Annotated in this window: 214 protein-coding genes, 1 tRNA gene and 3 pseudogenes (2 of these 218 cut by a window edge); 119 read left to right on the forward strand and 99 right to left on the reverse strand. The window is 64.1% G+C overall.

Features of this window, described 5'->3' with window-relative positions; all coding sequences use genetic code 11:
• Positions 1-108, reverse strand: the 5' portion of a protein-coding gene (locus ACFQX9_RS09895; protein WP_018453275.1) for a TRAP transporter substrate-binding protein. 981 nt of this gene lie to the left of the window's left edge; the window shows 108 of its 1089 coding nt (coding positions 1-108); the start codon lies at positions 106-108; its stop codon lies off the left edge, out of view.
• A gap of 286 nt (positions 109-394) precedes the next feature.
• On the opposite strand from ACFQX9_RS09895, the gene ACFQX9_RS09900 reads away from it, so the two are divergent.
• The gene (locus ACFQX9_RS09900; protein ID WP_204512461.1) at positions 395-1480 is read left to right on the forward strand and encodes an NAD-dependent epimerase/dehydratase family protein; all 1086 of its coding nucleotides are present in this window, start codon (positions 395-397) and stop codon (positions 1478-1480) included.
• Positions 1481-1580: 100 nt separating this feature from the next.
• Here ACFQX9_RS09900 and ACFQX9_RS09905 read toward each other — a convergent pair whose 3' ends face one another.
• The 7 genes from ACFQX9_RS09905 to ACFQX9_RS09935 all read right to left on the reverse strand — a co-directional run bounded on the left by ACFQX9_RS09905 (position 1581) and on the right by ACFQX9_RS09935 (position 9978).
• Complete coding sequence (locus ACFQX9_RS09905) at positions 1581-1922, reverse strand: DUF6984 family protein (RefSeq protein ID WP_377788094.1); 342 nt, start codon at positions 1920-1922, stop codon at positions 1581-1583.
• A gap of 64 nt (positions 1923-1986) precedes the next feature.
• A complete protein-coding gene (locus ACFQX9_RS09910; RefSeq protein WP_377788097.1) occupies positions 1987-5058 on the reverse strand; it encodes an ATP-binding protein in 3072 nt (1023 codons plus the stop codon).
• A gap of 44 nt (positions 5059-5102) precedes the next feature.
• Complete coding sequence (locus ACFQX9_RS09915) at positions 5103-6416, reverse strand: NAD(P)H-dependent oxidoreductase (protein WP_377788100.1); 1314 nt, start codon at positions 6414-6416, stop codon at positions 5103-5105.
• A gap of 189 nt (positions 6417-6605) precedes the next feature.
• Positions 6606-7406, reverse strand: a complete 801-nt coding sequence (locus tag ACFQX9_RS09920) for a phytanoyl-CoA dioxygenase family protein (RefSeq protein ID WP_018453280.1) — start codon at positions 7404-7406, stop codon at positions 6606-6608.
• Positions 7407-7477: 71 nt separating this feature from the next.
• A complete protein-coding gene (locus ACFQX9_RS09925) occupies positions 7478-8155 on the reverse strand; it encodes a GntR family transcriptional regulator (protein ID WP_085350721.1) in 678 nt (225 codons plus the stop codon).
• A gap of 189 nt (positions 8156-8344) precedes the next feature.
• A complete protein-coding gene (locus ACFQX9_RS09930; RefSeq protein WP_377788104.1) occupies positions 8345-9157 on the reverse strand; it encodes an alpha/beta fold hydrolase in 813 nt (270 codons plus the stop codon).
• A 2-nt stretch (positions 9158-9159) separates the two neighbouring features.
• Positions 9160-9978: an alpha/beta fold hydrolase gene (locus ACFQX9_RS09935; RefSeq protein ID WP_377788107.1), complete on the reverse strand. Its 819-nt coding sequence runs from the start codon at positions 9976-9978 to the stop codon at positions 9160-9162.
• Between the two features lie 139 nt (positions 9979-10117).
• Here ACFQX9_RS09935 and ACFQX9_RS09940 point away from each other — a divergent pair, with 139 nt between their 5' ends.
• On the forward strand, positions 10118-10660 hold the full coding sequence (locus ACFQX9_RS09940; protein WP_018453282.1) for a methylated-DNA--[protein]-cysteine S-methyltransferase: 543 nt from the start codon (positions 10118-10120) through the stop codon (positions 10658-10660).
• Between the two features lie 17 nt (positions 10661-10677).
• On the opposite strand, the gene ACFQX9_RS09945 is transcribed toward ACFQX9_RS09940, so the two are convergent.
• Together ACFQX9_RS09945 and ACFQX9_RS09950 are read right to left on the reverse strand one after the other, a co-directional pair.
• Complete coding sequence (locus tag ACFQX9_RS09945; protein ID WP_377788110.1) at positions 10678-12222, reverse strand: acyl-CoA synthetase; 1545 nt, start codon at positions 12220-12222, stop codon at positions 10678-10680.
• Positions 12223-12342: 120 nt separating this feature from the next.
• The gene (locus tag ACFQX9_RS09950) at positions 12343-13515 is read right to left on the reverse strand and encodes an acetyl-CoA C-acetyltransferase (RefSeq protein WP_018453284.1); all 1173 of its coding nucleotides are present in this window, start codon (positions 13513-13515) and stop codon (positions 12343-12345) included.
• A 210-nt stretch (positions 13516-13725) separates the two neighbouring features.
• Between ACFQX9_RS09950 and ACFQX9_RS09955 the strand changes: the two genes are divergently transcribed.
• From ACFQX9_RS09955 to ACFQX9_RS09990, 8 genes are all read left to right on the forward strand, one after another.
• Positions 13726-14328 carry a TetR family transcriptional regulator gene (locus ACFQX9_RS09955; RefSeq protein ID WP_377788392.1) on the forward strand — a complete coding sequence of 201 codons (603 nt, stop codon included), beginning with the start codon at positions 13726-13728 and terminating at the stop codon, positions 14326-14328.
• Between the two features lie 66 nt (positions 14329-14394).
• Positions 14395-15153, forward strand: coding sequence for an SDR family NAD(P)-dependent oxidoreductase (locus ACFQX9_RS09960; protein ID WP_007615252.1), 759 nt, complete (start codon positions 14395-14397; stop codon positions 15151-15153).
• 199 nt (positions 15154-15352) lie between these two features.
• On the forward strand, positions 15353-16159 hold the full coding sequence (locus ACFQX9_RS09965) for an enoyl-CoA hydratase/isomerase family protein (protein WP_026232504.1): 807 nt from the start codon (positions 15353-15355) through the stop codon (positions 16157-16159).
• Positions 16160-16202: 43 nt separating this feature from the next.
• Positions 16203-18074, forward strand: coding sequence for an AMP-binding protein (locus tag ACFQX9_RS09970; protein WP_377788114.1), 1872 nt, complete (start codon positions 16203-16205; stop codon positions 18072-18074).
• A 27-nt stretch (positions 18075-18101) separates the two neighbouring features.
• Positions 18102-19229 carry an acyl-CoA dehydrogenase family protein gene (locus ACFQX9_RS09975; RefSeq protein ID WP_085350716.1) on the forward strand — a complete coding sequence of 376 codons (1128 nt, stop codon included), beginning with the start codon at positions 18102-18104 and terminating at the stop codon, positions 19227-19229.
• Between the two features lie 15 nt (positions 19230-19244).
• Complete coding sequence (locus ACFQX9_RS09980; protein ID WP_018453290.1) at positions 19245-20492, forward strand: acyl-CoA dehydrogenase; 1248 nt, start codon at positions 19245-19247, stop codon at positions 20490-20492.
• A 136-nt stretch (positions 20493-20628) separates the two neighbouring features.
• Positions 20629-21873 (forward strand): acyl-CoA dehydrogenase, encoded by a 1245-nt coding sequence (locus ACFQX9_RS09985; RefSeq protein WP_377788119.1) that lies wholly within the window; start codon positions 20629-20631, stop codon positions 21871-21873.
• A 134-nt stretch (positions 21874-22007) separates the two neighbouring features.
• The gene (locus ACFQX9_RS09990; RefSeq protein ID WP_085350714.1) at positions 22008-22706 is read left to right on the forward strand and encodes a nitroreductase; all 699 of its coding nucleotides are present in this window, start codon (positions 22008-22010) and stop codon (positions 22704-22706) included.
• Between the two features lie 105 nt (positions 22707-22811).
• Here ACFQX9_RS09990 and ACFQX9_RS09995 read toward each other — a convergent pair whose 3' ends face one another.
• Positions 22812-23360, reverse strand: coding sequence for a sigma-70 family RNA polymerase sigma factor (locus ACFQX9_RS09995; RefSeq protein ID WP_007597240.1), 549 nt, complete (start codon positions 23358-23360; stop codon positions 22812-22814).
• Positions 23360-23590, reverse strand: a complete 231-nt coding sequence (locus ACFQX9_RS10000) for a NepR family anti-sigma factor (protein ID WP_026232505.1) — start codon at positions 23588-23590, stop codon at positions 23360-23362. The genes ACFQX9_RS09995 and ACFQX9_RS10000 overlap by 1 nt, the downstream gene beginning before the upstream one ends.
• A 221-nt stretch (positions 23591-23811) precedes the next feature.
• Between ACFQX9_RS10000 and ACFQX9_RS10005 the strand changes: the two genes are divergently transcribed.
• The 6 genes from ACFQX9_RS10005 (at position 23812) to ACFQX9_RS10030 (ending at position 28776) form a co-directional block, all read left to right on the forward strand.
• A complete protein-coding gene (locus ACFQX9_RS10005; protein WP_007597237.1) occupies positions 23812-24618 on the forward strand; it encodes a response regulator in 807 nt (268 codons plus the stop codon).
• Between the two features lie 162 nt (positions 24619-24780).
• Positions 24781-25380 carry a nuclear transport factor 2 family protein gene (locus ACFQX9_RS10010; protein WP_026232506.1) on the forward strand — a complete coding sequence of 200 codons (600 nt, stop codon included), beginning with the start codon at positions 24781-24783 and terminating at the stop codon, positions 25378-25380.
• A 262-nt stretch (positions 25381-25642) separates the two neighbouring features.
• Positions 25643-26056: a hypothetical protein gene (locus tag ACFQX9_RS10015; RefSeq protein WP_018453296.1), complete on the forward strand. Its 414-nt coding sequence runs from the start codon at positions 25643-25645 to the stop codon at positions 26054-26056.
• 122 nt (positions 26057-26178) lie between these two features.
• A complete protein-coding gene (htpG, locus tag ACFQX9_RS10020) occupies positions 26179-28056 on the forward strand; it encodes a molecular chaperone HtpG (protein WP_204512451.1) in 1878 nt (625 codons plus the stop codon).
• Between the two features lie 137 nt (positions 28057-28193).
• Entirely contained in the window at positions 28194-28475 is a 282-nt protein-coding gene (locus ACFQX9_RS10025; RefSeq protein ID WP_018453298.1) for a DUF3551 domain-containing protein, read from the forward strand.
• Positions 28476-28506: 31 nt separating this feature from the next.
• Complete coding sequence (locus tag ACFQX9_RS10030; RefSeq protein ID WP_007597230.1) at positions 28507-28776, forward strand: DUF3551 domain-containing protein; 270 nt, start codon at positions 28507-28509, stop codon at positions 28774-28776.
• 44 nt (positions 28777-28820) lie between these two features.
• Here the strand turns inward: ACFQX9_RS10030 and ACFQX9_RS10035 are convergent, their stop codons facing one another.
• Positions 28821-29534, reverse strand: a complete 714-nt coding sequence (locus tag ACFQX9_RS10035; protein WP_018453299.1) for an SGNH/GDSL hydrolase family protein — start codon at positions 29532-29534, stop codon at positions 28821-28823.
• Positions 29535-29791: 257 nt separating this feature from the next.
• Between ACFQX9_RS10035 and ACFQX9_RS10040 the strand changes: the two genes are divergently transcribed.
• The 5 genes from ACFQX9_RS10040 (at position 29792) to ACFQX9_RS10060 (ending at position 34418) form a co-directional block, all read left to right on the forward strand.
• A complete protein-coding gene (locus ACFQX9_RS10040) occupies positions 29792-31606 on the forward strand; it encodes a long-chain-acyl-CoA synthetase (RefSeq protein WP_085350712.1) in 1815 nt (604 codons plus the stop codon).
• A gap of 141 nt (positions 31607-31747) precedes the next feature.
• A complete protein-coding gene (locus tag ACFQX9_RS10045; protein ID WP_018453301.1) occupies positions 31748-31993 on the forward strand; it encodes an acyl carrier protein in 246 nt (81 codons plus the stop codon).
• Entirely contained in the window at positions 31980-33362 is a 1383-nt protein-coding gene (locus ACFQX9_RS10050) for a class I adenylate-forming enzyme family protein (RefSeq protein ID WP_166517698.1), read from the forward strand. Before ACFQX9_RS10045 ends, ACFQX9_RS10050 begins: the two co-directional genes overlap by 14 nt.
• Entirely contained in the window at positions 33355-34077 is a 723-nt protein-coding gene (locus ACFQX9_RS10055; RefSeq protein WP_085350711.1) for an SDR family NAD(P)-dependent oxidoreductase, read from the forward strand. The genes ACFQX9_RS10050 and ACFQX9_RS10055 overlap by 8 nt, the downstream gene beginning before the upstream one ends.
• Positions 34078-34202: 125 nt before the next feature.
• Positions 34203-34418: a hypothetical protein gene (locus ACFQX9_RS10060; protein WP_085350818.1), complete on the forward strand. Its 216-nt coding sequence runs from the start codon at positions 34203-34205 to the stop codon at positions 34416-34418.
• A 4-nt stretch (positions 34419-34422) separates the two neighbouring features.
• Here ACFQX9_RS10060 and ACFQX9_RS10065 read toward each other — a convergent pair.
• Positions 34423-34848, reverse strand: a pseudogene (locus ACFQX9_RS10065) (hypothetical protein).
• A 166-nt stretch (positions 34849-35014) separates the two neighbouring features.
• On the opposite strand from ACFQX9_RS10065, the gene ACFQX9_RS10070 reads away from it, so the two are divergent.
• Entirely contained in the window at positions 35015-36154 is a 1140-nt protein-coding gene (locus ACFQX9_RS10070; RefSeq protein ID WP_085350710.1) for a DUF3095 domain-containing protein, read from the forward strand.
• 4 nt (positions 36155-36158) lie between these two features.
• Here ACFQX9_RS10070 and ACFQX9_RS10075 read toward each other — a convergent pair.
• The 3 genes and pseudogenes from ACFQX9_RS10075 to ACFQX9_RS10085 all read right to left on the reverse strand — a co-directional run.
• Positions 36159-36230 (reverse strand): annotated as a pseudogene (locus ACFQX9_RS10075) (DUF2147 domain-containing protein); the annotation flags it as partial.
• Between the two features lie 51 nt (positions 36231-36281).
• Complete coding sequence (locus ACFQX9_RS10080) at positions 36282-37667, reverse strand: MATE family efflux transporter (RefSeq protein WP_085350709.1); 1386 nt, start codon at positions 37665-37667, stop codon at positions 36282-36284.
• An 82-nt stretch (positions 37668-37749) separates the two neighbouring features.
• The gene (locus tag ACFQX9_RS10085) at positions 37750-38277 is read right to left on the reverse strand and encodes a GNAT family N-acetyltransferase (RefSeq protein ID WP_085350708.1); all 528 of its coding nucleotides are present in this window, start codon (positions 38275-38277) and stop codon (positions 37750-37752) included.
• 237 nt (positions 38278-38514) lie between these two features.
• On the opposite strand from ACFQX9_RS10085, the gene ACFQX9_RS10090 reads away from it, so the two are divergent.
• The 10 genes from ACFQX9_RS10090 to ACFQX9_RS10135 all read left to right on the forward strand — a co-directional run bounded on the left by ACFQX9_RS10090 (position 38515) and on the right by ACFQX9_RS10135 (position 45805).
• Positions 38515-39111 carry a superoxide dismutase gene (locus ACFQX9_RS10090; protein ID WP_007597204.1) on the forward strand — a complete coding sequence of 199 codons (597 nt, stop codon included), beginning with the start codon at positions 38515-38517 and terminating at the stop codon, positions 39109-39111.
• Positions 39112-39338: 227 nt separating this feature from the next.
• Positions 39339-39950, forward strand: coding sequence for a permease (locus ACFQX9_RS10095; protein ID WP_377788135.1), 612 nt, complete (start codon positions 39339-39341; stop codon positions 39948-39950).
• A complete protein-coding gene (locus ACFQX9_RS10100) occupies positions 39947-40447 on the forward strand; it encodes a hypothetical protein (RefSeq protein WP_018453311.1) in 501 nt (166 codons plus the stop codon). The genes ACFQX9_RS10095 and ACFQX9_RS10100 overlap by 4 nt, the downstream gene beginning before the upstream one ends.
• Positions 40448-40490: 43 nt before the next feature.
• Positions 40491-40727 (forward strand): hypothetical protein, encoded by a 237-nt coding sequence (locus ACFQX9_RS10105; RefSeq protein WP_231190225.1) that lies wholly within the window; start codon positions 40491-40493, stop codon positions 40725-40727.
• Positions 40728-40729: 2 nt separating this feature from the next.
• Complete coding sequence (locus ACFQX9_RS10110) at positions 40730-41485, forward strand: metal ABC transporter ATP-binding protein (RefSeq protein ID WP_018453313.1); 756 nt, start codon at positions 40730-40732, stop codon at positions 41483-41485.
• Between the two features lie 6 nt (positions 41486-41491).
• On the forward strand, positions 41492-42361 hold the full coding sequence (locus ACFQX9_RS10115) for a metal ABC transporter permease (protein WP_377788140.1): 870 nt from the start codon (positions 41492-41494) through the stop codon (positions 42359-42361).
• 5 nt (positions 42362-42366) lie between these two features.
• Positions 42367-43230 (forward strand): metal ABC transporter solute-binding protein, Zn/Mn family, encoded by an 864-nt coding sequence (locus ACFQX9_RS10120; protein WP_377788142.1) that lies wholly within the window; start codon positions 42367-42369, stop codon positions 43228-43230.
• A gap of 54 nt (positions 43231-43284) precedes the next feature.
• A complete protein-coding gene (locus ACFQX9_RS10125) occupies positions 43285-44328 on the forward strand; it encodes a CobW family GTP-binding protein (RefSeq protein WP_377788145.1) in 1044 nt (347 codons plus the stop codon).
• Positions 44328-45347, forward strand: coding sequence for a WD40 repeat domain-containing protein (locus ACFQX9_RS10130; protein ID WP_085385463.1), 1020 nt, complete (start codon positions 44328-44330; stop codon positions 45345-45347). Before ACFQX9_RS10125 ends, ACFQX9_RS10130 begins: the two co-directional genes overlap by 1 nt.
• Before the next feature lie 122 nt (positions 45348-45469).
• The gene (locus ACFQX9_RS10135) at positions 45470-45805 is read left to right on the forward strand and encodes a hypothetical protein (RefSeq protein ID WP_026232509.1); all 336 of its coding nucleotides are present in this window, start codon (positions 45470-45472) and stop codon (positions 45803-45805) included.
• Positions 45806-46017: 212 nt separating this feature from the next.
• Here the strand turns inward: ACFQX9_RS10135 and ACFQX9_RS10140 are convergent, their stop codons facing one another.
• The 5 genes from ACFQX9_RS10140 to ACFQX9_RS10160 form a co-directional block, all read right to left on the reverse strand.
• Positions 46018-47460 (reverse strand): homospermidine synthase, encoded by a 1443-nt coding sequence (locus ACFQX9_RS10140; protein ID WP_007615186.1) that lies wholly within the window; start codon positions 47458-47460, stop codon positions 46018-46020.
• A gap of 48 nt (positions 47461-47508) precedes the next feature.
• Positions 47509-47898 carry a RidA family protein gene (locus ACFQX9_RS10145; protein WP_085350702.1) on the reverse strand — a complete coding sequence of 130 codons (390 nt, stop codon included), beginning with the start codon at positions 47896-47898 and terminating at the stop codon, positions 47509-47511.
• Between the two features lie 143 nt (positions 47899-48041).
• The gene (locus ACFQX9_RS10150) at positions 48042-48629 is read right to left on the reverse strand and encodes a GNAT family N-acetyltransferase (RefSeq protein ID WP_026232510.1); all 588 of its coding nucleotides are present in this window, start codon (positions 48627-48629) and stop codon (positions 48042-48044) included.
• Between the two features lie 132 nt (positions 48630-48761).
• Positions 48762-49904, reverse strand: coding sequence for a type III PLP-dependent enzyme (locus ACFQX9_RS10155; RefSeq protein ID WP_377788150.1), 1143 nt, complete (start codon positions 49902-49904; stop codon positions 48762-48764).
• 672 nt (positions 49905-50576) lie between these two features.
• Positions 50577-50831 (reverse strand): hypothetical protein, encoded by a 255-nt coding sequence (locus ACFQX9_RS10160; RefSeq protein WP_018453322.1) that lies wholly within the window; start codon positions 50829-50831, stop codon positions 50577-50579.
• Positions 50832-50966: 135 nt separating this feature from the next.
• Here ACFQX9_RS10160 and ACFQX9_RS10165 point away from each other — a divergent pair, with 135 nt between their 5' ends.
• Genes ACFQX9_RS10165 through ACFQX9_RS10175 form a run of 3 tightly spaced genes read left to right on the forward strand, consistent with a single transcriptional unit; the run spans position 50967 to position 54786 of the window.
• Positions 50967-53048: a M3 family metallopeptidase gene (locus ACFQX9_RS10165; RefSeq protein ID WP_377788153.1), complete on the forward strand. Its 2082-nt coding sequence runs from the start codon at positions 50967-50969 to the stop codon at positions 53046-53048.
• Positions 53048-53686 (forward strand): DUF1007 family protein, encoded by a 639-nt coding sequence (locus ACFQX9_RS10170; protein ID WP_085350701.1) that lies wholly within the window; start codon positions 53048-53050, stop codon positions 53684-53686. Before ACFQX9_RS10165 ends, ACFQX9_RS10170 begins: the two co-directional genes overlap by 1 nt.
• Positions 53677-54786 carry a nickel/cobalt transporter gene (locus ACFQX9_RS10175; RefSeq protein ID WP_085361219.1) on the forward strand — a complete coding sequence of 370 codons (1110 nt, stop codon included), beginning with the start codon at positions 53677-53679 and terminating at the stop codon, positions 54784-54786. Before ACFQX9_RS10170 ends, ACFQX9_RS10175 begins: the two co-directional genes overlap by 10 nt.
• 153 nt (positions 54787-54939) lie before the next feature.
• On the opposite strand, the gene ACFQX9_RS10180 is transcribed toward ACFQX9_RS10175, so the two are convergent.
• Positions 54940-55338 (reverse strand): MAPEG family protein, encoded by a 399-nt coding sequence (locus ACFQX9_RS10180; protein WP_085361220.1) that lies wholly within the window; start codon positions 55336-55338, stop codon positions 54940-54942.
• Between the two features lie 81 nt (positions 55339-55419).
• Between ACFQX9_RS10180 and hemH the strand changes: the two genes are divergently transcribed.
• From hemH to ACFQX9_RS10200, 4 genes are all read left to right on the forward strand, one after another.
• Complete coding sequence (hemH, locus tag ACFQX9_RS10185) at positions 55420-56457, forward strand: ferrochelatase (RefSeq protein ID WP_377788158.1); 1038 nt, start codon at positions 55420-55422, stop codon at positions 56455-56457.
• A 25-nt stretch (positions 56458-56482) separates the two neighbouring features.
• Positions 56483-57457: an ABC transporter substrate-binding protein gene (locus tag ACFQX9_RS10190; RefSeq protein WP_018453328.1), complete on the forward strand. Its 975-nt coding sequence runs from the start codon at positions 56483-56485 to the stop codon at positions 57455-57457.
• A gap of 274 nt (positions 57458-57731) precedes the next feature.
• The gene (locus tag ACFQX9_RS10195) at positions 57732-58733 is read left to right on the forward strand and encodes an SPFH domain-containing protein (protein WP_085350696.1); all 1002 of its coding nucleotides are present in this window, start codon (positions 57732-57734) and stop codon (positions 58731-58733) included.
• A 70-nt stretch (positions 58734-58803) separates the two neighbouring features.
• Positions 58804-59250, forward strand: coding sequence for an NfeD family protein (locus tag ACFQX9_RS10200; RefSeq protein ID WP_007597152.1), 447 nt, complete (start codon positions 58804-58806; stop codon positions 59248-59250).
• A 117-nt stretch (positions 59251-59367) separates the two neighbouring features.
• On the opposite strand, the gene ACFQX9_RS10205 is transcribed toward ACFQX9_RS10200, so the two are convergent.
• Positions 59368-59706, reverse strand: coding sequence for a helix-turn-helix domain-containing protein (locus tag ACFQX9_RS10205; protein WP_085350695.1), 339 nt, complete (start codon positions 59704-59706; stop codon positions 59368-59370).
• Between the two features lie 72 nt (positions 59707-59778).
• Between ACFQX9_RS10205 and ACFQX9_RS10210 the strand changes: the two genes are divergently transcribed.
• Positions 59779-60336, forward strand: coding sequence for a carboxymuconolactone decarboxylase family protein (locus ACFQX9_RS10210; protein ID WP_018453330.1), 558 nt, complete (start codon positions 59779-59781; stop codon positions 60334-60336).
• A 95-nt stretch (positions 60337-60431) separates the two neighbouring features.
• Here the strand turns inward: ACFQX9_RS10210 and ACFQX9_RS10215 are convergent, their stop codons facing one another.
• Positions 60432-61439 carry an SIS domain-containing protein gene (locus ACFQX9_RS10215; protein ID WP_166520846.1) on the reverse strand — a complete coding sequence of 336 codons (1008 nt, stop codon included), beginning with the start codon at positions 61437-61439 and terminating at the stop codon, positions 60432-60434.
• 190 nt (positions 61440-61629) lie between these two features.
• Between ACFQX9_RS10215 and ACFQX9_RS10220 the strand changes: the two genes are divergently transcribed.
• A complete protein-coding gene (locus tag ACFQX9_RS10220; RefSeq protein ID WP_085350693.1) occupies positions 61630-63399 on the forward strand; it encodes an outer membrane beta-barrel protein in 1770 nt (589 codons plus the stop codon).
• 208 nt (positions 63400-63607) lie between these two features.
• Here ACFQX9_RS10220 and ACFQX9_RS10225 read toward each other — a convergent pair whose 3' ends face one another.
• Together ACFQX9_RS10225 and gltB are read right to left on the reverse strand one after the other, a co-directional pair.
• Positions 63608-65059: a glutamate synthase subunit beta gene (locus tag ACFQX9_RS10225; protein WP_085350692.1), complete on the reverse strand. Its 1452-nt coding sequence runs from the start codon at positions 65057-65059 to the stop codon at positions 63608-63610.
• A gap of 145 nt (positions 65060-65204) precedes the next feature.
• Positions 65205-69938 (reverse strand): glutamate synthase large subunit, encoded by a 4734-nt coding sequence (gltB, locus tag ACFQX9_RS10230; protein ID WP_026232514.1) that lies wholly within the window; start codon positions 69936-69938, stop codon positions 65205-65207.
• Positions 69939-70430: 492 nt separating this feature from the next.
• On the opposite strand from gltB, the gene ACFQX9_RS10235 reads away from it, so the two are divergent.
• Positions 70431-71180 carry a hypothetical protein gene (locus tag ACFQX9_RS10235; protein ID WP_018453336.1) on the forward strand — a complete coding sequence of 250 codons (750 nt, stop codon included), beginning with the start codon at positions 70431-70433 and terminating at the stop codon, positions 71178-71180.
• A gap of 241 nt (positions 71181-71421) precedes the next feature.
• Here ACFQX9_RS10235 and ACFQX9_RS10240 read toward each other — a convergent pair whose 3' ends face one another.
• Positions 71422-72192, reverse strand: a complete 771-nt coding sequence (locus ACFQX9_RS10240) for an alpha/beta fold hydrolase (RefSeq protein ID WP_085350691.1) — start codon at positions 72190-72192, stop codon at positions 71422-71424.
• Between the two features lie 316 nt (positions 72193-72508).
• Positions 72509-72970 carry an Hsp20 family protein gene (locus ACFQX9_RS10245; RefSeq protein WP_007597127.1) on the reverse strand — a complete coding sequence of 154 codons (462 nt, stop codon included), beginning with the start codon at positions 72968-72970 and terminating at the stop codon, positions 72509-72511.
• A 219-nt stretch (positions 72971-73189) separates the two neighbouring features.
• Here ACFQX9_RS10245 and ACFQX9_RS10250 point away from each other — a divergent pair, with 219 nt between their 5' ends.
• Positions 73190-74137 carry an alpha/beta fold hydrolase gene (locus ACFQX9_RS10250; RefSeq protein ID WP_018453339.1) on the forward strand — a complete coding sequence of 316 codons (948 nt, stop codon included), beginning with the start codon at positions 73190-73192 and terminating at the stop codon, positions 74135-74137.
• 79 nt (positions 74138-74216) lie between these two features.
• Here ACFQX9_RS10250 and ACFQX9_RS10255 read toward each other — a convergent pair whose 3' ends face one another.
• Positions 74217-76982 carry a di-heme-cytochrome C peroxidase gene (locus ACFQX9_RS10255; protein WP_377788172.1) on the reverse strand — a complete coding sequence of 922 codons (2766 nt, stop codon included), beginning with the start codon at positions 76980-76982 and terminating at the stop codon, positions 74217-74219.
• A 174-nt stretch (positions 76983-77156) separates the two neighbouring features.
• Positions 77157-78953 carry an adenylate/guanylate cyclase domain-containing protein gene (locus tag ACFQX9_RS10260; protein WP_162496403.1) on the reverse strand — a complete coding sequence of 599 codons (1797 nt, stop codon included), beginning with the start codon at positions 78951-78953 and terminating at the stop codon, positions 77157-77159.
• Positions 78954-79199: 246 nt separating this feature from the next.
• On the opposite strand from ACFQX9_RS10260, the gene ACFQX9_RS10265 reads away from it, so the two are divergent.
• The gene (locus ACFQX9_RS10265; protein ID WP_377788175.1) at positions 79200-79832 is read left to right on the forward strand and encodes a LysE family translocator; all 633 of its coding nucleotides are present in this window, start codon (positions 79200-79202) and stop codon (positions 79830-79832) included.
• A gap of 6 nt (positions 79833-79838) precedes the next feature.
• On the opposite strand, the gene ACFQX9_RS10270 is transcribed toward ACFQX9_RS10265, so the two are convergent.
• Positions 79839-80591, reverse strand: coding sequence for a sulfite exporter TauE/SafE family protein (locus tag ACFQX9_RS10270; protein ID WP_018453343.1), 753 nt, complete (start codon positions 80589-80591; stop codon positions 79839-79841).
• Between the two features lie 88 nt (positions 80592-80679).
• Here ACFQX9_RS10270 and ACFQX9_RS10275 point away from each other — a divergent pair, with 88 nt between their 5' ends.
• Positions 80680-81570, forward strand: coding sequence for a LysR substrate-binding domain-containing protein (locus tag ACFQX9_RS10275; protein WP_018453344.1), 891 nt, complete (start codon positions 80680-80682; stop codon positions 81568-81570).
• Positions 81571-81612: 42 nt separating this feature from the next.
• Here ACFQX9_RS10275 and ACFQX9_RS10280 read toward each other — a convergent pair whose 3' ends face one another.
• The 3 genes from ACFQX9_RS10280 to ACFQX9_RS10290 form a co-directional block, all read right to left on the reverse strand.
• Positions 81613-82578 (reverse strand): Bug family tripartite tricarboxylate transporter substrate binding protein, encoded by a 966-nt coding sequence (locus tag ACFQX9_RS10280; RefSeq protein ID WP_377788179.1) that lies wholly within the window; start codon positions 82576-82578, stop codon positions 81613-81615.
• 17 nt (positions 82579-82595) lie between these two features.
• Positions 82596-83378: a histidinol-phosphatase gene (gene hisN, locus ACFQX9_RS10285; RefSeq protein ID WP_018453346.1), complete on the reverse strand. Its 783-nt coding sequence runs from the start codon at positions 83376-83378 to the stop codon at positions 82596-82598.
• Between the two features lie 534 nt (positions 83379-83912).
• Positions 83913-84803 (reverse strand): N-formylglutamate amidohydrolase, encoded by an 891-nt coding sequence (locus ACFQX9_RS10290; protein WP_018453348.1) that lies wholly within the window; start codon positions 84801-84803, stop codon positions 83913-83915.
• A gap of 363 nt (positions 84804-85166) precedes the next feature.
• Between ACFQX9_RS10290 and cpdR the strand changes: the two genes are divergently transcribed.
• Positions 85167-85526: a cell cycle two-component system response regulator CpdR gene (gene cpdR / locus ACFQX9_RS10295; protein WP_007597092.1), complete on the forward strand. Its 360-nt coding sequence runs from the start codon at positions 85167-85169 to the stop codon at positions 85524-85526.
• Between the two features lie 73 nt (positions 85527-85599).
• Positions 85600-85674, forward strand: a tRNA-Val gene (locus tag ACFQX9_RS10300).
• Between the two features lie 189 nt (positions 85675-85863).
• Here ACFQX9_RS10300 and ACFQX9_RS10305 read toward each other — a convergent pair.
• Entirely contained in the window at positions 85864-86388 is a 525-nt protein-coding gene (locus ACFQX9_RS10305) for a nuclear transport factor 2 family protein (RefSeq protein ID WP_204512440.1), read from the reverse strand.
• A 216-nt stretch (positions 86389-86604) separates the two neighbouring features.
• On the opposite strand from ACFQX9_RS10305, the gene ACFQX9_RS10310 reads away from it, so the two are divergent.
• Both ACFQX9_RS10310 and ACFQX9_RS10315 read left to right on the forward strand, forming a co-directional pair.
• Positions 86605-87090, forward strand: coding sequence for an L-2-amino-thiazoline-4-carboxylic acid hydrolase (locus tag ACFQX9_RS10310; protein ID WP_018453351.1), 486 nt, complete (start codon positions 86605-86607; stop codon positions 87088-87090).
• On the forward strand, positions 87087-87347 hold the full coding sequence (locus ACFQX9_RS10315; RefSeq protein WP_018453352.1) for a hypothetical protein: 261 nt from the start codon (positions 87087-87089) through the stop codon (positions 87345-87347). Before ACFQX9_RS10310 ends, ACFQX9_RS10315 begins: the two co-directional genes overlap by 4 nt.
• Before the next feature lie 135 nt (positions 87348-87482).
• Here ACFQX9_RS10315 and ACFQX9_RS10320 read toward each other — a convergent pair whose 3' ends face one another.
• Positions 87483-87620, reverse strand: a complete 138-nt coding sequence (locus ACFQX9_RS10320; RefSeq protein ID WP_018453353.1) for an NUDIX domain-containing protein — start codon at positions 87618-87620, stop codon at positions 87483-87485.
• Positions 87621-87739: 119 nt separating this feature from the next.
• Here ACFQX9_RS10320 and ACFQX9_RS10325 point away from each other — a divergent pair, with 119 nt between their 5' ends.
• Entirely contained in the window at positions 87740-88162 is a 423-nt protein-coding gene (locus tag ACFQX9_RS10325) for a RidA family protein (protein ID WP_018453354.1), read from the forward strand.
• Between the two features lie 68 nt (positions 88163-88230).
• Here ACFQX9_RS10325 and ACFQX9_RS10330 read toward each other — a convergent pair whose 3' ends face one another.
• On the reverse strand, positions 88231-89322 hold the full coding sequence (locus tag ACFQX9_RS10330) for an enolase C-terminal domain-like protein (RefSeq protein WP_026232518.1): 1092 nt from the start codon (positions 89320-89322) through the stop codon (positions 88231-88233).
• Positions 89323-89500: 178 nt separating this feature from the next.
• Here ACFQX9_RS10330 and ACFQX9_RS10335 point away from each other — a divergent pair, with 178 nt between their 5' ends.
• Positions 89501-91063 (forward strand): adenylate/guanylate cyclase domain-containing protein, encoded by a 1563-nt coding sequence (locus tag ACFQX9_RS10335; RefSeq protein ID WP_377788193.1) that lies wholly within the window; start codon positions 89501-89503, stop codon positions 91061-91063.
• 233 nt (positions 91064-91296) lie between these two features.
• Here ACFQX9_RS10335 and ACFQX9_RS10340 read toward each other — a convergent pair whose 3' ends face one another.
• From ACFQX9_RS10340 to ACFQX9_RS10375, 8 genes are all read right to left on the reverse strand, one after another.
• Positions 91297-92520, reverse strand: a complete 1224-nt coding sequence (locus ACFQX9_RS10340; RefSeq protein WP_377788196.1) for an ABC transporter substrate-binding protein — start codon at positions 92518-92520, stop codon at positions 91297-91299.
• A gap of 777 nt (positions 92521-93297) precedes the next feature.
• Positions 93298-95241: a glycosyltransferase gene (locus tag ACFQX9_RS10345; RefSeq protein WP_377788198.1), complete on the reverse strand. Its 1944-nt coding sequence runs from the start codon at positions 95239-95241 to the stop codon at positions 93298-93300.
• A complete protein-coding gene (locus ACFQX9_RS10350; RefSeq protein ID WP_143273909.1) occupies positions 95238-96620 on the reverse strand; it encodes an HlyD family efflux transporter periplasmic adaptor subunit in 1383 nt (460 codons plus the stop codon). Before ACFQX9_RS10350 ends, ACFQX9_RS10345 begins: the two co-directional genes overlap by 4 nt.
• Positions 96621-96777: 157 nt before the next feature.
• The gene (locus ACFQX9_RS10355; RefSeq protein ID WP_377788201.1) at positions 96778-98769 is read right to left on the reverse strand and encodes a putative bifunctional diguanylate cyclase/phosphodiesterase; all 1992 of its coding nucleotides are present in this window, start codon (positions 98767-98769) and stop codon (positions 96778-96780) included.
• Positions 98770-98774: 5 nt separating this feature from the next.
• A complete protein-coding gene (locus ACFQX9_RS10360) occupies positions 98775-99779 on the reverse strand; it encodes a TRAP transporter substrate-binding protein (RefSeq protein ID WP_085350162.1) in 1005 nt (334 codons plus the stop codon).
• 247 nt (positions 99780-100026) lie between these two features.
• Entirely contained in the window at positions 100027-100956 is a 930-nt protein-coding gene (locus tag ACFQX9_RS10365; protein ID WP_018453363.1) for an alpha/beta hydrolase, read from the reverse strand.
• A gap of 134 nt (positions 100957-101090) precedes the next feature.
• Positions 101091-101585: a hypothetical protein gene (locus ACFQX9_RS10370; protein WP_018453364.1), complete on the reverse strand. Its 495-nt coding sequence runs from the start codon at positions 101583-101585 to the stop codon at positions 101091-101093.
• 229 nt (positions 101586-101814) lie between these two features.
• On the reverse strand, positions 101815-102384 hold the full coding sequence (locus ACFQX9_RS10375; protein ID WP_377788206.1) for an alpha-ketoglutarate-dependent dioxygenase AlkB: 570 nt from the start codon (positions 102382-102384) through the stop codon (positions 101815-101817).
• 79 nt (positions 102385-102463) lie between these two features.
• Between ACFQX9_RS10375 and ACFQX9_RS10380 the strand changes: the two genes are divergently transcribed.
• A complete protein-coding gene (locus ACFQX9_RS10380) occupies positions 102464-102604 on the forward strand; it encodes a hypothetical protein (RefSeq protein ID WP_007597071.1) in 141 nt (46 codons plus the stop codon).
• Here ACFQX9_RS10380 and ACFQX9_RS10385 read toward each other — a convergent pair.
• The 3 genes and pseudogenes from ACFQX9_RS10385 to ACFQX9_RS10395 form a co-directional block, all read right to left on the reverse strand.
• Positions 102601-103236, reverse strand: a pseudogene (locus ACFQX9_RS10385) (sensor histidine kinase); the annotation flags it as partial. The gene ACFQX9_RS10380 and the pseudogene ACFQX9_RS10385 overlap by 4 nt on opposite strands.
• A gap of 10 nt (positions 103237-103246) precedes the next feature.
• A complete protein-coding gene (gene hydA / locus ACFQX9_RS10390) occupies positions 103247-104701 on the reverse strand; it encodes a dihydropyrimidinase (RefSeq protein WP_377788211.1) in 1455 nt (484 codons plus the stop codon).
• 112 nt (positions 104702-104813) lie between these two features.
• On the reverse strand, positions 104814-105422 hold the full coding sequence (locus tag ACFQX9_RS10395) for a TetR/AcrR family transcriptional regulator (RefSeq protein ID WP_026232519.1): 609 nt from the start codon (positions 105420-105422) through the stop codon (positions 104814-104816).
• Positions 105423-105525: 103 nt separating this feature from the next.
• On the opposite strand from ACFQX9_RS10395, the gene ACFQX9_RS10400 reads away from it, so the two are divergent.
• The 6 genes from ACFQX9_RS10400 to ACFQX9_RS10425 all read left to right on the forward strand — a co-directional run bounded on the left by ACFQX9_RS10400 (position 105526) and on the right by ACFQX9_RS10425 (position 109661).
• Entirely contained in the window at positions 105526-106221 is a 696-nt protein-coding gene (locus ACFQX9_RS10400) for a PspA/IM30 family protein (RefSeq protein ID WP_018453369.1), read from the forward strand.
• A 39-nt stretch (positions 106222-106260) separates the two neighbouring features.
• On the forward strand, positions 106261-106536 hold the full coding sequence (locus ACFQX9_RS10405) for a YiaA/YiaB family inner membrane protein (protein WP_085361234.1): 276 nt from the start codon (positions 106261-106263) through the stop codon (positions 106534-106536).
• Between the two features lie 228 nt (positions 106537-106764).
• Positions 106765-107829 carry an amidohydrolase family protein gene (locus ACFQX9_RS10410; protein WP_018453370.1) on the forward strand — a complete coding sequence of 355 codons (1065 nt, stop codon included), beginning with the start codon at positions 106765-106767 and terminating at the stop codon, positions 107827-107829.
• A 13-nt stretch (positions 107830-107842) separates the two neighbouring features.
• Positions 107843-108955: an amidohydrolase family protein gene (locus ACFQX9_RS10415; RefSeq protein ID WP_085385450.1), complete on the forward strand. Its 1113-nt coding sequence runs from the start codon at positions 107843-107845 to the stop codon at positions 108953-108955.
• Positions 108956-108969: 14 nt separating this feature from the next.
• A complete protein-coding gene (locus ACFQX9_RS10420) occupies positions 108970-109383 on the forward strand; it encodes a Rieske (2Fe-2S) protein (RefSeq protein ID WP_027565497.1) in 414 nt (137 codons plus the stop codon).
• Between the two features lie 71 nt (positions 109384-109454).
• A complete protein-coding gene (locus tag ACFQX9_RS10425) occupies positions 109455-109661 on the forward strand; it encodes a hypothetical protein (protein WP_007615092.1) in 207 nt (68 codons plus the stop codon).
• Positions 109662-109825: 164 nt separating this feature from the next.
• Here the strand turns inward: ACFQX9_RS10425 and ACFQX9_RS10430 are convergent, their stop codons facing one another.
• Positions 109826-110671, reverse strand: a complete 846-nt coding sequence (locus ACFQX9_RS10430) for an SDR family NAD(P)-dependent oxidoreductase (protein ID WP_085361235.1) — start codon at positions 110669-110671, stop codon at positions 109826-109828.
• Positions 110672-110865: 194 nt separating this feature from the next.
• On the opposite strand from ACFQX9_RS10430, the gene ACFQX9_RS10435 reads away from it, so the two are divergent.
• The 4 genes from ACFQX9_RS10435 to ACFQX9_RS10450 all read left to right on the forward strand — a co-directional run bounded on the left by ACFQX9_RS10435 (position 110866) and on the right by ACFQX9_RS10450 (position 116097).
• Positions 110866-112362 (forward strand): aldehyde dehydrogenase family protein, encoded by a 1497-nt coding sequence (locus tag ACFQX9_RS10435; protein ID WP_085361236.1) that lies wholly within the window; start codon positions 110866-110868, stop codon positions 112360-112362.
• Positions 112363-112481: 119 nt separating this feature from the next.
• Positions 112482-113609 carry an alkene reductase gene (locus ACFQX9_RS10440; protein ID WP_377788220.1) on the forward strand — a complete coding sequence of 376 codons (1128 nt, stop codon included), beginning with the start codon at positions 112482-112484 and terminating at the stop codon, positions 113607-113609.
• 217 nt (positions 113610-113826) lie between these two features.
• Entirely contained in the window at positions 113827-114330 is a 504-nt protein-coding gene (locus ACFQX9_RS10445; protein ID WP_085361237.1) for a GFA family protein, read from the forward strand.
• Positions 114331-114435: 105 nt separating this feature from the next.
• Positions 114436-116097 (forward strand): thiamine pyrophosphate-binding protein, encoded by a 1662-nt coding sequence (locus tag ACFQX9_RS10450; RefSeq protein ID WP_377788224.1) that lies wholly within the window; start codon positions 114436-114438, stop codon positions 116095-116097.
• Between the two features lie 160 nt (positions 116098-116257).
• Here ACFQX9_RS10450 and ACFQX9_RS10455 read toward each other — a convergent pair whose 3' ends face one another.
• The gene (locus ACFQX9_RS10455) at positions 116258-117637 is read right to left on the reverse strand and encodes an LLM class flavin-dependent oxidoreductase (protein WP_018453378.1); all 1380 of its coding nucleotides are present in this window, start codon (positions 117635-117637) and stop codon (positions 116258-116260) included.
• A gap of 241 nt (positions 117638-117878) precedes the next feature.
• On the opposite strand from ACFQX9_RS10455, the gene ACFQX9_RS10460 reads away from it, so the two are divergent.
• From ACFQX9_RS10460 to ACFQX9_RS10485, 6 genes are all read left to right on the forward strand, one after another.
• Positions 117879-119300, forward strand: a complete 1422-nt coding sequence (locus ACFQX9_RS10460; RefSeq protein ID WP_085350151.1) for a M20 family metallopeptidase — start codon at positions 117879-117881, stop codon at positions 119298-119300.
• Between the two features lie 91 nt (positions 119301-119391).
• Complete coding sequence (locus ACFQX9_RS10465) at positions 119392-120303, forward strand: amino acid ABC transporter substrate-binding protein (protein WP_026232521.1); 912 nt, start codon at positions 119392-119394, stop codon at positions 120301-120303.
• A gap of 115 nt (positions 120304-120418) precedes the next feature.
• Positions 120419-121150 (forward strand): amino acid ABC transporter permease, encoded by a 732-nt coding sequence (locus ACFQX9_RS10470; RefSeq protein WP_026232522.1) that lies wholly within the window; start codon positions 120419-120421, stop codon positions 121148-121150.
• A gap of 4 nt (positions 121151-121154) precedes the next feature.
• Positions 121155-121847, forward strand: coding sequence for an amino acid ABC transporter permease (locus ACFQX9_RS10475; protein ID WP_018453382.1), 693 nt, complete (start codon positions 121155-121157; stop codon positions 121845-121847).
• A gap of 8 nt (positions 121848-121855) precedes the next feature.
• Positions 121856-122587 (forward strand): amino acid ABC transporter ATP-binding protein, encoded by a 732-nt coding sequence (locus ACFQX9_RS10480; protein ID WP_018453383.1) that lies wholly within the window; start codon positions 121856-121858, stop codon positions 122585-122587.
• Between the two features lie 122 nt (positions 122588-122709).
• The gene (locus ACFQX9_RS10485) at positions 122710-123570 is read left to right on the forward strand and encodes a D-amino-acid transaminase (protein WP_085350150.1); all 861 of its coding nucleotides are present in this window, start codon (positions 122710-122712) and stop codon (positions 123568-123570) included.
• Positions 123571-123726: 156 nt separating this feature from the next.
• On the opposite strand, the gene ACFQX9_RS10490 is transcribed toward ACFQX9_RS10485, so the two are convergent.
• From ACFQX9_RS10490 to ACFQX9_RS10500, 3 genes are all read right to left on the reverse strand, one after another.
• Positions 123727-124188: a carboxymuconolactone decarboxylase family protein gene (locus ACFQX9_RS10490; protein ID WP_085350148.1), complete on the reverse strand. Its 462-nt coding sequence runs from the start codon at positions 124186-124188 to the stop codon at positions 123727-123729.
• Positions 124189-124217: 29 nt separating this feature from the next.
• Complete coding sequence (locus ACFQX9_RS10495; protein ID WP_085361291.1) at positions 124218-125834, reverse strand: MDR family MFS transporter; 1617 nt, start codon at positions 125832-125834, stop codon at positions 124218-124220.
• A gap of 114 nt (positions 125835-125948) precedes the next feature.
• A complete protein-coding gene (locus tag ACFQX9_RS10500; RefSeq protein WP_085350146.1) occupies positions 125949-127130 on the reverse strand; it encodes an HlyD family secretion protein in 1182 nt (393 codons plus the stop codon).
• Between the two features lie 275 nt (positions 127131-127405).
• Between ACFQX9_RS10500 and ACFQX9_RS10505 the strand changes: the two genes are divergently transcribed.
• Positions 127406-128317 (forward strand): LysR family transcriptional regulator, encoded by a 912-nt coding sequence (locus tag ACFQX9_RS10505; protein WP_085350144.1) that lies wholly within the window; start codon positions 127406-127408, stop codon positions 128315-128317.
• Here the strand turns inward: ACFQX9_RS10505 and iaaH are convergent.
• Together iaaH and ACFQX9_RS10515 are read right to left on the reverse strand one after the other, a co-directional pair.
• Positions 128312-129736: an indoleacetamide hydrolase gene (gene iaaH, locus ACFQX9_RS10510; protein WP_085361239.1), complete on the reverse strand. Its 1425-nt coding sequence runs from the start codon at positions 129734-129736 to the stop codon at positions 128312-128314. The genes ACFQX9_RS10505 and iaaH overlap by 6 nt on opposite strands.
• 75 nt (positions 129737-129811) lie before the next feature.
• Positions 129812-133261 carry an indolepyruvate ferredoxin oxidoreductase family protein gene (locus tag ACFQX9_RS10515; protein WP_085350141.1) on the reverse strand — a complete coding sequence of 1150 codons (3450 nt, stop codon included), beginning with the start codon at positions 133259-133261 and terminating at the stop codon, positions 129812-129814.
• Between the two features lie 153 nt (positions 133262-133414).
• Between ACFQX9_RS10515 and ACFQX9_RS10520 the strand changes: the two genes are divergently transcribed.
• Positions 133415-133870 (forward strand): Lrp/AsnC family transcriptional regulator, encoded by a 456-nt coding sequence (locus tag ACFQX9_RS10520; RefSeq protein WP_018453391.1) that lies wholly within the window; start codon positions 133415-133417, stop codon positions 133868-133870.
• A 10-nt stretch (positions 133871-133880) separates the two neighbouring features.
• Here the strand turns inward: ACFQX9_RS10520 and ACFQX9_RS10525 are convergent, their stop codons facing one another.
• The 3 genes from ACFQX9_RS10525 to ACFQX9_RS10535 form a co-directional block, all read right to left on the reverse strand.
• Entirely contained in the window at positions 133881-134624 is a 744-nt protein-coding gene (locus ACFQX9_RS10525; protein WP_240543324.1) for an MFS transporter, read from the reverse strand.
• 179 nt (positions 134625-134803) lie between these two features.
• Positions 134804-135304, reverse strand: coding sequence for a hypothetical protein (locus ACFQX9_RS10530; RefSeq protein WP_377788238.1), 501 nt, complete (start codon positions 135302-135304; stop codon positions 134804-134806).
• A 59-nt stretch (positions 135305-135363) separates the two neighbouring features.
• On the reverse strand, positions 135364-135765 hold the full coding sequence (locus tag ACFQX9_RS10535; RefSeq protein ID WP_085350139.1) for a hypothetical protein: 402 nt from the start codon (positions 135763-135765) through the stop codon (positions 135364-135366).
• Between the two features lie 87 nt (positions 135766-135852).
• On the opposite strand from ACFQX9_RS10535, the gene ACFQX9_RS10540 reads away from it, so the two are divergent.
• Positions 135853-136773 (forward strand): LysR family transcriptional regulator, encoded by a 921-nt coding sequence (locus ACFQX9_RS10540; RefSeq protein WP_085361242.1) that lies wholly within the window; start codon positions 135853-135855, stop codon positions 136771-136773.
• On the opposite strand, the gene ACFQX9_RS10545 is transcribed toward ACFQX9_RS10540, so the two are convergent.
• From ACFQX9_RS10545 to ACFQX9_RS10560, 4 genes are all read right to left on the reverse strand, one after another.
• The gene (locus ACFQX9_RS10545; protein ID WP_085350137.1) at positions 136774-137559 is read right to left on the reverse strand and encodes a fumarylacetoacetate hydrolase family protein; all 786 of its coding nucleotides are present in this window, start codon (positions 137557-137559) and stop codon (positions 136774-136776) included.
• A gap of 15 nt (positions 137560-137574) precedes the next feature.
• Positions 137575-138942, reverse strand: coding sequence for an LLM class flavin-dependent oxidoreductase (locus tag ACFQX9_RS10550; RefSeq protein WP_377788242.1), 1368 nt, complete (start codon positions 138940-138942; stop codon positions 137575-137577).
• Between the two features lie 36 nt (positions 138943-138978).
• Positions 138979-140031, reverse strand: a complete 1053-nt coding sequence (locus tag ACFQX9_RS10555; protein ID WP_018453394.1) for an Ldh family oxidoreductase — start codon at positions 140029-140031, stop codon at positions 138979-138981.
• 72 nt (positions 140032-140103) lie between these two features.
• Positions 140104-140280, reverse strand: a complete 177-nt coding sequence (locus ACFQX9_RS10560) for a hypothetical protein (protein ID WP_158091731.1) — start codon at positions 140278-140280, stop codon at positions 140104-140106.
• Between the two features lie 46 nt (positions 140281-140326).
• Here ACFQX9_RS10560 and ACFQX9_RS10565 point away from each other — a divergent pair, with 46 nt between their 5' ends.
• Complete coding sequence (locus ACFQX9_RS10565; RefSeq protein ID WP_166520840.1) at positions 140327-144442, forward strand: GAF domain-containing protein; 4116 nt, start codon at positions 140327-140329, stop codon at positions 144440-144442.
• On the opposite strand, the gene ACFQX9_RS10570 is transcribed toward ACFQX9_RS10565, so the two are convergent.
• From ACFQX9_RS10570 to ACFQX9_RS10585, 4 genes are all read right to left on the reverse strand, one after another.
• A complete protein-coding gene (locus tag ACFQX9_RS10570; RefSeq protein WP_085350135.1) occupies positions 144416-144757 on the reverse strand; it encodes a hypothetical protein in 342 nt (113 codons plus the stop codon). The two genes, ACFQX9_RS10565 and ACFQX9_RS10570, sit on opposite strands and share 27 nt — an antisense overlap.
• A 283-nt stretch (positions 144758-145040) precedes the next feature.
• Positions 145041-145850, reverse strand: a complete 810-nt coding sequence (locus tag ACFQX9_RS10575; RefSeq protein ID WP_085361247.1) for a WecB/TagA/CpsF family glycosyltransferase — start codon at positions 145848-145850, stop codon at positions 145041-145043.
• On the reverse strand, positions 145843-148209 hold the full coding sequence (locus tag ACFQX9_RS10580) for an exopolysaccharide transport family protein (RefSeq protein ID WP_085350133.1): 2367 nt from the start codon (positions 148207-148209) through the stop codon (positions 145843-145845). The genes ACFQX9_RS10575 and ACFQX9_RS10580 overlap by 8 nt, the downstream gene beginning before the upstream one ends.
• A 291-nt stretch (positions 148210-148500) precedes the next feature.
• Positions 148501-149301: a methyltransferase gene (locus ACFQX9_RS10585; RefSeq protein WP_085350132.1), complete on the reverse strand. Its 801-nt coding sequence runs from the start codon at positions 149299-149301 to the stop codon at positions 148501-148503.
• Positions 149302-149695: 394 nt separating this feature from the next.
• Between ACFQX9_RS10585 and ACFQX9_RS10590 the strand changes: the two genes are divergently transcribed.
• The gene (locus tag ACFQX9_RS10590; protein ID WP_085350131.1) at positions 149696-150724 is read left to right on the forward strand and encodes a glycosyltransferase family 2 protein; all 1029 of its coding nucleotides are present in this window, start codon (positions 149696-149698) and stop codon (positions 150722-150724) included.
• 15 nt (positions 150725-150739) lie between these two features.
• Here the strand turns inward: ACFQX9_RS10590 and ACFQX9_RS10595 are convergent, their stop codons facing one another.
• A complete protein-coding gene (locus tag ACFQX9_RS10595) occupies positions 150740-151726 on the reverse strand; it encodes a glycosyltransferase (RefSeq protein ID WP_377788251.1) in 987 nt (328 codons plus the stop codon).
• A gap of 247 nt (positions 151727-151973) precedes the next feature.
• On the opposite strand from ACFQX9_RS10595, the gene ACFQX9_RS10600 reads away from it, so the two are divergent.
• The 4 genes from ACFQX9_RS10600 to ACFQX9_RS10615 all read left to right on the forward strand — a co-directional run bounded on the left by ACFQX9_RS10600 (position 151974) and on the right by ACFQX9_RS10615 (position 156654).
• Positions 151974-153041 carry a glycosyltransferase gene (locus ACFQX9_RS10600; RefSeq protein WP_166517612.1) on the forward strand — a complete coding sequence of 356 codons (1068 nt, stop codon included), beginning with the start codon at positions 151974-151976 and terminating at the stop codon, positions 153039-153041.
• 41 nt (positions 153042-153082) lie between these two features.
• A complete protein-coding gene (locus ACFQX9_RS10605) occupies positions 153083-154483 on the forward strand; it encodes an O-antigen ligase (protein ID WP_085350129.1) in 1401 nt (466 codons plus the stop codon).
• 65 nt (positions 154484-154548) lie between these two features.
• Entirely contained in the window at positions 154549-155694 is a 1146-nt protein-coding gene (locus ACFQX9_RS10610; RefSeq protein WP_166517611.1) for a GNAT family N-acetyltransferase, read from the forward strand.
• A gap of 75 nt (positions 155695-155769) precedes the next feature.
• The gene (locus ACFQX9_RS10615; RefSeq protein ID WP_085350128.1) at positions 155770-156654 is read left to right on the forward strand and encodes a protein-L-isoaspartate O-methyltransferase; all 885 of its coding nucleotides are present in this window, start codon (positions 155770-155772) and stop codon (positions 156652-156654) included.
• Positions 156655-156657: 3 nt separating this feature from the next.
• On the opposite strand, the gene ACFQX9_RS10620 is transcribed toward ACFQX9_RS10615, so the two are convergent.
• The 4 genes from ACFQX9_RS10620 to ACFQX9_RS10635 all read right to left on the reverse strand — a co-directional run bounded on the left by ACFQX9_RS10620 (position 156658) and on the right by ACFQX9_RS10635 (position 159139).
• Positions 156658-156885, reverse strand: coding sequence for a hypothetical protein (locus tag ACFQX9_RS10620; RefSeq protein WP_157642889.1), 228 nt, complete (start codon positions 156883-156885; stop codon positions 156658-156660).
• 31 nt (positions 156886-156916) lie between these two features.
• Complete coding sequence (gene wrbA, locus ACFQX9_RS10625) at positions 156917-157516, reverse strand: NAD(P)H:quinone oxidoreductase (RefSeq protein ID WP_027520460.1); 600 nt, start codon at positions 157514-157516, stop codon at positions 156917-156919.
• A 135-nt stretch (positions 157517-157651) separates the two neighbouring features.
• Positions 157652-158350 carry a pirin family protein gene (locus ACFQX9_RS10630; RefSeq protein ID WP_018453407.1) on the reverse strand — a complete coding sequence of 233 codons (699 nt, stop codon included), beginning with the start codon at positions 158348-158350 and terminating at the stop codon, positions 157652-157654.
• 36 nt (positions 158351-158386) lie between these two features.
• Complete coding sequence (locus ACFQX9_RS10635; protein ID WP_018453408.1) at positions 158387-159139, reverse strand: SDR family NAD(P)-dependent oxidoreductase; 753 nt, start codon at positions 159137-159139, stop codon at positions 158387-158389.
• 117 nt (positions 159140-159256) lie between these two features.
• On the opposite strand from ACFQX9_RS10635, the gene ACFQX9_RS10640 reads away from it, so the two are divergent.
• Positions 159257-160192, forward strand: coding sequence for a LysR family transcriptional regulator (locus ACFQX9_RS10640; protein ID WP_085350126.1), 936 nt, complete (start codon positions 159257-159259; stop codon positions 160190-160192).
• A gap of 129 nt (positions 160193-160321) precedes the next feature.
• Here the strand turns inward: ACFQX9_RS10640 and ACFQX9_RS10645 are convergent, their stop codons facing one another.
• A complete protein-coding gene (locus ACFQX9_RS10645; protein WP_026232525.1) occupies positions 160322-160579 on the reverse strand; it encodes a hypothetical protein in 258 nt (85 codons plus the stop codon).
• Between the two features lie 154 nt (positions 160580-160733).
• Between ACFQX9_RS10645 and ACFQX9_RS10650 the strand changes: the two genes are divergently transcribed.
• Complete coding sequence (locus ACFQX9_RS10650; RefSeq protein ID WP_085350125.1) at positions 160734-161717, forward strand: tripartite tricarboxylate transporter substrate binding protein; 984 nt, start codon at positions 160734-160736, stop codon at positions 161715-161717.
• Positions 161718-161812: 95 nt separating this feature from the next.
• On the forward strand, positions 161813-162169 hold the full coding sequence (locus ACFQX9_RS10655; RefSeq protein ID WP_085350124.1) for a hypothetical protein: 357 nt from the start codon (positions 161813-161815) through the stop codon (positions 162167-162169).
• A gap of 69 nt (positions 162170-162238) precedes the next feature.
• On the opposite strand, the gene ACFQX9_RS10660 is transcribed toward ACFQX9_RS10655, so the two are convergent.
• From ACFQX9_RS10660 to ACFQX9_RS10675, 4 genes are all read right to left on the reverse strand, one after another.
• Positions 162239-163078 carry an adenylate/guanylate cyclase domain-containing protein gene (locus tag ACFQX9_RS10660; RefSeq protein WP_377788401.1) on the reverse strand — a complete coding sequence of 280 codons (840 nt, stop codon included), beginning with the start codon at positions 163076-163078 and terminating at the stop codon, positions 162239-162241.
• Between the two features lie 55 nt (positions 163079-163133).
• Positions 163134-163601, reverse strand: coding sequence for a YbaK/EbsC family protein (locus ACFQX9_RS10665; RefSeq protein ID WP_377788262.1), 468 nt, complete (start codon positions 163599-163601; stop codon positions 163134-163136).
• A 21-nt stretch (positions 163602-163622) separates the two neighbouring features.
• Positions 163623-164372, reverse strand: a complete 750-nt coding sequence (locus tag ACFQX9_RS10670; protein WP_018453415.1) for a haloacid dehalogenase type II — start codon at positions 164370-164372, stop codon at positions 163623-163625.
• A 92-nt stretch (positions 164373-164464) separates the two neighbouring features.
• Complete coding sequence (locus tag ACFQX9_RS10675) at positions 164465-165475, reverse strand: NAD(P)-dependent alcohol dehydrogenase (protein ID WP_377788266.1); 1011 nt, start codon at positions 165473-165475, stop codon at positions 164465-164467.
• An 84-nt stretch (positions 165476-165559) separates the two neighbouring features.
• On the opposite strand from ACFQX9_RS10675, the gene ACFQX9_RS10680 reads away from it, so the two are divergent.
• Positions 165560-165907, forward strand: coding sequence for a MerR family transcriptional regulator (locus ACFQX9_RS10680; protein ID WP_085361262.1), 348 nt, complete (start codon positions 165560-165562; stop codon positions 165905-165907).
• 112 nt (positions 165908-166019) lie between these two features.
• Here ACFQX9_RS10680 and ACFQX9_RS10685 read toward each other — a convergent pair whose 3' ends face one another.
• Positions 166020-166904 carry an amidohydrolase family protein gene (locus ACFQX9_RS10685; RefSeq protein WP_027565452.1) on the reverse strand — a complete coding sequence of 295 codons (885 nt, stop codon included), beginning with the start codon at positions 166902-166904 and terminating at the stop codon, positions 166020-166022.
• Between the two features lie 322 nt (positions 166905-167226).
• On the opposite strand from ACFQX9_RS10685, the gene ykgO reads away from it, so the two are divergent.
• From ykgO to ACFQX9_RS10700, 3 genes are all read left to right on the forward strand, one after another.
• Entirely contained in the window at positions 167227-167352 is a 126-nt protein-coding gene (gene ykgO / locus ACFQX9_RS10690) for a type B 50S ribosomal protein L36 (protein ID WP_006611362.1), read from the forward strand.
• Positions 167353-167469: 117 nt separating this feature from the next.
• A complete protein-coding gene (locus ACFQX9_RS10695) occupies positions 167470-168108 on the forward strand; it encodes a tetratricopeptide repeat protein (RefSeq protein WP_026232527.1) in 639 nt (212 codons plus the stop codon).
• Between the two features lie 124 nt (positions 168109-168232).
• Positions 168233-168493: a hypothetical protein gene (locus ACFQX9_RS10700; RefSeq protein ID WP_085361292.1), complete on the forward strand. Its 261-nt coding sequence runs from the start codon at positions 168233-168235 to the stop codon at positions 168491-168493.
• Between the two features lie 12 nt (positions 168494-168505).
• Here the strand turns inward: ACFQX9_RS10700 and ACFQX9_RS10705 are convergent, their stop codons facing one another.
• Positions 168506-168688 carry a hypothetical protein gene (locus tag ACFQX9_RS10705; protein ID WP_007596968.1) on the reverse strand — a complete coding sequence of 61 codons (183 nt, stop codon included), beginning with the start codon at positions 168686-168688 and terminating at the stop codon, positions 168506-168508.
• A gap of 325 nt (positions 168689-169013) precedes the next feature.
• Between ACFQX9_RS10705 and ACFQX9_RS10710 the strand changes: the two genes are divergently transcribed.
• Positions 169014-169970, forward strand: coding sequence for an alpha/beta fold hydrolase (locus tag ACFQX9_RS10710; protein WP_018453421.1), 957 nt, complete (start codon positions 169014-169016; stop codon positions 169968-169970).
• A gap of 108 nt (positions 169971-170078) precedes the next feature.
• On the opposite strand, the gene cycA is transcribed toward ACFQX9_RS10710, so the two are convergent.
• On the reverse strand, positions 170079-170474 hold the full coding sequence (gene cycA / locus ACFQX9_RS10715; protein WP_018453422.1) for a cytochrome c-550 CycA: 396 nt from the start codon (positions 170472-170474) through the stop codon (positions 170079-170081).
• Positions 170475-170747: 273 nt separating this feature from the next.
• On the opposite strand from cycA, the gene ACFQX9_RS10720 reads away from it, so the two are divergent.
• Positions 170748-172241 (forward strand): FAD-linked oxidase C-terminal domain-containing protein, encoded by a 1494-nt coding sequence (locus tag ACFQX9_RS10720; RefSeq protein ID WP_018453423.1) that lies wholly within the window; start codon positions 170748-170750, stop codon positions 172239-172241.
• Between the two features lie 53 nt (positions 172242-172294).
• Here ACFQX9_RS10720 and ACFQX9_RS10725 read toward each other — a convergent pair whose 3' ends face one another.
• A complete protein-coding gene (locus ACFQX9_RS10725) occupies positions 172295-172630 on the reverse strand; it encodes a putative quinol monooxygenase (protein WP_026232528.1) in 336 nt (111 codons plus the stop codon).
• Positions 172631-172844: 214 nt separating this feature from the next.
• Here ACFQX9_RS10725 and ACFQX9_RS10730 point away from each other — a divergent pair, with 214 nt between their 5' ends.
• From ACFQX9_RS10730 to ACFQX9_RS10745, 4 genes are all read left to right on the forward strand, one after another.
• Positions 172845-174083: an FAD-binding protein gene (locus tag ACFQX9_RS10730; RefSeq protein ID WP_018453425.1), complete on the forward strand. Its 1239-nt coding sequence runs from the start codon at positions 172845-172847 to the stop codon at positions 174081-174083.
• Positions 174080-175402: a glycolate oxidase subunit GlcF gene (glcF, locus tag ACFQX9_RS10735; protein WP_377788281.1), complete on the forward strand. Its 1323-nt coding sequence runs from the start codon at positions 174080-174082 to the stop codon at positions 175400-175402. The genes ACFQX9_RS10730 and glcF overlap by 4 nt, the downstream gene beginning before the upstream one ends.
• A 98-nt stretch (positions 175403-175500) precedes the next feature.
• A complete protein-coding gene (locus ACFQX9_RS10740; protein ID WP_377788404.1) occupies positions 175501-175854 on the forward strand; it encodes a histone in 354 nt (117 codons plus the stop codon).
• A gap of 414 nt (positions 175855-176268) precedes the next feature.
• The gene (locus tag ACFQX9_RS10745) at positions 176269-177273 is read left to right on the forward strand and encodes a TorF family putative porin (RefSeq protein WP_026232529.1); all 1005 of its coding nucleotides are present in this window, start codon (positions 176269-176271) and stop codon (positions 177271-177273) included.
• Between the two features lie 243 nt (positions 177274-177516).
• Here ACFQX9_RS10745 and ACFQX9_RS10750 read toward each other — a convergent pair whose 3' ends face one another.
• On the reverse strand, positions 177517-179280 hold the full coding sequence (locus ACFQX9_RS10750; protein WP_018453429.1) for an ABC transporter ATP-binding protein/permease: 1764 nt from the start codon (positions 179278-179280) through the stop codon (positions 177517-177519).
• 312 nt (positions 179281-179592) lie between these two features.
• Between ACFQX9_RS10750 and ACFQX9_RS10755 the strand changes: the two genes are divergently transcribed.
• Entirely contained in the window at positions 179593-181257 is a 1665-nt protein-coding gene (locus tag ACFQX9_RS10755) for an L-lactate permease (protein WP_026232530.1), read from the forward strand.
• Between the two features lie 138 nt (positions 181258-181395).
• Positions 181396-181794, forward strand: coding sequence for an META domain-containing protein (locus ACFQX9_RS10760; RefSeq protein WP_018453431.1), 399 nt, complete (start codon positions 181396-181398; stop codon positions 181792-181794).
• 196 nt (positions 181795-181990) lie between these two features.
• Here the strand turns inward: ACFQX9_RS10760 and ACFQX9_RS10765 are convergent, their stop codons facing one another.
• From ACFQX9_RS10765 to groES, 3 genes are all read right to left on the reverse strand, one after another.
• On the reverse strand, positions 181991-183202 hold the full coding sequence (locus tag ACFQX9_RS10765) for a hypothetical protein (protein WP_247299347.1): 1212 nt from the start codon (positions 183200-183202) through the stop codon (positions 181991-181993).
• Positions 183203-183401: 199 nt separating this feature from the next.
• Positions 183402-185033 (reverse strand): chaperonin GroEL, encoded by a 1632-nt coding sequence (groL, locus tag ACFQX9_RS10770; protein ID WP_085350111.1) that lies wholly within the window; start codon positions 185031-185033, stop codon positions 183402-183404.
• 142 nt (positions 185034-185175) lie between these two features.
• A complete protein-coding gene (groES, locus tag ACFQX9_RS10775; protein ID WP_007596954.1) occupies positions 185176-185472 on the reverse strand; it encodes a co-chaperone GroES in 297 nt (98 codons plus the stop codon).
• Between the two features lie 313 nt (positions 185473-185785).
• Between groES and ACFQX9_RS10780 the strand changes: the two genes are divergently transcribed.
• Positions 185786-186307 (forward strand): hypothetical protein, encoded by a 522-nt coding sequence (locus tag ACFQX9_RS10780; RefSeq protein WP_007596953.1) that lies wholly within the window; start codon positions 185786-185788, stop codon positions 186305-186307.
• 249 nt (positions 186308-186556) lie between these two features.
• On the opposite strand, the gene ACFQX9_RS10785 is transcribed toward ACFQX9_RS10780, so the two are convergent.
• Entirely contained in the window at positions 186557-187336 is a 780-nt protein-coding gene (locus ACFQX9_RS10785; RefSeq protein WP_018453435.1) for a protein phosphatase CheZ, read from the reverse strand.
• Positions 187337-187650: 314 nt separating this feature from the next.
• On the opposite strand from ACFQX9_RS10785, the gene ACFQX9_RS10790 reads away from it, so the two are divergent.
• On the forward strand, positions 187651-188445 hold the full coding sequence (locus ACFQX9_RS10790; protein WP_085385433.1) for a L,D-transpeptidase: 795 nt from the start codon (positions 187651-187653) through the stop codon (positions 188443-188445).
• A 72-nt stretch (positions 188446-188517) separates the two neighbouring features.
• On the opposite strand, the gene ACFQX9_RS10795 is transcribed toward ACFQX9_RS10790, so the two are convergent.
• The 5 genes from ACFQX9_RS10795 to ACFQX9_RS10815 form a co-directional block, all read right to left on the reverse strand.
• Positions 188518-189330 (reverse strand): DUF2076 domain-containing protein, encoded by an 813-nt coding sequence (locus ACFQX9_RS10795; protein ID WP_204512401.1) that lies wholly within the window; start codon positions 189328-189330, stop codon positions 188518-188520.
• 136 nt (positions 189331-189466) lie between these two features.
• Positions 189467-190312: a ChbG/HpnK family deacetylase gene (locus ACFQX9_RS10800; protein ID WP_018453438.1), complete on the reverse strand. Its 846-nt coding sequence runs from the start codon at positions 190310-190312 to the stop codon at positions 189467-189469.
• Positions 190309-191370: a glycosyltransferase family 2 protein gene (locus tag ACFQX9_RS10805; protein ID WP_085361271.1), complete on the reverse strand. Its 1062-nt coding sequence runs from the start codon at positions 191368-191370 to the stop codon at positions 190309-190311. The genes ACFQX9_RS10800 and ACFQX9_RS10805 overlap by 4 nt, the downstream gene beginning before the upstream one ends.
• A 100-nt stretch (positions 191371-191470) precedes the next feature.
• Positions 191471-192448 (reverse strand): ATP phosphoribosyltransferase, encoded by a 978-nt coding sequence (gene hisG, locus ACFQX9_RS10810; RefSeq protein ID WP_377788293.1) that lies wholly within the window; start codon positions 192446-192448, stop codon positions 191471-191473.
• Positions 192449-192451: 3 nt separating this feature from the next.
• Entirely contained in the window at positions 192452-193603 is a 1152-nt protein-coding gene (locus ACFQX9_RS10815) for an ATP phosphoribosyltransferase regulatory subunit (protein ID WP_085361272.1), read from the reverse strand.
• A gap of 738 nt (positions 193604-194341) precedes the next feature.
• Between ACFQX9_RS10815 and ACFQX9_RS10820 the strand changes: the two genes are divergently transcribed.
• A complete protein-coding gene (locus ACFQX9_RS10820) occupies positions 194342-195286 on the forward strand; it encodes a helix-turn-helix domain-containing protein (RefSeq protein ID WP_231190239.1) in 945 nt (314 codons plus the stop codon).
• A gap of 9 nt (positions 195287-195295) precedes the next feature.
• On the opposite strand, the gene ACFQX9_RS10825 is transcribed toward ACFQX9_RS10820, so the two are convergent.
• Complete coding sequence (locus ACFQX9_RS10825; RefSeq protein ID WP_085361274.1) at positions 195296-196048, reverse strand: 16S rRNA (uracil(1498)-N(3))-methyltransferase; 753 nt, start codon at positions 196046-196048, stop codon at positions 195296-195298.
• Positions 196049-196256: 208 nt separating this feature from the next.
• Between ACFQX9_RS10825 and ACFQX9_RS10830 the strand changes: the two genes are divergently transcribed.
• Together ACFQX9_RS10830 and ubiA are read left to right on the forward strand one after the other, a co-directional pair.
• Positions 196257-196916 (forward strand): hypothetical protein, encoded by a 660-nt coding sequence (locus ACFQX9_RS10830; protein WP_085350104.1) that lies wholly within the window; start codon positions 196257-196259, stop codon positions 196914-196916.
• Positions 196913-197845: a 4-hydroxybenzoate octaprenyltransferase gene (gene ubiA / locus ACFQX9_RS10835; protein ID WP_085361275.1), complete on the forward strand. Its 933-nt coding sequence runs from the start codon at positions 196913-196915 to the stop codon at positions 197843-197845. Before ACFQX9_RS10830 ends, ubiA begins: the two co-directional genes overlap by 4 nt.
• Here the strand turns inward: ubiA and ACFQX9_RS10840 are convergent.
• On the reverse strand, positions 197842-198360 hold the full coding sequence (locus ACFQX9_RS10840) for a DUF6101 family protein (protein WP_085350102.1): 519 nt from the start codon (positions 198358-198360) through the stop codon (positions 197842-197844). The two genes, ubiA and ACFQX9_RS10840, sit on opposite strands and share 4 nt — an antisense overlap.
• A 264-nt stretch (positions 198361-198624) precedes the next feature.
• On the opposite strand from ACFQX9_RS10840, the gene ACFQX9_RS10845 reads away from it, so the two are divergent.
• The 7 genes from ACFQX9_RS10845 to ACFQX9_RS10875 all read left to right on the forward strand — a co-directional run bounded on the left by ACFQX9_RS10845 (position 198625) and on the right by ACFQX9_RS10875 (position 204746).
• A complete protein-coding gene (locus ACFQX9_RS10845) occupies positions 198625-200028 on the forward strand; it encodes a TldD/PmbA family protein (protein ID WP_377788300.1) in 1404 nt (467 codons plus the stop codon).
• Complete coding sequence (locus ACFQX9_RS10850; RefSeq protein WP_085350100.1) at positions 200015-200833, forward strand: 3'(2'),5'-bisphosphate nucleotidase CysQ; 819 nt, start codon at positions 200015-200017, stop codon at positions 200831-200833. Before ACFQX9_RS10845 ends, ACFQX9_RS10850 begins: the two co-directional genes overlap by 14 nt.
• Positions 200834-200893: 60 nt before the next feature.
• A complete protein-coding gene (locus ACFQX9_RS10855) occupies positions 200894-201136 on the forward strand; it encodes a DUF4170 domain-containing protein (RefSeq protein ID WP_007596929.1) in 243 nt (80 codons plus the stop codon).
• The gene (locus ACFQX9_RS10860; protein WP_085361277.1) at positions 201133-201846 is read left to right on the forward strand and encodes a lysophospholipid acyltransferase family protein; all 714 of its coding nucleotides are present in this window, start codon (positions 201133-201135) and stop codon (positions 201844-201846) included. Before ACFQX9_RS10855 ends, ACFQX9_RS10860 begins: the two co-directional genes overlap by 4 nt.
• A complete protein-coding gene (locus ACFQX9_RS10865) occupies positions 201809-203155 on the forward strand; it encodes a 3-deoxy-D-manno-octulosonic acid transferase (protein WP_377788305.1) in 1347 nt (448 codons plus the stop codon). The genes ACFQX9_RS10860 and ACFQX9_RS10865 overlap by 38 nt, the downstream gene beginning before the upstream one ends.
• Entirely contained in the window at positions 203148-204164 is a 1017-nt protein-coding gene (gene lpxK / locus ACFQX9_RS10870) for a tetraacyldisaccharide 4'-kinase (protein WP_377788308.1), read from the forward strand. Before ACFQX9_RS10865 ends, lpxK begins: the two co-directional genes overlap by 8 nt.
• Before the next feature lie 246 nt (positions 204165-204410).
• Positions 204411-204746, forward strand: a complete 336-nt coding sequence (locus ACFQX9_RS10875; protein WP_007596925.1) for a GYD domain-containing protein — start codon at positions 204411-204413, stop codon at positions 204744-204746.
• 327 nt (positions 204747-205073) lie between these two features.
• Here ACFQX9_RS10875 and ACFQX9_RS10880 read toward each other — a convergent pair whose 3' ends face one another.
• Complete coding sequence (locus ACFQX9_RS10880; protein ID WP_377788311.1) at positions 205074-205268, reverse strand: hypothetical protein; 195 nt, start codon at positions 205266-205268, stop codon at positions 205074-205076.
• A gap of 492 nt (positions 205269-205760) precedes the next feature.
• Between ACFQX9_RS10880 and ACFQX9_RS10885 the strand changes: the two genes are divergently transcribed.
• A complete protein-coding gene (locus ACFQX9_RS10885) occupies positions 205761-206066 on the forward strand; it encodes a hypothetical protein (protein WP_247490939.1) in 306 nt (101 codons plus the stop codon).
• A gap of 16 nt (positions 206067-206082) precedes the next feature.
• Here ACFQX9_RS10885 and ACFQX9_RS10890 read toward each other — a convergent pair whose 3' ends face one another.
• Entirely contained in the window at positions 206083-206310 is a 228-nt protein-coding gene (locus ACFQX9_RS10890; protein ID WP_007596922.1) for a DUF2093 domain-containing protein, read from the reverse strand.
• 175 nt (positions 206311-206485) lie between these two features.
• On the opposite strand from ACFQX9_RS10890, the gene ACFQX9_RS10895 reads away from it, so the two are divergent.
• Complete coding sequence (locus ACFQX9_RS10895) at positions 206486-207352, forward strand: dienelactone hydrolase family protein (RefSeq protein ID WP_377788315.1); 867 nt, start codon at positions 206486-206488, stop codon at positions 207350-207352.
• Between the two features lie 216 nt (positions 207353-207568).
• On the forward strand, positions 207569-207739 hold the full coding sequence (locus ACFQX9_RS10900; RefSeq protein ID WP_166517608.1) for a hypothetical protein: 171 nt from the start codon (positions 207569-207571) through the stop codon (positions 207737-207739).
• 265 nt (positions 207740-208004) lie between these two features.
• Here the strand turns inward: ACFQX9_RS10900 and xseA are convergent, their stop codons facing one another.
• Complete coding sequence (xseA, locus tag ACFQX9_RS10905) at positions 208005-209627, reverse strand: exodeoxyribonuclease VII large subunit (RefSeq protein WP_377788318.1); 1623 nt, start codon at positions 209625-209627, stop codon at positions 208005-208007.
• 137 nt (positions 209628-209764) lie between these two features.
• Between xseA and ACFQX9_RS10910 the strand changes: the two genes are divergently transcribed.
• From ACFQX9_RS10910 to ACFQX9_RS10935, 6 genes are all read left to right on the forward strand, one after another.
• Positions 209765-210874, forward strand: a complete 1110-nt coding sequence (locus tag ACFQX9_RS10910; protein WP_377788321.1) for an alpha/beta hydrolase — start codon at positions 209765-209767, stop codon at positions 210872-210874.
• Positions 210871-211425, forward strand: coding sequence for a hypothetical protein (locus tag ACFQX9_RS10915; RefSeq protein ID WP_085361283.1), 555 nt, complete (start codon positions 210871-210873; stop codon positions 211423-211425). Before ACFQX9_RS10910 ends, ACFQX9_RS10915 begins: the two co-directional genes overlap by 4 nt.
• The gene (locus tag ACFQX9_RS10920; protein WP_018453460.1) at positions 211425-211724 is read left to right on the forward strand and encodes a transcriptional regulator; all 300 of its coding nucleotides are present in this window, start codon (positions 211425-211427) and stop codon (positions 211722-211724) included. The genes ACFQX9_RS10915 and ACFQX9_RS10920 overlap by 1 nt, the downstream gene beginning before the upstream one ends.
• Positions 211725-212047: 323 nt before the next feature.
• The gene (locus ACFQX9_RS10925; RefSeq protein ID WP_085357155.1) at positions 212048-212227 is read left to right on the forward strand and encodes a hypothetical protein; all 180 of its coding nucleotides are present in this window, start codon (positions 212048-212050) and stop codon (positions 212225-212227) included.
• Positions 212228-212484: 257 nt separating this feature from the next.
• Positions 212485-214665 (forward strand): PAS domain S-box protein, encoded by a 2181-nt coding sequence (locus tag ACFQX9_RS10930; protein WP_377788326.1) that lies wholly within the window; start codon positions 212485-212487, stop codon positions 214663-214665.
• The gene (locus ACFQX9_RS10935; protein ID WP_018453464.1) at positions 214658-215023 is read left to right on the forward strand and encodes a response regulator; all 366 of its coding nucleotides are present in this window, start codon (positions 214658-214660) and stop codon (positions 215021-215023) included. The genes ACFQX9_RS10930 and ACFQX9_RS10935 overlap by 8 nt, the downstream gene beginning before the upstream one ends.
• A 168-nt stretch (positions 215024-215191) precedes the next feature.
• On the opposite strand, the gene ACFQX9_RS10940 is transcribed toward ACFQX9_RS10935, so the two are convergent.
• Positions 215192-215728, reverse strand: a complete 537-nt coding sequence (locus ACFQX9_RS10940) for a transposase (protein ID WP_377788330.1) — start codon at positions 215726-215728, stop codon at positions 215192-215194.
• 438 nt (positions 215729-216166) lie between these two features.
• On the opposite strand from ACFQX9_RS10940, the gene ACFQX9_RS10945 reads away from it, so the two are divergent.
• The 4 genes from ACFQX9_RS10945 (at position 216167) to ACFQX9_RS10960 (ending at position 219789) form a co-directional block, all read left to right on the forward strand.
• Positions 216167-216475 (forward strand): PadR family transcriptional regulator, encoded by a 309-nt coding sequence (locus ACFQX9_RS10945; RefSeq protein ID WP_377788333.1) that lies wholly within the window; start codon positions 216167-216169, stop codon positions 216473-216475.
• Positions 216466-217002 carry a hypothetical protein gene (locus ACFQX9_RS10950; RefSeq protein WP_377788336.1) on the forward strand — a complete coding sequence of 179 codons (537 nt, stop codon included), beginning with the start codon at positions 216466-216468 and terminating at the stop codon, positions 217000-217002. The genes ACFQX9_RS10945 and ACFQX9_RS10950 overlap by 10 nt, the downstream gene beginning before the upstream one ends.
• 428 nt (positions 217003-217430) lie before the next feature.
• Complete coding sequence (gene purD, locus ACFQX9_RS10955) at positions 217431-218714, forward strand: phosphoribosylamine--glycine ligase (RefSeq protein ID WP_377788339.1); 1284 nt, start codon at positions 217431-217433, stop codon at positions 218712-218714.
• A gap of 169 nt (positions 218715-218883) precedes the next feature.
• The gene (locus ACFQX9_RS10960; protein ID WP_377788342.1) at positions 218884-219789 is read left to right on the forward strand and encodes an alpha/beta fold hydrolase; all 906 of its coding nucleotides are present in this window, start codon (positions 218884-218886) and stop codon (positions 219787-219789) included.
• Here ACFQX9_RS10960 and ACFQX9_RS10965 read toward each other — a convergent pair.
• On the reverse strand, positions 219786-220244 hold the full coding sequence (locus tag ACFQX9_RS10965) for a nucleoside deaminase (RefSeq protein ID WP_204512384.1): 459 nt from the start codon (positions 220242-220244) through the stop codon (positions 219786-219788). The genes ACFQX9_RS10960 and ACFQX9_RS10965 overlap by 4 nt on opposite strands.
• Before the next feature lie 120 nt (positions 220245-220364).
• On the opposite strand from ACFQX9_RS10965, the gene ACFQX9_RS10970 reads away from it, so the two are divergent.
• On the forward strand, positions 220365-222524 hold the full coding sequence (locus ACFQX9_RS10970; RefSeq protein WP_166517539.1) for a pseudouridine synthase: 2160 nt from the start codon (positions 220365-220367) through the stop codon (positions 222522-222524).
• Between the two features lie 2 nt (positions 222525-222526).
• Positions 222527-223081, forward strand: a complete 555-nt coding sequence (gene rsmD / locus ACFQX9_RS10975; protein WP_018453470.1) for a 16S rRNA (guanine(966)-N(2))-methyltransferase RsmD — start codon at positions 222527-222529, stop codon at positions 223079-223081.
• A gap of 9 nt (positions 223082-223090) precedes the next feature.
• Here rsmD and mutL read toward each other — a convergent pair whose 3' ends face one another.
• Positions 223091-224317 carry the 3' portion of a DNA mismatch repair endonuclease MutL gene (mutL, locus tag ACFQX9_RS10980; protein ID WP_018453471.1) on the reverse strand. It continues 585 nt past the right edge of the window, so only the last 1227 of its 1812 coding nucleotides appear in the window; its start codon lies beyond the right edge, outside the window; the stop codon is at positions 223091-223093.

Consider the following 224317-nt stretch of genomic DNA (forward strand, 5'->3'; position numbering starts at 1 on the left):
GGCGTATCGCCATTTGATCTCGGGCATCGACTGCGCGATCGCCGGCGCAGCGACGGCACTTGCGGCTAGGCCCAATCCGCCTGCCGTCAGGAATTTACGACGTTCCATGCGCTTCCCTCCGTTAAGTCGATGCTTCGACCAGGGAACGATCTTGGTGTCGTCTTGTCTTCGTCGACGCTCGACGTGTCTGTTGAGACGTTGTGGCGTTTCCGAACGGCCCTTGCGGGCACTCGAAGATGGAATTCCGATCGTGCGGTTCCGCGGCGAGGATGACCGGGCGCTTCGCCGGAATCAAGTCTCATGGGCGCCTCGCAGGTGCGAACGCCGGCCTGACGCAAGTCGGGCCTGCAAGCGATCTGCTATTCGGTCATTCAAAAACCAGGGAGGCTCGCGCATGACGGGCAAGAAGATCGTGGTCGCCGGAGCGAGCGGTCTCGTCGGCAATGCCGCGTTGCGACACTTCGGCATATCGGGCGGGTGCGATGTCATTGCCTTGTCCCGGCGAAAGCCGCGCGACCTCTACGGCGCCCGTCATGTCCCGATCGACCTGACCAGTGCAGCGGATTGCGAGCGCGCCGCCTCGGAACTGAGCGGCGCGACGCATCTGATCTACGCCGCGCTCTACGAGGCGCCGCAGCTCGTCGACGGCTGGCGCGACCCGCAGCAGATCAAGACCAACGATTTGATGCTGCGCAATTTGATGGGTGCGCTCGAGCCTGTCTCACCCGGCCTCAGGCACGTCGCCCTGCTGCAGGGCACCAAGGCCTACGGCGTCCACGTTCGCCCGTTGACCGTGCCGGCCCGCGAAGGCCGCTCCGAAATGTACGAGCAGCCCAACTTCTACTGGGCGCAGGAAAACTTCTTGCGCCAACTCCAAGCCGGCAAGGCTTGGCATTGGACCATCCTGCGGCCGGTGCTGATCGTCGGCCTCGCCATGGGGGGCGCCATGGATTTGATTCCACCGCTCGGCGTCTACGCGGCGATGCTGCGCGAGCAGGGCAGGCCGCTCGATTACCCCGGCGGCGCCCCGCGGGTGGGGCAGGCCGTCGACGTCGATCTGCTCGCCCGCGCCATCGCTTGGTCGGGAGAGGCCGAGGCCGCGCGGAACGAGGCCTTCAACGTGACCAATGGCGACGTCTTCACCTGGGAGAACATCTGGCCTGCGGTCGCGGATGCGCTGGAGATGAGGCCGGGTAAGCCGGTCCCGCTGTCGCTCGCCAAGGCGTTTCCATCCTGGGTCGACCCCTGGGATGCGCTGCGCCGCAAGCACGACCTTGTGTCGCCTGCGTTGGCCGAATTTGTCGGGCTCTCGCTTCAATACGCCGATTATAGCCTGCGCTTCGGCCAGACCGAATCCGGTCCGCCCTCGATCGTCTCGACCGTGAAGATCAACCGCGCCGGCTTCACCGAGATGATGGACACGGAAGACATGTTCCGGAAGTGGTTCAGGCAGGCAAAGCAAGAGCGACTGCTTCCCTGACCGAGAGCCAAAGCGGATATGTCCGGGATCGTTGCCCAGGTCAGACTGTGACCCGGAGCGGTCCGCTGGCCGAGCCGGTTCGAACGGCTTCAGATCTGGCTTATCTGAGCGTGTGTCGCAACCACCGTGAGGGACGGACATCACCTAGGACGGCGATCCTCTGTAGCGGCGAAAAGTCGACTTTCCACAGATCAAGTTCAAACAACTCGTCGCGCTGGCCGAGGTTCAGCGCGACCGACACCAGCCCTCCATCGGCATCGTCGAATTCGCATTCGCCAATACATCGGCCGAAACGCCGATCTGCCGCGCCGACAAAGAGAAGGCTACCCATCCCACCGTCGTTCATTTCCTCGACGAGCCCAAAATGGTCCTGCAAGGGCGAATGCTGACCTAGAATAAAGGCAACCAGATCACGCTCTGCGGGGGTGAGTGGGCGTGGCATCTTCTTTCTCGTAGCGGCTGGCGTGCATTGGCTCTATCACGCTGCGAATCCTTATTGATCCAAGCTAGGTTGGCTCGTTCAACAATGTCAGCAGAGAACGAGCTTTGACTAAATCTGCAGTGGCAAGTCCCTCGGAGAAACGAACGTAAAGGGGCGCTAGCAGCTCCCGTGCCTCACCGATACGCGACTGCTTCTGCATCAGGGATGCCAGAGTTGTCGCCGTCCTGAGCTCCCAGGATATTGCGCCTTGGCGGCGTGACCACTCGAGAGAGTGATTGAGGTGCGCTTCGGCCGACACGAGCGCCTCCGCGCCACCTTGATTGAGCGCCAGGATACCCTTGATGCGCAGCAGTTCAGCGACGAACCAGCGGTCCTCGTTCCTTTCCGATTGAGCCAGCGCCCTTTCGATCGTTGTATTGGCTCCGCGGTGATCGCCGATATCAGACTCGCCGAGTGCGAGATTGCCCAGAAGGAATAAATAGCGGCTTTGAAAGCCGGTCGGGGGGAAGCCATTCAAGCCTTCGCGAAGCAGGGCAAGGCCCGCAGCGGTGTGGCCACCCTTCATCTCCAGAATACCCGCATAACAGCGGCCCCAGACTCCCATTGCTCTGAACGTCGCTTCTCGATGAAGCATAGTTGAGATGAGCGCTTCCGCAGCATCAAAATTGCCGATCTCAAGCGCTAGAGGGCAAGCGCCGAAGGCAATCGCATAGAGAAGAGAAAAATCGTGTCCAAGTGCCGTCGCATGATCGAAGGCGTGTTTGCCGACCGCGGCTGCCTGGTCCGGAAAACCCAACAACCAAAGCGTTTGGCTGTAGTACGTTCGGGCAGCCACATGTTGATCAAACTGATATCGCAGGGCGTGCATTTGCCCTGGCGGCGCGACGTAGCCTGCCAGCATTTTTTGCAGATGTCGCCGGGCGCCGGCTTGGTCCCCTAGAATGTGCCGCGTCACTCCCAAAATCCGCTCTCCGACGAAACGATCAGCGACATCGATAGCGCCATCAGGCAGGTTGACGAATTTTTCGGCGATCTGCAGTGCACCGGGGAAATCGCCTCTTAGGTATCGCCCTATCCAGAGACCCCATAAGCTCCTCAGCCGATATTCGTTGTCGTCCAGTTCTTCAGCCAATCGGGATACACGCAACCACGCATCGTCGATGATCGCAGCGTCCCCGGTCGATTCCATATGCGCAACCGCCAAAGTGAAGAAGAGGCGGAGCTCCCGGCGCGCGTCACGACCCAGCTTTTCGTCGATTTGGAAAACCGCTTGCTCTGTCCGCTCCCGACATTCGTCTATGAGCATATGATGAATCCAGACCGGTGCGGCAGCGGCCGTGAGGTCGAGCGCGAGCAGCGAATCACCAGACTTGCCATGCGCCCAGTCGAGGGCAACACGGATCTCATCGATCGGCCGACCATTAGTGGCAACCGATGCTTCGGTCAGATTGTTGCTTCCTGCCCCTTTCAGGGACCGAACGAGCTTGGAGGCAGACGCATTTTCGCTCTTCCGGAAACCGGACAGCTCGACCCCAATCCGCTCGAATAAAGTTAAATGATAGACAGCATGACGGCGAGCAACGAGGTTTGCATCATCGCTTCTGGCCAACTTTTCCTGCACATACCCGCGGGTGGTATCCAGCAATCGGTATAGCGGGATGGCGAGACGAGCGTTCGCTGTCAGAAGTGACTTGGCGGCAAGACTGGCAACGGACTCGATCACCTGCGAATCGTCCAAATCATCTCCGGCCGCGATCGCGAAGGCAGCCTCGATCGTAAACGGCCCAACGAAAACAGATAGTCGGCGCAGGATAATCTGCTCAAGCTCCGGCAAAAGATCGTAGCTCCAGTCGAGCGTTGCAGCCAGAGTCTGGTGTCGCGGCAACGCCGTTCGCCGGCCTCGCCAGAGCTCGAACTTGTGGTCGAGGAGCCGCAAAACGTCATGGACTCCGTAAGCGTCCACACGACCAGCTGCGAGTTCGATTGCGAGGGGGATTCCGTCGAGCTTTCGGCAGATCTCGGCCACGACCGGTGCATCGACGTCGTTGAGTATGAACTGAGGCTGACTTGCTGTAACGCGTTCGACAAAAAGCTGTACTGCAGCGTATGCCATCGCCTCTCGTGCATTGGGACCCTCAGGCGGAAACTCGAGGGGAGCTATCCAATGAACGTGCTCGCCTCTGACCCGCAAGGTTTCACGGCTTGTTGCCAAGATGTAAACTTGCGGCGTTTCCTCGAAGATGGTTTCTGCCAGCGCAGAAGCCGCCTCAATCACACGCTCGCAGCTATCGAGCACCAGCAAAACTCGGATGTCTCGCAGTGCGGCCAGAAGGCCGGGGATAGGATCGCGATCGTCAACGGCAAGTCCGAGCGCCGAGCCGATCGTACCCGCCACGAGATGCGGATCAGAAAGTGAGCCCAGGTCAATAAGGTGAACCAGATCGGCAAACTCTGTAGTGAGTTGGTGGCCGACAGATATTGCCAGAGTTGTTTTTCCGATCCCGCCCGGACCGACAATGGACACGAATCGTTCGGCCATAAGATGCGAGGAGATCGCTTGCACGGCGTCGTCCCTGCCAATCATCCTGCCAAGGCGATTCGGAAATGTTGAGCGTCGACCCGATTTTGCGATTTCAGCAACAGGCTTGAGCGTTCGTGAGACAGGCGCCACGAAGCTATACCCTTGTCCTGGCACGGTCGTGACATACGTCGCTCCGGCCTCTCCATCGCCGAGCACCTTGCGCAAGCCCGCCATATGAAATCTAAGGCTACCCTCGTCGACGGTGACGCCGGCCCAAACCCGAGCTAGCAGAGTCTTCTTGCTGACAACTTCGCCAGCATGCTCGACAAGAACTGTAAGGATGTCCAAGCTACGGGCGCCCAACTGAAGTGGTACACCCGATTTTTCTAGACGTCTCCGCTCCGGGATTAATTCAAAGGGCCCAAAAGAAAAACTTTCTTTCGCGAGCCGATCTTCATTGACGACCGAGCCCACCATCATCATGCGTCCAACTGGTTGTGCCGCGCGAGCTACCTTGCCATGGTTGCCACTGAAATCAATGGACTGGTGAAGGCGGCGGAACTCAGCAGAGCATGTTCGCCCCTCTGTCGCGCACATGTGGCGGCCAGCGGACATCGCTCAGTCCGCACCAATAAATCTCGATTTTATGAGTACAGGGCCTACTCTGCGCTAATGAACGCCGCTTCCATGGCCTTCCGCGTCCTGATCGTCTCGTTGCCCGCGTCGAACTCGACATCGCTCCAGCGCACGATCTCGCCATGGGCGACGTCGTGCTTCAGCCTCACGCGATGCGCCAGCCCGATAGGCAGCGCGCCGGCCTTGAGGCTCGCGGCCGCCGGCACCAGCTTGCCCCACACCGTGTAGCCGCCTTCGCCGTCCAACATCTCGCCGGCGCGCAGATTGCGTTTTGCCACGGCGGCGACGTCGCCGCGGAAACCATGGGGCTGCCCGGTCGGCTCGCCCCGCAGCGCGGCCGACAGCACCGAGATGTTCAGCTCGAGGCCGATCAAATGGTAGGGCTTGTACATCGCCGCGTACCGTCCGCTGCCGTCGGTCTTGAGGCCGTATTGCCTGAAGCAGTCGGCGGCGTAGTCGTTCGGCGCCTCCAGCACGACGTAGACGCCCCAGCGCAGATCGCGAAACACCGGCCTTCCATCGCGCTCGAGCGAGGAGACCACCTCCACGACGCCCGATCGCTCCAGCACGCCGCCCTTGCTGCGCGGCCGCATGATATGCGGCAGGTCGTCGACGCCGCAGGGTGGAAACAGCAGGCCCTCCGCAGGCGCGTCCAGTCCGCAGGCGTTCGCAATCGCGGCCATCTCGATCGCCGATTTGGTACCGTCGAGGAAGGAGTTGAACATCTGCGGATTCATCCCGGCCGATTGCGCTTCGCCCGCGGTCAACCCGTAATGCTGCCAGACGCTGTCGGGCGTCACGTCGTGATAGGCCGGCAGATATTTTGTGCCTTTGCCGGCGGCAACGACGTGAAAACCGGTGGCGCGCGCCCAATCCACCATTTCCGCGGTCAGCGCCGGCTGGTCGCCATAGGCGAGCGAGTAGACCACGCCGGCCTTGCGGGCTTCCTGGGCGAGCAGCGGACCGGCAAGCACGTCGGCCTCGACATTGACCATCACGATATGCTTGCCGGCCGCGATCGCCGCGCGGGCGTGTTTGATGCCGACGGCGGGATTGCCGGTCGCCTCCACCACCACGTCCATCGCGCCGCGGGCGATGGCGCGCGCGCCATCATCGGTGAAGACGGTGGCGGCGATCCGCTCGGCGCTCCAGCCCACCGTGCGGCAGGCCTCGCGCGCGCGGTCGCGATCGATGTCGACGATGATGGGTACCTCCAGCCCCGTCGTGTGCGGCACCTGCGCCAGGAACATCGAGCCGAATTTGCCGGCGCCGATCAGCGCCACACGGACGGGCTTGCCGGCGGCAGCGCGGGCCTGGAGGAGGCGGAAGAGGTTCATGTTGTTACCCGATCAAGTATGGTGGTCCGGACGCGGTGCAGCGCCATAAGCGCGTTCACGCGCGTCTTCGACGCACTATGGCGCTACTCCGCAGAGCCGGCACCCAGAAAGAAAACTATCCGTGTGGTATGGGCCCGGCTCTGCAGCGCACCGCTTCGCGCTGCGCTGCGTCCGGGGCACGAGAGTGTCCTACTCCGCCGCCTGCCGCGGCGCACGGGCGAGCCGCACCAGTGCGTCGTCCTCCACCGTCTTGATCGGCGCAAAATCGCGATGCGCGATGTACTCCGGCCGCGTCGGGGTACGGATGTAATTCGAAACCGCGTTCAGCGTCAGGTACACGATCTTGCGCGGATAGGGCGTGATGTTGCCGGCCGAGCCGTGCACGAGATTGCCGTGGAACATCAGCATGCCGCCGGGCTTTCCCGTCGGCGCAACGATGCCGCCCTGCTTGACCAGCCGCGTCACGGTCTCCTCGTCCAGCGTCCACAGCGGATAGGAGGTCGTCGCGAGGTCATGCGAGGCCTTGAGGTCGCCGGCGTTCTGGCTCTGCGGTACCAGCATCAGCGGGCCGTTGATCGGCATCACCTCGTCCAGGAAGATCGCGATGTTCATCGCGCGCGGCTCGGGCATGCCGTCGTCGCGCTTCCAGGTGCCGTAATCCTGGTGCCATTGCCAGACATCGCCGGTGAAGGCGGATTTCGCGTTGATCTTGAACTGGTGCATGTAGACCTGCTCGCCGAACAGCTGCTCGACCGGGCCGATCATGCGCGGATGAGCACCCAGAATGCCGAACGCCTCGTTGTAGAGATGCGCGGCAAAGGCGGTGCGTGGCGCGCCGCTCTTCTCGCGCCAGACTTCCGGCCGGTTCGTGTCATAGATGCCGACCGCCTCGCGCGCGAGGAGATCGACCTCCTCCGGACTGAACAGTTCGGGCAGGAACAGCCAGCCCTCGTGGTGGAAGAACTCCAATTGCTCCTGGGACAGTTTCACGGCGCGTCCTCCTGTTTTGATTTGTTGTCGCTCGTCTTGGCCGGCCATCCACGTCTTGGCAGTGGCGGTCGCTACGCCGCCGCCTCTTCCGTCGCCCTCAATCTCTCCTCAGTCATCCGTCCCGCCGTCTGCGCGTGCGCAAGCGCCGCACGTTCCGCCGCCTTCGCATCGCCCGCGAGAATGTGTCCGGCGATGTCGGCATGCTCGGCCCAGGCGCTGCCGCGGTAATCGAGCTCCGACAGCACCGTCGCCATCGAGCGGCGCATATGCGGCCATTGCGGCGTGATCGTCTCCTCGATCACGGGATTGCCGGAGAGCCGATAGATCGCGCGATGAAACGCGACGTCGAGCGCGATCAGCTCGGCGAGCGTGGTCTTGCCATCGATCCCGCGCCCGGCGGCGAGCACCGCCTCCAGCCGCGCGCGTCCCACCGCATCGCTTGCGGCGCGTTCGCCGGCAAGCCGTGCCGCCAGCGCATCGATCGCGCCGCGCACCTCGTAGAGCTGGCGGATGCGTGCGGGATCGAGCTGGGTGACTTCAAAGCCGCGCCGGCCGCTCTCGGCGACGAGTCCCTGCCGGTGCAACAGGTGCAGCGCATGCGACACCGGCTGGCGCGACACGCCGAGCCTGTCGGCGAGCTCGTTCTGCCGGATGCGCTGGCCGGGCTGCAGCGTGCGGTCGGAGATCGCCTCCAGGATCCGCGCATAGACCTGGTCGATCAAGTTCGGAAGCGGGTCGAGAGGGATCACGCCGGCAGCTCCGTGACCATGAGAGGGAATACGGAATTCCGTATTCGAAGATACGGCGAGAAGGGGAAGGGCGTCAAGCGCGGCCAAGGGGGCGACTAGCCTCATTCTTGCGCTCCTCTAAGCCATTGATATTGCTAATTCCGGCTACTGTGCATGGGGTTGTTTTCGAGAAAAAGAGGTGTGAGGCCCTTACTCAGCCAGAAACGCGCTCACGGCCTCGCCGAACTGCAGCGGTGCCTGCTCGAACATCCAGTGGCCGGCATTGGGGATCACGGCTGTCTTCGCCCCGGTGATGTGCTCGGCCAGCACACGCCACATCACCGACAGGCTCCCTGTCGTCGCCCCGCCGCCGATCAGGAGTGTCGGGGTCGTGATCGCCTGCGCGTCCGCGAGCGTGTAGGGCCTGCGCTGCTCGTTGATCTGGCCGAGGAAGGTGATCGCGTTGTCGCGCAATTGCTGCTTCGCCGCCGCCGGCACGCGCCGCCACGAGCCGTCGCCTTCGATGCCTTCGTAGAAGTTCTGCAGCGCGCCCTCGATGTCGCCGGCGCGGATCATCTCGACCGAGCGCGCCGTGCGCGCCGCCAGCGGCGGGTGCGCGGGCGTGCCTGCGGGCACCGGCAGGCTCGCATCGAGATCGCCGCCGGGTTCTGCAAGCACCAGCTTTCGCAACAGATCGGGCCGCGCCTGCGCCACGCGAAAGGCGATGTGACCGCCGCGCGAATGGCCCATCAGATCGACCGGCGCGGGTTCGACCTGCTCGATGAAAGCGATCACGTCAGCGACGTGCTGGGCCATCTTGTAATCGTCGCCGACGGCATCCCAATGTTCGGGAAAGAAATGCCGCAGGCTGACCGAGATCACGCGATGCGATTTCGACAGCGGACCGAGCACGGAGTACCAGGTGCGGAAATCGCCGAGCGTGCCGTGCACGCAGACCAGCGGCGGCCCCTCGCCCATTTCGAGATAGGCCATGTCGTAACCATTGACGCGAAGTGTCTGCATGATCAGCCCGCCAGAAAATCCAGCACCAGTTCGGAGAATTTCTGCGGCGCCTGCTCGAACATCGGGTGCGTTGCGTTTGGGATGACCGCCGTCCTGGAATACGGCACATGCGCCGCGAGCGCATGCAGCACTTTCGGCAGCAGGCCCTTGGTCCGCGCGCCCAGGATGAACAGCGTCGGCATCCTGATGGACTCCGCGTCGGCCTTCGAGAACGGCGGGCGGTTGTCGCGGACCTGGCCGATCAGGGTGAAGGCGTTGTCGCGCAGATTCTGCTTCACCAGGGCCGGCAGCCGCGGCCAGGTGCCGGGCCCTTCCAGCGTGTCGACGAAGACTGCAAGGCCGCCGTCGATGTCGCCGGCCGCGATCTTCTCGGCCGACGCCGTGAACCGCGCCAGCAACGGCGAGGGGCCGCCGGCATAGTCTGGATCGAGGCTCGCGTCGAGCTCCCCGCCGGGCTCGGCCAGCACCAGCCGCCGGAGCAGCTCCGGCCGCCGCTGCGCCACGCGGAAGCAGATGTGCCCGCCGCGGGAATGGCCCATCAGATCAACCGGGCCGAGGTCGAGTTCCTCGATGAAGGCGATGACGTCGTCGACATGCTGGGCGATCGAATAGGTGTCGCCAACGCCATCCCAGCGATCGGGGAAGAAGTGCCGCAGGCTGACGGCCATCAGCCGGTGCCGCTGGGACAGCGGACCGAGCACGCAGCCCCAGACACGAAAGTCGTTGAGCGAACCATGCACGCAGACCAGCGGCGGCCGCCCTCGGTCTTCGCCCACGTCGAGATAGGGCATGTCGTATCCGTTGACGTGGAGGCTTTGCATTCTGGGCTCGCAAACAGGGAAGGCGGAACTCCTGTGCAAGATTCCCGGAAACCGGGTGGATCGCAACTATTTCCAAGTCTAGATTTGAGCTCAGTTCACATTGGGGCATGCGAGGGGAACGCAAGCCAAGGACGAAGTTATGACCGACCAGCATTTTGCCCTCTTCGACAGCAAGATCGGCCTTTGCGCCATTGCCTGGGGTCCGCGCGGCATCAACGGCACGCAACTGCCGATGGGCGGTGAGCAGAAGATCCGCACCCGCATCAGCCAGCGCCATGCCGATGCCAGCGAAGCCGCGCCGACCGCCGAAGTACAGCAGGCGATCGACCGCATCACAAAACTGCTCGCGGGCGAGCCGGATGACCTCACCGACATCCCGCTCGATCTCGACGGCGTGCCCGACTTCAACCGCGGGGTCTACGCGATCGCCCGCACCATTCCGCCGGGCAAGACCGTCACCTATGGCGACATCGCCAAGCAACTCGGCGGTGTCGAGCTGTCGCGCGACGTGGGCCAGGCGCTCGGCCGCAACCCGTGCCCGATCGTCGTGCCCTGCCATCGCGTGCTGGCGGCCGGCAACAAGCCCGGCGGCTTCTCCGCGAATGGCGGCGTGGTGACGAAGCTGAAGATGCTGGAGATCGAAGGCGCGCTGGTGAACCACACGCCGAGCTTGTTTGATTGAGGCGATGACGCCGCTGGCTAGATCTTCGCCGCCGCCATCGGCCAATATTTGTCGCGCAAATGCCGCTTCACCAGCTTCCCAGTGGGCGTGCGCGGCAGCTCGGCTTCGAAATCGATCGAGCGCGGGCATTTGATCGTCGAGAGGCGGCTCCTGCAGTAGGCGATCAGGTCGGCTTCGAGCTCCTTGCCGGCGCGCTTGGGATCGTGCGGCTGCACCACCGCCTTGACCTCTTCGCCCATCTCCTCGTTCGGCACACCGAACACGGCGACGTCGGCGACCTCGGGGTGGGTGATGAGCACGTCCTCGGTCTCCTGCGGGTAAATGTTCACGCCGCCCGAGATGATCATGTAGGACTTGCGGTCGGTGAGAAAGAGAAAGCCATCCCTGTCGAGATAGCCGACGTCGCCGAGCGTCGACCAGCCTTTTGCGTTATAGGCCTTCTTCGTCTTCTCGGGATCGTTGTGATAGGCGAAAACCGGCGCGTCGGCGAAATAGACCGTGCCGATTTCGCCCGTCGGCTGCTCCTCGTCGTTCTCGTCCAGAATCTTGATCTTGCCGACCACGGCGCGGCCGACGCTGCCGCGGTGCTCCTGCCATTCTTTCGAGTTGCAGACGGTGACGCCGTTGCCTTCGGAGCCCGCGTAATATTCGATCAGGATCGGCCCCCACCATTCGATCATCTTGGCCTTGACCTCGACCGGGCAGGGGGCGGCGGCGTGGATCGCGCCCTTCAGTGTCGAGACTTCGTAGCGGTTACGGACCTCGTTCGGCAGCTTCAGCATGCGCACGAACATGGTCGGCACCAGCTGCGCCTGGGTCACCTTGTACTTTTCGACCAGTTTCAGGAAATCTTCGGCGTCAAAGTGCTCCATGATGATGGAGGTGCCGCCGAGCAGGACCGCCATCATGTTGAAGCGCAAGGGAGCGGCGTGATAGAGCGGTGCCGGTGAGAGATAAATAGTCTCGGCGTTCATGCCGCACATGCTGGCGCAGAGCACGCGCAGAAACGCGTTCGGCTCGTCGATCGGCTTGCCCTCGAAAGCCTTCTTGATACCCTTGGGCCGGCCCGTGGTGCCCGACGAATACAGCATGTCATAGCCGGCAACCTCGTCGGCAATCGGCGTTGTCGGCTGTGCGGCGGCTTCCTTGTCGTAGGAGCGGAAGCCGGCTTGCGGCTCGTCCATCATGTAGAAGACCGGCTCGCCGGGCGCACCCTTGATCAGCGTCTTGATCTGGTCGGCACATTTCGGTGTCGTGATCACGACCTTGGCGCCGCAATCGGCGATGATGTAGTCGATCTCGTCCTGCTTTAAATAGCGGCTGATCGCGGTGTAATAGAGCCCGCTGCGTTGCGCAGCCCAGCAGATCTCCATAAAGGCGAGGCGGTTCTCCATCAGCAGCGCGATGTGGTCGCCGGCCTTCAGCCCGAGCGAGCGGAACAGGTGCGCGCCCTGGTTCGAGAGCTCGTCGAGCTCGCGATAGGTAATCGCCTTGCCGGTCCCGGCCATTTGATAGGCGATCTTGTCGGGTGTGGCGCGGGCGTGGATGGAGGGGTGTGTCATGTCTCTGTTTACGCGGCTGGGAGTAACGTTCCCCGGATATCCGGGGTCCATTGTGAGGCATGGGTCCCGGCTCTGCGCCGCAGCGTTTCACGCTGCAGCGCGTCCGGGACACGAGAGGGCTTACAGCCGCTCCACGATCGTCACATTCGCCATGCCGCCGCCTTCGCACATGGTCTGCAGGCCATAGCGTTTGCCGCGCTGATGCAAGGCATGCACCAGCGTCGTCATCAGCTTGGTGCCGGAGCCGCCGAGCGGATGGCCGAGCGCGATGGCGCCGCCATTGACATTGAGACGTTCCGAATCGGCGCCGGTGGTCTTCAGCCACGCGGTCGGCACCGAGGCAAAGGCCTCGTTGACCTCGAACAGGTCGATGTCGTCGATCGCCATGCCGGCCTTCTCCAGCGCGCGCTTGGTGGCGTGCAGCGGTGCGTCGAGCATGATCACGGGATCGCCACCCATCATGGTCATGTGGTGGACGCGCGCCAGCGGCTTCACGCCGAGCTGCTTCAGGCCACGCTCGTTCACCACCATCACGCCGGAAGCGCCGTCGCAGATCTGGCTGGCGCTGGCCGCGGAGAGCTTGCCATTCTCGGCGATCAGCTTGACGCCCTTGATGCCGTCGAGTGTGGCGTCGAAGCGGATGCCCTCGTCGATGTGGTGGGTGTCCTTGGAGCCGTCGGCGCGGGTGATCTCAAGCGGCACGATCTCCGTCTTGAAACGGCCGGCCTGCGTCGCCGCGATCGCGCGCTGATGACTGTTGTAGGAGTACTCGTCGAGCTCATCCTTGGAGAGGCCGTACTTCTCGGCCATCATCTCGGCGCCGGTGAACTGGCTGAACACGATGTTGGGATAACGCTGCTCGATACCCGGGCTCTTGTAATTGCCAAAGCCGTTCTTGGCGGGAAGCTGCGACGACAGGCCCATCGGCACGCGCGTCATCGATTCCACGCCGGCGGCGATCACCACGTCCATCGCGCCCGACATAACGGCCTGCGCAGCAAAATGCAGCGCCTGCTGCGACGAGCCGCATTGGCGGTCGATCGAGGTGCCCGGCACGCTCTCCGGCAGTTTCGAGGCCATGATAGCGTTGCGCGCCACGTTGTTGGACTGCTCGCCGACCTGCATGACGCAGCCCATGATCACATCCTCGACCAGCGCGGGATCGACCTTGGTGCGGTCGACCAACTCGTCCAGCACCTTCGCGGCGAGATCGGCCGGATGCCATCCGGCGAGGCGGCCCCCCTTGCGCCCACCGGCGGTACGCGCAGCGGCGACGATATAAGCCTCGGCCATGTCGGTTTCTCCCTGGATTATTTTGAACGGTTGGTTGTCGGGGCGGGATTTAAGGGGCGACCGGTTGTTTAGTCAATCGATCAATTAACTCTTGTGGGGAGGCGCTGCTTGGGCTTATCTGCGGCCGCTCTTCCGCCAAAATCAGGGATCTCCGTGACTACCAGCGTACCGAACAGGCTCCCCAGCGGAAAGAATTCCACGGCAGAGAAATTGCTCGTGGCCGCGAGCGAGCTGATGATCGAACGCTCCTCGATCGAGATTTCCCTGAGCGACATCGCCCAGAAGTCCGGCGCCAACGCCGCGCTGGTCAAATATCACTTCGGCAACAAGGACGGCCTGCTGCTGGCGCTGCTCGAGCGCGACGCGGGAACGGAACTGTCCAACCTGGAATATCTGCTGGCGCAGCCGATCACGCCGACCGCGAAGCTGAAGCTGCACATCGGCGGCATCATCCGCGCCTATCACCGGTTTCCCTACATGAACCGGTTGATTCACTATCTGCTGCACGAGAGCGTCGCGGGCTCCGCGGACGAAGTCTCGAAATTCTTCGTCGCACCGCTGCTGGATTTCCATCGCCGCCTGCTCGCCGAAGGCGTCAGCCAGGGCGAATTCCGCGCCACCGATCCCGTGCTGTTCTACACCAGCCTGATCGGCGCCTGCGATCATTTGTTCTTCGGCCGGCACGCGATGTCACGCGCGACCGGCGTCGGCCCGGTCACCGACGACGTCTGCCGGCAATACATCAAGCATATGGAAACGCTGATCTGCGGCGGCATCCTCACGCAAGGCGAGGAAGCTATCGCGGCCGGATGACCGGCCAGAACGCAGAAGTCTAGAGAAGAAACGCCCAAGGAAAAGGTAGAGGAAAGGTAGCTTACGATGCAGTTGAAAGACGTAGCCGTTCTCATCACGGGCGGCGGGTCGGGCCTCGGTGCCGCGACCGCCCGCGCCATGGCCGCCAAGGGCGCCAAGATCGGCGTGATCGACCAGAGCAAGGAAAACGCCGAGAAGGTTGCCGCCGAAGTGAAGGGCATCGCGCTTCACGCCGATGTCACCAGCGAGGAACAGATCAAGGCGGCGATCGCCAAGGCGGAAGCCGCGCACGGCGTCGCGCGTGTGCTGATGAACTGCGCCGGCATCGGCGGCTCGCAGCGCATCGTCGGCCGCGACGGCGTCTACCCGCTGGAGAAGTTCGCGCGCATCATCAACGTCAATTTGATCGGCACCTTCAACTGCCTGCGTCTGTTCGCCGAGCGCCTCGTCACGATCGAGCCGGTCGGTGAAGAACGCGGCGTCATCGTCAACACCGCTTCGGTCGCGGCTTACGAAGGCCAGATCGGCCAGATCGCCTATGCGGCGTCGAAGGGCGGCGTCGTCGGTCTCACGCTGCCGGCCGCGCGCGACCTCGCGAGCCAGAAGATCCGCGTCAACACCATCGCGCCCGGGCTGTTCCTGACGCCGCTGCTGATGGGCTTGAATGAAGAGGCCCGCAAGAGCCTCGGTGCCCAGGTGCCGCATCCCGCGCGTCTCGGCGACGCCAATGAATACGGCTCGCTGGCCGTGCACATCGTCGAGAACCCGATGCTCAACGGCGAGACCATCCGCCTCGACGGCGCGATCCGCATGGCGCCGCGGTAGGGCTCTTTTTCCTTCTCCCCTTGTGGGAGAACGTGGCGCGCTCTTGAGCGTGCCGGATGAGGGGTTCTCTCCACGATCTCACCTGTGGAGGCAGACCCCTCACCCGAGCGAATGCGCGGCGCGTGACGTACATGCCCTCTCCCACAAGGGGAGAGGGCGCAGTAATCGGCACCATCGTTGCGGATGAAGGAAGTCGCGCATGTCCCAACCGCTGCTGATCGAGCACAATGACGGCGTCGACACCGTGACGCTCAATCGTCCTGAACACCTCAACGCGCTCGATCCTGCGTTGATCGACGCGCTCAACGTCTACTTCCAAGGCCTTCAGCGCAACCGCGACACGCGCGTCGTGGTGTTGAAGGGCGCCGGCAAGAATTTCTGTGCGGGCCTCGACCTCAAGGCGGCGATGGCGCGCCGTGCCGGCCAGCAGGAGCCGCCTGATGTCACCGAGTCGCTGGATTCGCAGCGGCGCATCGCCGACATCGTGATGCTGATGCGGCGCTGTCCGCAGCCGATCCTAGCGCTGGTACAGGGCGCGGCGGCCGGCGGCGGCTTTGCGCTGGCGCTCGCCTCCGACATCCGCATTGCGACGAGATCGGCGCGGATGAACTGCGCCTTCATCAAGCTCGGCCTTGGCGGCTGCGACATTGGCACCAGTTATTTCCTGCCGCGCCTTGTCGGTGTCACCGTGGCATCGGAGCTGATCCTCACGGGACGCTTCATCGGCGCCGAGCGGGCGCTCGCGGTCGGGCTGGTCTCCGAGGTCGTCGACGAGGACAAGCTCGATGAGGCCGCCGAACCCTATGTCGACGCGATGATCACGGCCTCGCCCGTGGGCCTACGCCTGTCCAAAGAATGTCTCAACATGAGCGTCGATGCCGGATCGCTGGAAGCCGTAATCGCGATGGAGGATCGCAACCAGGTCCTGTGCAGCCGCTCCGAGGAATTTTCGGAAGGCATCAGGGCCTTCCTTGAGAAGCGAAAGCCTGTCTATATCAGGCGCTGACAATGAAGATCCGTAAAGGACGAGAAATTCCGGGAGACGCACTATGAGTGGAAGCGCGGCGGCGGTGATGACAAAACCCGCCTTTCGCAAGGTCAAGTGGCTTGCGCGCGACATCGACGTCGAGCGCCGCGACGACGGCACGGTGGTGCTGAAGTCGCGCATCCCGCTGCAGACCTACGAGAAGCATATTCCGGCTTCGCTGGCAAAATGGGCGAAGGAAGCGCCAGAGCGGATCTGGCTTGCCCAGCGCGGTGGCCCGAACCGCGAATGGCGCAAATTGTCCTATGGCGAAGCCAAGCGCACCGTGGATGCGCTGACGCAAGGCCTGCTCAATCTCGCGCTCGATGGCCGCCCGGTCGCGATCCTCTCCGGCAATTCGATCGAGCACGCGTTGATGACGCAGGCCGCGATGCAGGCGCGCGTCCCTGCCGCGCCGGTCTCGCCGGCCTACTCATTGATGAGCCATGATCACGTCAAGCTGAAATACCTGTTCGACCTCATCAAGCCCGGCGTGGTGATGGTGCAGGACGGCCCAACCTTCGAGAAGGCGCTGAAAGCGCTCGATCTCACCGGCGTCACCGTCGTTCACGTCTCGCGGCCCTGCGAGGGTATCGAGAGCGTCAGCTTCGCCGAGCTCGCGGCGACAGCCGTGACCGCCGATGTCGAAGCGTCGATCGCGAAGATCACGCCTGAGACCGTTGGCAAACTGCTGTTCACGTCAGGTTCGACCGGCATGCCCAAGGCCGTCATCAACACGCAAGCGATGATGTGCGCCAATGCGGCGATGATGATGCAGGTACGGCCGCGCGATCCCGGCGGTCCGATCTCGACCATGCTGGACTGGATGCCCTGGAACCACACCATGGGCGGCAATGCGGCGTTCCATCCGATCCTGGTCGATGGCGGCACGCTCTATATCGATGACGGCCGGCCGATGCCGGGCCAGTTCGATGAGACGCTGCGCAATCTGCGCGAGATCTCGCCGACCTATTACGCCAACGTCCCGGCGGGCTATGCCGCGCTCGCCGCCGCCATGGAAAAGGACGACGCGCTGTGCCGATCCTTCTTCAAGAACCTCTCGATCATGGCTTATGGCGGCGCCCGACTGCCGGATGATCTCTACGACCGCATGCAGGCCCTCGCCGTGAAGACCACCGGTGAGCGCATCGTGTTCTACACCGGGTGGGGCTCGACCGAGACCGCGCCGACATCGACCGGTACCTATTGGGACACCGAACGCGTCGGCCTGATCGGCCTGCCGTTCCCCGGCGTCGAGTTGAAGATGGTGCCCTGCGGCTCGAAATACGAGCTGCGTCTGCGCGGCGTCAACGTCACGCCGGGCTATTTCGGCCAGCCTGACCTGACGAAGAAGATGTTCGACGAGGAAGGCTTTTATTGCATCGGCGACGCCGGAATCTTCGTCGACGACACCGATCCGGTGAAGGGCATCATCTTTGCCGGGCGCGTCGTCGAGGATTTCAAGCTGACCACCGGCACCTTCGTCCATGTCGGTTCGCTCCGTACGGATGCGATCGCCGCCGCGACGCCCGTCGTGCATGACGCGCTGGTCGCGGGGCAGGATCGTGCCTTCATCGGCCTGCTGGCGTGGCCGAACCTGCATGCCTGCCGCCAGCTCGTCGGCAATCCCGATCTCAGCTTCGAGGATGCAGTGAAGCATCCCGAGGTGATCGCTTGCTTCAGGCGCGGGCTGGAGGCTCACAACAAGGAGTGCGAAGGCGCCAGCAGCCGTATCATCGCGCGCGCCATGCTGATGGCGGAACCGCCATCGATCGACGGTAACGAGCTCACCGACAAGGGTTACATCAACCAGCGCGCCGGCCTGGAGCGCCGCGCCGGGCTGGTGGAGCGCCTTTATGCGGAGAATCCTGATCGGGACGTCATCATTCTCAAGTAATCGACATCATCAACACGGGTACGCGCCATGAACTTCGATTTCTCCGACGACCAGAAGCAGCTCCGCGACCAGGCGCGCAAATTCCTCACCGAGAAGTGCCCACCGAAGGCGGTGCGCGCAGTTCTCGACGGCAAGGCGCCGTACGACAAGGACCTGTGGAAAGGCCTCGCCGAGATGGGTTTTCTCGGTGTCGCAATCCCGGAGGAATTCGGCGGCGCGGGCGCCGGTCATCTCGAACTTTGCGTGATCGCCGAAGAAATGGGCCGGGCGAACGCGCCGGTGCCGTTTTCCTCCACCGTCTATCTGGCTGCCGAGGCGCTGCTGATCGCCGGCAGTGACGCGCAGAAGAAGAAATGGTTGCCGGCGATTGCCTCGGGCGAGGCGATCGGAACGCTGGCGCTGTTCGAGGGAAAAGGCAATCCGTCACCGAAGACCATCAAGCTGACGGCTGCGAATGGCATGCTCAACGGTGTCAAGAAGCCGGTCGCCGATGGCGCGATCGCGGACTTCGCGGTGGTCGCGGCACGCACGGGATCGAGCGGGCGCGACGGCGACATCTCCTTGTTCATTGTCGATCTCAGGGCCGGCGGAGTCGAGGTGAAAAGCCTGACCAATCTCGATCCGACCCGCGGACAGGCCGAGATCACTTTCAGGGATTGCAAGGCCGAGCCGCTGGGCGCGGCCGGCGAAGGCTGGAGCATCTTGACTCAAGTGCTCGATCGCGCCGCGGTGCTCTGCGCATTCGAGCAGGTGGGCGGCTCCGACCGCGCGCTGGAGATGGGCCGCGACTACGCGCTCGACCGCATCGCCTTCGGGCGACAGATCGGCTCGTTCCAGGCCGTCAAGCACATGCTGGCGGACATGTACGTGTCGGCGACGCTGGCGCGTTCCAACAGCTATTACGGCGCCTGGGCGCTCTCGACCAACGCCGCGGAGCTGCCGGAAGCCGCCGCCGCGGCCCGCATCAGCGCGACGCAGGCGTTCCAGCACTGCGCCAAGAACAACATCCAGGTTCACGGCGGCATGGGTTTCACCTGGGAGTTCGACTGCCACATGTACTACCGCCGCGCCAACGCGATGGCGCTCGGGCTCGGCAGCCTGTCCTATTGGGAAGACCAGTTGATCGACCGCATGCGCAAGAAGAACGCGGCGTAGGCGAAAGGCAACGTCATGAACTTCGACGACACTCTGCAAGAAGCCGAATTTCGCGCCACGGCTCGCGCCTGGATCGCGGCAAATGCGCCCAAGCAGTACGAGGAGGAGCTTCGCAAGTCCTCGCTCGGCCGCACGCAATTGAAGAACGCCAACATTCTGGAAGTGGCAAAGGCCTGGCAGAAGAAGAAGGCAGATGCCGGCTGGGCCTGCCTGCATTGGCCGAAGGAGTATGGTGGCCGCGGTTCGTCGCCGATCGAACGTGTGATCTGGCAGCAGGAAGAAGGGCCGTTCGGCCAGCTATCCCGCATGTTCATCATCGGCCACGGCATGTGCGGGCCGACCATGATGGCGTTCGCGCGCGAGGAGCATAAGCGCGCCTATTTGCCGCCACTCGCCTCCGGCGAAAAGGTCTGGTGCCAGCTGTTCTCCGAGCCCGCCGGCGGCTCCGACGTTGCGGGCCTACGCACGCGCGCCGAGAAGGATGGCGATGACTGGGTGATCAACGGCCAGAAGATCTGGACGTCGGGCGCGCACTATTCCGATTACGGCATTCTGCTCACCCGCACCGATCCGACCGTGCCCAAGCACAAGGGCCTTACCATGTTCTTCCTGGACATGAAGAGCCCTGGCGTCGAGGTGCGGCCGATCAAGCAGGCGAGCGGCGCTTCCGACTTCAACGAAGTCTATTTCACCAACGTCCGCATTCCCGATCACCAGCGCCTCGGCGAGGTCGGTGACGGCTGGAACGTCTCGCTGACCACGCTGATGAACGAGCGCAGCGCGATCGGCGCGGCCGTCTCGACCGGCTTCCCCGAGCTGTTCGAATATTGCTCCAGCCTGATGCTGGACGATGGCCCGGCAATCGAGGACCGCGCGGTGCGCGCGAAGCTGGCGAGCTGGGCGGCGAAAGCGAGCGGACTGAAATACACCAGCATGCGCGCGATCTCGGCGCTGTCGAAGGGCGAGCGTCCGGGACCGGAGAACTCCATTGGCAAGCTGGTCGCGGGCTCCATGATCCAGGATGTCGCGACCTATGCGCTGGATCTGCAAGGCGCTGCCGGTGTGATCAGCGGTGCCGAAGATTCCGAACTCGCCGGCCGCTTCCAGGCGATGCTGCTGCGCGCGCCGGGAACCCGTGTCGAAGGCGGCACTGACGAGATCATGCGCAACATCATCGCCGAGCGGGTGCTGGGCCTGCCCGGCGACATCCGTGTCGACAAGGACGTGCCGTTCAACAGGATCCTGACGAAGGGAAGAGGCTGATGATCCTCATCCTGAGGAGCCGCGGAGCGCGGCGTCTCGAAGGATGCAGGCCCAACTGGGGCCTCGTGGGTCGAGACGGCGCTGCGCGCCACTCACCATGAGGGACTAAGACAGAGCAAGAACGAAGAGGTCCGCCATGAATTTCGACGACACCCCGCAGGAAGCCGCCTTCCGCGAGACCGCGCGCAAATGGGTCGAGGCCAACGCGCCGAAGGAGTTTTTGGCTGAGCTGTCAAAATCCTCGCTCGGCCGCATCCGGCTGGCCAACCACGACATCGTCGATGTCGGCAAGGCCTGTCAGAAGAAGAAGGCCGAAGGCAATTGGGCCTGCCTGCATTGGCCCAAGGAATATGGCGGCCGCGGTGCGACGCCGATCGAGCGCGTGATCTGGCAGCAGGAGGAAGGCGTCTATGGCAAGCTGACGCAGCCGTTCCAGATCGGCGAGGGCATGTGCGGGCCAACCGTGATGGCTTTTGGCAGCGAGGAGGCCAAGCGGCGCCATTTGCCGAAGCTGGCCGCGGGCGAGGAGATCTGGTGCCAGCTGTTCTCCGAGCCATCAGCGGGCTCTGACGTCGCGGGCTTGCGCACGCGCGCGGAGAAGAAGGGCGACAATTGGGTCGTCAACGGCCAGAAGATCTGGACCTCGGGTGCGCACTATTCCGACTACGGACTTTTGATCGCGCGCACCGATCCCAATGTGCCCAAGCACAAAGGTCTCACCATGTTCTTCCTGGACATGAAGAGCCCCGGCGTCGAGGTGCGCCCGATCAAGCAGGCCAACGGCATGCAGGAGTTCAACGAGGTCTATTTCACCGACGTCGTCATTCCCGACAGCCAGCGTCTTGGCGCCATCGGCGAGGGCTGGAGCGTGTCGCTGACCACGCTGATGAACGAGCGCATGTCGATCGGCTCGCGGCTTGCGACCGGCGTCCCGGAGATGTTCGAGTTCTGCTCCAACCTGATGCTGGAGGATGGCCTCGCCATCGACGATCCCGCCGTGCGCTCAAAACTCGCGAGCTGGGCGGTGAAGTCGAGCGGGCTGAAATACACCAGCTACCGCGCGATCTCGGCGCTGTCCAAGGGCGAGCGGCCGGGACCGGAAAATTCGATCGGCAAGCTCGTCTCCGGCATGATGCTACAGGACATCGCGACCTATGCCATGGACCTCCAGGGCGCGGCCGGCGTTCTCACCGGCACGGACGAGGAGACCGTGCAGGGCCAGTTCCAGCAGATGCTGCTGTCCTCGCCTTCGATGCGCATCGCGGGCGGCACCGACGAGATCTTGCGCAACATCATCGCCGAGCGCGTGCTGGGATTGCCGGGCGACATCCGCGTGGACAAGGACGTGCCGTACAACAAGATTCCGACCAAGGGGCGTTGACATCTCGTGTCCCGGACGCGCGAAGCGCGAGCCGGGACCCAGGAGCCATAATAGACAGGCCACAATGGGCCCCGCCTCAGCGCCGCATCACTTCGTGCTGCGTCGCGTCCGGGGCACGAAAGCGAGCTTAAGCAATGGACGCTGCAGTCAATCATAACAACCGCATCGGCGTGCTCGAAGAGCTGCTCAACGAGCGCTACTCGGTGCGCGCCTTCCTGGCCAAGGAAGTCGATCGCGCGACGATCGAGCACGTGCTGACCACCGCCCAGCGCACGGCGTCCTGGTGCAACAGCCAGCCCTGGCAGGTCGTCATCGCCAGCGGCGAGGCCAAGGAGCGTTTCCGCAAGCTGATCTACAAGGAGGCTTCGGGCGGGCTCGGGGACGACTATGATTTCACGCCGCCGCGCGAATATCTCGGCGCTTATCTCGAACGCCGCCGCGAGAGCGGTTTTCAGCTCTACAACACGCTCGGCATCGCGCGCGGAGACAAGATGGCCTATGCCAAGCAGGCGCTGGAGAACTACAATTTCTTCGGCGCGCCGCATGTGGCCATCATCCATACCGACGAGCCGCTCGGCATCTACGGTGCGATCGATTGCGGCGCCTATGTCTCGAACTTCATGCTGGCCGCGCAGGCGCTCGGGCTCGGCACAATTCCGCAGGCGGCGCTCGCGCGCCACTCCGGCCTGATCCGCCGCCATTTCAATTTGCCTGATGATCGCCGCATCGTTTGCGGTATCTCGTTCGGCTATGCCGACAATGCCCACAAGGTCAACAGCTACCGGACGTCGCGTGCGAGCCTGGCCGAGACCGTGACCTTCGTGGACGAGTGATCGAGGCGATGCACGCTCCGTATTGGACGTGATCCCGTTCGCGCGAAAAGACGGCCGCGGATGCGGCCGCCTTCATCGCGGTCTCAGTTCGATTGACGCCGGCCGTCAGCCGCCGCTGCCGCCGATCACGGCGCGAATGGTCTCGTCGGGCCCGAAATCCTCGGCGCCGTCGACATAGAGCAGCGCCGCGAGCTTGGAGCGCGCACGGTTGACGCGGCTCTTGATCGTGCCGACTGCGCAGCCGCAGATCGAAGCCGCGTCCTCATAGGAGAAGCCGGAGGCGCCGACGAGGATCAGCGCTTCACGCTGGTCCTGCGGAAGCTTGTCGAGCGCCGTGCGGAATTCCTCGAACTCAAGATGGGCGTTCTGCGAGGGCTGCGTCTTCAGCGTCTTGGCATAATTGCCTTCGGCATCCTCGACTTCCCGCCGCCGCTTGCGATAGTCGGAGCGGAACAGGTTGCGCAGGATCGTGAACAGCCATGCCGGCAGATTGGAGCCGGGCTGGAACGAGTCGATGTTGGCGAGCGCCCGCAACAGCGTCTCCTGGACCAGATCGTCGGCGCGATCCGCATTGCCGCTGAGCGAGATGGCAAACGCGCGCAGACTGGGCACGGCCGCCAGGATGTCGTTACGCAGGGAATCCGTGAGAGGCATCAATCCCTCCCATTGTTGTCGTTAGAGCCGCCACCATTTTCCACTTGGGGGGTCGCTCCCGGCGCATCAAGTTTCTTGATCAGTTCCGCGAACCGGTCCGGAACCCCCTGCCGCACCACGTCGTCGTACATGGCGCGCAGCTGGTGCCCGATCCGGGACTGGATCTCCGGAGTGAGCCCTCCCTTGCCGGGGGTCGTGCTTTTGCTGGCTTGAGACTTGAGATCTTTCATGACCTGTTCCACGTTTCCCCGAGTTAAGTAGCTGTAAAATCGAGAAGTTCTCTCAACCGGGAGCCGTTCCCTGGATAGGCTCAATGCGAGCTGCGAGAAAAAGTTCCGCCCCCATGCGGAACTTTTCTTGGTCTGAGGCGTAATCAGCCCAGCAGGGGAACCCGGGCCCCCCGCCTAACGCCTGCACGTCAAGGTCGGCCCGAAGATGATATGGAGTGGGGATGTCCCGTTCACAGCTCGTTGCTGAACACTTGCCGTTGTTGCGCCGGTACGCACGCGCCCTGACGGGCAGCCAGTCCTCCGGTGACGCCTATGTCGCAGCCATGTTGGAAGCCATGCTGGGAGATCCGTCGGTGCTCGACGAGAGCCACGGGCCGCGCGCCGGCCTGTTCCGGCTGTTCACCCAAATCTGGAATTCCGTTTCCGTCAACGACGATTCCGAGGTGACGAACCTGCCGATGCCGCCGGAGCGGCGGCTGTCCAACATCACGCCCTTGCCGCGGCAAGCCTTCCTGCTGCTCTCGCTCGAGGGATTTTCGGAAGAAGAGGTCGGCTACATTCTCGGCACCGACGTCGGTGAGACGCGCCGGCTTGCGGATGCCGCAGGGCGTGAGATGGCAGCCGAGATCGCCACTGACGTGCTGATCATCGAGGATGAGACCTTCATCGCCATGGATCTCGAGAGCCTGGTGAAGAACCTCGGCCACAATGTCGTCGGCGTCGCCCGCACCCACGCCGATGCGGTCGCGCTGGCAAAGAACAAGCGACCGGGCCTGATCCTCGCCGACATCCAGCTCGCCGACGGCTCGTCGGGCCTCGACGCCGTCAACGAGCTGCTCCGCACCTTCGAAGTGCCGGTGGTGTTCATCACCGCATACCCCGAGCGCTTCCTCACCGGCGAGCGACCGGAGCCGGCCTTCCTGATCTCGAAACCGTTCCAGCCGGCGATGGTGTCGGCGGTGGCGAGCCAGGCGCTGTTCTTCCAGCGCAACTCCCGCAACCGCGCGCCGAAGGTACCGGCGGCGTAACGAAGGCGCCAGCGCCCGGCATTTTGACGAAATCCGATCCGGCGTGCCGCAAGGTGCGCCGGATTTTTGTTGATCCGGTTGTCACGCTTGACGGCCATCGAATTCGCCGCTCATACCTCGCGCAGCGGCCGTTGCAGCCGCGGTGCCATCGGAGACGTGTTCATGGACCAGCAACTCCTCGATCGCCTCGCCATCCGCGACCTCGTCGAGAACTGGGCGGTGTGGCGCGATGCCGGCGATTGGGAGCGTTTTGCCACCGTCTGGCACGAGGAAGGCTGGATGTCCGCCACCTGGTTTCAGGGGCCGGCGCGGGATTTCATGCGGGTCAGCCAGGAGGGGTTCGCCAAGGGCGTGCGCATCCTGCATTTCCTCGGTGGCTGCAGCATCGATCTCGAGGGGGCGCGCGCCATCGCGCAGACCAAGATGACCATCTCGCAGCGCGCACCGGTGCACGACGTGCCCTGCGACGTCGTCTGCACCGGGCGCTTCTACGATTTCCTGGAGAAGCGGCAGGGAAAATGGGGCATCGTCCGCCGCCAGCCGATCTACGAGAAGGACCGGATCGACCCGGTTGATCCCTCCGCGACGCTTCAGCTCGACCAGAAAGCCCTTGCCGCGCTGCCCGAAGGCTACCGCCACCTCGCCTACATGCAGGAGCTGATCGGCTACAAGGTCAAGCGCGACATGCCAGGCCTCACCGGGCCCGAGGTTGAGAAGCTCTATGCGGAGGGGCGGGAGTGGCTTGCGGGGAAGGCGAACTGAACGCCAGACAAAAGTAAGGCGCGACTGGCATCACCACAGTCGCGCCCTACGTCGCCGGCTTATGGGGCAGGGGGGAATAGCCGGCTGTTGATACGACTCCCGTCCCTGAAAGTCGTTCCAGGGGGTTGCAAAATTTTTCGTGGGGCCATCCTTTTCGCACCCTGCCTTTTCGCACACGGTTAAGTGATCTTAACGCCTGAGAACTCTGGGTCCTCTCCTCGCGTTGTTCCCGCGATCGCCATGGGGCGAGGGACCGACAGCCATGTCACAGATTCAAAAGGTATTTTTAGGCGCCGTCGCGATCGCCGCGACGCTTGGCGCCGTCCAGGTCGGCGCCGTGCAGCTGGCCTCCGGCCATGATCCGGCCGACCGCTGGCAGGCGGTCGCTGACAAGCCGGGCCATAACGTCAATCGCTCCAGCAAAGCGGACCGGCTGGCCGACATCAAGCAGGCTGAGGTTCCGACCCGCACCGTGTCGATGCGGCTGAACGATCTGGCCGACACGTCGGTGCTGCTGCGGGTCCCCGCGGTGATCGAGACCGGCAACGCCAAGCCGCCGGTGTTGCTCCCGGACCAGAAGCAGAGCCGCAAAAAGCCGACGATCGCCTGCGAGCCGATGGTCAGCTCCCTGACCGAGGTCGCAAAGCTGCTCCAACCCGGCCGCTGTGTGACTTGATCGGCTTTGGCCACGGACAAGTCGCCCTCCGCCCGGAGGGCGATTGCTGACGTCTACTTGATCCCCTGCCCCCTCGCGTTATATCCCGGGTTTCTTCCTCTTTGGATTGACCGGGTAAACGCATGACGACGTCAGACACGGCTGTGCATACGCAGCCCTTCCAGGCCGAGGTTTCCGAGCTTCTGCACCTGATGGTGCATTCCGTCTATTCCGAGACCGATATCTTCCTGCGCGAGCTCGTCTCCAATGCCTCTGACGCCTGCGACAAGCTGCGCTATGAGGCCATCGCGAATCCGGCGCTGCTGGGCGAAGGCGACGCGCTCAAGATCCGGATCATTCCGAACAAGACGGCCGGAACGCTTGCGATCGCCGACAATGGCATTGGCATGGAGCGGCAGGAGCTGATCGACCACCTCGGCACCATCGCCCGCTCGGGCACCAAGGCCTTCGTGTCGAAGCTCAAGGAGGCCAAGGATGGTCTCGGCCTGATCGGCCAGTTCGGCGTCGGCTTCTATTCCGCCTTCATGGTAGCCGACAAGATCGTCGTGGTGAGCCGCCGCGCCGGCGAGAGCGACGTCTGGACCTGGACGTCCTCGGGCGGCTCGGGCTTCGAGATCGCGCGTGCCAGCGAGGAGGATGCGGGCCGCGTGCAGCGCGGCACCGAGATCGTCCTGCATCTCAAGGACGATGCGAAGAAATATCTCGAAGCTTACGAGATCGAACGTATCGTCGGCGCTTATTCCGACAACATCCTCTTCCCCATCGAGCTCGTGCCTGAAGGGGGCGAACCGCGTCAGATCAATTCTGCGAGCGCGCTGTGGCAGCGCTCGAAATCCGAGCTCACGCCGGAAGACTACAAGAAGTCCTATCAGCAGATCGCCTCCGCCTTCGACGATCCCGCGATGACGCTGCACTATCGCGCGGAGGGACGTTACTCCTACGCCGTGCTGCTGTTCGCGCCCTCGACGAAGCCGTTCGACCTGTTCGAACCGAACCGCAAGGGGCGCGTCAAGCTCTATGTCCGCCGCGTGTTCATCACTGACGATGCCGATCTGCTGCCGGGCTATCTCCGCTTCATCCGCGGCGTCGTCGACAGCGAGGATCTCCCGCTCAACATTTCCCGCGAGATGCTTCAGAACAATCCGCAGCTCGCGCAGATCCGCAAGGCCGTGGCGACCCGCGTGCTGTCCGAGCTCGAAAGCCTGGCGGAGAAGGATCCGGAGAACTTCGCGAAGATCTGGGAGGCCTTCGGCGCGGTGCTGAAGGAAGGTATCTACGAGGATTTCGAACGCCGAGAAAAGCTGCTCGCGCTGTCGCGTTTCACCACGACCTCGGGCGAGAAGCGCTCGCTCAAGGACGTCGTCGCCGGTTTCAAGCCGAACCAGACCGAGATCTATTATCTCGTCGGCGACAGCATCGACCGGCTGAAGTCGAACCCCCGGCTCGAGGCGGCGACTGCGCGCGGCATCGAAGTTCTGCTGCTGTCCGATCCCGTCGACGCCTTCTGGACCTCGATGCCCTCGGAGTTTGACGGCAAGCCGCTGAAGTCGCTGAGCCAGGGCGATCTCAATCTCGACCTGATCCCGCGCGTCGACGAAGCCGACGAGGCGAAAAAGGACGAGCCGCCCGCCGACGAGGCCGCCACCATCGCGGTGATCAAGGCCGCGCTCGGCGAGCGCGTCAGCGACGTCAAGGCCTCGACGCGTCTTACCAGCTCCGCGTCCTGCCTCGTCGCCGACAGCCAGGGCCCGAGCCGCGAGCTCGAGCGCATCCTGTCTCAGCAGAACCGTGGCATGCGCACCAAGCCGATCCTTGAGATCAACCTGCGCCATCCGCTGGTGACGGCGATCACGAAGGCTCAGGCCGGCTCCAAGACGGTTGACGATCTCAGCCTGCTCCTGCTCGAACAGGCGCAGATCCTGGACGGCGAGCTGCCGGAGGACCCTGCGGCGTTTGCGGCAAGGTTGAACCGGCTGGTGTTGCAAGGGCTCGGCGCGTAGCGGGCGCAGTGCACCGCACTCACCTTGCCGTCAACTGCGCGCAGGAACGGTCGCCTCTGCCATGGTGTTATGCCATACGAGGTAGCCGGTATCCGGGCCGCCGACATGGCCGACATGACAGATTCGAGGATTTCTCCATGCGTTTGCCGATCCTGACCCTGACCGCAATTGCCACGCTGTTCGTGGCGGCAGATGCCAGCGCCCAGACCTACGATCCGCGTTACCCGGTGTGCATGCACGTCTATACGCCCGGTAGTTTTGGCGGGGGCGGTGGCGATTATTTCGATTGCTCCTTCACCTCGCTGCCGCAGTGCCGCGCCACGGCCTCGGGCCGCTCGGCAAGCTGCGACGTCAATCCCTACTATGCGTTCGACCAACCCCCGCCGCCGCCGCGCCGGCGCCACAAGAACGTGCACTAGCGGTCCGCAACGGCCTTCAGGGGGAATTTTCATGCATCGCTTGTTCGGACTGATCATGACCGTCGGTGCCCTGCTCACGGCCGCGCCGTCGCATGCACAGACCTTCGATCCGCGCTATCCCGTCTGCATGCACGTCTATTCCGGTGCAAACGGCGGTGGCGGGGAGTGGTACGATTGCTCCTTCACCTCAGTGCCGCAGTGCCGAGCTACGGCTTCCGGCCGCTCCGCCAGCTGCGATCTCAATCCGTATTATCCGTTCAACGCACCCCCGCAGCGCTTGCGCCATCAGCGAGGCGGCTAGGGCCCACCGCCCGTTCGGCCGTCAATCAGACGGAGTATGCAGGGCTAGCTGCCGTGGGGCGCCTCGTTGGCCGCGGTGACGATCGCGTCGGTCAACTGCCAGGTCATCTTGTCCGTGGTCCAGTCGCTTGCGTGCAGCCTGCTGTCGTCGCCCGGGTCGACCATGCGGTCGAACGAAATTCTTGCAACGTCGTGCCAGCCCTTCATCAGCGCGAAGCGGCGAAAGACGTTGACCCGCTTTGCATGCGCGATCTCGCTGATCGCTGCGACCATCGCGTTCGCCTTGTCGGCCTTGGCCGGCGTCAGCACCGCCGGCACATATTGCAGATCCATTAGGATGACGTCGATCCCTCCGTCCACAAGCAGCTGATCGACGCCGTCAGCGATGGCCCTCCTGGTCTCGTCAAAGGTCGGTGGATTCTGATCGGCCGATTGCCACACCGCATTGGTGCCGACCTGCCAGATCACGAGATCCGGCTTCTGGTCGAAGACGTCGTGCTTGAACCGCAAAAGCTCCTTGGGAGCCTCTTCGCCGCCGACGCCCCGGTTGATGACATCGATCCCGGGCTTCGGAAATATGCTCCGAAGGTCCGCCAGCAATCGTTGCGGATAGGGCGCGATGCCTCCTTCGCCCGCCGTGGTCGACGAGCCGATCGCGACCACCTTGACCTGTCCGCGCCTCAGGCCATTGGCAAAATTGGTCAGCGGCTGCTCGAACGGCGCGGCCTGGACGGGAAATTCAGACGAGCCGAGAGCCACAGGTCGTCTCCCTTTCGCAACCGGGACAATGCAGGGTCAAAAAGACTAACCCGTTTGCCCGGAGCCGCCTAGCCTCACGCCCCGACAACTGGCTTTGCTATTGCAAGAACTGCCAGGCGGCGCACCTCGATCGCCTCCGGTTTGGTAAAGGATCACTAGAGTTAATCGTGCACTAACCCGGTTTTACCTTGTCTCTTAACATCTGGGCAGGGCGTGCGAGCTAAGCTGCCGGAAACCCGCAGACACGTTCCGAAAGAATGAACGGCATGACAACCGGCGTCATCGAGCAACCGAAAGCCGCGCGCGCACCTTCGGCTTCGAAAATCTGGCTGAAGGCGATCGAGCTCACCGCACGGATCGAGACGTTGCCGGGCCGGCTGTTCGCCGATGTCGTCGACGATTGGGCGCAGCGCCAGCCCAATCGCGTTGCGCTGACCACCGATGACGCGAGCCTCGACTATGAGGGACTTTCGAAACGCATCAATCGTTATGCGCGCTGGGCGCGCTCGGCCGGTGTGGCCAAGGGCGGCACTGTCGCGCTGATCATGCCGAACGGCATCGATTATGTCGCGGCCTGGCTCGGCATCAGCCGCGTCGGCGGCGTGGTCGCGCTGATCAACACCAAGCTCGTCGGGCACTCGCTCGCGCATTGCGTCGGAGTCGCAAAGCCCGCTCACATCATTGTTGCGCATGAGCTTGCAGCGGAGCTGGCCGGGCCGTTGCCGCACTTGAAGACGGAAGCAAAGGTCTGGACCCACGGCGATGCCCGCAGCGAGCGTCCGATCGATGTCGCGCTCGACGCCCTCGATGACCGGCCGCTTTCGCCGGACGAGCGTGGTGACGTCACCATCGACGACCGGGCCCTGCTGATCTACACGTCCGGGACCACCGGCCTGCCGAAAGCCGCAAGCATCAGCCATCGCCGCATCCTCAATTGGAGCTTTTGGTTCGCCGGCCTCACCGGCGCGACGCCGCAGGACCGGCTCTACGATTGCCTGCCGCTGTTCCACTCGGTTGGCGGCATCGTGGCACCATGCAGCATGCTCGCTGCCGGGGGCTCGGTGGTGATCGCGGATAAATTCTCAGCCTCGAATTTCTGGCCCGACATCGTGCGCCACGACTGTACGCTGTTCCAGTATATCGGCGAGCTCTGCCGCTATCTGCTCAAGGCGCCGCCGTCGGAATACGAGAACCGGCATCGCCTGCGGCTCGTCTGCGGCAACGGCCTACGCGGTGACATCTGGGACGATTTTCAGGCGCGTTTCGCCATTCCGCGCATCCTCGAATTCTACGCGGCGACGGAAGGCAATTTCTCGCTGTTCAACGTCGAGGGCCAGCCCGGCGCGATCGGCCGCGTTCCGCCGTTGCTTGCGCATCGTTTCCCTGCCGGTCTCGTCAAGCTCGAGCCCGATAACGGCGCCCCGCTGCGCAATGCGGAGGGGTTTTGTATCCCCTGCGCGCGCGGCGAGGCCGGCGAAGCCATAGGCCGCATCGGCACGGCGGATGAGGGCGGCGGCCGCTTCGAGGGCTACACCGAGGCGAGCGAGACCGAGAAGAAGATCCTGCGCGATGTCTTTGCCAAGGGCGATTCCTGGTTCCGCACCGGCGACCTGATGCGGCTCGACGAGAAGGGCTTCTTCCACTTCGTCGACCGCATCGGCGACACCTTTCGCTGGAAGGGCGAGAACGTCGCGACTTCGGAGGTCAACGACGCCATGCGCGATTTCACCGGCGTGATCGACGCCACCACCTACGGCGTCGGCATTCCCGGCACCGACGGCCGCGCCGGCATGAGTGCGATCGTGGTGAACGAAGGCTTCGCCGTCGAGGCACTGCCCGCCCATCTCGCACAGCGCCTGCCCGCCTATGCTCATCCCGTCTTCATACGCATCTCGCGCGAGCTCGATGCGACCGAGACCTTCAAGCAGAAGAAGGGCGAGCTCGCGCGCGAGGGATTTGATCCCGGCGCGGTCTCCGATCCGCTGTTCATGCTGGACCCGAAGACCGGCGCCTATGTCGCGCTGGACGCGGAGACGTATGCGCAAATCAACCAGGGTACGATCCGGCTCTAGCCGCGCGAAAATCCGCCAGATAGGTCCAATTTTATCCGAATTGTCCAAGAAGCCATTTACTTCTGTCGGGTAAACAAACGGGCAAGGGAGGCGGTCATCAAGAACCGCCGCAACACGAACGACAACAGAAGCGAGCCAGCCATGTCGGTACGGTCTAAGGTCATTGAAGCGATCCAGCAGATCGCCAAAGAGCAGCACGTCGCGCTTCCCGCACTCTCGGACGAGCTGTCCCTGCACGAGACGGGCTTCGACTCGCTCGCCTTCGCCATCCTGGTGGCGCGCCTCGAGGACGAGACCGGCGTCGACCCTTTCACCATTTCCGAGGACGCAGCGTTCCCCGCCACCGTGGGCGATTTCGTGCGGGCCTACGAAAATGTCCCCGCGTGAGATCTTTGCGCTCCGCGACCATCTCGGCGCGGAGCTGACCGGCCGCACGCTGTCGGACGCGCACGATGTCGTGTCGTTGACGGATATCCTGTCGCAGACGGTCCTGGGTGGCCGCCTGGGCGAGCTGTCCGGCCGCGCGGTGCTGCTGAAATTGTCCGACCAGCTCCGATCGAGTCTTGCCATGATCGAGCTCGACGGTATTGCCCGCCGCATGCTGCTGTGCCCGCCGGATCTCAACCCGGCGCATCTCGACGCGCTGACGGCGGATGCCGGGATCGATGCCGTCGTCACCGACGAGCCCGATCGCTGGGCCGAGACTGGCGTGCCGCTGGTCGTCACCGCACAACTGCCGCTTCAAGCCACAGCGCCGGCCAGGACCGAGCGCGCCACGGAATGGCTGATGCTCACTTCGGGCACGTCGGGCGTGCCGAAAATCGTCGGCCATACGCTGGAAGCACTCACCGGCGCCATCGTCGCCGAAGGCCCGGCGCGCGGACCCGCGCCGGTATGGGCGACGTTCTACGACATCCGCCGCTATGGCGGCCTGCAGATATTCCTCCGCGCCGTCCTCTCGGGCGGCTCGATGGTGCTGTCCGATCCGCATGAGGCGCTCGCCGATCACGTCACGCGGCTGAACGCGCGGGGCGTCTCCCACATCTCCGGCACGCCCTCGCACTGGCGCAAGCTGTTGATGAGCGGCTCGGCCGCGCAGTTCGCGCCGCGCTATGTCCGCCTCTCCGGCGAGATCGCCGACCAGGCGGTGCTGGACGGCCTGAAAGCGGCGTTCCCGAATTCCTCCGTCGGCCATGCCTATGCGTCAACCGAGGCCGGCGTCGGCTTTGCCGTCAATGACGGGCTGGAAGGCTTTCCGGCGGACTATCTCGGCAACCGCAACGGCGTCGAAATGAAGGTCGTCGACGGCTCGCTACGTATCCGTTCGACGCGCACGGCGCACGCCTATATCGGTCGCGACGCGGCTGCGCTCACCGATGCAGACGGGTATGTCGATAGCGGCGATATCGTCGAATTGCGCGGCGACCGCTACTATTTCGTCGGCCGCCGCGGCGGCATCATCAATATCGGTGGGCTGAAGGTTCACCCCGAAGAGATCGAGGCGGTGATCAACCGTCATCTCGATGTGCGGATGTCGCGGGCGAAGTCACGCAAGAGCCCGATCACCGGCGGCATCGTCGTCGCCGACGTGATCCTCGCCGACGGCACCGATCCGGCGCGCGCGAAAGAGATCCGCGACCAGATTCTGGATCAGTGCCGCGCTCAGCTCGCCTCCCACAAGGTGCCGGCGGTGATCCGCTTCGTCGAGGCGCTCGACGTCACCCCGGCCGGCAAACTGGCGCGCACCGATGCATAATGTTCTCGTCACCGGCGGTAGCCGCGGTATCGGCCTTGCGATCGGCCAGCGGCTTGTTGATGGCGGCTACAACGTGATCGCGGCGGCGCGGCGCGAGAGCGACGAGCTCAAGGCGGCGATTGCCGGGTCGGAGGGGCGCCTGCATTTCCGCGCCTGCGACCTCGCCGTGATCGACGCGATCCCTGCCTATGCAAAACTCGTGCGCGACGAATTCGGACCGATCTACGGCCTCGTCAACAATGCCGGCCTCGGCACCGAAGGCCTGCTCGCGACCATGCACAATTCCGAGATCGAGGCGCTGGTGCAGCTCAACGTGCTGTCGCCGATCATTCTCACCAAATATGTCGCGCGGCAGATGATGGCCGACGGTGCCGGCCGCATCATCAACATCTCCTCGATTATCGCGACGACCGGCTATAACGGCCTCTCGGTTTACGGTGCGACCAAGGCCGCCGCCACCGGCTTCACCCGTTCGCTCGCGCGCGAGGTCGGCAAGCTCGGCATCACCGTGAACGCGATCGCGCCCGGTTTCATCGACACCGAGCTGACGCACAATCTGTCCGACGACAGCCGCAAGCGCATCGCCGGCCGTAGCGCGCTGCGCCGCCTGCCGGAGACCGACGACGTCGCGCGGATGGTGGAGTATTTGCTGGGAGAGGGCGGTCGCAATGTCACGGGTACCGTGTTTACGGTCGACGCGGGCAACACGGCGTAGGCGGAACTCCATCGCCACAATTGCATTGATCCGGCGCAATGACATCATCCGGATTGGGTCGTAAGATCCCGCGCAATCGATTGGGTTACGTCAATCGATCTGCCCTAATCGATAGGGAGCAGTCCATGACCGCTTCGAGCCCGGGCAAGGCGTCGGTAAAGCCATCTTGCGCACAGCAAAGCGACGTTCACTGCGAGCCCGTTCACTGCGAGCCGATGTCTCACCAAAATTCCGGTGACCACGGTTACGAAATGTATCCGCAGAAATTCGTGCGTCTTGTCGGCTGCCATGACGTTCCCGCCTCCGCGCTACGCAAGCGCGTGGGCGAGAAGCTGCACTAGACATTCAGGTCCGATGCTTCGGCAGGTCAATCCGTTCGTGTGAGAACTCCGGCGGGCCCTCGGTCAGGCGGCGGATCCGGCGCTCGCGTTCGTCTTCAGACAGCGCAGGATCGAGCAGTCCCTCGAGTTCACGCACCGCAAGCTCTTCGATCCTGGTGGCATCCGAAGCGAGCGGGTGCCCTGGCGGGAGTGCCGGGGGCGCGACCTTCAGGCCGAGCTCGACCAGCTTACGGATGGCTTCCGAGCGCTACAGGTGATGGGTTTCGGCCCAGCTATCCACGGCCGCGGTCAGGCTTTCCGGCGTCTTCACCGCGCTGATCGGATTATGCCCAGTGCGCCGGCTTGCCGGAGCGATGGAGTCCTTCCTGTCGAAGTCGGACACGTCGATGTTCCCGCGCAACCATGTCAGATCATCGAGACTAGACGCCATTTACGGTCAACCGTTTAATGACCTTCTGTGGCATTGCAGTGCGCCCTCATCTTGTTGTCCGGGTCCATTTCGGCCAATGGTTGCAAGGGCGCGCGCCTGGCGAACCGAATCGATTCTTCTACGTATGTCCCTTTGGACGTGCGTCCCAACCATCCGGCATCATCCGATGACATCAGCGTTCTATAGCGGCATTCCGGTCTTTCGCGGCTTCACCAGTCTGATGGACCCCGCTTTGTATTCGCCGCTGCCCGACGACTGGAGCGTCGGCGTTGCCGACATCGTGGATTCGACCAAGGCCATCGCGGCGCAGCGCTACAAGGCGGTGAACATGGCCGGTGCCGCCGTGATCGCGGCCGTGACGAATGCATTGGAGGGACGCGAATTTCCCTTCGTGTTCGGCGGCGACGGCGCGAGTTTTGCGGTCGCGCCTAATGATCTCGAACTGGCCCGCGAGGCTTTGGCTGCGACCGCGACCTGGGTGCGGGAAGATCTCGACTTGCGGATGCGCGTCGCGCTGGTGCCGGTGAGCGTCATTCGCGCGCATGGCCTAGACGTGCGCGTCGCGCGCTTCGGACCGTCGGCCAATTTGTCCTATGCGATGTTTTCTGGCGGCGGGCTCGCCTGGGCGGACGCAGCGATGAAGCGCGGCGAGTTTGCGATCACCGAAGCGCCCGCGGGGACGCAGCCCGATCTCTCCGGCCTGTCCTGCCGCTTCGAGGTGATTCCGGCTGCGCGCGGCCTGATCCTGTCCGTGCTGGTCATGCCGGCCCAAGGCGCCGATCCCTCGGCATTCCGCAACGTGATCGAGGACATCATCCATCTCGTCGAGCGCAGCCCGGATGCCGGTCGTCCCGTGCCGCCACAAGGGCCGCCGCTGACATGGCCGCCGCAAGGGCTGGAATATGAGGCGCGCACCAAGCGCGGAGGTCCGTTGCTCGCACGCCGCGCCAGCGTGCTGGCCTACACCCTTTTCGTCTATCTGATCATGCGCTTCGATCTCAAAGTCGGCGGCTTCGTGCCGAAGCTTTATACACGGCAGGTCGTGGAGAACTCCGACTTCCGAAAATATGACGACGGCCTGCGCATGATCCTCGACTGTACGCCGGAGCTCGAACGGGCCCTCAGCGATCGCCTCGCGATTGCCGCGCGCGACGGCATCGTGCGTTACGGCCTCTATCAGCAGGACGCTGCGATGATGACCTGCTTCACCCCGTCGGCGTTGCGCAGCGATCACGTCCATTTTATCGACGGCGCGCGGGGCGGCTACGCCTCGGCGGCGACGGCGCTGAAGGCGATGACGGCGTGAAGCGCTAGCGCCCCGCCCGCGTCCAGGTTTCGCCGCCGCAGAGCGCGCCGACGCAGCCTTCGACCCGCAGCGAATCCGGATGGAATCACATTCCCGCGTTTATTTGCCTGCGTGCAATGACCTGCGCTTATTTGACCCAGCGCACGAAGGCGACCGAGGCCGCGGTCGACAGCCCGAATACCGCCATGGCGCCGCCGACCAGCGCGAACAGGGTCCAGGCCGGAGCCTGCGCCATCATGAGGCCGCCGCCGCCGATCGCGACGATCAGCAGCCGCGCGGTGGAGGCGAGCACGGGACCGCCGACCCGCGCCGCGCCTTGCGAGGAGAAATACAGCGACACGCCCACGCCGAAGAACACGAAGGTCGGGCCTGCCCAGTGGAAGTAGCTGTGCGCGGCGGCGGCAACGCCGGGATCCCTGGTGAAGAGCGAAACCCACAGGGATGGATCGAGCGCGATGATGAGGCCGATCAGGCCGACGGTAAGTCCCGAGGCCCCGGCCGCGGTCCAGGCCACGCGCCGCGCGCGCTTCACCTGTCCGGCGCCCATCGCCATGCCGACCATCGGCACCGATGCGATGCCGAAGGCGAAGGTGATCGGGATCAGCAAGAATTCCAGTCGCGAGCCGATGCCGTAACCGGCCAGCATCTCGGTGCCGAAGGTCGCCAGGATCTTGGTGAAGATCAAAATGGTGAGCACGGTCTGGAGCGGCGACAGGCAGGCGACCGCGCCGACCTTGAGGATGTCGAAGAACAACGCGCGATCGAAATGGAAGGCGCCGAAATCCAGCGGCAGCCGGCTGCGGCCGGACCAGAGATACCAGAGGAAGAAGATCGCAGCGCAGGTGAATGCGATCAACTGACCGGCGGCCACTCCGGGCATGCCGAATTGCGGCACGCCGAACAGGCCGAGCCCCAGCGTGCCGCCGAGCGCGATCTGGAGCACGCTCGTCCCGATCAGCGCCATCGAGGGCAGACGCATGTCGCCGGTGCCGCGGATCACCGAGGCCAGCGTGTTGACGAGCCAGATCGCGACCGCGCCGGAGAACAGCATTTGCGAATAGCCGCTGGCTTCCTCGAGCACACGCTCGCGCCCGCCCAGCAGCGCGAAGAACGAGCGGCCGAAGACGAGCATCGTCACCGTGAAGAAAAGCCCGCCGCAGAGGCCGATGATGGCGGCATGCAGCGCCAGCGTCGCCGCACGGTTCCGGTCGCCTGCGCCGAGCGCGCGGCTGATCGCAGACGAGACGCCGCCGCCCATCGCGCCCGCGCTCATCATCTGCGTCAGCATGGCGAATGGAAACACCAGCGCGATCGCTGCGAGCGGAATGGTGCCGAGCCGGCCGATATAGGAGGTCTCGGCGACCGCGACCAGCGTGCTGCCGACCATCGCGATCATGTTGGGGATCGCGAGCCGCAGCAGCGTCGGCAGGATCGGGGCCGTCAGCAAGCTGGCGATGGGCGAGGCGACCGGGGCAGGCGGCGGCATGGCGTCTATCGAGGCGTCGATCGTCATGTGTCACCGCGCGGAATATTGGATGATGATCGACATATTATATGGCGCGCAGCGCCGGCACCAGCCGCGCCTCACGCAGGGCTCACCAGGGCAGGCCGCAGAGGTCGATAGTGCCGAGTGTCGGCGCGCTGACGATGTTGCAGACATAGGGCGCCATGTGGGTGAAGCGGATCCGCCCCTCCGGCTGCTCGCAATAGACCTCGCCCTTGAAGGGGAGCCAGCTGCGGGCCTCGTAGAACGCGACATTGTGCGGCTCGCAGAACAGCAGCGCGAAGCGGACCGCCTCGTTGGCGCGCATGGTATGCACCGCGGCATCGATCGCCATGGTCGCATAGCCGCGGCCGCGCCGGTCCTCCCGCGTGCAGACGCCGCCGATGCCGCCGATGTGAACCTTCTGCCCGTTCCAGGTGACGGTGCGAAAATAGATGCCGACATGGCAGACGAGACCATCCTCGGGCGTCTCGATCAGAACGCGCAGGTCGGCATTGGCCCATTTGACGTGGGCCCAGGGCTGCTTCCCGACGATATCAGGTCCGAAGACCGCCTGGTGCAGCGGCTCCGCGATCCGCCAAGAGGCGTCGCCGTTCAAAATGTCGATCTCGATGCTCATGGCTCTCTCTTTCGCGTCTCCGCGCCGTCGGTGCGTGTCGTTCTGCCATAAGCACCTCAAAGGCAATGATATTTTATGGCCTGGTTCAAACGCCCTACATTCTTGCGACGATTTTATGCAATCCGGCTAAGCCGCCGCACCATGCCTTTTGGAAAATTCGCGGTATTTAACAGCCGCGGAACCTTCTATAAGGGGTGACCGTTAAGTCTCGTTCCCCATCAGTCGCGGACAACACCCATGACCTTTACGCTGCCCCCACTCCCCTACGCCTATGACGCCCTCGGACAATTCATGTCGAAGGAAACGCTCGAATTCCACCACGACAAGCATCATCAGGCCTATGTCACCAACGGCAACAACGCGCTCAAGGGCACCGAATGGGAAGGCAAGTCCCTTGAGGAGATCGTCAAGGGCTCGTTCGGCAAGAACCCCGCGGTGTTCAACAATGCCGGCCAGCACTACAACCACATCCATTTCTGGAGCTGGATGAAGCCCAATGGCGGCGGCACCAAGCTGCCGGGCAAGATCGAGAAGAAGATCAACGAGGACCTCGGCGGCTTCGAGAAGTTCAAGACGGACTTCCAGGCGGCCGGCGTCGGCCAGTTCGGCTCCGGCTGGTGCTGGCTCCAGGTCAAGAACGGCAAGCTCGAGATTTCCAAGACCCCGAACGGCGAGAATCCGCTGGTGCACGGCGCCACCCCGATCCTCGGCTGCGACGTCTGGGAGCACTCCTACTACATCGACTACCGCAACCGCCGTCCCGACTATCTGAAGGCGTTTGTCGAGAACCTCGTGAACTGGGAATACGTCGAGTCGCTGTTCGACAAGGCCTGAGTTCGACGAGGCCTGGGCTTCACGCATTCCGGGGCCGGCTTTGCCGCTCCGGAATGACGGAATTGAAAGGCGGTCGAGGCGCGGCCGCCTTTTTGTTGTGCGGAATTCGCACTTCGCCTCGCATGGCCCTGCGCGAGGTGCGCATCGCTCCCGTCATCGTACTGTTTGCATCGCATCTGCGGCGCCCTTAAGCAGGACGGGCATCGCCCTCGAGCCGAACGCGCCCGTTGTCAGATCCTTCCTCGAAAGACCCGGCATCCGCCGAGGACGCGGAATCCGAGCCGCGGCCGGGTCGCCTGCGCAAGCCGATCGGCTGGTCGACCATCATCATCGCAGCCCTTGTGGCGGTGAGCGCAGGTCTGGTCTGGCGGCGTGATGGCACCGACGGTGTTCTCGAGATACTGACCCACGATCTCTCGCTGTTCGGCGGCATCCTGCCCCGCGTGCTGGCCGGCTGCCTGCTCGGTGCGTTCATCTCCGAGATCCTGCCGCACGAAAAAGTCTCGCGCGCGCTCGGGCCGAAATCGGGCCTGAAAGGCCTTCTGATCGGCACCGCCTTCGGCGCGATCCTGCCCGGCGGTCCCTTCACCGCCTATCCCGTGGCGAGTGCGCTGCTGGCGGTCGGCGCCGATTTCGGTGCCACCATCGCCATGGTCGTGAGTTGGACCTTGATCGGCTATGGCCGGGCGGTCGCCTGGGAAATCCCGATTATGGGCACCGACTTCACGCTGTGGCGCATCGTCATCTCGCTGCCGTTGCCGGTGCTCGCAGGCGCGCTCGGCCGCTTCGTCTATGTCCGGCTTTATCCGAAGCCGGCCATGAAGGACGACGAGACATGAGCGCCGCGCTCCTGATCGACATCCTGTTGTGGGGTTCGGTGTTCGGCGTCGGTCTGATCGCCTTTCGCCGCGGCCCACCAGTGTTCAAGGCCTCGCTGCGCGAAGGCTCGATGGACTTCATCAACATCGTGCCGCGGATCGCGCTGGGGGTGATCGGCTCCGGCTACATCGCCGCTATCATCCCACAGGAGGTGATCAGCGGCTGGCTCGGCCCGGACAGCGGCTGGCTCGGGGTCGCGACTGCCGTGGTCGCCGGGGCCGCGACGCCCGGTGGCCCGGTGATCGGGTTCTCGATCGGGACGGTGGCCCTGAAATCGGGTGGTGGGGTGCCGCAGGTGGTCGCCTATGTCGTCGCTTGGGCGCTATTTGCCTTCCAACGGGTGATTTTGTGGGAAATTCCGTTCATGCCGGCCCGTTTCGTCTGGTTCCGCTGCGCGGTTTCGGTGCCGTTCCCGTTCGTCGCCGCCGCCATCGCCATGCTGATCGGCAAACCCTGAGCCCGGCATGGACAGCTGTAATGTTATAATATAACATCCAGGAATGGTTCCCGCCGCGTCCCAAGCCCATCATAGCGATCATGCTCATGGCCATTCCCATGACGACGGGCATTCGCATGGACACGATCACACCCACGCACATGTCCACGGTGCGGCCTCTCCGCATCCGGCTCAGGCGGCGCACTGGTCGATCCTGCGCATGACGATGGCCGCCCGTCTCGCGGCCGCGCTCGCGGTCTGCGCCGTGCTTTGGGGCGTGGTCTTCCTGGCGATGAGGTGACCATGGCGGCGCTGCATTTCCACAACGTTACGCTCGGCTATGACCGCCATCCGGCCGTGCACCACCTCAATGGGGAGGTCGCGCCGGGCGCGCTGCTGGCCGTGATCGGCCCGAACGGCGCCGGCAAGTCGACGCTGCTGCGGGGCATCGTCGGCATCCTCAGGCCGCTCGACGGCAGCATCCATCTCGGCGGGCTCGACAGCCGCGATATCGCCTATCTGCCGCAGAGTGCGGAGATCGATCGCAGCTTCCCGATCTCGGTGCTGGACTTCGTCGCCACCGGGCTGTGGCGTGGGACCGGCCTGTTCGGCGGCATCGGCAAGGCGGCGCGCGAAAAGATCCTCCGCGCGATCGCTTCCGTTGGCCTCAACGGTTTCGAAAACCGCCCAATCGGCACGCTCTCGGGCGGCCAGATGCAGCGCGTGCTGTTCGCGCGCGTACTGCTCCAGGACGCGCGGCTGATCGTGCTGGACGAGCCCTTCAACGCCATCGACAGCAAGACCACGGCTGATCTGCTGACGCTGGTGAAGCACTGGCATGGCGAGGGCCGCACAGTGCTCGCCGCACTGCACGACATGGAGATGGTGCGCACCCATTTCAGCGAGACGCTGGTGCTGGCGCGCGGTCCCGTGGTGTGGGGGCCGACGGCGGAGGTGCTGACGCCGGAAAACCTGCTGGTCGCAATGCGGATGTGCGAAGCCTTCGACGACAGCGCCGCCACCTGCTCGGCCGATGATGCCCGCTCACGGGCGGCTTGATATCCGATGCTCTATGACGCGTTGATCGGCCCGTTCACCGAATTCGAGTTCATGCGACGTGCGCTCGCGGCCGTTATCGCGCTGTCGCTCGCGGGTGCGCCGATCGGCGTGTTCCTGATGTTGCGGCGGATGAGCCTGGTCGGCGACGCCATGGCACATGCAATCCTCCCCGGCGCCGCTGTCGGTTTCCTGCTCTCCGGCCTCAATCTGTTCGCGATGACGGCCGGAGGCCTGATCGCAGGTTTTGCCGTCGCAATCCTCGCAGGCCTCGTCGCGCGCTCGACCGGGTTGAAGGAGGATGCCTCGCTCGCGACCTTCTATCTGGCCTCGCTGGCGCTCGGCGTCACCCTCGTCTCGATCAAGGGCACCAATATCGACCTGCTACACGTGCTGTTCGGCAATATTCTCGCGATGGACGACCAGACGCTGCTGGTCGTCGCATTCAACGCCACGGTCACGCTGCTGGTGCTCGCCGTGATCTACCGTCCGCTGGTGATCGAAAGCGTCGATCCGCTGTTTTTGCGCACCGTCAGCCGGGCCGGCGGGCCTGCGCATCTCGCTTTCCTCGCGCTGGTCGTGATCAACCTCGTCAACGGCTTTCAGGCGCTCGGCACGCTGCTCGCGGTCGGCCTGATGATCCTGCCGGCCGGCATCGCGCGGTTCTGGTCGCGCGATCTCACCGTCATGATCTGCATCGCGGTCGTCGCTGCCGCCGTGTCCGGCTATGCAGGTCTCGTGCTGTCGTTCCAGACCCGTGTGCCGTCGGGCCCTGCGATCATTCTGGTGGCGAGCGCGCTCTACACCGTCTCCGTCCTGTTCGGCCGGGTCGGCGGCGTCGTTAGGCAGCTGTTTCCCGGCCGGCATTTGGAAGCGTGATAGCGATGCGGCGCATCCTGCTTTGTGTGCTTATGCTGATCGCCTCGCCGCTGCACGCCGCTGAGCAACTGAAGGTCGTCGCGAGCTTCTCGATCCTGGCCGACTTCGTCCGTAATGTCGGCGGCGAACGGATCAATCTGACGACGTTGGTCAGGGCCGACAGCGACGTCCATGTCTACGCGCCCGCGCCAAGCGATGCGAAGCGGATCGCGGACGCAAAGCTGGTCATCGTCAACGGGCTTGGTCTCGAGGGCTGGCTGCCACGGCTCGTGCAGTCTTCGGGCAGCAAGGCGCAGGTGGTCACCGCGAGCGCCGGCATCGCGCCGCTCAAGCTCGGCTCTGCCGCAGATCCGCATGGCTGGCAGTCCGTCCCCAACGCTAAAATCTACGTCACCGACATCGCCAATGCGCTGGCCGCGGCCGACCCTGACGATGCGGAGTTCTTCCGCGCCCAGGCCAAGGCCTATTTGGAAAAGCTCGAAACGCTCGACCGCGAGGTCCGCGCAGCCGTGGCCAAGATCCCGCAGGAGCGTCGCAAGGTGATTTCGACCCATGACGCTTTCGGCTATTTCGCCGCCGAATACGGCGTCCAGTTCATCGCGCCGCTCGGCGTCTCCACGGAAACCGAGCCCAGCGCGCGGGACATCGCCACCATCATCGGCCAGATCAAGGCCCAAAAAATCCCAGCCGTGTTCCTGGAAAATATCAGCGACGACCGGCTGATCCGGCGGATCGCGGCGGAGACCGGCTCAAAAGTCGGCGGGACCCTGATTTCGGACGGTTTGACCGGCGAAAAGGGGCCTGCACCCACTTACATTGATATGGTCAGGCACAATATAAAGGCCCTGACCAGTGCGCTTGACCACTAGGGCAGGGGCCACCCCGCCTCGCGTCGCGCGAAAAGCCCGAAGTCCGGAGTTGTTATGTCTGAAGCGACCGCCCCAAAAATTCCCGTGACCGTCCTGACCGGCTATCTCGGTGCGGGCAAGACCACGCTGTTGAACCGCATCCTGTCGGAAAACCACGGCAAGAAATACGCCGTCATCGTCAACGAATTCGGCGAGATCGGCATCGACAACGACCTCATCATCGGTGCCGATGAGGAAGTGTTCGAAATGAACAACGGCTGCATCTGCTGCACCGTGCGCGGCGATCTCGTGCGCATCATGGAAGGCCTGATGAAGCGCAAGGGCAAGTTCGACGCCATCATCGTCGAGACCACCGGTCTTGCCGATCCGGCCCCCGTCGCCCAGACCTTCTTCGTCGACGAGGACGTGCAGAAGAGCGCGCGCCTCGATGCGGTGGTCACGGTTGCGGACGCCAAATGGCTATCCGACCGCCTCAAGGATGCACCTGAGGCCAAGAACCAGATCGCCTTTGCCGACGTCATCGTGCTGAACAAGATCGATCTCGTTTCCAAGGGAGAACTTGCCGAGGTCGAGGCCCGCATCCGCGCCATCAATCCCTATGCGAAACTGCATCGCACCGAGCGCTGCTCGGTGGCTTTGGCGGACGTGCTCGACCGCGGCGCTTTCGACCTCGACCGCATCCTCGACATCGAGCCGGACTTCCTGAATGCCGAGGATCATGACCACGACCATGATCATCACCATCACGACCATCATCACAATCATGATCACGGCCACGGCCTGAAGCACTATCACGACGAGGACATGCAGTCGCTGTCACTCAAGACCGACAAGCCGCTCGATCCGAACGTGTTCATGCCCTGGCTTCAGAACCTGGTGCAGGTGGAGGGCGGCAAGATCCTGCGCTCCAAGGGCATCCTTGCTTTCCACGACGATGATGACCGCTACGTCTTTCAGGGTGTCCACATGATGCTGGAGGGCAACCACCAGCGCAAATGGAAGGACGGCGAGCCGCGCGAGAGCCGCCTCGTCTTCATCGGTCGCGAATTGCCGCAAGACCTCATTCGCCAGGGTTTTGAGAGCTGCATCGTCTCGTGATGAAAGAGTTTACGCCACCCGCCGATTCCGCCTCGATCGTCTCCGTCACCGAGCGCGTCAAATCGCTCGCGCTCGGCATGGTCGTGACCTCCGTGCATTTCCTTGGCAACCGCGCCGCCTTCGTCGGCGGCGAGGAGAATGTCGCGCTCGTGGATAGCCAGGGTGAGATCAGCAAGATCGCCGTGCACAGCGGCGGCATTCTCTCGGCCGCCTCCGACGGCAAGCGCCTCGTGATGGGCGGCGACGATGGAAAAGTCGTGTCGCTCGAGGCCAAAGGCGAAGTGACGCTGCTTGCGACCGACCCGAAACGGCGCTGGATCGATGCGGTGGCGCTGCATCCGGACGGTGCCTACGCCTGGTCGGCTGGCAAGACTGCTTTCTTCAAGAGCGGCAAGAGCGAGGAGAAGTCGCTCGAGGTGCCCTCGACCGTCGGCGGCCTCGCGTTTGCGCCGAAGGGCCAGCGTCTCGCGATCGCCCATTACAACGGCGCGACGCTGTGGTTTCCCAACATGGCGGGGTCGGCCGAATTCCTGCCTTGGGCCGGCTCGCATCTCGGCGTCACCTTCAGCCCGGACAACAAATTCCTGGTCACCACGATGCACGAATCGGCGCTGCACGGCTGGCGGCTTGCCGACAACAGGCACATGCGCATGACCGGCTATCCCAGCCGCGTCCGCTCGATGTCGTGGAGCGCGGGCGGCAAGGCGCTGGCGACCTCGGGCGCCGACACGGTGATCCTGTGGCCGTTCGCTAGCAAGGATGGCCCGATGGGCAAGGAGCCAGCGATGCTCGCGCCGCTGCAGGCGCGCGTGTCGGTCGTCGCCTGCCACCCCAGGAACGACATCTTCGCCGCCGGCTACAGCGACGGCACCGTGCTGATGGTCCGTCTGGAGGACGGCGCCGAGATCCTCGTCCGCCGCAACGCCACGCCCGCAGTCGCCGCGCTCGCCTGGAACGCGAAGGGGACGCTGTTGGCGTTCGCCGACGAAAATGGTGATGGCGGCCTGCTCGAGCTTTAATCTGTCATCGTTCCGACCGTGGATGGGGCCATGTGGCGCGCAGCCGTCGAGTTCCGGCCGCCACGGGCGGGAACCGCAGAGCGGCAATTTCGTTGATCCCGCAGACAAAGGCGGTGATCGACATGCCCGGCCAATATGACAAGCGCAGACTGAAGCTCGACTTGATGGTCGCCTGCTCGCTGTTCGCGGCAGGCGTCGTGGTGTCAGGCATGTCGCTGGCGCAAATCCGCGCCGAGACCCGGATGCAGACAGCCCAAGCGACGCAACCCCTTCAGGGCACGCCGTCCGACGATCAGAATAAGCCCGCGGAAGCCAAGCCCGGCGGCGACCGGCCGACCACGCCCGCCCCAGAGCCCGCGCGGCCCGAACCGCAGACGCAGGGCGCTGCCGGCGCGGCGAAACCAGCATTGCCGCCAGCCCCAGCCGAGAAGATCGCGCCGCCGATCGAGAGGAAGTAGGTTCTGCATCTACGCGGGTGCTGTCATCGTCCGCGAAGGCGGCCGATCCAGTATTCCAGAGGCTGTGCGTGGATACGGAGATGCTGCGGCGTACTGGATGCCCCGCCTGCCGCTTACGCTAAAGTTCGGCGCGCCTGGACCTCAACCTCGGCTAAGCCTTGGCGTAGCCGGGTCGCGGGGCATGACAGCAGTGGCCGTGGCGCGACGCCGCCTCACCGCACCAGAACATTCCGGAACTGCCAGGGATCGCTAGTGTCGATGTCCTCCGGGAACAGTCCCGGACGGTCCGTCAGCGGCGTCCAGTCGGTATAAAAACCCTTCACCGGGCCGAGATACGGCAGCTGAATTTCCAGCAGACGATCGAAATCCATCTCGTCGGCTTCGACGATGCCCTCGTTCGGGTTTTCCAGCGCCCACACCATGCCGCCGAGCACGGCGGAGGTCACTTGCAGGCCGGTGGCGTTCTGATAGGGCGCGAGCTTGCGGGTCTCTTCGATGGAGAGCTGCGAGCCGTACCAGTAGGCATTGTTGTCATGGCCGAACAGCAGCACGCCGAGTTCGTCGATGCCGTCGACGATTTCGTTCTCGTCGAGGATGTGGTGCTTTTCCTGCATCTTCGCGGCGCGGCCGAACATTTCATGCAGCGACAGCACGGCATCGTCAGCCGGATGATAGGCATAGTGGCAGGTCGGCCGATAGACCGCCGTGCCCGATGCGTCGCGCACGGTGAAATAGTCAGCGATCGAGATCGACTCGTTGTGGGTGACAAGGAAGCCATACTGCGCGCCGCGGGTCGGGCACCAGGTGCGCACGCGCGTGTTGGCGCCGGGCTGCATCAGATAGATGGCAGCGCCGCAGCCGGCTTCGTGAGTCCGCGCATTCTCGGGCATCCATTTTTCGTGGGTGCCCCAGCCGAGCTCGGAGGGCTGCACGCCTTCCGACAGGAAACCTTCCACCGACCAGGTGTTGACGAAGACATCGGGCTCTTTCGGCTTCTTGGAGCGCTGGGTGTCGCGTTCGGCGATATGGATGCCCTTGATGCCGGCTTGTCGCATCAAGTCCGCCCATTCGGCTTTTGTCTTCGGCTTGGGGGCATTGAGCTTCAGATCGGCGGCGACGTTGAGCAGCGCCTGCTTGACGAAAAACGAGACCATGCCGGGATTGGCACCACAGCAGGAGACGGCCGTCGTCGACCCCGCAGGGCGCGCCTTCTTGGCGGCCAGCGTCGCTTCGCGAAGGGCGTAGTTGGAGCGCGCTTCCGGGCCTTTCGAGGAGTCGAAATAGAAGCCGAGCCAGGGCTCGTTGACGGTGTCGATATAGAGAGCGCCGAGCTCGTTGCAGAGCTCCATGATGTCGGTGGAGCCGGTGTCGACCGAGAGATTGACGCAAAAGCCCTGGCCGCCGCCCTCAGTGAGCAGCGGGGTCAGCAACTCCCGATAATTGTCCTTGGTCACGCCCTTCTGGATGAAGCGCACATTGTGCTTCTCGCAATGAGCCTTGCGACCCTCGTCCTTTGGGTCGATCACGGTAACGCGCGACTTGTCGTAATCGAGATGCCGCTCGATCAGCGGCAACGTGCCTTTGCCGATGGAGCCGAAGCCGACCATGACGATGGGACCAGTGATCTTCGCGTAGATCTGCGAGGCGGGGCTCATGGGATGGTTTCTCCGGAACGTGCTGGCGAACAAATGGTGAGGGATGGCTCAAGCGCTGCGGCGCTTGGCGGTGGCTTCGATTTCGACCTTCATCTCGGGCTTGTAGAGCGCCGAGACGACGAGAAGCGTGGCGGCCGGGCGGATCTCGCCGAGGACTTCGCCGCAGACCGCGAAATGCGCGTCCGCATCCTTGATGTTGGTGAGGTAGTAGGTCACGCGGACGATGTCGGCCATCTCGAAGCCACCCTCCTTCAGGGCAGCTTCGATGGTCTTGAAGCAGTTGCGTGACTGGCTCGTGACATCGGCCGGCATCGTCATGGTGGTGTAGTCGTAACCGGTGGTTCCCGCGACGAAGGCGAACTCGCCGTCGATCACGGCGCGGCTGTAGCCGGCGGTCTTCTCGAACGGGGAGCCGGTGGAAATCAGGCGGCGGGACATGGTCGTAGGCCTCGACTGAAGAGGAATTTCGTGGGGTTTACGCAATTTGCCGGCCTGCGCAACCCCAAAGGAATGGAGCTTAACGCAGGCACAGCCGGGCGTTGCCGCTTAACGCGGCTAGGTCGTCGCCATCATGGCGATCCTTAAGCCGCGCGCGCCTGGAGGGCGCGAACTACCCTTCGTTTGGGCAGGGCCGCACCAGTCGGGACGATCATCCCGGCGGCGCCGTCCAGCGCGCCTGTTGTGAATTCGATCGCCAGCAGGCGGTCGCGCTCGAACGGACCGGGCAGCGACAGCTCGCCGGTGTTGGCGGCCGAGAAGCCGAAGCGGGCGTAATAGGGGGCATCGCCGAGCAGGATCACGGCGGCATGCCCGCGCGCCCGGGCGGCAGCCAGCGCTTGTTGCATCAGCGCGGCGCCGATCCCGAGCTCGCGGCAGGCAGGGTCCACTGCCAGCGGTCCGAGGACCAGAGCGGGCCTGCCTCCGGCGCTGACGTGCCACAGCCGCACGGTTCCCACGAGCTTCCCCTCGCGCATCGCGGCCAGCGCAAGGCCGGCAGCGGGTGCGCGTCCGTCACGCAGGCGCTGACAGGTACGGCCATGGCGGTTCTCGCCAAAGGACGCATCGAGCAGCGCTTCACGCATCGCAACGTCGACAGCACGCTCCGCACGGATCGCGAACGGAGCGGCTTTCGAAGTGGGGTCAATTTGTGTCTTCCGAAGAGCAGTCATGGCGCGTCAGTCCCCGCTTGAAACTGACGTGCGCAAAGCACGCCGGTTCAAGGCGTCGTCAGAAATCGAAATGTCAGGGAGGGAGCCGGCAAGCCGGCTCCCGGGTTCGTCTGGCCTCAGACGCGAGGCGGATCAGATGTGGTAGGTCTTCAGCGGCGGGATGCCGTTGAAAGCCACCGCCGAGTACGTCGACGTATAGGCCCCGGTGCCTTCGATCAGCAGCTTGTCGCCGATCTCGAGCGTCACCGGAAGCGGATACGGGTTCTTCTCGTACAGCACGTCGGCGCTGTCACAGGTCGGGCCCGCGAGCACGCACGGCGTCATGTCCGCGCCGTCACGCGGGGTGCGGATGGCGTAACGGATCGACTCGTCCATGGTCTCGGCGAGACCGCCGAACTTGCCGATGTCCAGATAAACCCAGCGCACCTCGTCCTCGTCGCTCTTCTTCGAGATGAGCACGACTTCGGACTCGATGATGCCGGCGTTGCCCACCATGCCGCGGCCCGGCTCGATGATGGTCTCCGGAATCTGGTTGCCGAAGTGCTTGCGCAGCGCGCGGAAGATCGAGCGCCCGTAGGTCACCACCGGCGGTACGTCCTTCAGGTACTTGGTCGGGAAACCGCCGCCCATGTTGACCATGGTCAGGTTGATGCCGCGCTCGGCGCAGTCGCGGAACACCTGCGAGGCCATTGCCAGCGCACGGTCCCACGCCTTCACCTTGCGCTGCTGCGAGCCGACATGGAAGGAGATGCCGCACGGCTCCAGGCCCAGACGCTTGGCAACGTCGAGCACGTCGACGGCCATCTCCGGGTCGCAGCCGAACTTGCGCGACAGCGGCCATTCGGCGCCGGCGCAGTCATAGAGGATGCGGCAGAACACCTTTGCGCCGGGCGCGGCACGGGCGACCTTCTCGACTTCGGCGGCGCAATCGACCGCGAACAGCCGAATGCCGAGCGCGAAGGCGCGCGCGATGTCGCGCTCCTTCTTGATCGTGTTGCCGAAGGAGATGCGGTCGGGCGTCGCACCGGCGGCCAGCGCCATCTCGATCTCGGCGACCGTCGCGGTGTCGAAGCAGGAGCCCATGGAGGCGAGCAAAGCCAGCACTTCCGGCGCCGGGTTCGCCTTGACGGCATAGAACACGCGGCTGTCGGGCAGCGCCTTGGCAAAGGTCTGGTAATTGTCGCGCACGACTTCGAGGTCGACGACGAGGCACGGCTCGGTGTCGAGGCCCTCGCTGCGGCGGTTGCGCAGGAATTCCTGGATACGGTCGGTCATAGCACTCTCCCAAACGGCCCAGCGACGGGGATCCGTTCAAAAAATGACGTCGGATAAGAGCGCTCCGGCCAGATCGCGCGATGGAGGCGCGACGAGCCAAAGACTCACATCAGACTGTGCTGCCGTGGATTGGTTGGGAATGTTCCCGCCCGCACACCTGGCAATGAAGGACAAGCCTTTTCAGTAGCCCGCGCCGGCGTTGGACTGCCGGTAGAGACCAAAAAAGCCCGATCCGTCGTTGCTTTAAGTCGCGTCCCCCGTTGAGAGCGGGGTGCGCCGGTTCGCCTCCGGCTGCCAGTCACGGTTGCAAAGAGCAAAGTCACCTTCGACAAGGCATCTCTTTGAGAGAGATGCTGGACGCTCCGGGTTTGCTTTCGTCTTCCGGCGATGAGCCTTCCGACTTCCACACTTCCGAAGAGCCCCTCGGCTTCTTCACCCCTTGGCGGCTGTCCGGCCTCTTGTCCGGATACCTACCGACTGACACACGACCACAGGCACGTGCGAAATTGGGCAATCCGCACATAAGTGTTTTGACTCTGCTTCGCAAGAGATTTTTTAGGCTGCGAACAGAACTGCCTAACATCTGCTTGCGCAGTGTTGCGCGCGCGACGCGAAAGATGAACGCGCGTTAAGTTTTCTGCGCGGCGCGCGTCACTCGCGAGCGTCCGCGCTTCAGCCGCGCTTCGTGAACGGCTCGACGCGTTGAGCGGCGCGGATGAAGGCCGTCATCACGAGCACGCCGAGCGCAAACAGCGTGGCCTGAAGGATGTGCGTGCCTTGCTCGCCCAGCCCGAACAGGATCGCGAGCGCCCAGCCGCCGGCAAACGCCGCGCCGAACACCTCGGCGCCGATCAGGATGGCGGCGCTGACGACGGTGATGACGCTCGGCCAGACGATCCGACGGGAAGACGAGGAGGTCGCGTTCATGAGCTCAGGGGTCCTAGGCTTGGAGGGCCGCAATCTCACCGAAAAGGCAGCCGGGAGCAAGGGCAAACGGCCCAAAAAAGCCCTATCGCGTGCTATAGCTGGCCGCAACAATCGAGCCACAAATCGGGACTTGTAATGTCAGAACCCCGCCAAACTACGGACTCCGAGACCAACCCGCTGCTGAAGGCGTGGGTGACGCCGTTTGCGACCCCGCCCTTCGACGAAATCAAGCCGGAGCACTTCCTCCCGGCCTTCGAGCAGGCCTTCGCCGACCACTCCGCCGAGATCGCAGCGATCACCAACGACCCGACCGCGCCCGACTTCGCCAACACCATCACGGCGCTGGAGCGCTCGGGCAAGCTGCTCAGCAAGGTCGCCTCGGTCTTCTACGACCTCGTCTCGGCGCATTCCAACCCGGCCATTCTGGAGATCGACAAGGAGGTTTCCTTGCGGATGGCGCGGCACTGGAATCCGATCATGATGAACGCCGTGCTGTTTGGCCGCATTGCCCAGCTACACGAGAACCGCGCCAATCTCGGTCTGACACCGGAACAGCTCCGCCTGCTCGAGCGCACCTACACCTGCTTCCACCGCTCCGGCGCCGGCCTCTCCGAAGAGGCCAAGACGCGGATGGCGGAGATCAACGAGAGACTCGCCCAGCTCGGCACCAGCTTCAGTCATCATCTGCTCGGCGACGAGCAGGAATGGTTCATGGAGCTCGGCGAAGCCGACCGCCAGGGCCTGCCGGAGAGTTTTGTCGCCAGCGCCAAGGCTGCGGCGGAAGAACGCGGCATGGCCGGCAAGGCCATCGTCACCCTGTCGCGCTCCTCGGTCGAACAGTTCCTGAAGAGCTCGGCCCGGCGTGACCTGCGCGAGAAGGTCTACAAGGCCTTCACCGCGCGGGGCGACAACGGCAATGCCAACGACAACAACGCGACCATCGTCGAGGTCCTGAAGCTGCGCGAGGAGAGCGCCAATCTCCTGGGTTATCCGACCTTCGCGGCCTACCGGCTCGAGGATTCCATGGCCAAGACGCCGGAAGCGGTGCGCGGCCTTCTGGAGCGGGTCTGGAAGCCGGCCCGGGCGCGGGCGCTCGCCGACCGCGACGACATGCAGGCGCTGATCACGGAGGAGGGCGGCAATTTCAAGCTCGCCCCCTGGGACTGGCGCTTCTATGCCGAAAAGCTGCGCCTTCAGCGCGCCAATTTCGACGACGCCGCGATCAAGCCGTATCTCGCGCTCGATCACATGATCGCCGCCGCCTTCGACTGTGCCACGCGCCTGTTCGGCGTCACTTTCGAGGAGCGCAAGAACGTGCCGGTCTGGCATCCGGACGTCCGGGTCTGGGAGATGAAGGGGCGGGACGGCAAGCACAAGGCGCTGTTCTATGGCGACTACTTCGCCCGGCCGTCGAAGCGCTCCGGCGCCTGGATGACCTCGCTGCGCGACCAGCAGAAGCTCGACGGCGAGGTCGCGCCGCTGATCCTCAACATCTGCAACTTCTCCAAGGGCGCGGACGGGGAACCCTCGCTGCTGTCGCCCGACGATGCCCGCACCCTGTTCCACGAGTTCGGCCATGGCCTGCACGGCATGCTCTCCAACGTGACCTATCCGTCGCTGTCGGGCACCTCCGTGTTCACCGACTTCGTCGAATTGCCCTCCCAGCTGTACGAGCATTGGCAGGAGCGGCCCGAGGTGCTGCAAAAGTTTGCCCGCCACTACCAGACCGGCGAGCCGCTGCCGGACGATCTGCTGCAACGGTTCCTGGCCGCGCGAAAATTCAACCAGGGTTTCGCCACGGTCGAGTTCGTCTCCTCGGCGCTGATCGATCTCGAATTCCACACCCAGCCGGCCTCCGCCGCGCAGGACGTCCGCGCCTTCGAGAGACGCGAGCTGGAGAAGATCGGCATGCCCGAGGAGATCTCGCTGCGTCACCGTCCGACGCAATTCGGTCACATCTTCACCGGCGATCATTATGCCGCCGGCTATTACAGCTACATGTGGTCGGAGGTGATGGACGCCGACGCCTTCGGCGCATTCGAGGAAGCCGGCGACATCTTCGATCCCGCCGTCGCAAAACGCCTGCACGACGACATCTACTCGAGCGGCGGATCGGTCGATCCGGAAGCCGCCTATGAGGCCTTCCGCGGCCGCCCGCCGGAGCCCGATGCGCTGCTGCGTCGCCGAGGTCTGCTTGACGCCCCGAAGGCGGCCTGATGGGCGTGCGCGCCCTGCTCGGGCTGCTGCTCGCCGCTGGCCTCACCTTTGTGGCCGGGGCGGCGCAGGCGCACCCGCATGTCTGGATCACCGCGACCAGCGAGTTGCTCTATGCCGCGGACGGCACCATCACCGGCGTGCGCCACGCCTGGACGTTTGACGACATGTTCTCGGCCTATGCCGTGCAGGGGCTCGAGAGCAAGACCAAGGGCGTCTATACCCGCGAGGAGCTCGGACCGCTGGCGCAGACCAATGTCGAGTCGCTGAAGGAATATGCCTACTTCACCTTCGCGCGAGCCGACGGCAAGAAGGAGCGATTCCAGGAGCCGGTCGACTACTTCCTCGACTACAAGGATACGGTCCTGACCCTGCACTTCACGCTGCCGCTGAAGAATCCGGTCAAGCCCAAGCAATTGATGCTCGAAGTGTTCGACCGCTCATTCTTCATCGACTTCCAGATGGCCAAGGACAACCCGATCAAGCTGGTCGGCGCGCCCGCCGGCTGCCAGATGAAACTTGAGCGGCCGAGCGACGGCACCGCGAGTGCGCAGAAGCTCAACGAGCAGACCTTCATGAACGGCGAGAACTCCAATTTCGGCATGATGTTCGCCAACAAGATCACGGTGGATTGCCCTTGATCGGTCGTCTTCGTTCGCCGCTTGCCCGCGGGCTTCTCGCCTGCGCCGCCGTTATTGTCGTGCTGGGCGTGGCCGATGCCGCGCTGCATGATCTCCTTGCCCAGAACCCGTTCGGCGCGCCGCGGCCAGCCCCGGCGGCCGAGCCTGAGGCCAGTGGCCTCATCGGCTGGCTCTTGGCAAAACAATCGGAATTTTATCGCCAGATGTCGGCGACCATTCGCGCCGCCAAGTCCGACGGCTCGGCGGTGTGGACGCTGCTCTTCATCTCCTTTGCCTACGGCATCTTCCACGCCGCTGGGCCCGGCCACGGCAAGGCGGTGATCGCCTCCTATCTCGTCGCCAATCGCGAGACTGCCCGGCGCGGCATCGTGCTGTCGTTTGCATCGGCGTTGATGCAGTCGCTGGTGGCGATCCTGATTGTCGGCATCTCGGCCTGGGTGCTGAATGCGACCGCCAGGACCATGTGCAAGGCGGAAGGCGCGATCGAGATCGCAAGCTACGCCCTGATCGCGCTTTTCGGCCTGCGCCTGGTCTGGGTCAAGGGCCGCACCTTCATCCGTGCGCTGCAGGCGGTTCAGCCGGTGCCGGCGATCGCGGGCGTGCCGCATGACCATCATGATCACGGTCACCACCATCATGATGCGCATGATCATCATCGTCACGATCATGCGCACGCCCATCATCACCACGCGCATCACCACGTTCATGACGAGCATTGCGGCCATTCCCACGGCGCCATGCCGAGCGAGCTCGCCGGCCCCGGAGGCTGGGGACGCGGCTTTACCGCGATCCTGACCGTCGGCATCCGTCCCTGTTCGGGCGCGATCCTGGTGCTGGTGTTCGCGTTGGCCCAAGGCCTGTTCTGGGCCGGCATCGCCGCAACTCTGCTGATGGGGCTCGGCACCGCGATCACCGTCGCGGTCATTGCCGTGGTCGCCGTCTCCGCCCAGGACATCGCCGCCCGCCTGAGCGCCGGACGCGACGGCAACGGCGCGCTGTTCATGCGCGGCATCGAAATCGCCGCCGCCGGCCTCGTGCTGCTGTTCGGTGCAGGCCTGTTGTTGGGTTACATCGCGGCCGAACGGACGACGTGTTTCTGAGTTTTTCCCTCTCCCCTTGTGGGCGAGGGTGGCTCGCCGCGTAGCGGCGAGACGGGTGAGGGGTTGTCTCCGCGAGCGATCCTCTTGCAGCTGCGTTCGCCGATAGAACTCCTCATCCGGCGCTTCGCGCCACCTTCTCCCACAAAGGGAGAGTCACACCGGCAAGAACTGCTTCAACGCCGGCATGAAGAAGATCCCGAGATTGATCGCAAAGCCGATGCTCCAGAGGATGGAGCGCAGCGTCGGGCGGTTCCCGAGATAGGTCAGCACATAGGCGATCCGTACGATCAGGAACAGCACCGCGAGCTCGTCGATCATCCGCTGCGGCGAGTCCCGGAATTCGGCCAGCAGCACCGCGAAGGCGAAGAACGGAAAGGTCTCGATACCATTCTGGTGGGCGCCGAGCGCGCGCTGCGCGATGGCCTCTTCGTAGAAGGCGGGATCGCGCGGGCGTGAATTGTCGAACCCGCGAAACCTGATCCATTTGACCGAGACGATCGTCACCAAATAGAGCAGCAACGCTCCGAAGACGCACCATTCCGCGAGTGTCATCTTTCCTCCCCCGCCTCGGTGCGACCCTAGCGAAACCGGCCTGATCTTGACAAGCTCGGGGCAACGCGCGACCCAACGAGCATGACAACCCTAGCCCCTCTCAAGACCACGAAGCCGCTGCCTCAGTCCGGCCAGCCGCGCGTCGGCGTACTCCTGGTCAATCTCGGCACGCCCGATACCGCCGACACGCGCGGCGTGCGGGTCTATCTGAGGGAGTTCCTCTCGGACGCCCGCGTCATCGAGGATCAGGGCTTGATCTGGAAGCTGGTGCTGAACGGCATCATCCTGCGCACCCGCCCCCGCGCCAAGGCGCGCGATTATCTCAAGATCTGGAACACCGAGAAGAACGAGTCGCCGCTCAAGACCATCACGCGCTCGCAGAGCGACAAGCTCGGAGCCATGCTGTCGGACCGCGACCAGGTCACGGTGGAATGGGCTATGCGCTACGGCAATCCCTCGATCAAGTCGGGCGTCGATGCGCTGATTGCGAAGGGCTGCGATCGCATTCTTGCCGTCCCCCTCTATCCGCAATATTCCGCCGCGACGTCGGCCACCGTCTGCGATGAGGTGTTTCGCGTGCTTGCGCGGCTGCGCGCGCAGCCGACGCTGCGGGTGACGCCGTCTTACTACGAGGACGAAGCCTATATCGAGGCGCTCGCCACCTCGATCGAGACGCATCTGGCGAGCCTGTCGTTCAAGCCAGAGCTGATCGTCGCCTCCTTCCACGGCATGCCGAAGGCCTATGTCGACAAGGGCGACCCCTATCAGGACCAATGCGTGGCGACCACCGAGGCGCTGCGGCGCCGGCTCGGCATGGACGAGACAAAGCTGCTGCTGACCTTCCAGTCGCGCTTCGGATTCGACGAGTGGCTGCAGCCCTACACTGACAAGACCATGGAGCGTCTGGCGAAAGAGGGCGTGCGCCGTATCGCGGTGATCACGCCGGGTTTTTCCGCCGACTGCCTGGAGACGCTGGAGGAGATCGCGCAGGAGAATGCCGAGATCTTCAAGCACAATGGCGGGGAGCAGTTTTCCGCGATCCCCTGCCTCAACGACAGCGACCCCGGCATGGATGTGATCCGAACGCTGGTGCTGCGCGAGCTCCAGGGCTGGATATAGTGAGCCTGGATCCGAGGAGCGCCCCATGAACCGCCGCGAGGTTCTGGCGCTTCTTGGGGTGACCACGATGCTGCCGGCCTCGGTGCTGGCGCAAGCGAATGCGACGCGCCGGCTCGGCGTGCTCTCGGTCACTGCGGCGGACGATGCGATCGGGCAGACGCGTAGCGCGGTCCTGGTCGAGGCGCTTGCCGGCCATGGCTGGAAGGAGGACGGCAGCCTTGAGATCGATTGGCGCAACGGCGGCGGCGACCGCGCGCGGATCGCGCAACTCGCCGACGAACTCGTGGCGCTCAAGCCCGACATCCTGCTTGCGGTCGGCACGCCCTCAGTGGAGGAGCTGCGCCAGCGCACGACGACGATCCCGATCGTTTTCGCCGTCGTCACCGATCCTGTCAGCCAGGGCTTTGTCCAGAATCTCGCCCATCCCGGCGGCAATATCACCGGCTTCACCGATTACGACGGCCCGCTGGCCGGCAAATGGCTGGAGATGCTTACGCAGGTCGTGCCAAAGCCGTCACGCGTTTCCGTCGTCTACAATCCCGCCACCGCGCCGTTCGCGCCGCTGATGCTGCGGACGATCGAAGACGCCGGCCGCGCGCTCGATGTGACGGTGGTGCCCGCGCCGGTCCATGACACGGCCTCGATCGCCGCCCTGGCCTTGCGGAAAGACGGCGGCCTGCTGGTGCTGCCGGATTTCTTCACCATGTCCAACCGTGCGCTTCTCCTGGCAGCCATCAATGAAGCGCGCGTGCCGGCGGTGTTCTGGAGCCGGACCTTCGTCGACGAGGGTGGCTTGATGTCCTACAGCACCGACAGCGCCGAGCAGCTCCGCCGCGCCGCCACCTATATCGATCGCATCCTGAAGGGTGCGCGAGCGGCCGACTTGCCGGTCCAGAATCCGACCACGTTCGAGCTGGCGATCAACTTGAAGACGGCCAAGGCGATCGGCGTCACGCTTCCGCCAAGCCTGCTCGCAACCGCGAACGAGGTCATCGAGTAGGATTTGGCTGCGACCGCCGGATTCGTTAACGTCGTCGCTAGGTGTGCGCCAGCACGCTTTCAAGAGCGCCTCGCAAATACATAATCGCGACCATTCCCTCTCCCGGTGTCTTGTGTAGAATCCTACCGATGCCGAAATCAGGCACGACCGCTGAGCCTTGAATCCTTCTGAACTCTTTACTGAACGCTTTACTGAACCCTTGGGGTCGTGATCCCGACCAATGACAGCGCGGAAAAGGCCTTTTCCCGCCAATCTTTTCCGCCTTGGAGGAAATATGAGCGGTTTCGACATTTTCGCGATTGTTCTGGTCTTGCTCGTCATCGTCACGCTGGTGGCCGGCGTGAAGACGGTGCCGCAGGGCTATGACTGGACCATCGAGCGGTTCGGCAAATACACCCAGACGCTGAGCCCCGGGCTCAATCTGATCGTGCCCTATTTCGATCGCGTCGGACGCAAGATCAACATGATGGAGCAGGTGATCGACATTCCCGAGCAGGAGGTGATCACCAAGGACAACGCCACCGTGACGGTCGACGGCGTCGCCTTCTTTCAGGTGTTCGATGCCGCCAAGGCGAGCTACGAGGTCTCTAACCTGACCCAAGCCGTCACCGTGCTGACCATGACCAACATCCGTTCGGTGATGGGTTCGATGGATCTCGACCAGGTGTTGTCGCACCGCGACGAAATCAACGAGCGCCTGCTGCGTGTAGTCGATGCCGCCGTCTCGCCCTGGGGCCTCAAGGTCAATCGTATCGAGATCAAGGACATTGTGCCGCCGGCGGACCTCGTCGAAGCCATGGGCCGACAGATGAAGGCCGAGCGCGTCAAACGCGCCGACATCCTTCAGGCCGAAGGTGCACGCCAGTCCGAGATCCTGCGCGCAGAGGGTGCCAAGCAGGGCCAGATCCTCCAGGCGGAAGGTCGCCGCGAGGCCGCCTTCCGCGACGCCGAAGCACGCGAGCGGTCGGCGGAAGCTGAGGCCAAGGCGACGCAGATGGTCAGTGAAGCCATTGCCAAGGGCGACGTCGCGGCGCTGAACTACTTTATCGCCGACAAATATATCAAGGCGTTCGGGCAGTTTTCGGACTCGCCGAACCAGAAGATCATCATGCTGCCGATCGAGGCCACCAGCATGCTCGGCTCGCTCGCCGGCATCGGCGAGATCGCCAAGGCGACGTTCGGCGAGAGTGCTGCATCCGCCGCTGCCGCCGCTCGTCGCGGTTCGGTGCCGACGACTGGGAGCACGCCCCCGGCGGTGCCGCCGCGGCAGGGGTAAAGCGCATGCCCCGGAAAAGTGGACACCGGTTTTCCGACAAGGGCATGCGCCATTTCAAAGAGGTCGTGTCATGACCGACATGTTCGTATCGCTCGGCACCTGGAACTGGCTGATCTTCGGCTTCATCCTGATGGCGCTGGAGGTGCTGGCGCCGGGAGTCTTCCTGTTCTGGCTCGGGCTCGCCGCGCTGCTGGTCGGGCTGATCTCGTTCGGAGTGGCGATATCCTGGCAGATCCAGCTCGTGATGTTCGCGATCTTCGCCGCCGCCGCCGTGCCGGTTTGGCGTCGGCTCGCCCGGCCGAAGCCGGATGCAATTGCCGCCAGCCCCTTCCTCAACAAGCGCGCGGATGCGCTGCTCGGCCGCGAGTTCACGCTGGAGAAGCCGATCGTCGACGGCAACGGCACCATGCGCATCGGCGACACCGTCTGGCGCGTCGCAGGTCCCGATACGCCGGCGGGCACGCGTGTGAAGGTGGTGCAAGTGGACGGTGCGAATCTGACGGTGGCGGCGGCTTAGTCCACCGTCATTGCGAGCGCAGCGAAGCGAAGCAATCCAGACTGCTGCCGGTGGAAAGATTCTGGATTGCTTCGCTTCGCTCGCAATGACGAGCTAGTCGGGACGGCATCGCCAGACTTACGCGCCGCTCTTGCTGCGCCACCGCTCCGCAAACCTATGCAGCGGCATGAACGTCTCGCACAAGTCCCGCCCGAGCGCCGTCAGCCCGTAACCGCCGGCTTCGCCGAGCTCCACGAACCCGGCCTCGCGCAAATCGTCCAGCCGCGCCTGCAGCACCGTCGGCGAGGCCTCGTCGCAGGCCGTTCGCAATGCGCGCGAGGTGAGGGGGGCGTCGCGTAGCTCCCACAAGATTCGCAGGCTCCAGCGTCGTCCGAGGAGGTCGAGCAGCACCATGATCGGCCGCCCGCTGCGCGAGCCACGGACGCCGCGCGATCTCGAAGTGGTCTGTTTCGCCATCGTCGCCCTCTTGCGTGGTGCTACAAATAGTGTAGCTTTATGCTACGTTAAATGTAGCAAGAGAGGCGGCCAATGTCCCCGGTCACAGCGCGCATTGCCCCGCTCACCCCGCCTTATCCCCCGGAGATCCAGGCCCAGTTCGACCGCATCATGCGCGGCGCGCCGCCACTGCTGCTGTTCCGGGTCATGGCGGGCCACACCCGCGCCTGGGACAAGTTTCGCGCCGGCGGCTTGCTCGATCCCGGACCGCTGTCGCTGCGCCAGCGCGAGATCGTGATCGACCGCACCTGCGCGCTGAACAAATGCGAATATGAATGGGGCGTGCATGTCGCGGTCTTTGCCGGGCCGGCGAAACTCACCGAGGAGGAAGTGCGCGCCACCGTGCAGGGTGATGCGGCGTCGTCGTGCTGGTCCCCGGCCGAGCAGACGCTGATCGCCGCCGTCGACGCGCTGCATCACAGCGCGACGTTTGACGACGCTGAGTTCGCTGCGCTGTCGGCGCATTACGACGAGGCGCAGATCCTGGAGATCATGCTGCTGTGCGGCTTCTACCGCACGGTCTCGTATCTGGCGAACGGACTGCGGTTGCCGCTGGAGGAGACGGCGGCAAGATTTCCTGCGCCGCTCTAGCCGCCGTCGTTGCGAGCGTAGCGAAGCAATCCAGAGTCTTTCCGCGGTGGCACTCTGGATGTTTCGCTGCGCTCGCAATGACGGTGAGTGGCTCCCTACGCCACGCCTGCCCGCAGCAGATCGTGCAGGTGCACGATGCCCACCACCTTGTCCGCCTCGGTCACGACCAGCGTCGTGATCTTGCGGGTGTTGAGCACCTCGATCATCTCGGTGGCCAGCATCGAGGGCGGTACGGTTTTCGGCTGCCTGGTCATGACGTCGTCGACCGACGCCGTCAGCAGGTCGGGCCGCATGTGGCGGCGCAGATCGCCGTCGGTGATGATGCCGAGAGCCTCGTTCGCCTCGTTGACGATGCAGACGCACCCCAAACCCTTGGCGGACATCTCCATCACCGCGTCCGACATCTTGGTGCCGAGCGGCTTGACCGGGATTTCCGCACCGGTGCGCATGTAGTCGCGGACGAATTTCAGCATCGCCCCTAACTTGCCGCCGGGGTGGAAATGCGCGAACTCCAGCGCGGTGAAGCCGCGGCCTTCGAGCAGCGCGATCGCAAGCGCATCGCCTATCGCGGCCTGCATCAGGGTCGAGGTGGTCGGCGCCAGATTGTGCGGGCAGGCCTCGCGCGCCTTCGGCAGCTCGATCACGACGTCGGCCGCTTGTCCCAGCGAGGATGCCGCGTTCGACGTCACCGCGATCATCGGGATTGCGAACCTTGCGGAATAGTTCACGAGAGTCTTCATCTCCGGCTGCTCGCCGGACCAGGACAGCGCCATGATGACGTCGTCGGTGGTAATCATGCCGAGGTCGCCATGGGCGGCTTCGGCGGTGTGCACGAAGAAGGCGGGCGTGCCGGTCGAGGCCAACGTTGCCGCGATCTTGCGGCCCATATGGCCCGACTTGCCGAGCCCGGTGACGATGACGCGGCCCTTCGCGTTGCGGATTAGATCGACCGCTTGGGCGAAGCTCGCGCCAAGCGGGCCGCGCAGGGCGGCGGCGAGCGCGTTGATACCGCCGCTCTCCGTTTCCAGCGTGCGGAGTGCGGATTCGACGCTGTCGGGAATGGGGCCGGATGATTGGGTCATCAGCGGTTTCGAACTCGGCATGTTCTGGTCCAGGAGGAGGGGCCTTCGCCCGTTGGCGCCTGCTTAACACGCCGCGGCCTTCGAGGCGACGAGCCCGACCCGACCCTCAACCGGTCGTTAACCATAATTGTTTTAACTCCATTAACGATAGTTCCCGCCGATCGGTGGGGACAATCGCGAAAGTGTTTGATTTCGTTGGAGTTCTTCCATCGTGGGGTCGTCTCCAGGCACGAGCCGGAGCAAACGCGCGCATTTCCTGCGCGCGGCTTTGCCGTGCTTTGCGCTGACGGTCCTCGGAAGCGCCCCCGTGGCCGCCCAGAGCCTCACCCCCGACCTGTTCAGTCCCAACCGCGGTGGCTTCGCCTCGCCCGACACGCTGCCGACGCGCCGCACCGCGGGCGTTCCGCAGGCACCGTCGGATGCGCTGCCGGCGCTGCCCGATCCCAACTCCGACTTTCGCAAGCGCCAGCAGGCGCCGGCGCGCCCATGGCAGAACCCGACGAACCAAAACGCGACCAGCCAGGTCCCGACCTATGGCCTGCCTGCCGCCAACGGTGCGAGCAGCTCCGGCTACGACTCGCTGAACCGCAAGCGGCAGCAGCCGAAGTTCTATCCGGGTCAGCCCAAGCCGAAGCGCCCTGCTGGTCCCGGCTCGCGGGCGCCGACCACTACGCCGCCGCCATCCACGCTCGGTCCGCCGAAGATCGCGCCGCCCCCGTCCGCCTCCGCCAACAAGGCGCCCGTGCCGGCGGCGATGGCGGGCACCGTGCCCGGCCAGCCGCTGCGCCGCCGCCTCAAGGCCGATGACGATGCGTTCGGCGCGGTCGGCGACTATGCCGGCAGTTTCCTGATCAAGGGCGGGCTCGAGCTCTCCACCGGTTACGACACCAATCCGGCGCGTCTGAACAAGCCGGTTGGCTCGCCGGCCTATGTGGTTGCCCCCGATCTCCTCGTGGCGTCCGATTGGGAGCGCCACGCGCTGGTCGCGGATCTGCGCGGCTCGTTCTCGGGCTACACCAACAACATGCCGGCGACGATCGACGGCTTTGCCTCGCCTTCGCCGGTCGAGGTCGACCGCCCCGACTTCAACGGCCATGTCGACGGCCGCCTCGACGTCAATCGCGATCTCAAGCTGACCACGCAGCTGCGCCTGCGGCTCGCCACCGACAATCCCGGCAGCCCGAACGTGCAGGCCGGCCTGCAAAAATATCCTGTTTATGCCGCCTATGGCACGACCGTCGGCTTCGACCAGAGCTTCAACCGCTTCCAGATCGCGGCCGGCGCCACTGTCGATCGCACCGCCTACACCAACTCCAAGCTCACCGACGGCGCCACCTTCAGCAACGACGATCGCGACTTCAACCAGTATGGCGGCGTCGGACGCTTCTCCTACGATCTCAAGCCGGGTCTGAAGCCGTTCGTCGAGATCCAGGGCGACACCCGCGTGCACGACCGGGCCGCCGACCGCAACGGCTACTTCCGCGATTCGGACGGCGGCTACGCCAAGGTCGGCACGTCCTTCGAGTTCTCGCGTATCCTCACCGGCGAGGTCTCGGTCGGCTATTCCGCGCGCAATTACGTCGATCCGCGCCTCAGCCAGCTCGCGGGCTTCCTCACCTCGGGCTCGCTGATCTGGAACGCAAGCGGCCTCACCACCGTGAAATTCGCCACCGACACGCAGATCGCCGAGACCACCGTCCCCGGCTCCTCCGGCGTGCTGGTGCACACCTACGCCGCCGAAGTCGATCACGATTTCCGCCGCTGGCTTACGGCAGTGGGCAAATTCACCTACGGCACCTACGACTACCAGGGCCAGAATCGCAACGACAAGACCTACTCGTTCGAAAGCAATCTGATCTACAAGCTCAACCGCAACATCTGGATCAAGGGCACGCTCCGACACGACATCCTGGATTCGAACCAGCCGGGGTCAAGCTCGCAGGCGACGGTCGTGATGGTCGGGGTGAGGTTGCAGAATTAGAGGGGGCGACGGCCGCCTTTTGAGCGTACGTGGCTTAGTTGACTCCGCTCGGACCACTCACTCAGCTGTCATGCCCGGCTTGACCGGGGCATCCAGTACGCCGCGGCGTTTCGGCCCAATCACTGCGGTCTCTGGAATACTGGATCGCCCGCTTTCGCGGGCGATGACACCGTGTGAAAATTAGGCGGCCAAGCTTGTCCAGTCGAGCCTACCGTGGCAGATCCGTCTTCCCCATCAGGAACGTATCGATCGACCTGGCGCACAGCCGGCCCTCGCGGATGGCCCAGACCACCAGCGATTGACCTCGGCGCATGTCGCCGGCGGTGAACACGTTGGGGCGTGAGGTCTGATAGTCCAGCGTGTTGGCCTTGACGTTGCCGCGGGGGTCGAGCTCGACCGAGAGCATCTTGAGCAGGCCCTCGTGCACGGGATGGACGAAGCCCATCGCGAGCAGGACGAGGTCGGCGTCGAGTTCGAACTCGGTGCCGGCGATCGGCTTGAACTTGTCGTCGACGCGCACGCAGTGCAGCTTCTTGACCTTGCCGTTCTCGCCCGAAAACTTCTGCGTCAGCACCGCGAATTCGCGGATCGCGCCTTCGGCCTGGCTCGAGGACGTCCGCATCTTCAGCGGCCAGTTCGGCCAGGTCAGGCCCTTGTTCTCGTGCTCTGGCGGTGCGGGCATGATCTCGAGCTGGGTCACGGAGAGCGCGCCCTGGCGCAGCGAAGTGCCGATGCAGTCGGATCCGGTGTCGCCGCCGCCGATGACGACGACATGCTTGCCGCCGGCCAAGATCTCCTGGACGCCGCCCAGCGGTTCCTCGGAGACGCGGCGGTTCTGCTGCGGCAGGAAGTCCATGGCGTAGTGGATGCCGGCGAGGTCGCGGCCGGGGATTGGCAGGTCGCGCGGGGCTTCGGCGCCGCCGGTCAGCGCCACGGCATCGTACTCGTTGAGCATCTCGCGCGGGTCGACATTGCCGTCGGCGCCGACATGGCTGTTGTAGTGGAAGGTGACGCCTTCGCCTTCCATCTGCGCGACGCGGCGGTCGATGATGCCCTTCTCCATCTTGAAGTCAGGGATGCCGTAGCGCAGCAGGCCGCCGGCCTTGGCGAACTTCTCGAACAGATGCACGTCGTGACCGGCGCGCGCGAGCTGCTGCGCGCAGGCCATGCCGGCCGGACCCGAGCCGATCACCGCGACCTTCTTGCCGGTCTTGTGGGCGGCGATTTCGGGCTTCAGCCAGCCATTGTCCCAGGCGCGATCGACGATCGCGCATTCGATGGTTTTGATGGTGACGGGGTTGTCGTCGATGTTGAGCGTGCAGGAGGCTTCACACGGCGCCGGGCAGATGCGCCCCGTGAACTCCGGGAAATTGTTGGTCGAGTGCAGATTGCGCGAGGCTTCTTCCCAGTTGCCCTGATAGACGAGGTCGTTCCAGTCCGGGATCTGGTTGTTGACCGGGCAGCCCGGCGTGCCGGGCGAGACCGAGCCGGTGCCGTGGCAATAGGGAATGCCGCAATTCATGCAGCGCGCGGCCTGGTCGCGCGTTTCCTTCTCGGAGAGGGGAACGACGAACTCGTGGAAATGCTTCACGCGCTCGGCGACCGGGGTGTACTTGCGGTCATGCCGTTCGATTTCGAGAAAACCCGTGATCTTGCCCATTAAACCCGAAGTCCCTGCCGCTTAAATTCGTTGTGTTTCTCTCTCGTCGTCATTGCGAGGAGCGTGAGCTTCGAAGCAATCCAGTCCGCATCGGAGGAGAAAGTCTGGATTGCTTCGCTACGCTCGCAATGACGGGGTGTGATGCTCAGGCCCCGATCGCGATTTTCGGCTCGGCGTCCGCGTTGGCAGCCATTTCGCGCAGAGCGCGCCGGTATTCGACCGGCATCACCTTGCGGAATTTGGGCAGCCAGTCCTTCCAGTTCGCCAGGATGTCGGCGGCACGCCTGGAGCCGGTCGCCTTCGCATGGCGCGTGATCAGGACGTGCAGCCGCTCGACGTCGGAGGCGAGCAGGTCCTTGAACACGTCGACCCGGCCGTGCGCTTCGAGGTCACCGGAGTGGTGATAGGTGCCGGCGTTGATCAGCTCTTCCGACAGCACCGGCTCGAGCTCGACCATCGCCATGTTGCACAGCCTGTCGAAGTCGCCGGTCTCGTCCAGCACATAGGCGATGCCGCCGGACATGCCGGCCGCGAAGTTGCGTCCGGTCTTGCCGAGCACGACCACGATGCCGCCGGTCATGTATTCGCAGCAATGGTCGCCGGCGCCCTCGACCACCGCCACGGCGCCGGAATTGCGCACGGCAAAACGCTCGCCGGCGATGCCTCGGAAGTAGCACTCGCCTTGAATGGCGCCGTACATCACGGTGTTGCCGACGATGATGCTCTCTTCCGGCACGATGCCGCTGTTGGCCGGCGGCTTGACGATGATCTTGCCGCCCGAGAGGCCCTTGCCGACATAGTCGTTGGCTTCGCCTTCGAGCTCGAAGGTGACGCCTTGCGCCAGCCACGCGCCGAAGGCCTGGCCAGCGGTGCCCTTGAGGCTGACATGGATGGTCTCATGCGGCAGGCCGGCATGGCCGTAGATCTTGGCGACCGCGCCCGACAGCATCGCGCCTGCGGAGCGGTTGGTGCTGTTGATCTTGGCCTCGATCTTCACCGGCGCACCGCGGTCGAGCGCAGGCGTCGCCTGCTCGATCAGCGTGCGGTCGAGCACCGCTTCCAGATGATGGTTCTGGCGCTCGGAGTGATAGATCTTCTGGCCCTTCTCTTCCTTCTGCTTGACGAACAGCTTCGAGAAATCGAGCCCCTTGGCCTTCCAGTGCGCGACCAGCTTGGTCTGGTCGAGCAGTTGCACCTGGCCAATCATCTCGTTGAAGCTGCGGAAGCCGAGCGAGGCCATGATCTCGCGGACCTCCTCGGCGACGAAGAAGAAGTAGTTGATCACATGCTCGGGCTGGCCGGTGAAGCGCTTGCGCAGGACGGGGTCCTGGGTCGCGACGCCGACCGGGCAGGTGTTGAGATGGCACTTGCGCATCATGATGCAGCCGGCCGCGATCAAGGGCGCGGTGGCGAAGCCGAACTCGTCGGCGCCGAGCAGCGCGCCGATCACGACGTCGCGGCCGGTGCGGAAGCCGCCGTCGACCTGGACCACGATGCGGCTGCGCAGCCGCTCGCGCACCAGCGTCTGGTGGGTTTCGGCGAGGCCGATCTCCCAGGGCGAGCCGGCGTGCTTGATCGAGGTCAGCGGCGAGGCGCCGGTGCCGCCCTCGAAGCCCGCGATGGTGACATGGTCGGCGCGCGCCTTGGCGACGCCCGCGGCCACCGTGCCGACGCCGATCTCCGAGACGAGCTTGACCGAGACCGCGCCGTCCGGGTTGACGTTCTTGAGGTCGTAGATCAGCTGCGCCAGATCCTCGATCGAGTAGATGTCGTGGTGCGGTGGCGGCGAGATCAGGCCGACGCCCGGCGTCGAATGCCGGACCTTTGCGATGGTGGCATCGACCTTGTGGCCGGGCAACTGGCCGCCTTCGCCGGGTTTTGCACCCTGCGCCATCTTGATCTGCATCATGTCGGAGTTGACGAGATACTCCGTGGTGACGCCGAAGCGGCCCGAGGCGACCTGCTTGATTGCCGAGCGCATGCTGTCACCGTTCGGCATCGGCTTGAAGCGGTCGGCTTCCTCGCCGCCTTCGCCGGTGTTCGACTTGCCGCCGATCCGGTTCATGGCGATCGCGAGCGTGGTGTGCGCCTCGCGCGAGATCGAGCCGAAGCTCATCGCGCCGGTGGCGAAACGCTTGACGATGTCCTTGGCCGGCTCGACCTGGTCGAGCGGTACCGGCTTGCGCTTCTCTTCGTCCGCATTCTTGATCCGGAACAGGCCGCGCAGTGTCAGGAGACGCTCCGACTGCTCGTTGAGGATCTTCGCGAAGGCGCGGTAGCGTTCCAGCGAATTGCCGCGCGCGGCGTGCTGGAGCAGCCCCACCGACTCGGCGGTCCATGCATGGTCCTCGCCGCGGCTGCGATAGGCATATTCGCCGCCGACATCGAGCGAGGTCTTGTACACGAGCGCGTCGCCGAACGCGTCGGCATGACGGCGCACCGCCTCTTCGGCGATCTCGCCAAGACCGACGCCCTCGACGCGGGTGTGCGTGCCGGCGAAGAATTTTCCGACGAATTCCGCCTTCAGGCCAATGGCGTCAAAGATCTGCGCGCCGCAATAGGACTGGTAGGTCGAGATGCCCATCTTGGACATCACCTTGAGCAGGCCCTTGCCGATCGACTTGATGTAGCGCTTAACGATCTCGTAGTCGTCGAGCGAGCCGGGCAGGCGGTCCTTCATCGCGATGATGGTCTCGAACGCCAGATACGGATTGATCGCTTCCGCGCCGTAGCCGGCGAGACAGGCGAAGTGATGCACTTCGCGCGGCTCGCCGGATTCGACGACGAGGCCGACCGAAGTGCGCAATCCGGTGCGGATCAGATGATGATGCACGGCGGCGCAGGCCAGCAGCGACGGGATCGGAACCCGGTCGGTGCCGACCATGCGGTCGGACAGGATGATGATGTTGACGCCCTCGCGCACCGCGCTCTCGGCGCGCGCGCAGAGCTCGTCCAGCACCTGGTCCATGCCGGCCGCCCCGAGGCCGGCGTGGAAGGTGGTGTCCAGCGTGCGCGACTTGAAGTGCGACTCGGCGACCTCGGAGATTGAGCGGATCTTTTCGAGGTCCGCGTCGGTCAGGATCGGCTGGCGCGCTTCGAGGCGCTTGGTAGTGGCTAGGCCTTGCAGGTCGAACAGGTTCGGCCGCGGTCCGATGATGGAGACGAGGCTCATCACCAGCTCCTCGCGGATCGGATCGATCGGCGGATTGGTGACCTGCGCAAAGTTCTGCTTGAAGTAGGTGAACAGCGGCTTGGCCTTCGCCGACAGCGCCGAGATCGGCGTGTCGTTGCCCATCGAGCCTGCGGCTTCCTCGCCGGTGGAGGCCATCGGCGTCATCAGGATGGTGATGTCTTCCTGGCTGTAGCCGAACGCCTGCTGGCGATCGAGCAGCGACAGGTTGGAGCGCACGCCGGTGGTCGGCACCTTCGGCAGCTCTTCCAGCACGATCTGGGTCCGCTCCAGCCACTCCGTGTAAGGATGGCTCCTTGCGAGCTCGGCCTTGATCTCGTCGTCGGGGATGAGGCGGCCCTGCTCGAGGTCGACCAGCAGCATCTTGCCGGGCTGCAAGCGCCACTTGGTGATGATCTGGTCCTCGGGAATCGTCAGCACGCCCATCTCGGACGCCATCACGATGCGGTCGTCCTTGGTGACGAGATAGCGCGCCGGCCGAAGGCCGTTGCGGTCCAGCGTGGCACCGATCTGGCGGCCGTCGGTGAAGGCGATCGCGGCGGGGCCGTCCCACGGCTCCATCAGGGCTGCATGATATTCGTAGAAGGCGCGGCGCTTCTCATCCATCAAGGGATTGCCGGCCCACGCCTCCGGAATCATCATCATGACGGCGTGCGGCAGCGAGTAGCCGCCCTGCACCAGGAATTCGAGCGCGTTGTCGAAGCAGGCGGTGTCCGACTGGCCTTCGTAGGAGATCGGCCAGAGCCGGTTGATGTCCTTGCCGTACAGCTCGGAGCTCACCGAGGCCTGGCGCGCCGCCATCCAGTTGACGTTGCCGCGCAGCGTGTTGATCTCGCCATTATGCGCGATCATGCGGTAGGGATGCGCCAGCGACCACGCCGGGAAGGTGTTGGTCGAGAAACGCTGGTGCACGAGCGCCAGCGCGCTCTCGAAATCCTTCTCGTGCAAATCGGGATAGTACTTGCCGAGCTGGTCGGCGAGGAACATGCCCTTGTAGATCACGGTGCGGCAGGACATCGAGCACGGATAGTAGCCGGCGAGGCCGCGGTCGCGGCGCTGATAGATCGCTTGCGAGATCGACTTGCGCAGGATGTAAAGCCGGCGCTCGAAATCGTCCTCGGTCTTGGCGGTGCCGTTGCGGCCAATGAACACCTGCATGCAGGCGGGCTCGGTCGGCTTTACGGTGACGCCGAGCGAGGAATTGTCGGTTGGCACGTCGCGCCAGCCGAGCAGCGTCAGGCCCTCTTCCTTGATCTGGTCGGCGATGATGCTCTTGATGACGTTGCGCCAGGCAGTGTCGCGCGGCATGAACAACGCGCCGATGGCGTATTCGCCCGGATTGGGCAGCACGAAGCCGAGCTCCTTCGCCTTGCGGCTGAAGAAAGCATGCGGGATCTGCACCAGAATGCCGGCGCCGTCACCGGCGCGCGGGTCGGCGCCGACGGCGCCGCGGTGCTCGAGGTTACAGAGGATGCTGAGCGCGTCCGCGACGATCTCGTGCGACTTCTGGCCCTTGATGTTGGCGATGAAGCCGACGCCGCAGGAATCTTTTTCCAGGCTCGGATCGTACAGGCCTACGGCCGGCGGCCGTGAATTGTGTTCCTGAATCGGATCGGTCGTTTTCGAGGCGACCGTCGCCGACAGTTGTTCTGCCACGATGTTTCCGCGCTCGACTTGCGACCCGTTCATGTTCTCGTCCTCTTCATGCGGCAAGCTGCCTCACCGCCATCTTCGGCGCACCTTGGGCGTCCCGCGGCACCCGCTTCTGGGTCACCGCTCGTCCGCTCGCGAGCCGCATTTTCTTAAATTCAGGCCAAGGCGTTCTTCGTCCCCGAGAACGGCTTTGCCTGTTGCCTTCTTGGCGCTCGAAAGCACCGACTTTCGTTGCAATCCCTATGCCGGAACCGCAAGCAAAATTGAGACAGTCTTCCTGTCCTAACCATCACCTTGCCAAATTTTTGTCTATCACACAAGCGCGCGCAAGTCCCGATTCCCCATATGTCAATCAATCGCTTTCCAAAAGTTGCGCGGCCCCGGTTTTGAAGCAAACGCGCCCTGATCCGGCCCTGCCGACGCCGGAATCCCCAATGAAGCTTCGGATCAACCCTTTGGAAGACCCGCCACGCCGCAAGAAGCGAAAGAGCGCGATCCATCCGGGGGCCTGACAGGAGCGTCTCGACCATGAAGTTTTTCACAGGATGTGTGGCCGCCGCCACGCTGGCGCTGGCCGCGACCGCGGCTCAAGCGCAGGTTCCAGCGCGAGGGGCGATGATCGCGGTCTCGGATTTCGACGCCCCCTATGCGCCGTCGGAGGCCGCGCCGCCGCCGCGCTACGGCTATGGCTACGAAGAACGCGGGCCGGCCCCGGTGCTGCTGCCATCGACCGAGGTCTACGCGGTGCTGCGCGAGAACGGCTTCTCTCCACTGGGCATCCCGCGCCTGCGCGGCGGCGTCTACACCATCGCGGTGATTGACCGCCGGGGGGAGGACGGCCGGCTCGTGATCGATGCCCGCGACGGAAGGATTTTGCGCTTCATGCCGGCTGCCGACGCCTACGGCATGGCACCCGGCTACGAGCAGCCTGCGGTTGCACCTTACCGCCCGCAAAGCGCGCTGCCGCCGCCGACCATGGTCCGCAGTGGTCCGCCCCGCCCTCCGGCCCCGATCCCGCATGTCGCCAGCCGCTCCGTGCCGCTGCCCAAGGCGGCTCCGCCGCGCGAGGCCCCGGGCGTCCCCGCCAAGCCGGCCGAGCCTGCGACGCCGCAGGCCCAGGTGCCGCAGGCACAACCTGTGACGCAGACCGCGGCCGCCGTGCCGTCCAAGCCCGCTGAGGTCGCACCGCAAGCCGCCGCGCCAACCGTAGGTCAGGTCAAGCCTGCCGCGACTATCCTGCCTACGCAGGAGATGCCGGCGGCACAGGGGCTGGACTAAGCGCGGGCGTTTGAGGCGATGGCCCGCATCACCCCAACGGTGTCGTCCTGGCGAAGGCCAGGACCCATACCGCGAGGTGCATCATATGAGTGACGCGGGAGTACCGAACTCCGAATATTCGCCAAACTCCTCCCTGTGGTGATGGGTCCTGGCCTTCGCCAGGATGACGTTGGGGAGAGAGTTAGCGCAAACAGAAGGCGTCTCAGCACTCAGGCGCCTTCTGAACCATGACAAGCGCGGCTCAGCTCCGGCCATATCCCGCCGCTTCCAGGATCAAATTCGCCACCTCCTTCGGATGCGACACCAGCGAGAGATGGCCGGCGTCGAGCTCGATCGTGGTTGCGTTCATGCGCTTGGCGAGGAAGCGTTCGAGATCGGGATTGATGGTGTAGTCGTCCTTCGACACCGCGTACCAGCTCGGCTTGGAATGCCATGCCGCCTCCGTGGTGCGACCGGCGAAGATCGAGGCGGCCGTCGGCCATTGCACGGCGTAGAGCTCCTTGGCCTGCTCCGGCTTAACGCCATTGGCGAAGTACTTCAGGAAGGCGTCTTCTGACAGCTTGGTGTAGCCGTCGCGCTCGACGACGCCGGCGCGTGCCGGTCCCGCCGGAAACTGCTTCGACAGCGCGACAAAATCCTCGTTGGCATCGGGCGCACGGGCGGCGACATAGACGAGGCCGGTGACCTTCGGGTCGGTGCCGACCTGGCTGATCACGGTGCCGCCCCAGGAATGCGCGACCAGCACGGTCGGACCATCCTGTTCGGCCAGCACGCGCTTGGTCGCCTCGACGGAATCCGCAAGCGACGACAGCGGATTTTGCACGGCAGTTACGTTGAGCCCTGCGGCCTGGAGGATCGGGATCACTTCCGACCAGCTCGAGCCGTCGGCCCAGGCGCCGTGCACCAGCACGACGTTCTTGGCCTTTACGGTCTGCGGCGTCTGCGCGTGAGCGAGGCTGAGAGGGGCCGCCAGCAGGCTCGCGGCGACGAAAAGGCTGCGCCAGAAAGTCATGATTGTTCTCCGTCTTGTTTTTGGGTTCGATATCCAAAAGACGATGCGCGGGGCGGCGGTGTTACGCCATTTCACCGCTCTGTGATGCGGCGCAACAGTCCAGCACGGCCGTTCAGCAATCGGTGACGTCCCGGCGACGACCGAGACCATCCTCTCTGGTAAGGTATGGCAGATCCGTCGTTCGGTATTTCTTCCGTGCACGATTGATCGATCTCGCGGCAGGATTCCCCGGCTCTCGCCGGGACGAGGAGAGCCCAACAAAAAAACGCCCCGGGGCACCGGGGCGTTTTCGCAACCTGGAAGCGGCCGACGTGATTTACGCGGCTACCGAGTTCTCGATCACCTGTGCGCCTTGCGCACCGGTGTTGATCGCGATCTGGCGGGGCTTCTTCGCTTCGGGAATCTCACGGACGAGGTCGACGTGAAGCAGCCCGTTCTCGAGCGAGGCGTTCTTCACCTGCACGAAGTCGGCAAGCTGGAAGGCGCGCTCGAAGGCACGCGCGGCGATGCCACGGTACAGCACTTCGGCCTTCGAGTTCTCGTTGGCGACTTTCTCGCCCTTAATCGTCAACGTGTTTTCCTTCGCGACGATGGAGAGCTCATCCTTGGCAAAGCCCGAAACCGCAACGGTGATGCGGTAGTCGTTCTCACCGGTACGCTCGATATTGTAGGGGGGATAACCGGGGCTGCCGTCCGAACCGGCCTGGTCGAGCAGGTTGAAGAGACGGTCGAAGCCGACGGTGGAACGGTAGAAGGGGGTCAGGTCGTAGGTACGCATGGTCAAGTCCTCCATTGAGCGACTGTTGAGTAACCCGCCCGCCAATCGGGCCGGGCTTTCGTCTGTGTGCAGCCTGATGTTCCGGTTCCGAAACACTGGTAGCGGCCTGCACCAAGGTGATATGGGTTCAGGGGAACGGCGTTCAAGAGGGCGGATACTCAGCCTTTTCGGCGCTCCCGCCCCTGATTTGCAGCTCTTCGTGCCCAAGCCCTCCCCATCATGACGCTGGTCTCGATACCGTCCAATCCCGTTCCCGAAGACGTCGTCAGCGGCACCATCAAGACCCCTGATGGCGTCGAGCTGCGCTTTGCGCGCTGGGCACCGCCGGCGAACCGCAAGGGCACGGTCTGCGTCTTCACCGGACGCAGCGAGCAGATCGAGAAGTATTTCGAGACCGTGCGCGACCTGCGCGACCGCGGTTTTGCGGTGGCGATGATCGACTGGCGCGGGCAGGGCCACTCCTCGCGCCGCCTGCGCGATCCGCGCAAGGGCTATGTCCGCGACTTCGCTGATTTCGAGATCGACGTCGAGACCTTCGTGCAGCAGGTGGTGCTGCCGGATTGCCCGCCGCCCTTCTTCGCGCTCGCCCACTCCATGGGCGGCACCGTGATGCTGCGGGTGGCGCATGCGGGCAAGCGCTGGTTCGACCGCATGGTGCTGTCTGCGCCGATGATCGACCTCCCCGGCCGCGCCACCTCGTTTCCGGCGCGGGCTCTGCTGAAGACGATGCGCGTGCTGGGGATGGGCGGCCGTTATGTCCCCGGCGGCAGCGACCAGATCACCGGGCTCAATCCCTTCATCAACAATCCGCTGACCAGCGACCCCGTGCGCTATGCGCGCAATGCCGCAATCCTGGAGGAGGATCCGACCCTCGGGCTCGCGTCACCAACGGTCGCCTGGGCCGATACCGCCTTCCGCGCGATGAACACCTTCAAGGGCAAAAACTACCCGTCCGAGATCCGTCAGCCGATCCTGATGCTGGCGGCCTCCAGCGACACCGTGGTCTCGATCGCGGCGATCGAGGAGTTCGCCTATCATTTGCGCGCAGGCTCCCATCTCGTGATCGCCGGTGCCAAGCACGAGATTCTCCAGGAGCAGGACCGCTACCGTTCCCAATTCTGGGCAGCCTTCGACGCCTTCGTGCCAGGCACGCCGCTGTTCAAGTGAGGGGAGGCGATGCTGCCCTGCGACCACACGCCGGCATGCCGGGACAAGCCCGGCCATGACGAGGAAGTAGCATCACCCACTACAGCGTCTTCAGATACTCGATCAGATTGTAGCGCTCGTTGTCGTCCTTGAACACGCGGCCGATGACACCGGGACGTTTTTCCTCGCCCGGCTTGCGCTCGAAGGAATGGCCGAGCACGCTGTTGCCCTGGATCGGATCCTTGTCCGACCCGGCCGAGAACTCGGTTTCACCCGTCTTGCACTTCTCGTTGGCGGTGACCGCAAAGCCGACGGTCACGGGATCATAGTCGCGGCGGCCCATGCAGAATTTTTGCGGGCGCTCGCTTGCAGGCTTCAGCAACCAGTAGAGAGAGGGCACCGAACCGTTGTGCAGATAGGGTGCCGTGGCCCAGACGCCGTTCAGCGGCCGTGCCCGATAGCGTGCTCCCCCCACCGGATTGAGGCAGTTCTTGCGCGCGAGATTCCACAATTTCGACCGCTCGGCGTCCGGAGTCTTCTCATCGTCCATCCATTTGCGGGCGACGAGATCCACCACCGTCATCAACCCGAGCGCATAAACCATCTCGGTCGGCGAGCTTGCGGTCGAGACGTCGCATTGCCACCATTTCTGGAGGTCGGCCGTATTCACCTTCAGGAAGCCGGGCAGATCGACGATCCTGTTGCTGAGCACGAGCGACTGTTCGGGATCCGTCTTGATCTCGTCGAGGGGGATCGTCACCGCGTTCAGCACCTTGCTGTCGCCGCTCGGCTCCCAATGTCCCGACGACCAGAAAGCCGGGGTGTCGATCGCCGGCAGATGGCATCCGGAGCACATCTCGGCGTAGATCTTGCGGCCATTGTCGACCTTCTTTTGATCGAGCCTCCAATTGTCGCCAAGGATCTGCGAGGGCCATTTCGGCGCCAGCAGGCCGCCGAACTTCGGGCCGGTGGAGGGATCTGCCGTCTTGAACGGGTCTGGCCCCCTGAGCATGTCCTCGATCCAGCCGAGCGTGTTGATATGAACCGAGGAGCGCCACAGCCTGTCCTCCGGGTAGGCGTCGGACAGGTTGAGCAGCGCCGTCACGCCGAGGGCTTCGCCGGCGTTGCGGATCAGCGGCTGCTCGATCGAGGCGTCGTACTGGGCGAACTTGAACCAGGGCACGGTCCAGATCGGGGGATAGCTGACCGGCGCGTCCTGGGCGTGCAGGTTCTTCTCGAATCCCTTGATCCCGCTCAGCGCGAGATCCTGCGAAAAAACTTGATTGCCGATGCGATTGAGAGCGTCGAGGCGACCGAACCCTTCCTCGGTGTCCTGCTGCTGCCTGCCGTTCCAGGTCTTCTTGCCTTCAATCGTCTTTTGCTGGGTTTGCGCCCAGTCGATCAGGAAGTTGCCGATCGCGCTGAGCTTCTGCTTGAGCGCGGCGCGGTCAGCCTTGCTGGCATCGGGGCCGAGCACGCGATCGGCGAAGCGCTGGAAGCGGAACGGCACGTAAAGCGTGTAGGCGATCGACAGGCCGGTGGAGACCTCGAGCTTCTTCAGGTCGGTCATGGCCGGGCCGCCGTCGAAACGCACGTCCACGCCCTGGTAGTGGATCTGGCCGGTATGGCAGGCCGCGCAGGTCAGCCCGATCTTGTCCTCTTCGCGACGGCCGGTCGCGGGATCGACGACACCGGTCATCCGTGCGAAGCCGACCGGCAGGCCGTCGACGTTCTCCGCCGGCGTCCACCTGGTCGACCAGTCCGGCACCTGTGTCGTCTCGTAGACATTGGCATAGCCGAAGCGGCGCAGTGACGTCGCGTCAGTCTGGATCGACTGCGGGCTCGGGATGAACCCGAAGCGCTCGAGATAGGTGCCGTCCGTCATCATGCCCGGCGCCGAGAACAGATGCAGGCGCGGCTGCTCCAGGGCCATGAACCATTCATAGGGCACCGGGAAGGTCGCTGTGCCCTGGCTGGCATGGTGAAACCAGTGCCTGTCCTTCAGCGACCAATTCTGTTCGAGCCAAAAGGCCGCCTTCGTCTCCGGGACCGTGGGCAAGGGTGGCGGCAGGAGATTCACGAGAATTCCCTTTTGCGGCAGCATGGCGCGCACCTGGTCGGGAAATTCGGCGACCGCAACGAGCAAGGCGAGACCGAGGGCGAGCAACAGGGCCGCAACCTTGAGGGCGCCCCGCACCACACGCTGGCAGGTGGACAGCACCGGCTGCGATACCAGCCGCTGGTTGATGCGAGCAGGGAATTGCCGCTCGTTGAACAGAGTGCGCACGTCGGCCACGCTGAGATAGCGGTCCTCACCCGCGCCCTTGCCCATGATCTTCAGGAGGATCGGCCACTCGAACTTCATCAGCAGGGGGTAGTACCAGCGCGCGGCGCTGCCGGCGCGCTTGAGGTTGTCGCGCATGAAGACGCCGATTTCCGAGGCGTTGAGACCGGGCTCAGAGCCGCCGCCGTTCGGATCCCGGTAGTCCCGGCCGAAGCTCGCAAACCGCGCAAGCTCGTCCTCATCGACCTTGCCGTCGACGCCGAGGACGCGCGAGCCGGCACCGCGCTTGTCGAGAGGGCCGCCACGCAACGCGTCGAGCTGTGCGCCCGAAAATATGCTCTTCAGGATGTGACCGAGCCCGTTGGCGATAAGCGCAACGCCGCGGACCTGGATGCGGGCCGAGACCTTCTTCAGCCCGGTCTCGCCGCTCGCATTCGCGATCGTTTGCGACAGCGTGCCGAGCGGAACGGTTCTGCCGTCAACAAACCCCTCGCCGACGAGGCCGCGGAGGAATGGACAGGGATTGTTCGGGGAGACCTGGATCGAAGGGTCTAAGGAGGGCTTCGGAGCGGAGTCATGCATGGCCCAAATCCTGAAAACGGCGAATCGTGAAATACAGACGCGGCGATAGAGCGCGGAAAGTCCTGACAAACCGACAACACGTTATACTACTTCAGCGTGTAGCCGAGTGTGGCTGAATTCACTGTCGTGTCAATAAAGGCGGAGGGGACATTGCCGCGTGGCCGCGGCTGGCTCTCAGGATTCGGCGACGCGTTTGACGTCGCTCGAAACCAGGGTCAGTTTGCCGAGCGGCACGCCCGCATTCAAGAGTCCGGCGCGGTAATGGGCGAGGTCCTCGGGCCGCTTCCAGTGGAAATTGCGCAAATGGCGGTCGACATTGAGAGTCGGGTAGTTAGCCATGAGCACGCGGGTCGCCTCGACCGCCTCGTCGCCGCGTCCCAATTGCGCCAGCGCCGCGGCGCGGATTGCCAGCGCCTGCAAATGGTTCGGGTTGATGTAGAGCTGTTCTCGAGCCCATGACAGAGTCGCGTCATATTGGCCCAGCAGATAATGGCTGAAGGCGTTCAGTGCGGCCCATTGGTAGCGCGGATCGCTGTTGTCGCGCTGTGCGGCCATCGAGAACAGCTCGATCGCCTCGCGGTGCTCGCCGATGACGAAATGGCAGATGCCGAGCACGCCGCGCGCGCCGTTGTCGTAGGGGTTGAGCGCGACGGCGCGCTTGGCGGCGTCCATCGCGGCCTCGTAATGCCCCTCCAGCGCGTGGGTCCAGGACAGGATCGAGAACGCAAATGACGAGCGCGGATCGAGCCGAACGCTGGTTTCGGCAAGCTTCATCGCCTCGGCCCACATCTCGCGCGTGCCCTTGACCCAGCCGAACTGGATGCTCTGGATCTGGATCGTGGCGAGATAGGCGTGCGCAATCGACAGCTTGGGTTCGAGCCTGATGGCCTCCCGGAACAGGTCGACGGCGATGGCCAGGTCTTCCTTGGTTTGCCGATAATAGTGCGACAGTCCTTTGAGGAAGCGGTCCCAGGCGGTGACGTCGGTCGAGAGCCGCGCCGGCGCCGAGGCTTCGGCCCGGACGATCTCGGTGGCGATGGCGGCGGACAGGTTGGTGGTGATCTCGTCCTGCATCGCGAAGAGATCGCCGATGTCGCGGTCGTAGCGGCCAGTCCAGAGCTGCTCGCCGGTCTCCGGCGCGATCAGTTCTGCGGTCACGCGGATCTTGGCTCCGGCACGCCGCACCGAACCCTGGATCAGATAGGTGGCGTCGATCTCCCGCGCGATCAGGCGGGTGCTGGCGTTGTTGCCCTTGAACACGAACGTCGAGTTGCGGCTCAGCACGCGATAGAAGGATTGCAGCGACAGCGCGTGGATCAGATCCTCGGTCAGGCCGTCGGAGAAATACTCGTCCTGTGCGTCGCTGAGATTGGCGAAAGGGAGCACGCCGACGATCGCGGTGCGATACTGCTGCGAGAGGGCGGATGCCTCCCTCAGCGCGGGCGCAAGCGCCGGTGCACCTTCAGGCGTCCAGGTCCAGACCCCGATCGGATCCTTGATGTTCTTGAAGCGGTGGTTGCCGGCATCGACCAGCGGCACGGTGAGATGCTTGCTGGCCTCCTTGTAGGCCTTGGCCGAGATGGCGAAGCCACCGGGACTCGCCACGGCTTCGAGGCGGACGGCAATGTTGACATCGTCACCGAAGACCTCGTCCTCGTCGGCGATGACGTCACCCATATGGATCCCGAGGCGGAACTGCATGGCGCGATCGGCGGGCAGATGGTGATTGCGCTCCGCCATCAGGGTCTGCATCGCGATCGCGGCCTCGGTGGCGCCGACGATCGAGGGGAATTCCAGCAGGAAGCCGTCGCCGGTGTTTTTGACGACGCGGCCGCCGTGATTGAGGATGATGGGATGGATCGCGCTGCGATGGGCCTTGAAGGCGGCATGGGTGCCGGCCTCATCGGTGCCCATCATGCGCGAATAGCCGGCGACATCGGCGCAGACAATGGCGGCCAGACGTCTTTCCATATTCCGGAGCTCCAAGAGACTTGCAAGAGACTTGGAAGAGATCGAGGACCGGCCACGGCGTGGCAGTCGCCTCGAATCCCGCATTCAAAGAACCCGTTCCTTATAGAGCAGATGAGGCCGAGCGAAAGTATGATCCGCATTGCAAATTCGAGGTAAATCCTCGGCAATCCCGGCAGTGGACGGGGACGAGCGAACGCACTAAGCCGACCTCTTGGGCTACGGTTGGGCGGCGGAGGCACGTCACACATGCTGGGCATTCACGAAATCTGGCTCTTCGTCCTGTCGGGCGTGCTGCTCAACATCACGCCGGGGCCTGATACGGTCTATGTGATCGGCCGCAGCATGCAGCTGGGCTGGCGAGGTGGCGCCGCGGCCGCGCTGGGCATCAGTTGCGGCTGCTTTTTCCATGTCGCGGGCGCGGCAATCGGCCTTTCGGCCCTGCTGATGGCCTCATCGACCGCGTTCTCGATCCTGAAGCTGGTCGGAGCGGCCTATCTCGTCGTGACCGGGCTTCAGATGCTGTGGTCGCGCCCGGTGCTGGCCTCGGCCATCGACGCGCCTGTGCAGAGCTCGCTGCGGCGGGTTTTCCTCCAGGGCGTCTTCACCAACGCGCTCAATCCCAAGGTCGCGCTGTTCTTCCTTGCCTTCCTGCCGCAATTCGTCGCAGCCGACTCGGCGCACAAGCCGCTCGCCTTCCTGATGCTGGGCCTGATCTTCATCTGCACGGGAACGCTGTGGTGCCTGGTGCTGGCGGCGTTCGCGGCAAGGGCCGCCCACCGCTTGCGGAGCTCCGAAGGCGCGGTCGCCTGGGTCAACCGTGCCCTCGGCGGCCTCTTCATCTATCTCGGCATCCGCGTCGCCATGCTGGAGACGCGGTAACGTCCTTTACGCGAATTCCTTCAGCAGCGCGCTGCCGGCGAGGTAGAGGCCGAGCAGGATCATCGCGATCAGGAACCAGCGGCGAAACGCTTCCGCCGGCATCCGCGCCCGCACCGTTTGGCCGATATACATGCCGGCAAACGCGCAGGCCATGCCCACGGCGCCCGGCACCGCGTTGGCCGGCGTCAGCAATCCCCCCGCGGTGAGATTGAAGGCGAGCGCCAGTGTCGCTGTCGTGAAAAACACGCCGAGCGCCTGCACCAGCTCGTCCTTCTCCATGCCGATCGCCTGCATGAACGGCATCGAGGGGATCACCTGCACGCCGGTCGAGGCCGAGATCACGCCGGTGACCACGCCGACCACGCCGCCGACCCATTTCTCGTTCTTTGGCGCAACATGAAACTGGAATTTGTTCAGCCCGATGATCGCGTAGATGACCAGGAGCACGCCGAGCACGATCGTGCCGTAGCGCGCATGCGGGCCGGTGAGCGCGCCGGCATTGAGCCAGCACCCGATCACGGTGCCGATCATCAGCGGCCACAGCCGCCTCAGGATATCGCGCAAATGGGGGCCGACGAAGGTCTGCCAGATGTTGGTGACGATGGCGGGGACGATCACGATGGCGATCGCGCGGCTCGGCGCCATGCTCACCGCGAGCAGGCCCATGGAGACCGTCGGCAGGCCGAGCCCGACCACGCCCTTGACGAATCCGGCGATCAGGAAAACGGCGGCGATGAGAATGAGGAGCGGGTCGATCATATCTGCACATTGACCGATGCAGCGCGCCGGCACAATCTGTAGCTTACGGAGAAAGCCTTCGTTTGGAACGAAGGCTGAAGGGACCCCGATGCGCTTCGACCTCGTCGACCTCCAGCTGTTCATCGCGGTCGCCGACCAGCGCAGCATCACCCGCGGCGCGGAGCGGTCGCATCTGGCGCTGGCCTCAGCCAGCGCGCGCATCAAGGGGCTGGAGGATGCGCTCGGCGTCGCGCTGCTCAAGCGCGGGCGCCGCGGCGTTGAGTTGACCTCGGCCGGCGAGAGCCTGCTCGATCACGCCCGTCTCGTCATTCACCAGATCGACGCCATGCGCGGCGATCTCGCCGGCTTTGCCAGCGGCGTGCGCGCCAGCGTGCACTTCCTCGCCAATACCTCAGGGCTTTCGGAGCATCTGCCGAAGGCGCTCGCCGGCTTCCTGCGCGAGCATCGCGACGTTGCCATCGACATCGAAGAGCGCGAGAGCACCGACATCGCGGCCGCGATCACTGCGGGCGCGGCCGATCTCGGCTTCGCCGCCGAGCACGCGCTGCCCGATCATATCGAGCGATTCGCCTTCAGCGAGGATCGCCTGACGCTGGTGACGTCCAGGCGCGGCCCGTTCGCCGGCCGCCGCGCGATCGATTTTCAGGAGGCGGGCGCTTGCGACTTCGTCGGGCTCACCAGCGCCACCGCGCTTCAGGTGCATATTTCGAAGCACGCCGCCCGGCTCGGCATGCGGCCGCATTACCGCGCACGCTTGCGCGACTTCGATGCGATCTGCCAGATGGTCGCCGCCGATGTCGGCGTCGCGCTGGTGCCCGAAGCCGCGGCCCGCCGCTGCGCAAAACTGATGCCGCTCGCCATGGTCCGCCTGCGCGATAGCTGGGCCAACCGCAAACTCGTGATCTGCGCGCGAAGCTTCAAGACACTACCGCGCCCGGCGAAGATGCTGGTGGAGCATTTGCGGTCTGCGGCGGTGTGAGTTCTGGGATTTCCCCTCCCTTTAGAAGAGGTTAAGACGCAGCTACTTCGCCGTCTCCACGCCAGCGTCCTTGATCACCTTCGCCCATTTCTGCGTCTCGTCCGCGATGAATGTGCGAAAATGCTCCGGCTCATCGCCGACCAGCGTCGCGCCCTGGGCAGCGAGCTTTTCCTTCACCGCCGGATCCGCCATCGCCTTCGTGGCCAGATCATGTAGCGCGGTGACGATCTCCTTCGGCGTGCCCTTCGGCGCGACCATGCCGTACCAGTTCTCGATGCGCAGATCCGCAAAGCCCGCTTCTGTGGTGGTCGGCACGTCAGGCGCCGTCGGCGAACGCTCGGCGGAGCCGACCGCGATCGGTCGCAGGGCGCCCGCCTTGACCTGCGGCAGCAGCACGGGGAGGTCCAGGAACGTCATCTGCACCTGCTGGCCCAGCAGATCGTTCACGGCGGGCGCCGCGCCGCGATAGGGCACGTGCACGATGTCGATCTTGGCCGTCAGCTTGAACAATTCACCGGCGAGATGCGGCAGGCTGCCGGGTCCGGAGGAGGCGAAGTTGAGTTTTCCCGGCTGCGCCTTGGCGAGCGCGATCAATTCCGCGATGTCCTTTGCGGGGACGTTGGTGGCGACCACCAACATTTCCGGCACGGTTGCGACCAACGTCACGGGCGTGAGGTCGTTGAGCGTATCGTAGGCGACCCTTTCCATGCTCGGGCTGATCGCCAGCGCGCCGGCGCTGGAGATCGCGATGGTGTAGCCGTCAGGTGCAGCCTTGGAGACGGCATCGGTGCCGAGCACGCCACCCTGGCCGCCGCGATTGTCGATCAGCACCGGCTGCCCTGACAGTTCCGACATGCGCTGGCCGATCACCCGCGCGATGATATCGTTGGGGCCGCCGGCCGGAAACGGCACGATCAGCTTGATCGGCTTGGCCGGGAAATTCTGGGCGGAGGCGAGCGTCGGAAAAAGAAGCAAGGCCGCGAGAAGGAGCGTACGCCGGTTGGTCATGCAGGCTCCTAGATCGCCTAGCCGTTGAGCAGTTTCAGTGCTTCTTCGTGAACCCTGGCGTCGCCGGCCGCGACGATGCGGCCGCCGCCCTGGGCCGGCTTGCCTTCCCAGGTGGTGACGACGCCGCCGGCACCGGTCACGATCGGGATCAGGGCTGCGATGTCGTAAGGCTTCAGCTCGGTCTCGACCACGAGATCGACGTGACCTGCCGCCAGCATGCAATAGGAGTAGCAGTCGCCGCCATAGCGCGACAGCCGCGCGCCCGTTTCGATGCGGCCGAAGATGGCGCGGTCGCGCTCGCTCATCAGCAGCGGGCTGGTGGTGTAGGTCGTCGCCTCCGACAGCAAGGCGCAGCGCCGGACCTGGAGCCGGCGCTCGCCGGACGGGCCTTTATAATGAGCCGAGCCGCTGTCGCCGGAAAAGCGTTCGCCGATGAAGGGCTGGTGCATCATGCCGTAGACCGGCGTGCCCTTGTGCAGGAGCGCGATCAGCGTGCCCCAGATCGGAAAGCCGCCGATGAAGGATTTGGTGCCGTCGATGGGGTCGAGCACCCAGACATAATCCGAATCCTCGCGCTCGTTGCCGAATTCCTCGCCGACGATGCCGTGCTGGGGAAAGTTGGCCTTGATCAGACGCCGCATCACCGCCTCCGCGGCGCGATCGGCCTCGGTCACGGGGTCGAAATCCTTGGTCTTGCTCTTGTCCTCGATCGACAGCGAGGTGCGGAAGAACGGTAGGATGGTTTCGCCGGAGGCGGTGGCGAGCCGTCCGATGAAGGCGGAGAAATCGATCACCGTCACGGCGTATCCTCAAAAAGCGAAAGTCGGGTGAAGCTCACTCCTGCCTAGCTCAAATCGGAAGAATCGTGCAGCGCTGTCTTGCTTTGCACCCTGGTATTTTGGATGCCGAATGCGTCCCCCTTCAAAGAACTAGGCCGGCCAAAAATCGATCATTGAGTTGAAACCTTAGTTCCGGATCTGCCTCGTTCGTATGCAAATGACTATCAACCCATTGAATTTCCTTATGAAAGGAACTGAATCGGGGTTTCTCTAGAAGCAACCGAGCTATGTCCTCATTGCATGGGAAACCGCTCGAAAGCCCTTGCACTTTGTGCGGCGCGGCCGCATATTGTTGCGGTGCGGTAGCGCTTCTCGCGTTACTGCTGCCCTCCTTGGGCGTTTCCTCCCTAGACTTGGGCCGCTTCTTCATTAGAAGCGGCCCTTTTTTCTTTCAGCCTCTGCTTTCTCTCGGCATCGGCTTTCATTTCGATGCTCGCCGCGAAACGCATTCGCGCTGATTGCACCCAACACAATTGTTCGAAGAAAACGTCGCGCCTATTCAGCCGCGGCCTGGAACGGGCCGAGATCGCCGAACGGGACCGTGGTCGCCAGCACGTCTGCGAGCACGCCGAAGTCCGACGCCACTTGTGCAAAGCGCGGACTGCGCTCGCGCCGCCGCTCGTCCATGTAGATTGCGCGGTTGAGCTCGAGCTGCACGGCATGCAGGCCACTGGCCGGGTTACCGTAATGCTCGGTGATGAAGCCGCCGGCGTAGGGCTTGTTGCGGCCGATCGAATAGCCGAGGCCGGCCATGGTCTCCTCGACCCGGTCGGGCAATAGCGGCGTGCAGCTCGTGCCGTAGCGGTCGCCGATGACGATGTCGGGCCGGCGCGGCTCGTCGCGGGAGACGCCGACCGAGGGCATCGAATGGCAGTCGACCAGCACGACGGTGCCGAACATCTGGTGCACCTTGTTGATCAGCCGGCGCAGCGCGCGATGATAGGGCTTGTACAGCGTCTCGATCCGCCCCAGTGCGTCGTCGACCAGGATGCGCTCGCGATAGATCTCCTGGCCGTCGCCGACCACGCGCGGAATGGTGCCAAGTCCGCCGGCGACCCGCATCGAGCGGGTGTTGGCAAAGCTCGGCAGGCGCCCGGTGAACATCCGGGGATCGAGCTCGTAGGGCTCGCGATTGACGTCGACATAGGAGCGGGGAAAGTTGACCCGCACGGTCGGAAAGCCGCGCTCGCTGAGATGGCCGATCAACTCGTCCATGAAGGAATCTTCGGAACGCCGCAGCGTCGGCAGGTCGATCCTGGAGGCGCTGAGGAATTCGTCCGGATAGGTCGAGCCGGAATGGGGCGAGTTGAAGATAACCGGCGCGCGCCATTGCGCGGGCTCAACGATCTCGAAGGCTGGCGACTTGTCGCCGTCAAACCGGGTCATCTTCTCAGGCTTCGTCCCTTGGTGTCAGGCTTCGCCCTTGGCAATCAGGCTCCGCCTCTCGGTATCAGGCTTCGCCCTTGGCGCATTGATTCGGCCGATCGGGCGGCTCTTATGTGTCGTCATTGTCCGGAATCGCAACCATCCTGCCAAGCGAAAAGATGAGATCTGCGCTGGAACATGTCTTAACCCTGCGGGCAGCGAGGTGGGGACCGGCAGGTACGGCTCGATTGCTTCGTGCCGTATTCCGGTTCACAAGAGTCCGGCAGCGCGAGCTGCGGAGGGTAACGATTTTCACCCCAAATTTACCCTCCGTCGGGCTTAGTGACCTCCGCTGATATCCTCTGGGGATTCGACATTTCCGCCATGCCAAAGATCCTGCTCGCCGAAGACGACAACGACATGCGCCGTTTCCTGGTCAAGGCGCTGGAAAACGCCGGTTTTCAGGTCTCGTCCCACGATAACGGCATGGCCGCCTATCAGCGGCTGCGGGAAGAGCCGTTCGAGATGCTGCTCACCGACATCGTGATGCCGGAGATGGACGGCATCGAGCTCGCCCGCCGGGCCTCGGAACTCGACCCCGACATCAAGATCATGTTCATCACGGGCTTCGCCGCGGTCGCCCTGAACTCCGATTCGGATGCCCCCAAGAACGCCAAGGTGCTGTCCAAGCCCGTGCATTTGCGCGAATTGGTCAGCGAAGTGAACAAGATGCTGGCGGCCTAAATCGGCCCCCTTCCGTCCTTGCACCGGCTCCCGTGAGCCGTTATAGGGACCCGACCCGATCTAGAGACATCTAGGGCGCGTAGCTCAGCGGGAGAGCACTACCTTGACATGGTAGGGGTCACAGGTTCGATCCCTGTCGCGCCCACCATCCTTCGCTCGCGATAGCCGAGTGAAGGATGCCGCGCCGAAGCCCAAAGGGCGCAGGCGAGCTGCCGCCGCGAGCTTCGGCTCGGCAAGCCACCAATCTCATTTCGGCGAAGCGTGTCCGGCGTAGCTCGAAGAGCGGACACGGACTGGAGCGGCAGCCTCCTGCGCCGACACACCGCCGCTAAATCCCCTATTTCAGTTCCGTATTCGCGACCGGAAGGATGGAGGCGACGTGCCAGCCGTCCGCATCCTGAACGTAGGTCTGGCTGATCAGAAACGTATTTTGTTGTGGCGGCTTGCCCGGAAGGCCGCGCGTAAAGACGATCGGCACGAGGATCTGCATGATCTCGTTCGAGATCACGGCGACGCGGAATTTCGACATGTCGGGTTCGAGGTGCCAGGTGCCCTCGTAATAGGTCTTGAAGCGTTCGGCGACCTCATCGCGACCGCGCGTCTCGATGTTTCTGGCAAACAACAGCGTTCCGGGTGAATTCAGGAGCATGGCCTTCATGGCGTCCGCATCATGCGCATTCTGCGCCGCGATGAATTTCTCGAAGATGGTTCGTGCTTCGGCATCATTTGCGGCAGCCTGCGCGCCTCCGGCCGGCCAGAACGTTGCGGCGAGAAACAGCGCTGCGGCAAACGCCGCAACTTGAGGGCGCCGTGAAAACACTCGTGGCGTGAAATTGCCTGAAGGCATTTTGGGTCGGATCATGGTCACCTCTGGTCATTTGCCGGCGGAATTTGAATGGTGAGCGTCATACCATTGTGGCCAGGTCGATGTTTTCAGGATTGCACGATCGGCGATGACCCCGACATCACGGAAACGTAGCCTTCCGGATGCCACGGGACCAGGCAAGCAAACCCTCGCCGCGAGCAGCGAGTTGAGTTATCGTCTTGTGGTGTGAAGTAACCCGGATGAAGGTTGCCCATAAGCGTGTCCGTCATCGAGCAGGCAAAGATCCAGGCGCAGGTGCTGGTGCCCCTGGTTAAGGCGTTGCAGGCCGAACTCGGCGAGGCGCGCGCCAATGCATTGGTGCGCAAGGCGCTTGGCGACCTCTATCGCGGCTTCGGCGAGGAATTCTGGAAGGCAAAGAACAGCACGAACAACGAAGCCGATCTCGGCAAGGCCGTCGCGTCGGCGTTCAAGACCTATGCCCGAGACGACGCGCTCGCCTATGACATCATCGAGCAGACCCAGGACGCCTTTGCGTTCGACGTGACGCGATGCGCCTATGCCGAGTTCTACAAGGCGCTGGGCGAGCCGGAGCTCGGTTTCCTGCTGGTCTGCACCGCCGACTTCGCGACCGCTGATGGATTTGGCGCCGACGTCAGGCTCACGCGCACGCAAACCATCATGCAAGGCGCGTCCCATTGCGATTTCCGCTACTGGCGCGACGAGCGCGGATCAAAATGAAGGGAATGCGGGTGATGCGGGCGAGCTATGTTGCCCTGATGGTGCTGGCGCTGATGTCGTCGCGCGCCGCTGCTGCGGTCATCGACTGGCAGGCCGAACTGCAGCGCTGCCGCGCATTGCGCGAAAGCGTGGCGCCGCTGCTTCAGGCCGGCGAGGGCATCTCGGCCGTCGGCCGCTCCAACAGATCCATCCGCCGCTGCATCTGGATCCAGCGCATCGCGGTGCGCAGGAAGATTCCCGGCGCGGAGGTTTGGTAGCGTAGCTGGTCATGCAGCGCTGCTGTCTCACACTCCGTCATTGCGAGCGCAACGAAGCAATCCAGACTGTTTCCGCGGAGGGATTCTGGATTGCTTGGCCGCGCTCGCAATGACGATGTGGAAGCAGCAACGTGTTCAGCTCATCGCCTTCACGATGGAGATTCCGATACCGAGCTCCTCGTGGAACTTACGCACCAGCGCGGCCTGCCAGCTCTCGCCGAACTCGATCTCGCCGCCGATCGCGACGACGCGATGTGCGAATGAAGGCGCCATGTGGTCATGGGGGATCGTTATCGTGCACCACCTCGGTGCAATGCGCAGCTTGATCCGCGACTCCCCGCCTGCCATTGTCCGCCCACCACGCCAGCGAGAAATGAAGGCAGGTTATCGATATGAGCAGCGTGAACAAACCAGGTGGCAACTACTTGCCGGTGATCATCCATGGTGGAATTGCGTATGTCAGTGGTCAGCTGCCGCGTCGCGGCGAAGCCCTGCTGTGCTCCGGTAAAGTCGGCGCAGGTGTCGATGTCGCCGCCGCACAGGGGGCGGCGGCCCTCTGCGCAGATCTCTGCATTTCGGCCATCAATCACGCAACAGGTGGAGAGGACAAGATCGTCCAGGTCTTGCAGCTCGTTGGATACATCGCCTCGGCCCCTGGATTCACTCAGCAATCGCAAGTCATGAACGGCGCTTCCGACCGGTTGATCGAGCGCCTAGGCGATCGCGGTCGTCACACGCGTACATCTGTCGGCGTCGCCGAGTTGCCGCGGGGTGCACCGGTCGAGCTGAGTATGATTGCCGCTGTTCAGTCGTAGGAAGGCATGCCGTTCGCTGATCGTCAGCTTCGACGTTCGCACTTCGATACGTCGCGACGACACGCGGTCTATTCGACCAGATACTTCTTCACCGCAGCCTCGTCCCACGCGATCCCGTTGCCGGGCTCCTCGTTCGGCAGGGCAAAGCCGTCCTTGATGATCAGCCGCGTTGAAAGCACTGCGTCGGCCCAGTCGACATATTCGAGCCAATGCGCGGTCGGCGTCACGCACAAAAGATGCGCGCTGACTTCCGAGAACAGATGCGTCGACATCTCGATCCCGGCGGCATGCGCCAGCGCGGCGGCGCGCAGCCAGCCGGTGACGCCGCCGATGCGCTGCACGTCGGGCATCACGTAGTCGCAGGCTTCGGCTGAGAGCGCGGTCTGCATCGCGAAGGCGCTGTCGAAATTCTCGCCGATCTGGACCGGCGTGCGCAGCGCATCCGCGATGCGGGCGTTACCCTCATAATCGTCGTGACGGATCGGCTCCTCGATCCAGGTCAGGCCCTCATCGTCGAGCATCTCGCCACGGCGGATCGCCTCGGTGGCCGTCAGCGCCTGGTTATAGTCGCACATCAAGGTCACGTCGTCGCCGACGGCCTTGCGCACCGCGCGCACCACCTTCAGGTCTTCCCGTGCATCGGGACGGCCGACGCGGATCTTTGCGGCCTGAAAGCCCTCGGCCAGCAGCTTGTGGGCTTCCTCCACCGCGGCACCCGCCGGCATGATGCCGAGCCCCTTCGAATTGTAGGCCCTGACCGGTCTTGGCGCGCCGCCGAGCAGCCGCGCTAGCGGCAGGCCGCGTGCGCGCGCCAGTGCGTCCCATGCCGCCATGTCGATGCCGGATTGTGCCAGCCGCTGCAGGCCGGCGAGCCCCAGCAGGGTGAAGCGCTGGGTCAGCTTGCGCTCGATCTCGAACGGTAGCAGCTCGTCGCCCGCAAGCAGCTCCGACATTTCCGCGACCATCGCCGTCAGCGGCTTCAAGGCCGATGGCGTGATCGAGAACAGATAGGCGTGCCCCTGGACGCCCTGGTCGGTCTCGCAGTCGATCAGCACCAGCGGTGCCTTTGCGACAGCCCCGGTCGAGGTCTGGAGCGGGAGGTTCATCGGCACGATGACGGAGCGCGCATTGAAGCGCTTGATGCGGATGGTCTCGGCCATTTGGTGGATCTCCTGGCGGAGTGAATGCAGATAAATGCCGATCTTAAACATTCGCCATGAAACGAAAAGCCGCTTGGCGCGACCACCATAAAATGGGGTTGCGCGGGAGCGCGTTTATTGGCTCTGTTCCGCAAATCGCCCCGAGTTCGAGACAGGAACGCAATCACGGAGCCAAAGAGTGAAGCAAGAGATCTCCGAAGAACAGCGCAAGAGCGGCATCCTGACCGGTGCCGCGATCGCCTTCCTGCTGCTCGCCTTGCCGCTCGCGGTGTGGCTGGACCTGACCGAACTCAGCAAGACCGCGCTGCGCCGGCAGGCGATCGACCTGAATTCGGTGATCACGAGCGTGCGCAGCTACTACGCGACCAACGTGGTCGGGCGCATCATCGCCAATCCGAACGGTACGACCAGGGTGATTCACAACTACGAATCCATCCCCGGCGCGATCCCGATCCCGGCGACATTGTCGCTGGAGCTAGGGCGGGTGATCGGGGCGCAGCAGGAAAACATCACCTACCGTTTCGTCTCGGACTTCCCGTTCCAGAACCGCGCCCCGCACCAGCTCGACAAGTTCGAGAAGGACGCGCTCGAATCGCTTCGCAACGATCCCGAGCAGAAGATCGTCGACACCGAGACCTCGCTGTTCAACGACAAGGTCCGGCTGATTGCTCCGGTGACGATGGGCCCGGCCTGCGTCAGCTGCCACAACAGCCACCCCGAGAGCCCGAAGAAGGACTGGAAGGTTGGTGACGTCAGAGGCATCCAGGAGGTGATCATTGCCCAGCCGATCGCCGCCAACATCTTCTCGTTCAAGTTCCTGCTGGCCTATTTCCTGATCGCCGCCGGCAGCGGCCTGTCGTTTCTCTCGCTGCAGCGCCGCCAGGCGAGCCGTATCAAGGGCATGAACAAGGAGCTCGAATCCGCCAACGACTTCCTGGCTTCGCTGTCGATGAAGATCTCGCGCTACATCCCGCCGCAGGTCTACAAGAGCATCTTCTCCGGCCAGAAGGACGTCACCATCCACACCGAGCGCAAGAAGCTCACCATCTTCTTCTCCGACATCCAGAATTTCACCGCGACGGCGGAGCGGCTCCAGCCGGAGTTGCTGACCCAGCTCCTCAACGAATATTTCACCGAGATGTCGGCGGTCGCCCACGAATTTGGCGGCACCATCGACAAGTTCATCGGCGATGCCATGCTGATCTTCTTCGGCGACCCCGAGACCAAAGGCGACCGCGCCGACGCGCAGGCCTGCCTTCAGATGGCCTGGCGCATGCAGCACCGGCTCACCGAGCTCAATGCGAAATGGCGCGCCTCCGGCATCGAGCTGCCGTTCAAGGCCCGCATGGGCATCAATTCCGGCTATTGCAATGTCGGCAATTTCGGCAGCAGCGATCGCATGGACTACACCATCATCGGTGCGGAGGCGAACCTCGCCGCGCGCCTGCAATCGATCGCCGAGCCCGGCGGCATCGTGCTGAGCTACGAGACCTTCGCGCTGGTCAGCGACATCGTCCGCGCCCACGCGCTGCCCGCGATCACGATGAAGGGCATCAGCCGCGAAATCATTCCCTATTCGGTCGACGCGCTGAACGACGCGGCCGCCGAAAGGAGCGGGATCATCACCGAGCGAGCGCCGGGGCTGGAGCTCTATCTCGACCCCGCCGTGGTCAAATCTGGCGACGCGGCGCGGGTGCGCTCGCTGCTGGAGAATGCGCTGGCCTCGCTGAACCCGGCGTGAGGAGCACGCGCGTTGCCGTCTCCCATCGAGAGAGTGTGCCGTGTGGCACCCCCTCCCTAGCCCTCCCCCACAAGGAGGGAGGGAAACACATCTTTAACGTGGCGACGTTGTCCAACTTCGCGGAAAGTCGATCATGGTGCGACGCTGCTCCGTTCTCCGCTCGGCTCCCTCCCCCCCTTGTGGGAGAGGGCGGGGGAGAGGGGTAGCCCAGCAATAGGTGGGCCCGAGTCAACTCACCGCGCCGCGCCTTCCGTGAAGGCGGTTTCGATCACGTCGCCGAAGGGTTGCCAGGAGCGGCCGTCGAACTGGACCAGCCGCATCTGCCGGATCGGCAGGTAGCTGTTCGGCGAGGTGTTCATCCTGATGTTGGGCAGGGCGACCGAAGGCTGATAATTCCTCAGCGAAGCCGCCTGACGCATGATGTTCTCGCGCGAGAGGTCGTCGCCGCATTGCTTCAGCACCTGCGTCAGCGCCTCTGCCGCGGCGTAGCCATAGAGCGCGGCGCTGCTGTTGGTGCTTTCGTCGTGATGGTATTTGTCCATGAAAGTGAACCAGTCCTTCATGGCGGGATCGTCCTTCCATGCGGGATCGCTCGGGTCCTTCAGAAAGGCCGCCGAGATCACGCCGGAGGAATTCTCCAGGCCTGCGGGCGCCATCGCATTGGCGATTGAGGCGGAGGCGTCGTTGACGATGAAGACCGGGCGCCATTTCATTGCCGCCGCCAGCTTGATCACCTTGGACGCCGTCGACGGTACACCGAGAAAGACGAAGATATCGGCGCCGGCGCGCTTGAGGATCGAGACGTGTCCGTCGAGATGCTCATCGGCAATGTCGAAGGCGATGTCGACGAGGACGAGACGGTTCAGATCGCCAAGACCTTCCTCCAGGCCCTTGAGAAGCGCACGCCCGAACTGGTCGTTCTGCCAGAGCACCACGATCTTCTTCCTGGGATAATAGGCCTGGAGATAGTTGGCGTAGATGCGCCCCTCCGACCGGAACGACGGCTGCCAGCCCATGGTCCAGGGAAACGCCTTGGCCTGGCTCAGCTCCTCGTCGCCGGAGGCGACGAACAGTTGTGGGATCTTCTTCGCGTTCAGATACCAGCGCGTGGCGAGATTACCGGGCGTGCCGAACGATCCGAACATCAAATGCACGTCGTCCGTCTCGACCAGATTGCGCGTCAGCTCCAGCGCGGTCGTCGGATCGGAATTGTCATCGCGCGTGATGAAGCGGATCTTGCGGCCGTTGATGCCGCCGCGCGCGTTGACCATGTCGAAATAGGCCGCTTCCGCCTGGCCGATGGCGCCGAATTCGGACAGCGGTCCCGAATACGGCATGACATTGCCGATACGGATTTCGTTGTCGGCGGTGGGTTGATCGGCGCGCTCCTGCGACATCGCCCCGAGCGATGCCAGGGCAACCATCAACACGAACAGCATCCTGCCGGAGACGCGCATGCCCGATACCTTGACGTTGGCCCCTCATCGAGGTCGGCTCAATCCGCACCAAGGCTGCTTGATCTAGGTCAAGCGTTTGTCAAAGCTGTGGCGCGGTGCGCAGCTGGAGGGCCGGACGAAACGGCAGGCGTGCTGACGCGCCGACTGGGGCGCGCCGCTAGGGCAGCCCGCGGACTTTGAACTCCATCTCGACCCGGCGGTCGTGAAATCGGGCGATATAGCCCGGGTGCGCTCGCTGTTCCGCACTCGTCCGATGAAAAATGAATCGATCTGTGAAAGATCATGTTTGGGATAGCGGGCCGTAATTTGGATGGTGGTCTATATTGACCGGTGGCGGCAGAGCTCTCGGTTCCATGATGGTCCATCACCGCCCGCATCGGCGCCCATCGGTGACTGAGAGTATCGCGCTCCCGCCGGATTCAGGCGAGCCTCATGGCCATTCAGCGACCACCTTGTCCTACATGCCGGATAACAACGACGCTGGCGCGCATCACGCCAAGCTCCGCCGGTTCTGAGATTTGGACCTTCGAATGTCCCGCTTGCGATTTCGTCGACCAGATCGCGGTCGTGCTGGTCGACCCAATGAGATCGTCTGATACCTTGGCTTGGTTTCAGGGCGAATTGCGGGCGCCTACATAGGGCGCGCGCTATCTGGAACGATCGAGCGCCGAAGGCCTGGACGTAGGCATTGGTCGAGAAGAACCGGTTGCAGCGCTCGGCTTGGCAACGACGGTGACGTTCAGCGAGCTTGGTGCTGCGCTTCATCAGCAGAGGTAGTCACCCGAAAATCCGCATCATTAATGCTTTGCCGATCGGGGCGGCGTGGATGCCGCTGAATGCGCTGACGTAGTCACCGGAATAGAAAGCGCGAATGAGAGCGATGCGGGTGTTGAGGGTTTCATCAAACCGGATTGCAAAGCCATTCCCCGTGCGTCGCACGACCAGGGCCGCGACGTTTCTCTCCTGGAGGGTGCAGCGAACCGCGGTCCCGACAGGTGGTGGATTGTCGCTCACGAAGCGAGCGCCCGTGATCGACATGTCTGCCAAACGGTAGATGCACTGCCGGGAACCGATATTGAAAAGGACAGGCTCATCTCGCTCGAACCGCTCGGCCTTCCGTCGCCGCGGCTGCTCGATGGACACCAGGCAGACGATCAACAGAATGATGGCGTTGTACAAACTCCAGGCGAGCGCCAGACCGCCATAGGCGATCATGTCACCTTGCACATGAAGCACGAAGGCATAGACGATACCCGCGAGCGTAATCGCCAATGCGGTGCCGTATATCCTGAGCAGTGGCCATTCGACGAAGCGTTGGTCGCGATCCCCGCCCTTCGCCGTGACCTTGAATGTGTGTCCCTGCGTCTGGAGCAGTCCCGCCGCCACGGCCTTGAGAACCGCCGGCAGTGCAATGTATTGAGCGACATCCGACATCACCGGCATGGAGCGTCCGCGGGAAATCCAGGCCATGGTGAGCGAATACCAGACATAAAAAGGCAGGAAATATCCGAGGAGTTCGAAAAGATCGGCCTGGACCGCATTGATGCCGAAGAGAAGATAAAGGCTTGGAACGACGAGACCGAAGACCTTGACGACATAGGTCGAGGTCCAACTCATGAATGCTTCGATGAGAGAAAGCCTGTCGACAACGTCCAGCTGCGATCTTCGGGAAAAGGGACCACTGCGCCCCCGAAAGATTTGCATGAAGCCAAGACACCATCGGCTGCGCTGAGTGATGTACTCCTTGAGTCCCTCCGGGGCCAGCCCCAAGGTCAGACGCTCGTTCAGGTACACCGTGCGTGATCCAATTTCCGTCAGCCGCAGCGTCAGCAAGTAGTCCTCCGTCACGGAATCGGTCGGAAAGCCGCCGATCTTCACGAGGGACGAGAATCGGATGACCGACGACGTGCCGCAACAAAACGCCACGCCCCAAGCGTCCTTCGATGGCATCAGGATATCGAAGAAAAAGCGCTGCTCGTCCGGCCAGACCTTGGTCGCGGCCAAATTGGTTTGGATCGGATCCGCATTGATGAAATGCTGAGGTGTCTGTACCACGCCTACGCCCTGGTCGCGGAACAGGCACGTCGCGCGGCTGAGAAATTCGGGCATAGGCACGAAATCGGCGTCGAGAATCGAAATGAAATCTGGGGGATCGGCGAGCTCCGCCACATGCCACAGGGCGTGATTGATGTTGCCGGCCTTGGCGTCCTTGTTGTCCGGGCGCGCCAGATACCGGCAGCCGAGCTGGCCGGCAAGCTTTTCGAGCCAGTCACGCCGTCCGTCGTCCAGAACCCAGACGCGGTAGTTGGGATAGTTCATTCCCGTGGCGCCGATGATTGTGCGCTCCAGAATCGACGTTTCCTCGTTGTAGGTGCAAATGAATACGTCGATCAGCGGAGCTTGCCGTCCGGCAAGCCACCGCCTGTTGACTTCGACTTGCGGCGTTCGATTGGTCGAGCGGCTGAGAAACACCAGTGTCAGTGCACCCGCCGCAAGCGATACAGCCTCGACGAAGAGGAACACGGATCCCACGGCGAAGTCGGCGGTCCAGCCGACGGGCGGCACCGTGGCTGTCATGCGCCATCCAAAATAGCGGATCATGAGCAGCGATGCGATTGAGATCATCAGCGAGCGCGCCGTGGAGTTCTCGTGCCGCAACCAGGGAAGGACGGCAACGCAGAACCCGAGCGCAATAAGGCCCGGTGTCAGCGCGGCGATCATGGCTTTCTCGCAGTGTCTGGCGAGAAGATGACGCGTCCGGTTCGCCCGACTGGACAATCGTTGGAGCCATCGTTGAGGTCGGGGACCGAAATCGTCGCACGATACGGTTCCTTGCTCAGCGCATCGGGATTAATGGCGAGGTTCGCTGCGACCCCTGCGGAGCCGGTGAGATTGACGACGGTGCCAGTCAATTCGGGGCCGCCGGCGCTCGGCCGGAAATGTGCGAGAGATCCCAGTTGCAGCCCGTTATACACGCTCTCAGTGACGTTCGCCGTCACTACGGCGCCGGAACAATCGAGTAGACGAATGAGCGGTTGTCCGGCCCGGACGTCCTCTCCAGGTGCCGTCATGACCTCCCATATTCGGCCGGCGACGGGGAACTTGATGTCCGCCTCGGAGCGGCCGATGTAACGAGATCGCTCTGATTCTATCTCGCCGACGAGCCACGAGATTTGCGCATCGGCGTGCGCTACGTCCGCGGTGAGGCCTTCAGCCCGCTGCCGCATTTCCTCCTCACGCTGCACCGAGCTCGGACGATCGTTGTAGCTGTCGCCGAGGAAAGTGCCCTCGCGCGCGGCGGTGAGCTCGACCTGGGTTGCATCCAGACGGCGTCGCGCGCCGATTTCGGTCTGCTGAGCAATGGTTTGATCCCGCGTCAGGCGCCCAAGCTCGACAGACGAAACGCTGCCCGATTTGATGAGCGATGATGCTCGTTCCACCGCGGCTGCCGCCTCTTCACGACGCGCTGCGGCCGCTTCGATTGATGTTTGGATTTCTGCGATGCGCGCCTCGAGCTGACGAATGCGCCCCGCTGTGAACAGGGCCGCCTGACGCGCCAGATCCTTCTGCCCCGCCTGGGCTGAAGCTATCTTCGAAACGAGGCTCGGCCTTTCGTTTTCGAGGCGAGACATCTGACTGCGCAGGTCATCGAGCCGCACGCGGTCGCCGCGCGGATTGACGACACGGAGGATGAAAGTGCCCTCACCGACGGTGCCTAAATCGCCTGACAGACTGGCCCCGGCTGAAATCTTCCCGTCAATCGGCGACCTCAACGTCACGAGCCTCGAATTGACGACGGCTTCGACGCTTGACGTCTGGAAAAGCGCTCTGAGCGGCAGCCAGCCGAATACTGCGACGATGGCGATGCCCGCCGCGGCCTTCACAAATCGGAGAAGCGTCCGGCTCGGCTTGGATTGCGCTACATCCGCGGCGGCATCGCCGCCGGTTGCGGGGGCATCGGCATTGCCGGGACTGAGACGCGCATCCAACGCGCGTTGCAAACCGTGCGCGTCATGGTTTCCGTCCACCGCGAGAGGTTTTGCGATATCTGGACCGCCGCCGCCTTCGAATGTCGAATCGAAACGCGTTTTGTTTTGCATCATACACCTGAGAGTCAACGCGCAACCTCCGCGCGAGATACGGCCGGCCGAATCCAAATGCGATGTTGGTGTTGCAAAGGCTAACTGAAACATGAGAATTGTCTGCGATAGCGGATCGCCAAGAGTCGCATTGGGCCGATAGAGGCACGGGTCCGTGCTACCGTTCAGCCGATGTGTTGACGAGGTGCAGCTTGGTCGCGGGCGAAGCCCGCGGCATTGCTTTCTCAAACTCCGCGAGAATGCTGGCGCCGAGCTCTGAGGCGGGGATCGGCCGGCCGAAGAAGAAGCCCTGGACCTGATCACCGTTGGCCGCGTCGAGGAAAGCTGCCTGGTTGGCGGTCTCGACGCCTTCGACCGTCACCCGCATGCGCAGTTCCCGTCCGAGCGCGATGATCGCTTTTACTACTGTCCCGACCTGACAATGAGGGCCGTCGAGGCTCTGCATGAAGGCTCGATCGATCTTGATCTTGTCGAACGGAAAGCGCCACAGATAGCTGAGGCTCGAATAGCCAGCCCCGAAATCGTCCATCACGATGGCAACGCCCATCGTCTTGAGCGTCCGGAGCTGAGCCATGATCGTTTCGGTGTTGCCGAGCAGCAGGCTTTCGGTGATCTCCAGTTCGAGTCGGTGCGCCGCGAGTCCGGCGTCTTTTAGTGCGGCGGCGACGATGTCACCGATGTTGCCCGCCACGAACTGCACGGGTGACAGGTTCACTGCAACGGTCAGGTGCGCCGGCCAGGTCGCGGCCGTGCGGCATGCCTCCCGCAACACCCACGCCCCGATCTTGTCGATAAGCCGCAAGTCCTCGGCGACCGGAATGAAGGTCAATGGCGGAATGAGGGTTCCGTCCGCCGCGGGCATCCGGATCAGCGCTTCGAAGCCGGCAAGGCGGCGCTGGGATATTTCGAAGAGCGGCTGATAATGCAATTCGAAGCGATCATTCAGTACCGCGTCGCGAATCGCCCTCTCGAGCTCGATGCGCGCTTGTAGCTCAGTGTCCATTTCAGGCAGGAAAAACCGGATGCAGTTGCGGCCGGCTGCCTTGGCCGCGTAGAGCGCGAGGTCGGCACTCTTGAGCAACCGCTCGGCGGTGGTGTCTTCCCCCGTCGCCAGCGCCACGCCGATGCTAGCGGTGGTGAGGATCTCGTGCTGCTTGAATTTCACGGTCGCATTTACCGCGGCGGCGAGATGGCTCGCAAACGACTCGGCCTGAGCTTTGCCGGCGATCCCGCTCTGCACGACCACGAATTCGTCGCCGCCGAGCCGCGCCACCACGTCGTCGATCCTGGCCGCGGCGCGAAGACGCTTGGCGATGGACTTGAGCAGAAAATCGCCACCGTCGTGACCAAGCGAATCGTTGACCTCCTTGAAACGGTCGATGTCGATGAAGTGTACGGCAAGGCTGCCGCCCCGCATCGGCAGGCGAGCGATGGCGCTCTCCAGTTTTTCGATCAGCTGCGGGCGATTGGTCAGCCCGGTCAACGCGTCATGATGGGCGAGAAACCGGATGCGCCGGTCAGCGTGCTTCACCTTTGTTTCCCGATACCAGGCAATTGCGGGAATGGAGAAGGCGAGACCTGACAGCAGGCAAAGGAACACGGCCGCGGTCAGGAACGTATTGTGGACATTCTTGCGTTGCTCGGTTTCATCCACGTAGGCCGCAACGACAGCGGTGAGGCGACCGTCGGTCTGGACCGGGACATAGGCGCGGGCGAAGAATGCCGGTCGGTCGGGCGAATTTCCCTCCCTGACGTCGACGATCGGGAGACCGTCAACCGCTGATCGCGCCGCATCGGGGCTATATTCAGACAAGTCGACGAGCGCGATCTTTTCGCGGGTCGAAACGAACTGGGAGTAGCCATTACGGTTGAATATTTCGTAGTGAAAGACCTCGCCGGAATTTCGCGCCGACAGGAAGAACACCATGCTCGCGGCGGAAGGCTGCTCGCCGCCGGCGATCTGCTCGAGATCGGTGACACTGGCCGCCAGGAACCTCGCCCAGCTACGAGCGGTCGACGTCGCATCTTGACGGAGAAGATGATCGGTCGTGATCTTCAGGGTCGTCCCGGCGCCCAGCAACAGAATGGCAAGCGCGGCGACGATGGTGACGATGTTTCGCTGAGGCCAGATACTGGCGAGTGACGGCATCAGTGCTACCGGGTCGATCGCATTTTCGTGAGCTCGGCCCGAACCGTTTTTAGCAGTTCGGCATTGCGCTCACTTTTCGAAGCCCAATCGTCGGCAACGGCCGCGAACACGGCATTGGCCGCATCGAGGTCCGACGGCGTGGGTATGGTCACCTGGCGTTTGGGATCGGACTTCAGCTCCCCCATAATGCTGTTTTCAACGGCTTCGTAGGTATCCATGAAACGTCCGGCAGACCACGCACCGCTGTATTTGAGGATGGTCGCCTGTGCAGGTTTCGGCAGCCGGTTGAATATTTTCCGGTTCATCAAAACCATCAGCGGTGCGCCGCTGATGCCAAGAAGGTAATGATAGGTCGCAACGCGTTTGATGCCGTAATCGACCAATGGAGATGGTGGTACCAGGGCGCCATCGATGCTGCCGCTGCCGATGGCTTCGGAGATCTTGGTGACCGGCAGAAATACGGGCCGCGCTCCGAGCTTTTCGAGCGCTGCGGCTTCGCCCGGATTGTTGACGCGAATTCTCTTGTCCTTCAGATCATTCAGCGACGTGATCGGAATGTTGCTGTGGATCGTCTCGGGCTCGGTGACATAGGCGCCGATCACCACGTAGTCGTCGTATCCTTGCAGCGCGCCGGCGGCCATAAGCCGCTTGAAAACCGCAACGGACTCCCGCATGTTCGTAAACAGGCCGGGCATCTCGATGATTGCATTGTCTGCGAACCGGTTGCGAGTCAGTCCCGTCACGACGTAGGCGATGTCGGCCGTACCATCGAGCACGAGCTGGGGTTGCTCAGCCGGATCCTTTCCAAGCACGCCGCTGAAATAGGTCTCGATTTCGATCTGGCCTCTTGCCTCGGCGTTGACCGCGTCGACGAATGGCTTGACCGCAGCGAGATAACTCGTCGAGCGGTCGGAACTGGGGAAGGCCAATTTGAGCTTGACCGGTTCGGCGGCGGAGGCCGAAATCAACGCAAAAGAGATCACCGCGCATCGTGCAAGCAAACTAAGCATCGGTTTTCCGATCGTGGCGGCGGCGCGTCGAAACGCCGATTTGCTCGGTCCCTAACGAACCCCCATAGATAGAAATGCTTCAGAGAACTCTCCTAGATAGCACGCGGCGATCCGGGCGGCGACCAGATCGCGAATCGTAGTTTGAAGCGTGCTAACGCCGGCGAGACAATTGTCTGAGAGCGCGCGGCCGCGAGAGGGCAACCCAGCTAAAGGTGGACGTTATCAGCGCGCTGCCGGCAACACGCCGCTACGGCAGACCGCGCGCCTCGAGCTGATGCACCAGCAGCAGTGTCGGCTCGGCGAGGCTGTCGCCGGAGCCGTCGAGGCCGAAGGCGCTCGCGATGCCGTCGCGGCTGCGCAGCAGCGCGCTACGCGGACAATGGCCGGCGCCGCAGAGCGTCTTCTTCAGGGTTTCGCCCTGCGCCGTGATGCCGGCGGAATCATCCGCGGCCCAGGCCAGCACGATCGGGACGTCCACATTGAGGATGCCGGGGAAGACCGAGCGCTTGTTGTACTGGCTGGCGTCCCTGCCGAGATAGGCCTTCTCGCTGTCGCTGGCGTCCTTGCCGGCGCGGTAGATCCCGGACACCAGCACGACCGCCGCGACATCGGCGCGGTCGGTCTGGAGTTCGGGATGGGCCAGCAGGGTGGCGACGTGGAAGGCGCCGGCGCCGTAGCCGACTGCGACGATCTCGCGGGCATCGCCGTTGAATAGGTCGATATTGCCGTAGACCCAGGACAGCGCCGCCGCCACGTCGCTCGCACCCGCCGGCCACGTCGCCGAGGGCGCCAGCCGGTAGTTGACGCGCACGCCGATCATGTCGTTGCGCGCGGCAAAGCACATGGCCTGGTCCTGGATCTGGCGCGACAGCTCCGGCGCGGCGCGGTCGCCAGTGAAGGTGTCGCCGGTCACGAACAGCAGCACCGGCCGCGGCGTATCCGCCTTGGTCGTGGCGGTGGCGACATCGAGCACATTGGCTTCGCTCTCGCCGTAGCGCAGGCCGCGCGAGAAGGTGACCTGCTCGCATAGCCGCGCGGTGCCGCCTGCGGTGGTGTCGCTATCTGTGAGGCCGACCTGGACAAGATCGGACGGCGCAGCCGGCCGCGGCGGCAAGGGGCCGTGCGCGGAGGCTGCCGTCAGGCCCAGAATCAGAAAAAATGCGAGAAAATTCTTCATGTCGGTGGTGGCCCTGCGTGCCCGATATGGGCTCGCGCGTTTGGCCCGTCTTTTCAATTCGCCTTATTAGTTAGTTGGTCATGAGGCGATTTCGCGGCACCCATGGTTCTCTCGGCTCGTCCTCCACGCGTGGTTCAATTCCCCGGCTGGAACGTGCAATCCGCCCCGCTGCCGTCCTTCCGGCGGATGGCATTGGGGTCGATCGTGCAGCTCAGCTTGGTCAGGCTCTCGAAATTCGATCCTGCGGCGCCGTCGGCCGGAATGCCGGCCAGAGCTTCGGTGGCGAAGATCTCGTTGGCCGTGGAGCCATTCACCGTCCGGGTCTTCTTGCCGAAGGTGACCTCGCAGTTCCGGACGGTGATGTCGACATTGCCGGCGCGACAGACGATTCGATCGGCGGTCACCATGATCGGCTTCTTGTAGGGAATGTCGCTGTTGGCGGCGAACAGCATCGCCATTGCCTTCTTCTCGGCGCCAGACAGGACCGACGACAGCGGCGCGATCACCCCCGCGAGCGCCAGCGCCGTCGCGCCCGAGACTTTTGCGGGCGTCGCGTCGGAGGCTCCCGCGACGCCGGAGGCGGCTGCGAGGACGAGGGTGCAGGCGAAGATCAATCGACCGGCTTTCATCTTCCCTCCCTGGACCTGCAATCGCGGCTTCCCTCCGAGAAGCGCGCGGAACCAGATTAGCATGTAAATCCGAATTGGAAGGCAAGTTCGCCTCGCCTCGCGCCTTCGCGCGCTACGGCTGTTTTGCTCCGAGGTGTCAAACGGTTACGCCGCGGGGCCGAGCCCCGCGCCCAGACGGCCGTTCTACTGTGCATGGGGTTGTTTCGTGTTTTTTTGTTTGGCCGACCTGTCAGGCCTGCTTCATCGTCCGGAAGGTGATGGAATAGCGGCGCGCCTCGGCCGGCGGGATGCTGTGCTCCCATTGCGACCGCGCCTCGCCGTCCATCATGTAAAGCGAGCGCGGCCGGGCTTCGAGCGTGTGGCGCTCCCATTTGTCGCCGCTACGGCGGCGGAAACGGAATTTGCAGGACGAGCCCAGCGACATGCCGAGGATTTTGTCGAAATGCGGCTTGTCGCGATGCCAGCCGATGCCGACGCCGGCCTCGTATTCGGTGCAGAGCACCTGCCGCACGCTGCCGCCGGCAAGCCCAGCCCATGCCTCGACCTGCCGCGCGACGGGCAGGACCCAGTCCGGGATCGGCTCGGCCTCGGCCAGCCGCTGCAGCGAATAGTCATAGCGATAGCCGAAGGACGCCACCCGGCGGTTGCCCTCGAAGGCGCCGAACTGGAAGCGCTGGAGCGGCAATGCTGCGATGCGGCCGATGAGCGCCTGCTCGACGGCGGTCTCGACGAAGTCATCGGCATAGCGAAGGCCGGCGGGCCCTACGTGCGGATCGGCGAACAAACCAAGCTGCGTCATTCCTCGCATTTCCGTGATGGAACCTAATGGTGGCTGATGCGACTTACATATGACGCGGAAAGTAACGTGCGAGGCTGTCATGGCAGAGAAGCATACCGCCGATCCGGCAGAGATCATGCGGGCGACCGGTCATCCTGAGCTGGAATACGCCGCCGGCTGGACCATCGCCGGTCTGGTCACCATCGGCACCATCGTCGCCGCCTGGGTGTTCGCGATCTAGCCCATTGGAAACTGCAGCTCGAACGCCGCGCCCTGATCGGTCGGCGTGAGCCTGATCGAGCCGCCATGGCTCGCCATCACCGCGCGCGCGATCGCGAGCCCCATCCCGGTGCCGCCCTGGTCGCGGCGCGTGGTGAAGAACGCGTCGAAGATCCTGTCGCGGTTCGGCGCCGAGATCGGCTCGCCGTCATTGCTTACCGTCACACGCAGGGTCGTACGCTCGTCGATCGCTTTCAGCCTGATTGTCCCAGCCTTGTGTCGCATCGCATTATCGGCGAGATGCGACAGCACGATCAGCGCCTTCTCGGCCGACATGCCGATCATCAGGTCGAGGCTGCCGCTGGCCTCTATCGAGCTCGCCGGAAATCGGCTCCTGAGGTCGGCAATCACCGGCGCCAATTCCGTGCGCTCGTTTTGCGGCAGGCTTTCGGCACGCGCGAGTTCGCGCAGCCGCTGCGCCATCGCTTCCAGCCGCTTTGTGTCGGACAGGATGTTGGCGATGAACGTCTCCTGCTCGGCCGGCGTCAGGCTGCCCGCTTTGCCCTGAAGCGTCCGCGTCGTGTAGATCACCCCCGCGACGTGGTTGTTGACGATGACAGGCATTGCCGAAAACACGTGGACGCCGAGGCCGCGGCCATCAATTCTACGGCGTCACCGCTCCGCGGGGCACGGCGCGTGGGGCGGTCAGCTCCTTCCACGTCGAATTGGCGACATGCACGGGCGAGAACGCCGGGCGCTCGACATAACGGCCGTCGCCGGCCTCGGCGCGCAGATCGCCGTCTTTCCAGACGATTCGGCCGCGCGACAGCGTCGCCGCCGGTCCGCCGGTGCAGGAAAACCCCTCGAACACGTTGTAATCGATCCGGCTCATCTGCCGCTTCGCGCTGATGGTCTTGCTCGCCTTGGGATCCCAAACCACGATATCTGCATCCGAGCCGACGGCGACCGCGCCCTTGCGCGGATAGATGTTGAGGATGCGGGCGATATTCGCCGAGGTGACTGCGACGAATTCTTCCTTCGTCAACCGTCCCGTGGCGACGCCCGCGGTCCACAGCAGGGCGAGGCGATCTTCGAGGCCGCCGGTGCCGTTCGGGATCTTTCTGAAATCGCCGAACCCGAACCGCTTCTGCTCGGTGGTGAAGGCGCAGTGGTCGGTCGCGACCACCTGCAGCGAGCCGGCTTGCAGACCGGCCCAAAGACTATCCTGATGCGACCTGTCGCGGAACGGCGGCGACATCACGCGCTGCGCGGCATGATCCCAGTCCTTGTTCTGATATTCACCGGCGTCCAGCAACAAGTGCTGGATCAACGGCTCGCCATAGACGCGCTTGCCCGCCGCACGTGCGCGCGCGATCGCCTCATGCGCTTCGCGGCAGCTCGTGTGCACGATGTAGACCGGCGTCCCCGTCATGTCGGCGATCATGATGGCGCGGTTGGTGGCTTCACCCTCCACCTCCGGCGGCCGTGAATAAGCGTGTCCCTCGGGCCCGGTGATGCCGCGCGCGATCAGCGCCTCCTGCATCAGGGCGACGACGTCGCCGTTCTCCGCATGCACGACCGGCATGGCGCCGAGATGGGCGCAGCGGGCGAACGAGTTGTAGAGCTCGTCGTCGTTCACCATCAGCGCGGCTTTGTAGGCCATGAAGTGCTTGAAGGTGTTGATGCCGTAGGTTTTGACCACGGTCTCCATCTCGTCATGGATTTGCTTCGACCACGACGTTACCGCCATGTGGAAGCCGTAATCGGAGGCCGCCTTCTCGGATTTGTGCCGCCACTCCTGATAGGCCGCGAGCATCGACTGGCCTGGATCGGGCAGACAGAAATCCACCACCATGGTGGTGCCGCCGGCCAGCGCCGCCTTGGTCCCCGATTCGAAATCATCGGCGGTGACCGTGCCCATGAACGGCATTTCGAGATGGGTGTGCGGATCGATGCCGCCCGGGATGACGTAAGCGCCGCCCGCATCGATGATCTCGCACCCCGTCGGCGCATCGAGCGACCGCCCGATCGCGACGACGGTCGCGCCGTCGATCAGCACGTCCGCGCGGCGCGAATGATCATGATTGACGACGGTGCCGCCGCGGATGAGGAGGGGCATTGGATGCTCCGGAGAGGGAAGTGGACCTCGCGAAGCTAAGCGCGCGGCACACGACGCGACAGGTGAAATTTTAGTCAGGCACGCCGACAGTTGAGCCGTGCTCTCTCGGCCTCTACGCCGCCCGCGCGATCAGCCCGTCAATCATCGCGCGCACCAGGCCCGCGATTTCCTTCCGGAGCGCCGGCAGCGGCACCGCGACCAGTTTCTGCTCCAGTCCCAGCGCCACCATGCCATGCACCGCCGAGAACAGGCTGCGCGCGGTGATGCCGAGCTCCTCCCGACTGCGTTTTGGAAATAGCGCGGCCAGCGGCTGGTAGACGTGGCGAAACAGCTGCAGCTGGTCGTCGATGGACCAGTCGGGGAGGGGCTTGTCGGCTGCCATGCGGTGCTCGAACAGAGCGCGCCACAGCTCGAGATTCTCCGCGGCGAAATCGCAATAGGCGAGAGCAATGCGGACCAGGGTCTCCTGCGGCGACGGCTCGCGCGCGCTTTCCGCCGCGCTCAGGGCCCGGTCGAGCCGAAGCAAAGTGCGCGAGCCCACGCGTAGGATCAGTTCATCGACATCGGCGACGAGATTGTAGACCGCGCCGTTGGCGCAGCCGATCTCGCGGGCGAGATCGCGGGTCTTTAAACCCGCCAATCCCCTGTCGGCGATCATTCGTTCCGCCGCCAGGATCAAATCGGATCGAAGTTTCTCTCGGCGTTCCAATGGCTTAGTCATCCGCAAACCAAATTCTTGAGCGTCGCTCAAATATTCCTTGAACGATGTTCAAGTTTCTTGCTACAAACCATCCGTGAGCAACGCTCATAACAGGGAGCTTCAGATGTTCAAGACCGTAGTGACACTTTTCCGCGGCAGCGTGGCCGCCGCCAGCGAGGAGCTGGAAGACCGGACGGCCCTTCTGATCCTCGATCAACAGATGCGCGACGCGGCCGCGGCCGTCGAGCGCGGCAAACGGACCCTTGCGCTGGCGATTGCGCAGGACCAGCAGGAAGCTCGCAAGCTCGAGGCGACCGTCGCCCGCATCGCTGATCTCGAGATGCGCGCGGTCGCGGCGCTCGACGGGGACCGCGAGGATCTCGCCAACGATGCTGCCGAAGCCATCGCGGGCCTGGAGGCCGATCGCGATGCGGCGCTGACGGCCCGCGCACTGTTCGCAACCGAAATCGCGCGGCTGAAGCGGCACGTCGCAAGCGCGCAGGCCCGCATCACCGAGCTCGACCGCGGCCGCCGCGTCGCCCGTGCCTCGGAAGCGGTGCGCTCGCTTCGCCGCAGCGGCATCGAGGCGGCACGCCCCTACGAATCCACGCTGCCGGAGGCGGAGAGCACTTTGAGGCGTCTTCGTGAGCGGCAGATGGAAGCCCAGGCCGCCGACGACGCGCTGGTCGAGCTCGATGCGGCCACCGGTCCGCTCGCCACCGCCGAAAAACTCGCCGAGCAGGGTTTTGGCCCCAGGCTCAAGACGACCGCGGACGACGTGCTGGCACGGTTGAAGTCCAAGCGCACGCCGACGGTCTGATCCCAAACCCATCATCATTCGAACCAACAGGAGACCATCATGAACCAGAATGGCCAGCCCCACAGCGGCGCCTGGGTGACTTTCACTTACGTGTCCTTCGCAGCCTCCGCCTTCCTCATCGCCATCGGCATCTTCTTCCTGCCGATCGACCTCTGGATGAAGGGTTATCTCACCATGGGCATCGTCATGTTGATCCAGACTTGCATCACCCTGACCAAGACGGTCCGGGACAACCATGAAAGTAGCCGGATGGTGAACCGCATCGAGGATGCCAGGGCGGAACGTTTACTGATGGAAGTCTCCAAGGCGGCTTGAGAGGCATGACAATACGCGAGGAAGCAGCGGAGTAATTCGCTCCGCTGCCTCGGCGCCGACCCGCATTCCGCCAAACTTCGTATTGCGCCTGCGAAATGCAACCGAGCCATGACGGATCGCGCGGGCGTGCGCTCTTGCGCACCGGCAGCGGCCGGAGCACTTTGCACGAGCGGCACACAAAGAATGCCGCCAAAAAGATGTGCTTACAAGATCTCGGCGAGGAACTTCATGGCGGTGACGCGGATCGACTGCGACATCCACCCGGCGGTTGGTGGCACGCGCACGACGCTGCTGCCCTATCTCAGCGATCACTGGAAAGAGCAGGTCGTGAGCCGCGCCATCGACGGGCTCGATCTCACCTCCTATCCGCCCAGCATGCCGCTGGCGGGCCGCGCCGACTGGCGTCCGGCGAACGGCGCAAAGCCTGGTTCCGATCTTGCGATGGTACAGAAGGGCGCATTCGAGCAGTTGGGTGCCAGCCACGCGATTCTCAACGTGCTCTACGGCGCTCAGGCCGTGTTCGATCCCTACATGGCGGCCGACTTCTGCAGGGCGATCAACGACTGGATCGCGACTGAGTGGCTGTCGCGCGATGCGCGCTTGCGTGCCTCGATCGTGGTGCCGATGCAGGATCCGGATCTGGCGGTCGAGGAGATCGAGCGCCGCGCCGGCGATCACCGCTTCGTCTCGATCCTCGTGCTGGCGCAGGGCGAGACGCTGCTGGGACGCCGGCATTTCTGGCCGGTCTATCGGCTCGCGGAAAAGTACAAGCTGCCGCTCGCGATCCACGCCGGCACGCAATATCGGCAGGCGCCGAGCTCGGCCGGATGGCCGTCGCACCGCTACGAATATTACTTCGTCGAGGCGCAGGCATTTCAGGCGCAGATCCTGAGCCTGATCTATGAGGGCGTGTTCGGCAAGTTTCCGGACCTCAAGGTCGTGCTGATGGAATCCGGCGTGAGCTGGCTCCCGGCTTTCATGTGGCGCGCCAACAAGACCTGGCGCGGCGTGCGCGTCGAGGTGCCCTGGGTCGAGCGCGAGCCGGCAGCGATCATCCGCGACAGTTTTCGTGTCACAATGCAGCCGTTCGACGCGCCGGGCGACGCCAAAAGCGTCGAGGAGATCATCGACCAGATCGGCTCGGACAAGATGTTCCTGTTCGCGTCCGACTATCCGCACTGGCAGTTCGACGGCGACGATCCGATCCCGCCGGACCTGCCGAACAGCATCATCTCGAAGATGTGCGTCGACAACCCGCTGGAGACGTTTCCGCGGCTGTCGCTCGCCAACTAGACCGGAGTTTCGCATGAGTGACGTCATCGACCGCCCACTACGAGAAGACGAAAAGCCTGCCGCTTCGCGGCTGCGCATCGTCGATTGCGACGTTCATCCGAGCCTGCATTCGTTCGACGATCTCAACGAGTTTCTGCCAAAGCGCTGGCAGCAGCATCTGAAGGAATATGGCAGCCATTTGCGCACGCCCTATCTGTTCACCACGCCCTATCCGCGCTCTTCGCCGCTGATCGCGCGGCGCGATGCCTGGCCGCCGACCGGCGGGCCGCCCGGTTCGGATCTCGCCTTCATGCAGAAGCAGCATCTCGATCCGCTCGATGTCGAGTTCGGGATTTTGCAGGTGCTCGATCTCTTCATCTTCTCGCAGCAGAACCTCGAATTCGGCGCCGCGATCCAGCGTGCCATCAACGACTGGCAACTGGCGTTCTGGTCGCATCGCGACCCGCGCCTGAAGGCTTCGATCCTGGTCGGGCAGGACGGCGTCGATCTCGCCATTGCCGAGATCGAACGCTGCGCGAAAATCGGCGAATACGTCCAGATCAACGTCTCGCCGCGCGCCAACGAGCCGTTGGGCCGCCGCCGCTACTGGCCGATCTACGAGCGTGCCCAAGAACTGGACCTGCCGCTCGGCATCCATGTCGGCGGCTATGGCGGGCATGCGCCGACCGGTGGCGGCTGGCCGTCCTATTATGTCGAGGAGCACCAGTCCAACGCGCACACCATTGCGGCGCAGCTTGCCAGCCTCGTGATCGAGGGTGTGCCGGAGCGTTTTCCGAAATTGAAGTTTGTCTTTATCGAGGGCGGCTTCGGCTGGATCCCGTCCGCGGTGTGGCGAATGGACCAGCATTTTGAGCGGTTTCGCAGCGAGGTGCCGCATCTCAAGCGCAAGCCGTCGGAATATGTCCGCGAGCATTTCTGGTTCACGACGCAACCGATCGACGAACCTGACGAAGCCCGGCACCTGCGCTCGTTGATCGAATGGGTCGGCATCGACCGTCTCCTGTTCTCGTCGGACTATCCGCACTGGGATTTCGACGATCCGCGCTTTGCGTTCAAGACGCCACTGACGGAGGCCGAGCGAAGGAAGATCTTCAGCACCAATGCCCGCGCGGTCTACAAGTTCTGAGAAGGTCTGCACGGATGGCCCGTCACATCGTCGCGTCCACCTCGGAGATCCCACCCGGTGGCAACAAGGTCGTCGATGTCGCCGGCCGCGACATTGTCGTGTTCCACGTCAATGGCGAGTTCTTCGCTTTGCTGAACCGCTGCCCGCACGAAGGCGCGCCGCTGGAGAAAGCGGCCTGTGTCGCGCGACTGACCTCGCCCGAGCCCGGCATCTATCAGCGCTCGCGCGTCGGCGAGATGCTGCGCTGTCCCTGGCATGGCTGGGAGTTCGACATGCGCAACGGCCAATCCTGGTTCGACCCGAAGCGCGTCAAGATTAGGTCATATCCGGTCGCGGTGGAGCGAGGCGAGGAACTCCAGAAAGGCCCGTATGTTGCCGAGACCTTTCCGGTGCATGTCGAGGACAGCTACGTGATTGTCGAGGTCTGAGCAGCCGTTTCGGATTGTGATTTCGCCGCAGGTGGGATAAGCCTCGCCCGCATTTATGGCGGAGACGAGCTTTGTCGAAACAATCACTGCGTGAGGAGGCCGAGCGCCTGATCCGCGAATCGATGGAAAAGAAAACCGTCGTCGTCAAGCAGGGCGATACTCGCATCGAGGCCGTCTGTGGTAAATGCGGCGCCCCGAACCGTGTGCAGGCGCCAAAGGGCCAGACCCGCATCAAGTTCGCCTGCAAGAATTGCGGGCATCAGCAAGAGACGCTGTAGGTTTCTTCGCCCTCTCCCTCTGTGGGAGAGGGTGGCTCGCCGCATAGCGGCGAGACGGGCGAGGGGTTTCTCTCTGCGAGAGACACTGCTCCTGAATTTGCGGATGCAACCCCTCATCCGGCGCTTCGCGCCACCTTCTCCCACAAGGGGAGAAGGAAAAACGCCTAATCCCCCTTCACGAATTTCGCGAATGCATCCGCATGGTCCGGGTGCCAGCGTGACAACGGCGGGCGGTTCTCCACGATGTCGCCGGCGGCCCACAGCATGCGCTTTTCATCGAGCGCGCGCGGGACGTCGTTGTCCGGGCACAGAATGTAGAAATCCCCGGCCTCCAGCCGCGCCAACATGAAATTCACGGTCTGCTCGGCCGTCCAGGCGCCGGCCGGCTTCTCTGTGCGGCCCTTCGCGGTAAGGCCCGTAAAGACGAAGCCGGGAATCAGCAGATGCGCGGTGATGCGGCAACCCGCAGTGTTGCGCAGGTCGTGCTGGAGCGCTTCCGTAAAAGCTTTCACGCCTGCCTTGGAGACGTTGTAGGCGGGATCGCCGGGCGGGGTGGTGATGCCCTGCTTCGACCCGGTGTTGATGATGAGCCCCGCCCTGCCGCGCGCGATCATGTTGGGCGCGAAGATGCGCGAGCCGTTGATGATGCCCCACATGTTGACGCCGATGATGCGCTGCCAGTTGTCGGGTTCGCCGAACAGCGTGCTGCCGGGCTGGATGCCCGCATTGTTCATGAGGATGTCGGTGCCGCCGAAGCGCTCGTGGACGGCGCGCTCCAGTTCCATCACGCTCTCGGCCTTGCTGACGTCAATCGCGAAGGTCATCACATGTGCGGCGGACGTGAGGGATGAGAGTCTTGTCGCGGCGTCCGCCAGCCGCGCCTGATCCACATCGGCGATACACACCTTCACGCCGTTTCGCGCGAAGGCTGCGGCGGCGGCGAATCCGATGCCGGACGCGCCACCGGTGATCACGGCAACATTGTCTTTGATGATCGCGGGATGTGGCATGGATCGGTCTCCGGGGAGGGGCTCGGTCGTGCTATAACATGGCACTCGCGCGACCCCGCACAAGTCGGCATGGGAGGTGTTCGTTCCGCGCCGACTCTACGCCTCTACTTTACGCCTGTCCGGCATCGCAGTAGTCTATCGACCAACGATCCCACCCAGATCGAACCAATCAATCATTGACAGGGAGTTCAGCCATGGCTGTGTCGCAGGCTATTCCGATCACGCGCCATCCATTCGCCAACGGATCCTACAAGCAGATGCTGATCGACGGGAAGTGGGTCGATGCTGCCTCAGGCAAGCGCTTCGAGACCCACAACCCCGCGACCGGCGAACTGCTCGCAACAGTGGCCGAGGGCGACAAGGAAGATATCGATCGCGCAGTTGCTGCCGCTCGCCGCGCCTTCGAAGGGCCCTGGAGCAAGGTCAAGCCGTTCGAGCGGCAGAATCTGCTCCTGAAGCTTGCCGACCTCGTCGAGAAGAATTTCGACGAATTGTCGCAGCTCGACACGCTCGACATGGGCGCGCCGCTCAGCCGTACCCGTGCCTATCGCCTGCGCGCCGTCGGCATGCTGCGCTATTATGCCGGCCAGTCCACCGCGATCCATGGCGAGACCATCGAGAACTCGCTGCCCGGCGAAATCTTCTCCTACACGCTGAAGGAGCCGATCGGCGTCGTCGGCGCCATCATTCCCTGGAACGGTCCCTTGACTGCGACGATCTGGAAGATCGGTCCGGCGATCGCGACCGGCTGCACCGTCGTGCTCAAACCGGCCGAAGAAGCGCCGCTGACCTCGCTGCGCATCGCCGAGCTCGCGATGGAAGCGGGCGTTCCGCCCGGCGTCATCAACGTCGTGCCTGGCTATGGCGAGACTGCGGGCGCGGCGCTTGCCGCACACCACGACGTCGACAAGGTTGCCTTCACCGGCTCGCATGTCACGGGCCAGTCGATCATCCGCGCCTCGGCCGGCAACCTCAAGCGCGTCTCGCTCGAGCTCGGCGGCAAGTCGCCGGACATCGTGTTCGCGGATGCCGATCTCGATGCGGCCGTGCCGGGCGCTGCGATGGCGGTGTTCGCCAATTCGGGACAGATCTGCAGCGCCGGCACCCGGCTTTTCGTCGAGCAGTCGATCTATGAGGAGTTCGTCGGCCGCGTGGCCGAGTTCGGCAAGAAACTGCAGGTCGGCAACGGCCTCGATCCCAACACCCAGATCGGACCGCTGGTGTCCGAGCAACAGCTCGAGCGCGTCACCAGCTATCTCGACATCGGCCAAAAGGAAGGCGCGCGGGCGCTTGCCGGCGGTGGCCGCGTCACCGAAGGCGCGCTTGCAAAAGGCTTCTTCGTCTCGCCGACAGTGTTCGCGGGCGTCCAGGACAATATGCGCATCGCGCAGGAGGAGATCTTTGGTCCCGTCATTTCGGCGATCGCGTTCAAGGACATGGACGAGCTGGTCAAGCGCGCCAACGCCACCACGTTCGGTCTCGGCTCGGGCCTGTGGACGCGGGACGTCAGCAAGGCGCATGCGGTCGCGAAGAGGCTCCGTGCCGGTTCGGTGTGGGTGAACTGCTACCAGGCGATGGACCCGGCCGTGCCCTTCGGCGGCTACAAGATGAGCGGCTACGGCCGCGAATCCGGCAAGCAGCACGTCGAGGAATATCTCAACGTGAAGGCGGTGTGGATCAAGACGGCGTAACACTGGTCTTTCCCGCGTTCCGCGGGAGGGAATATCTGCTTTTGCAGGGGCGGCGCCTTCTCTCGGTAGCCGCCCCTCGCTAAATGATGCGCATCCTTCCTTCGCCATTCGAGGCCAGCATGAAATTCGAGGCGTTGTTTCAACCGTTGCAGGTCGGTCCGTACACGCTCGCGCATCGCGTCGCGATGGCGCCGTTGACGCGCATGAGGGCCGAGCGCGAGAGCTTTTCGCCGCGGCCGCTCAACGCCGAATATTACGGCCAGCGCGCCACCCAAGGCGGCCTGCTCATCGCCGAGGCCTCGCCCGTGCTCTCGCACGGCCGCGGTAATCCAGCGACGCCCGGCATCTATTCGGAGACGCAGATCGCGGGCTGGCGCAAGGTGGTCGACGCCGTGCACGCCAAGGGCGGCATCATCTTTCTCCAGGTCTGGCACGTCGGCCGCGTCTCGCATTCCTCCTTCCACGGCGGGGAGCTGCCGGTCTCGGCCTCCGCGATCCCGATCAAGGCCGAAGGCATGAAGGCGATGACTGCCGACGGCAAGATCTCCAACTATGAGACGCCGCGCGCGCTGGACACGGATGAAGTCAAGGGCATCGTCGAAGCCTTCAGGCAGGGTGCGAAGAACGCGCTGGCCGCCGGCTTCGACGGGGTCGAGATCCACGGCGCCAACGGCTATCTGCTCGAGCAATTCCTGCAATCACGCAGCAACCAGCGCACCGATCAATATGGCGGTTCGATCGAGAACCGCGCGCGGCTTCTGCTCGAAGTGACCGAGGCCGCGATCGACGTCTGGGGCGCGGGCCGCGTCGGCGTGCGGCTGTCGCCCCACGGCATCGCCAATGATTCCGGCGAGCCCGATCCGATGCCGCTCTACACGCACGTGGTCAACGCGCTCGACAAGCTCGGTCTTGCCTATCTGCATTTCATCGAACCGCGCTCCAGCGGCTCGGGGCGCGCCGAAGTCAACTGGCAGAACGTGCCGTCGGCGATGCTGCTGTTCCGCCCGCTCTACAGCGGCGTGCTGATGACCGCCGGCGGATTTACCGGCGAGACCGCGAACGCCGCCATTGCGGAGGGGCATGCTGACATCATCGCCTTCGGCCGCATCTTCATCTCCAACCCCGATCTGCCGCTCCGCCTGCAGCACGATTACCCTCTCACGCCGTATAACCGTGCGACGTTTTACGGTGGCGAGGAGAAGGGTTATACGGATTATCCCGCGTACGACGAACTGACGCCGGTCTGACACTGCTGTAGCCCGGATGAGCAAAGCGATATCCGGGGTTCACTCAAGCTCTGGTCTCCCCGGATGTCGCTTCGCTCATCCGGGCTACAGAGTTATTGTGTTGCCCCGACTGACACCACGAACTCCGTCATTGCGAGCGCAGCGAAGCAATCCAGACTGCCTCGGCGGAAAGACTCTGAATTGCTTCGCTGCGCTCGCAATGACGAGAGGAGAGACAATGGCCAAAGCCGCAGCCGCCGCAGGTATAGCCACCGGCCAGTGCCTCTGCGGCAGGGTTACCTTCGAGATCGACGTTCCCGCACGCTGGGCCTGGCACGATCACTCCGCCGCCAGCCGTCGCGCCCACGGCGCCGCCTATGCAACCTATGTCGGAAGCTGGAAGAAGCGGTTTCGCATCACCGCAGGTAAGACGGCGCTGACGCGCTACGAGGACAAGGCAACGAAGACCGCGCGCAGCTTCTGCGCGCATTGCGGCACGCCGATCGCATATGAGCGCCCGCGCGGGCCGCATATGGTCAACATCCCCCGTGCGCTGTTTAGGGAACGCACCGGCCGCCAGCCGCTCTATCACGTCGCGATCGAAGAGCTGCAGGAATGGACCTATACCGGCGAGCCGCTGGTGCCGCTGAAAGGCTTTCCCGGTGTGGTCTGGCAGCGCTCGAAAAAAAAGAAGCGGGCGAGCGGCGAGGATCCGTTCGAGTTGGGGCGCGAGGAGATGTAGCGCTGTCCCACGCAACGCAGCCATGACCGCGCTTCCTTGCGCGCCTCCCGCGATTTCGGCCATCATGCTTTTTGCCTTGCGGCAACGTCGGCCTCTGGAGGAAACATGAAGAACAAGATCACCGGCCGCTCCGCCTTTCTCGCGTTGCTCAAGGACGAGGGCATCACGCATCTGTTCGGCAATCCCGGCACCACCGAGCTGCCGATCATGCATGCGCTGAAGGATCACCCTGACCTCGCCTATGTGATGGCGATGCAGGAGAGCCTGGTGGTGGCGATCGCGGATGGCTATAGCCGCGCCTCCGGAAAGCTGGTCGCCTGCAACGTCCATGTCGCGCCCGGCCTCGGCAACGCGATGGGCTCGCTCTACAACGCCCAGTTCACGGGCACGCCGATGATCCTGACCGCGGGCCAGCAGGAGCAGGGCCACGGACTGATGGAGCCGGTGCTGTATGGGCCGCTGGTGCGCATGGCCGAGCCGCTGGTGAAATGGGCGGTCGAGGTGACGCGGCTCGAGGATCTGCCGCGCATCGTGCGCCGCGCCGCAAAAGTCGCAACCACCCCGCCGACCGGGCCGGTGTTCATTTCATTGCCCGGCGATATCCTCAACAGCGAGGCAGGGATCGATCTCGGTCGCTCCACCCGCATTGACGCTCGCACAAGGCCATCGGATGAGGCACTGAAGGCGTTCGCCGCCCGACTGCTCAGGGCCGAGCGTCCCGTGATCGTCACCATGGACGAAGTGGTCAAGAGCGATGCGCTGATGGAGGCCGCCGAACTCGCAGAACTACTCGGCGCGGCTGCCTACCAATCCTCGACGCCCTATGGCTCGCACTTCCTCTCGGAGAGCCCGAGCTTCGTCGGCACGCTGGCACGTGTCCAGAAAGTCGCGCGCGACACGCTTGCGCCCTTTGACCTCTTGATCGCGCTCGGCGGCGATCCCTTGCGGATGTCGGTCTACAGCGAGGTCGACGCGCTGCCGGAGGGCCTTGGCATCGTGCAGATCGGCCTCGGCGATTGGGAGATCGCCAAGAACTACGGGGCTGAGATCGCGCTGAAGGCGGATTTGAAGGAAACGCTGCGCGCGCTGATCCCGGTGTTGAAGGAGATGGGCGGCGCTGCCCTGGCGAGCCGCGCGAAGCAACGGCTGACCGAACTCGCGCCGAGGAACTGGACCGCGCGGCGCACCGCGCTGGTCGAGCAGATCGGCAAGGCCGCGGACCGCAGCCCCATCGATCCGGACTGGCTGGTGCTGCAAATGGTCGAGGCCATGCCCGCTAATGCCATCCTCGTGGACGAAGGCCTCACCTCGAGCCGCCAGATCAAGGCCTTGCGTGCGCACCGCGATCGCTTCGGCTATCACGGCCTTGCCTCCGGCGGCATCGGCTGGGGCCTGCCGGCCTCCGTCGGCGCCAGCATCGCCAATCCCGATCGCCCGGTGGTCTGCTTCTCCGGCGACGGCAGCGCGATGTATTCGATCCAGTCGCTGTGGACAGCGGCGCATCACAAGCTGCCGCTCAATGTGGTCATTGCCAACAATGGCGGCTACCGCATCATCAAGCAGCGCCTGCTCGCCTTCCACGGCGACGACAATTACGTCGGCATGGATTTTGTCGATCCGCCGGTGGATTTCGCGGGCGTGGCTAAGGCGCTGGGATGTGAGGCAATCAAAGTCAGCGATCCCCGAGAGTTGAAGGCGACGCTGGCGTCGGCGTTTGGCCGGCCGGGGACGAAACTGATCGAGGTGATGGTGGACGGGAAGCTGTAGGGCAGCGTCACCTGCGGCATTGGTGCCGCCACATTATCAGTCGTGATCACCCGCGAAGGCGGGTGATCCAGTATTCCAGAGGCGGCGGTGATTGAGTCGAGACGTTGCGGCGTACTGGATGCCCCGGTCAAGCCGGGGCATGACAGCGTACCTAGCGGCGCTACCCCTTTCTCCCCACTCTGAACCCTGCCGCCGGATGCGGCGCACCTAGCCGCGCCCGCCCCTCGCCGAACAGCTTCTCGCGTAGCGTGCCCTGCGCGTACTCCGCCTTGTACCGCCCGCGTCGCGTCAGCTCCGGCACCAGCATGTCGGCGATGTCCTCGAAATCGCCGGGTGAGATCGCGAAGGCGACGTTGAGGCCGTCGACATCGGTCGCCTCGAACCACGCCTCGATCTTGTCCGCGACCATTTCCGGCGTGCCGACCACGACGGGACCTGCGCCGCCGACGCCGACATGCTCGATGACGTCGCGCACGGTCCAGACGCGATCGGGATCGGCGCGGGTGACGTTATCGAGTGCGCTGCGGCCGGCATCGTTCTGAACATGGCGCACCTGCTGATCGAGCTCGTAGCCGGAGAAGTCGATTCCGGTCCATCCCGACATCAGCGCCAGCGCGCCTTCCGGGCTGATGTGGCGGCGATAGTCGGCATATTTTTCGTTCGCTTCGGCTTCCGTCCGCCCGAGGATGATCGTCATCATCGAGAACATCAGGATTTCCGCCGGATTGCGGCCGAACGCGGCGGCCTCCTGACGGATCGCCGATACGCGCGGCGCGATCACCTTGGCTGACGGCCCCGACATGAACACGCATTCGGCGTGCCGTGCCGCGAACTGCCGTCCGCGCGGCGAGGTGCCGGCCTGATACAGCACGGGCGTCCGCTGCGGCGACGGTTCGCTCAGGTGGATGGTGTTGTTGATGCGGTAGTTCGCGCCCTCGTGGTTGACGCGATGGACCTTTGTGGGATCGGTGAAGATGCCGCGCGTGCGGTCGCGCAGCACGGCGTCGTCCTCCCAACTCCCTTCCCAGAGCTTGTAGACGACCTCCATATATTCGTCCGCGATCTCGTAGCGGTCGTCGTGCCCGATCTGCTTGTCCTTGCCGGCGCCGCGCGCGGCGCTGTCGAGATAGCCGGTGACGACGTTCCAGCCGATACGCCCCTCGGTGAGATGATCGAGCGTCGACATCCGCCGCGCGAACGGATAGGGCGGCTCGAAGGAGAGATTGCTGGTGACGCCGAAGCCGAGATTCTGCGTCACGGCGGCCATTGCCGACAGCAGCAGCAGCGGATCGTTCGAGGGCGACTGGGCTGCGTTGCGCAAGGCTGCGTCAGGACTGTTGCCGTAGACGTCATAGACGCCGAGCACGTCGGCCAGGAACAGTCCGTCGAAACGGCCGCGCTCCAGCGTTCTGGCAAGATCGATCCAATAGGGCAGGCGGTTATATTCGGCAGTGCGGTCGCGCGGATGGGTCCACAAGCCCGGTGATTGGTGCGCGACGCAATTCATCGCAAATGCATTGAGCCTGATCTGCTTGGCCATGATGGTCCCCCGGCGCCCTGTACCGGGCGCTCTTCGAATGATAGAGCTGCGCCCGAACTTGGCGAAGTTCTTGCATATAGCGCGACGTTGGCAAGGCCAAAATCAGCGGCGCTGCCGCGCTTGGCAAGCCAATCTCAAGAGAGCAAGAACGAAATCCCAAGACTATCGAAGTCCCCGCCACTTTCGGAGGCCTGCCCGTATCGGGTATGCTCCTTCGCCTCGCAACCTAAAAAAGAAAATAATGACCAGAGCCGATGCCATCGCCCGCGCCCGTGACGATTTTCAATCGGGCGCGTTCCTCGCCGAACTCGACCGCCGCGTCGCCTACCAGACCGAGAGCCAGAATCCGAACCGGAGCGTCGAGCTGCGCGCCTATCTGGAACAGGAGATGGTGCCCGCTTTTGCCGCGCTCGATTTCGAAAGCCGGATGATCGAATCTCCCAGCGGCAAGGCGCCGTTCCTGTTCGCCGAACATCACGAAAGTGAGGCGGCGCCGACCGTGCTGATCTACGGCCATGGCGACGTCGTCGACGGGATGGAAGGCGAGTGGCGCGACGGCCGCGATCCCTGGCGCACCACGGTTTCGGGCACGCGTCTCTACGGTCGCGGCACCGCCGACAACAAGGGCCAGCACAGCATCAACATGGCGGCACTCCGCGCGGTGCGCGAGGCCCGCGGCGGCAAGCTCGGCTTCAACGCCAAGTTCATCCTCGAGATGGGCGAGGAGATCGGCTCGCCGGATCTCGGCAAGGTCTGCGATCTCAATCGCGATGCACTCAAGGCCGATCTGTTCGTGGCCTCCGACGGGCCGCGCCTGTCCGCCGACCGTCCGACCCTATTCCTCGGCTGCCGTGGCGGCATCCGCATTCATCTCGATGTGAACGTTCGCGACGGCGGTCATCACTCCGGCAATTGGGGCGGTGTGCTCGCCAACCCCGCGACCATTCTGGTCAACGCGATCTCGACGCTGGTCGACGGCCACGGTCGCCTTCAGCTGGACGCGCTGAAGCCGCCGCGCCTCACCAACCAGATCCGAAGCTATCTTGCGGACGTGCAGGTGGTGCCGACCGAGGACGAGCCGGCGTTGGCCGAGAACTGGGGCGAGGAGGGTCTTTCGGCGGCCGAGCGGCTCTATGCCTGGAACACGCTCGAAGTGCTGGCGATGTCGTCGGGAAACATCGAGAAGCCGGCCAACGCCATTCCCGGCCACGCCAATGCCGTGCTGCAACTGCGCTTCGTGGTCGGCACCAAGGTCGACGGCCTGATCGAAGCCGTCCGTGCGCATCTGGTCGAAAGGGGTTTTCCGATGGTCGAAGTGCGGGCCGCACAGAGCTTCGCGGCATCGCGCACCGATTTCGACAGCCCCTGGATCGCATGGGCGGCCAATTCGGTGAAGGAGACCACCGGCAAAGTGCCGGCGGTGCTGCCGAATTTCGGCGGCTCGCTGCCCAATGACGTGTTTTCCGAGATATTGGGCCTGCCGACGATCTGGGTGCCGCACTCCTATCCCGGCTGCTCCCAGCATGCGCCCAATGAGCACATCCTGCTGCCATTGACCGAAGAGGCCTTGACGGTGATGGCCGGCCTGTTCTGGGATCTCGGGGAATTGCCAAGCCCGCTAACAAGCCCGCTAACGCGCCCGCCCGCCGGCCTGAGCCGTTAACCGGAGCCGCGATCCAGCCAAAAGTCACATTCTATTCCAACCCAATTTGTGCTTGCATCCCGCCGGCATCATCCTGAAAGGGGACCAAAACGTGAAACATTTCCGTAGCATCGGCCTCGCGCTCGCCGCGACCTTCGCCGTCGGCCAGGCCGGGGCCGAGGAGCTGACCGGCACGCTCAAGAACATCAAGGACACCGGCGCCATTACGCTCGGCTTCCGCGACTCCTCGATCCCGTTCTCTTATCTCGACGACAACCAGAAGCCCATCGGCTACGCGATGGACATCTGCTACAAGATCGTCGACGCCGTGAAGAAGGAGCTCAAGCTCGACAAGCTCGAGGTCAAGCTCAATCCGGTGACCTCGGCGACCCGGATCCCGCTGATGGCGAACGGCACCATCGATCTCGAATGCGGCTCGACCACCAACAATGCCGAGCGCCAGAAGCAGGTTGCCTTCACCAACACCCATTATTTGACCGCCAGCCGCTACGTCTTCAAGAAGTCGAGTGGCCTGAAGGCGATTGACGACCTCAAGGGAAAATCGGTGGTTTCCACTGCCGGCACCACCAACATCAAACAGCTCACCGAGGCCAATGTTGCAAAAAGCCTCGGCGCAAACATCATTCCGGCCAAGGACCACGCCGAGGCCTTCCTGATGGTCGAGACCGACCGTGCGGTCGCCTTCGTGATGGATGATATCCTGCTCGCGAGCCTCGTTGCCGGCTCGAAGTCGCCCGATGACTACGTCATCTCCAAGGACGCGTTCTCCAAGCCTGAGCCCTACGGCATCATGCTGCGCAAGGACGACGCGGCCTTCAAGAAGGTCGTCGACGCGGCGACCGCTGCGCTCTACACCTCCGGCGAGGGCCAGAAGATCTACGACAAGTGGTTCACGCAGAAGATCCCGCCGAAGGGCCTCAATCTCAACACGCCGATCTCGGCCGAGCTGAAGAACGAGTTTGCCAAGCCGACGGACTCGCCAAACCCGGACGATTATAAGTAAGCTATAACCTCGATCTTTCGATCGGGATCGTGTCCGGCCATCTTGACTCCAGGATGGCCGGACATTTGCATAGGCGCCAGGACATCGATGACTGGCGCGTTCGCGCGGGGGACACGTGAACTACAACTGGAACTGGGGAATCTTTTTCCAGCCGAACCCGATGGGGACCGGCACCTATCTCGACATGCTGTTGTCGGGCCTGGTGCTGACCCTCAAGACGGGTGCGCTCGCCTGGATCATCGCGCTGATCACCGGATCGATCGTCGGCGTGATGCGCACACTGCCGTCGAAGGGAGCGTACTGGTTCGGCTTTGCCTATGTTGAATTCTTCCGCAACATGCCGCTGCTGGTGCAGCTCTTCCTGTGGTTTTTCGTGCTGCCGGAAGTGTTGCCAAGGTCCGCGGGATTGTGGCTGAAACAACTGCCGAACGCGCCGTTCTGGACGGCCGCGATTGGCATCGGGTTCTTCATGTCGGCGCGCGTCGCCGTGCAGTTGCAGGCCGGCATCGGATCGCTGCCGCGCGGGCAGAAGATGGCGGCGACCGCACTCGGCCTGACGACCCTGCAGGCTTATCGCTACATCCTGCTGCCGATGGCTTTTCGCATCATCCTGCCGCCGCTGACGTCCGAGTTCCTCAACACCATCAAGAACACGGCTGTGGCCATCACCATTGGTTTGCTCGAACTGACCGGCCAGGCGCGCTCGATGCAGGAATTCTCGTTCCAGGTGTTCGAGGCCTTCACCGCTGCGACCATCCTCTATCTCCTCGTCAACGCCGTCGTCGTGACCGCGATGCGCTTCCTCGAGCGCTGGGTCGCGATCCCCGGCTACATCACGGGGAAGTAGCGCCATGTTCAGCAATTTTGATTTCGGGGTCATCATCCGCACGCTGCCCTATCTATTCTATGAGGGCATGACGTTCACGCTGATGCTGACCGGGCTTGCTGCACTCGGCGGCCTCGTCTTCGGCACAGCGATCGCGCTGATGCGGCTGTCCGGCTACAAGGTGCTGGGCCGCATCGCGGGCGTCTATGTCGACTTCATGCGCTCGCTGCCGCTGGTGCTGGTGATCTTCTGGTTCTACTTCCTGGTGCCCTATATCGGGCAATGGGTAACTGGCGCGTCGCGTCCGATCAGTGTCGGCGCGTTCGCGTCCTCGCTCATCACCTTCATCATGTTCGAGGCCGCGTACTTCTCCGAGATCATGCGTGCCGGCATCCAGTCGATCTCGCGCGGCCAGCCGGCCGCAGCCAACGCGCTCGGCCTGACCTACGCCCAGACCATGCGCTACGTCGTGCTGCCGCAGGCCTTCCGCAACATGCTGCCGGTCCTGATCACGCAGACCATCGTGCTGTTCCAGGACACCTCACTGGTCTATGTGCTGTCGATCACCGATTTCCTCGGTGCGGCAAGCAAGGTCGCGCAGCGCGACGGCCGTCTGGTCGAAATGTATCTATTCGCAGCGATCGTCTACTTCACCATCTCCTGTATCGCGTCCTTCGGCGTTCGCCGCCTGCAGGCGCGCATCGCCATCATTCGATAGAGTTTGCCATGATCGAGATCAGCCACGTCGACAAATGGTACAGCCCGGCCTTCCAGGTGCTGACCGACTGCACCACCAGCGTCGCCAAGGGCGAGGTGGTCGTGGTCTGCGGTCCGTCGGGATCAGGCAAGTCGACGCTGATCAAATGCGTCAACGCGCTGGAGCCGTTCCAGAAAGGCGACATCAGCGTCGATGGCACCAAGGTCAACGACCCCAGGACCAATCTGCCCAAGCTGCGCGCGCGGGTCGGCATGGTGTTCCAGCACTTCGAGCTGTTCCCGCATCTGAAGATCATCGACAATCTCTGCCTCGCGCAGCAGAAGGTGCTCGACCGGTCGCGCGACAAGGCGGTGGCGAAAGGCATGCAACTGCTGGAGCGGGTCGGCCTGAAGGAACAGGCGCAAAAATTTCCCGCGAACCTGTCCGGCGGCCAGCAGCAGCGCGTGGCGATCGCCCGCGCGCTCGCGATGGATCCCATCGTCATGCTGTTCGACGAGCCGACCTCGGCGCTCGACCCCGAAATGGTGAGCGAGGTGCTCGACGTCATGGTAGACCTCGCCCATGAGGGCATGACCATGATGGTCGTGACGCACGAGATGGGCTTTGCCCGCAAGGTCGCCAACCGCGTGATCTTCATGGACCGCGGCGAGATCGTCGAGGACGCCCCGAAGGACGATTTCTTCGGCAAGCCCCGCAGCGACCGCGCGCAGAAGTTCTTGTCGAAGATTCTGTCGCATTGATCCCACTGTCATTCCGCGACGTGCCTCCTGGCGCTGGTCGGGAATGACGGGTTGAGGGTTTCGTGGCACCGACAAATCCCTTATACCAGCGGGTAATCCCTATTCCCGCCAGGAGACCTGCCTTGGATCCGATCGCCTATGTCAACGGCTCATTCGTCCCGCTTTCGGACGCCAAAATTTCGGTCCTCGATCGCGGCTTCCTGTTCGCCGACGGCATCTATGAGGTCTCGGCCGTGCTCGACGGCAAGTTGGTCGACAATGCCTCGCATCTGGCGCGGCTGGAGCGCTCGGTCGGCGAGATCAAGCTGAGGCTCCCGGAGACGGTCGAGCGCATCACCGAGATCCAGCAGGAGCTGATTGCACGCAACAAGGTCGAGAACGGCCTCGTCTATCTCCAGGTCACCCGCGGCGCCGACAAGGGCCGCGACTTCGCCTTCCCCAAGGGCGACGTCAAGTCGAGCCTGGTGATGTTCACGTCGGAGAAGGACATCATCAACGCCGCCTCGGCCAAGACCGGCATCAATGTGATCACCGTGCCCGACATCCGCTGGGAGCGGCGTGACATCAAGAGCGTAGCATTGCTGGCGCAAGTGCTGGCAAAGCAGGCCGCGGCCGAAGCCGGTGCGGGCGAAGCCTGGATGCTGGAAGACGGTTACGTCACCGAAGGCGGTTCGTCTTCAGCGTTCATCCTGACCCAGGACGACGTCATCGTGACCCGCAAGAACTCCAACGCGATCCTGCCGGGCTGCACCCGCAAGGCGGTGGTGGCGCTGGCGGAAGAGCGTCAGCTCCGCGTCGAAGAGCGTTCCTTCACGGTCGCCGAGGCGCTCGCCGCCAAGGAAGCCTTCGCCACCTCGGCGTCGCTGTTCGTCCAGCCGGTGGTTGCGATCGACGGCAAGAAGGTCGGCGACGGCAAGCCCGGCCCGATGGCCATGCGGCTGCGCGAGATCTACGTGGAGTTCGCGAAGGCGACGGCGGTTTAAGCTACCCACCGCCGTCATCGCCCGGCTTGACCGGGCGATCCAGTAGTCCGTGACGGAGTGCTGGACTCGAGAAGCCGCGGCGTACTGGATGCCCCGGTTAAGCCGGGGCGTGACAGGCGAATGTATTGAGGCAGTTTGGCCTCATGCGTCAGCACCTCACGCCACCGACGCCTTCACCTTCACCGGATGAACCGCACGGAATGCGATCGCTAGCCTGTTCCAGGCATTGATGGCGCCGATCAGCATGGTCAGGTTCACCGTCTCCGCATCGGAGAATTGCGCGCGGACCTGCTCGTAGACGTCATCAGGCACGTGCGTCTCGGCGATCAGCGTCACTGATTCCGTCCAGGCCAGCGCGGCGCGCTCGCGGTCGGTGTAGAGCGGCGATTCGCGCCAGGCGTTGAGCAGATAGATGCGCTGCTCGGTCTCGCCGCGCTTGCGGGCGTCCTCGGTGTGCATGTTGATGCAGAAGGCGCAGCCGTTGATCTGCGACGCGCGGATCTTGACGAGCTCGATCAGCGATTTCTCGAGGCCCGTCGACTGGATCTGCTCTTCCAGTGCCATCAGCGCCTTCATCGTGTCGGGTGCGGCCTGGTAGAAATTCATGCGGGGTTTCATGGTCGTTCTCCTTGCTTGCTGGGTCGATGTCAGTGGGCGCCGCCGGCCGAGGCGTGGCCGGCCTTCTTCAGGAAGAGGGTGGCGATCAGCGCGACGATCAGTGCCACGCCGAGCAGATAGAAGGTGTCGCTGAAGGCGAGGATATAGGCCTGCTTCTGCACGATATGGCCGATCGCAACATAGGCGCGATGCAACGCGTCCGCCCGGTCGAGAATGCCGTGATTGACGAAGTATTGGGTGAGCTGTTCCAGCCGCGTCCGCGTCGCCTGCTCGAACAGCGAGACTGACTGCATCAGCACGTTGGAGTGATACTGCTCGCGCTTGGTCAGCAGCGTCTGCAACAGCGCGATGCCGACGGCGCCGCCGAGGTTGCGCATCATGTTGAACAGGCCGGAGGCCGAGCCCGCGTTCTCCGGTTCGATGCCTGAGGTCGCCACCGCAGACAGCGGCGCCATCACCAGCGCCTGGCCGATCGCACGAACCACATTGGGCCAGAGCAATTGATCGGCGGCATAGTTGCCGGTCATGTAGATGTTCATGAAGTTGGAGGCCGCGAACAGGACGAAGCCGGCGCCGATGATGAGCCGCGCATCGAGCTTCTGCATCAAACGCGGCACCAGCGGGATCAGCAAGAGCTGCGGCAGGCCGGTCCAGGCCAGCACCATGCCGATCTGCTCGGCATTATAGCCTTGGATGCGGGCCAGATATTGCGGCAGGATGAACACAGAACCGTAGAGCGCGATTCCCAGCAGGAAATTCGCAAGCATGCCGAAGCCGAAATTGCGGCGGACCAGCAGGCGCAGGTTGAGGAGGGGCTTCGTCACGGTCAGCTCGATGATCAGGAAGGCGGTCAGCGCCACGGCCGCGATGACGGACAGCTTGACGATGAAGGGCGAGCCGAACCAGTCGTCCTTATTGCCTTCCTCGAGCACGGTCTGCAGCGCCGACAGTCCGATCGCCATGGCGATGATGCCGGCCCAGTCGCCGTCGCGCAGTAGTGCCAGCTTCATCGGCTTTGCATCGAGGGCGTACCAGAGCATGCCGACCATGATCCCGCCCGGGATGACATTGACGTAGAAGATGTACTGCCAGCCAAAATTTTCGGTGAGATAGCCGCCGATGGTCGGGCCGATCGCGGGCGCGAACGTCGCCGACAGCGCGAACAGCGCAAGGCCGACCGGCTGCTTTCCGCGCGGCAGCAATGTGATGATGAGCGTGAACGCCATCGGAATCAGCACGCCGCCGGTAAACCCTTGCACCGCCCGCAGCACGATCATCTGCGGCAGGTCTTGCGCCAACGCACAGGCGGCCGACAGAACCAGGAACAGGACCGCGTTGGTGAGCAGATAGATGCGGATCGAGAACACCTGCGCCAGCCAGCCCGACAGCGGGATCACCACGATCTCCGCGATCAGATAAGAGGTCGAGATCCAGCCGCCATCGTCGATGCCGGCGCCGATCGCGCCCTGGATGTCGGCGAGCGAAGCATTGACGATCTGGATGTTCAGCACCGCCATGAAGGCGCCGAGTGTCGCGCCGATCACGGCAATCCAGGTTTTGGTCGAAACCACCGGCGTGGCGGCCGCGGCCGGAGCAGGAATGCTGGTGGCGGAAGTGGCGTTCAGGGCGGGTTGGAGCGTGCTCATGAAGGGCCTCGTCTCGGGTACGGAGACAGGATGCACCAGGCGGATGGCTTCGATCATCGGGAAGCGTGGGAAGGATCATCCGGCAGGACTTGATATTGCTGCCGGAGCCGGCCTTTAGCCTCCGTTGGGTCGCGTCGCATTGTCGGCGAGGCGCTTGGCCGTCTCGCGCTCGGCCATGACGGCCTGTTTGGTGTCGATAGTCGGCGCCGCGGACATGCCGGGGCGCAGCAGCCCGGTCAGGCTGTGGTCGTCGAGCACGATCTTCACCGGCACCCGTTGCACGATCTTGGTGAAATTGCCGGTGGCGTTGTCGGGCGGCAGCAGCGCGAACTCAAGTCCGCTGGCCGGCGACAGGCTGTCGACATGGCCGCGCAGGGTCTGGTTACGGAAACTGTCGACGTGCAGCTCGACCGGCTGGCCGGCGCGGACATGAGTGAGCTGCGTCTCCTTGAAATTCGCCACGACATAGACTGCATCGAGCGGCACCACCGCCATCAATTGCGTGCCGGCTTGCACGAACTGTCCCACGCGCAGTGAGCGGGCGCCGACCGTGCCGTCGACCGGCGCGGCAATCTCGGTGTAGGAGAGATTCAGGGTCGCCTGCTCCGCGACCGCGCGCGCGTGCTCGAGTTGGGCCATGGCCTGCGCGCGCTGGGTGGTGAGCACGTCGATCTTGCGTTGCGCGGCCACGAGCCCCGACCTGGCATGTTGCAGTTGCGCGTTGCTGGCGCGCAACGCGGCGTCCGTCTGTTGTGCGCGCTGAATCGTGCCTGAGCCCGATTTCATCAAATCGTCGTAGCGGGCGCGCTCCTCCTGCGCAAATTTCAGATTCGCGTCCGCAGCAGCAACATCGGCCGTGCTCTGCTCGATGATCGGCTGCTGGAGTTCGAGCTGGGCGTCGAGGTTGCGCACCGACGCTTCCGCCGCGGCGACATCGGCGCGGGCCTGGTCGAGCGCCGCCTTGAAGTCGCGGTCGTCGATCTTCGCCAGCAGCTGGCCCGCTTTGACCTTTTCGTTGTCACTGACCAGCACCTTGGCGATGTAGCCCGAGACTTTTGGCGCGACGATCGTGGAGTCGGCCTTCACATAGGCGTCGTCGGTTGTCTCGAGATAACGGCCATTGACCCAGTAGTCGTGTCCGTAATGGACAATCGCTGCTGTGCCCGCGAGGAACGCGAGCGCCAACGCCGCCCGCCGAACCATATTCCGGGTCGGACCACGCACCGGCGCCGGCTGAGAAGCTTGCAGTATCTCAGTCGCTTGCTGGAAGTTTTCGGTGCGGGGCATCTCGGACATGGCAGTCTCCTATCGGGTCGTTGGGACTATCGGTCTTCTTCGCTCGATCGATAATCGACGAAATACCGGAAGGATTATCCGCTGAGAGTGGATAGTCCGGGAATCCCGCCTTCGCGTATGGTCTACCGAGCCGAAGGTGCGACTGCCCCAGAGCGATTGCCGCCTCTGTCGAGGGATTGCGGCCAACCCATCCGCCATCCGCGCGCGAGCCGATCCGACGGATAATCGGACAGAATTCCTTGCGATTATCGACCAAGAGCGGATAATCAGTCGGCATGGACCGATTGACGAGCCTCGAAGTCTTTAGCCGGGTGGTCGAGACCGGCGGCTTCTCTGCAGCAGCCCGCAAGCTCAACATGTCGACCACCATGGTGAGCAATCACGTCCAGGCGCTGGAAGACCGGCTCGGGGTGAGGCTGCTTCAGCGCACCACGCGTAAGGTCAATCTCACCGAGATCGGCAAGGCCTACTACGACCGCTGCATCCAGATCCTCGCCGATATCGAACAGGCCGACGATATCGCGAGCGAATTGCAGTCGGTGCCCCGCGGCACGCTACGGATCCACGTCGCCACGCACATGGTGCCGTTCGTCGCGCCCGTGGTGGCGAAGCTCCTGTCGGCGTATCCAGAGCTCAAGATCGATCTGCGCATGGGCGAAGCCGACATCGACCTCATCGAAGAAGGCTACGATGTTGCCCTGCGCATGACCGCGCCGCCGGATTCGAGCCTGATCGTCCGCAGCCTTGCCACCTGGCGTCACGTGCTGTGCTGCTCGCACGACTATCTCGACAAGCACGGTCGCGTGCAGAAGCTCGATGAGCTCACCACGCACAATTGCGGGCGCCATTTGAACTATCCGTTCGGCGACGATTGGCGCTTTTTCGATCGCAAGGGCGCGCCGGCATCGGTACGCATCTCCGGCAGCTTCGTCACCAACAGCGGTGAGGCCTTGCGGAAGGTGGCGCTGGAAGGCGCTGCCGTCTGCCTGATGGCCGGCTTTCTCGTTCGGGACGATCTCGAAGCCGGTCGGCTCGTTCGCCTGCTGCCCGAGTACCGGCCGGTCGAGATGTCGATGAACGCCGTCTATCCGCACCGGCATCATCTGTCGGCGAAGGTCAGGACCTTCATCGACATGCTCGTGCATCACAGCGCCGAGCAGCAGAAGCTGATCAATCCGTATTCATGAGTGGCGCGGCGGCGGCAATCGCCCGAACACGGCGTCGAGTGCCATGCCGATCGCAAGCAGGCGGCGATCGCTGCCCGCGGGGCCGTCCAATTCAAGCCCGATCGGCAGTTTGCTCCGGGTGCCGAGCGCGATTGGAATCTGGATGCCGGGAATGCCGGCATTGCTGCCGGGATCGGTGTTCTGGATGAACAGGGCGAAATTCTCCAGGCTGCTGGAATCGGGATTGGAGGCAATGGCCACGCGCAGCGTGGTCGGGAAGGCGATGGCATCGAGCCGGTTGTCGGCGAAAGTCCTGCTGTAGAGCGCCTGAAGCGCGGGGCGCGCTGTGTTGATCGCGGCGTCGTAGATCGGCTTGGCGTCAACCAGCGTGCCATCGGGGGCGGGCAGTTTGCGCGGGATCACCAGCCCATCATAGGTGCCCTTCACGTCTGCGCTGGATATCTCCGCTGCCAGCGCCACGATGCTGAGGCCGGTACCGGTGTGTCTAAGATAGGCGACCATGTCGTCATAGGCCTCATACAGCACGACGGGAAAGCTTACCTGGCCGTTGAGTTCGGCGAGCAGAGGCATCTCGATTTCGATGACGGTGACGCCCTGCGCCTTCATTTTCGAGACGGCCGCCTGGAATGCGGCGTCGGTGTCGGCGTCGAGATTGGTCAGTGTGGCTTTCACGATGCCGATCCGTACCTGGTTCAGATCGGCCGGCGCGATAGTATCGCCGCCCGTAATGACGCGGTCGAGCAGTGCGACATCCGCTATGGTCGCGGCCATGGGACCCGCGGTGTCGCGGGTGTGCGAGAGCGGTGCGATGCCGTCTTGCGGATAGCGGCCGATCGTCGGACGCAGCGAGGCGCAGCCGTTCAGCGCAGCCGGCACCCGGACCGATCCGCCGGTATCGGTGCCGAGCCCGCCTGCCACGATGCGCGCGCCAATCGCGGTACCGGTCCCGGAGGAGGAGCCGCCCGCGATCAGGGCGCGGTCATAGGCGTTGCGCACGCCGAACTCCGCGCCGGTCTTGAATGCGGTGTTGTAGCCGGAGATGCCGAAGGCGAGCTCGTGCATGCTGGTCTTGCCGATGATGACCGCGCCCGCCGCACGCAGCTTTGCGACCACCGGCGCGTCGCCCCTCGGAACGTAATGTTTCAGCGCTGGCGTTCCCGCGCTGCACGGGAGCCCCGCGACCTCGATATTGTCCTTGATCACGATGGGAACGCCGCCGAGCGGCTTGTCCTTGTTGTCGTTCGCGTCGAATGCGGCCGCAGCCTTCAGGGCGCCGGCCTCGTCCAGGGTGACGAAGGCATTCAGATCGGCATTGGCCGTGGCGCGGGCGAGAGCTTCCGTCGTGAGCGCGGTGCTCGTGATTTTTCCGGCGCGGAGGTCGGCCACAGCCTGGGTCAGGGTCAACTGGTCGAAATCCATGAGGCGTCACCTCGTTGCAGGAGCGCCATCAGGGCGCGCCTCGGCTCCAGAGGCTGAAGCCTCGTCGGCGCCCCGTCAACCGTAGGCGCGCATCTTTGCAGGTGATGGGGCGTCGAGCTCGGCGAACAGCCGCTCGACCTCGGCCTTCACCTTCCCGATCGCGGCGTCCTTAACCGGCCCGTAGCCCCGGATATCCATCGGCGCTTTTGCAATGGCGACCAGACTTGGCAGATGCGCCGCCTCGAGCCCGCCGAGCAGCCGTTTGATGGTGCCGTCGTACCAGGTGATCAGTTCCCGCTCGGCGCGCCGTTCCGCCGTGTAGCCGAACGGGTCGAACGGCGTCCCGCGCAATCCCTTCAATCGCGCCAGCATGGCGAGCGGCATCTGGATCCACTGTCCGAAGGCGCGCTTGCGCGGACGTCCGCGGGCGTCGCGCTTCGACGGCAGGAACGGCGGGGCGAGGTGATATTGGATGCTGAAGTCGCCGTCGAATTCGCCTTTCAACTCGTCGAGGAAGCCGCTCTGCATGTGCAGGCGCGCCACCTCGTACTCATCCTTGTACGCCATCAGCTTGAACAGGGCGTGCGCGACCGCCTGGGTCAATGCCTCGCTATTCAGGCTGGCTTCGGCATGGCGAACACTTGCAACGCGCTCTCGATAGCGCGCTGCGTAGGCATCGTTCTGATAAGCCGTGAGGAAGTCGGCGCGGCGGTCGATCAGCTGGTCGAGCGTCTCGGCCTTCGGCGCTTCGTCCACCTTCGGCAAGAAGTCGGGATCGGCGGCTGCAATCCGGCCCCAGGCGAAAGCCTGCTTGTTGCTTTCGACCCCGACGCCGTTGAGCTCGATCGCGCGCAACAGCGCCGACAGCGAGACCGGCAGCAGCCCGCGCTGCCAGGCAAAGCCCAGCATGACGATATTGGCATAGACGGCATCGCCGAGCAGGCGCTCGGCCAGCGCATTGGCGTTGATGGTGTCGAGATTGCCGTCGCCGATCACCTGGCCGATCGCACGCAGGCGGGCGGGTGAGGCGAGATCGGCGTCACGGAAGCGGACGACGTCGCCGGTCGGCATCTCCGCGGTGTTGACCGCGGCGCGCGTACCTTTTCGATAGGTGCCGGACGCCTTCGGCGAGGAGCTGACGACGAGGTCGCAGCCGATCAGCGCATCGGCCGCGCCCTGGTCGATACGGACCTGGTGCAATGCGTCGGGGGATGCGGCCAACCGGATGTAGCTCAGCACCGGCCCGAATTTCTGCGCAAAGCCGGTAAAATCCAGCACCGAGACACCGTTTCCTTCGAGGTGGGCCGCCATGCCGATCAGCGCGCCGACCGTGATCACGCCGGTGCCGCCGACGCCGGTGACGAGCAGATCATAGGGACGGTCGAGCGTTGCGGGCCCGGGCAGGGGAAGCGTGGCCGCGTGGCCGACCGCGTCGATCCGGCTCGCGCCCTTCTTCCGGCGCCTCGCGCCCTCGACGGTGACGAAGCTCGGGCAGAACCCGTTGAGGCAGGAAAAGTCCTTGTTGCAGGATGAGAGGTTGATCCGGCGCTTCCGGCCGAACGGCGTCTCCTTGGGCTCGACGCTGAGGCAGTTGGATTCGACCGAGCAGTCGCCGCAGCCTTCGCAGACGAGATCGTTGATATAGGCGAAGCGTTTGGGATCGATCATCTGTCCACGCTTGCGGCGACGCCGTTTCTCTGTCGCGCAGGTCTGCTGATAGATCAGCACCGAGACGCCGGGAATATCGCGCAGCTCGCGCTGCACGCTGTCCATCTTCTCGCGCGGATGGAGGGACACGCCGACCGGAAGATCGCCTGGCGGAAATTGCGCCGGATCGTCCGACACCAGCGCGATGCGCGCAACGCCCTCGGCGCGGACGCTGTGCGCGATAGCGTGGACGCTGATTGGGCCGTCGACGGGTTGGCCGCCGGTCATCGCCACGGCATCGTTGAACAGGATCTTGTAGGTGATGTTGGCCTTGGCGGCGATCGCCTGCCGGATCGCCATCGAACCCGAATGATAATAGGTGCCTTCGCCCAGATTCTGGAACACGTGCTTGTTGCCGGTGAAGCGTGACGAGGCGGCCCAATTCACGCCTTCGCCTCCCATCTGGATCAGGGACGATGTCTCGCGGTCCATCCAGCTGGCCATGAAATGACAGCCGATGCCGGCCAGCGCCTTCGAACCCTCGGGCACTTTCGTCGATGTATTGTGCGGGCAGCCCGAGCAGAAATAGGGCGTACGCGTCGCACCGCTGACGTTGATCGTGCGCGAGGCCTCAGGCATCAAGCCGGCTGCGCGTGCGGCGAGATTGAGGCCTGGGAACATCGGATCGAGACGGCGTGCGAGCACCCCAGCGAGCGCACGCGGTGACAATTCGCCGATCCAGGAGATCAGCCGCGCCCCTTGCTCGTCATGCTTACCGACCATGCGCTCGGGTTTTTCGCCCGGATAATCGTAAAAATATTCCTTGAACTGGCTTTCGATGATGCCGCGCTTCTCCTCGACGACAAGGATCTCGCGCTTGCCCCTCACGAACGCCATCGCGTCATGCAGCGCCAGCGGCCAGACCATGCCGACCTTGTAGATGTCGATGCCGATGCTGCGGCAGTCCGCTTCGTCGAGACCCATCAGCCGCAGCGCTTCCATCAGATCGAGATGGGCCTTGCCCGTGGTGACGATGCCGTAGGTGGCGTCCGGGATGTCGTAGATGTGACGATCGATCGGATTAGCCTTTGCGAAGGCGTAGACCGCGTGCTTCTTCGCCTCCAGCCGCTCCTCGATCTGCGGGCCGGGCAGATCGGGCCAGCGATAGTGCAGGCCGCCGGGTGGCGGCGTGAAGTCTGGCGGGTGGAAGGCCCGCGGTGGGCGCAGCGCGACGGACGCGCCGGATTCCACGATCTCAGAGATCGCCTTGAAGCCGACCCACATGCCGGTGAAGCGGCTCAGCGCGTAGCCATATTCACCGAATTCGAGATATTCGCTGACGCTTGCGGGGTGGAGCGTCGGCATGAACCAGCTCATGAAGGCGACGTCGGACTGGTGCGGCATCGAGGACGAGACGCAGCCATGGTCGTCGCCGGCGACCACCAGAACGCCGCCATGCGGTGAGGAGCCGTAGGCGTTGCCGTGTTTCAGCGCATCGCCGGAGCGATCGACGCCGGGGCCCTTGCCGTACCAGAGACCGAACACGCCATCGACCTCGCGGTCGGCTTGCGTCTCGACCTGTTGTGAGCCGAGCACGGCGGTCGCGGCAAGATCTTCGTTCACTGCGGGGAGGAATTCGATGCGGTCCCGCTTCAGTCGCTCGTGGATGCGCCACAGCTCGAGGTCGATCCCGCCGAGTGGCGAGCCGCGATAGCCTGAGATGAAGCCCGCCGTGTTCAGCCCCGCGGCACGGTCGCGCCGCACCTGGTCGAGCGCGATGCGGACGATGGCCTGCGTGCCGGTGAGGAAGACGCGGCCCCGTTCGCGATCGTAGCGGTCGGAAAGCTCGTAAGGATCGAGAGACGAAATGGCGTCCATGCGGACCTCCCCACGGCATCCTTGCCGGATGGGAGAAGAGTAAGCCTGGGCAACTGGTAGGTCTTACCTTTCTTTCCGAATAGCGTACCTATTATGGTAGAGTTATCCAAAACGATCTACGGGAAGGTAGATTAATCCATTTTGGTGGTTTCCATGATCGAAGACCAGGACGCGCGGATTCTCGCCTATCTTCAGAAGGACGGCCGCGCCACCAACCAGCAGCTCGCCGACGCAGTCGGCATGTCGACTTCGGCATGCTGGCGCCGGGTGCGCGCGCTGGAGGAGAGCGGTGCCATCCGGGGCTATGCGGCCCTGGTCGCGCGCGAGCAGGCCGGCTTTGCGATGTCCGCGATCCTCCACGTCTCGCTGGAACGGCACGACGCAAAATTCGTCGACGAGTTCGTCGCGCGGGTGACCACGCGGCGTGAGGTGCTGGAGTGCTTTGCGACCACGGGCGATGCCGATTACCATTTGCGTGTCGTCGTGCAGGATATGGCGGCGTACAACAGATTCCTCGACGACTTCATGTTCCGCATTCCCGGCATCCGCTATGTCAGAAGCAACGTGGTGCTGAAGGAGATCAAGACGGGCGTCGCGCTGCCGTTTTGAGAGGCAGCGCTTATGCCGCCTCTTCCTGCCTGCGCCGAAACAGTTGGCGCAGCGACAGCGCGTGCAGCAGGATCGAGCTTGGCACGACGAAGGCGGGCGTCAGCACATTCGGAAAGGTGTCTAAGGCCATGCTCGGGCCGTTCGAAATGATCAGCTGCAATGCGCCGGGCGACATCATCATCCCCAAGCCGATCGCGACGGCGAAATCGGCGAGGCCGAACAGGTTCCAGAGGATGGCTGCCTTTCGCCCCTCAGCCGTTCCGGTCGCGAGCGCGAGCGCTGCCGGCACGGCGAAAAGGCCGGTCAGCACATCGCCAGTTCCTGCCGGCAATGCAAACAAGCCCGGCAGCACCCCACGCATCCAGTAGGCGAGCCATTGGCTGCCAAAGATGCGATAGAGCTGAAGCGCGATCAACCACGTCGGCGGCGTTGCATCGAGCAATTGTCCCACTCGCTTTGACAGCAGCAGCACCGGAGCGCCGAGGATGACCGGCAACAGGATCGCGGCTGGAAGCAACGGCAAGGCGGAGGCGCCCGCGCGAAATGCACCGTTGATGGCCGCGGTCCAGGCGACTGTGGCCCACAGCGTCAAAGGCACCATGAGGACGAGCCAGGTTGCCTGGCGCTGTCCTGGTGTCAGGTCAGTGTTTCCAAGGCCGAGCCACAGACCAAGTGCGATGAGCCCATGCGTCATCAGCCGAACGCCCAGGGCCGGAATGCCGCTCTCCGGAAGTGCCGGCACCGCGTAGATCAACCAGGTCCAGAGTATCGTGAACAGGACGGCCGACATTAGGCTGAGCCGCACGGGACGCGGAGCAATTTCGGCGGCGGAAACGGCATCGCTGTTCATCGGCATTCCTTCCTCAGAGGCTATCCCGCGCATCGACGCAAGCCATCTCGGCTGGCATGTCGGATTGCGGCCCGGGCGCAGTATCATGCTGCCTGCTTGTCCGATCCGGGCCTCAGCAGGACTGTGAAGACGAGGACGTGGCTGACCAGCAGCAGAGGTACATAAAGGGCGGGGATATAGATGCCGGCGCCGAACAGGCCGGGATTCTGGATCCTCACGCCCATGTAGTACGCATTCAGGAGATCCAGCGTACCCCAGACGTTGAATGTCCAGACGATCGGGATGGCGATCGACCATCGCCAGGACAGCGCCGCCATTGAAATGAGTGCGAGAGTGGCGGCGACGAGATCTCCCCATCCAACTTCGCTGGCGAAGTCCGGGCTCAATTCCGAGGACACGAACCCGGCAACCATGAAGTTCATCCCTAGGAACCTGAACGCATGGAAAGCCGCGAGAAGCCGCAAGGCGTCGTGACGCGGCATGGCGCCGACCGCCGGCCAAACGTAGGTGATGGCCACCACCGCGCTTGTCAGGAAGGCGCCGGCGACGCTGAGGACGAACGGAAGGTTGAAGCTCGATGGCACGTCGGATGTCCTTATGAATGTCAGGATAGTCGAGGTCGAAGCTCGGCATCGATGGACGCTTAGGGCTTGGCCATGAGCAGGCGAAGCGGCATGAGCGGGCCGACCGCGATGTATTCATGCTCGATGAGGTCCTGCCTGGCGAGCGGCAAGCCATCCATGATCGCATGCGCTTCGGCATCATTCTTGGCATCCAGCACGAACACGGCGCCGCGCCCGTCGGAACGCGAATACCATTCGCGGACCTTTCCGTTGAGATAGAGCTGCACGGTCTGCCTGATTTCATCGGGCATGACGGCCATGATTTGCTCGCGCGTGATGCCCGCTTTCACGGTCAGGATGACCATGACCCCGGTGGTCGCGGGTGACGGCGCTTGTGCTTGCGCAAGGGATGGATCGGTCATGGCGGTAATACCTGTCAGTGTGAGGGCGAGTGCCAGGGCGGCGTTGCGGATTGCCTTCATCGGTTTCGGTCTCCGGTGCGGCTCATTTGCAATCCGGATGTATGGCCGCTTTCCGCGGGCGACTATTCGCGATAATGTTGATGGGCTATGAAGCAGAACTTCACAGTCAGGCAGGGAGCGCTCGACGGCGTGGAGGCGTTCCTCAGCGTTGCCCAGCACCGCAGTTTCCGCCGGGCGGCCGCTGAACTCGGGGTAACGCCTTCGGCTATCAGTCAGGCGGTTCGCGCGCTCGAGGCGCGCGTCGGCGCCGCGCTCTTCATCCGTACGACCCGCAGCGTCGGTCTGACCGAAGCCGGCGAAAGATTTTTCGCGCGCGCAAGACCGGCGTTCGAAGAACTCATCGCGGCAAGCGGGGCGGCGCGTGAGCTCGGACGGCGACCGGCCGGGCTCCTGCGCCTCACCGTACCGCGCTCGGTCGTGCCGATCCTGCTCGAGCCGCTGATCGCCTCGTTCTGCCAGACCTATCCAGAGATCGAGGTGGAGCTTGCCGCGAGCGAAGAGATGATCGATCTAGCGGCCGGAGGCTTTGATGCCGGCATCAGGATGGGGCAGTTCATCGCCCCAGACATGATCGCCGTGCGGCTGACCAAGCCGCTCCCGCTCATCGTCGTCGGCAGCCCCACTTACCTCGCGCGTGCCGGTCGGCCCGAGCATCCGGACGACCTGCGTACGCACGCTTGTTTGCGATTGCGGCGGTCGAGCGGCGCGCTCGCATCATGGTCGCTCGACGACGGCGGCCGTTCGATCGAGATTGCGGTATCAGGACCTTTCATCGCCTACGATTTCCCCACGATGTTGGGGGCAGCAATCGAAGGTGTGGGTCTTGCGCAAGTGCCCGCACCATTGGCCACAGGCGCCATAGCGACGGGAAAACTCGCCCGCGTGCTGGAGCAATTCGCGCCGATGACACCGGGGGTCTTCCTCTACTATCCCGGCCACCGGCAAATCATGCCGAAACTGCGGGCGTTTATCGACCATGTGAAGGGCCACTCAGGCGCCACGAGTTGATCACCGCTCTTCCCGCACGAACCTGTTCCGCAGCGTGCCGACACCGGTGATGTCGATCTCCACGACGTCGCCGTGCTTGATATCAGGCGAGGCACCATCCGTGCCCATCCAGATCACATCGCCCGGCCATAGCGTAAAATACTTGGTCAGCTCGACTAGGAACGGCACCACGCCAAAGATCATGTCGTTGGTGTGGAAGCGGTTGGTCTCCTTGCCGTTGACCCGGACGATCGTTTCCATCTTGTCGAGGTCGGCCTCGGTCTCGATCCACGGGCCCATCGGCTTGAACGTGTCGGCGTTCTTCGACCGCCACAGGCTGCGGTCGGCCTTCTGCCAGCTTCGTTCGCTGACGTCGTTGCCGATGGTGTAGCCGAAGACGCAATCCATCGCATTCTGATTGGTGAGATGCTTCACCTTCTTGCCGATGACGACAACGAGTTCGCCTTCGTAGTGGATCTTGTCCGTCGCAAAGGACGGGATCGCGACGTCCTCGTCATGCGCAATCAGCGCGTTTTGCGCGCGATAGCCGATCTCGGGGCGGTCGGGGACAGCAGGCACTTCGCCGCGCTTGTCGGCGGCTTCCTTCAGATGCTTGAGGTAATTCAAGCCGACGCAGTAGAAGGTGCGCGGAATCAGCGGCAGTTCGATCTTGACCTGCGAGAGCTGATACGTGCGCGAGGTGCGTTGCCATTCTCCGAAGGGATCGCCCTCGATCGCGATGACCTGGTCACCCTCGACGATCCCCCAGGACGTCTTGTTCGCAGCGGTGAATTTCAGCCAGCGCATGCCGTGTCTCCGTTGTTATTCCGCGGCATCGCGCGGCTGCACTTTCCAGTCGCCGGCTGCCGGGCGCTTGAGCCCGAGATTTTCCCGCAGCGTCTTGCCGCGATACTCCTTCTGGAACAATCCGCGCCGCTGCAATTCCGGGACGATATGTTGCACGAAATCGGCATAGGAGCCGGGCACATAGGTCGCGGCGATGACAAAACCGTCGCAGCCGCGCTCGACGAACATTTCTTCGAGCTTGTCCGCGATCTCCTTGGGACCGCCGACCATCGCATCCTGGACCTGACCGCGGCCGGAGAAGGTGACGAAGTCGCGCGCGCTCGGATTGCTTTTGCCGGAGTTCTTGAGCACGCCGTCGCGGATGCCCAGAATGCCCTGCATGCTCTTCAACTCCTCAGTCGTCAGCGGCTCGTCGAGATCCTTGGAGGCGAAGTCGTAGTTGAGCGCTTCGGCCAGCAGCGACAGCGCATCGATCTGCAGCGGCAGCTTGTTGATCAACGCCATCTTGTCTTCGGCCTCAGCTTTGGTCGCGGCGCAGACTGGTGTCGTCAGGTTGCAGAGGAACATCGCCTCCGGATCCCGACCGGCTTTCGCGGCCTCGTTACGCACCGCCGCATAGCCTTCCTTGGCGGCGGCGAGGTTGCGCGCGGCGGTGAAGATCACCTCACCCCATCGTCCTGCAAAGCGCTGGCCGCGGCCGGACGCGCCGGCCTGGATGATCACGGGATGGCCCTGGTCGGAGCGGGGCACCGTGAAGGGACCGCGGGACTTGTAGAATGGGCCCTTGTGATCGAGCCGCTTCACCTTGGCCGGATCGGCAAAGCGGCCGCTCGTCTTGTCCATGATGAGCGCGCCGTCTTCCCAGGTGTCCCAATGGCCGAGAACGATCTCTATGAATTCGTCGGCGCGGTCATAGCGGGCGTCGTGCTCGGGATGAGAATCCCGGCCCATGTTGAAGGCCTCGCCGTCATTGAGCGAGGTCACGACGTTCCATCCGGCGCGTCCGCCCGACATCAGGTCGAGCGTTGCGAAGCGGCGGGCGATGTCGAAGGGCTCGAAATAAGTCGTCGAGCCGGTCGCACCCAACCCGAGCTTCTCCGTCACCATGCCCATCGTCGTCAGCACGATCAGGGGATCCATCTTCACGCAGCGGATGCCGTATTCGACGGTGTGGGCGTGATCGTTGCCGTAGCGGTCCGGCATCGCCAGCCGGTCGTCGAAGAAGGCCATGTGGAACTTGCCGGCTTCGAGGATTTTGGCGATCTCCTGATAATAGTCCGCCGACATCGAATCGTCGCGCGAGTCCGGATGTCGCCACGAGCTCGGCAAATTCGTGCAGTTCTGGGCCTGAAGGAAGCCGACCAGTACCATCTGCCGCGTCATGCTGCTGTTCTCCGAATTGCGTCAGGCCGAAATCCGTCAGGCCAGGTCGAGGACCGTGTCGAGCCTGTACTCGCGCGCCAGCGCGCGCAGTTTTTCCCAGGTCGCATCCTCGATCTCGATGCCGTCGCGCAGGCGCTGCTGCTCACGCAAGCCCTCGATCTCACCGGGATAGAACACGCCCTTGCTGCCCTCGGAGGGCGGGGTCGATTTGAGATAGTGTGCGAACTCGGCGACCTCGCGCTTGAAATCCTGCAGCGGGCGAAACGCGGCGACGTTGAACACGGCCATGAAGCAGCCGTCATTGTGCCGGCCCGTGGGCTCGACGCCGAAACCGAGGCCGGTGAGCAGGCCGCACAGGACCTCGACCATTGCGGCGAGGCCGCTGCCCTTGTAGCCCTCGGTGCCGCCGAGCGGCAGCAGCGCGCCGCCCTTGCGATACTGGGTTGGATCGGTAGTGTGCCGTCCCTCGGCATCGATGATCCACCCCGGCGGGATTTCCTCGCCGCGGGCGACCGCGAGCTGGATCTTGCCGGCCGCGACCGCAGAGGTCGCCATGTCCAGGTAGAACGGCGCATCGAGGTCGGACGGCACCGCGATCGAGATCGGATTGGTGCCGAGCCGTGCCTCCTTGCCGCCGAATGGCGCCACATGCTTCGGCGAACGGCCGGAATCCGCCGTTGCGATCCCGATCATGCCTTCGCGCATTGCCATCAGCGGATAGGCGGCGAGGCGGCCGACATGGCTTTGCCGGAACACGGTGCAGGCGGCGACATTCGCCGTCTTCGCTTTCTCGATCGTCAGCGCCATCGCCTTGGCGTTGACGTGGAAGCCAAAACCCCACTGGCCGTCGATCACGGTCGTCGTCGGCGATTCCTGCACGATGGTCCATCTGGCGCCGGGCACGATGTGGCCGGCCTTGATCCGGTCAACATAGGTGGGAATGGCGATCACGCCGTGGGAATCGTGGCCGGCGAGATTGGCGTTGACGCAGCCGTTTGCGACCGCGTCGGCCTCTTCCTCGGAAGCCCCGGCAACCCGAAGCAGCGCTGCGCTGATGCGCGTGAGGCGGTCGGCATGGACGATCGGCATGGCGCTTCCCCGGCATGGTGCCCTTAACAGGCTGCTTGTTGGGAGCCATGGTCTCAAAGCGCGGCTGCGATATCAATCTCCTGTAAACCAATACAGGGCTGCAAATTCGCAGCGAGCAGGGCCGTCGGGCGAAGATTCGTCCCGCGCGGTGGCATTTTCGACAGATTGGCGCAGGTCGTTCGCAGCTCGTTCACTTTGATCGACGGTTTGCAGCGCGCAATAACGACCACTTAGGCGATCGCCGGTCATAACGTCATCCGGGAAAAAAAGGCAGAAATGCCCGGGAGCTGAGATCGTGCCGACGACACTCGCGCGCACCTTTGCGGCGTTGAGCGCCATCAACGAAGCGATCCTCTACGCGAAATCGCCGGATGAGCTGTACCAGAAGGTCTGCGACGCCGGGTTTGCGAGTGGAGACTTCATGGCCGTGGCCGTGTTCCTTGTGGAGCCGGATGGCCATAAGCTTCGCTTTGCCGCTGGTCGCGGCGATGACGTGGCGCGGCTGAGCGCGATCGAGATCACCACGCAGGCTGGCACGCCGGAAGGCTTGGGCGTGGGCGGCGAGGCGTTCCGCAGCCAGAAGCTCTGCATCAGCAACGATTTCCTGAACGATCCGCGTTCGCTGGCATGGCGCAACGGCGCGGTGGCGGCGGGTGTCGGCGCGGCCGCGGCGCTACCCCTGGTCTGCATGGGACGCAGTATTGGGGTGTTGTATGTTACGCGGTCGGGCGCCGGCTCGCTCGACGAGGCGATGGTCTCGTTGTTCGAGCGGATGTCGGCCAATATCTCTCACGCGCTGGAGAGCTTCGCGACCGAGGGAGCCCGCCTGGATGGCGAGCGGGCAGTGCGGCGGCTCAACCGCATGTTCGGCGCGCTCAGTGCGACGAACGAAGCAATTCTGCAAGCCAGCACTGAGCTGGACTTGTACCAGCGGGTCTGCGACGCCGCTGTTTATAGCGGCAAATCGCTTGCCACTTTCGTTCTGCTGCACGAGCCGGATTCCGAATGGCTGACGCCGGTGGCAGCGACCGGACATAATCTGGATCTGATCAGACAGTCGCGCTACTCGATTGATCCGGAGAGTCCCTACGGCAAGGGCATCTCCGGCGAGGTGTTCCGGACCCAGCAAGCGATCGTCGAGGACGACCTCGTCAATCGCACCAAGGGGACCACCTGGGAGCAGGCCAACGTCAATGCCGGCGCCGTCGCCTGCGTGGCTGCTCCCTTGATCAAGCGTGGCACCAGCATCGGCGTGCTGTTTTTCTTCGTGAGCAAAGCCTGGGCGAAAGACGAAGGCATCGTCGCATTGTTGCTGCGCATGACCGAAAACGTGTGCTTTGCGCTCGAGAACTTCGACCGCGACAAGGAGAAGGCCCAGATCGCCTTGGAGGAGGATCGGCTGGCGCGTATGTACGCAGCGCTAAGCGCGACGAACGAAGCCATTCTGCGGGCAAGGTCGCGCAGCGAACTGTTGGATCTGGTTTGCGAAGCCACGGTGCACGGCGCCAAGTTCGCCTCGACCTCCATTGCATTGCTTGACCGCGATGCGGGACTGCTTCGTGTTGTTGCGTCCTTCGGACCGAACGCCGAGGAAGTGCGATCCTTCAGGCTGTCGGTCAGCGACAAGGAGCCGGAAGGACGAGGGCTGACTGGCACCGCGTTCCGGACGCGGCGGCCCTGTATCAGCAACGACGTCCTGGCAGACGCCCGCCTCAAGCCTTGGCACGCCAGCGCGCGTCGCAATGGCATTAGGTCCTCAACCGCGATGCCGCTATTCAACGGCGACAGCGTCGAAGGCGTATTCCTGTTCAATTCGCCCGAGTGCGGCACTTTCACGGACGAATTCGTCGAGCTATTGCGCAAGCTCCAGGCCAATGTCGCCTTCGCGTTGGAGAACTTCGACCGTGCCGACGAGAAGGCGAAGGCCGACAGGCAGCGTGACAGGTTGAGCGGCATGTTCGAGGCGCTGAGCGCGACGAACGAGGCAATCATGCGCGCCAAGACGCGCGAGGAGCTGTTCGAAGGGGCGTGCCAGGCAGCCGTGCTCGGCGGCGTATTCGCCTCGGCGACAATCGGCATTATGGACGACCAGCGTGAACTCGTTCGCGTGGTTGCCGTGAAGGGGCGCCTCCAGGAGCGGATGGTGGGACGCACCTGTTGTGTTTCCGCCGACCATCCTGAGGGTCGGGGAATCATCGGGATGTCGCTGCGGACCCGCCGGCCCAGTGTGATCAACGACTATCTCCATGACCCCCGATCGGCGCATTGGCACTCGAAGGCGATCGAAGATGGAACGCGAGCGGCTGCCAGCTTCCCGCTGCTGCGCGCGGGGCAGGAGCCGATTGGCATTCTGCTTTTTCTCGCGCCGGAAGAGAATACGTTCACTCCCGATATGGTCGAGCTGCTCGGGCGCCTAGCCGAGAACGTGTCGTTTGCACTCGATAATTTCGATCGCGCCGAGGAAAAAGCCCGCAACGAGGCGCGGACGGAGCGCTTGGCTCGCATGTTCGCGGCGCTGAGCGCCACCAACGAGGCGATCATGCGGGCGAAGTCGCGCGCCGAACTGTTCGACCTCGTCTGTCTCGCCGCATCGAACGGAGCCAAGTTCACCTCGACCACCATTGCGCTGGCGAGAGCCGATAGCGATCAGCTGGAGATCGTGTCGAGCGCCGGGCCATCGTCTGACACCACGCGCAATGTCCGCCTGTCAATCGACCCCGAACGTCCCGAGGGCCGCGGAATGAGCGGCACGGCGTTCCGCACCCGCCGGCCCTGCATCAGCAATGACTATCTCAACGACGATCGCGTTCGCGCCTTCCATGCCATCGTCCGCAACGACGGTGCGCGGTCGGGCGCGGCTTTTCCGCTCGTCGCGCACGATCAGGCCGTCGGCGTCATGATCTACATGTCGACCGAGCCGGGCACCTTCACGGCCGAGTTCGTCGAGCTGTTGCAGCGCCTCGCCGACAACGTCTCCTTCGCGATGGAGAATTTCGACCGGGCCGACGAGAAAAACCAGGCCGATGAGCGGATCGAGTACCTTGCTTCGCACGACAGCCTGACCGACCTGCCGAACCGCGAGACTTTCAATGAGCTGCTGCATGAGGCGATCGACGAAGCGCAGCGCCATGATCACCGCTTTGCGGTGCTGTTCATCGACCTCGACCGTTTCAAGGTCATCAATGATTCGCTGGGCCACGAGGCCGGCGACCTGCTCCTGCTCGAAGTGGCCAACCGGCTGCGTGGTGCCCTGCGCGCAAGCGACGTGGTGGCGCGGCTCGGCGGCGACGAGTTCGTAGTGATCCTCGATCAATGCGGCGAGGTCGACGACGTCCAGCGCATCGCGACCGGGCTGCTGACGGCGCTTGCCGAGCCCATGGAGCTAGCGGGGCACGAGTGCCACACCACGGCCTCGATCGGCATCGCGATGTATCCGACCAACGGCTCCGACGTTCAGACGCTAACAAAGAACGCCGACATGGCGATGTATCTCGCCAAGGAAGATGGCAAGAACGGCTATCGCTTCTTCTCCAAGGAAGTGAAGACGCAGTCGATCGAGCGGCTGTCGTTGGAGAGTGCGCTGCGCCGGGCGCTGGAGCGGAATCAGTTCACTTTGAACTACCAGCCCAAGGTGGACATGGAGACCGGCCAGATCACCGGCGTGGAAGCCCTGCTGCGCTGGAGGCATCCCGATCTCGGCAGCATCTCGCCGGCGCAGTTCATTCCGCTTGCGGAGGAGACCGGATTGATCGTGCCGATCGGCCGCTGGGTGGTGAAGGAGGCCTGCGCGCAAGCCATGGCCTGGCAGCGCCGCGGCCTTTTGCCGGTATCGATTGCGGTCAACCTGTCGCCGCGCCAGTTTGTCGACGAGCATCTCTTGCAGGACGTCGACGAGGCGCTCGCCGCAAGTGGGATGTCGCCGGTGCTGCTCCAGCTCGAAGTCACCGAGAGCATGATGATGCGCAACGTCGGGCGCGCGCTCAAGGTACTCGACGCCATCCAGAGTCGCGGCATTCGCCTCGCCATCGACGATTTCGGCACCGGCTATTCGTCGATGTCTCTGATGAAGCATTTCCCGATCGACACCATCAAGATCGACCGCTCCTTCGTGCGCGACCTGCCGCAGGATTTGGAAGACCAGGCGATCGCGCAGGCGATCATCAGCATGGGCAAGGCGCTCGGCATGACCGTGGTGGCGGAAGGCGTCGAGAATGCCGAACAGGAGGCATTCCTGCGCGCCCATGGCTGCGACGAGATGCAGGGCTTCCTGATCTCCAAGCCGCTGCCGGCGCGGCAGATGGCCGAGCTGCTGCAGCCCATGGAGCTGCCCTACGCGCCGCCGCTCCAGCCGGAGCCGGACCATGCCGCCACCGCGGCCGCGGCGCTACGGTTGAAAAGCGCTGTCGTCTGACGGCTGCGGGTGCAGCTCGCGGGCGTCGTCTTCCTTGATTTCCGCCTTGCGCGGAAAATCATCCGGCCAGGTCGGCGAGGTTTGCTTGGCGAACAGGGCGAGCAGGGCGTGCGCGCCTTCGGCAAAGCTCGAGTCGTGGCTCAGACCGAGTTCAGAACACCACGCGTGTGGCATCGGCTCGTGCGCGTCGAGCACCGCCATTGCCGGACCCCACCACCAGGCCGGCGCTGGCGATCGTTCGCCCTCCGGTATGGCCTGCCAGAGGACGAGCTCGTCCATCATGCGCTCGAATTGCAGGTTTGCGGCCTGATGCATTCGTTCCGTGCTCCCTTGGGTCGCGCCTGAAAGCAGGCCGATGCGCGGACTCGATCGTGGCCTTCGCTGTGAAAAGCTGGCTCGCGCTATTGGCTGAGCCGATTGTGCCGCTTGTGTCGGCGGCCATACAAAACACGCGGCGGCCGGGAAAGTTGCCGACACCGACTGTGACAGTCTCTTTAGCCGCTTATGAGCCCGGCCCGCAAGGCGCAATACCGGCGCCGCTGGCGTTGAAATAGCGCAGGCGGGGCTGGCAACCGGCGGCGATCATGTCGTCGTCTACTCAGCGATTATTAAAGGGCCGATTGCGGCTGAACAGCAGATAGATTGCGCGTGGGTTGGTGGTTAAATAGCGCCAGAACAGGCGGCGGGGCTCGAGCAAGGTGCGCCAGGCCCATTCCAGCCCGATCTTCTGCATCCATCGCGGCGCGCGGGCGCGGCTTCCCGACAAGAAGTTGAACAGGCCGCCGGATGTCTTGATGACGCCGACATTGGTGAGATGCGGGGTGAATTCCTCGACGAACGCCTGCTCGTTTGGCACGCCCAGCGCAACCCAGAGATAATCCGGCGCTAGCGCGTTGATCTCGTCGACCTTCGCGCGCAGCGCGTCGCCACGGAGATAACCGTGGCTGTAGCCAACGATCTTGAGGTTTGGATACATCTTTCGGACGTTCTCGACCGCAAGGGCGTTCTCGTCCTCGCTGGCGCCGAACATGTAGAAGGTGCGGCCGACCGCTTCAGCCTTGCGCGCGACGACGTGAAACAGGTCCGTCGTGGCGACCCGCTCGGGCAACGGAAACCAGGATTGTAGCCTGGACGCCGCCACCAGCGGCTGGCCATCGGCGTTGATCAGGTCAGCGCTGCGGAACAGGCGCTCGGTCTCGGGTTCGGTCGAGCACCGCGCCAGCACCTCGCCATTGGCCGAGGTCAGGTGCAGCGGACGGCCGATGCGATGGCGCGGATCGGTCGCCTCGATCATGAAATTTGCGGTCGCTTCCAGATCGAGTGCGGCCATGCGAAGGCCGCCGATGGTGATCCGCGGCACGTCGGCGGTTGCGGCCCGGCCATCGAGATTGATGCGGCGCTCAAGCATATTGTCTGCCTCGTTGGCGAGCTTGGGCCATAGGGGTGAGTTCGTCGAGCACGACGCCGACGAGCTTGCGCTCCGCGCGGCCGAGTGTGCTCAAGATCTCCTCCAGGCCGTCGTTGATGTCGAGGCTGGTCGGCAGCACCGCCACCAGCGCGTCGGCATCATCGAGCAGCTTACGGCTGCCGGCCGTGAGTGGCGCCGCGGGGCCGTCAACGATCACAAGGTCATAGCCGCCGGCGGAGCGCGCCTGCTCGATGGCCTTGCGGATGGCGTCAGTGGCCTTGCCGGCGTCGCGTTCGGCGGCCGGCAATATCGAGATGCCGTTGAGTGTCTTGATCTCGCGCGCGGCCTTGCTGCCGATCGAAAGCCATCCGACCTTGCTCGGCTCGCTCTTGACGGGACGGCTGACCTTGTTCGAGAGCGGGTGCGCCTGATGGTCGGCATCGATCATCAGGACCCGGGCGCCGTCGCGCGCGGCCGCGAGCGCGAAATTCAGCGCGGTCACGCTGCGCCCGGTGGTCTCACCGGCACCGACGAGCGCGATGACCGGCATTGTCTTTCCGCCGGCGCGCCGGGCCGCCGTAGCGCGCATGTCGCGCCAGGCGTTGAGCAGCGTCGTCAGTGGAAAGCCGGGGCGCAGCGTTGGCCAGCCGAGCCGGGTGAGGTCGATGCCGCCGCCGGTGGCGAGAATGGCACCGAGCGTGTGGATGACGTCGGCCTCCTGGAGGCGCGCGATCAGCGGCTTTTCGATCAGGGGCTTCTCGACCATCGAAGGTTGCAGCGGCGGGGCGGCGAGTTCCGGCAGTGCCTCCGCGACTTCCGGGGCTCGCGAGACCGGCTGGGACCGGGCAGTCTCCGGCGCCCGCGAAGGCTCCGGAGCTCGCGGCAACGGAATGCGATTGGACCGGGCCGGCGCCGGTGCCGGCGCGAACGCACCGGCGAACAGCAGCTCGGCCGCGACGAACCAGCTCGATGCAGCGATTGCGCCGAAGATGAAGCCGATCATGGCGAACAAGCTCATCGCCGGCGGGAACGAGCGCCGCTGCGGCACCGTCGCTTCGCCGATGATTCGGGCCGCCGAGGTGTTCAGCGTCTCCTGCTCCTCGGTCTCGCGCGAGCGCTTGAGGAAGGATTGATAGACGTCACGGCTGGCATCGGCTTCGCGCTCGAGCTCGCGCAAGCGCACGGCGGCCTGGCTGAGCTGGACGCTCTGCCGCTTCTGTGCCTCCAGCGCCCGGCTGAGCGAGGCTTCAAAGTCGCGGGCGCGCGTCAAATCGTTCTTGGCGGACTGGGCGAAGCGGTCGATCTCTTCGTTGATGGTGCGCTTGAGATCCTCGACCTGCTTTTCGGTCTGGCGCAGCGCTGGATGACGCGGGCCGAGCTCGCCGGCCTGCTCCGCATATTTCTTGCGCGCGTCGGCATATTGCGCGCGCAGGTTGGCGATGGTTGGCGATTGCAGCGCCTCGGAGTTCGCGCCTGCATCTGCCGTCGTGCGCCGGCTCGCCTCGATCTGGTCGAGGCGCGCCTGCGCGTCCATCGTCGCGGCGCGGGCGGCGGAAAGCCGCTGGTTGCTGGCGGAAAGCTGCTGGTCGCTGATCAGCGCGTCCTGGGTGCCGACGAAATTGTTCTGGGCCTTGTAGGTCGCGAGCACGGTCTCGGCGTTGCGCAGCCGCTCGCGCAGTTCCTTCAGGCGGCCGGAGAGATCGTTGGTGGCGCGCCGCGCGGCTGACGCCTGCGAGTTGCGGGACTCCGCGAGGTAGGCGCTGGTCAGCGTGTTGGCGAGCATTGCCGCTTTCGCCGGATCGGTCGACCAGACTTCGATGTCGACGATGAAGCTCTTCTCGGTCTTGCGGATCGTGATGTGCCGGTTCAGCGCCTCGAGGGCGGCGAGCTGCACTTCCTTTTTCTCCGCGGCGGAGGGCGCGTGGGGCTGAAGGCCGATCAGGCCGAGCAGCGACGACATCACGCCTTTGCCGTCGGCGCCGCCGCCGAATTCGGGATCCTTGTCCAGATCAGCCTGCTGGATCACCTGGAGCAGCACGCTGTTGGAGGTGATCAGGCGCGCCTGGCTCTCGACCACCATCGACATGCCGGAGACGTCCTGCGCGCGGGGCGTTAGCTCGCGGTCGACGAGCTGAAGCTCGCGCGGGTCGACATAGAGCTGGGCGGTGGCGGTGTAGCGGGGCGTCAGGCTCTTGCCCACGGTGACGGCAAGCGTCGCACCGAGCAGCGCGGCAACGGCAATCGCGATCTTCCGGCGCCAGAGCAGATTGACCAGCTCCAGCACGTTGAAGCCGGCCTGAGGCCGCTGCTGCGGGGCCTCCGGTCTGGCCCGATCTATCGGCTGGTTATAGTCAAGCATGATCCCCAGCTCTCATTCCAAGTGCCGCGTGCTGAGGGGGTACTCTTCGCTCTACGCCACGCACCTCACATATAGGTGCCCACTCAACGCAACAGGGAAAATTAACCATACTCATTGCGGGACTATTCACCGAAATGGCAAACAAAGCGTTTAAGCGCATGCCACTCCGCGAGGCGCCGTCGTGACGCGTGCGATGACGCGGTCCTTCAGAGATTAACGGTTCGTTACCGCGTGCGGCGTGGCCGCGGGGCTTCGCTGGTCTTGCGATCGGCCGCGCGCGCACCATGGCCGTCAGCTTTTCCGCAGGATGACGTGATAATCGCCGCGGCGGACGTCGGTCCCGCGCGGGAGCACGGCGTTGAGCACGGCGGCGCCGGCGTCGACCAGGGCTGCGAACCGCGGCTTGCGCCGGCGCATCTCGGGATAGCGCGGGCTCTCGACCTCACGGCGGTAGATCATCTCGAGGCCATTGGCGGCGGCGAACGCTTCGAGCCTCGGCAGCGACACCAGGGGATGGAAGAAGGTCGGGAACGGCGGCTCGCCCGGCAAGCCGGCATCCTTGATGCCGCGAATGTGCCGGTAGAACCAGACGTGGAACCAGTGCGGCGAGTATTTGGTGACGACCCCGGACAATGAGCGCGGATTGGGCGCGCCGATCAGAATCATCCCGCCGCGCTTGAGCGCATCGCGGAAATTCAAGAGTGCGGCGTCGACCTTGGGAAGATGTTCGATCACGTTGTAGCAGATCACCAGATCGAAGGTCTCGCGCCCGAAGCGGTAGGTCTGGACGTCGCCGAGGATCGCTTCGTCCGCGTAGCTGTTGTTGCGAACCTGGTCCTCGTCGATGTCGACGACGGTGACCTTGCTGCGGTTCAGCAATTCCGGTGGCAGGACGCTGCACGAGCCGCCTCCGGCTTCGTAGGTGGCGAGCTGGCCCCGTGGCAGTTCGCGGCGCAGTACGTCGTGAACGGCGAGCAGGCTGTCGCGGGCTTCACCGGGGACGAGATCGTGCAGCGCCTGAGTGTGTGCAATGGCCGCGGGAATTTGGACCGCCGTGGCTGTCGCGAAATCGATCGTGGCTGGCTTGTTCATTTTTTTCGGACCGCGCTTGTTCGACTTAAATTTACAGGAAAAATCTCGTGTGCCCGTAGAGCAAATCCGATGCCGCGTCGCTTCACCCGCCGCGGTGCTTACGATCAGGTTAATGAGCATGTGCGTTAACTACGGCATCGTCCGCGTCAGCCGCCGTCGGCACGGTGGACCGCGAATTGCAGTATCACGCGCGCAAGGTTTCGCGGCAGAAACACCCGAAAGCGGTTAAGTGCATGGATGGCGGAACATCGGCGGCCTTGGCGCCGTCGTCAGGCTCAAACCGGCCGTTCATTTTGGGACGCATCCGTCCCGGGGCGATGTGCCGTCGCGGGACGGCGCTGATCCCGGGATCGAAGCAGGGCTTTTTCAATCTATCTCGGACATCTAGAACGTCATGACATTGATCCCGACAGACCTGTCCGCCACGCGCATCTCGGATGCCGTGCGCGATCCCAGCCGGGAGATCGCGGCCAGCTCCCGGATTATCGACCTGTCGGTTGGTATCGTCGTCTGCATCCCCTGCTTCCGCCGCCCGCAGCATCTGCGGTTGACACTGGACTCGCTCGCCAGCCAGCGCACCCCGCGCTCCTTCGCCGTCGTCATGGTCGAGAACGATGCGGTCCGGCGCGAAAGCGCGCCGGTGGCCGCGGAGTATCTCGCCGGTGGCAGACTTCAGGGTGTCTGCCTGGTCGAGAAACGGCAAGGCAACGTCCAGGCGATCAACGCCGCCTTCGAGACGGCGCTGGCGCTGTTTCCCGCCGCGACCCGGTTCCTGATGATCGACGACGACGAGATCGCCTCGCCCGATTGGCTCGAGCTGATGGTCCGCACCGCGGAGGCGACCGGCGCCGATGTGGTCGGCGGGCCGGTGCTGCCGGTCTTCGAGGACCACAGCATGCCCTGGCTTTCGCGCCACCCGGTTTTCTGTCCGGCCTATGATTACAGCGGCGCTGTGCCCCTGATCTACGGCTGCGGCAATTGCCTGATCACGCGTGCGGCGTTCGAGAGCTTCGCCCGTCCCGCCTTCGACCCCCGCTTCAACTTCCTCGGGGGCGGCGACTGCGATTTCTTCGTGCGCTGCCGCGATGCCGGCATGACCTTCCACTGGACGGCGGAAGCAGTCATCACCGAGACCGTGCCGCAAAGCCGCACCAGTTTTGGCTGGATCGTGAAGCGAGGCCTGCGCATCGGCGCGATCAATTATCGTGTGCAGTCCAAGGCCGCGCAGGGCGCCGCGGCGCGAGTGTGGGTGTTTGCGCAGATGCTCGGGAGGTTGCCGCTGTCGCTGTTGCGCGCGGCCGCTCTGCTGAAATCGTCGAAAGCCGTCGTCGCGATGCATCCCGTGATGGTCGCGCTCGGCTCGGCGCTCGCCGCGTTCGGCATCGAGCCGAAGCCCTATGAGGCCTCGAAGATCGTGTCCTGACGCCGAGGCGGCGGGCTAAATACCAAAGCAGGCGAGGGCGACCCTGACCGCGGAACGCGGCAGCGATTTGAGCGAGCGGCGCCCGACTATCCCGAGATAGGCGAAGGCCTGGCGATATCTACCGAAGCGGACCGCTTGCATTGCCGAATACGTGACGAGATGAACCTCGGCGGCCTGGCGCAGCCCGGCCGCCATGCCCGCGGGCAATCGCGCCATGATCAGCCCGTCGTCGAACACCCGCGCGATCGCCGGAAAGAAGTCCTGTGGCGTCCGCACCGCCGCGTTCATGGTGTTGGCCGTGTGAAGGCGGTAGTCGAGCAGAAGGTTCGGCGCAAATTCGAATTCGCCGATCGCGGCAAGGCGGCACCAGCAGTGCCAGTCCTCGCAATATCTGAGCGAGACGTCGAACCCGCCGATGGCGCGGAAGGCCTCTGCACGTGCGAGCGCAATGCCGCCATTGACGATGAAGTTGCCGGCGGCGAGCCGCGCCAGCACGTCGCCGGACGGTTTGCGGCGGCCCTTGAGCAGATCCCGACGGCCGATCTGCCGTCCCTCGCTGTCGATCGTATTGTAGTCGCCGTAGACCAGAACCGCTCGCGGCGCGCCACGCGCAGCCGCCAGCAGCGCCGCGACCGCGCCGGGCCGCAGGCGATCGTCGGCATCGAGGAAGAGCAGCCATTGGCCGTTCGCATGCTGCGCGCCGAGATTGCGCGCTGCCGATACGCCGGCGGCGCCGTTGGTCATCAGGCGCAGTCGCGGGTCACGAATGACGCGGACGATGGCGGGGGTGTCGTCGGTCGAGCCGTCGTCCACGACGATCACTTCGGTGACCTCGGTTTGTGCCAGTGCGCTGGCGAGGGTTTCGCCGACATAAGCCGCAACATTCTTGGCCGGAATGACGACGGACACCGACGTGGTTGAGCCGACCTGCAGCGGGACGCGCGCCGCTGGAACGACGCGCGATGTGGCGGGCAATTCGAGAATGTCTTCCGCGGTGATCAAGATACGGCTCGCCTTTAACGGTCTGTTAACCAGGGCGCATCTGCCCGTTGGCAATGCGATCGATCGCAACCCTGGCCGCCCTCGATGATACTCGCATCGGGAAAAAAGCGTCGCCACGAAGGCTGCCGCAGCGTTGGTTTCGTCAATTAGCGTTAAGCCGCCGGCATTAAGCCTGTGGCAAATTAGGAAGAGTGCGACAGCCGGTCCCATGCGAGAATGCGCATCAGGCCGCCGCGGATGGACACCAGTGCCCGCAAAGACATTCGACTACGATCCCGACGATATGGTCCTCAACCTGTTCTACGAGGACAAGGACGATCGCTGGTTTCCCGGCGACCGGCATCTGCGGCGCATGGCGCGTCGCATGCTGCTTGGCGAGCCGCGCATGAGCGGGCAGCTGCGCGTGTTCCTCAATCTCTGTGCGGGGCTCGATCGGCTCGGTATCCGCTATCGCGTCAACGACTATGGCTACATCGCGCGGCATCCGGGCGAACTCGCCTGCATCATCGGCCGCACCTTCTTGCTCGACAAGTTCGCCTGGAAAAATCCGATCCTGCTCGGCGTCGCCGCCCACAATCATCCGCTCGACGATCCCGACCTGTTCAAGCGCCTGCCGGTGAAGAAGGTCGTGGTGCCCGGCCCGTGGTACGCCGACATGTATCGGCCGCATTGGCCCGACACGGAGGCCTGGCCGATCGGCATCGACACGGATCTCTGGGCACCGCCGGCGACGTCGCAGAAGAGCGTCGACGTCCTGATCTACGACAAGGTGCACTGGGACCGCGATCGCTACGCGGCGGAGCTGATCGAACCCGTCCGCGCCCGGCTCACGAGGGAAGGCCGCTCGTTCGCCGAGCTGCGTTACGGCAGCTACAAGGAAGAAGACTATCGGGCCGCGCTCGCGCAATCGCGTGCGATGATCTTCCTCTGCCAGAACGAGAGCCAGGGCATCGCCTATCAGCAGGCATTGTCTTGCGGCGTGCCGGTGCTGGCCTGGGATCCAGGCGGGCCGTGGCGAGACACCGACTACTATCCGCATCGGGTCCAGTTCGCGCCGGTGTCGTCGGTGCCGTACTGGGACGATCGTTGCGGCGCCAAGTTCGTCGACATCGCCGGGTTTGAGGCGGGCTGGGATGATTTCTGGGCCGGGTGCGCCGCCGATACGTTCGATCCCCGCGGTTTCGTGCTGGACAACCTGACGCTGGAACAGCGCGCGCTTCAATATTACGAGATCGCGCGGAGCATCGTGCGGCAGCAAGCGGTGCCGCAGCGCCCCGCTGGATTGGTTGACGGATGCTTAACAGGGATCGGCTAAGACTTCGAGCTTCCCCCGGGCTTCACCACCAGCCTTGAGCCATGGATCGCAGCGCCACTGACATGACCGACGTCGAGGCCCGATCGTTCGGCGGCGTCCTGCGCGATGGGCTTGCAGGGGTCGACGCCGTGCGGGCGGCGCGCTGCCTCGTCGCAGTCGCAGCGCTGCTCCTCGTGCTGGTGACGCTCGATCCGTTTCCCGACCTGCGCAGCGAGGATGTCACCACCGTCGTCGGCGGACGAATGGCGCTCACTTATGTCGCCTGGGGCCTGCTGGCCGCGCTCGCAGTCCTGTTGGTCGCCGCAACGGATGCGCCCGCGCTTAAGACGCTGGTGACGCCGCTGCATCTCTGCCTGGTCGGCTGGCTGTTGATCAGCATCGTCTTCTCCGAGAATCGCGGAGTCTCGATGCAGCGCTTCATGCTCGCAGCCAGCGTGATGTCGCTCGCGGTGCTGTTGCCGTTGCTGCCGCCGACGCAGCGCAGCTTCAACCTGTGCCTCGGCGGCGCTGCCCTCGTACTGCTTGCGCTCTGCTATCTCGGCGTCTTCGTGGCGCCGCAATACTCGATCCACACCGCACTCGACGTCACCGAGCCGCAGTTGGCCGGCGACTGGCGCGGCAGCTTTGGTCACAAGAACATCGCTTCGCCGGTGATGACCATCCTGATTTATGTCGGCATTTACCTGTCTGCCATTGGTTCGTTCTTGATGGGGCCGGCCATCGCCGCGCTGGCTGGAATCTTCCTGATCTTCACCGGCGGCAAGACGTCGTCGGTACTGTGCCTTGCGATTTATGCGCTCGCCTCGCTGGTCTGCGTGACGCCGGGCCTGTGGCTGAAGCGGATCATCTGCTTCGTGCCGCTGATCGCGATGAACCTGCTGACGGTCGGCAGCGTCATGAGCCCGGCGCTCGGAGCGATGACGCGGCTGCTTCCGCTCGATCCCACCTTCACCGGCCGTTCCGCCATCTGGGAGTTCGCGCTCGCAGCTGTCGCGGAGAAGCCGATCATCGGTCACGGCTACGCCGCGTTCTGGGACGACGTGACCGCGCGGCAGACCGCCCAGGGCGCCGAATGGGCGACGAGCGCGGCGCACAGCCACAACAGCTATCTCGACCTCGCGGTCACCATCGGCCTGCCGGGGCTGTTGCTGGTGATCCTCGTCTTCGTGCTCGCGCCGCTCGGCAATTTCCAGACGGCCCGAACTCACAACCGCAGCGGTGCGTTGGCAAAGCTGTTCCTGACCGTATGGCTGTTCGGCCTGTATTACGGGGCCACCGAGACCTTCTTGCTCGAACGGCAGAATCCGATCTGGTTCATGTTCACTGTTGCCGTGGCCGGCCTGCACTTCCTGGCCAAGTTCCAATGCGTCGCGGAAATGGAACCGGACGACTTGTCGCAGCCGGTGCCGCCGCAATGGCATCGGCTTAACGATAAGCTGTGAGCTCACTTGTGGCCGCGACAAAACATAATCTATCTGGAAACGCCCAGTAATCGTATGTCCCGCGGATGACGATCCTCAGCGTCGAGCAACCAGATGGTCTTGTGTCCAGCGCGTCGGCAATCGCGGTCGATTTCGTGCGTGATTGGCCGCGGGCCGCATCGCACCTGAACGCAGGCCATCGCACTGCATTCCAGCATGGCTACTGGCTCGGCGCCTGGTACGAGGCGTTCCACGATCTCTCGCCGCTGATTGCATTGATCTCCGATGCCACGACCGGCAGGGACATCGCAATCGTGCCGATGATCAGCCACCTCAGGCGCGGCATCCGCATCGTCGAATTCGCCGATCTCGGCGTTTCCGACAACAACGCGCCGATCCTGGCGCTCGATGCCGCGTTGGACGCGGCGGCGGCGGATGCGATCGGCACGGCGCTGATCGACGCATTGCGCGCATTGCCGGACCGCTTCGATTTGCTGCGCCTGAAGAAGATGCCGGCCCAGATCGGCGGCAACCCGAACCCGCTGGTGTCGCTCGGCCGGATCGGGTCCTGCTCGCTCAACGGCAACCTCGTGCTGACCGGCGACGACTATGAAGATTACCAGGCCTCGATCAAGCGCATGCAGATGCCACGCTGCTGGCGCGTCTTCAACCGTCACGCCGGCGCGCGATTCGAGATCGCCACCGATGTCGCGCGTGCGCGCGAGCTGCTGGACGTGATGGATGCCCAGCAGCAGGCGCGCATGCGAAAGCTCGGCTCGCGCTTCGTCCTCAACGACGAAACCCATGCGCAGTTCTATCGCGAGGTCGCGCGTCGGGGCGTCGCGAACGGTTATGCCGTCATCTCGGCGCTGGTTTGCGACGAGGCCATTGTCGCCACCGCGCTCGGCGTCAGGTTCGGTGAGACCTATTTCCTGCTGCGCATCAGCCACACCGGCGATTCCTGGTCGAACTGCTCGCCGGGGCTGCTCGTGACCGAGCGCACTATGGCGGCGCTGCATGCGGAAGGCGTGCGCCGTTTCGACCTCAGCATCGGCAACCAGGACTACAAGCGCCGCTTCGGCGCCGAGCCGGTGCCGCTGACGGATGTCAGCGTCGCGCTGTCCTGGCGCGGCATGCCCTTCGCGTGGCGCGACCACGCCGCGCAGGGCCTGCGTCGTCACCCCAGGCTTGCCGCCTTTGCGGCGCAGGCGATGGGCAAGAGGACGCGCTGACGCGCCGCCCTGGATTGTAGGGTCACTCGATTATCGCAATCGTTGTGTTATCGTCGCCTGTTTCCCGGAGGCGACATGGAAGATCGTTCGGCAAAATATCGCGCATTCTATGCACAGTTGATCAGCGCCGCGGCGAGGGCCGCGGACCCCCGTATCGAAGAAGCGTTTCGCACCGTCAGGCGCGAGACGTTCGCCGGACCCGGGCCGTGGTCGATCTCGGTTGGCGGCCACCCCTATGTTGTCACACCCGATGATGATCCCGCTTTCCTCTATCAGAACACGCTGCTCGCGCTCGACAGCGCGCGGGGTCTCAATATCGGGATGCCCGGCGCGCACGCCTATTGGCTCAGCGGTTGCGCGGTGAAGGAAGGCGAGACTGTGATCCAGATCGGCGCGGGGAGCGGCTATTACACCGCAATCCTCGCGCATCTCGTCGGCCCCGGCGGCCGCGTCCATGCCTACGAGATCGACGAACGTCTGGCAGGCCTCGCGCGCGAGAATCTGAAGGACATCGCCCATACGGACGTGCGGGATCGATCGGGCATCGCGTCCGATCTTCCCAAAGCCGACGTGATCTATGTCTGCGCGGGTGCGGCGCAGCCGGCCACCGAATGGCTCGATGCCTTGCTGCCCGGTGGGCGGCTGGTGTTTCCACTCGCGCCCGAAGGCATGATCGGCGGCATGTTGATGATCACGCGCCCCGACGAGGGGGCGGTCTGGCCCGCCAAATTCCTCGGGCGTGCCCAATTCATCGGCTGCGCGGGATTGCAGAACGCGGATGCCGCCCGGCGACTGGCCGAGGCGTTCGCAAGGGGGTGGGAGGGCGTGCAGTCGTTGCGGAGAGAGGGCGCTCCCGACGAGACCTGCTGGTTCGCCGGTGAGGGCTGGTGGCTGTCGACAGCGCCGGCGCCTGTCGCGACTGCGCCCATTAAGCCCAACGCGGACATCACGCAGGCCTAGTGGCTAGAGCATCATGACTTCGCGCAGCCGGCACAGTGAAAGCGGCCGCGTGAGGCCTTGAACAGGCTCCGGCAATACCAGCGCCGCGCCAGCGCCTGAGCGGGCCTGCGGATCATCTGCGCGATCAACAAGAGTTCGAAAGCCATTCGTATCGCTTTTGGTGAAATATCCTGGCCACAGAGATGGGGCGGCATCTCCAGAAGAGAATGCCGCCCAGATCGCACCTGCCATGCAGTGGTTCGGACGTAAAGCTTAACCGCGCTCAGCCGTGCAGCTTCCTGGCTGTCTCCGCGATCTGGCGGCCCTGATAACGTGCGCCGGCGAGCTCGTTGGCGCTGGGCTGCCGGCTGCCGTCGCCTCCGGTGATCGTGGTGGCGCCGTAAGGCGCGCCGCCGGTGACCTCGTCGAGCTTCATCTGGCCGGCAAAGCCGTAGTTCAGGCCGACCACGACCATGCCGAAATGCAACAGGTTGGTGATGATCGAGAACAGCGTCGTCTCCTGGCCGCCATGCTGGGTCGCGGTCGCCGTGAAGGCGCCGCCGACCTTGCCGTGCAGCGCGCCCTTGGCCCAGAGACCGCCGGCCTGGTCGAGGAAGTTCGCCATCTGCGAGGCCATGCGGCCGAAGCGGGTGCCGGTGCCGACGATGATCGCGTCGTAGTTTGCGAGATCCTCGATCGTCGCGACGGGGGCGGCCTGGTCGAGCTTGTAATAGGACGCCTTGGCGACCTCGGCCGGCACCAGCTCGGGTACGCGCTTGATGTCGACGGTGGCACCGGCTTCGCGCGCGCCTTCGGCAACGGCATTGGCCATCGCTTCGATGTGGCCATAGGCGGAATAATACAGGACGAGAACTTTGGTCATGATGTCTCCGATGGGATTGAGTGAGTGCTTTTTTTGGGTCGTCATGCCCGGGCTCGTCCCGGGCATCCACGTTCTTGTTCGCTCGTCGCGGGGCGTGGATGGCCGGGACAAGCCCGGCCATGACAGAGAGAGCCGTTACGCCGCGTCGACGAGCACGATCTCGGAATCTTCCAGTGCCGTGATCTTCAGCCTGTCCTCGTCGCGGATCGCGGCGCCGTCGCGGGCGTTGACGCGCACGCCGTTAATTTGGACTGACCCCGCCGCGGGCACCAGATAAAGGTGCCGCGACTTGTGCGGCACGTACTCGGCGCTCTCACCGGCCTTCAGCGTGGTGGCGAGCACCCGCGCATCGGCGCGGATCGGCAGCGCGTCCGTGTCATGCTCGAAGCCGCTCGCGATGGTGACGAGCTTGCCCGAGCGGTCTCCTTTCGGAAACGGCTTCGAGCCCCAGGTCGGCTGCCCGCCGCGCGCGGTCGGCTCGATCCAGATCTGGAAGATGCGTGTCTTGGTCGACTCGAGATTGTACTCGGAGTGGCGGATGCCGCTGCCGGCGCTCATCACCTGCACGTCGCCCGCTTCGGTGCGGCCTTCGTTGCCGAGGCTGTCCTGATGGGTGATCGCGCCCTCGCGCACATAGGTGATGATTTCCATGTTGGCGTGGGGATGGGCGGGAAAGCCGGTGTTCGGCGCGATCTCGTCGTCGTTCCACACCCGCAAGGCGCCGTGACCCATGTTGTCGGGGTCATAGTGGCTTGCGAAGGAGAAATGATGCTTGGCGTTGAGCCAACCGTGATCGGCGCCGCCGAGCTTTGCGAAGGGTCTGAGTTCGATCATCTGCGTAATTCCTTGTTTTGGCGGATGGCGCCTTGATCAGGCGCCAAAACCGCCGTCGACGTTGAGCACCGTGCCGGTGACGAAGGAGGCTTCCGGACTTGCGAGGAACACGACGCCAGCCGCGACTTCCTCGGGGCGGCCGAAGCGCTGCAACGCGTGCTGCTTGCGCTGGGTCTCGGCGAACTCGCCGCCGTCCTTCGGGTTCATGTCAGTGTCGATCGAGCCGGGCTGCACCACATTCACGGTGATGCCGCGTGGGCCGAGGTCGCGCGCTGCGCCCTTGGTGTAGCCGACCACGGCGGCCTTGGTGGCGACGTAGTCCGCAAGACCCGGGAACGAGGCGCGATCGGCGAGCATCGAGCCGACGGTGACGATGCGGCCGCCTTCGCCCATCAATTGCGAAGCGGCGCGGATCGCAGCGATCACGCCATGCACGTTGATGGCATCCTGGCGGGCGAGCGCTTCGGTGTCGGCATTGGCGTCATCGATCGCACCGCCGCTCGCGACGCCGGCATTGTTGACGAGGATGTCGAGATGGCCGAACTCCTTCGCGACGTCGTTGACGAGCTGCGTCACGTCCTTGGCCGAGGCCTGGTCCGCCTTGAAGGCGCGGGCATTGACGCCTCGGGCCTTCAACTCGGTGACGACGGCTTCCGCCTTTTCGGGAGAGGCAACGTAGCTGATCGCGACATCCGCGCCTTCATCGGCGAGGGCGCGAGCAGAGGCCGCGCCGATACCGCGCGAGCCACCAGTGACGAGGGCAACCTTGCCTGAGAGCTTCTTGGTCATTGGATTTCTCCATTCCTGAATTTCTGATGACCCTTGGATAAGCCTCTGTTTGTGGTGTAGAAATAGAAACTGTCGAAACACATTGTTTCCTTAAACATCCCAATTGGATCCGCTTTCATGGCCAAACTCCCCGATTTCGAGGCGCTCGCGATTTTCGCAAAAGTCGTGGAATTACGGTCGTTTGCGGGGGCCGCTGGTGAGCTCGCGATGTCCAAGGCGACGGTGTCCAAGGCGGTCACGCGCCTCGAAGAGCGGCTCGGCGCCCGGCTGTTCAACCGCACCTCACGCCGGCTCGCGCTGACCGATGCCGGGCATAAGCTCGCCGAGCGTGCGACGCGCCTGCTGTCCGACGGCGAGGCGGCGGAGAACGAGGCGCTGGCGCAATCGGTCGCACCGCGCGGCCTAGTGCGGCTCGCCGTGCCCATGACATTCGGGATCAAGGCGGTGGCGCCGCTGCTGCCGGAGTTCTTCGAGGCGTATCCGGAGGTCTCGGTCGATCTGCACTTGAGCGATGCGACCATCGATTTGATTGGCGAGGGCTTTGACATGGCGGTGCGGATCGCGCGGCTGCCGGATTCCTCGCTGATCGCCCGCCGGCTCTTCACCATGCCGCGTTTCACGGTGGCCGCGCCGTCATATCTCGAGCAACACGGGCGGCCAACGCATCCGATGCATCTGGCCGAGCACAAATGCTTCAGCTACGCCTATCTCTCCACGCCCAACGTCTGGCACTACACCAACTCGGCCGGCGAGCAGGCCAGCGTACGTCCGGGCGGACAGCTCCGCGTCAACAACGGCGAAGCGGTGATGCCGGCGCTGATCGCCGGCCTCGGCATCGCCGACCTTCCGGAATTCATCGTCGGTGACGCCATCTCCTCCGGCGAGGTCGAAGTGATCCTGAAGGACTGGAAGCAGGTCGAAGGCGCCGTGCATCTGGTGACGCCACCTGGCGGCCCGCGCCCCGCGCGCGTCGAGGCGCTCGGTGATTTTCTCGCGGCGAAGCTGCCGGGGACGTGCAAGCGGCGAGTGCGCGGAAAGGCAAAGCCGTCTTAGAAAAGCCGTCGTAGAGCGAGCGGCTTCATCGACCTCCGTCATTGCGAGGAGTGAAGCGACGAAGCAATCCAGAATGTCTCCGCGGAGGTATTGTGGATTGTTTCGCTGCGCTCGCAATGACGGGTTGGACTAAGACACCTTCTCACCATTGCGCACCACAATTCGCAAGCTCGGCTTCAACGTCTCCTCCAGTTGCGACTTCAAATCATGAACACGCGGATCGCGCGAACGCTTCGCGCAGACCGCGTATTGGTGCACGGATTGCGCCAAGGCGCGTCGGGCTTCCGGCGTTCGCGTCACGTCCGGCTTTGAAAGCCGCAAGACGATGGCGGCGAGATTCACCAGCATCTCGTCCAGCGCCACGTCAATGGTCTGAAGTCTATTCATCGCTCCACTCCCTGGGAGGCAACGGTGAGGCCAGGGGGGCGTTCCTGACCGGGCGGAACATGGATAATGCTTCGTTAATCCCGCCGCGCGGCTTGTTCTTGCGGACGGTCACGCTAGGCTGGCAGCGAAATAAGAAAACAGGGGGAAATCTGCCATGGATCGACGCGATGTCCTGCGCGCGGCTGCCGCATTGCCGTTGTTGCCTGTGTTGTCGAGCGCGGCTTTCGCGCAAGCCTATCCCTCTCGCAACGTCACCATGATCGTGCCGTTTCCGGCCGGCGGCCAGGCGGATCTTGCGGCGCGCCCCGTCGCACAGGCGCTGGAGCGAATCCTCGGCAAGGCGGTCATCGTCGACAACCGCGCCGGCGGTGGCGGTGGATCCGTCGGCAATGCCGCGGCGGCGCGCGCCGAGCCCGACGGCTACACGCTGCTGATGACGCTGTCCTCGCTCGCGGTGCTGCCCGAGGCCGACCGGCTGTTCGACCGTCCGGTCGCCTACGAGCTCTCGCAGTTCATGCCGATCGCGCGGGTGCTGGCCGATCCCACGCTGCTCGCGGTGCCCGCCTCGGCGCCATGGAAGACCGCGCAGGATTTCGTCGAGGATGCCAGGAAGCGTCCCGGCCATATCACCTACGGCTCATCGGGGCCTTACGGCACGCTGCACGTGGCGATGGAGATGTTTGCGAGCAGCGCCGACATCAAGCTGCTGCATGTGCCGTTTCGCGGCGCCGGACCGGCGCTCACCGCGCTGCTCAGCGGCACCGTGCAGGCGATCGCCGCCGCACCGGGAACGCTGAAGCCGCAAGTGGAGGACGGCAAGCTGCGCGTGCTCGGCAATTGCGGCGCCAAGCGCGTCGCAAGCTTCCCCGATGTGCCGACCTTCCAGGAGCTCGGTTACAAGGACGTCGAGATGTACATCTGGGCCGGACTCTTTGCACAGAGTGCTCTTCCCGCGCCGATCGCGACTCGCCTGCGCGAGGCGGTGGCGCAGGTGATGACGAGCCCCGACGTGCTCAAGGCCTTCGAAACGTCGGGCAGTCTCGTTGCCTATCAGGACGCGCCGGCGTTTGCCGAGTTCGTGGCGGTCGACAGCGCGCGGCTGATTGCTGCGGTGAAGAAGATCGGCAAGGTCGAATAGGTTCCTGGCCCGTTTTCACAATTTTTTGTTGGTCCAGAACCTCTCCGCGTCTCATTGATTGAACAGAATTCGAGAGACTCGCGAAGGAATCGGACATGCGAACAGAGCGGATCGCGCTGGGTGTGGCGCTTGCAATCGGCGGCATCGTCGCGCAAGGCGCTGCATCCGCTGAAGAGTATCGCGGAACCATGGAGCAGCAGATGGCCTGCACGCCGGATGTGTGGCGGTTGTGCAGCGATCAGATCCCTGATGTGAGCCGCATTACGGCCTGCTTGCGGCAGAATACGCCCCAGCTCTCCAGCGGCTGTCGCGCGGTGTTCCAGTCCAACAACCAGATGCCGCCGCAGCAGCAGGTTCCGGGCAATCGCGCCGCGCCGGCGCCGCGATACAACAATGTGCCGCCACCACCTCCGCAGGCGCAGCCGCGGCCTTATGACAATAGCGACGATTAGTGCTGCCCAAGGCATGATCGGGGGGCGGGCGCGCAGCAGTGGGCGTGAAGCGCGGTTGTGCCGCCTCGTTCAGCGCTCGCTCTTGCCGCCCGACTCGGGTCGATCCCGGAGCGCCGTCCGCATGATGGCGCCGAAGAGCAAAGCTGCCACCGGCCAATGGAACCAGATCTTGTGCATGCCGGTGAAAATATTGATCAGAATCAGAAAGGCCGACACCGTGAGGGCCGCCGCAACCGGGCGGGGCAGCTTCGCCAGTCCGTCTGAAACGAAGCCCATCCAATTGGATGACTCGGATCTGTCGCGGTGCGCGGCGTCAGTTTGCGAGCCCGCACTTGCGGTCTGAGATGTCAGGCGTTCGCCAGGCGGAAAGCTCCGTGCTTGAGCGGTTTGGCCGCTCATGGTCACACGATAGCTGGTCACGGGAGCAATGTTTTTCATTGGACGCTGGCCGAGGCAGTCGAAGCCAACAGATAATTTGTTGTGCACCTGATCATAGGCGGAGCTGGAGATCACGATACCACCGGGTTCGGCAAGTTCTTGCAGACGCGCCGCGATATTGACCCCGTCTCCATAGAGGTCGGAACCATCCACCATCACATCGCCGAGATTGATGCCGATGCGAAACCGCATCGGGGGAGGTGGGCCCGAATCCTGGTTGGAAATTTCCTGCTGAATCTCGACCGCACACTGCACGGCTTCCACGACGCTGGCGAATTCGGCGATGACGGCATCGCCCCAGGTATTCACGATCCGGCCGTCATGGCGCTCCACCAATCGCGCGATGGCCGTGCGATAGCGGCGGAGTGTCTCCAGCGTTCCCGCCTCGTCTGCTTCCATGAGACGAGAATAGCCGTGCACATCAGCGCATAGCACGGTGGTCAGCCGCCGTTTGACCTTATCATCGGGCATGGTCCGTACATTAGCCTCCCTGACCGGCAAATGCATCAGGCATCCCCCAGCTGCCTTACGGCCTGACTTCACAGACATCGACCCATTCAGCCCGGGTCAGCTCCGCCATCCGCTCCGGCGTGATGCGCACGGCGCTGTGGGTCGAGCCGGCGGCCGGCACCACCACGTCGAACGCTTTCAGCGAGACGTCGCAATAGACCGGCAGCGGCGCCTTCAATCCGAACGGGCAGACGCCGCCGACCTCGTGGCCGGTGATCTCGGCGACCTGTTCCAGTCCCAGCATTTTCGGCTTGCCGCCGAACGCCGCCTTCACCTTCTTGTTGTCCATGCGCGAAGTGCCGGCCGCGACGATCAGGATCACGCGCTCGCCGATCCGCAACGACAGCGTCTTGGCAATCCGTCCGGGCTCGACGCCATAAGCCTCGGCGGCCAGCGGCACTGTCGCGGAGCTGATCGGGGATTCGATAACTGATATGTCGGGGGCTTTCTCGGCGAAGAAGGCGCGAACGGATTCCAGGCTCATTCAGGTCGGCTCATTCCAGACTTACCGTTGGGCGGCGATGCCTAAGCAACTTGGCAGTTCCGAGAGCGCCCGGACGCGATGATCCGGCGCAAAGCCGAGCTCGTCCATCTGGGTGCGGATCGCCTTAAACATCGTCAGCGGTGCCACGAGTTCGTTCTCGACGCAAGCCAGCGCCATCGCTTCCGGCGTCACCCGTTCGATCCAGGCAACGTTCAGTCCGAATGCTTTCGCGCCCGCGACATCCCAGGGATTGGAGGAGACGAACAGCACCTCGTCAGGCGCGGTGCCGAGCACCTCGCCGATCAGCTCATAGGCCTCCGGGCTCGGCTTGAAGATCTTCTTCTCGTCGACGCTGATCGTGGCGTCGAGCAGGGCGTCGAGGCCGGAGTTGCGCACGAGCGCATTCAGCATGTCCGGACTGCCGTTGGAGAGGATGGCGAGCTTTCGCGGTTTCAGAGCCGTGAGCGCCGCCGTCGCATCCGGATAGAGATCGAGATGAAGGTACTTCTCGACGACGCGCTCGAATGCCTCATTCTCGTAAGCGAGCCCGAGCACGCGCAGCGTATAGGCAAGCGAGTCGCGCGTGATGGCTGCAAAGTCCTGGTAGCGCCGCATCAGCGAGCGCAACCAGGTGTATTCGAGCTGCTTGATTCGCCAGATCTGCGTGATGATCTCACCGTAGCCCGGAAACGCATCCTCGGTGGTCTCGGCGACCGACTGGATATCGTAAAGCGTTCCGTAGGCATCGAAGACAACGGCTTTGAGACTCAATTGACCTGTCCTCCGGGATCGTTGCGGTCCACGGACTATACAAGGCGCCGCGGTATCGATCCAACACGGAAACGCGAACTGAGCCCTCGCTTCTAAAGCCTGATCACGATCTTGCCGAAGTGTGAGCCGGTCCGCAGGTGCGCATACGCTTCGGGAACGTCGTCGAAGTCGTAGACCCGATCCACGATCGGGTGGATCGCGTGTTCGGTCAGGAAGCGATTCGTCGCGGCAAAGTGTTCGACCGATCCGACGGTGACACCGATGATGTCGGCATTCTCCCACTGAAGGCGCGCGAGGTCCGGCTTGGGACCGAACCCCGTCAAGACACCGATCTGGACGATCTTGCCACCCGAAGCGACCGATCGCAGCGATCGGTCGTAGGTGCCGGGACCGCCGAGTTCGAGGATGTGACTGGCACCTCTGCCATCCGTTGCGTTCATCAGCGCGACATCCCAGTCGGGCGTGTCGCGGTAGTTGATAAGAATCGAGCCGCCCAGCGCCTTGGCGCGGGCGAGTTTTTCGTCGGAGGAGGATATCACGATCGCACGCGCCCCCAGCGCCACTGCGAATTGAAGCCCGAACAGCGCGACGCCGCCTGTTCCCTGGACCAGCAGCGTGTCGCCTTTGCGCATCCCGCCGCGTGCGATGAGGCCATGGAAAGCCGTGACGCCGGCACAGGGCAGGGTCGCTGCCTCCACCGCGGACAGATGGGCCGGCACTGAGACCAGCGCGGTCGCCGGCAGCACGACATACTCAGCCAGCATTCCATCCATCGTGTTGCCACCGAGGGATGACGGAATATAGCTGGACTTGAACGGCCCCGAGATCCAATTGCGGAAGAACGACGCAGCGACGCGGTCTCCGAGTCGCCATTGCGCGACGCCGGCGCCGATGGCGTCAACGACGCCCGCACCGTCGGAGAGTGGCACGCGGCGGTTGATCTCGCCTTGGCCTGCACGGTCGAGGATCAGGAGGTCGCGGTAATTCAGACTTGCCGCTTCGACCCGAATGCGGACCTCGCCATCGGAGGGTTCGGGTTTGCCGACGTCGACGCACGCAAGGCGGCCAGCACCAGCATGGCCATTCAAATGGTAGGCTTTCATCGTTGCTCCCTTCACGAGTGGCGTTCACTTGGACGAGCAAAGTCTGTAAGGTCTGACAGTGCTGTCAGGGTCAAGGGGCTTCAGATGAAAATCGGCGAACTCTCCCGGCGGACGGGGGTCAGCGTCCGAATGCTGCGCTACTACGAAGGCGAAGGACTGCTCACGCCGCTGCGGACGAACTCCGGCTATCGCGACTATGGCTTGGCCGAAGAGGAAACCGTACGGCGCATCAAGATGCTCGGCGGCGCGGGAATGACGCTCGAAACCATCAAGCGGTTGCTCCCATGCGTGAGGAACAACGATCCAGCTTTCACGCCGTGCAACGAGCTGCGAAAAATACTCACTCAGCAGGTCGGCCTGATCGACGAACGTATCGAGACGCTCAGCCAAAGCCGGACAATCCTGGCCGGCTTCCTCGCAGGCGTGAACTGATCGCATAACATAGCCATCAGATTCACCGCGCCAAAGTCTTAGGCCCTCAGGGCCGGAGCATGAGGGCTTCGATAGCAGCGTCGAAGCCCTCGATGCGCTGACGAGTACGCGCCTAGATCCCCAGCAGCTTGCGCGCGTTGGCCTTCAGCACCTTCGGCCGGATCTCGTCGCGGATCTCGATCTTGGCGAAATCCGACAGCCAGCGGTCGGGCGTGATCACCGGCCAGTCCGAACCGAACAGCATCTTGTCCTGCAGAATCGAGTTGATGTAGCGCACCAGGATCGGCGGGAAATATTTCGGCGACCAGCCCGAGAGGTCGATGTAGACGTTGGGCTTGTGGGTCGCGACCGACAGCGCCTCTTCCTGCCAGGGGAAGGAGGGATGGGCGAGAATGATCTTGAGGTCGGGGAAATCGGCCGCGACGTCGTCCATGTACATCGGGTTGGAATATTTCAGCCGCATGCCCATGCCACCGGGCATGCCCGAGCCGACGCCGGTCTGGCCGGTGTGGAACAGCGCGATCGCGCCGCCATTGTTGATCTCTTCATAGAGCGGATAGGCCATGCGGTCGTTGGCGTAGAAGCCCTGCATGGTTGGGTGGAATTTGAAGCCGCGCACCCCGTATTCCTCGATCAGCTTGCGCGCCTCGCGCACACCGAGCTTGCCCTTGTGCGGGTCGATCGAGACGAAGGGGATGAGAACGTCGAGATGGTCGGAGGCGATCTCCAGCATCTCCTCATTCTTGTAGCGGCGGAAGCCGGTCTCGCGCTCGGCGTCGACCGGGAAGATCACCGCGGCGATGTTCTTGGACCGATAGTAGGCGGCGGTCTCCGGCACGGTCGGCGGATGCTTGTGCGGCGACTTGAAATAGTCCGCCATCTGCGCCTGGAAGTCGTCATAGCCGTCGTCGGGATGGGTGCCGCAGGGCTCCTCGGCGTGGGTGTGGATGTCGATGGCAACGACGTCGTCGATGTTCGGCAGCTTCAGCTTCGGCATGGGTTTCCTCCCGACGGGTTGTCGAATTGATTATATGATATAACGAATTTGGCAAGGCATTGTGGGGACAAGGCCTTGTGGGATCGGCGTCGTCCGAGATGATTGAGCCCGATCCGGCCGCTTCTACTTTGCATGGGGTTGTTTTCCTGAATTTGCTGGGTGCGATCGGGCCAGTTAACATTGACATCCGGTCCTCCCATGCCTTAAGAACCGCCCCGTCCCGGGCGGTCGGTCCGCCAGCGGGAAAATCTCATTTTGCCTCATTCGCGCGTGCCGAAACGGTAGTGCCGAACACGGCCTTTCGAACGTTCAGGATTCTGCCATGAAGGTCCGTAACTCGCTGAAATCGCTGCGCGGTCGCCATCGCGCCAACCGCCTGGTCCGCCGCAAGGGCCGGGTCTATGTGATCAACAAGGTGCAGCGCCGCTTCAAGGCTCGCCAGGGCTGATTTGGGCGGCTGATTTCGCCCTGCCGGACGCTCGCGCGCCCGCAAGACCACGGTCTCACACGAGTTTGACGCCGCCCCTGCTTTGCAAGGGCGGCTTTGCGCGTTTAGACTTCGACCATGGCAGTGAGATTCCTCTTCGCGCGCACCCTGTGTCTGGCTCTTGTGCTGGGAGCCGCCGGCCTCGCTCCGGCGCTGGCGCAGGCTGATCCGCCGGCTCCGCCCGGCAAGCAGAAGAAACTTCCGGAAGCGCCGGCCAAGCTGCCCAAGGTCGACCGCACCAAGAATCTCGATTTCCTGTTCGGCGCGCTGAAAGCTGCGCCCGACGAAGCCAGCGCCAAGCATGTCGAGGCGCGGATCTGGGCGATCTGGATCCAGACCCCGAGCGACACCGCGGCGCTGCTGATGGCGCGGGCCAAGACCGCGGTCGACGCAAAGAAGATCGAGGTTGCGATCAAGCTGCTGGATTCGGTGGTCAAGCTCAGGCCCGACTACATCGAGGCCTGGAATCGTCGCGCGACGCTCTACTACATGCAGAACGATTATGGCCGTTCGCTCGCCGACATTCGCGAGGTGTTGATCCGCGAGCCTCGTCATTTCGGCGCGCTCGCAGGCCTCGGCATGATCATGCAGGAGGTCGGCGACGAAAAGCGCGCGCTCGAAGCCTACCGCAAGGCGCTCGCCGTCAATCCGCACCTCGAGAAGATCCCCGACCAGGTCAAGGCGCTGACCGAGAAGGTCGAAGGCCGCGATATTTAGCGGACAAGTCGATCATTGCTCGAGCGAATGCGGCGCAGGGGGATTAACCACGATGACACGCGCCGCGTTACAAGGGGTGTGGCTGGCACCGCCGCAGACCTACCTTCATGGCGGGAGCACAGCCATGAAGCGTTTGATCTTTGCAGGTACGTTGCTGTTGGCGTCGGGCACGGCGAGCCTCGCCGACGGACTGTTCTGGGTGGTCGGCAATCGCGCCACCGGAAAATGCAACATCGTGACCAGCAATCCCGTGATCTTCGGCGACGTCTGGTTCGGTGACGGTCCTTACAAATCGAAGGCCGACGCCAAGCTTGCCCGTTCGACCATCCGCGCCTGTCCCGCACCCACGCCTGATGAGGAAAAGGACGAGGACAGCACGAACTAGGTCGACAGCAATCTAGTGCAAAACGCTGCCTTCGCGCTCGGCGAGGCCGCGATCGACCGCTGCGGCGTAGGCCTTTGCAAGCTCCGTCTCGAGGTGCTCGTTGATCAGCAGCAGCGCGCGCACGGCACCGCGCAGGTCACCGTGGCAGCTTGCCACGATCTCGTCGATCGCAGTATCTTTGGATCTCAGGCTCATCGAAATTCTCCGGTTCAAATCAGGATAAATCCTGCCGGTCTTCCCGCATCCCTGAGGGTTGCGAGCACGATCGGCGCCCACCTGCGTCTAAATGGCGGAACCGACCATGGCGATTATAAGGAAGCCGCGATGACGAGTGCATGAAGCTGTTTCGAAGCCTGCGTGCTCCGGGGAGCGGTATTGATTTCATTGCGTTTTTCTCGCTTGAATTATGCACATATCCACAGCCCCGGCATTTCAAGTGGAGCGCGGGGGCTCCCCGGGCGAAACTGCCGGCCGCAAGCCACGTAACTGCCCTGTGCCTTGGGTCGCCCGGATTCCGTCCATGATCGTGATGTCAGTCGTGACCGCGCTGGTTGTGCTGGCGCTGGTCACGCAGGCCGGCGTCCTCGCCGTGCAACGCGCCTTTCCACCGCAGGGCCGGATGATCGAGGTCGAGGGTGCCGTGCTTCACCTCGTCGATATCGGCCCGCGCGATTCGGGCCTGCCGATCGTGATGCTGCACGGCGCGAGCTCCAACCTCGAGGCAATGCGGCGGCCGCTCGGCGATCTCCTCGCCAGGAACCATCGCGTCATCCTGATCGACCGTCCCGGCCACGGCTGGAGCACGCGGGCGCGGCGGCAGGATTCGACGCCGGAGGTCCAGGCGCGAATGATCGATGAGGCGCTCGGCAAGCTCGGGATCGATCGCGCGGTGTTCGTGGTGCATTCCTGGAGCGGCGCGCTCGGCGCGCGGCTGGCGCTCGATCATCCCGGCCGCGTCGCGGGCCTTGTGATGCTCGCGCCCGTCACCCATCCCTGGCGCGGCGGCGTCGGCCGCTACAACGAGATCATCGCAACGCCCGTAATCGGCCCGCTGCTCGCCTACACCATAACCCTCCCGCTGGGCTATTTCCTGAGCGAGTCCGGCGCGCGCAACGTCTTCCTGCCGCAAACGATGCCGGACGGTTTCGTGCAGGACTCCGCGACGCCGTTGCTGCTGCGCCCGCGCGAGTTCATCGCCAATGCCTATGATCTGGTGTCGCTGAAGCAGGCGGTGGCTGCGCAAGCTCCGCGCTACGGCGAGATAACGGCGCCGGTCACGATCATCGCCGGCGAACCCGACAAGACGGTAAAGACCGCCATTCACGCCCGCCCGTTCGCCGCCACCGTGCAGAATGCCAAGCTGATCGTGCTGCCTGATCTCGGCCACATGGTGCAGAACGCGGTGCCCGATCTCGTGAAGACAGAGATCGAGACGATGATCGGGAAAATCGTCCCGGCGCAGGCGACCGCCGATTAGAGCGTTTTCGAGCGAAGTGGATGCCGGTTCGCGTGAAGAAAACGCGTCAAAACGAGAAGCTGGAGCTTCGGTTCAGAACCGAAGCTCCAGCGGCCGCCGTTCCGGCGCTTACTGCTTGATCTTTCCGTCTTTGTCGAACTGCGACACGTAGGCCCAGAGATTGTTGATCTCGGTCTCGTTCTTGATGCCGGCGAACGCCATCTTGGTGCCGGGGATCTTGGCCTTGGGGTCCTTGATGTATTCCTTGAACACGGCCTCGTTCCAGGTGATGCCGGAATTCTTGTTGGCGTCGGAGTAATTGTAGTCCGGCGCGGTGCCGGACTTGCGGCCGTCGAGGCCGTTGAGCTCGGGGCCGACCTTGTTCTTGGCGCCTTCGCCGATCGCGTGACAGGCCAGGCATTTGTTGAACGACGACTTGCCGGCCGCGACGTCCTGCGCCATCGCGGCGGGTGCGGTGGCAATCGCGGTGAGGATGGTCAATGCGCCAAAAATCAGTTTTGTCATCGGGTGCTCTTCGTCTCTTCCCTGGGGGCTGGTCAGTTGCATGCCTGATCGGCAACGGTCGGACCTGCCGGTTTTGGCAGGCCTGCTCGGATTGGACAAGCCGCCAAACCATGGCAGGTTTCACGATTTCCTACTTGTCCCAGAGCGAACTCGCGCAGGATCGTCGATCCGACTTTCGGACGGCCTACCCAAACCACCGCGGACGTGGTTGATTTACCGCGACAAATCGATCATGCGGCCTTGGCCGGAAGGATATGCCATGAAGGAAATGTTATGGCCATCATGATGCCCGCGAGCGACCAGGCCGTGCTCGCGCGCCGCGCCGAGATCGTGGCTGCATTGCGCGCAATCGTGCCGGGCGAAGGCGTGATCGACAGCGCCGCCGAGATGCGGGCCTATGAATCCGATGGGTTGACGGCCTATCGGCAGCCGCCGATGGTCGTTGTGCTGCCCGACACGACCGAGCAGGTTTCGCTGGTCCTGAAATATTGTGCAGGGCAGGGCATCAAGGTGGTGCCCCGCGGCTCCGGCACCTCGCTGTCCGGCGGCGCGCTGCCGCTGGAAGACGGCGTGCTTCTGGGCCTCGGCAAGTTCAAGCGCATCCGCGAGATCGATTTCGACAACCGCGCCGTCGTCACCGAACCCGGCGTCACCAACCTCGCGATCAGCCAGGCCGTCGCCCATGCTGGGTTCTACTACGCGCCGGATCCGTCATCGCAGATCGCCTGCTCGATCGGCGGCAATGTCGCGGAGAATTCCGGCGGCGTGCACTGCCTGAAATACGGCATGACCACCAACAACGTGCTCGGCTGCGAGATCGTGCTGATGAGCGGCGAGATCCTGCGCATCGGCGGCAAGTCGGCGGAAAACTCCGGCTACGATTTGATGGGCGTCATCACCGGCTCGGAAGGCCTGCTCGGTGTCATCACCGAGATCACGGTGCGCATCCTGCAAAAGCCGGAGACGGCGCGCGCGCTGATGGTCGGCTTCGCGCAAGTCGAGGCGGCCGGCGAATGCGTGGCGCGCATCATCGGCGCCGGCATCATTCCCGGCGGCATGGAGATGATGGACAAGCCCGCGATCCACGCCGCGGAGGCCTTCGTCCATGCCGGCTATCCGCTCGATGTCGAGGCCCTCCTCATCATCGAGCTCGACGGTCCCAAGATCGAGGTCGACGAGCTGATCACGCGGGTCGAGACGATTGCGAACGCTTGCGGCTCGACCACCTGCCAGATCTCGACCTCGGAAGCCGAGCGCAATCTGTTCTGGGCCGGCCGGAAAGCCGCCTTCCCCGCCGTCGGCCGCATCTCCCCGGACTATCTCTGCATGGACGGCACCATCCCCCGCGGTGCGCTGCCGAAGGCGCTGGCGCGCATCCGCGAGCTCTCGGAAAAGTACCAGCTCGGTTGCGCCAACGTGTTCCATGCCGGCGACGGCAATCTGCATCCGCTGATCCTCTATGACGCCAACAAGCCCGGCGAGATCGAGCGCGCCGAAGCCTTCGGCGCCGACATCCTGCGCGCCTGCGTCGAGTTCGGCGGCGTGCTCACCGGCGAGCACGGCGTCGGCATCGAGAAGCGCGATCTGATGCCGGAAATGTTCAGCGAGATCGACCTCAACCAGCAGCAGCGTCTGAAATGCGCCTTCGACGCGCAGGGCCTGCTCAATCCCGGAAAGGTGTTTCCGACCCTGCACCGCTGCGCCGAGCTCGGCCGCATGCACGTCCATGCCGGGAATCTGGCATTCCCGGACATCCCCCGGTTCTAGGCGCTTGCGCCGATGGAAGGGCTTGCGATGCACGCCTCTTTCCTCGGCAATGCCTACAGCAGTCCGTATTGCGCCCGCTCGCGCTTTGCCAGCAGCGGCAGGGCTTCGCCAGCGATCCAGGTCTTGAAATGCGCGCTCTCCTGGTGCGCCTTGAATGCCGCCTCGTCGCGGAACAGTTCGTAGAACAGGAACTGGGCCGGATTGTCCTTTGCGCGCGAGATCAAGAACAGCTTGACGCCGTCCTCGCGCTGGGCCTCCGGCAGGAAGCGGTCGAGGATCGCGGCGATCTTGTCGGCCTCGCCCGGCTTCGCTTCCCATTGCGCGACGACGAGCAGGCCGCCGCCGTCGACGGCGTCGCTGAGCGATTTCTGCGTGGCATAGTGGTTCATGATGTCGTCTCCGTCGGTTGGTCTCTCGGTGCAGATTTGTAGCGATCGGCTGTCGGCTTTGGTTCGCCGGTGATCGAAGTGTCGATGTCGTGAATGCTTCGATGAGGATCGAATCTTGGCCGTGGCTCCGAGGTCGAGCCGCATCGCGCGGCAATGGCCGCTGTCGTCACGCTGCATTTGATTTTGGCGGCGAATTTCGCTACCGCCTTTGCCCGTGGATACGCTCAAGGTACGAGACGCCAAAGACGTCGAAGAGGTGGTGCGCGCGGCGATTGCCAATGAGCAGCCGCTCGAGATCATCGGCCATGGCTCCAAGCGCGGCATCGGCCACGCGATGGCGACCAACGCCGTGCTCGACGTCTCCGCGCTGAATGCCATCACCGGCTACGAGCCCAACGAACTCATTGTCACGCTCCAGGCCGGGGCGCCGCTGGCCGACGTGCTGTCGCTGATCGATGCCAAGAACCAGCAATTCGCCTTCGAGCCGATGAACACCGCGCCGCTGCTCGGCACGCCCGCGCTCGGCACCATCGGCGGCATGATCGCGGCTGGCCTGGCCGGTCCGCGCCGGATCAAGGCGGGCGGCGCGCGCGACCATCTGCTCGGGGCGCATGCCGTCTCCGGTTTCGGCGACAGCTTCAAGACCGGCGGCAAGGTGGTGAAGAACGTCACCGGCTACGACCTCTGCAAGCTTCTCGCCGGTTCCTGGGGCACGCTGTCGGTCATGACCGAGGTCACGCTGAAAGTGATGCCCAAGCCGGAGGCCGAGCGGACGCTGTTGCTGCGCGGGCTCGACGATGCCGCCGCCAACAAGGCAATGACGGCGGCGCTCGGCTCGCCTTTCGATGTCTCCGGGGCCGCGCATCTGCCGACATCGGCGTTCCGGACCGAGATCGAAGGTCTCGGCGATATCGCAGGCCAGGGCGAGGCGCTGACCGTGCTGCGGCTCGAGGGCATTGCCGCCTCGGCCGCCCACCGTGCCGGCTCGCTGCGCGAATTGCTGGCGCCGTTCGGAACCGCAATTCTCGTCGAGGACACGGCGTCAGCGGCGCTGTGGACCACGATCCGCGACGTCCTGCCGTTCGCGGCCAGTGGCGCGCTGGGGGCCTGGCCGGTCTGGCGGATCGTCTGCCCGCCGGCGTCGGGCGCGGCGCTCGGGACCCTGCTGGCGCGCGAGACCGGTGGCGACGTGATCTACGATTGGGGTGGTGGACTGATCTGGGCGGCGGTGCCACCGAAGCCGGACGCGCATGCTCGGGCCGTGCGCGAACGTACGAATGCCGCCGGCGGGCACGCCACGCTGATCCGGGCGGCCGAGGACATCAGGCGCGCGATCGATGTATTCCACCCGCAAGCCCCTGGCCTTGCCGCGTTGAGCGAGCGGGTCCGCGCCAGTTTCGATCCGAAGACCATCCTCAACCGGGGGCGGCTGACGCGAGGCACTGCCGCATGAAGACCGAATTCTCACTCGCGCAGCTCGCCGATCCCGACATCGCGGAAGCCGACAAGATCCTGCGCGCCTGCGTCCATTGCGGCTTCTGCACCGCAACCTGTCCGACCTATGTGCTGCTTGGCGACGAGCTCGATAGCCCGCGCGGCCGCATCTATCTGATCAAGGAGATGCTGGAGAAGGACCAGACGCCGACGGCCGAAGTGGTCAAACATGTCGACCGCTGCCTGTCGTGCCTGGCCTGCATGACGACCTGCCCCTCGGGCGTGAATTACATGCATCTGGTCGATCAGGCCCGGGTCAGGATCGAGCAGCGTTACGAGCGGCCGCTCGCCGAGCGGCTGCTGCGCCGAGTGCTGGCCTTCGTCCTGCCGCACCCGCAGCGTTTCCGCGCCAGCATGTGGCTGGCGCGGCTGGCCCGCCCGCTGGCCGCGTTCCTGCCGACGCCGCGGCCGTCGGCGACGCCCGGCCTGGTTCTGCGCCTCAAGGCGATGCTGGCGCTGGCGCCGGACCGGCTGCCGCCGCCCGGGCCCGCCGCCGGCAGTGTGTTCGCGGCACTCGGCAAGAAGCGCGGCCGGGTCGCGCTGCTCCAGGGCTGCGCCCAGCAGGTGCTGGCGCCGCGAATCAACCAGGCCGCTATCAGTCTCCTCACGCGCCACGGCATCGAGGTCGTCCTTGTCAGGGACGAGCAGTGCTGCGGCGCCCTGACCCATCACCTCGGCGACGATCAGGACGCATTGGCACGGGCTCGCGCCAATGTCGCGGCGTGGCGCGCGGAAGCGGCCGGCGAGGGGCTCGACGCCATCCTGGTGACGGCGTCAGGCTGCGGCACCGTGATCAAGGACTACGGCTATCTTCTGCGCGAAGACGCTGCGTTTGCCGCCGACGCGGCGAAGGTCTCTGCGCTCGCCAAGGACATCACTGAATACGTCGCCGGCCTTGGAGTCGCGGCCACGACGCGACAGCACAACATCGTCGTCGCTTATCACTCTGCGTGTTCGTTGCAGCACGGGCAGAAAATCACGGGCCTTCCGAAAGAATTGCTTTCCAATAACGGATTCGTGGTGAAAGATGTGCCGGAGAGCCATTTGTGTTGCGGTTCGGCGGGGACTTACAACATTCTCCAGCCCGAGCTTGCGGGCCGGTTGCGCGATCGCAAGGTCGCCAACATCGCGAGCGTCAAGCCGGACATGATTGCCGCAGGCAATATCGGCTGCATGGTGCAGATTGCCAGTGGCACGTCAGTTCCGGTCGTACACACGATTGAGCTTCTCGATTGGGCTACGGGCGGGTCGCAGCCGGCACTGAACGCGCAAGACTGAGCTTTCGAAGACTAAGCTTCGAGGGCTGAGCTTTCGTCCGGAGGTAACGGCTGAAGACACCCGATCGACCATTGTTCGGCGGCAACAGGAGGATCACGATGGCGAAAGCGAAGAAGAAAAAAAGCAAGAAGGCCAAAAAGGCCAAGAAGGCAGTAGCGGCGAAGAAGACCTCAAAGAAGGCAGCCAAGAAGTCCGCGAAGAAATCCGCGAAGAAGTCTGCCAAGAAGGCTACAAAGAAATCTGCGAAGAAGGCCGCGCCAAAGAAGGCCGCTAAGAAGGCTGCGCCTAAGAAGGCCGCCAAGAAGGCTGCGAAGAAAGCGGCGCCGAAGAAGGCGAAGGCAGCTCCGAAGCCGTCAACGCCGGCAGCTCCGGCTCCCGAGCCTGCCGCCGAGACAAGCTGGGCGATGCCTTCGTCTTCTGCGGACACGACACCGGCCGAAGGACAAGGTTAGGCCCAAGGTCAGGCCAAAGGCTGGATCCAATCCGACGACCATGATCGGCAACAGGAAGGCCGCAGCGGCGATGCTGCGGCCTTTTTGCATCGGCGCGCCGGCGCGCGGGGATGATCTCGTCGGGAAGCAGCCTGATTCGTGGCACGGGCAGCACGGTACCGCCGGACCCGTACTAACGCGGGCCTCCCAGTGCACTTTGGAATGCAAATAATGTGATCGAGAAGACACACGGGCTGACAACCTTTCGTGGAATCGTCAGAACGCCCAAAAAGTCGGCAGATGCCCGCGTTTTTTGCTTCACGGTTTGCCTCACCCCATCCAGATTGCCGCAGTTACGAAATTTGCAATCAGGTCGAGCGTTCCGGGGGCTTCCGGGATCCGGCTGGGGTCTTAGAACTGGTGATGGGGATCGAAATGAAAAAAGTGGCTTTGTTGGCAACGGCGCTGGCAATGGTGACGGGCTCGGCTTTCGCGGCAGACATGCGAGTGAAGGCACTGAAGGCCCCGCCGGTGGTCGCGTTTGATCCCTGGGATATCGCCTTCGGCGGCGCCATCATGAGCGACTACATCTTCCGCGGCGTCACGCAGTCGAACCACAAGCCGTCGGTCGCGGCCTATTTCGAGCCGCGCTACAACGTCAACAAGGACCTCCAGCTCTACGTCGGCGTGTCCGCCGAGAGCATCTCCTTCGCCAATCGCGCTGCTGCTGAAGTCGACATCTACGGCGGTATCCGCCCGACCTTCGGCGCCTTCGCCTTCGATATCGGTGTCTGGGGCTACCTGTATCCGGGCGGCAGCTGCGCCGACAACGTGCTCACCGGCGGCATTCCGGGCGGCAACGTCTGCGGCGTCAGCACGACCACTATCTTCCTCGCCGACGGCAACGTCATGAAGAAGGACGTCAGCTTCGTCGAAGTCTACGGCAAGGTGAACTACACCATCAACGACAGCTTCACGGTCGGCGCGACCGAGTACTACTCGCCGAACTTCCTGAACTCGGGTGCCTGGGGCAACTACGCTTCGTTGACCGCCAAGTACACGGCGCCCAGCACGGCCTTCGGTGCTTCCGGCATGGGCATGTACGTCTCGGGTGAGTTCGGCCGGCAGTGGTTTGGGACTTCGGACGCCTTCTACGGCACCGGCGTCGGCACCGTTTTCGCCAACGGTATCCCCTACAAGGACTACAACACCTGGAACATCGGCATCGGCTTCACCTACAAAGTGTTCACGCTGGACCTGCGTTACTCCGACACCGACCTGAACAAGGGTGATTGCAACGCCTTCACCAGCGCCTTCAACGCCACCGGCACCACCAACGTCACCGCGATCAATCCGGGCGGCGCTGGCTCCAACTGGTGCGGCGCGGCCGGCATTGCCAAGCTGTCGTTCGACCTGACGGCCATGAGCAACCTGAAGTAGGCTTCTTCCCGAAGCGAATTGATGAGGGCGGCAGGGCAACCTGCCGCCCTTTTGCTTTGGGGCTTTGGGGCGTAGGCCAGGGGCCCGCATGGTTCGAGACGGCGGCCTCCGGCGGGCTCCTCACCATGAGGGGTCACAGATCTCACCGCGAGGACAGACCTCATCCTGAAGGCCGAAAAAGGCGGGCGTCTCGAAGCACGGCCGCAACCAAGGGCCATAGCCTCAGAGCTTCGTCGGGCCGTCTCAGCGTGCCGCGCTCGGCTCCTTCTCGACCGGCACACCACCGTCACCGAGGACGTGGATCGCGCCGTGCTTCACCATCGTCACCTTGCGGGTATGGAAGGCTTCCAGCGTCGAGCGGTGGCCGATCGAGACGAGGGTGGCCTGTGGCAGCTTCTCCGCCAGCAACCGGTACAGGCGGGCCTCGGACGGCTCGTCCAGCGAGGCCGTGGCCTCGTCCAGGAACAGATAGTCCGGCGCGTGCAGCAGCGCGCGGGCGAGCCCGAGGCGCTGCTGCTCGCCCAGCGACAGCATCCGGTTCCAATGACCGTCCTCCTCAAGCCGCTCGGCGAGGTCGGGCAGGCCGACCGCGATCAGCGCGTCCCTGACGCGTGCAGTTTCGAATGCGCCCGGCGCGGCCGGATAGACCACCGCGTCGCGCAACACGCCGACCGGGAAATAGGGGCGCTGGGGCAGCATCATCAGCTTCGCTTTTTCCGGGACGAAGATGGTGCCGGTGCCGAACGGCCAGATGCCGGCGATGGCGCGGAACAGCGTCGACTTGCCGGAGCCCGACGGTCCGGTCACCAGCACGCGCTCCGGCGTCTGGACGGAGAAGGCGTCGGTGGCGACCAGCGGCGTGCCGCTCGGCAGGTTCACGCAGAGCTGTTCGAGGGTGATATTGCGATTGCCGCCGGCGGCCTTGAGGGCGATCGCAGGCTCGTGCGGCGGCAGGTGCGCGGCCGCATCGACCGACATCTCGAAGCCGTCGAGGCGGGCGACGATCGAGCGCCATTCCGCCAGCGATCGGTACGCCGTGACGAAGAACGACAATGCGCCCTGTACGCTCGAGAAGGCGGAGGCGGTCTGCATCATGTCGCCAAGCTGGATCTTCTTGGCGAAGAAGGCCGGCGCCACCAGCACATAGGGAAAGATCACGGCAGCCTGCTGGTAGCTCGCGGTGAACGCGGTGAGGCGCTTGGTGCGGCTCATGATGGCGTACCAATTGCCGATCACGAAGCCGAAGCGGTCCAGCAGCCGGCCGCGCTCGGCGCCTTCGCCCTTGAGCAGCGCGATCTGCTCGGAATTCTCGCGGACGCGGACGAGGTTGAAGCGGAAGTCGGCCTCGAAGCGCTGCTGCTCGAAATTGAGATTGACCAGCGGGGCACCGATCCAGTGCGTCAGCGCGGTGCCGAAGATCGCGTAGACCAGCGCGCCCCAGCACAGATAGCCGGGGATCATGAGATCGGCGCCGAACAGGTGCAACGGCGCAGCATTGGAAAGCCCCCAGAGGATGATCACGAATGAGAACAGCGTCACGATCGACGAGAGCAGGCCGAGCCCGATGGTCAGGGTCTGCTCGACGAAGTTCTTGACGTCCTCGGTGATGCGCTGGTCCGGGTTGTCGGCCGCATCGCCCTTGAGCTGCATGCGGTAGTGGGTGGCGCCTTGCAGCCATTCGCCCAAATAGTGCCGGGTCAGCCATTGCCGCCAGCGGATCTGGAGCCACTGGTTCAGGTACAGCTTGTAGACCGCCAGCGCGATGAAGGCGGAGGCGAGGCCGATGAAGATCCAGATCTCCCTGACGAAGCTATCCCAGTCACTTGCCTGCAGTGAGCTGTAGAACCGGTTCTGCCATTGATTGACCAGGACGTCGATCGCGACCAGCGCCAGCTCCATCGCGATGACTGCGGCAAGCAGGCCGCGGCCGGCCCATTTGTCCTCCGACCGGAAATAGGGGGCGGCGATTCGCCAGACGATCGCGAGCGTGGCGCTGATGTTCTTCACAGAGCTCTGTCTCCTGAGGGATGTGCACAACTGCCCGGGGCCAAAGACTTGGGACGACGGCGGAAATCGGCGCGCTTAGACTAAAGTCGCAAGTCCTGCAATTTGCGTTGGCTTGTCGCAGCTTGCAACCCTAGCATGGGGCTCGACGGCGCGGGGTGGGGGCCTTCGGGATTTCGCGAGCTTGTGAGCGGACGGGAACCGCTGCATTCGCGAGGAATTCGCGTCCGGCTCGGGGGGTATCGCTTCAGCGTCAAGCAGGATCGGCTGTCCACGCGGGCCGCCTGCAGCACACATGCGTGGGGGAGGAAGATCATGTGGAATCAAGTTTATGACCCGTTGCACAGCCCCGTGCTGTCGACGATCGCCGCGGCAGTCCCTGTCGTCACATTGCTGGTCCTGATCGCGAGCGGACGGGTCCAGGCTCATATCGCAGCGGTCATCGCGGTGATCGTGGCCAATTTGATCACGATCTTCGTCTTCACCATGCCGGCGAACATGTCGATCCGCGCCTCGGTGCTGGGCATCGTCACCGGGTTCTTCCCGATCGGCTGGATCGTTCTCAACGTCATCTTCCTCTACCAGGTGACAGTGAGCACCGGACGCTTCGAATTGCTCAAGCGCGCGGTCGGCGGCGTCACCGAGGACCGGCGGCTGCAATTGCTGCTGATCGCGTTCTCGTTCGGCGCCTTCTTCGAAGGCGCCTCGGGCTTCGGCACGCCGGTCGCGATCACGGGCGCCGTCCTGATCGGCCTCGGCTTCTCGCCGCTTGCAGCAAGCGGCCTGTCGCTGATCGCCAACACCGCGCCGGTCGCTTATGGGGCGCTGGGCACGCCGATCCAAGGCCTTGCCTCGGTGACCGGGCTTGATCCCTACATCCTCGGCGCGATGGTCGGCCGGCAATTGCCGTTCTTCTCGCTGATCGTGCCGTTCTGGGTGGTGTGGGCGTTCGCGGGCTGGAAGGGCATGAAGGACGTCTGGCCGGCGATCCTGGTCACCGGCGTGTCGTTCGCGGTCCCGCAATTCGTGATCTCGAACTACGTCAATCCCTGGATCGTCGACATCGGGGCGTCGCTGATCTCGATGGGGGCGCTGATCCTGTTCCTGAAGGTCTGGCAGCCCAGGCAGCTCTGGCTGTCGCCGGCGCTGCGCGGCCGCGATGAATCGGCCGCCACCATGGCCGCGGCAAAACCGATGGACAAGACGCCGCTGACGCAGAGCGAGCTGTTCAGCGCGCTGCTGCCGTGGATCATCGTCTGCATCGTGATGCTGATCTGGGGCAATGGTGGATTCAAGACCTGGGCGAACTCGATCTTCACCTGGAACTATCCCGTTCCCGAGCTGCATCAGATGATCAACAAGATGCCGCCGGTCGCGCCGGGGCCGACGAAAGAGAGCGCGGTGTTCGGCTTCACCTATCTCTCGTTCACCGGCACCGGCATGCTGATTGCGGCGATCATCTCAGGCTTCCTGATGGGCGTCGGTCCTGGCCGGCTCTTGACGGAATACGGGCGCACCATCCGGCTTTGCGCGATCTCGCTGATCACGATCTCGGCGATGCTCGCGATTGGCACGCTGACGCGGCTCTCCGGCGTGGACGCGACGCTCGGTCTCGCCTTTGCTGCAACCGGCGTGCTCTATCCCTTCTTCGGCACGCTGCTCGGCTGGTTGGGCGTGGCGCTAACGGGATCGGATACCGCTTCCAACGTTCTGTTCGGAAATCTTCAGAAGATCACCTCCGAGCAGCTTGGTCTGTCGCCGATCCTGATGGCTGCGGCGAACTCGTCCGGCGGCGTGATGGGCAAGATGATCGACGCCCAGTCGATCGTGGTCGCGTCCACCGCGACGAATTGGTACGGGCACGAGGGCACGATCCTGCGCTTCGTGTTCTGGCACTCGATCGTGCTGGCCTCGTTGGTCGGCGTGTTCGTGACGCTGCAGGCCTATGTCTGGCCGTTCACGGCGATGGTCCTGAAGTAGCAGGCCACGCCCGGCTTCAAGCCAAATCCCCGCGAGGTTGCTCCTCGCGGGGATTTTTGCGTGGCCCATGGGCGAACCTTCTCAACGGCGCCGCCGTCTTATAGAAGGTGCCGCAAATCACGTCGGTCGAGAGGTCTCATGGTTTCGTTCAGGCAGATGGTGTGTGCGGCGGTTGCAACGCTCGCGATGTCCACGCTCGCGCGTGCGGAGGACGGTTTTCCGTTCGGCACCGAGATGACGCTGGAGGCGCTGCCGCAGCCGGGCTCGAAGCGGATTCCGAACATCGAGATCGGCGACAATGGCGAAGTCGTGCTGGAGCTCTGGTGCAAGGGCGGCAAGGGCCAGTTCTCGGTTGCCGGCAACACCGTGATCTTCGTCCCCGGCCAGATCCAGGACCGCTCCTGCCCGCCGGCAAGGGCCCAGGCCGACGACGATCTCGTTGCAGCCCTGGGCAGTGTCGAGACCTGGAAGCGCCAGGGTGACGTGCTCACGCTCGTCGGCCCCAAGCCGCTGCGCTTTCGCGTCAACGGCAATTAGCCCCTGCTGTCATTCCCCGCGACCCGGCTACGCCAAGGCTTCGCCGGGGTTGAGGTCCAGGGGCGCCGAAGCTTTAGCACAGGCGGCAGGCGGGGAATCCAGTACGCCGCGGCTTCTCGATTCATCAAAACCTTCTCGGAGTACTGGATCGCCCGGTCAAGCCGGGCGACGACCGAGAGTTGATATGCGGGCTACATCACTTCCACACCGACTTGTCGGCGTCCCAGCGCTGGCCTTTCAGCTCCTTGGTGAGCGCCTCGACCGAACCGTTGTCGTCGGGCTGATCGCCTTCCTCGTCCGCGGTCGCTTCGTCCGAGAGATTGAGCTTGGCGCCGCTGCTCTCGTCAGTGGTCGTGGTCGCGGGACTCCCGATCCAGAGCATGAGCTTGTCGGTCGTGCCGGGCTTGTCGGGCGAGACGAGGCCCGCGACCTCGATCGTGTCGGTGAGCTCGAGCGCGGGAAAATCCTGGTTCGGTCGCTTGAACACCAGCTTGAGCTTGCCGGTCGCCGGGTTGAAGCTTTGCGAGACCGGCTTTGCCGCGAGCGTCCTGCTCAGCACGCCAGCCACCGCGGCCGCGAGCTTGTCGCGGTTGATCTTGTCGCCCTCGCGCCAATCGGCGGCGGCAATGCGGATGGTGCGGTCCATCTCGGTCATGCCCGCGGTCCAGCCCGCGGCGGTGACGCCGGGCGTCGCCTTGAATTTCGCCAGCAGCGCGCCGGCGCGCTCCGGATCGACCGACATGTTGATGGTCTGCTCGCCCGCGCGCAGCGCGTCGCAGCCGACGGTGAGACTCGCCAGCGTCACCTCGACGTCCTGGCCCTTCAGGCTCTTCAGGAACTCGGTCGCGGCATCCAGCTTGACCTTGACCGCGATCGCTTCCGGCGAGACGTCGGTGAAGTCCTTCGGCTGCGGCGTGATGCCGTCGTCGGAGGTCTGGTTGTCGAGGAATTCCTTCTCGCTGAGATCGGAATTGTCGGGCGAGGTGACCTCGGTCACGGTCTGGCCAATGCTGATCTGGCCGCGGAATTCGAACGTGTCTCCGGCCTGTTTGCGCAGCAGCTTGACTGTGACCGGCGCCTTCGCGCCGAGGCTCTGCGTCGTACCCGTCAGGTTCTGGCCCGCGACCTGGAGATTGACGACGAAGCGGTCCTTGCGGTCGGAATTCTTCGCGACGGGATAGCAGACGTCGAGCACGGCTGCGGTGACGGTCTTGCCCTGGCGTGTCTCTTTCAAGATCACGTCGGCATTGCCGTCCATCAGCCCGTCGATCGAGGTGAAATAGCGCGTCTCGACGCCGCCGGGCGCCGTGGCCTTCGGCGCCAGCTTCATCTGGGCGGATGCGACCTCTGGCGAACCTGCAAGCAGAGCCGCCAGAACGGCCGTGGAGCAAAACACAAGCGCGCGCATCGACGAAATCCCTGAGGCAATGGGGCATGACCCGGAAAGTGTGAAGCGGTTTTCCGTTGAGATCAGGCCCAAACAATTCGAATCGGCGTCACCGTAGTGGGTTTTGGCTGCCGGTTGAATTGGAAAGCACGGGTCATGATCGGCAAAAAAGAAGGCCGCCCGGAGGCGGCCTTCGCAACACTGCAATGGAACGGACGGCTTAGAAGCCGCCCATACCGCCACCGGCCGGCATGCCGGAAGCGGCTTCCTTCTTCGGCGACTCCGCGACCATGGCCTCGGTGGTCACCAGCAGGCCGGCGATCGAGGCGGCGTCCTGGAGTGCGGTGCGCACCACCTTGGCGGGGTCGATGATGCCCTTCTCGACCATGTCGACATACTCCTCGGTCTGGGCGTCGAAGCCGAAGGTCTCGGACCTGTTCTCCAGGATCTTGCCGACGACGATCGAGCCTTCCACGCCCGCGTTCTCGGAGATTTGGCGGATCGGGGCTTCCAGTGCCTTCAGCACGATGTTGATGCCGGCCTGGACGTCGGCATTGGCGTTGGTCAGACGGCCGACCGCCTTCTTGGCGCGGAGCAGCGCGACGCCGCCGCCGGGGACGATGCCTTCCTGCACCGCGGCGCGAGTGGCGTTGAGCGCATCCTCGACGCGGTCCTTCTTCTCCTTGACCTCGATCTCGGTGGCACCGCCGACGCGGATCACCGCGACGCCGCCTGCGAGCTTGGCGAGGCGCTCCTGGAGCTTCTCACGGTCGTAATCCGAGGTGGTTTCCTCGATCTGGGCCTTGATCTGGCCGACGCGGGCCTCGATCTCGGGCTTCTTGCCGGCGCCCTTGACGATCGTGGTGTTCTCCTTGTCGATCACAACCTTGCCCGCGCGCCCAAGCATCTTCACCGTCACGCTCTCGAGCTTCATGCCGAGGTCTTCGGAGATCAGCTGGCCGCCGGTGAGGATCGCGAGGTCCTCGAGCATGGCCTTGCGGCGGTCGCCGAAGCCCGGCGCCTTGACGGCGGCGACCTTCAGGCCGCCACGGAGGCGGTTGACGACCAGGGTGGCCAGCGCCTCGCCCTCGACGTCCTCGGCGATGATGACGAGCGGCTTGCCCGACTGCACCACGGCTTCCAGCACGGGCAGCATGGCCTGCAGGCCGGACAGCTTCTTCTCGTGCAGGAGGATGTAAGCGTCCTCGAGTTCGGCCGTCATCTTCTCGGGGTTGGTGACGAAGTAGGGGCTGAGATAGCCGCGGTCGAACTTCATGCCCTCGACGATGTCCACCTCGGTATCGAGTGACTTGTTCTCCTCGACGGTGATGACGCCCTCGTTGCCGACCTTCTGCATCGCCTGCGCGATCATCTTGCCGATGGCGGCATCGCCGTTGGCCGAGATGGTGCCGACCTGGGCGACCTCGGAGGAGGCGGCGACCGGCTTGGCGCGCTTCTCGATGTCCTTGACGACGGCCGCGACCGCGATGTCGATGCCGCGCTTGAGGTCCATCGGGTTCATGCCGGCGGCAACCGACTTGGCGCCTTCGCGGACGATGGACTGGGCCAGCACGGTCGCGGTGGTGGTGCCGTCGCCGGCGAGGTCGTTGGTCTTGGAGGCGACCTCACGCACCATCTGGGCGCCCATGTTCTCGAACTTGTCCTCTAGCTCGATCTCCTTGGCGACGGTGACGCCGTCCTTGGTGATGCGGGGCGCGCCGAACGACTTCTCGATGAGCACGTTGCGGCCTTTCGGGCCGAGCGTCACCTTGACGGCGTTGGCGAGAATATCGACGCCGCGCAGCATGCGTTCGCGCGCGTCTCCGGAAAACTTGACGTCTTTGGCAGCCATGGTCTGCAATTCCTCTTCTTCGTGATGTGTCTTGCTTATTGGGTCGCCTCATTCCGGGGTCCGCGATCGAACCCGGCGGAATGATGCATGCCCGGATCGAGTGACCCGGGCATGCATTCAGCGGCCGTTCAGGCGTCTGGCCTTAGGCCATCACGCCCATAATGTCCGACTCCTTCATGATCAGGAGCTCATCGTTGTCGATCTTGACCTCGGTGCCCGACCACTTGCCAAACAGCACACGGTCGCCGACCTTGAGGTCGATCGGGATCAGCTTGCCGGCCTCGTCGCGGCCACCGGGGCCGACGGCGACGACTTCGCCCTGGGACGGCTTTTCCTTGGCCGTGTCCGGAATGATGATGCCGCCCTTGGTCTTTGACTCGGCGTCGATACGTTTGACCACGACACGGTCATGCAGCGGACGAAATTTGGATTTAGTCATGACGTTTCCCTTTGGAGGCTCGCTTCGGAAGGAGAGGAAGTGGGCGGGCGGCGCTTCCGTCCACCCTTCCCGAGGATCGATCGGCGCGCGTTAGCAATCCATCTTTCAGAGTGCTAATGGTGCGCCCGGGAATATGGCTTGGCCGCGATCCTGTCAAGCAAAGGTGGTTAAGCGATTGGTGAGACGGATATAGGATGGTGACATTGGAAACTTGTTCGGGGTGCCGGCGTATTAAAGGACGTCATTGCTCCGGCAGCGGTTTTGCGCTTGGCTGCGTAAGGGGTGCGGCCATGGTTTTGTCCGGGGGAATGCCATGATCAGTTCAGCTCACGCGCGCACGGTCGCCAATCTGGCGGCGGCTTCTTGCCTGGCGCTGCTGCTTGGTGCCTGCGGCGGCGGCATGAGCCTGCCGTCCTTTTCTTCGTCCTCACCGCCCCCCGAGGCCGAGCCCGGCACCGGTCCGGAAATGCCCGCGTCGATCCGCGCCGACGAGATCGTCGGGCGCTGGGGCCTCGCCTCATTCCAGAACCCGGCCGACCGCGCCCGCACCGAGGCTGCCGCCCGGGCCCAATGCAAAAATCCTTACGTGATCACCGCCGGCTCCTCCGGCGGCGTGATCATGCATCTGGCGGACCAGGCAACACCGCAGGAACTGCGGCTGAAGGGTTCGCCCAGCGGCAAGAATTATATTGGGCCGGCGGGTCCGACGCCCGGCGAGCAGGACCGCGAAATCGTCTCCTTCGACGGCCGCGTCCTCATCACCCGCTTCATCGACAAGGACGCCGCCACCCGCTACGGCAACATGGTCTACGTCCGCTGCGCGCCGAGGGCGTAGTCTCTATCCTTCGTCATGCCCCGCGACCCGGCTACGCCAAGGCTTCGCCGGGGTTGAGGTCCAGGGGCGCCGAAGCTTTAGCGTAGGCGGCAGGCGGGGCATCCAGTACGCCGCAGCTTCTCGGCTCAATCATTGCCGTCTCTGGAATACTGGATCGTCCGCCTGCGCGGACGATGACAGCAGGGGACGATAGACAACAAAAAAACGCCGGCTTGCGCCGGCGTTCGTTATTCAGAGCGTCGCGTCCGTTCAGTCGAACAGCGCGTCGATGTCGTCCTGCGAGGCGTGGCCGACGTCGCCGGCGAGCTTCGGGCCGTTGAGAAGCTTGTCGTCATCGCTGCGAGTGTCGACCTGCGGCACGACGTGAGACTTGATCGCGTCGACACCGCCCCAGATTTCCATCATGGAATTGATGTGCTGCTCGATGAACTTCATCGTGCTCATGACCTTGCTGATGCGCTGGCCGGTCAGGTCCTGGAAGTTGCAGGCTTCGAAGATCGAGATGACGCGTTCCTGGATATCGTCGGCGAGCCGCTTCTGCTGATCGGCCGATTGCACCTTGGCCATCGCGCTGGCCGCCTGGTCGATCGACTCGGCGGCTTCGAGGATCTGCTGGGTCGCCTGTTCGGTGCCGCCGACGACCGCGCCGAGCTCGCCATTGACCTTGGCCATTTCGCCGCCGTCGAAGCTCTTGCCATGCAGTGTCGCGATCTCGCGCTTGGTGCGATCGATGGCGTCGTGGATGAGGTCGAGCTCGACCTTCAGCTTCTCGCACTGCTCGATCTGCGCCCGGTAAGTATCGAGCATGGTACGGGCTTCGGAGAGCTCGTGGGCGGTGGAGGCGTCGATCGCCGCCATGGCGGCGCTGCCGGACAACGGCGCGGTGCCCTTCGCCATCTGCGTGCGGATCGCACGCAGCTCGGCCATGATCTCGCTATGCATCGGCGCAGCCTCCTCAATCATTTCGGGGCTGGGCATCTCGCCGACAATAGCCTCCTCGACACGAAAACGTTTGCGGTGAATAGCCATCAAGAACTCCCCCCACCTCACTCACGCGTCTTTGTAGGCAGAAGCGATTTAACACGAAGTTCACAGCCGGAACTGTCGTGCGGCTGCGCGCGACGGCTTGCAAACGGGCGATTAACCATGCGTGCACGGCGTTCATCGAAAATAAACGCTGATCGCCAAATTGCGCCGTTGCCGACGATGTGGTGAATCGAAATGGCGTTTCCGTTTACCAAACAAAACGGCTTTTGCTCTTTATTGACCACGTCGCGGATGCGGATCAGCCATCACCTCGCCACGACGCATGTGATCTAGACGAAACAGTACAGAGTACGTCGATGTTCAAGAAAATGTCTGTTGCGCTGCTTGGCAGCGCTTGCACCTTCATTGCCGGCGTCAACAGCGCCAGCGCCTTCGACAATAGCGTGCCGAACGATCCGCCCGCGGTGCTGTACCAGCCGCAGGTGCCGCCTGCGCCCGTGCGCGTCGCCTCCAACATGGGCGGTGGCTTCATCGAGTTCATATTTGGCGACGGGCCCGGTCGCGGTCCGGCCTACGCTCCGCAGCAGCCGGTGTATCAGCAGCAGCCAGGTTATTATGACCAGCGCCGCCTGCCGCCGATGGGCGAGCCGCAGATGCAGGGCGCAAGTCTCCAGCAGGAGGCGGTCGATCCGCGGCAGCGTCAGTTTGACCCGAGATTCGAGAAACAACTCGTTGACTATAGCGGCAACGAAAGCGCCGGCACGATCGTGGTCGATACGCCGAACAAATTCCTCTACCTCGTCGAGGGCAACGGCCGCGCGATGCGCTACGGCATCGGCGTCGGCCGCCCCGGCTTCACCTGGTCCGGCGTGAAGTCGATCACGGCCAAGCGCGAATGGCCGGCCTGGACGCCGCCGGCGGAAATGATCGCGCGCCGCCCCGACCTGCCGAGGCACATGGAAGGCGGCCCGGAAAATCCGCTCGGTGCGCGCGCGATGTATCTCGGCTCGACGCTTTACCGTATCCACGGCTCCAACGAGCCCTGGACCATCGGCACCAACGTCTCCTCGGGCTGCATTCGCATGCGCAACGAGGACGTCATCGATCTCTATGGCCGCGTCAACGTGGGCACCAAGGTCGTGGTGATGTAGGCGCATAGTGCTCGGAACCAAAACGGCCGCCTCATCGGCGGCCGTTCTCGTTTGGAGCAAGGATAAGAAGCGTCAGGCGTAATCGCTGCCGCCATCGTCGCCGCCGCCGAAATCGCTGTCGTCGGCGAGGTCGACATTATCGATGCCATTGTCGTTCTGATCGTTGTAATTCTGGTCGTCGTTCGAAGCGTGGTCGGCGAAGCCCTGCCGGGAAGCATCACCGCGGTTCGAGCCGATGTCATCGAGGCCGGCATCGCGCGCGAGCGAGCCGCCGGACTGATCGCTGCCGGTCCAGGGGCTGCGATCGCCCAGAGCATTGGTGTCGCCGAAGGCCTGCTGATGCGATCCGCCCATCATGCCGCGGATGCTGGAGAGCAGCAGCGAGCCGCCGACGACGCCGGCCGCGGCGGCCGCCGCCGTGCCGAGGAACGAGCCACCGCCACCGCCGATCGGCGGCGCACCATAGCCCTGACCCGGTCCTTGGCCGTAGGCCTGTCCGTACGGTGGTTGGCCATAGCCCGGCTGTGGCTGCTGCATCGCCTGGCCGCTGTTCCAGACCGGCCGCGAGTCACGCGGCGGTACGTTCGGAACCGAGCCGCGCGACGGACCCCCGCCGAATAGCGTGTCGCGCATGGTGTCCAGGAAACCGCCGGACTGCGCCTGCTCGGGCGCCTGCGCCGCCTCCAGCTCCTGGATGCGATTGTGAGCACGCTTCAGCGCCTCATCCTGCAACAGCACGGTCTGCACCAGCGCATAGATCGCGCCGGGCGCCTTGCGCAGGCCGTCGGAGATCGCGGCGATCGCGTCGGGATCGCGCGGTGCATTTTCCAGTTTCGAAAGCCGGTCGAAAAGCTCGTCGACGAGCTGGCGTTCCTGCGGCGTCATGGTCAGTCTCCCTCGCGCAAAACAAGCGCGAGGCAGATGTAGGGTTCCATTGTGGCCCCAACAGTGCCGGCTGGATTAAATTTCGGTATGCGACAAGCTGCCCCGCGGGGCGGCTTTCTCGCAAACTTCGCCGGTTTTACCCCAGCGTGACGCCGCTGTCCGTCAGCAGGCGCGCAAAGGCATCGCCGGCGAGATAGGAGTGCTCGCGTTCGCGGACATCCGTCATCGGGTCGAGCCCGGTGAGAATTTCGTCGACGAAGCCGGGATGACACATCACGAGGCCGCCATCCGGCAGGCCTTCGAGAAATTGCCGCATCAGCTCGCCGAAATCGGCCGCCCGCGTGAAATCATAGGCGCCGGCGAAGCCGGGATTGAAGCTGAGGCCCGCGCTGACGGCACGGCGGCGGAATTGCGCGCTGAGAATGTCGAGCACCATGGCTTTCGGTGAGGCCAGCCGCTGCATCAGCGGCAGGTCGCGGCCGCCCTGGCGTACCCAGGCTTTTGGCGCGACTTCGCTCACCGCATCGACAAAGCCGTCGCGCACCTGCGGGTAGAGCTGCACATGCTGATGGCCGTCGACGAAGTCAGGCGCGCGTCCGAACGCTTTCGCGAAGGCTGCCAGCTGCGCCTTGACCTCGTTGCGAAAGAACTCGCGGTCGAGCCTTCGCGCAAGACCCGCGCGCAGCAGCTTCGGAAACGGGAGAAACATGTCGCCGTCGAGCGGACGGAAATGCATGGTGAGCGGCCGGAACGGTGCCGACAACGTCACGTGCAATCCGATCGCGCAGCGTGGGCTCGCTTGCGCTGCCGCCTGGAGCGCTTCGATCTCGCTGCGCTCGACCGCAGGTCCCACCATCATCACCGAGGTAGCGTTGAGACGGCCGCGTTCGATCAGGTCGCGGATGGCGCGATTGACGCCCGGGCTGATGCCGTAATCGTCGGCGCAGAGCCAGATCCGCCGCAGCGGCGCGGCCGCGCTCATTCGGCCGCCGTCCTCTTCGAGGCGTCCAGGCTTGAAGCGTCCTGGGCCTTCTCGGTTTCGAAATGCTTTTCACTGTGCTCGGCGACGAAGTAGATCGGGCGCGCCTTCAGCTCGGAGAGGATCTTGCCGATATATTCGCCGACGATGCCGATCATGATGAGCTGCACGCCGCCGATCGTCATCAGGCCGATCACGAGTGAGGGATAGCCGGGCACCTGCTTGCCGGTGGTCAAGACCTCCCAGAGGATCGACAGACCGAACAGGAACGCTCCGCCGGCGAGGATCACGCCGAGCAGGCTGGCGAAGCGCAGCGGCGCCACCGAGAACGAGGTGACGCCTTCGATCGAAAGACCAAGCAGGCGTGCGGCGCTGAAGGTCGTCACGCCATGGGTGCGCGGCGCGGGCTCGTAATCGACGCGGATCTGGCGGAAGCCGATCCAGCTCGCGAGGCCCTTGAAGAAGCGGTTGCGCTCGGGCAGCTGCCTCAGTGCTGCGACCGCGCGCGGCGACAGCAGGCGGAAGTCGCCGGCGTCTTCGGGAATCTTCTGGCGCGCGCCCCAATTGATCAGCGCATAGAAGCCGCGCCCGGCGAGCCGCCGCAGGAAGGGCTCGTTGTCGCGATGCGCCTTGGCGGTATAGACGACGTCGTAGCCGTCCTCGATCCAGTGCCGCACCAGTCGCTCGACCAGCGACGGCGGATGCTGGCCGTCGCCGTCCATGAACAGCACCGCGCCGAGCCGGGCATGGTCGAGGCCAGCCATCAGCGCGGCCTCCTTGCCGAAATTGCGCGACAGCGACACCACCTGGACGTCGACCGCGTCGGCCGGCAGCGAGCGGGCGATCGACAGCGTCGCGTCCGCGCTACCGTCGTCGACATAGACGACCTCGCAAGCCAAGCGATAGCGCTCCCGCAAGGTCTTTGCGAGATCGCAGATGCGCTGGTGCAGGGCGGCGAGGCCGGCGGCTTCGTTGTAGAGCGGGACGACAATCGACAGCCCCTTCGCGGCGGCGCTTGCCGCGGTGGTCGTCATGCCGGAAACGTCAGAGCCCAGCGTCATCGATCAAGGTTCCAGAGGCGTTCAAGGTCATCTCAACAGCATATGGTAGCTGCCGTTTGCTGTCGCTACGCTGAACGGAATTGCTCAACAAACTTTGGGCTCACTGCCGCAGGAACGCCTCGAGCCTGGCGAACAGCGGGTTCTCCCGGTCGAACACGTAATCCAGCGAAACCACCGAGACGGTCTCGGCGCCATGCCCGCGCAGGAAGCTCGCGAGTGCATAGAGCTGGCCCGGCGGGCAGTGCAGCGTGAGCATGCCTGACGAGGTCGGTCCGCCGAACGGGGCTTCGACGCCGAAGCGCTCGTGGGCCTCGGTGAGCATGGCCGCGTCGCACTGGCGGAAGCGGGTGCGGACTTCGCGGTATTTGTTGGCCCGCGCCCGCGCCGCGATGTGATCGAGGATGATTCGCGCGGTCTCCCGCGCTTGCGGCGACCAATCGGCGTCCCTTGAGGCGACCAGATTGGCCTGGCTGCGCAGGATCACGCCGTCGTCGAGCACCCGCAATCCGTTGGCGGCGAGCGTCGCGCCGGTCGTGGTGATATCGACGATCAACTCGGCGCTGCCGGCGGCCGGTGCGCCTTCGGTCGCGCCCGTGCTTTCGACGATGCGGTAATCGGTGATGCCTTGGCTCTGGAAGAAGGCGCGGGTGAGATTGATGAACTTGGTTGCGACCCGCATCCGCATGTGATGCTGCTCGCGGAAGCCGGTGGTGACGTCGTCGAGGTCGGCTATGGTGCGGACGTCGATCCACGCCTGCGGCACCGCGACGACGACGTCGGCATAACCGAAGCCGAGGCCTTCGATCAGGGAGACGCGCTTGTCGGCGTCCGCGATGGTCTCGCGCACCAGATCCTCGCCGGTGACGCCGAGATGCGCCGAGCCGCGGGACAGTTGCGAGGCGATCTCGCTCGCCGAGAGATAGGCGACTTCGACATTGTCGAGGCCCGCGAGCGTGCCGCGATAGTCGCGGGCGCCGCCCGCCTTCGACAGCTTGAGCCCGGCGCGGGCGAAGAAGGCCTCGGTGTTTTCCTGAAGGCGACCCTTGGAGGGAACGGCCAGAACGAATGGCGCGCTCATGACTTAAGCTCCCACCTTGCGGCCGATCCGGGTCAGCGCATCCACCCAGACCGAGAAACCGACCGCGGGGATCGGCTCGGCCGATCCAAGCTGGGTCATCAGCCCGTCATAGCGGCCGCCGGCAACCAGCGGCTCGGCGCCGTTGCCGCGGTGATGCAGCTCGAATTCGAAGCCGGTGTAGTAGTCGAGCCCGCGCCCGAACGCGGTCGAAAACCGCGTCCCCTTCACATCGATGCCGCGCGCCGCCATGAAGCCGACCCGGCTTTCAAACTGGTCGATCGCAGCACTGAGGTCGAGCTTCGCATCATTGGTGAGCGCGCGCAGCTCGGCCACGGCGTCATCGGGGTTACCCGATATCGACAGGAAACGCTTGAGCACGGCGATGGCTTCGCGCGGCAGCGCGCCGCCCTTCAGCGTCGACTGCTCGAGGAAGCGGTCGGCAATCTCGGCCGTGGTGCGGCCGCCGACATTGGTGGTGCCGGCGATCGACATCAGATCGGTGACGAAAGCGAGTGCTGCCTTGCGGTCGGAGCCGGTGAGCGCCGCGAGCACGCCCTCATATTCGCTGCGGGTCGCTGTGGTCGCGGCTGCCAGCCGTTCCAGATCCTGCTCCAGGCTGATCTTGCGGTTGAAATCCTTGACCAAGCGGCGGCGCCAGACCGGATAGAGGTCGAGCGCGTCGAGCAGCGCGTTGAACAGCGCCACGTCGCCGGTGCGGATCTCGACGTCGCGAACGCCGAAGGCGGCGGTCGCCTCCAGCGCCAGCGCCAGCATCTCGGCATCGGCCGCGGCGCGGTCCTGGCGGCCGAACGACTCGATGCCGGCCTGCAGGAATTCGCTGCTCTGGCCGTTGCGGTAGCGGAACACCGGGCCGAGATAACTGAACCCGGCCGGCTGGCCGGCACGGCCAGAGCTGAGGTAATCGCGGGCCACCGGTATGGTCAGGTCCGGGCGCAGGCAGAGCTCATCGCCGGAGAGGTCCGTGGTCAGGTACAGGCTCTTGCGGATGTCCTCGCCGGAGAGATCCAGGAACGGTTCGGCCGGCTGCAGGATGGCGGGCTCGGCCCTGACATAGCCGGCCTGGCCGAACGACAGCAGCAGCGTGTCCGCCCAGGCGGCGGAGCCGGCAGCGTTTGAGGTGGCAGTCGCGGTCATCTCGGGGTCCATCGTCCCGGTGGAACCGGGCAGGGCAAGCAGGGAACGAATTGCCGCAGGCCTTAGCATGGCCCGAAAGCGGTTTCGACCTCCAAAGGATCAATCGCTTAACAGCGCCGGAGCGACGCGCCGTCAGCAGAGGATGCGAAGCCCAAATCAGGTATCGTCGCCAAGCTAGGTAATATAATACCGATCGATCGCGCTGCGGCCGACCCAGTTAGGTTGGACGCCTCACCCTCATTCATTTCGGCCAGGCAGGTCTCCGGGCCGCTTTCACGAAGGAATGGGCCGCCTGGGCGGAAAGCTCGGCCCTCGCATGTAACCTCATCCGCGAACTGCTTGGCCCGGTTGAGGATGTCCACTGGTCTCATGCTCAATTTGGGTAGGGCGGACGATCCGTTCGCAGAGCCTTGGTTTACCATGCGAAAGTTGGTTTCCGATTCATGCGACAACGCACAGATGTAATCCGAACGGTCGCGCGACACACGCTGGCCTATATGCTGTTTTGATTAGCGAGATGTTCCGGCACTACGACTTAGATCCACTCGACCTTCTGATCGTTCGTGCCATTCTCAATGCCCCGCGACCTGCGGCGCGCCGGGGCCAGAGGGCCGGGTGGTTTGCGTCGCGCTAAAGTCGCCGTCTCTACGAAGAAGGTCAGGTAAGCAGCAGAACATGGATCAAAGCCGTCTAGTCCCTGCTCGCGAGGCAATGCAAAAGATAGCGGCGGATCGCTTGATGTCGTTCCAGGATCTCAAGCCATCCTCGGCGCTCGAGCTCAAATCGTATGACATCGATCATTTCGGTGAGACCGAGAAATACGCCGGCGCATCGAGCATGCCGTTGTCTGTCGGGACGACCGCGATCATGCGTGCCCGGCTCACCTTGCCGACCCTGACCCTGTCGCTGTTGAAAACCTTCCCCCGGATCATTCGCGGCTATCAGCTCACCAATGCTGCCGCAGTGGTGGTACCGATGGATCACGTGACCTCTGCCCGCATCAACGGGCAATCGATCGGCGGTTCTGTTGTCATTCTAAAAGGCGGTTCAGATTGCTTGGTGCATGAGCCGGAGGGGCGTCTGCTGGCGGTGGTCTACTTCAGTCCATCCGGGCGGGAGCCATTGCCTGAATTGAGCGATGGATGCCATTTGCTGAATCCGGCGCCGGACGTGCTTGCCTCGCTGCGCCGTCTGATCTCGATCTCGCTTGAAACCGCGGCAAATGACCCGGACTTCCTGAACGAGCCGGCTTCGCAAACGATTGTCGAACGATCACTGCTCAGCACGATGGATGCGGCGATCTGGTCCAGTGTCGCAAGCGCACCTGCGTCGTCCACCACCGAGCATTATCGGCGGATCGTGGCTGATATGGAAAAACTGATTCGGCGCGATCTGATGATCTGGCACAAGACCACCGAACTGGCGGAACAGGCGGGCGTGTCGGTCCGGACTCTCCAGAGTGCGACACGGGCCATCTGCGGCATGAGCCCACATCGCTATAGCCGGGTCTTGCGCCTCTGGTCGGTACGCAAGCAACTGCGCACCGGCCGAGCAGGCCGGAGTGTGAAGTCCTGCGCGCTTGCGCATGGTTTCTGGCATCTCAGCGAATTCGCAGCGAGCTACAGAGAGGCTTTCGGAGAGTTGCCTTCGGAGACCCTGAACCGATCGCTACGAGGCGAATAGCAACGTGCCTTAGCCGCGTTCGCCACCCCAGTCGCCCAGCACCGCCTGCACCAGCGCCAGCGCGGCCACCGCGGCGGTGTCGGCCCGCATGATGCGGGGTCCGAGCGCCAGCCGCAGGATTTTCGGCTGCCGCAGCAGCAGGACCCGCTCTTCCTCGGCAAAGCCGCCTTCGGGTCCGATCAGCACGTCGATTCCCTCCCCGGCGCGTGTGGCTTGCAAGCTCCGAATGGGGTTTTCGAGCTCCGCCGCCTCGTCGCAGAAGATCAGCAGTCTGCCAGCGGCGCGCAGGGTCAAGAAGCGCTCCAGCGGCACCGGCTCGGCAACGGTGGCGATGCTGAGAATGCCGCATTGCTCGGCCGCCTCGACGACATTGGCGCGCATCCGCTCGGTATTGACGCGTGAGGCCTGGGTGAATCGGGTCAGAACCGGCTGCAGGCTGGCGGCGCCCATCTCGATGGCCTTCTGCACCATGTAGTCGAGCCGGGCATGCTTGAGCGGGGCGAAGATGTAGGCGAGGTCGGGCAGCCGGTCCTGCGGCCGGGTCTGCTGGAGGATGACGAGACCGTCCGGCCGCTTGCGGCCTTCAATGGCGGCCTGCCACTCGCCGTCGCGGCCGTTGAACGCCAAAACCTCGGCCCCGGCGGCAAGCCGCAGCACATTGCCGAGATAATTGCTCTGGTCGCGGTCGAGCTCGACCCTGCCGTCCTGGGCAAGCGGGGCGTCGACGAACAGGCGGGGGCCGCGGAAATCGTGGGAAGGCATCGTCAAAGGTCCGATTTGCCGCCGTTCTTAACCGAAAGCAGTCCTTTCGGGGTAAATTTTGCCAAAATGGTGCGTCGGCGCGCCGCGCTCCCGCCCTATTCAACGGGTTGTTAAGGGCCGGCGGGAATCGTAAAATCGCGAGCACGCTGGTTGCGCTTCAATTGGGAAGACGCCGAACCCGCATGCTCCTGCCGGAGAGACTGCCTTGATGATCCGTCATTTGATGGTTCCGATCACTGCCGCCATGGTCACGATGGGCGCCGTTGGTGCCTATGCGCAGGGTTTTCCCGCGCCGCTGCCGGGCCAGGCCCCAACCAGTTCCGCCTTCCCGCCCGTCAATGGCTCGGCGCCCGTCGCCTCCGTCGGCGGCGCGCCGCAATCGTCCTTCCCCGTGAATGGGGCCGCTCCTGTCGGTGGCGCCGGCGCCTTCAGCGCGGCCCCGCCGACGCAAGCCGGTCCCGGCGAGGACTGCATGAAGGCGTTCATGCCTCTGCGCGAAGATGCCGAAAAACGCGGCAAGCTGATCAAGGCCGCGAGCGACCGTCACGCCCCGCCTGACGAGGCCTGCAAGCTGATCCGCAACTTCAGCCAGGCTGAGACCAAGATGATCAAGTACATCGAGGCCAACGCCTCGAAGTGCGGGATTCCGGCGCAGGTCGGCGCGCAGATGAAGGACGGCCACAAGAACACCGAGGCCATGGCGGCGAAGGTCTGCAATGTCGCGCAGCAGATGCAGAACCAGCCGCGCGGACCGGCCGGTCCGTCGCTGAGCGAAGTGCTGGGTTCGGGCTCGCCGCCCGAGGCCAATGCCGGCAAGAAGGGCGGCAGCACCTTCGACACACTCAACGGCAACGTCCTGACGCGATGAGCGACACGTCAGCCCGAGTTGCCGATTCCACTGGCAACTGGGTCGATACGCGTGCGCCGCAATGGGCGCGGCCTTATCTGCGCTTGTCCCGCTTCGATCGTCCGATCGGCTCCTGGCTCCTGTTGATGCCGTGCTGGTGGTCGGCGGCGCTCGCCGCCGGCATGGCCCATGACGTCCGCGGCCTGCCGCTCACCATCGTCCTGTTCTTCATCGGCGCCTTCGTCATGCGGGGGGCAGGCTGTACCTGGAACGACATCACCGACCGTGACCTCGACGACAAGGTCGAGCGCACCCGCTCGCGGCCGCTGCCCTCGGGCCAGGTGAGCGCGAAGCAGGCGCTGGCGTTCATGGTCGCGCAGGCGCTGATCGGGCTCGTGGTGTTGCTGCAGTTCAACCGCTTCGCGATCCTGACCGGCATTGCCTCGCTGCTGATCGTCGCGATCTACCCGTTCATGAAGCGCATCACCTGGTGGCCGCAGATCGTGCTCGGGCTCGCGTTCTCCTGGGGCGCCCTGATGGGATTTGCCGTCACCTTCGGGCGGATCGATGTCACCGCGCTCGTGCTCTATGCCGGCGCGATCTCCTGGGTGATCGGCTACGACACGATCTACGCGCATCAGGACGCCGAGGACGATGCGCTGATCGGCATCAAGTCCACCGCGCGCCTGTTCGGCGCGCATACGCACCAGGCGCTGATACTGTTCTACGGCCTCGCGGTGCTGCTGATCGGCGTGGCGCTGGCGTCGGGCGATGCGCGCTGGCCGGCCTGGCTCGGACTTGGGGCCTTCGCCGTGCATCTGGCCTCGCAGATCGGGCGGCTGAATATCAGCGACGGCGATCTCTGCAAGCGCCTGTTCTACTCGAACCGCGACGCGGGGGTGTTGTTGTTTGCGGGTTTGCTGGCCGACGCGGTGATGCGGACGGCTTAACTCCGGGCGATGATCTCGCGCTCATCGCGATGCACCGACAACTCCCGTGCAACACCGGTGCGGCGGCGCATCAGAAATTTCGGACGGCGGTCGCGAATCGCGTTGGCGCGGCGGCGGCGCGGCGTGGGCTTGCGTGCGCCTTCGTCGAGCTGCGGAAGCGCGAACAGCTCGCTCCAGATCGCCCAGGCCTCAACGAGTTCGTCGCCATCGGCGCTGACCAGCAGCGGAATGGAGAGCGAGGGATCGCGATGCACGAGGACGAGGGTCTGGGCCTCGTCGTTGCCGCGCAGCGCGACGCCGATGAAGTCGCTGACGCGGACGTTGATCGCCATCCGCATGCCGCGGACGGCACGGTGCAGCACGACACGTTCGCGATGAAGCTCGATCTGCCGGACATATCCGTCGGCACGCGGATCATGCGCATCGAAGCGGACCGGAAGGGAAAGGGGGTCGAGCCGCAGGGAGCGGCTCGACCCGGCGGGAGCGATCCCGCTTGTTGCTGTTTGACGCCTCACGGCTTTAGTTCTCCCCGCCGGGATTATGTTCCCGGTCGATGCGAGGACCTTAGCGCGTGCCTTTCCGAAACCGCTTAAAAAGGCTGGTTAATCCAACCTCACCGCCGCGCATGATTGACAAGACCTTGGCGCGCATGATTGACGAGACGTTGCGCACAAGCTGCGAATCTGAGCTTTTGGTGGGCTGAAAATGCTTGAAGTCCGCGCGATCAGGGCACATCTGTGGGTTCCGGTCCCGCAGCCCGACCCAACAGGATTTCGTTTGTGAACCCTTCACCAAGCTCGACGCTTTCGCCCAAGGATTCGTCCACAGCCAGCCGCGACCTGTTCGACCAGTCTGCGCTCTCCGATCTCGCGCAGCGGCTGGTAGAGGCTGCCAGGCGCGCCGGCGCGGATGCGGCCGATGCGGTCGCCGTCCGTGGCGTCTCGCAAGGCGTCGAGGTGCGCGACGGCCGGGTCGAGGAATCCGAACGTTCCGAGGGCGACGATGTCGGCTTGCGCGTGCTGGTCGGCCGACGCCAGGCGGTGGTCTCGACCAACGACGCCAGCGGCGATGCCGTGACCAAGCTTGCCGAGCGAGCGGTTGCGATGGCGCGCGTCGCGCCCGACGACAAATATGTCGGCCTTGCCGATCCCGCACTGCTCGCGCGCGACTTCCCCGATCTCGATCTGCTCGACCCTGACGTGCCCGCGACCTCGGAGCTCGAGCGCCGCGCGCTCGAAGCCGAGGCTGCGGCGCTCGCTGTGAAGGGCGTGACCAAATCCGGCGGCGCCTCGGCCTCCGCCGGCATGGGCGGCATGGTGCTCGTCACCAGCACCGGCTTCCACGGCTCTTATCTGCGGTCCAGCCAGGGCATCTCCGCCACCGCCATTGTCGGTGACGGCACCGGCATGGAGCGCGACTACGACTTCACCTCGGCGCCGCATGGTGTAGACCTCTTGTCACCGGAGATCGTCGGCCGTTGCGCGGGCGAGCGCACCGTGGCGCGCTTCAATCCGCGCAAGGTCGAGACCTGCAAGGTGCCTGTGGTGTTCGATCCGCGCGTCGCGGGCTCGCTGGTCGGTCACGTCGTCGGCGCCATCAATGGTGCTTCGATCGCGCGCAAGACCAGTTTCCTGAAGGACAAGCTCGGCCAGCAGCTGTTCGCCAAGAACATCCGCATCATCGACGATCCCCTGCGCAAACGCGGCCTGCGCTCGCAGACGTTCGACGCCGAAGGCGTTGCCGTGAAGAAGATCGCGCTGATCGAAGAAGGCGTGCTGACGACCTGGCTGCTCGATTGCGCCACCGCGCGTGAGCTCGGTCTCACCACCACCGGCCATGCCCATCGCGGCGTCTCCTCCTCGCCGTCGCCCGGGCCGTATAATCTGCATCTCGAACCCGGCACTCCCACGCCGGCCGAGCTGATCTCCGACATCAAGCAGGGGTTCTACGTCACCGATTTGATTGGCTCGGGGGTCAACGGCGTGACCGGCGATTACAGCCGCGGCGCCTCCGGCTTCTGGATCGAGAACGGCGAACTCACTTATCCCGTGAGCGAGGTGACGATCGCCGGCCATCTGTTCGAGATCTTCAAGTCGATGCAGCCGGCGAACGATCTCGAGTTCCGCTACGGCGTCAATGCGCCGACGGTGCGCATCGAGGGTTTGACGCTTGGCGGACGTTGACGCGAACGCAACAGGTGGAGCCATCCTGACGCGCGACGCGGCGCTGCTGCAAGAGACGGTGCGGGAGGCGGGCGCACTCGCGCAGTCGATGTTCCGCACCGAGCTGAAGAAGTGGACCAAGGGCGCGTCCTCGCCGGTCTCGGAAGCCGACATTGCCGTCAACGATCTCCTGGAAGCGCGCCTGCGCGCGGCGACGCCCGACTATGGCTGGCTGTCGGAGGAGAGCGCCGACGACGAGGTGCGGCTGTCGCGGCGGATGACCTGGATCGTCGATCCCATCGACGGCACCCGCAACTACCTCAACGGCCACGACGAATGGTGCGTCAGCGTCGCGCTGGTCGAGGATGCCTCGCCCGTCCTCGCCGCGGTGTTCGCGCCGACGAGCGATGAGTTCTTCTTCGCCGCCCGCGGCCAGGGCACGACCCTCAACGATGTGCCGGTGCGGGCGACGGCGGGATCCGAGCTCGACTTCTCGCGGGTCGCGGGTCCGAAGCCCCTGGTTGAACGCCTGAAGCCGTCACTGGGCGAGATCAAGCTGCATCCGCGAATCGGTTCGCTCGCGCTGCGGCTGTGCCGCGTCTCCCATGGCGCGCTGGATGCGGCTTTTGCGGGCGGCAACAGTCATGATTGGGACCTTGCCGCGGCCGATTTGATCGTGCAGGAAGCCGATGGTAGGATGAGCGATCTCTCCGGAGATCCCATCCTCTATAACCGCCGGCAAGTCACGCATGGGGTGCTGGTGGCAGCGGGTTGCGATCGTCATGCGAACATTGTCTCGCATTTTCGAAACCGCCCCTTGCCGTGAAGCGCTTTCTCGTGCTTGTCGAACACTGCTTTGCCGGGCAGCCCGTTAGGAACAGAACCGATGCCAGATAGTGCCCCGCAACAACTGCTCCACCTCGTCGTCGGCGGCGAGCTCGTCGATCTCGAGCACAACACCTTCAAGAACCTCGACGACGTCGAGATCGTCGGCCTCTATCCGAACTATGCGACCGCGCACGCCGCCTGGCGTGCCAAGGCGCAGAGCACGGTCGACAACGCGCAGATGCGCTATTTCATCGTCCATCTCCACCGGCTGCTCGACCCGAATCAAGAACCGGCGCGTTGAAAAAGCTGCTTCGCAATACGCTGAGGAGCAGTTTCGTCCAGCGTGCCGTCGGAATCCTGGCGGCGGAATATCTGCGTCTGGTGTGGCGGACGAACAAATTCACGTTCGATCCGCCCGACGTCTATGACCGCGTCGAACCGCAGATCCCGGCGATCTTCGCGTTTTGGCACGGTCAGCATTTCCTCACCCCCTTCATCAAGAACAAGGACTGGTACAAGGCCAGGGTCCTGATCTCCCGTCACCGCGACGGCGAGTTCAACGCGATTGCCGCCGAGCGGCTCGGCATCGGCACCATCCGCGGGTCCGGCGACCATGGCGGCGCGTTTCACCGCAAAGGCGGGGTCGGTGCCTTCAAGGAAATGGTGCGGACGCTCCAGGACGGTTGTAATGTCGCGCTGACCGCCGACGTCCCCAAGCGCTCGCGCGTGGCCGGGCTCGGCATCATCATGCTGGCACGGGAATCGGGGCGGCCGATCATGCCTTTTGCGATGGCGACCAGCCGCTTCGTCCGGCTCAAGAACTGGGACCGCACCACCATCAACCTGCCGTTCGGGCGGGGCGCATTGGTCGGCATCAAGGAAATCCACGTTCCACCGGATGCGGACGCCGCCACCATGGAAGCGCTGCGGCTCGAGCTGGAGGAGACCTTGAACGAGGCGACCCGCCGCGCCTATGCGCAACTCGGCCGGCCGGGACCTGCAGATGCCTAAATCGCTGCCCGGCTCGCTGCCTTTGACGCTGCGGATGTACCGGCGCCTGGCGCGCGGCCTGGTGCCGCTCGCGCCTGTGCTGATCAAGCGGCGCCTGAAGCAGGGCAAGGAAGATCCCGCGCGCGTCGGCGAACGGCGCGGCCTGTCCCGGGACGTGCGGCCGCACGGCCCGCTGGTCTGGATTCATGGCGCCAGCGTCGGCGAGGTCCTCGCCGCGGCGGCATTGATCGAGCGCTTGCGCGATCTGAACCTGCGCATTTTGCTCACCTCGGGCACCGTCACGTCGGCTGCTATTGTCGCAAAGCGCTTTCCGCCCGACGTCATCCATCAATACGTGCCGTATGATTCCCCGCGTTATGTCGCGCGCTTCCTCGACCATTGGAAGCCGTCGCTGGCGCTGTTCATCGAATCCGATCTGTGGCCGAACCTGATCTTGGCAGGCGCCGCGCGCCGCGTGCCGATGGTGCTGATCAACGGGCGAATGTCGCCGCGCTCGTTCCCGCGCTGGCGCCGCATGCAGGGCACCATCTCGGCGCTGCTGTCGCGTTTCGACATTTGTCTGGCGCAGTCGAAGACCGATGCCGAGCGCTTCTCGGCGCTCGGCGGCCGGGACGTCGTCACCACGGGCAATCTCAAGCTCGACGTGCCGGCGCCGCCGGCCGATCCTGCCAAGCTCGAACGGCTGATGGCGATGACGCGCGGGCGTCCGATCATCGTCGCGGCCTCGACCCATCCGGGCGAGGAGGAGATGCTGGTGGCGGCGCATCGCAGCCTCAGCGGATTCTTCCCGCAGCTCCTGACCGTGATCGTGCCGCGCCATCCGGATCGCGGCTCCTCGATCACAGGCCTGATCACGGCGTCCCGCCTGAAGCCGGCCCTGCGCTCGCGCGACGAGCTGCCGACGGCGACCACCGACGTTTATATCGCCGACACCATGGGCGAGCTCGGCCTGTTCTATCGCCTCTCGGACATCGTGTTCATGGGCGGATCGCTGATCCGCCATGGTGGCCAGAATCCGATCGAAGCGATCAAGCTCGGCGCGGCCATCGTCCATGGTCCGCACGTCTTCAATTTCGCCGACGTCTACGAGGCGCTCGATCACAGCGGCGGTGCGCGCCAGGCCGACACGCAGGAGCTGCTGATCAAGCAGCTCGGCCAGCTGCTCGCCGATCCTGCCGTGCGTCACAAGATCCAGCAATCGGGCGCCGGCGTGGTCGAGGATCTCGGCGGCGCGCTCAACCGCACCATGACCGCGCTCGAGCCTTATCTTCTGCAGTTGCGGATCGAGATGGGGGCCGCCAATGCGTGAGCCGGCCTTCTGGTACCGGCCACGTTCGCTCGAATCGTACGCGTTGGGGCCGCTGGGTGCGCTCTACGGCGCGATCACCGAACGGCGGATGCTGCGCGAGGGCGTCGACGCCGGCATCCCCGTGATCTGCGTCGGCAACTACCATGTCGGCGGCGCCGGCAAGACGCCGACCGTGCTGGCGCTGACGAAGCTCCTGCGCGAGCTCGGCGAGACGCCGGTGGTGCTCAGCCGTGGCTATGGCGGCAGCCTCAAGGGCCCGGTGATGGTCGACCGGACGCGTCACACCGCGTCCGACGTCGGCGACGAGCCGCTGATGATGGCGCGCGACGTTCCCGTCACGGTCGCGCGCGACCGTCTCGACGGCGTCGTGCTGGCGAAGTCGCAAGGCGCCACCGTGATCCTGATGGACGACGGTTTCCAGAACCCGCGTCTTCTCAAGGACACCTCGCTGATCGTGATCGACAGTGAGCGCGGCCTCGGCAATGGCAAGGTGTTTCCGGCCGGTCCGCTGCGTGCGCCGCTGGAGGCGCAGCTCGCGCGCACCGACGCGCTGGTCGTGATCGGCGGCGGCCGCGCCGCCGACGATGTCGCGGCCGAGCTAGCCAGACGCAACAAGCCGGAACTCCGCGCGCGGCTGAAACCCGACGCCGAGGCGGTCGCAAGACTGTTGGGCAAGCCGGTGTTCGCGTTCGCCGGCATCGGCGATCCCGAACGGTTCTTCCGTACGTTGCGCGCCCGCGGCATCGACCTCGCGCGCACGCGCGCCTTTGCCGATCATCACATGTTCTCGAACGAGGAGATCGCAGCCATCGCTGCGGAGGCGGGGCGCGAGCAGCAAACATTGGTAACGACGGAAAAGGATCTTGCTCGCCTGCACGGCCGTGAAGGCGTGCCGGATGACGTCGTGCCTTTCGCGGTGCAGCTCGAGTTCGATGACCCGGTTGCGCTTCGGCAATTGATCAGCGATCATCTCTACAAGGCGCGCGAGCGGCGGTTTTCCAGGCGATGATCTCGTAAGGTGGGCGAGATCTGATCGGGACGACATGTCGCACTGATGAATTTCCTTCCGCACGTTCGGGAGTTGATGTAGCCTCGCATGAGAGCCGTCACCGGGACGTGCCGAACTCCCGGAAATCATCGACGGCGTTTATGCCCACGGCGGGCAGTACCTTCATCATTTCAGATGCAGCGGCCGTAACGACGAGTTCGGAACGGCAGGGAAAGTCATTGCCAAAAACCCAGAGGAGAACATGCCATGCATTTTTGCCTCACCGGACAATACACACCCCGCGCTCTCAATGCCATTTTGGAGAACCCCAAGACCGATCGTCAGGAGGCGGCAAGAAAACTCATCGAAGCGGCCGGCGGAAAGCTGATTTCGATGTTCAGCGTTGCGGCCGACGGCCCAGGCGTGTTGGTGATTTTCGATGTGCCTGATCCGGGTGCGGCTCCGGCCATCTCCGGCCTGACCGTCACGGCGGGCACCCTGCAGAACGTGAAACTGACGCGGCTGTTCACGCAGGACGAGATCAAGCAGGTTCGCCAGAACGCGGCGAAGCTGCGTTCTTCGTATACTCCGCCCGGAAGCTGACATCCGGATCTAAAGCGAAGCCGCCGCAGTCGAAGGAAGCGGCGGCAACGCTCACCTCACAGCAAGAATCACGTCTGCAACCGAGGCAAGGCGAAGGCCTTCCAGCCTGCGTTGACGAACCATGCTGTCCGGTGCGTGCTGCGTCCGCGGCGTTCAGCAGTCAATCATGCTCACCACGCCCCAACGGCCATCAATCCGATAATGGTCAGGCATGAGACGCAGGCCACCATGGCGGTATAGTACTCGGGTGTATTCATTGCTGCCTCCCAAACTGTTGCCAACTGCTTGGTCACTGCTACGGGGAGAGATCGCCGGTCTCGGGCCGCTTCAATTCGGCGCGCGGCGACCGGTCTCGCGTTGTGCGTCCGTCCTCTCATCGTCACCCTGATCCGGATGATGATGCGCGTCGAGAGCTTCAAAGCGTTCAGCTGCGATCAGAAGCTGTTTCCGCATTTCAGCGAGGCGGGCGCGGCAATATTCACGATAGAGCAGGTCTAATATGGTGGGCATGATCACCCCCATCGTTGATTTTCGATTACAGATATTCCACCGCAAATTTTCGAGGTGATCGTAGCCCGACAGATGGCTCTTCGATATGAGCCCGTTCACAGACTGCGCCAATTCCAGAGCTCAGTGGCCGCTTGGCTGACTTGATTGTCTGTGCGATAAAAAGAGCAGGGCCAGTTACCTAAGATGAAGCATAGCGGCGCTTTGTTTCACCAAGACTTCGTCAAACAACCTAAGAGCGCCAATCGCAACAAAGAATCCAACCACAACGCGAAATAACTAACCATGGAGTGCAAGCACTCTTCGATGCAACGCGGATTGGCATAACGGAAATCATCTCGGCTGTGAGAGCAGCATTTCTGATGCGTCCGAACATGCCTCGTGAAAAAGCTGCACCGCTCGTGCTATGCCGGCAGGGCAGCTGCGCTTTGCCCATCGACAGCAGCCTGCCATTCAGGCGCCATTCATCGCAAGCTCCTATCGTTTTCAGACGCTCAGGAGAATGCGATGAAGTTGCCGTCCGCCGCCGTTGCCGCCAGTCTTGTGGGTCTGATCATTGCGCCGGTGTTTGCACAGACGGCACCGCCGGCGGCGTCCACCGCCACAGTGTCGGTCCCCGCGACCAAGCGCGTGACGTGTCTTTCCACGACGGCAAGCCTGAAGGGACAGGACAAGCGCGACCAGATGCAGCTCTGCATGGCGCAGGCGCGGCTCGATTGCCTGAAGCAGGCGATCGATCAGAAGATCGTCGGCGAGACCAGGAAGAGTTTCATCAAGACCTGCGTGGGCGCGGATGGCGCGGAGCAGCGATAGACGCGCGGCTGCGGCCTCACGCCTGCGGCTTGGGCGCGCCCGGGTAATGCCGCTCGAGCACGGCGGCGGGCGTGGCGTAGGCTTCCTGCAGGTCCACGCTCCAGTATTTCAACTCGTCGAGCGGAATGCGCGTATCGGTGATCGCGCAGCGCACGAAGGTCCCCGGCGAGATCACGCGGAAATCGCCGTCGAGATACTGCACCTGCGCTTCGCCATGGCCCGAGGGGCCGAACTTGTTCAGCACGGTCGAAAGTCTCCGTGGAAGGCCGCTCCGGGATCACATGGGAGGGCACGATGTGTTGGACGGGATGTAGCACAGATAGGGTGGCTTGTCCGCCCGGTAAACCCACCGGTTTGTGATGTTTTGGCGGCGTTTCCGCATGATAGTGCTTGAGCGAAGGATCCAACGGCAAAGTTCGATGCGCCTTCCGTTCACCGCCCTGTTCCTGACCTTCCTGCTCTCGGCCGCGCACGGCTCGCCGGCACCGCAGCCGGTCGAGATTCCGCTGGCGTCCGGCGTGCTGCATGCGCAGCTCTACAAGCCCGAGGGCACCGGGCCGTTTCCGACCGTGATCGCGCTCCACGGCTGCGGCGGCCTCGGTGGCCATTCCGATTCCGTGCTACCGCGCTATCGCAACTGGGCCGAGCGGCTGCTCAAATCCGGCAACGCCGTGCTGCTCCCTGACAGCTACGGCTCGCGCGAGCTCGGGCCGCAATGCCGCGTCAAGGAGATCCACGTCAAGGCGCGGCGCGAACGCGTCACCGATATCGCGGCGTCGCGCGCGTGGCTGATGAAGCAGAGCTGGGCAGCGCGCGACCGTGTCAGCCTGATGGGCTGGGCCAACGGCGCCAGCGCGCTGCTCTGGGCCGTGCGTCCGCAAAACCTTGCGCGCGAGACGGGTCCGGATTTCCGCGCCGCGATCGCGTTCTATCCGGACTGCAGGATTTCCGCCGGCCTCGGGTGGAGCACACGGGTGCCGACGCTGGTGCTGATCGGTGGCAATGACGACGTCTCGTCGCCGCCGGCCTGCCGCCAGATGGTCGAGGGCGCGCATGGCCGCAGCGCGCTCGCGCGCATCGTGGTCTATCCCGGCGCCTATCACGATTTCGACCGCGCCAACACGCCGCTGCACGCAGCCGCCGGCAGCCTTGATGCCGCCGCGCCCGAGCACGGCCATCTCGGCACCGATGCGGCAGCGCGCGCGGAGTCGCAGAAGGAAGTGGCGGAGTGGCTGGCGCGTGATGGCAGTGCCGTAGCCCGGATGAGCGTAGCGATATCCGGGTAGGCCTGTCCCGCATGTCGCTGCGCTCATGCAAGCTACATGTGGCGAGCGGGCTCGCCGCGCCGTAGCTCGTGAGAAGCGAAGGCGGGGCCGCCGGAGGGAACAACAGCGGACAGCCCCGCATCGACCACCGCCCTGCACGGAAAATGGCCGACCGTGACTCTACGGATCGCGCGCCGTGAGGGTTTCATTTCGTAACGACGCCATCATTCGACCACGATGTCGATTAAACGCAATCCCATGCGCAACCGCTTCGTCCTGTTCTCCTCCGCCCTGATCGTCTTCACCGTCGCGGTCTTCCTGTTTGAAGCCCATGCCGGCGCGCCGCAACTCGCGCCGGAACATTGCGGCTTCTGGACCACGATCGACGCGGGATTGTCTTGCCGCTGAGACGCGCAGTCTTGTAGCCCGGATGAGCGTAGCGATATCCGGGGCCGCTGCTCCCGCATGTCGCTACGCTCATGCGGGCTACGACAGCGAGTTCGTGACACGCGTCCCACACACTCACTGTCATCGCCCGGCTTGACCGGGCGATCCAGTACGCCGAGGCGGTTGTGATGGATCGAGAAGCCGCGGCGTACTGGATTCCCCGCTCCAGTGCGCAATTGCGCACAAGGCGGGGAATGACGGCGAGGGTGGCGCGCCGCCCTCCCGCCTAAAACAAATTCCCCTGATCCACCGGCTTGCCCACGCGCTTCGGAGCTTGCTTGGCCTCCTGCGCCGCCGCCTTCGCTTGCGATGGCGCGCGCTTTGCCGTCGGTGCTGCACGATCCGCATCCGCCGTCGCACCCACACGGCCATCCGCGAACTCGATCTCGACCCTTGCACCAGGACCTATCGCGTCCGCTGAATGCAAGGGATGCCCGGCCTCGTCGCGCACCAGCGCAAAGCCGCGCGCGAGCACGCCGCGATAGGACAACGCGGAGAGCAGCTTGCCGCTGTTCTCGACGCGGGCATCCAGCCGCTGCAACAGCGTCACCAGCGCGCGACCCGCGCGCTCGGCAAGGCGATGCGTGCGCTCGCGCTGACGGTGAATCGCGTTGCGCTGCGCCTGCGCATTGGAAAGCTTCGAGGCGCGCAGGCGCACCTCCAGTCCGGCAAAGCGGTCGCGCCGCCGCCGTAAGAGCGAGCGCGTGGACAGGCCGAGCCGCTCGCCGCACACGGTGAGGCGGTGATCGGCCTGCGAGATCTGGCCGTGCAGCACCCGCAGCGTCAGCTTGGCGCCTGCGGCGGTGAACCTGCGGAAATGCGCATGCGTGTTGGCCTTGAGGCAGCGGGGCAGGGACGCACCCGCTGAATCCAGCCGCTGCCGCGGGATCGCCAGCAGATCGCCGGCGGCCGGCAGCGCGCGCGCGGCGGCGCGCAGCTCGCTGCGGCGGCTCTCCTGGCCGCGTTGCCAGCAGGACCGGGTGCGTCGCCCGAGATCGCCGACCTCGACGAAGAGATCGCTGCGCACCGGCACCGCCATCTCGGCCGCCGCCGTCGGCGTCGGCGCGCGCTTGTCGGCGACGAAATCGATCAGCGTGATGTCGGTCTCATGCCCCACGGCCGAGATCAGCGGGATCATGCTCTCGGCCGCGGCACGGACCACGATTTCCTCGTTGAACGACCAGAGGTCCTCCAGCGAGCCGCCGCCGCGCGCCACGATCAGCACGTCGGGGCGCGGAATCTTGCCGCCCTCAGGCAGCGCGTTGAAACCGCGGATTGCGGCTGCGACCTGCTCGGCCGAGCCTTCGCCCTGCACCTTGACCGGCCATACCAGCACGTGGCGAGGAAAGCGGTCCTCCAGGCGATGCAGGATGTCGCGGATCACGGCGCCGGTCGGCGAGGTCACCACGCCGATCACCTCCGGCAGCCACGGCAAAAGCTGCTTGCGCGCCTCGTCGAACAGGCCTTCGGCGGCGAGCTTCCTCTTGCGCTCCTCCATCAGCGCCATCAGCGCGCCGATGCCGGCCGGCTCCAGCGCCTCGATCACGATCTGGTATTTCGAGGACCCCGGATAGGTCGTGAGCTTGCCGGTGGCGATGACCTCGAGCCCCTCCTGGGGCTTGAAGCGCATGCGGCCGTGCACGCCCTTCCAGATCACCGCCTCGATCTTGGCGCTCTCGTCCTTGAGCGCGAAATAGCAATGGCCCGACGAATGAGCCCCGCGGAAGCCGGAGATCTCGCCGCGGACCCGGACATGGCCGTAGGTGTCCTCGACCGTCCGTTTCAGGGACTGCGAGAGCTCTGAAACGGTGAATTCGGGCGTGTTGATCAGGGGTTCCGCTGAAGGCATCGGCAAACGATTCGGCATGTGGGGATCAGACCCGACGTTAAGGATTTTTGCAGCGCCGCGCCAATCCGGGGATTGATTAGGAGAGTACTCTGTACTATAGAGTTCTCTATAGTTGATTAGTTTGGGAGGAGTAGATCATGGCAATTCGAGTGCTGCGCGGCGTTTTGAGCGGGCTGAAATGGGCCCTGTGTGCGGCCGGCGGTGTGGCGCTGATCCTGACCGTGATGATCGCAACGCCGCTGGAGCGGCCGCCGGAGATGCGATCGGTCTCCGACTCCGCCAAGGGAATCGACTGGACCACCCTCCCGCCCTTGGAGCGCTTCCAGGCCCGCGACGGCACCTGGATCGGTTTTCGCCACTACGCTGCCAAAGCGTTTTCAAGCGAAGTGGAAGCCGGTTCGCGTGAAGAAAACGCGTCAAAACAAGAATCCGGAGCCCCGTTCCGATCCCATCGGAACGGAAATGGCTCCGGCCCCGCGACCGGCCGTGGCGCGATCTTCATCCACGGCTCGTCCGGCTCCAGCGGCACCGTCAATCATGCCCTGACCCAGGCCATCGCCTCGCGCGGCGTGGAGACCTGGGCGCTCGACATCCGCGGCCATGGTGGCTCCGGCACGCGCGGCGATATCGGCTATGTCGGCCAGCTCGAGGACGACCTCGTCGATTTCGTCGCTCAAATCCGCAAGACCGCGCCGGAGCTGCCGCTCACCTTGATCGGCCATTCCGCCGGCGCCGGCTTCTCGCTGCGCGTCGCCGCGACGCCGATCATGCAGGACATGTTCGTGCGCACCGTGCTGCTCGCGCCCTATCTCGGCTATGACGCGCCGACCAACAAGCCGCATGCCGGCGGCTGGGCCAATGTCGACCTGCCGCGCTTCTTCGCGCTGGCCACGCTGCGCAAGATCGGCATCGACTGCTGTTCGCAGCTTCCGGTGCTCGCGCTCGCCGTGCCCGCGACTTCGGCAAAGTACCTCGTCTCGACCTATTCGGACCGCCTGACGCGCAATTTCGCAACGCGCGGCTATCGCACCGATTTTCCGGCGACGACCCGCCCGATCACGATCTTCGGCGGCGCCGAGGACGAGATGATGATCTCGGACAAGTACGCGGAGACCGTGCAGGCGGTGAAGCCGTCGGTCGACGTCAAGATCATCGACGGCATCAACCATATGGGCATCGTCACCAACCCGAAGGCGATCTCGGTCATCGCCGACGATGTGGCGACGCGCGGGACAGGGCAGTCATGATCGACAGCAAGGAAGCCTCGGCGGCGCTGGCCGATATCGACGACATCGTCCAGCGCGTGAAGCAATCGCAGCTCTACGAGCTGGCGAGCTTTGCTGCCGTCTGGTGGGGCGCATTGGTGTTCGCGGGCAATCTCGTGACCTGGCTTTGGCCGGTCTATGCGGGCTACGCCTGGGTTGCCGTGGACGTTTTGGGCGCCGGCGGTCTGGTGGCGCTGCGCATTCTCAATCCGCCACATTATTCCCATGGCGTCGCCTTCAACATCAGACTGCTTCTGGTGTTCGCGCTCTTCTTCGCCTTCGGTTATCTCTGCACCAGCGTGATCGGTCATTTCGGTCCGCGCCAGCTCGGCACGTTCTGGCCGCTCTACTTCATGCTGTTCTATTCGCTGGCGGGTCTCTGGTTCGGCTATGCCTTCATGGCGATCGGTCTCGGCATCTCCGCGCTGACGCTGATCGGCTATTTCTACATCGGCGAGGCGTTCCCGCTCTGGATGGCCTTCGTCAATGGCGGAGGCCTGATCCTCGGCGGCCTCTGGATGCGGCGGATCTGATGGCCGAGCTCGACGACATCATCCACCAGCCGTTGCGGCTCAAGATCATGGCGGCACTGAACGCGCTGCCGGCCACCGCAGGATTGGAATTTTCCCGGCTGAAAAAGCTCACCGGCGCCACCGACGGCAATCTCGGCGCGCATATCGAGACGCTGGCGAAAGCAGGCTACGTGTCGGTGGAGAAGGCGTTCGTCGGCAAGAAGCCGCAGACCACGGTGACTGCCACAGCCGCCGGCCGCGGCGCGTTTGCGCGGCATGTCGCGACGTTGCAGGAGATTATTGCGGGGAAGCAGGGGTAGGACGTACTCATAAATGTCGGCTTACCAACGCAAAGCGGAAGTCTCCCACCTCGGGCATGATCGATGGCTTGTGACCCGAAGCTGACCTGCGAGGCTCGCCCGTACAACGATAGTCCATATCAATTTGGGGATTGCCGGCATTGCGATGCCCGATTGCTGCGGGTCCAAAGCTATCTCGATACACGCTTCTTCAAAACCGTCCGCATCTTCAAGTGCCAGGAGCTCATTGCGACGATTGAGGCACCCACGACATCGATTAATCTATGTTAAAGCCGCGCCCCGTAACTGGGAGGTAAAACGTTCCCAACGGGGAAACGCGTGCGATGGACTACCGCGCTTATATCATGGGCGAGGACGGGCGGATCAGCGGCGTTCATGAGATGGATTGCGCCGACGACGAGGAGGCCACAGCCAAAGCGAGACAGCTGCTCGACGGCCACGATTTAGAAGTGTGGCACAGAGATCGGCGCGTCACTGTTCTCAAGCACCACACAAGACAGTAAGGCCGCTCAGTGGCGGTCGCGGCCATGCAATGTCCCCGGTCAGGCGGCCCTTAGCGGACATGCTCATCAGCTTGTCCTGACGCCGATAACCGCCATTAGCGGACCCTCGCGAACCCGTACCTACGGGGGGAACCAAGGGGCCCGTGATGCGTTAAGAGCAGTTCGGCGGGCCGGAGGGGCGTCCGCCCATGTTTATTGCACGAACGACGCTCGTATCGGGTCGTCGTTCCTCTCGCCCCCGAGAGCCGGGCACCCGCATGTCGAACGTAGAAGAATTCCCACTCTCCGCCCGGCACCGCCCCACGGAGTTCGAGGCCCTGGTTGCGGCCGGCGCTGCCGCGCTCGATGCCATTCCGGGCGCAGTCTATCTCTGTGACGCGGAGGGGCTGCTGGTCGCCTATAACGCGGAGGCTGTGGTGCTGTGGGGGCGCACACCTGATGTTGGGAGGGAGCGCTTCTGCGGTTCACACCAGCTCTACCTGCTGGATGGAACTCCCCTCGCGCATGCCGACTGCCCCATGGCCACCGCCGTTCGCGCGGGAACGCCGACGCGCAATGCCGAAGTGATAATGGCGCGGCCGGATGGCTCTCGCTTCACGGCCATGGTCAACATCCGGGCGTTGCGCGACTTTTCTGGTCGCATCCAGGGCGCCATCAATTGCTTCCAGGACATCACCGGACGCAAGCAGGTCGAGGAGGAAGTCCGCCGCACGACGCAGGATCTGCAGGACTTTTTCGACAACGGCGCGGTGGGCCTTCACATCGTCAGTGGCGAGGGAATTATCATTCGCGCCAATAAGGCCGAATTGGATCTGCTTGGGTACCGGCCCGAGGAGTATATCGGGCGTCATGTCGCCGAGTTCCACGCCGACGCTCCCGTGATTGGCGATATTCTCCAGCGTCTTTCGTGCGGTGAGCCGCTGCAGCGCTACCCTGCCCGGCTGCGCGCCCGCGACGGCACGATCAAGCATGTCCTGATTACCTCGAACAGCCGCATTGTGGACGGCAAGTTTGTCAACACGCGCTGCTTCACGACCGACGTCACCGAACTGCATGCTGCCGAAGAGGCACGGCAAGCAAGTGAGGCGCGGCTTGCGGCGACTTATGAGGCCGCCAGCGTCGGCATTTCGGAGACCGACGAGAATGGTCGCTTCTTGCGGGTGAATGATTCCCTCTGCCGCATCACCGCGCGCAAACGCGACGAACTGTTGGGGATGACCTTCCTCGACTACACCGATCCCAACGATCAGACCGAAGATGCCGAATTGTACGCGCGGCAAGTCCGCGGCGACATCGAGAACTACACGGTTCGCAAGCGTGTACTACGGCCTGACGGGTCCGTTCGCCATCTGGATATCTTCAGTTCGTCGGTGCGGGATTCGGAAGGCTGCTTCCTTTATGGCGTGCGGGTCGCTCAGGATGTCACCACCACCAAGCAACTGGAGGATCGCTTGCGTGAAGGCGAGCAGCGCATGCGCGATCTCCTCGAGGCGTTGCCAGCAGCCATCTACACGACGGACGCCAAGGGGCGCATTAATTTCTTCAATCGGGCTGCCGTCGAGATGGCGGGCAGAACGCCGCAGCCAGGCGACGAATGGTGTGTGACCTGGAAGCTCTATTGGCCCGACGGCTCGCCGCTGCCGCACAATGAATGCCCGATGGCTGTTGCGCTGCGCGAAAACCGGCCGGTTCGCGGTGCCGAAGCGGTGGCCGAACGTCCAGACGGCAGACGCGTGCCGTTTATTCCTTTTCCAACGCCGCTGCGCGACGCGGACGGCAATCTTGTCGGCGCCATCAACATGCTCGTCGACATTAGCGAGCGGAAGAACGCCGAGAACGCTCAAAAGGCTCTCATCGACGAACTAAACCACCGTGTGAAAAACACCCTGGCCACGGTGCAATCTCTGGCGAACCAGACCGCCCGTCACGCCGCCGATCTGCAGGAATTTCTGCCGACCTTCACGGGACGGCTGCTTGCGCTCGCCCGCGGACATGACCTGCTGACGAAGCGAAACTGGCAGGATACCCCTTTCGAAAAGCTCGTCCACGATATCGTCGCTCCGATGTCGGGCGGACGGGTGCTGACTAGCGGGCCGCACGTTGAGCTAGACGCCCGCATGGCACTTAGCATCACCATGGTGCTCAACGAGCTTCTGACCAATGCGGCGAAGTACGGCGCACTCTCAGTGCCGAATGGATCAGTTTCGCTCACTTGGCGGATCAGCGCCGGCGAGCGCTCGCAAGCCGTGCTGGATTGCGAATGGCACGAACGTGGCGGACCACCTGTTACGCCTCCAAAGCGGCGCGGCTTCGGCACGCGGTTGATGGAACGTTGCGTCGAGCATGATCTCGCAGGTGAGTTCGATCTGGTATTCGAGCCGGAGGGCACTCGCTGCCGCATGGTGTTTCCCATTATGCCTGCAGCGTCCAATGGTTGAGCTGTCCGGCGCCAAGGTTCTCCTGGTCGAAGATGAGGGCCTTGTGGCCCTCATGCTCGAAGATATGCTTGAGGAACTGGGCTTGAAGGTCGTTGCCTCAGCAGCCCACGTACAAAAGGCGTGCGAACTCGCGACGACGGCATCGTTCGATTTGGCGCTCCTTGATGTGAACCTGGCTGGCGAACTTGTTTTTCCGGTAGCTCGCATCTTGCGGGAGCGAAGGATTCCCTTCCTGTTCAGCACGGGTTACGGCGGACCTCCGCTCGAGGAGGAGTTCAACAGTTCGCCCGCGATAGGCAAGCCGTTTTCTATCGATCAGTTGAACGAGAAATTGCGGGCGATTCTGGCGCTCCCATAGCAGGACGGCTTCGCGCGTTTCCTTGCGTCGGATGCCGATCCGGGCGCCGTGTGCAGGTGCCGAAAGCGAGTACGATTCTCCGGGGTCCGAGGCATCAAGGGGCCAACGCTGCTTTACTGGTACAAAGCTCGTAGGATGGGTTGAGCCCTTGCGAAACCCATCGCTTCTCTATCCCCGTTCTCCGAAATCGCGGCCGTCATCCGACTGATCGCCGGCCCAATCGGCCGGGTAATTGCCGAACTTTATGTGGCGATGAAACGAGGAGGGCGCCCAGTCACGGACTCTGTCGACGAGCCCGTGCTTGACCGGATTGATATGAACATAGTCTACATGCCGCGCGAAATCAGCTTCGTCGCGAATGGTATGCTCCCAATATCTGCGTTGCCAGATGCCCCGTTCACCTTTGGCCGCGCGGCTTGGGGATATCCTCTCGTTGCGCGCCAGGCCGCGCGAAAAGGTGGATTTGATCAACTGCCAGCGCATTGCAAAATCGGCACCACCTTCTGGCAACGTCCACACCGTGTGAAGGTGATCAGGCAGCACCACGATGGCATCGATCGTGAATGGATGGCGTCGGTGCGTTTCACGAAACGCCGTGCGCAACAACCCGATATGATCCGTCAGCAACGCTAGCTTCCGCTCCGCCAGGTTGACCGTGAAGAAGAAGCACCCACCCGGAAGAAAGTTGCGGCGGTACGCGGTCATGACGGGACGTTACCACGAAACAAGTGCGATGGGTTTCGCAAGGGCTCAACCCATCCTACGGGCTGTAATTGAGCAGGTACGTTATGGGCGCAAATGACGAACAGGCCTGTCTGATTTCTGGCACGTCGTCATACGAGACCACCCAGGTAGCGTTACGCCTGCGCTTGAGTTCAGCCGCAATCATAAGGTGGTCCTCAGCTCGTAGGATGGGTTGAGCCCTTGCGAAACCCATCGCTTCTTTATCCCCGTTCTCCGAAAACGCGGCCGTCGTCCGAGAGGCGATCGCTTGCCTCAAGGCGCGTGGCGTGTGGCAAGTTCGATCGTGGCGGGAAAGCCCGTGTTTTATCGCTTAAGGCCGTCCGGCGAGCACCGCTTGACGAGACTCGATGGGACCTATATAGAAAATCTACATAGGGGTGATGTAACCGGGAGCACGTAATGGGTACCAACGAACCGCGCTTAAGCGCGAAAGGACTGAACGTGTTGAACGCATTCGTCGAGGCCGGGAACCGAGAACTTTCCGGTGCGGACATTGCGGAGCGCACCGGCATCCTGTCCGGTACGCTCTACCCTATCCTGATCCGGTTCAAGTCTGCCGGATGGCTCAAGGACCGCTGGGAGAATGACGATCCCGTCGAACTCGGGCGTCCGAAGCGTCGGTATTACAAGCTCACGCCCGCAGGTCAAGCAGCCTATCGTAAAAATCTTCCTAGCGTGTCACCGAAGGGGAGCCTTGCATGGGCGTGATCCTTGGCATTCTTGGAGTGGTCGGGCTTGGTCTCGTCGTCCGCTGGTTTGGCGTCGAGATCGGAGTGCAGCACCTGCCGCTCTGTCGCCGGCTCGTTAGGTTCGCTGCTGCCCGCTTACCTGTCGACGAACGCGCTGCCGCCGAGAGCGAGTGGCTGGCCGTGATCGAGGACCTCCGCAGTCCGGCGGCTCAGCTTGTGCACTCTCTGAGCTTCGCAATTTCTGCGTTTCGCATTCGGCAGGCAATCAAGCCTAGGACGGCTCGCACGCTGTTCTTCAAGATTTATGTGTCCACCCTTACAACAGTGGCCGGGTTGAGTGCTGTGGGGACTTTCGCTTTCATTTACCTCTATCGGGATGTGGCACGGGATTTGGCCAAATATTTTCCAACGTCGAAGCTTGCCCTTGCAGGATTCCTTGCCATCGACGTGTTGCTCTTGATTGTGGCTTCCTATTTGCTCTTCCGCTTATTGAGACGGATCGTTGGTCGATACGAGCAGCGGCGCGGAAATTTACCAACAGAGTGAAGGTCGTTGTCGTGCGTGAGACCTCGAATCCGCCGGCATCCGCTCACTGTCATCAACGCGTCTATTTCTCCTGCGTGAACGCTTAGCATCGCGCAAAGCTTGGAAAGTCGGCCACTCGGCGCGTCGCGAGATATGGCCGCCATGCCGTCCCGAACGTCGAGCGGATCGCCATCAAGCGATGGCGCTGAGCTAGTGCGGTGCTCGGCTAGGTTCGATCCGAGAGAAAGGCCTCCTTGCCGTCCTACCTTCGGCCGTGCTGGTCTTGCCGACGGTGATGCACTCTGAATCGAGGCGTACCGCAACTATGGATTCCGGACTCGCGGCTTCGCCGCGCCCCGGAATGACGGGAGTGGGGCCGTTTCCCCTTGAGCCCCGCCCCGATTCATGCGACCTCGGCCCCCAGCCAAACCCCTCATTTCGAGCCTTCGATGCACATTCTCCTGCTTGGTTCCGGCGGCCGCGAACATGCGCTGGCGTGGAAGATCGCGGCCTCTCCCCTGGTGACCAAATTCTGGTGCGCGCTGGGCAATGCCGGGATCGCGCGCGAGGCGGAATGCGTGGCGCTCGACATCGCCGACCATGCCGCCGTGATCGACTTCTGCAAGGCGAATGCGGTCGAGCTCGTGGTGGTCGGCCCGGAGACGCCGCTGGCGGCCGGCATCGTCGATGACCTCACCGCCGCCGGCATCAAGGCGTTCGGGCCGGACAGGATCCCCGCCCAGCTCGAAAGCTCGAAGGGCTTCACCAAGGCGCTGTGCACCGAGTTCGGCATTCCGACCGGCGCCTACAAGCGCTTCACCAACGCCGCCGATGCGCGTGCTTACGTCCAGAGCCAGGGCGCGCCGATCGTGGTCAAGGCCGACGGTCTTGCCGCCGGCAAGGGCGTCGTCGTCGCCAAGTCGGTGCGCGAGGCGGAGGACGCCATCGCCATGATGTTCGAGGGCGGCTTTGGCGAGGCCGGCGCCGAGGTCGTGATCGAGGAGTTTCTGCCGGGCCGCGAGATCAGCTTCTTCGCGCTGTGCGACGGCGAGACCGCCATTCCGCTGGCGTCCGCGCAGGACCACAAGCGCGTGTTCGACCACGACGTCGGTCCGAACACCGGCGGCATGGGCGCGTATTCGCCGACGCCGCTGGTCACGCCGGCGATCCATGACGCGATCATGGCCAAGATCATTCTGCCGACGGTATCAGGCATGAAGCAGCGCGGCACGCCGTTTCGCGGCATCCTCTACGCCGGCATCATGCTGACGACGCAAGGGCCAAAACTGTTCGAGTTCAACGTCCGCTTCGGCGATCCCGAGTGCCAGGTGCTGATGCTGCGGATGATGTCGGACATCGTGCCGGCCTTCCTCGCCGCCTGCGACGGGCAGCTGAAGAACTTTGACCTGCGCTGGCATCCGGAGGCCGCGCTCACGGTGGTGATGGCGGCAAAGGGATATCCCGGCGATTACCAGAAAGGCACGCGGATCGAGGGGCTCGATGACGCCGCCAAGGTCGAGACCGCCGAGATCTTCCACGCCGGCACGGTCGAGAAGGACGGCGCCATCCTCGCCAATGGCGGCCGCGTCCTCAATGTCTGCGCGCTCGGCAAGACCGTGACGGAAGCGCAGGTGCGCGCCTACCAGGCCGTCGACCGCATCAACTGGCCGGAAGGCTTCTGCCGCCGCGACATCGGCTGGCAGGCCGTGGACGCCGAGAAAGCCAAGAGCTGACAGGCTTTTTTCGCACACGCGCGCAATTTCGCCCCGCCCGACGGCACTCCGAAATTATGTAGGCGGTTGTTGGACTTAGCTACTGTGCATGGGGTTGTTTTTCGACTTTTTGTTTTGGGGCATTCTCAACACCGAACAGATCCCACGCTGACAGATAAGGATGCACAAGATGTCCGATCTCGCCGACCTCTATCCCGGCTTCGCCTCCGAATGGATCAATACCTCCTTCGGCCGCATCTTCGCCCGCGTCGGCGGCAAGGGACCGCCGCTGTTGCTGCTGCACGGCTTCTCCGAGACCAACGTGATGTGGCACCGCGTGGCGCCGCAACTGGCCGACCAGTTCACGCTGATCATCGCCGATCTGCCCGGCTATGGCTGGTCCGACATGCCCGAGAGCGACGCGCTGCACATGCCCTACAGCAAGCGCGCGATGGCCAAGGCCATGATCGAGGCGATGGAGCGGCTCGGCCACGTGCACTTCGCGCTCGCCGGCCACGATCGCGGCGGCCGCGTCTCGTATCGGCTGGCGCTCGATCATCCCGGCCGGCTGTCGAAGCTTGCGGTGCTCGATATCCTGCCGACCTATAATTACTGGGAGCGGATGAACCGCGCCTATGCGCTGAAGATCTATCACTGGACTTTTCTGGCGCAGCCCTATCCGCTGCCGGAGACGCTGGTCGCGAGCAACGGCGAGTTCTTCCTGCGCTTCAAGATGGCGAGCCAGACCAAATCGAAGACGCTCGATGCGATCGACAAGCGCGCGCTCGAACACTACATCGCCCCGTTCCGCGATCCCGCCCGCGTCCACGCGATGTGCGAGGATTATCGCGCCGGCGCCTATTTCGACTACGATCTCGACAAGGCCGATTTCGAGGCCGGCAAGAAGATCACCATTCCGATGCTGGCGCTGTGGGGCAATGCCGGCGTGGCGCAAGCCGCCGCCACCCCGCTCGACATCTGGAAGCAATGGGCGACGAACGTCGAAGGCATGCCGGTGGATTCGGGGCACTTCCTCACCGAGGAGAACCCTGACGTCACCGCAAAGGCGCTGCGCGAGTTCTTTGCCGCGCCTTAGCGCCGCTCCCGAAAGAAGTCCTTGAGCAGCCGCGCCGCCTCGCTTTCGCCGACCCCGGAATAGACATCCGGGACGTGATGGCAGGTCGGCTGCGTGAAGAACCGCACACCTGATTCAACCGCGCCGCCCTTGGGGTCGGCGGCGCCGTAATACAGGCGCCTCACCCTTGCAAACGAGATCGCGCCCGCACACATGGTGCACGGCTCCAGCGTCACGTAGAGGTCGCAGTCGACCAGACGCTCGCTGCCGATCTTTTTGGCCGCCTCGCGCAGCGCCACGATCTCGGCATGCGCCGTGGGGTCGTAGTCGGTCAGCGTCCGGTTCGCCGCGGTGGCGATGACCTCGTAATTGCGGACCACGACACATCCGATCGGAACTTCGCCCGCCTTTCCGGCGTTTTCGGCCGTTTTGAGCGCCAAATCCATGAAAGAGGGGGCTTTCAAGCCTCGTATCATCGCGAGAAACCTGCTAGTAGCTGCGCCTTCAGCAGAAGTGCTTGACCGAATTTGCCTGAGCATGCGGCTCGAGACGAGCGCGCACAATGCTTTCTGGCCATCCCCTGAGTGAGATTATTCATGCCTCGCGACAGCGACAAAGACAACGATTCCCGCGGCCGGCGTGATCGCGGCCCGGCCAAGGGCGGCCCCGCCAAGGGCCGCTCCGGCAAGCCACGCGGACCCGACAAGAAGTTCGCCAAGCGCGGCCCTCCCGGGGACAAAGGCGACGCCCGCCCGCCCCGCGGCGACCGCGACAGCCGTCCATCATTCCGCCGCCGCGAGGAGGGCGATGCCCCGCGCCGCGACTTCAGCGACCGCCCGAAATTCAATCGCCAAGACCGGCCGCGTGAAGACCGGCCGCGCGGCGAGGATCGTGGCGAGCGCAGCTTCAAGCCGCGCGGCGATCGTCCCTTCAAGCCGCGTGAAGACCGTCCGTTTTCCGATCGTCCGTCGCGCGACGGCGAGAAGCGCCCGTTCAAGCCCCGTGGTGACCGCCCATTTTCTGATCGCCCCTCGCGCGATGGCGACAAGCGGCCGTTCAAGCCGCGCGGTGATCGCCCGTCCTATGGGCGTGATGACCGTCCGCCGCGCAGGGATCGCGACGATTCCCGTCCGGCCGGCCGAACCGGTGACGCGAAGTTTGGCGACAAGCGACCTTACGCGCCGCGTGGCGACCGTCCGGAACGCAAGTTCGACGGCGAGCGGAAGTTTTCGCGCGGCGCACCGGACCGCAATCGCAGCGAGCGCAGCGATTCAAAACCCTGGCAGAAGCGCGATGCGGCGCCTCGCGGCGACCGGCCGCCGCGCAAGGACTTCAGCAAGGGTCCGCGCAAGGATTTTGGCGGCAGCGACCGCGGTGGGGACAAGCCCTGGCAGAAGCGCGACGATCGGCATGGCGGTGGCGAAGACCGTCCGCGCTTTTCCCGTTCGCGCGACGATCGTCCATCGGGTGATCGTCCGTTCCGCGAGCGGCCCAAATTCGATCGCCCCAAGTTCGATCGTCCACGCGATGATCGTCCGAGGTTCGATCGCGGCGGCGATCGCCCGAAATTCGATCGTCCGCGCGAGCGTTCCGAGGGCCGTTCCGACTGGCACGAGCATCCCCGCAGCGAAGCGCGTTCCGGCGATCGTCCACGCCGCGAAAACGAGGACGAGAGCAGGATCTTCGAGAAGCGTCCGGCCTTCGGCGGTCGCGGCGCCTATCGCGAGCGCGATCGTGATTCCGAGCGGCGGCCGCGCCGCGAGGAAGAGACCAAGCCGAAGAAGGCCGGCGAGCGTATCGCCAAGGTGCTGTCGCGCGCGGGCCTCGCCTCGCGCCGCGATGCCGAGGAGATGGTCACGCAGGGCCGCGTCAGCGTCAACGGCCGTGTCATCAATTCGCCGGCGCTCGACATCACCTCGAACGATGTCGTCACTGTCGACGGCAAGCCGTTGCCGGAGCGCGAGCGCACGCGGCTGTTCCTCTATCACAAGCCCCGCGGCCTCATGACGACGCATGACGATCCCGAGGGCCGTCCGACCGTGTTCGACAATCTGCCCGAAGGTCTGCCGCGGCTGATCAGCGTCGGCCGGCTCGACTTCAACACCGAGGGCCTGCTGCTGCTCACCAATGATGGCGGGCTCGCGCGCACGCTCGAGCTGCCGGACACCGGCTGGCTGCGCCGCTACCGTGTCCGCGCCCATGGCGACGTCACGCAGGCGCAGCTCGACGAGCTGAAGAACGGCATCGAGATCGAGGGCATCAAATACGGTCCGATCGACGCCACGCTGGAGCGTGACCAGGGCGCGAATGTCTGGCTGGTTTTCGCGATCCGCGAGGGCAAGAACCGCGAAGTGCGCAACGTCTGCGCTCATCTCGGGCTCGAGGTGAACCGGCTGATCCGGGTCTCCTACGGCCCGTTCCAGCTCGGCGAGGTCCCCGAGGGCCAGGTCGAGGAGATCAAGTCCCGCGTGCTGCGCGACCAGCTCGGCGAAAAGATCATCGAGAAATCGGGTGCGCAGTTCGACGTGCCGCAGAAATCTGCCTCGCATGAGGGCGACGACGTGCCGCGCGAGAAGAAGCCGGCGACCAAGCGCGGCGTGATCAACGACCGCAAGGGCCGCCGCGTGCTGGTGCAACGCACCGGCAGCGAGGAAGCGCGCGAGCGCAACGAGGCTGAGGCGAGCGGCTACGGCCCGCCGCGCCGTCCCAAGCGCGGCTATCACGGCAAGCGCGATCTGGCGCCGAAGGAGGACTGACGTTGCGCGTCGTCGGCGGTCGATTGAAGGGGCGCAATCTGGCCTCACCGTCCTCGCGCGACATCCGCCCCACGGCGGACCGCCTGCGTGAGTCCGTGTTCAACATCCTCGTGCACGCCTATGACGATCCGATTGCGGATGCGCGCGTGCTCGATCTCTTCGCCGGCACCGGTGCGCTGGGAATCGAAGCGTCTTCACGCGGCGCGAAGTTCACGCTGTTCGTCGACAACGGCGCGGAAGCGCGCGCCCTGCTGCGGAATAATGTCGAGACGCTGGGCCTGGGTGGCGTGACAAAAGTCTATCGCCGTGATGCCACCGATCTCGGGCCTGCGCATCCGGTCGAGCCGTTCTCGCTGGTGTTCCTCGATCCGCCCTATGGCAAAGGGTTTGCGGAGAAGGCGCTTGCGAGCTTGCGCGACGGGGGCTGGCTCACGCCGGGCGCGCTGCTCGTGGTGGAAGAGGCGAAGGCTGCGCAGTTCGTCACGCCGGAAGGCTTCGAGGAATTGGAGCGGCGCGCTTATGACGACACGGAGTTCGTGTTTTTGAAGCGGCCGTAATTTCGAACGTTACCGTCGCCCGAACAGCTTCTCGACATCCGACAGCTTCAGCTCGACATAGGTCGGCCGGCCGTGATTGCACTGGCCGGAGTTCGGGGTGTCCTCCATCTCGCGGAGCAGGGCATTCATCTCCTCCGGTCGCAGCCTGCGGCCGGCGCGCACCGAGCCGTGGCAGGCCATGGTGGCGGCGACGTGCATCAGGCGGCGCTCCAGAGGCAGCGCCTCGTCCCACTCGGCCATGTGCTCGGAAAGATCGCGCAACAGGCCGCCGGCGTTGGTCTTGCCGAGCAGCGACGGCGTCTCGCGCACCGCAACCGCGCCGGGGCCGAAGGATTCGATCGCAAGGCCGAACGACGCCAGCTCCTCGCTGCGCTCGAGCAGGCGCTCCACCGTGGCCTCGTCCATCTCGACGATCTCGGGGATCAGCAGGATCTGCCGCTGCACGCCGTTGGCCGCCAGCGAGGCCTTCAGCCGTTCATAGACGATGCGTTCATGCGCGGCGTGCTGGTCGACGATGATCAGGCCGTCGCGGGTCTGCGAGACGATATAGGTCTCGTGGATCTGGGTGCGCGCAGCGCCGAGCGGGCGGTCGACCAGGTCACTGACTGGCTGGGATTCGATCCGCACGTCCGCGCTGGGTGCGCCGACATCGAACGCGGCCTGTGCGCGCTCGGCGAAGGCCGGCACGGCGGCACCGTCGAATGACGGCATCGGCGCGACCGGGGCGGATGGCGACTGGCGCCAGTCCCAGCTTGCCGGGCGCGGCGTGAATGCGGGGCGGAACGAGGACAGCGCGCTTTCGCCGCTGTTGGCGGCGGTGCGCCGGCCCTCCCGCGCAAGCCCGTCCTTCAATCCGTGCACGATCAGCGCGCGGACCAGGCCGGCGTTGCGAAACCGCACCTCGGTCTTGGCCGGATGCACGTTGGCGTCGACCTCGCGCGGATCGAGCGTGACAAACAGCGCCAGCACCGGATGGCGGTCGCGCGGCAGATAGTCGGCATAGGCCCCGCGGACTGCCCCTAGGATCAGCTTGTCGCGCACCGGGCGGCCGTTGACGAAGAGATATTGCCCGAGCGCGTTGGCTTTGGTCAGCGCCGGCGCTGCGGCATAGCCGGCGACCACCACGCCCTCGCGCTCGGCATGGACCCCGATGGCATGGCTGCGGAACTCCGCCCCCAGGATGTCGCCGAGACGGGTCAGGCGACCGGCGACGCCGGGCAGCGCCGCAGCCCAGGT

Source organism: Bradyrhizobium sp. GCM10028915, assembly GCF_042666195.1.
Taxonomy (GTDB): domain Bacteria; phylum Pseudomonadota; class Alphaproteobacteria; order Rhizobiales; family Xanthobacteraceae; genus Bradyrhizobium; species Bradyrhizobium canariense_D.

Bases quoted from the DNA above. Each gene is read 5' to 3' on its own strand.
- ACFQX9_RS09900 (WP_204512461.1), top strand. From the start codon at position 395: ATGACGGGCAAGAAGATCGTGGTCGCCGGAGCGAGCGGTCTCGTCGGC.
- ACFQX9_RS09905 (WP_377788094.1), bottom strand. From the start codon at position 1,922: ATGCCACGCCCACTCACCCCCGCAGAGCGTGATCTGGTTGCCTTTATT.
- ACFQX9_RS09910 (WP_377788097.1), bottom strand. From the start codon at position 5,058: ATGTCCGCTGGCCGCCACATGTGCGCGACAGAGGGGCGAACATGCTCT.
- ACFQX9_RS09915 (WP_377788100.1), bottom strand. From the start codon at position 6,416: ATGAACCTCTTCCGCCTCCTCCAGGCCCGCGCTGCCGCCGGCAAGCCC.
- ACFQX9_RS09930 (WP_377788104.1), bottom strand. From the start codon at position 9,157: ATGCAGACACTTCGCGTCAATGGTTACGACATGGCCTATCTCGAAATG.
- ACFQX9_RS09935 (WP_377788107.1), bottom strand. From the start codon at position 9,978: ATGCAAAGCCTCCACGTCAACGGATACGACATGCCCTATCTCGACGTG.
- ACFQX9_RS09940 (WP_018453282.1), top strand. From the start codon at position 10,118: ATGACCGACCAGCATTTTGCCCTCTTCGACAGCAAGATCGGCCTTTGC.
- ACFQX9_RS09945 (WP_377788110.1), bottom strand. From the start codon at position 12,222: ATGACACACCCCTCCATCCACGCCCGCGCCACACCCGACAAGATCGCC.
- ACFQX9_RS09950 (WP_018453284.1), bottom strand. From the start codon at position 13,515: ATGGCCGAGGCTTATATCGTCGCCGCTGCGCGTACCGCCGGTGGGCGC.
- ACFQX9_RS09960 (WP_007615252.1), top strand. From the start codon at position 14,395: ATGCAGTTGAAAGACGTAGCCGTTCTCATCACGGGCGGCGGGTCGGGC.
- ACFQX9_RS09965 (WP_026232504.1), top strand. From the start codon at position 15,353: ATGTCCCAACCGCTGCTGATCGAGCACAATGACGGCGTCGACACCGTG.
- ACFQX9_RS09970 (WP_377788114.1), top strand. From the start codon at position 16,203: ATGAGTGGAAGCGCGGCGGCGGTGATGACAAAACCCGCCTTTCGCAAG.
- ACFQX9_RS09975 (WP_085350716.1), top strand. From the start codon at position 18,102: ATGAACTTCGATTTCTCCGACGACCAGAAGCAGCTCCGCGACCAGGCG.
- ACFQX9_RS09980 (WP_018453290.1), top strand. From the start codon at position 19,245: ATGAACTTCGACGACACTCTGCAAGAAGCCGAATTTCGCGCCACGGCT.
- ACFQX9_RS09985 (WP_377788119.1), top strand. From the start codon at position 20,629: ATGAATTTCGACGACACCCCGCAGGAAGCCGCCTTCCGCGAGACCGCG.
- ACFQX9_RS09990 (WP_085350714.1), top strand. From the start codon at position 22,008: ATGGACGCTGCAGTCAATCATAACAACCGCATCGGCGTGCTCGAAGAG.
- ACFQX9_RS09995 (WP_007597240.1), bottom strand. From the start codon at position 23,360: ATGCCTCTCACGGATTCCCTGCGTAACGACATCCTGGCGGCCGTGCCC.
- ACFQX9_RS10000 (WP_026232505.1), bottom strand. From the start codon at position 23,590: ATGAAAGATCTCAAGTCTCAAGCCAGCAAAAGCACGACCCCCGGCAAG.
- ACFQX9_RS10005 (WP_007597237.1), top strand. From the start codon at position 23,812: ATGTCCCGTTCACAGCTCGTTGCTGAACACTTGCCGTTGTTGCGCCGG.
- ACFQX9_RS10010 (WP_026232506.1), top strand. From the start codon at position 24,781: ATGGACCAGCAACTCCTCGATCGCCTCGCCATCCGCGACCTCGTCGAG.
- ACFQX9_RS10015 (WP_018453296.1), top strand. From the start codon at position 25,643: ATGTCACAGATTCAAAAGGTATTTTTAGGCGCCGTCGCGATCGCCGCG.
- htpG (WP_204512451.1), top strand. From the start codon at position 26,179: ATGACGACGTCAGACACGGCTGTGCATACGCAGCCCTTCCAGGCCGAG.
- ACFQX9_RS10025 (WP_018453298.1), top strand. From the start codon at position 28,194: ATGCGTTTGCCGATCCTGACCCTGACCGCAATTGCCACGCTGTTCGTG.
- ACFQX9_RS10030 (WP_007597230.1), top strand. From the start codon at position 28,507: ATGCATCGCTTGTTCGGACTGATCATGACCGTCGGTGCCCTGCTCACG.
- ACFQX9_RS10040 (WP_085350712.1), top strand. From the start codon at position 29,792: ATGAACGGCATGACAACCGGCGTCATCGAGCAACCGAAAGCCGCGCGC.
- ACFQX9_RS10045 (WP_018453301.1), top strand. From the start codon at position 31,748: ATGTCGGTACGGTCTAAGGTCATTGAAGCGATCCAGCAGATCGCCAAA.
- ACFQX9_RS10050 (WP_166517698.1), top strand. From the start codon at position 31,980: ATGTCCCCGCGTGAGATCTTTGCGCTCCGCGACCATCTCGGCGCGGAG.
- ACFQX9_RS10055 (WP_085350711.1), top strand. From the start codon at position 33,355: ATGCATAATGTTCTCGTCACCGGCGGTAGCCGCGGTATCGGCCTTGCG.
- ACFQX9_RS10060 (WP_085350818.1), top strand. From the start codon at position 34,203: ATGACCGCTTCGAGCCCGGGCAAGGCGTCGGTAAAGCCATCTTGCGCA.
- ACFQX9_RS10070 (WP_085350710.1), top strand. From the start codon at position 35,015: ATGACATCAGCGTTCTATAGCGGCATTCCGGTCTTTCGCGGCTTCACC.
- ACFQX9_RS10080 (WP_085350709.1), bottom strand. From the start codon at position 37,667: ATGACGATCGACGCCTCGATAGACGCCATGCCGCCGCCTGCCCCGGTC.
- ACFQX9_RS10085 (WP_085350708.1), bottom strand. From the start codon at position 38,277: ATGAGCATCGAGATCGACATTTTGAACGGCGACGCCTCTTGGCGGATC.
- ACFQX9_RS10090 (WP_007597204.1), top strand. From the start codon at position 38,515: ATGACCTTTACGCTGCCCCCACTCCCCTACGCCTATGACGCCCTCGGA.
- ACFQX9_RS10100 (WP_018453311.1), top strand. From the start codon at position 39,947: ATGAGCGCCGCGCTCCTGATCGACATCCTGTTGTGGGGTTCGGTGTTC.
- ACFQX9_RS10105 (WP_231190225.1), top strand. From the start codon at position 40,491: ATGGTTCCCGCCGCGTCCCAAGCCCATCATAGCGATCATGCTCATGGC.
- ACFQX9_RS10110 (WP_018453313.1), top strand. From the start codon at position 40,730: ATGGCGGCGCTGCATTTCCACAACGTTACGCTCGGCTATGACCGCCAT.
- ACFQX9_RS10115 (WP_377788140.1), top strand. From the start codon at position 41,492: ATGCTCTATGACGCGTTGATCGGCCCGTTCACCGAATTCGAGTTCATG.
- ACFQX9_RS10120 (WP_377788142.1), top strand. From the start codon at position 42,367: ATGCGGCGCATCCTGCTTTGTGTGCTTATGCTGATCGCCTCGCCGCTG.
- ACFQX9_RS10125 (WP_377788145.1), top strand. From the start codon at position 43,285: ATGTCTGAAGCGACCGCCCCAAAAATTCCCGTGACCGTCCTGACCGGC.
- ACFQX9_RS10130 (WP_085385463.1), top strand. From the start codon at position 44,328: ATGAAAGAGTTTACGCCACCCGCCGATTCCGCCTCGATCGTCTCCGTC.
- ACFQX9_RS10135 (WP_026232509.1), top strand. From the start codon at position 45,470: ATGCCCGGCCAATATGACAAGCGCAGACTGAAGCTCGACTTGATGGTC.
- ACFQX9_RS10140 (WP_007615186.1), bottom strand. From the start codon at position 47,460: ATGAGCCCCGCCTCGCAGATCTACGCGAAGATCACTGGTCCCATCGTC.
- ACFQX9_RS10145 (WP_085350702.1), bottom strand. From the start codon at position 47,898: ATGTCCCGCCGCCTGATTTCCACCGGCTCCCCGTTCGAGAAGACCGCC.
- ACFQX9_RS10150 (WP_026232510.1), bottom strand. From the start codon at position 48,629: ATGACTGCTCTTCGGAAGACACAAATTGACCCCACTTCGAAAGCCGCT.
- ACFQX9_RS10155 (WP_377788150.1), bottom strand. From the start codon at position 49,904: ATGACCGACCGTATCCAGGAATTCCTGCGCAACCGCCGCAGCGAGGGC.
- ACFQX9_RS10160 (WP_018453322.1), bottom strand. From the start codon at position 50,831: ATGAACGCGACCTCCTCGTCTTCCCGTCGGATCGTCTGGCCGAGCGTC.
- ACFQX9_RS10165 (WP_377788153.1), top strand. From the start codon at position 50,967: ATGTCAGAACCCCGCCAAACTACGGACTCCGAGACCAACCCGCTGCTG.
- ACFQX9_RS10170 (WP_085350701.1), top strand. From the start codon at position 53,048: ATGGGCGTGCGCGCCCTGCTCGGGCTGCTGCTCGCCGCTGGCCTCACC.
- ACFQX9_RS10180 (WP_085361220.1), bottom strand. From the start codon at position 55,338: ATGACACTCGCGGAATGGTGCGTCTTCGGAGCGTTGCTGCTCTATTTG.
- hemH (WP_377788158.1), top strand. From the start codon at position 55,420: ATGACAACCCTAGCCCCTCTCAAGACCACGAAGCCGCTGCCTCAGTCC.
- ACFQX9_RS10190 (WP_018453328.1), top strand. From the start codon at position 56,483: ATGAACCGCCGCGAGGTTCTGGCGCTTCTTGGGGTGACCACGATGCTG.
- ACFQX9_RS10195 (WP_085350696.1), top strand. From the start codon at position 57,732: ATGAGCGGTTTCGACATTTTCGCGATTGTTCTGGTCTTGCTCGTCATC.
- ACFQX9_RS10200 (WP_007597152.1), top strand. From the start codon at position 58,804: ATGACCGACATGTTCGTATCGCTCGGCACCTGGAACTGGCTGATCTTC.
- ACFQX9_RS10205 (WP_085350695.1), bottom strand. From the start codon at position 59,706: ATGGCGAAACAGACCACTTCGAGATCGCGCGGCGTCCGTGGCTCGCGC.
- ACFQX9_RS10210 (WP_018453330.1), top strand. From the start codon at position 59,779: ATGTCCCCGGTCACAGCGCGCATTGCCCCGCTCACCCCGCCTTATCCC.
- ACFQX9_RS10215 (WP_166520846.1), bottom strand. From the start codon at position 61,439: ATGCCGAGTTCGAAACCGCTGATGACCCAATCATCCGGCCCCATTCCC.
- ACFQX9_RS10225 (WP_085350692.1), bottom strand. From the start codon at position 65,059: ATGGGCAAGATCACGGGTTTTCTCGAAATCGAACGGCATGACCGCAAG.
- gltB (WP_026232514.1), bottom strand. From the start codon at position 69,938: ATGAACGGGTCGCAAGTCGAGCGCGGAAACATCGTGGCAGAACAACTG.
- ACFQX9_RS10235 (WP_018453336.1), top strand. From the start codon at position 70,431: ATGAAGTTTTTCACAGGATGTGTGGCCGCCGCCACGCTGGCGCTGGCC.
- ACFQX9_RS10240 (WP_085350691.1), bottom strand. From the start codon at position 72,192: ATGACTTTCTGGCGCAGCCTTTTCGTCGCCGCGAGCCTGCTGGCGGCC.
- ACFQX9_RS10245 (WP_007597127.1), bottom strand. From the start codon at position 72,970: ATGCGTACCTACGACCTGACCCCCTTCTACCGTTCCACCGTCGGCTTC.
- ACFQX9_RS10250 (WP_018453339.1), top strand. From the start codon at position 73,190: ATGACGCTGGTCTCGATACCGTCCAATCCCGTTCCCGAAGACGTCGTC.
- ACFQX9_RS10255 (WP_377788172.1), bottom strand. From the start codon at position 76,982: ATGCATGACTCCGCTCCGAAGCCCTCCTTAGACCCTTCGATCCAGGTC.
- ACFQX9_RS10260 (WP_162496403.1), bottom strand. From the start codon at position 78,953: ATGGAAAGACGTCTGGCCGCCATTGTCTGCGCCGATGTCGCCGGCTAT.
- ACFQX9_RS10265 (WP_377788175.1), top strand. From the start codon at position 79,200: ATGCTGGGCATTCACGAAATCTGGCTCTTCGTCCTGTCGGGCGTGCTG.
- ACFQX9_RS10270 (WP_018453343.1), bottom strand. From the start codon at position 80,591: ATGATCGACCCGCTCCTCATTCTCATCGCCGCCGTTTTCCTGATCGCC.
- ACFQX9_RS10275 (WP_018453344.1), top strand. From the start codon at position 80,680: ATGCGCTTCGACCTCGTCGACCTCCAGCTGTTCATCGCGGTCGCCGAC.
- ACFQX9_RS10280 (WP_377788179.1), bottom strand. From the start codon at position 82,578: ATGACCAACCGGCGTACGCTCCTTCTCGCGGCCTTGCTTCTTTTTCCG.
- ACFQX9_RS10290 (WP_018453348.1), bottom strand. From the start codon at position 84,803: ATGACCCGGTTTGACGGCGACAAGTCGCCAGCCTTCGAGATCGTTGAG.
- cpdR (WP_007597092.1), top strand. From the start codon at position 85,167: ATGCCAAAGATCCTGCTCGCCGAAGACGACAACGACATGCGCCGTTTC.
- ACFQX9_RS10305 (WP_204512440.1), bottom strand. From the start codon at position 86,388: ATGATCCGACCCAAAATGCCTTCAGGCAATTTCACGCCACGAGTGTTT.
- ACFQX9_RS10315 (WP_018453352.1), top strand. From the start codon at position 87,087: ATGAAGGGAATGCGGGTGATGCGGGCGAGCTATGTTGCCCTGATGGTG.
- ACFQX9_RS10320 (WP_018453353.1), bottom strand. From the start codon at position 87,620: ATGGCGCCTTCATTCGCACATCGCGTCGTCGCGATCGGCGGCGAGATC.
- ACFQX9_RS10325 (WP_018453354.1), top strand. From the start codon at position 87,740: ATGAGCAGCGTGAACAAACCAGGTGGCAACTACTTGCCGGTGATCATC.
- ACFQX9_RS10330 (WP_026232518.1), bottom strand. From the start codon at position 89,322: ATGGCCGAGACCATCCGCATCAAGCGCTTCAATGCGCGCTCCGTCATC.
- ACFQX9_RS10340 (WP_377788196.1), bottom strand. From the start codon at position 92,520: ATGCGCGTCTCCGGCAGGATGCTGTTCGTGTTGATGGTTGCCCTGGCA.
- ACFQX9_RS10345 (WP_377788198.1), bottom strand. From the start codon at position 95,241: ATGATCGCCGCGCTGACACCGGGCCTTATTGCGCTCGGGTTCTGCGTT.
- ACFQX9_RS10350 (WP_143273909.1), bottom strand. From the start codon at position 96,620: ATGCAAAACAAAACGCGTTTCGATTCGACATTCGAAGGCGGCGGCGGT.
- ACFQX9_RS10355 (WP_377788201.1), bottom strand. From the start codon at position 98,769: ATGCCGTCACTCGCCAGTATCTGGCCTCAGCGAAACATCGTCACCATC.
- ACFQX9_RS10360 (WP_085350162.1), bottom strand. From the start codon at position 99,779: ATGCTTAGTTTGCTTGCACGATGCGCGGTGATCTCTTTTGCGTTGATT.
- ACFQX9_RS10365 (WP_018453363.1), bottom strand. From the start codon at position 100,956: ATGAAGAATTTTCTCGCATTTTTTCTGATTCTGGGCCTGACGGCAGCC.
- ACFQX9_RS10370 (WP_018453364.1), bottom strand. From the start codon at position 101,585: ATGAAAGCCGGTCGATTGATCTTCGCCTGCACCCTCGTCCTCGCAGCC.
- ACFQX9_RS10375 (WP_377788206.1), bottom strand. From the start codon at position 102,384: ATGACGCAGCTTGGTTTGTTCGCCGATCCGCACGTAGGGCCCGCCGGC.
- ACFQX9_RS10380 (WP_007597071.1), top strand. From the start codon at position 102,464: ATGGCAGAGAAGCATACCGCCGATCCGGCAGAGATCATGCGGGCGACC.
- hydA (WP_377788211.1), bottom strand. From the start codon at position 104,701: ATGCCCCTCCTCATCCGCGGCGGCACCGTCGTCAATCATGATCATTCG.
- ACFQX9_RS10395 (WP_026232519.1), bottom strand. From the start codon at position 105,422: ATGACTAAGCCATTGGAACGCCGAGAGAAACTTCGATCCGATTTGATC.
- ACFQX9_RS10400 (WP_018453369.1), top strand. From the start codon at position 105,526: ATGTTCAAGACCGTAGTGACACTTTTCCGCGGCAGCGTGGCCGCCGCC.
- ACFQX9_RS10405 (WP_085361234.1), top strand. From the start codon at position 106,261: ATGAACCAGAATGGCCAGCCCCACAGCGGCGCCTGGGTGACTTTCACT.
- ACFQX9_RS10410 (WP_018453370.1), top strand. From the start codon at position 106,765: ATGGCGGTGACGCGGATCGACTGCGACATCCACCCGGCGGTTGGTGGC.
- ACFQX9_RS10415 (WP_085385450.1), top strand. From the start codon at position 107,843: ATGAGTGACGTCATCGACCGCCCACTACGAGAAGACGAAAAGCCTGCC.
- ACFQX9_RS10420 (WP_027565497.1), top strand. From the start codon at position 108,970: ATGGCCCGTCACATCGTCGCGTCCACCTCGGAGATCCCACCCGGTGGC.
- ACFQX9_RS10430 (WP_085361235.1), bottom strand. From the start codon at position 110,671: ATGCCACATCCCGCGATCATCAAAGACAATGTTGCCGTGATCACCGGT.
- ACFQX9_RS10435 (WP_085361236.1), top strand. From the start codon at position 110,866: ATGGCTGTGTCGCAGGCTATTCCGATCACGCGCCATCCATTCGCCAAC.
- ACFQX9_RS10440 (WP_377788220.1), top strand. From the start codon at position 112,482: ATGAAATTCGAGGCGTTGTTTCAACCGTTGCAGGTCGGTCCGTACACG.
- ACFQX9_RS10445 (WP_085361237.1), top strand. From the start codon at position 113,827: ATGGCCAAAGCCGCAGCCGCCGCAGGTATAGCCACCGGCCAGTGCCTC.
- ACFQX9_RS10450 (WP_377788224.1), top strand. From the start codon at position 114,436: ATGAAGAACAAGATCACCGGCCGCTCCGCCTTTCTCGCGTTGCTCAAG.
- ACFQX9_RS10455 (WP_018453378.1), bottom strand. From the start codon at position 117,637: ATGGCCAAGCAGATCAGGCTCAATGCATTTGCGATGAATTGCGTCGCG.
- ACFQX9_RS10460 (WP_085350151.1), top strand. From the start codon at position 117,879: ATGACCAGAGCCGATGCCATCGCCCGCGCCCGTGACGATTTTCAATCG.
- ACFQX9_RS10475 (WP_018453382.1), top strand. From the start codon at position 121,155: ATGTTCAGCAATTTTGATTTCGGGGTCATCATCCGCACGCTGCCCTAT.
- ACFQX9_RS10480 (WP_018453383.1), top strand. From the start codon at position 121,856: ATGATCGAGATCAGCCACGTCGACAAATGGTACAGCCCGGCCTTCCAG.
- ACFQX9_RS10490 (WP_085350148.1), bottom strand. From the start codon at position 124,188: ATGAAACCCCGCATGAATTTCTACCAGGCCGCACCCGACACGATGAAG.
- ACFQX9_RS10495 (WP_085361291.1), bottom strand. From the start codon at position 125,834: ATGAGCACGCTCCAACCCGCCCTGAACGCCACTTCCGCCACCAGCATT.
- ACFQX9_RS10500 (WP_085350146.1), bottom strand. From the start codon at position 127,130: ATGTCCGAGATGCCCCGCACCGAAAACTTCCAGCAAGCGACTGAGATA.
- ACFQX9_RS10505 (WP_085350144.1), top strand. From the start codon at position 127,406: ATGGACCGATTGACGAGCCTCGAAGTCTTTAGCCGGGTGGTCGAGACC.
- iaaH (WP_085361239.1), bottom strand. From the start codon at position 129,736: ATGGATTTCGACCAGTTGACCCTGACCCAGGCTGTGGCCGACCTCCGC.
- ACFQX9_RS10515 (WP_085350141.1), bottom strand. From the start codon at position 133,261: ATGGACGCCATTTCGTCTCTCGATCCTTACGAGCTTTCCGACCGCTAC.
- ACFQX9_RS10520 (WP_018453391.1), top strand. From the start codon at position 133,415: ATGATCGAAGACCAGGACGCGCGGATTCTCGCCTATCTTCAGAAGGAC.
- ACFQX9_RS10535 (WP_085350139.1), bottom strand. From the start codon at position 135,765: ATGAAGGCAATCCGCAACGCCGCCCTGGCACTCGCCCTCACACTGACA.
- ACFQX9_RS10540 (WP_085361242.1), top strand. From the start codon at position 135,853: ATGAAGCAGAACTTCACAGTCAGGCAGGGAGCGCTCGACGGCGTGGAG.
- ACFQX9_RS10545 (WP_085350137.1), bottom strand. From the start codon at position 137,559: ATGCGCTGGCTGAAATTCACCGCTGCGAACAAGACGTCCTGGGGGATC.
- ACFQX9_RS10550 (WP_377788242.1), bottom strand. From the start codon at position 138,942: ATGACGCGGCAGATGGTACTGGTCGGCTTCCTTCAGGCCCAGAACTGC.
- ACFQX9_RS10555 (WP_018453394.1), bottom strand. From the start codon at position 140,031: ATGCCGATCGTCCATGCCGACCGCCTCACGCGCATCAGCGCAGCGCTG.
- ACFQX9_RS10560 (WP_158091731.1), bottom strand. From the start codon at position 140,280: ATGACCGGCGATCGCCTAAGTGGTCGTTATTGCGCGCTGCAAACCGTC.
- ACFQX9_RS10570 (WP_085350135.1), bottom strand. From the start codon at position 144,757: ATGCATCAGGCCGCAAACCTGCAATTCGAGCGCATGATGGACGAGCTC.
- ACFQX9_RS10575 (WP_085361247.1), bottom strand. From the start codon at position 145,850: ATGCTTGAGCGCCGCATCAATCTCGATGGCCGGGCCGCAACCGCCGAC.
- ACFQX9_RS10580 (WP_085350133.1), bottom strand. From the start codon at position 148,209: ATGCTTGACTATAACCAGCCGATAGATCGGGCCAGACCGGAGGCCCCG.
- ACFQX9_RS10585 (WP_085350132.1), bottom strand. From the start codon at position 149,301: ATGAACAAGCCAGCCACGATCGATTTCGCGACAGCCACGGCGGTCCAA.
- ACFQX9_RS10590 (WP_085350131.1), top strand. From the start codon at position 149,696: ATGACATTGATCCCGACAGACCTGTCCGCCACGCGCATCTCGGATGCC.
- ACFQX9_RS10605 (WP_085350129.1), top strand. From the start codon at position 153,083: ATGGATCGCAGCGCCACTGACATGACCGACGTCGAGGCCCGATCGTTC.
- ACFQX9_RS10610 (WP_166517611.1), top strand. From the start codon at position 154,549: ATGACGATCCTCAGCGTCGAGCAACCAGATGGTCTTGTGTCCAGCGCG.
- ACFQX9_RS10615 (WP_085350128.1), top strand. From the start codon at position 155,770: ATGGAAGATCGTTCGGCAAAATATCGCGCATTCTATGCACAGTTGATC.
- ACFQX9_RS10620 (WP_157642889.1), bottom strand. From the start codon at position 156,885: ATGGCAGGTGCGATCTGGGCGGCATTCTCTTCTGGAGATGCCGCCCCA.
- wrbA (WP_027520460.1), bottom strand. From the start codon at position 157,516: ATGACCAAAGTTCTCGTCCTGTATTATTCCGCCTATGGCCACATCGAA.
- ACFQX9_RS10630 (WP_018453407.1), bottom strand. From the start codon at position 158,350: ATGATCGAACTCAGACCCTTCGCAAAGCTCGGCGGCGCCGATCACGGT.
- ACFQX9_RS10635 (WP_018453408.1), bottom strand. From the start codon at position 159,139: ATGACCAAGAAGCTCTCAGGCAAGGTTGCCCTCGTCACTGGTGGCTCG.
- ACFQX9_RS10640 (WP_085350126.1), top strand. From the start codon at position 159,257: ATGGCCAAACTCCCCGATTTCGAGGCGCTCGCGATTTTCGCAAAAGTC.
- ACFQX9_RS10645 (WP_026232525.1), bottom strand. From the start codon at position 160,579: ATGAATAGACTTCAGACCATTGACGTGGCGCTGGACGAGATGCTGGTG.
- ACFQX9_RS10650 (WP_085350125.1), top strand. From the start codon at position 160,734: ATGGATCGACGCGATGTCCTGCGCGCGGCTGCCGCATTGCCGTTGTTG.
- ACFQX9_RS10655 (WP_085350124.1), top strand. From the start codon at position 161,813: ATGCGAACAGAGCGGATCGCGCTGGGTGTGGCGCTTGCAATCGGCGGC.
- ACFQX9_RS10660 (WP_377788401.1), bottom strand. From the start codon at position 163,078: ATGCCCGATGATAAGGTCAAACGGCGGCTGACCACCGTGCTATGCGCT.
- ACFQX9_RS10665 (WP_377788262.1), bottom strand. From the start codon at position 163,601: ATGAGCCTGGAATCCGTTCGCGCCTTCTTCGCCGAGAAAGCCCCCGAC.
- ACFQX9_RS10675 (WP_377788266.1), bottom strand. From the start codon at position 165,475: ATGAAAGCCTACCATTTGAATGGCCATGCTGGTGCTGGCCGCCTTGCG.
- ACFQX9_RS10680 (WP_085361262.1), top strand. From the start codon at position 165,560: ATGAAAATCGGCGAACTCTCCCGGCGGACGGGGGTCAGCGTCCGAATG.
- ACFQX9_RS10685 (WP_027565452.1), bottom strand. From the start codon at position 166,904: ATGCCGAAGCTGAAGCTGCCGAACATCGACGACGTCGTTGCCATCGAC.
- ykgO (WP_006611362.1), top strand. From the start codon at position 167,227: ATGAAGGTCCGTAACTCGCTGAAATCGCTGCGCGGTCGCCATCGCGCC.
- ACFQX9_RS10695 (WP_026232527.1), top strand. From the start codon at position 167,470: ATGGCAGTGAGATTCCTCTTCGCGCGCACCCTGTGTCTGGCTCTTGTG.
- ACFQX9_RS10700 (WP_085361292.1), top strand. From the start codon at position 168,233: ATGAAGCGTTTGATCTTTGCAGGTACGTTGCTGTTGGCGTCGGGCACG.
- ACFQX9_RS10705 (WP_007596968.1), bottom strand. From the start codon at position 168,688: ATGAGCCTGAGATCCAAAGATACTGCGATCGACGAGATCGTGGCAAGC.
- ACFQX9_RS10710 (WP_018453421.1), top strand. From the start codon at position 169,014: ATGATCGTGATGTCAGTCGTGACCGCGCTGGTTGTGCTGGCGCTGGTC.
- cycA (WP_018453422.1), bottom strand. From the start codon at position 170,474: ATGACAAAACTGATTTTTGGCGCATTGACCATCCTCACCGCGATTGCC.
- ACFQX9_RS10720 (WP_018453423.1), top strand. From the start codon at position 170,748: ATGGCCATCATGATGCCCGCGAGCGACCAGGCCGTGCTCGCGCGCCGC.
- ACFQX9_RS10725 (WP_026232528.1), bottom strand. From the start codon at position 172,630: ATGAACCACTATGCCACGCAGAAATCGCTCAGCGACGCCGTCGACGGC.
- glcF (WP_377788281.1), top strand. From the start codon at position 174,080: ATGAAGACCGAATTCTCACTCGCGCAGCTCGCCGATCCCGACATCGCG.
- ACFQX9_RS10740 (WP_377788404.1), top strand. From the start codon at position 175,501: ATGGCGAAAGCGAAGAAGAAAAAAAGCAAGAAGGCCAAAAAGGCCAAG.
- ACFQX9_RS10745 (WP_026232529.1), top strand. From the start codon at position 176,269: ATGAAAAAAGTGGCTTTGTTGGCAACGGCGCTGGCAATGGTGACGGGC.
- ACFQX9_RS10755 (WP_026232530.1), top strand. From the start codon at position 179,593: ATGTGGAATCAAGTTTATGACCCGTTGCACAGCCCCGTGCTGTCGACG.
- ACFQX9_RS10760 (WP_018453431.1), top strand. From the start codon at position 181,396: ATGGTTTCGTTCAGGCAGATGGTGTGTGCGGCGGTTGCAACGCTCGCG.
- ACFQX9_RS10765 (WP_247299347.1), bottom strand. From the start codon at position 183,202: ATGCGCGCGCTTGTGTTTTGCTCCACGGCCGTTCTGGCGGCTCTGCTT.
- groL (WP_085350111.1), bottom strand. From the start codon at position 185,033: ATGGCTGCCAAAGACGTCAAGTTTTCCGGAGACGCGCGCGAACGCATG.
- groES (WP_007596954.1), bottom strand. From the start codon at position 185,472: ATGACTAAATCCAAATTTCGTCCGCTGCATGACCGTGTCGTGGTCAAA.
- ACFQX9_RS10780 (WP_007596953.1), top strand. From the start codon at position 185,786: ATGATCAGTTCAGCTCACGCGCGCACGGTCGCCAATCTGGCGGCGGCT.
- ACFQX9_RS10785 (WP_018453435.1), bottom strand. From the start codon at position 187,336: ATGGCTATTCACCGCAAACGTTTTCGTGTCGAGGAGGCTATTGTCGGC.
- ACFQX9_RS10790 (WP_085385433.1), top strand. From the start codon at position 187,651: ATGTTCAAGAAAATGTCTGTTGCGCTGCTTGGCAGCGCTTGCACCTTC.
- ACFQX9_RS10795 (WP_204512401.1), bottom strand. From the start codon at position 189,330: ATGACGCCGCAGGAACGCCAGCTCGTCGACGAGCTTTTCGACCGGCTT.
- ACFQX9_RS10800 (WP_018453438.1), bottom strand. From the start codon at position 190,312: ATGAGCGCGGCCGCGCCGCTGCGGCGGATCTGGCTCTGCGCCGACGAT.
- ACFQX9_RS10805 (WP_085361271.1), bottom strand. From the start codon at position 191,370: ATGACGCTGGGCTCTGACGTTTCCGGCATGACGACCACCGCGGCAAGC.
- hisG (WP_377788293.1), bottom strand. From the start codon at position 192,448: ATGAGCGCGCCATTCGTTCTGGCCGTTCCCTCCAAGGGTCGCCTTCAG.
- ACFQX9_RS10815 (WP_085361272.1), bottom strand. From the start codon at position 193,603: ATGACCGCGACTGCCACCTCAAACGCTGCCGGCTCCGCCGCCTGGGCG.
- ACFQX9_RS10820 (WP_231190239.1), top strand. From the start codon at position 194,342: ATGTCGTTCCAGGATCTCAAGCCATCCTCGGCGCTCGAGCTCAAATCG.
- ACFQX9_RS10825 (WP_085361274.1), bottom strand. From the start codon at position 196,048: ATGCCTTCCCACGATTTCCGCGGCCCCCGCCTGTTCGTCGACGCCCCG.
- ACFQX9_RS10830 (WP_085350104.1), top strand. From the start codon at position 196,257: ATGATCCGTCATTTGATGGTTCCGATCACTGCCGCCATGGTCACGATG.
- ubiA (WP_085361275.1), top strand. From the start codon at position 196,913: ATGAGCGACACGTCAGCCCGAGTTGCCGATTCCACTGGCAACTGGGTC.
- ACFQX9_RS10855 (WP_007596929.1), top strand. From the start codon at position 200,894: ATGCCAGATAGTGCCCCGCAACAACTGCTCCACCTCGTCGTCGGCGGC.
- ACFQX9_RS10865 (WP_377788305.1), top strand. From the start codon at position 201,809: ATGCGCAACTCGGCCGGCCGGGACCTGCAGATGCCTAAATCGCTGCCC.
- lpxK (WP_377788308.1), top strand. From the start codon at position 203,148: ATGCGTGAGCCGGCCTTCTGGTACCGGCCACGTTCGCTCGAATCGTAC.
- ACFQX9_RS10875 (WP_007596925.1), top strand. From the start codon at position 204,411: ATGCATTTTTGCCTCACCGGACAATACACACCCCGCGCTCTCAATGCC.
- ACFQX9_RS10880 (WP_377788311.1), bottom strand. From the start codon at position 205,268: ATGGGGGTGATCATGCCCACCATATTAGACCTGCTCTATCGTGAATAT.
- ACFQX9_RS10885 (WP_247490939.1), top strand. From the start codon at position 205,761: ATGAAGTTGCCGTCCGCCGCCGTTGCCGCCAGTCTTGTGGGTCTGATC.
- ACFQX9_RS10895 (WP_377788315.1), top strand. From the start codon at position 206,486: ATGCGCCTTCCGTTCACCGCCCTGTTCCTGACCTTCCTGCTCTCGGCC.
- ACFQX9_RS10900 (WP_166517608.1), top strand. From the start codon at position 207,569: ATGTCGATTAAACGCAATCCCATGCGCAACCGCTTCGTCCTGTTCTCC.
- xseA (WP_377788318.1), bottom strand. From the start codon at position 209,627: ATGCCTTCAGCGGAACCCCTGATCAACACGCCCGAATTCACCGTTTCA.
- ACFQX9_RS10910 (WP_377788321.1), top strand. From the start codon at position 209,765: ATGGCAATTCGAGTGCTGCGCGGCGTTTTGAGCGGGCTGAAATGGGCC.
- ACFQX9_RS10915 (WP_085361283.1), top strand. From the start codon at position 210,871: ATGATCGACAGCAAGGAAGCCTCGGCGGCGCTGGCCGATATCGACGAC.
- ACFQX9_RS10920 (WP_018453460.1), top strand. From the start codon at position 211,425: ATGGCCGAGCTCGACGACATCATCCACCAGCCGTTGCGGCTCAAGATC.
- ACFQX9_RS10925 (WP_085357155.1), top strand. From the start codon at position 212,048: ATGGACTACCGCGCTTATATCATGGGCGAGGACGGGCGGATCAGCGGC.
- ACFQX9_RS10930 (WP_377788326.1), top strand. From the start codon at position 212,485: ATGTCGAACGTAGAAGAATTCCCACTCTCCGCCCGGCACCGCCCCACG.
- ACFQX9_RS10935 (WP_018453464.1), top strand. From the start codon at position 214,658: ATGGTTGAGCTGTCCGGCGCCAAGGTTCTCCTGGTCGAAGATGAGGGC.
- ACFQX9_RS10940 (WP_377788330.1), bottom strand. From the start codon at position 215,728: ATGACCGCGTACCGCCGCAACTTTCTTCCGGGTGGGTGCTTCTTCTTC.
- ACFQX9_RS10945 (WP_377788333.1), top strand. From the start codon at position 216,167: ATGGGTACCAACGAACCGCGCTTAAGCGCGAAAGGACTGAACGTGTTG.
- ACFQX9_RS10950 (WP_377788336.1), top strand. From the start codon at position 216,466: ATGGGCGTGATCCTTGGCATTCTTGGAGTGGTCGGGCTTGGTCTCGTC.
- purD (WP_377788339.1), top strand. From the start codon at position 217,431: ATGCACATTCTCCTGCTTGGTTCCGGCGGCCGCGAACATGCGCTGGCG.
- ACFQX9_RS10960 (WP_377788342.1), top strand. From the start codon at position 218,884: ATGTCCGATCTCGCCGACCTCTATCCCGGCTTCGCCTCCGAATGGATC.
- ACFQX9_RS10965 (WP_204512384.1), bottom strand. From the start codon at position 220,244: ATGATACGAGGCTTGAAAGCCCCCTCTTTCATGGATTTGGCGCTCAAA.
- ACFQX9_RS10970 (WP_166517539.1), top strand. From the start codon at position 220,365: ATGCCTCGCGACAGCGACAAAGACAACGATTCCCGCGGCCGGCGTGAT.